The organism is Bradyrhizobium sp. CW1, from assembly GCF_023100665.1.
In the GTDB taxonomy this organism is placed as follows: Bacteria; Pseudomonadota; Alphaproteobacteria; order Rhizobiales; family Xanthobacteraceae; genus Bradyrhizobium; species Bradyrhizobium canariense_D.
Map to the genome: position 1 here is coordinate 4367719 of NZ_CP064684.1, position 221327 is coordinate 4589045.

At 64.0% G+C, this 221327-nt stretch carries 233 protein-coding genes and 6 pseudogenes (2 of these 239 only partly in view); 107 read left to right on the forward strand and 132 right to left on the reverse strand.

Annotated elements, in window-relative coordinates:
• A protein-coding gene (locus tag IVB54_RS21465) for a GlsB/YeaQ/YmgE family stress response membrane protein (RefSeq protein WP_026232750.1) crosses the window boundary here: on the reverse strand, positions 1-4 show its 5' end (the start). It extends 302 nt beyond the left edge of the window; only the first 4 of its 306 coding nucleotides appear in the window; its start codon is at positions 2-4; its stop codon lies beyond the left edge, outside the window.
• Positions 1-198 carry a hypothetical protein gene (locus tag IVB54_RS21470; RefSeq protein WP_018454514.1) on the reverse strand — a complete coding sequence of 66 codons (198 nt, stop codon included), beginning with the start codon at positions 196-198 and terminating at the stop codon, positions 1-3. Before IVB54_RS21470 ends, IVB54_RS21465 begins: the two co-directional genes overlap by 4 nt.
• Before the next feature lie 374 nt (positions 199-572).
• Between IVB54_RS21470 and IVB54_RS21475 the strand changes: the two genes are divergently transcribed.
• A complete protein-coding gene (locus IVB54_RS21475; protein ID WP_018454515.1) occupies positions 573-1307 on the forward strand; it encodes a DUF1236 domain-containing protein in 735 nt (244 codons plus the stop codon).
• Between the two features lie 125 nt (positions 1308-1432).
• On the opposite strand, the gene IVB54_RS21480 is transcribed toward IVB54_RS21475, so the two are convergent.
• Positions 1433-1903 carry an SMI1/KNR4 family protein gene (locus tag IVB54_RS21480; RefSeq protein WP_018454516.1) on the reverse strand — a complete coding sequence of 157 codons (471 nt, stop codon included), beginning with the start codon at positions 1901-1903 and terminating at the stop codon, positions 1433-1435.
• A gap of 123 nt (positions 1904-2026) precedes the next feature.
• Positions 2027-3034 carry an acyl-CoA desaturase gene (locus IVB54_RS21485; protein ID WP_018454517.1) on the reverse strand — a complete coding sequence of 336 codons (1008 nt, stop codon included), beginning with the start codon at positions 3032-3034 and terminating at the stop codon, positions 2027-2029.
• A 205-nt stretch (positions 3035-3239) separates the two neighbouring features.
• On the opposite strand from IVB54_RS21485, the gene IVB54_RS21490 reads away from it, so the two are divergent.
• On the forward strand, positions 3240-4037 hold the full coding sequence (locus IVB54_RS21490) for a transglycosylase SLT domain-containing protein (protein WP_026232751.1): 798 nt from the start codon (positions 3240-3242) through the stop codon (positions 4035-4037).
• A gap of 119 nt (positions 4038-4156) precedes the next feature.
• On the opposite strand, the gene IVB54_RS21495 is transcribed toward IVB54_RS21490, so the two are convergent.
• The 3 genes from IVB54_RS21495 to IVB54_RS21505 form a co-directional block, all read right to left on the reverse strand.
• A complete protein-coding gene (locus IVB54_RS21495) occupies positions 4157-4432 on the reverse strand; it encodes a hypothetical protein (protein WP_027517656.1) in 276 nt (91 codons plus the stop codon).
• Positions 4433-4578: 146 nt separating this feature from the next.
• A complete protein-coding gene (locus tag IVB54_RS21500; RefSeq protein WP_018454519.1) occupies positions 4579-5229 on the reverse strand; it encodes a hypothetical protein in 651 nt (216 codons plus the stop codon).
• Between the two features lie 221 nt (positions 5230-5450).
• The gene (locus IVB54_RS21505) at positions 5451-5987 is read right to left on the reverse strand and encodes a helix-turn-helix domain-containing protein (protein ID WP_026232752.1); all 537 of its coding nucleotides are present in this window, start codon (positions 5985-5987) and stop codon (positions 5451-5453) included.
• 191 nt (positions 5988-6178) lie between these two features.
• Between IVB54_RS21505 and IVB54_RS21510 the strand changes: the two genes are divergently transcribed.
• The gene (locus IVB54_RS21510; RefSeq protein ID WP_018454521.1) at positions 6179-6529 is read left to right on the forward strand and encodes a zinc ribbon domain-containing protein YjdM; all 351 of its coding nucleotides are present in this window, start codon (positions 6179-6181) and stop codon (positions 6527-6529) included.
• A gap of 126 nt (positions 6530-6655) precedes the next feature.
• Here the strand turns inward: IVB54_RS21510 and IVB54_RS21515 are convergent, their stop codons facing one another.
• From IVB54_RS21515 to IVB54_RS21530, 4 genes are all read right to left on the reverse strand, one after another.
• Positions 6656-7576 carry a DMT family transporter gene (locus IVB54_RS21515; protein WP_018454522.1) on the reverse strand — a complete coding sequence of 307 codons (921 nt, stop codon included), beginning with the start codon at positions 7574-7576 and terminating at the stop codon, positions 6656-6658.
• A 90-nt stretch (positions 7577-7666) separates the two neighbouring features.
• Positions 7667-7813: a hypothetical protein gene (locus IVB54_RS21520; protein WP_018454523.1), complete on the reverse strand. Its 147-nt coding sequence runs from the start codon at positions 7811-7813 to the stop codon at positions 7667-7669.
• 247 nt (positions 7814-8060) lie between these two features.
• Positions 8061-8315, reverse strand: coding sequence for a hypothetical protein (locus IVB54_RS21525; RefSeq protein ID WP_018454524.1), 255 nt, complete (start codon positions 8313-8315; stop codon positions 8061-8063).
• Between the two features lie 174 nt (positions 8316-8489).
• On the reverse strand, positions 8490-8693 hold the full coding sequence (locus IVB54_RS21530) for a hypothetical protein (protein WP_247297420.1): 204 nt from the start codon (positions 8691-8693) through the stop codon (positions 8490-8492).
• Between the two features lie 324 nt (positions 8694-9017).
• On the opposite strand from IVB54_RS21530, the gene IVB54_RS21535 reads away from it, so the two are divergent.
• Positions 9018-10328: a hypothetical protein gene (locus IVB54_RS21535; protein WP_026232753.1), complete on the forward strand. Its 1311-nt coding sequence runs from the start codon at positions 9018-9020 to the stop codon at positions 10326-10328.
• Positions 10329-10338: 10 nt separating this feature from the next.
• Here the strand turns inward: IVB54_RS21535 and pdxY are convergent, their stop codons facing one another.
• The 3 genes from pdxY to IVB54_RS21550 form a co-directional block, all read right to left on the reverse strand.
• Positions 10339-11151 carry a pyridoxal kinase gene (gene pdxY, locus IVB54_RS21540; protein ID WP_018454527.1) on the reverse strand — a complete coding sequence of 271 codons (813 nt, stop codon included), beginning with the start codon at positions 11149-11151 and terminating at the stop codon, positions 10339-10341.
• Positions 11152-11200: 49 nt separating this feature from the next.
• A complete protein-coding gene (locus tag IVB54_RS21545; RefSeq protein WP_018454528.1) occupies positions 11201-11842 on the reverse strand; it encodes an FMN-binding negative transcriptional regulator in 642 nt (213 codons plus the stop codon).
• Positions 11843-11934: 92 nt separating this feature from the next.
• Entirely contained in the window at positions 11935-12579 is a 645-nt protein-coding gene (locus IVB54_RS21550) for a TetR family transcriptional regulator (protein WP_026232754.1), read from the reverse strand.
• Positions 12580-12676: 97 nt separating this feature from the next.
• Here IVB54_RS21550 and IVB54_RS21555 point away from each other — a divergent pair, with 97 nt between their 5' ends.
• A complete protein-coding gene (locus tag IVB54_RS21555; protein WP_018454530.1) occupies positions 12677-13342 on the forward strand; it encodes a class I SAM-dependent methyltransferase in 666 nt (221 codons plus the stop codon).
• Positions 13343-13596: 254 nt separating this feature from the next.
• Here the strand turns inward: IVB54_RS21555 and IVB54_RS21560 are convergent, their stop codons facing one another.
• Positions 13597-13911: a hypothetical protein gene (locus IVB54_RS21560; protein WP_018454532.1), complete on the reverse strand. Its 315-nt coding sequence runs from the start codon at positions 13909-13911 to the stop codon at positions 13597-13599.
• 83 nt (positions 13912-13994) lie between these two features.
• Entirely contained in the window at positions 13995-14174 is a 180-nt protein-coding gene (locus IVB54_RS21565) for a hypothetical protein (RefSeq protein WP_026232755.1), read from the reverse strand.
• Between the two features lie 139 nt (positions 14175-14313).
• On the opposite strand from IVB54_RS21565, the gene IVB54_RS21570 reads away from it, so the two are divergent.
• Positions 14314-14556: a DUF3551 domain-containing protein gene (locus IVB54_RS21570; protein WP_018454534.1), complete on the forward strand. Its 243-nt coding sequence runs from the start codon at positions 14314-14316 to the stop codon at positions 14554-14556.
• Positions 14557-14610: 54 nt separating this feature from the next.
• Here the strand turns inward: IVB54_RS21570 and IVB54_RS21575 are convergent, their stop codons facing one another.
• The 3 genes from IVB54_RS21575 to IVB54_RS21585 all read right to left on the reverse strand — a co-directional run bounded on the left by IVB54_RS21575 (position 14611) and on the right by IVB54_RS21585 (position 18141).
• Positions 14611-14889, reverse strand: a complete 279-nt coding sequence (locus IVB54_RS21575; RefSeq protein WP_026232756.1) for a hypothetical protein — start codon at positions 14887-14889, stop codon at positions 14611-14613.
• A gap of 174 nt (positions 14890-15063) precedes the next feature.
• Positions 15064-16050, reverse strand: a complete 987-nt coding sequence (locus tag IVB54_RS21580) for an SH3 domain-containing protein (RefSeq protein WP_026232757.1) — start codon at positions 16048-16050, stop codon at positions 15064-15066.
• A 168-nt stretch (positions 16051-16218) separates the two neighbouring features.
• Positions 16219-18141: an FAD-binding monooxygenase gene (locus IVB54_RS21585; RefSeq protein ID WP_018454537.1), complete on the reverse strand. Its 1923-nt coding sequence runs from the start codon at positions 18139-18141 to the stop codon at positions 16219-16221.
• Between the two features lie 103 nt (positions 18142-18244).
• Between IVB54_RS21585 and IVB54_RS21590 the strand changes: the two genes are divergently transcribed.
• The gene (locus tag IVB54_RS21590) at positions 18245-18709 is read left to right on the forward strand and encodes a MarR family transcriptional regulator (RefSeq protein WP_018454538.1); all 465 of its coding nucleotides are present in this window, start codon (positions 18245-18247) and stop codon (positions 18707-18709) included.
• Between the two features lie 179 nt (positions 18710-18888).
• Positions 18889-19317, forward strand: a complete 429-nt coding sequence (locus tag IVB54_RS21595; protein WP_018454539.1) for a hypothetical protein — start codon at positions 18889-18891, stop codon at positions 19315-19317.
• 7 nt (positions 19318-19324) lie between these two features.
• Here IVB54_RS21595 and IVB54_RS21600 read toward each other — a convergent pair whose 3' ends face one another.
• Entirely contained in the window at positions 19325-19921 is a 597-nt protein-coding gene (locus IVB54_RS21600; protein ID WP_198293348.1) for a L,D-transpeptidase, read from the reverse strand.
• A 387-nt stretch (positions 19922-20308) separates the two neighbouring features.
• Between IVB54_RS21600 and IVB54_RS21605 the strand changes: the two genes are divergently transcribed.
• The 4 genes from IVB54_RS21605 (at position 20309) to IVB54_RS21620 (ending at position 22775) form a co-directional block, all read left to right on the forward strand.
• The gene (locus IVB54_RS21605) at positions 20309-21331 is read left to right on the forward strand and encodes a hypothetical protein (protein WP_018454541.1); all 1023 of its coding nucleotides are present in this window, start codon (positions 20309-20311) and stop codon (positions 21329-21331) included.
• Positions 21332-21702: 371 nt separating this feature from the next.
• Entirely contained in the window at positions 21703-21933 is a 231-nt protein-coding gene (locus IVB54_RS21610) for a hypothetical protein (protein ID WP_007591727.1), read from the forward strand.
• A 92-nt stretch (positions 21934-22025) separates the two neighbouring features.
• Complete coding sequence (locus tag IVB54_RS21615; RefSeq protein ID WP_018454542.1) at positions 22026-22415, forward strand: hypothetical protein; 390 nt, start codon at positions 22026-22028, stop codon at positions 22413-22415.
• Positions 22416-22523: 108 nt separating this feature from the next.
• Complete coding sequence (locus IVB54_RS21620) at positions 22524-22775, forward strand: hypothetical protein (protein ID WP_018454543.1); 252 nt, start codon at positions 22524-22526, stop codon at positions 22773-22775.
• A 13-nt stretch (positions 22776-22788) separates the two neighbouring features.
• Here the strand turns inward: IVB54_RS21620 and IVB54_RS21625 are convergent, their stop codons facing one another.
• From IVB54_RS21625 to IVB54_RS21645, 5 genes are all read right to left on the reverse strand, one after another.
• Complete coding sequence (locus IVB54_RS21625; protein WP_018454544.1) at positions 22789-22974, reverse strand: hypothetical protein; 186 nt, start codon at positions 22972-22974, stop codon at positions 22789-22791.
• A gap of 176 nt (positions 22975-23150) precedes the next feature.
• Complete coding sequence (minE, locus tag IVB54_RS21630; RefSeq protein ID WP_007591739.1) at positions 23151-23432, reverse strand: cell division topological specificity factor MinE; 282 nt, start codon at positions 23430-23432, stop codon at positions 23151-23153.
• Positions 23429-24244 (reverse strand): septum site-determining protein MinD, encoded by an 816-nt coding sequence (gene minD, locus IVB54_RS21635; RefSeq protein WP_007591740.1) that lies wholly within the window; start codon positions 24242-24244, stop codon positions 23429-23431. The genes minE and minD overlap by 4 nt, the downstream gene beginning before the upstream one ends.
• A 19-nt stretch (positions 24245-24263) precedes the next feature.
• Complete coding sequence (minC, locus tag IVB54_RS21640) at positions 24264-24962, reverse strand: septum site-determining protein MinC (protein ID WP_026232759.1); 699 nt, start codon at positions 24960-24962, stop codon at positions 24264-24266.
• A gap of 273 nt (positions 24963-25235) precedes the next feature.
• Positions 25236-26252: an ABC transporter substrate-binding protein gene (locus IVB54_RS21645; protein WP_018454546.1), complete on the reverse strand. Its 1017-nt coding sequence runs from the start codon at positions 26250-26252 to the stop codon at positions 25236-25238.
• 100 nt (positions 26253-26352) lie between these two features.
• Here IVB54_RS21645 and IVB54_RS21650 point away from each other — a divergent pair, with 100 nt between their 5' ends.
• From IVB54_RS21650 to IVB54_RS21675, 6 genes are all read left to right on the forward strand, one after another.
• Positions 26353-27000, forward strand: coding sequence for a TetR/AcrR family transcriptional regulator (locus IVB54_RS21650; protein ID WP_018454547.1), 648 nt, complete (start codon positions 26353-26355; stop codon positions 26998-27000).
• Positions 27001-27084: 84 nt separating this feature from the next.
• A complete protein-coding gene (locus IVB54_RS21655; RefSeq protein WP_026232760.1) occupies positions 27085-27855 on the forward strand; it encodes an ABC transporter permease in 771 nt (256 codons plus the stop codon).
• A gap of 18 nt (positions 27856-27873) precedes the next feature.
• Complete coding sequence (locus IVB54_RS21660) at positions 27874-28911, forward strand: NAD(P)-dependent oxidoreductase (protein ID WP_018454549.1); 1038 nt, start codon at positions 27874-27876, stop codon at positions 28909-28911.
• Positions 28898-29719, forward strand: a complete 822-nt coding sequence (locus IVB54_RS21665; RefSeq protein WP_018454550.1) for a GNAT family N-acetyltransferase — start codon at positions 28898-28900, stop codon at positions 29717-29719. The genes IVB54_RS21660 and IVB54_RS21665 overlap by 14 nt, the downstream gene beginning before the upstream one ends.
• Before the next feature lie 6 nt (positions 29720-29725).
• Positions 29726-30781: a dihydrodipicolinate synthase family protein gene (locus tag IVB54_RS21670; protein WP_018454551.1), complete on the forward strand. Its 1056-nt coding sequence runs from the start codon at positions 29726-29728 to the stop codon at positions 30779-30781.
• On the forward strand, positions 30769-31551 hold the full coding sequence (locus tag IVB54_RS21675) for an ABC transporter ATP-binding protein (RefSeq protein ID WP_018454552.1): 783 nt from the start codon (positions 30769-30771) through the stop codon (positions 31549-31551). Before IVB54_RS21670 ends, IVB54_RS21675 begins: the two co-directional genes overlap by 13 nt.
• A gap of 155 nt (positions 31552-31706) precedes the next feature.
• Here IVB54_RS21675 and IVB54_RS21680 read toward each other — a convergent pair whose 3' ends face one another.
• The 3 genes from IVB54_RS21680 to IVB54_RS21690 all read right to left on the reverse strand — a co-directional run bounded on the left by IVB54_RS21680 (position 31707) and on the right by IVB54_RS21690 (position 34240).
• A complete protein-coding gene (locus IVB54_RS21680) occupies positions 31707-32798 on the reverse strand; it encodes a substrate-binding domain-containing protein (protein ID WP_018454553.1) in 1092 nt (363 codons plus the stop codon).
• Positions 32799-32952: 154 nt separating this feature from the next.
• Positions 32953-33210 (reverse strand): hypothetical protein, encoded by a 258-nt coding sequence (locus IVB54_RS21685; RefSeq protein ID WP_007609546.1) that lies wholly within the window; start codon positions 33208-33210, stop codon positions 32953-32955.
• Between the two features lie 79 nt (positions 33211-33289).
• Entirely contained in the window at positions 33290-34240 is a 951-nt protein-coding gene (locus IVB54_RS21690) for a DUF2778 domain-containing protein (protein ID WP_018454554.1), read from the reverse strand.
• 212 nt (positions 34241-34452) lie between these two features.
• On the opposite strand from IVB54_RS21690, the gene IVB54_RS21695 reads away from it, so the two are divergent.
• Entirely contained in the window at positions 34453-34893 is a 441-nt protein-coding gene (locus IVB54_RS21695; protein WP_018454555.1) for a DUF1810 domain-containing protein, read from the forward strand.
• A gap of 87 nt (positions 34894-34980) precedes the next feature.
• Positions 34981-37062, forward strand: a complete 2082-nt coding sequence (locus IVB54_RS21700; RefSeq protein WP_018454556.1) for a methyl-accepting chemotaxis protein — start codon at positions 34981-34983, stop codon at positions 37060-37062.
• A 4-nt stretch (positions 37063-37066) separates the two neighbouring features.
• Here IVB54_RS21700 and IVB54_RS21705 read toward each other — a convergent pair whose 3' ends face one another.
• Complete coding sequence (locus IVB54_RS21705; RefSeq protein ID WP_018456361.1) at positions 37067-37657, reverse strand: NADPH-dependent FMN reductase; 591 nt, start codon at positions 37655-37657, stop codon at positions 37067-37069.
• 51 nt (positions 37658-37708) lie between these two features.
• Complete coding sequence (locus IVB54_RS21710; protein ID WP_245288436.1) at positions 37709-38419, reverse strand: AraC family transcriptional regulator; 711 nt, start codon at positions 38417-38419, stop codon at positions 37709-37711.
• Between the two features lie 532 nt (positions 38420-38951).
• On the opposite strand from IVB54_RS21710, the gene IVB54_RS21715 reads away from it, so the two are divergent.
• The 3 genes from IVB54_RS21715 to IVB54_RS21725 are packed head-to-tail and all read left to right on the forward strand — an operon-like array spanning position 38952 to position 41538.
• Positions 38952-40049 carry a DUF2336 domain-containing protein gene (locus IVB54_RS21715; protein WP_018456359.1) on the forward strand — a complete coding sequence of 366 codons (1098 nt, stop codon included), beginning with the start codon at positions 38952-38954 and terminating at the stop codon, positions 40047-40049.
• Positions 40046-40366 carry a PilZ domain-containing protein gene (locus tag IVB54_RS21720; RefSeq protein WP_018456358.1) on the forward strand — a complete coding sequence of 107 codons (321 nt, stop codon included), beginning with the start codon at positions 40046-40048 and terminating at the stop codon, positions 40364-40366. The genes IVB54_RS21715 and IVB54_RS21720 overlap by 4 nt, the downstream gene beginning before the upstream one ends.
• Positions 40367-40416: 50 nt before the next feature.
• On the forward strand, positions 40417-41538 hold the full coding sequence (locus IVB54_RS21725) for an HD domain-containing phosphohydrolase (protein ID WP_247776437.1): 1122 nt from the start codon (positions 40417-40419) through the stop codon (positions 41536-41538).
• Positions 41539-41564: 26 nt separating this feature from the next.
• Here the strand turns inward: IVB54_RS21725 and IVB54_RS21730 are convergent, their stop codons facing one another.
• Positions 41565-41768, reverse strand: a complete 204-nt coding sequence (locus IVB54_RS21730; protein ID WP_018456356.1) for a hypothetical protein — start codon at positions 41766-41768, stop codon at positions 41565-41567.
• A 131-nt stretch (positions 41769-41899) separates the two neighbouring features.
• The gene (locus IVB54_RS21735) at positions 41900-42577 is read right to left on the reverse strand and encodes a nitroreductase (RefSeq protein WP_026233152.1); all 678 of its coding nucleotides are present in this window, start codon (positions 42575-42577) and stop codon (positions 41900-41902) included.
• Positions 42578-42705: 128 nt separating this feature from the next.
• On the opposite strand from IVB54_RS21735, the gene IVB54_RS21740 reads away from it, so the two are divergent.
• A complete protein-coding gene (locus tag IVB54_RS21740) occupies positions 42706-43668 on the forward strand; it encodes an alpha/beta hydrolase (protein WP_026233151.1) in 963 nt (320 codons plus the stop codon).
• Positions 43669-43714: 46 nt separating this feature from the next.
• On the opposite strand, the gene IVB54_RS21745 is transcribed toward IVB54_RS21740, so the two are convergent.
• Positions 43715-44086 (reverse strand): nuclear transport factor 2 family protein, encoded by a 372-nt coding sequence (locus tag IVB54_RS21745; RefSeq protein WP_018456353.1) that lies wholly within the window; start codon positions 44084-44086, stop codon positions 43715-43717.
• A 103-nt stretch (positions 44087-44189) separates the two neighbouring features.
• Here IVB54_RS21745 and IVB54_RS21750 point away from each other — a divergent pair, with 103 nt between their 5' ends.
• Positions 44190-44753 (forward strand): TetR/AcrR family transcriptional regulator, encoded by a 564-nt coding sequence (locus IVB54_RS21750; protein ID WP_018456352.1) that lies wholly within the window; start codon positions 44190-44192, stop codon positions 44751-44753.
• Positions 44754-44768: 15 nt separating this feature from the next.
• Here the strand turns inward: IVB54_RS21750 and IVB54_RS21755 are convergent, their stop codons facing one another.
• Entirely contained in the window at positions 44769-45239 is a 471-nt protein-coding gene (locus tag IVB54_RS21755; RefSeq protein WP_018456351.1) for a cupin domain-containing protein, read from the reverse strand.
• Between the two features lie 203 nt (positions 45240-45442).
• On the opposite strand from IVB54_RS21755, the gene IVB54_RS21760 reads away from it, so the two are divergent.
• Together IVB54_RS21760 and IVB54_RS21765 are read left to right on the forward strand one after the other, a co-directional pair.
• Positions 45443-45691: a hypothetical protein gene (locus IVB54_RS21760; RefSeq protein ID WP_018456350.1), complete on the forward strand. Its 249-nt coding sequence runs from the start codon at positions 45443-45445 to the stop codon at positions 45689-45691.
• Positions 45692-45914: 223 nt separating this feature from the next.
• Positions 45915-47006, forward strand: coding sequence for a type II asparaginase (locus tag IVB54_RS21765; RefSeq protein ID WP_026233150.1), 1092 nt, complete (start codon positions 45915-45917; stop codon positions 47004-47006).
• Positions 47007-47135: 129 nt separating this feature from the next.
• Here IVB54_RS21765 and IVB54_RS21770 read toward each other — a convergent pair whose 3' ends face one another.
• Positions 47136-48011, reverse strand: coding sequence for an MBL fold metallo-hydrolase (locus IVB54_RS21770; RefSeq protein ID WP_018456348.1), 876 nt, complete (start codon positions 48009-48011; stop codon positions 47136-47138).
• Positions 48012-48143: 132 nt separating this feature from the next.
• Here IVB54_RS21770 and IVB54_RS21775 point away from each other — a divergent pair.
• Positions 48144-48676: pseudogene (locus IVB54_RS21775) on the forward strand (transposase).
• A gap of 163 nt (positions 48677-48839) precedes the next feature.
• On the opposite strand, the gene IVB54_RS21780 reads toward IVB54_RS21775, so the two are convergent.
• The 3 genes from IVB54_RS21780 to IVB54_RS21790 all read right to left on the reverse strand — a co-directional run bounded on the left by IVB54_RS21780 (position 48840) and on the right by IVB54_RS21790 (position 51708).
• Positions 48840-50462 (reverse strand): ABC-F family ATP-binding cassette domain-containing protein, encoded by a 1623-nt coding sequence (locus IVB54_RS21780; protein ID WP_204511036.1) that lies wholly within the window; start codon positions 50460-50462, stop codon positions 48840-48842.
• A 175-nt stretch (positions 50463-50637) separates the two neighbouring features.
• A complete protein-coding gene (locus IVB54_RS21785) occupies positions 50638-50979 on the reverse strand; it encodes a hypothetical protein (RefSeq protein ID WP_157642967.1) in 342 nt (113 codons plus the stop codon).
• A gap of 261 nt (positions 50980-51240) precedes the next feature.
• Positions 51241-51708, reverse strand: a complete 468-nt coding sequence (locus tag IVB54_RS21790) for a hypothetical protein (RefSeq protein ID WP_157642966.1) — start codon at positions 51706-51708, stop codon at positions 51241-51243.
• Between IVB54_RS21790 and IVB54_RS21795 the strand changes: the two genes are divergently transcribed.
• Complete coding sequence (locus tag IVB54_RS21795; protein ID WP_051112997.1) at positions 51707-53620, forward strand: autotransporter outer membrane beta-barrel domain-containing protein; 1914 nt, start codon at positions 51707-51709, stop codon at positions 53618-53620. The two genes, IVB54_RS21790 and IVB54_RS21795, sit on opposite strands and share 2 nt — an antisense overlap.
• A gap of 19 nt (positions 53621-53639) precedes the next feature.
• On the opposite strand, the gene IVB54_RS21800 is transcribed toward IVB54_RS21795, so the two are convergent.
• Positions 53640-55247 carry a multicopper oxidase family protein gene (locus IVB54_RS21800; RefSeq protein WP_026233147.1) on the reverse strand — a complete coding sequence of 536 codons (1608 nt, stop codon included), beginning with the start codon at positions 55245-55247 and terminating at the stop codon, positions 53640-53642.
• 232 nt (positions 55248-55479) lie between these two features.
• On the opposite strand from IVB54_RS21800, the gene IVB54_RS21805 reads away from it, so the two are divergent.
• From IVB54_RS21805 to IVB54_RS21815, 3 genes are read left to right on the forward strand one after another with little or no spacing between them, the layout of a single operon-like run.
• A complete protein-coding gene (locus IVB54_RS21805) occupies positions 55480-58251 on the forward strand; it encodes a molybdopterin cofactor-binding domain-containing protein (protein WP_026233146.1) in 2772 nt (923 codons plus the stop codon).
• The gene (locus IVB54_RS21810) at positions 58248-58772 is read left to right on the forward strand and encodes a (2Fe-2S)-binding protein (RefSeq protein ID WP_018456342.1); all 525 of its coding nucleotides are present in this window, start codon (positions 58248-58250) and stop codon (positions 58770-58772) included. Before IVB54_RS21805 ends, IVB54_RS21810 begins: the two co-directional genes overlap by 4 nt.
• A gap of 8 nt (positions 58773-58780) precedes the next feature.
• Positions 58781-59398, forward strand: a complete 618-nt coding sequence (locus tag IVB54_RS21815) for an Isoquinoline 1-oxidoreductase subunit (protein WP_247777517.1) — start codon at positions 58781-58783, stop codon at positions 59396-59398.
• A 117-nt stretch (positions 59399-59515) separates the two neighbouring features.
• Here IVB54_RS21815 and IVB54_RS21820 read toward each other — a convergent pair whose 3' ends face one another.
• Positions 59516-61669, reverse strand: a complete 2154-nt coding sequence (locus IVB54_RS21820) for an autotransporter domain-containing protein (protein ID WP_247776438.1) — start codon at positions 61667-61669, stop codon at positions 59516-59518.
• Between IVB54_RS21820 and IVB54_RS21825 the strand changes: the two genes are divergently transcribed.
• Positions 61650-62264, forward strand: coding sequence for a hypothetical protein (locus tag IVB54_RS21825; protein WP_247776439.1), 615 nt, complete (start codon positions 61650-61652; stop codon positions 62262-62264). The genes IVB54_RS21820 and IVB54_RS21825 overlap by 20 nt on opposite strands.
• Positions 62265-63158: 894 nt before the next feature.
• Here IVB54_RS21825 and IVB54_RS21830 read toward each other — a convergent pair.
• Positions 63159-63392 (reverse strand): hypothetical protein, encoded by a 234-nt coding sequence (locus tag IVB54_RS21830; protein ID WP_143274232.1) that lies wholly within the window; start codon positions 63390-63392, stop codon positions 63159-63161.
• A gap of 427 nt (positions 63393-63819) precedes the next feature.
• Between IVB54_RS21830 and IVB54_RS21835 the strand changes: the two genes are divergently transcribed.
• Positions 63820-64617: a helix-turn-helix transcriptional regulator gene (locus tag IVB54_RS21835; RefSeq protein WP_204511029.1), complete on the forward strand. Its 798-nt coding sequence runs from the start codon at positions 63820-63822 to the stop codon at positions 64615-64617.
• 1224 nt (positions 64618-65841) lie between these two features.
• Positions 65842-66465 (forward strand): class I SAM-dependent methyltransferase, encoded by a 624-nt coding sequence (locus IVB54_RS21845; RefSeq protein WP_018456335.1) that lies wholly within the window; start codon positions 65842-65844, stop codon positions 66463-66465.
• A gap of 82 nt (positions 66466-66547) precedes the next feature.
• Here IVB54_RS21845 and IVB54_RS21850 read toward each other — a convergent pair whose 3' ends face one another.
• The 6 genes and pseudogenes from IVB54_RS21850 to IVB54_RS21870 all read right to left on the reverse strand — a co-directional run bounded on the left by IVB54_RS21850 (position 66548) and on the right by IVB54_RS21870 (position 69819).
• On the reverse strand, positions 66548-66982 hold the full coding sequence (locus tag IVB54_RS21850; protein WP_039799692.1) for an MAPEG family protein: 435 nt from the start codon (positions 66980-66982) through the stop codon (positions 66548-66550).
• A 45-nt stretch (positions 66983-67027) separates the two neighbouring features.
• On the reverse strand, positions 67028-67513 hold the full coding sequence (locus IVB54_RS21855; protein WP_018456333.1) for an SRPBCC family protein: 486 nt from the start codon (positions 67511-67513) through the stop codon (positions 67028-67030).
• Positions 67510-67827, reverse strand: a complete 318-nt coding sequence (locus IVB54_RS21860) for a metalloregulator ArsR/SmtB family transcription factor (protein WP_018456332.1) — start codon at positions 67825-67827, stop codon at positions 67510-67512. The genes IVB54_RS21855 and IVB54_RS21860 overlap by 4 nt, the downstream gene beginning before the upstream one ends.
• Before the next feature lie 202 nt (positions 67828-68029).
• Positions 68030-68154: pseudogene (locus IVB54_RS41685) on the reverse strand (GrlR family regulatory protein); the annotation flags it as partial.
• A gap of 19 nt (positions 68155-68173) precedes the next feature.
• Positions 68174-69157, reverse strand: coding sequence for a dienelactone hydrolase family protein (locus tag IVB54_RS21865; RefSeq protein ID WP_026233144.1), 984 nt, complete (start codon positions 69155-69157; stop codon positions 68174-68176).
• Positions 69158-69480: 323 nt separating this feature from the next.
• Positions 69481-69819, reverse strand: a complete 339-nt coding sequence (locus IVB54_RS21870; RefSeq protein WP_018456329.1) for a hypothetical protein — start codon at positions 69817-69819, stop codon at positions 69481-69483.
• A 144-nt stretch (positions 69820-69963) separates the two neighbouring features.
• Between IVB54_RS21870 and IVB54_RS21875 the strand changes: the two genes are divergently transcribed.
• Both IVB54_RS21875 and IVB54_RS21880 read left to right on the forward strand, forming a co-directional pair.
• Complete coding sequence (locus IVB54_RS21875; RefSeq protein ID WP_026233143.1) at positions 69964-71316, forward strand: IS1182 family transposase; 1353 nt, start codon at positions 69964-69966, stop codon at positions 71314-71316.
• Positions 71317-71938: 622 nt separating this feature from the next.
• Positions 71939-72654: pseudogene (locus tag IVB54_RS21880) on the forward strand (DUF418 domain-containing protein).
• Positions 72655-73065: 411 nt separating this feature from the next.
• Here IVB54_RS21880 and IVB54_RS21885 read toward each other — a convergent pair.
• Positions 73066-73884 (reverse strand): methyltransferase domain-containing protein, encoded by an 819-nt coding sequence (locus IVB54_RS21885; RefSeq protein ID WP_018456327.1) that lies wholly within the window; start codon positions 73882-73884, stop codon positions 73066-73068.
• A gap of 591 nt (positions 73885-74475) precedes the next feature.
• Between IVB54_RS21885 and IVB54_RS21890 the strand changes: the two genes are divergently transcribed.
• Positions 74476-75696: a hypothetical protein gene (locus IVB54_RS21890; protein WP_245288434.1), complete on the forward strand. Its 1221-nt coding sequence runs from the start codon at positions 74476-74478 to the stop codon at positions 75694-75696.
• A gap of 149 nt (positions 75697-75845) precedes the next feature.
• Here the strand turns inward: IVB54_RS21890 and IVB54_RS21895 are convergent, their stop codons facing one another.
• The 5 genes from IVB54_RS21895 to IVB54_RS21915 all read right to left on the reverse strand — a co-directional run bounded on the left by IVB54_RS21895 (position 75846) and on the right by IVB54_RS21915 (position 80435).
• On the reverse strand, positions 75846-76550 hold the full coding sequence (locus IVB54_RS21895; RefSeq protein WP_018456325.1) for a GrlR family regulatory protein: 705 nt from the start codon (positions 76548-76550) through the stop codon (positions 75846-75848).
• A gap of 398 nt (positions 76551-76948) precedes the next feature.
• On the reverse strand, positions 76949-77770 hold the full coding sequence (locus tag IVB54_RS21900; protein ID WP_018456324.1) for a tetratricopeptide repeat protein: 822 nt from the start codon (positions 77768-77770) through the stop codon (positions 76949-76951).
• 32 nt (positions 77771-77802) lie between these two features.
• Positions 77803-78486, reverse strand: a complete 684-nt coding sequence (locus IVB54_RS21905) for a substrate-binding domain-containing protein (protein ID WP_026233140.1) — start codon at positions 78484-78486, stop codon at positions 77803-77805.
• Positions 78487-78504: 18 nt separating this feature from the next.
• Complete coding sequence (locus IVB54_RS21910; protein ID WP_018456322.1) at positions 78505-79206, reverse strand: GrlR family regulatory protein; 702 nt, start codon at positions 79204-79206, stop codon at positions 78505-78507.
• 194 nt (positions 79207-79400) lie between these two features.
• Positions 79401-80435, reverse strand: coding sequence for a glutamine synthetase beta-grasp domain-containing protein (locus IVB54_RS21915; protein ID WP_018456321.1), 1035 nt, complete (start codon positions 80433-80435; stop codon positions 79401-79403).
• 538 nt (positions 80436-80973) lie between these two features.
• On the opposite strand from IVB54_RS21915, the gene IVB54_RS21920 reads away from it, so the two are divergent.
• The 3 genes from IVB54_RS21920 to IVB54_RS21930 all read left to right on the forward strand — a co-directional run bounded on the left by IVB54_RS21920 (position 80974) and on the right by IVB54_RS21930 (position 82810).
• Positions 80974-81177, forward strand: coding sequence for a DUF2735 domain-containing protein (locus IVB54_RS21920; RefSeq protein ID WP_007591835.1), 204 nt, complete (start codon positions 80974-80976; stop codon positions 81175-81177).
• A gap of 168 nt (positions 81178-81345) precedes the next feature.
• Positions 81346-82089, forward strand: a complete 744-nt coding sequence (locus IVB54_RS21925) for a tyrosine-protein phosphatase (RefSeq protein ID WP_018456319.1) — start codon at positions 81346-81348, stop codon at positions 82087-82089.
• Between the two features lie 40 nt (positions 82090-82129).
• Positions 82130-82810, forward strand: coding sequence for an SDR family oxidoreductase (locus tag IVB54_RS21930; protein WP_247777518.1), 681 nt, complete (start codon positions 82130-82132; stop codon positions 82808-82810).
• On the opposite strand, the gene IVB54_RS21935 is transcribed toward IVB54_RS21930, so the two are convergent.
• Entirely contained in the window at positions 82811-83158 is a 348-nt protein-coding gene (locus IVB54_RS21935) for a GrlR family regulatory protein (protein WP_018456317.1), read from the reverse strand.
• Positions 83159-83301: 143 nt separating this feature from the next.
• On the opposite strand from IVB54_RS21935, the gene IVB54_RS21940 reads away from it, so the two are divergent.
• Positions 83302-83988 carry a DUF2161 family putative PD-(D/E)XK-type phosphodiesterase gene (locus IVB54_RS21940; protein WP_018456316.1) on the forward strand — a complete coding sequence of 229 codons (687 nt, stop codon included), beginning with the start codon at positions 83302-83304 and terminating at the stop codon, positions 83986-83988.
• Positions 83989-84083: 95 nt separating this feature from the next.
• A complete protein-coding gene (locus IVB54_RS21945; RefSeq protein ID WP_018456315.1) occupies positions 84084-84389 on the forward strand; it encodes a hypothetical protein in 306 nt (101 codons plus the stop codon).
• Between the two features lie 79 nt (positions 84390-84468).
• On the opposite strand, the gene IVB54_RS21950 is transcribed toward IVB54_RS21945, so the two are convergent.
• The 7 genes from IVB54_RS21950 to IVB54_RS21980 form a co-directional block, all read right to left on the reverse strand.
• Positions 84469-85098, reverse strand: a complete 630-nt coding sequence (locus IVB54_RS21950) for a GNAT family N-acetyltransferase (RefSeq protein WP_026233138.1) — start codon at positions 85096-85098, stop codon at positions 84469-84471.
• Positions 85099-85249: 151 nt separating this feature from the next.
• A complete protein-coding gene (locus IVB54_RS21955; protein WP_026233137.1) occupies positions 85250-85651 on the reverse strand; it encodes a PaaI family thioesterase in 402 nt (133 codons plus the stop codon).
• An 82-nt stretch (positions 85652-85733) separates the two neighbouring features.
• Positions 85734-86936: a kynureninase gene (kynU, locus tag IVB54_RS21960; protein ID WP_247776440.1), complete on the reverse strand. Its 1203-nt coding sequence runs from the start codon at positions 86934-86936 to the stop codon at positions 85734-85736.
• A gap of 8 nt (positions 86937-86944) precedes the next feature.
• A complete protein-coding gene (gene kynA, locus IVB54_RS21965; protein WP_018456311.1) occupies positions 86945-87784 on the reverse strand; it encodes a tryptophan 2,3-dioxygenase in 840 nt (279 codons plus the stop codon).
• A 33-nt stretch (positions 87785-87817) separates the two neighbouring features.
• The gene (locus IVB54_RS21970) at positions 87818-88627 is read right to left on the reverse strand and encodes an alpha/beta hydrolase (RefSeq protein ID WP_018456310.1); all 810 of its coding nucleotides are present in this window, start codon (positions 88625-88627) and stop codon (positions 87818-87820) included.
• Between the two features lie 228 nt (positions 88628-88855).
• Positions 88856-90133, reverse strand: a complete 1278-nt coding sequence (locus tag IVB54_RS21975) for an ArgE/DapE family deacylase (protein ID WP_018456309.1) — start codon at positions 90131-90133, stop codon at positions 88856-88858.
• A 53-nt stretch (positions 90134-90186) separates the two neighbouring features.
• Entirely contained in the window at positions 90187-90912 is a 726-nt protein-coding gene (locus IVB54_RS21980) for a pyridoxamine 5'-phosphate oxidase family protein (protein WP_247297463.1), read from the reverse strand.
• 74 nt (positions 90913-90986) lie between these two features.
• Here IVB54_RS21980 and IVB54_RS21985 point away from each other — a divergent pair, with 74 nt between their 5' ends.
• Both IVB54_RS21985 and IVB54_RS21990 read left to right on the forward strand, forming a co-directional pair.
• Positions 90987-92459, forward strand: coding sequence for a PLP-dependent aminotransferase family protein (locus tag IVB54_RS21985; RefSeq protein WP_247297464.1), 1473 nt, complete (start codon positions 90987-90989; stop codon positions 92457-92459).
• A gap of 67 nt (positions 92460-92526) precedes the next feature.
• Positions 92527-92775: a DUF6719 family protein gene (locus IVB54_RS21990; protein ID WP_018456304.1), complete on the forward strand. Its 249-nt coding sequence runs from the start codon at positions 92527-92529 to the stop codon at positions 92773-92775.
• A 3-nt stretch (positions 92776-92778) separates the two neighbouring features.
• Here IVB54_RS21990 and IVB54_RS21995 read toward each other — a convergent pair whose 3' ends face one another.
• Entirely contained in the window at positions 92779-93141 is a 363-nt protein-coding gene (locus tag IVB54_RS21995) for a hypothetical protein (RefSeq protein ID WP_026233136.1), read from the reverse strand.
• Positions 93142-93176: 35 nt separating this feature from the next.
• Positions 93177-93341 carry a hypothetical protein gene (locus tag IVB54_RS22000; protein WP_018456302.1) on the reverse strand — a complete coding sequence of 55 codons (165 nt, stop codon included), beginning with the start codon at positions 93339-93341 and terminating at the stop codon, positions 93177-93179.
• A gap of 417 nt (positions 93342-93758) precedes the next feature.
• Between IVB54_RS22000 and IVB54_RS22005 the strand changes: the two genes are divergently transcribed.
• Positions 93759-93962 (forward strand): hypothetical protein, encoded by a 204-nt coding sequence (locus IVB54_RS22005; RefSeq protein ID WP_026233135.1) that lies wholly within the window; start codon positions 93759-93761, stop codon positions 93960-93962.
• A gap of 55 nt (positions 93963-94017) precedes the next feature.
• On the opposite strand, the gene IVB54_RS22010 is transcribed toward IVB54_RS22005, so the two are convergent.
• Positions 94018-94566 (reverse strand): CreA family protein, encoded by a 549-nt coding sequence (locus tag IVB54_RS22010; RefSeq protein ID WP_026233134.1) that lies wholly within the window; start codon positions 94564-94566, stop codon positions 94018-94020.
• A 208-nt stretch (positions 94567-94774) separates the two neighbouring features.
• On the opposite strand from IVB54_RS22010, the gene IVB54_RS22015 reads away from it, so the two are divergent.
• From IVB54_RS22015 to IVB54_RS22030, 4 genes are all read left to right on the forward strand, one after another.
• A complete protein-coding gene (locus IVB54_RS22015) occupies positions 94775-96355 on the forward strand; it encodes a L,D-transpeptidase family protein (RefSeq protein WP_247776441.1) in 1581 nt (526 codons plus the stop codon).
• A gap of 92 nt (positions 96356-96447) precedes the next feature.
• Complete coding sequence (locus tag IVB54_RS22020) at positions 96448-97017, forward strand: glutathione peroxidase (protein ID WP_085352959.1); 570 nt, start codon at positions 96448-96450, stop codon at positions 97015-97017.
• 165 nt (positions 97018-97182) lie between these two features.
• On the forward strand, positions 97183-98208 hold the full coding sequence (locus IVB54_RS22025) for a polysaccharide deacetylase family protein (protein WP_018456296.1): 1026 nt from the start codon (positions 97183-97185) through the stop codon (positions 98206-98208).
• Positions 98209-98216: 8 nt separating this feature from the next.
• Positions 98217-98768, forward strand: a complete 552-nt coding sequence (locus IVB54_RS22030; RefSeq protein ID WP_018456295.1) for a dihydrofolate reductase — start codon at positions 98217-98219, stop codon at positions 98766-98768.
• Positions 98769-98779: 11 nt separating this feature from the next.
• Here IVB54_RS22030 and IVB54_RS22035 read toward each other — a convergent pair whose 3' ends face one another.
• Entirely contained in the window at positions 98780-99232 is a 453-nt protein-coding gene (locus tag IVB54_RS22035; RefSeq protein ID WP_018456294.1) for a DoxX family membrane protein, read from the reverse strand.
• 291 nt (positions 99233-99523) lie between these two features.
• A complete protein-coding gene (locus tag IVB54_RS22040) occupies positions 99524-101833 on the reverse strand; it encodes an NADP-dependent malic enzyme (protein WP_247776442.1) in 2310 nt (769 codons plus the stop codon).
• Between the two features lie 275 nt (positions 101834-102108).
• On the opposite strand from IVB54_RS22040, the gene IVB54_RS22045 reads away from it, so the two are divergent.
• Entirely contained in the window at positions 102109-103503 is a 1395-nt protein-coding gene (locus tag IVB54_RS22045) for a hypothetical protein (RefSeq protein WP_345946455.1), read from the forward strand.
• A gap of 128 nt (positions 103504-103631) precedes the next feature.
• Positions 103632-104042: a hypothetical protein gene (locus IVB54_RS41690; RefSeq protein WP_345946456.1), complete on the forward strand. Its 411-nt coding sequence runs from the start codon at positions 103632-103634 to the stop codon at positions 104040-104042.
• A 145-nt stretch (positions 104043-104187) separates the two neighbouring features.
• On the opposite strand, the gene aspS is transcribed toward IVB54_RS41690, so the two are convergent.
• Entirely contained in the window at positions 104188-105960 is a 1773-nt protein-coding gene (gene aspS, locus IVB54_RS22050) for an aspartate--tRNA ligase (RefSeq protein WP_018456291.1), read from the reverse strand.
• 194 nt (positions 105961-106154) lie between these two features.
• On the opposite strand from aspS, the gene IVB54_RS22055 reads away from it, so the two are divergent.
• The gene (locus tag IVB54_RS22055; protein WP_026233133.1) at positions 106155-107630 is read left to right on the forward strand and encodes a protein adenylyltransferase SelO; all 1476 of its coding nucleotides are present in this window, start codon (positions 106155-106157) and stop codon (positions 107628-107630) included.
• A gap of 87 nt (positions 107631-107717) precedes the next feature.
• Here the strand turns inward: IVB54_RS22055 and IVB54_RS22060 are convergent, their stop codons facing one another.
• The gene (locus IVB54_RS22060) at positions 107718-108707 is read right to left on the reverse strand and encodes a zinc-dependent alcohol dehydrogenase family protein (RefSeq protein ID WP_018456289.1); all 990 of its coding nucleotides are present in this window, start codon (positions 108705-108707) and stop codon (positions 107718-107720) included.
• Positions 108708-108810: 103 nt separating this feature from the next.
• On the opposite strand from IVB54_RS22060, the gene IVB54_RS22065 reads away from it, so the two are divergent.
• Both IVB54_RS22065 and rnd read left to right on the forward strand, forming a co-directional pair.
• Positions 108811-109710, forward strand: coding sequence for a LysR family transcriptional regulator (locus IVB54_RS22065; RefSeq protein ID WP_018456288.1), 900 nt, complete (start codon positions 108811-108813; stop codon positions 109708-109710).
• A 374-nt stretch (positions 109711-110084) separates the two neighbouring features.
• Positions 110085-111236: a ribonuclease D gene (gene rnd, locus IVB54_RS22070; protein ID WP_018456286.1), complete on the forward strand. Its 1152-nt coding sequence runs from the start codon at positions 110085-110087 to the stop codon at positions 111234-111236.
• A gap of 107 nt (positions 111237-111343) precedes the next feature.
• Here the strand turns inward: rnd and IVB54_RS22075 are convergent, their stop codons facing one another.
• The 5 genes from IVB54_RS22075 to IVB54_RS22095 all read right to left on the reverse strand — a co-directional run bounded on the left by IVB54_RS22075 (position 111344) and on the right by IVB54_RS22095 (position 114899).
• Positions 111344-112726, reverse strand: a complete 1383-nt coding sequence (locus tag IVB54_RS22075; RefSeq protein ID WP_018456285.1) for an aspartate aminotransferase family protein — start codon at positions 112724-112726, stop codon at positions 111344-111346.
• A 158-nt stretch (positions 112727-112884) separates the two neighbouring features.
• Positions 112885-113055: a hypothetical protein gene (locus IVB54_RS22080; RefSeq protein ID WP_007609402.1), complete on the reverse strand. Its 171-nt coding sequence runs from the start codon at positions 113053-113055 to the stop codon at positions 112885-112887.
• Positions 113056-113085: 30 nt separating this feature from the next.
• Positions 113086-113649 (reverse strand): isochorismatase family protein, encoded by a 564-nt coding sequence (locus tag IVB54_RS22085; protein WP_018456284.1) that lies wholly within the window; start codon positions 113647-113649, stop codon positions 113086-113088.
• Between the two features lie 25 nt (positions 113650-113674).
• Positions 113675-114295, reverse strand: a complete 621-nt coding sequence (locus tag IVB54_RS22090; protein ID WP_018456283.1) for a GNAT family N-acetyltransferase — start codon at positions 114293-114295, stop codon at positions 113675-113677.
• Positions 114282-114899 carry a hypothetical protein gene (locus tag IVB54_RS22095; protein ID WP_026233132.1) on the reverse strand — a complete coding sequence of 206 codons (618 nt, stop codon included), beginning with the start codon at positions 114897-114899 and terminating at the stop codon, positions 114282-114284. The genes IVB54_RS22090 and IVB54_RS22095 overlap by 14 nt, the downstream gene beginning before the upstream one ends.
• A gap of 71 nt (positions 114900-114970) precedes the next feature.
• On the opposite strand from IVB54_RS22095, the gene IVB54_RS22100 reads away from it, so the two are divergent.
• A complete protein-coding gene (locus tag IVB54_RS22100; protein WP_018456281.1) occupies positions 114971-116011 on the forward strand; it encodes a LysR family transcriptional regulator in 1041 nt (346 codons plus the stop codon).
• A gap of 78 nt (positions 116012-116089) precedes the next feature.
• Here IVB54_RS22100 and IVB54_RS22105 read toward each other — a convergent pair whose 3' ends face one another.
• Entirely contained in the window at positions 116090-117250 is a 1161-nt protein-coding gene (locus tag IVB54_RS22105) for an autotransporter outer membrane beta-barrel domain-containing protein (RefSeq protein WP_026233131.1), read from the reverse strand.
• A gap of 378 nt (positions 117251-117628) precedes the next feature.
• On the opposite strand from IVB54_RS22105, the gene IVB54_RS22110 reads away from it, so the two are divergent.
• Positions 117629-117835, forward strand: a complete 207-nt coding sequence (locus tag IVB54_RS22110; RefSeq protein ID WP_007591938.1) for a cold-shock protein — start codon at positions 117629-117631, stop codon at positions 117833-117835.
• A 96-nt stretch (positions 117836-117931) separates the two neighbouring features.
• On the opposite strand, the gene purN is transcribed toward IVB54_RS22110, so the two are convergent.
• Together purN and purM are read right to left on the reverse strand one after the other, a co-directional pair.
• Positions 117932-118585, reverse strand: a complete 654-nt coding sequence (gene purN / locus IVB54_RS22115; RefSeq protein WP_204511004.1) for a phosphoribosylglycinamide formyltransferase — start codon at positions 118583-118585, stop codon at positions 117932-117934.
• Positions 118586-118599: 14 nt separating this feature from the next.
• Positions 118600-119673 (reverse strand): phosphoribosylformylglycinamidine cyclo-ligase, encoded by a 1074-nt coding sequence (gene purM, locus IVB54_RS22120; protein WP_247776443.1) that lies wholly within the window; start codon positions 119671-119673, stop codon positions 118600-118602.
• A 155-nt stretch (positions 119674-119828) separates the two neighbouring features.
• On the opposite strand from purM, the gene IVB54_RS22125 reads away from it, so the two are divergent.
• The 4 genes from IVB54_RS22125 to ppx all read left to right on the forward strand — a co-directional run bounded on the left by IVB54_RS22125 (position 119829) and on the right by ppx (position 124980).
• Positions 119829-120371, forward strand: a complete 543-nt coding sequence (locus IVB54_RS22125; RefSeq protein ID WP_026233129.1) for a CDP-alcohol phosphatidyltransferase family protein — start codon at positions 119829-119831, stop codon at positions 120369-120371.
• Between the two features lie 92 nt (positions 120372-120463).
• Positions 120464-121141 (forward strand): DnaA/Hda family protein, encoded by a 678-nt coding sequence (locus IVB54_RS22130; RefSeq protein ID WP_026233128.1) that lies wholly within the window; start codon positions 120464-120466, stop codon positions 121139-121141.
• A 128-nt stretch (positions 121142-121269) separates the two neighbouring features.
• On the forward strand, positions 121270-123462 hold the full coding sequence (locus tag IVB54_RS22135; RefSeq protein ID WP_026233127.1) for an RNA degradosome polyphosphate kinase: 2193 nt from the start codon (positions 121270-121272) through the stop codon (positions 123460-123462).
• 15 nt (positions 123463-123477) lie between these two features.
• Positions 123478-124980, forward strand: a complete 1503-nt coding sequence (ppx, locus tag IVB54_RS22140) for an exopolyphosphatase (protein ID WP_247776444.1) — start codon at positions 123478-123480, stop codon at positions 124978-124980.
• A 35-nt stretch (positions 124981-125015) separates the two neighbouring features.
• Here ppx and IVB54_RS22145 read toward each other — a convergent pair whose 3' ends face one another.
• The 3 genes from IVB54_RS22145 to IVB54_RS22155 all read right to left on the reverse strand — a co-directional run bounded on the left by IVB54_RS22145 (position 125016) and on the right by IVB54_RS22155 (position 127225).
• Positions 125016-125876, reverse strand: a complete 861-nt coding sequence (locus tag IVB54_RS22145; RefSeq protein ID WP_018456272.1) for a TerC family protein — start codon at positions 125874-125876, stop codon at positions 125016-125018.
• Positions 125877-125920: 44 nt separating this feature from the next.
• Complete coding sequence (gene ndk / locus IVB54_RS22150; protein ID WP_018456271.1) at positions 125921-126343, reverse strand: nucleoside-diphosphate kinase; 423 nt, start codon at positions 126341-126343, stop codon at positions 125921-125923.
• Positions 126344-126598: 255 nt separating this feature from the next.
• A complete protein-coding gene (locus IVB54_RS22155) occupies positions 126599-127225 on the reverse strand; it encodes a glutathione S-transferase family protein (RefSeq protein ID WP_018459082.1) in 627 nt (208 codons plus the stop codon).
• Positions 127226-127560: 335 nt separating this feature from the next.
• On the opposite strand from IVB54_RS22155, the gene IVB54_RS22160 reads away from it, so the two are divergent.
• The 3 genes from IVB54_RS22160 (at position 127561) to IVB54_RS22170 (ending at position 130140) form a co-directional block, all read left to right on the forward strand.
• Positions 127561-127815 (forward strand): hypothetical protein, encoded by a 255-nt coding sequence (locus IVB54_RS22160; protein ID WP_018459083.1) that lies wholly within the window; start codon positions 127561-127563, stop codon positions 127813-127815.
• Positions 127816-128032: 217 nt separating this feature from the next.
• Positions 128033-128206, forward strand: coding sequence for a hypothetical protein (locus IVB54_RS22165; RefSeq protein WP_007609361.1), 174 nt, complete (start codon positions 128033-128035; stop codon positions 128204-128206).
• A gap of 71 nt (positions 128207-128277) precedes the next feature.
• Entirely contained in the window at positions 128278-130140 is a 1863-nt protein-coding gene (locus tag IVB54_RS22170; protein WP_018459084.1) for an ABC-F family ATP-binding cassette domain-containing protein, read from the forward strand.
• 155 nt (positions 130141-130295) lie between these two features.
• Here the strand turns inward: IVB54_RS22170 and IVB54_RS22175 are convergent, their stop codons facing one another.
• From IVB54_RS22175 to IVB54_RS22205, 7 genes are all read right to left on the reverse strand, one after another.
• Positions 130296-131261, reverse strand: a complete 966-nt coding sequence (locus IVB54_RS22175; RefSeq protein WP_018459085.1) for a tripartite tricarboxylate transporter substrate-binding protein — start codon at positions 131259-131261, stop codon at positions 130296-130298.
• 166 nt (positions 131262-131427) lie between these two features.
• Entirely contained in the window at positions 131428-132882 is a 1455-nt protein-coding gene (locus IVB54_RS22180; protein ID WP_026233732.1) for an HlyD family type I secretion periplasmic adaptor subunit, read from the reverse strand.
• The gene (locus IVB54_RS22185) at positions 132869-135001 is read right to left on the reverse strand and encodes a type I secretion system permease/ATPase (RefSeq protein ID WP_018459087.1); all 2133 of its coding nucleotides are present in this window, start codon (positions 134999-135001) and stop codon (positions 132869-132871) included. The genes IVB54_RS22180 and IVB54_RS22185 overlap by 14 nt, the downstream gene beginning before the upstream one ends.
• A 280-nt stretch (positions 135002-135281) precedes the next feature.
• Entirely contained in the window at positions 135282-138128 is a 2847-nt protein-coding gene (locus IVB54_RS22190; protein WP_247297469.1) for a calcium-binding protein, read from the reverse strand.
• Between the two features lie 440 nt (positions 138129-138568).
• A complete protein-coding gene (locus IVB54_RS22195) occupies positions 138569-139060 on the reverse strand; it encodes a hypothetical protein (protein WP_018459090.1) in 492 nt (163 codons plus the stop codon).
• A gap of 166 nt (positions 139061-139226) precedes the next feature.
• Complete coding sequence (locus IVB54_RS22200) at positions 139227-139679, reverse strand: DNA polymerase III subunit chi (protein ID WP_018459091.1); 453 nt, start codon at positions 139677-139679, stop codon at positions 139227-139229.
• A 6-nt stretch (positions 139680-139685) separates the two neighbouring features.
• Entirely contained in the window at positions 139686-141185 is a 1500-nt protein-coding gene (locus IVB54_RS22205; protein ID WP_018459092.1) for a leucyl aminopeptidase, read from the reverse strand.
• A 339-nt stretch (positions 141186-141524) separates the two neighbouring features.
• Between IVB54_RS22205 and lptF the strand changes: the two genes are divergently transcribed.
• From lptF to IVB54_RS22255, 10 genes are all read left to right on the forward strand, one after another.
• Complete coding sequence (lptF, locus tag IVB54_RS22210; protein ID WP_018459093.1) at positions 141525-142694, forward strand: LPS export ABC transporter permease LptF; 1170 nt, start codon at positions 141525-141527, stop codon at positions 142692-142694.
• On the forward strand, positions 142691-143788 hold the full coding sequence (lptG, locus tag IVB54_RS22215; RefSeq protein ID WP_018459094.1) for an LPS export ABC transporter permease LptG: 1098 nt from the start codon (positions 142691-142693) through the stop codon (positions 143786-143788). Before lptF ends, lptG begins: the two co-directional genes overlap by 4 nt.
• The gene (locus IVB54_RS22220; protein WP_026233733.1) at positions 143788-146277 is read left to right on the forward strand and encodes an LPS-assembly protein LptD; all 2490 of its coding nucleotides are present in this window, start codon (positions 143788-143790) and stop codon (positions 146275-146277) included. The genes lptG and IVB54_RS22220 overlap by 1 nt, the downstream gene beginning before the upstream one ends.
• A 69-nt stretch (positions 146278-146346) precedes the next feature.
• Positions 146347-147273 (forward strand): SurA N- domain family protein, encoded by a 927-nt coding sequence (locus IVB54_RS22225; protein ID WP_026233734.1) that lies wholly within the window; start codon positions 146347-146349, stop codon positions 147271-147273.
• Complete coding sequence (pdxA, locus tag IVB54_RS22230; protein ID WP_018459097.1) at positions 147273-148289, forward strand: 4-hydroxythreonine-4-phosphate dehydrogenase PdxA; 1017 nt, start codon at positions 147273-147275, stop codon at positions 148287-148289. Before IVB54_RS22225 ends, pdxA begins: the two co-directional genes overlap by 1 nt.
• A complete protein-coding gene (gene rsmA, locus IVB54_RS22235) occupies positions 148286-149146 on the forward strand; it encodes a 16S rRNA (adenine(1518)-N(6)/adenine(1519)-N(6))-dimethyltransferase RsmA (RefSeq protein ID WP_018459098.1) in 861 nt (286 codons plus the stop codon). The genes pdxA and rsmA overlap by 4 nt, the downstream gene beginning before the upstream one ends.
• 16 nt (positions 149147-149162) lie before the next feature.
• Complete coding sequence (locus tag IVB54_RS22240; protein ID WP_247776445.1) at positions 149163-150221, forward strand: alcohol dehydrogenase; 1059 nt, start codon at positions 149163-149165, stop codon at positions 150219-150221.
• A gap of 90 nt (positions 150222-150311) precedes the next feature.
• Positions 150312-150473 (forward strand): Flp family type IVb pilin, encoded by a 162-nt coding sequence (locus IVB54_RS22245; RefSeq protein WP_018459100.1) that lies wholly within the window; start codon positions 150312-150314, stop codon positions 150471-150473.
• A gap of 71 nt (positions 150474-150544) precedes the next feature.
• The gene (locus IVB54_RS22250) at positions 150545-150781 is read left to right on the forward strand and encodes a hypothetical protein (protein WP_247776446.1); all 237 of its coding nucleotides are present in this window, start codon (positions 150545-150547) and stop codon (positions 150779-150781) included.
• A 361-nt stretch (positions 150782-151142) separates the two neighbouring features.
• Positions 151143-151859 (forward strand): Crp/Fnr family transcriptional regulator, encoded by a 717-nt coding sequence (locus IVB54_RS22255; protein ID WP_018459102.1) that lies wholly within the window; start codon positions 151143-151145, stop codon positions 151857-151859.
• 9 nt (positions 151860-151868) lie between these two features.
• Here IVB54_RS22255 and IVB54_RS22260 read toward each other — a convergent pair whose 3' ends face one another.
• On the reverse strand, positions 151869-152606 hold the full coding sequence (locus tag IVB54_RS22260) for a Crp/Fnr family transcriptional regulator (RefSeq protein WP_018459103.1): 738 nt from the start codon (positions 152604-152606) through the stop codon (positions 151869-151871).
• Between the two features lie 158 nt (positions 152607-152764).
• Between IVB54_RS22260 and IVB54_RS22265 the strand changes: the two are divergent.
• Positions 152765-153003: pseudogene (locus tag IVB54_RS22265) on the forward strand (hypothetical protein).
• Between the two features lie 17 nt (positions 153004-153020).
• Positions 153021-153722 carry a Crp/Fnr family transcriptional regulator gene (locus tag IVB54_RS22270; protein WP_018459105.1) on the forward strand — a complete coding sequence of 234 codons (702 nt, stop codon included), beginning with the start codon at positions 153021-153023 and terminating at the stop codon, positions 153720-153722.
• Between the two features lie 63 nt (positions 153723-153785).
• On the opposite strand, the gene IVB54_RS22275 is transcribed toward IVB54_RS22270, so the two are convergent.
• Positions 153786-154400 carry a hypothetical protein gene (locus IVB54_RS22275; RefSeq protein WP_018459106.1) on the reverse strand — a complete coding sequence of 205 codons (615 nt, stop codon included), beginning with the start codon at positions 154398-154400 and terminating at the stop codon, positions 153786-153788.
• 166 nt (positions 154401-154566) lie between these two features.
• The gene (locus IVB54_RS22280) at positions 154567-155559 is read right to left on the reverse strand and encodes a LysR family transcriptional regulator (RefSeq protein ID WP_018459107.1); all 993 of its coding nucleotides are present in this window, start codon (positions 155557-155559) and stop codon (positions 154567-154569) included.
• A gap of 113 nt (positions 155560-155672) precedes the next feature.
• Between IVB54_RS22280 and IVB54_RS22285 the strand changes: the two genes are divergently transcribed.
• From IVB54_RS22285 to IVB54_RS22310, 6 genes are all read left to right on the forward strand, one after another.
• On the forward strand, positions 155673-155954 hold the full coding sequence (locus tag IVB54_RS22285; protein ID WP_247776447.1) for a hypothetical protein: 282 nt from the start codon (positions 155673-155675) through the stop codon (positions 155952-155954).
• Positions 155955-155968: 14 nt separating this feature from the next.
• Positions 155969-156652, forward strand: coding sequence for a tripartite tricarboxylate transporter substrate-binding protein (locus IVB54_RS22290; protein WP_247776448.1), 684 nt, complete (start codon positions 155969-155971; stop codon positions 156650-156652).
• Complete coding sequence (locus IVB54_RS22295; RefSeq protein WP_026233735.1) at positions 156652-157263, forward strand: protocatechuate 3,4-dioxygenase; 612 nt, start codon at positions 156652-156654, stop codon at positions 157261-157263. Before IVB54_RS22290 ends, IVB54_RS22295 begins: the two co-directional genes overlap by 1 nt.
• A 791-nt stretch (positions 157264-158054) precedes the next feature.
• A complete protein-coding gene (locus IVB54_RS22300) occupies positions 158055-159401 on the forward strand; it encodes a caspase family protein (RefSeq protein WP_247297476.1) in 1347 nt (448 codons plus the stop codon).
• Between the two features lie 28 nt (positions 159402-159429).
• The gene (locus IVB54_RS22305) at positions 159430-159918 is read left to right on the forward strand and encodes a hypothetical protein (protein ID WP_018459111.1); all 489 of its coding nucleotides are present in this window, start codon (positions 159430-159432) and stop codon (positions 159916-159918) included.
• 150 nt (positions 159919-160068) lie between these two features.
• Positions 160069-161280 (forward strand): hypothetical protein, encoded by a 1212-nt coding sequence (locus IVB54_RS22310; protein WP_018459112.1) that lies wholly within the window; start codon positions 160069-160071, stop codon positions 161278-161280.
• Here the strand turns inward: IVB54_RS22310 and gmk are convergent.
• The 9 genes from gmk to IVB54_RS22355 form a co-directional block, all read right to left on the reverse strand.
• Positions 161213-161872, reverse strand: coding sequence for a guanylate kinase (gene gmk, locus IVB54_RS22315; protein ID WP_018459113.1), 660 nt, complete (start codon positions 161870-161872; stop codon positions 161213-161215). The two genes, IVB54_RS22310 and gmk, sit on opposite strands and share 68 nt — an antisense overlap.
• Positions 161873-161875: 3 nt before the next feature.
• The gene (locus IVB54_RS22320) at positions 161876-162763 is read right to left on the reverse strand and encodes a YicC/YloC family endoribonuclease (protein ID WP_018459114.1); all 888 of its coding nucleotides are present in this window, start codon (positions 162761-162763) and stop codon (positions 161876-161878) included.
• 118 nt (positions 162764-162881) lie between these two features.
• Positions 162882-164156, reverse strand: coding sequence for an endolytic transglycosylase MltG (gene mltG / locus IVB54_RS22325; protein WP_018459115.1), 1275 nt, complete (start codon positions 164154-164156; stop codon positions 162882-162884).
• Between the two features lie 125 nt (positions 164157-164281).
• Positions 164282-165547, reverse strand: coding sequence for a beta-ketoacyl-ACP synthase II (fabF, locus tag IVB54_RS22330; protein WP_026233736.1), 1266 nt, complete (start codon positions 165545-165547; stop codon positions 164282-164284).
• A 108-nt stretch (positions 165548-165655) separates the two neighbouring features.
• A complete protein-coding gene (locus IVB54_RS22335) occupies positions 165656-165895 on the reverse strand; it encodes an acyl carrier protein (protein WP_006020277.1) in 240 nt (79 codons plus the stop codon).
• 307 nt (positions 165896-166202) lie between these two features.
• Positions 166203-166940, reverse strand: coding sequence for a 3-oxoacyl-[acyl-carrier-protein] reductase (gene fabG, locus IVB54_RS22340; protein ID WP_026233737.1), 738 nt, complete (start codon positions 166938-166940; stop codon positions 166203-166205).
• 102 nt (positions 166941-167042) lie between these two features.
• Complete coding sequence (fabD, locus tag IVB54_RS22345; protein WP_026233738.1) at positions 167043-168002, reverse strand: ACP S-malonyltransferase; 960 nt, start codon at positions 168000-168002, stop codon at positions 167043-167045.
• 187 nt (positions 168003-168189) lie between these two features.
• Positions 168190-169215, reverse strand: a complete 1026-nt coding sequence (locus tag IVB54_RS22350; protein ID WP_018459119.1) for a fatty acid desaturase family protein — start codon at positions 169213-169215, stop codon at positions 168190-168192.
• 3 nt (positions 169216-169218) lie between these two features.
• Positions 169219-169923, reverse strand: coding sequence for a TetR/AcrR family transcriptional regulator C-terminal domain-containing protein (locus IVB54_RS22355; protein ID WP_018459120.1), 705 nt, complete (start codon positions 169921-169923; stop codon positions 169219-169221).
• A 343-nt stretch (positions 169924-170266) separates the two neighbouring features.
• On the opposite strand from IVB54_RS22355, the gene rpsF reads away from it, so the two are divergent.
• The 4 genes from rpsF to rplI all read left to right on the forward strand — a co-directional run bounded on the left by rpsF (position 170267) and on the right by rplI (position 172803).
• On the forward strand, positions 170267-170782 hold the full coding sequence (rpsF, locus tag IVB54_RS22360) for a 30S ribosomal protein S6 (protein WP_018459121.1): 516 nt from the start codon (positions 170267-170269) through the stop codon (positions 170780-170782).
• A gap of 5 nt (positions 170783-170787) precedes the next feature.
• The gene (rpsR, locus tag IVB54_RS22365; protein ID WP_007592020.1) at positions 170788-171027 is read left to right on the forward strand and encodes a 30S ribosomal protein S18; all 240 of its coding nucleotides are present in this window, start codon (positions 170788-170790) and stop codon (positions 171025-171027) included.
• A 129-nt stretch (positions 171028-171156) separates the two neighbouring features.
• The gene (locus IVB54_RS22370; protein ID WP_018459122.1) at positions 171157-172134 is read left to right on the forward strand and encodes a membrane protein; all 978 of its coding nucleotides are present in this window, start codon (positions 171157-171159) and stop codon (positions 172132-172134) included.
• Between the two features lie 63 nt (positions 172135-172197).
• A complete protein-coding gene (gene rplI, locus IVB54_RS22375) occupies positions 172198-172803 on the forward strand; it encodes a 50S ribosomal protein L9 (protein WP_007609316.1) in 606 nt (201 codons plus the stop codon).
• Between the two features lie 37 nt (positions 172804-172840).
• On the opposite strand, the pseudogene IVB54_RS22380 reads toward rplI, so the two are convergent.
• Positions 172841-173046: pseudogene (locus tag IVB54_RS22380) on the reverse strand (PaaI family thioesterase); the annotation flags it as partial.
• A gap of 51 nt (positions 173047-173097) precedes the next feature.
• On the reverse strand, positions 173098-174141 hold the full coding sequence (locus IVB54_RS22385) for a hypothetical protein (RefSeq protein ID WP_026233740.1): 1044 nt from the start codon (positions 174139-174141) through the stop codon (positions 173098-173100).
• Positions 174142-174422: 281 nt separating this feature from the next.
• Between IVB54_RS22385 and IVB54_RS22390 the strand changes: the two genes are divergently transcribed.
• The 3 genes from IVB54_RS22390 (at position 174423) to alr (ending at position 179269) form a co-directional block, all read left to right on the forward strand.
• Entirely contained in the window at positions 174423-175673 is a 1251-nt protein-coding gene (locus IVB54_RS22390; RefSeq protein WP_018459125.1) for a cyclopropane-fatty-acyl-phospholipid synthase family protein, read from the forward strand.
• A 755-nt stretch (positions 175674-176428) separates the two neighbouring features.
• Positions 176429-177937 carry a replicative DNA helicase gene (locus tag IVB54_RS22395; RefSeq protein ID WP_018459126.1) on the forward strand — a complete coding sequence of 503 codons (1509 nt, stop codon included), beginning with the start codon at positions 176429-176431 and terminating at the stop codon, positions 177935-177937.
• Between the two features lie 51 nt (positions 177938-177988).
• A complete protein-coding gene (gene alr, locus IVB54_RS22400) occupies positions 177989-179269 on the forward strand; it encodes an alanine racemase (RefSeq protein ID WP_247777520.1) in 1281 nt (426 codons plus the stop codon).
• A gap of 12 nt (positions 179270-179281) precedes the next feature.
• On the opposite strand, the gene IVB54_RS22405 is transcribed toward alr, so the two are convergent.
• Positions 179282-179500: a hypothetical protein gene (locus tag IVB54_RS22405; RefSeq protein WP_018459128.1), complete on the reverse strand. Its 219-nt coding sequence runs from the start codon at positions 179498-179500 to the stop codon at positions 179282-179284.
• A gap of 40 nt (positions 179501-179540) precedes the next feature.
• On the opposite strand from IVB54_RS22405, the gene IVB54_RS22410 reads away from it, so the two are divergent.
• The gene (locus IVB54_RS22410; RefSeq protein ID WP_018459129.1) at positions 179541-180311 is read left to right on the forward strand and encodes an exodeoxyribonuclease III; all 771 of its coding nucleotides are present in this window, start codon (positions 179541-179543) and stop codon (positions 180309-180311) included.
• A gap of 1 nt (position 180312) precedes the next feature.
• On the opposite strand, the gene IVB54_RS22415 is transcribed toward IVB54_RS22410, so the two are convergent.
• The 3 genes from IVB54_RS22415 to IVB54_RS22425 form a co-directional block, all read right to left on the reverse strand.
• The gene (locus IVB54_RS22415) at positions 180313-181128 is read right to left on the reverse strand and encodes a hypothetical protein (RefSeq protein WP_018459130.1); all 816 of its coding nucleotides are present in this window, start codon (positions 181126-181128) and stop codon (positions 180313-180315) included.
• Positions 181129-181227: 99 nt separating this feature from the next.
• Positions 181228-181596, reverse strand: a complete 369-nt coding sequence (locus tag IVB54_RS22420; RefSeq protein WP_018459131.1) for a GFA family protein — start codon at positions 181594-181596, stop codon at positions 181228-181230.
• A gap of 629 nt (positions 181597-182225) precedes the next feature.
• The gene (locus IVB54_RS22425; RefSeq protein WP_026233741.1) at positions 182226-183092 is read right to left on the reverse strand and encodes a L,D-transpeptidase; all 867 of its coding nucleotides are present in this window, start codon (positions 183090-183092) and stop codon (positions 182226-182228) included.
• A 194-nt stretch (positions 183093-183286) separates the two neighbouring features.
• Here IVB54_RS22425 and IVB54_RS22430 point away from each other — a divergent pair, with 194 nt between their 5' ends.
• The 7 genes from IVB54_RS22430 to IVB54_RS22460 all read left to right on the forward strand — a co-directional run bounded on the left by IVB54_RS22430 (position 183287) and on the right by IVB54_RS22460 (position 191397).
• Positions 183287-184012, forward strand: a complete 726-nt coding sequence (locus IVB54_RS22430; RefSeq protein ID WP_018459133.1) for a sulfite exporter TauE/SafE family protein — start codon at positions 183287-183289, stop codon at positions 184010-184012.
• Positions 184013-184114: 102 nt separating this feature from the next.
• On the forward strand, positions 184115-185560 hold the full coding sequence (gene radA, locus IVB54_RS22435; RefSeq protein WP_018459134.1) for a DNA repair protein RadA: 1446 nt from the start codon (positions 184115-184117) through the stop codon (positions 185558-185560).
• A 165-nt stretch (positions 185561-185725) separates the two neighbouring features.
• Complete coding sequence (locus IVB54_RS22440) at positions 185726-186355, forward strand: CvpA family protein (RefSeq protein WP_007592055.1); 630 nt, start codon at positions 185726-185728, stop codon at positions 186353-186355.
• Positions 186356-186383: 28 nt separating this feature from the next.
• Positions 186384-187889 carry an amidophosphoribosyltransferase gene (gene purF, locus IVB54_RS22445; RefSeq protein WP_018459135.1) on the forward strand — a complete coding sequence of 502 codons (1506 nt, stop codon included), beginning with the start codon at positions 186384-186386 and terminating at the stop codon, positions 187887-187889.
• 144 nt (positions 187890-188033) lie between these two features.
• Complete coding sequence (locus IVB54_RS22450) at positions 188034-188774, forward strand: SDR family NAD(P)-dependent oxidoreductase (protein WP_018459136.1); 741 nt, start codon at positions 188034-188036, stop codon at positions 188772-188774.
• A 78-nt stretch (positions 188775-188852) separates the two neighbouring features.
• On the forward strand, positions 188853-190001 hold the full coding sequence (locus IVB54_RS22455) for a hypothetical protein (protein ID WP_018459137.1): 1149 nt from the start codon (positions 188853-188855) through the stop codon (positions 189999-190001).
• A 169-nt stretch (positions 190002-190170) separates the two neighbouring features.
• The gene (locus IVB54_RS22460; RefSeq protein WP_018459138.1) at positions 190171-191397 is read left to right on the forward strand and encodes an ABC transporter substrate-binding protein; all 1227 of its coding nucleotides are present in this window, start codon (positions 190171-190173) and stop codon (positions 191395-191397) included.
• 121 nt (positions 191398-191518) lie between these two features.
• Here the strand turns inward: IVB54_RS22460 and IVB54_RS22465 are convergent, their stop codons facing one another.
• The 7 genes from IVB54_RS22465 to IVB54_RS22495 all read right to left on the reverse strand — a co-directional run bounded on the left by IVB54_RS22465 (position 191519) and on the right by IVB54_RS22495 (position 198496).
• Positions 191519-192772, reverse strand: coding sequence for a tetracycline resistance MFS efflux pump (locus tag IVB54_RS22465; RefSeq protein ID WP_018459139.1), 1254 nt, complete (start codon positions 192770-192772; stop codon positions 191519-191521).
• Positions 192769-194151 (reverse strand): ribosome biogenesis GTPase Der, encoded by a 1383-nt coding sequence (der, locus tag IVB54_RS22470; protein WP_018459140.1) that lies wholly within the window; start codon positions 194149-194151, stop codon positions 192769-192771. Before der ends, IVB54_RS22465 begins: the two co-directional genes overlap by 4 nt.
• 49 nt (positions 194152-194200) lie before the next feature.
• Entirely contained in the window at positions 194201-194749 is a 549-nt protein-coding gene (locus tag IVB54_RS22475; protein WP_026233742.1) for a hypothetical protein, read from the reverse strand.
• Positions 194750-194775: 26 nt separating this feature from the next.
• Positions 194776-195429, reverse strand: a complete 654-nt coding sequence (locus tag IVB54_RS22480) for a tetratricopeptide repeat protein (RefSeq protein WP_018459142.1) — start codon at positions 195427-195429, stop codon at positions 194776-194778.
• Positions 195430-195596: 167 nt separating this feature from the next.
• On the reverse strand, positions 195597-197189 hold the full coding sequence (locus tag IVB54_RS22485; RefSeq protein WP_247362958.1) for a class I adenylate-forming enzyme family protein: 1593 nt from the start codon (positions 197187-197189) through the stop codon (positions 195597-195599).
• Positions 197190-197261: 72 nt separating this feature from the next.
• A complete protein-coding gene (locus tag IVB54_RS22490; protein WP_026233743.1) occupies positions 197262-197846 on the reverse strand; it encodes an NnrU family protein in 585 nt (194 codons plus the stop codon).
• 71 nt (positions 197847-197917) lie between these two features.
• The gene (locus IVB54_RS22495) at positions 197918-198496 is read right to left on the reverse strand and encodes a hypothetical protein (RefSeq protein WP_026233744.1); all 579 of its coding nucleotides are present in this window, start codon (positions 198494-198496) and stop codon (positions 197918-197920) included.
• Between IVB54_RS22495 and IVB54_RS22500 the strand changes: the two genes are divergently transcribed.
• On the forward strand, positions 198483-198704 hold the full coding sequence (locus IVB54_RS22500) for a hypothetical protein (protein WP_157643098.1): 222 nt from the start codon (positions 198483-198485) through the stop codon (positions 198702-198704). The two genes, IVB54_RS22495 and IVB54_RS22500, sit on opposite strands and share 14 nt — an antisense overlap.
• 20 nt (positions 198705-198724) lie before the next feature.
• Here the strand turns inward: IVB54_RS22500 and IVB54_RS22505 are convergent, their stop codons facing one another.
• Entirely contained in the window at positions 198725-200344 is a 1620-nt protein-coding gene (locus IVB54_RS22505; protein ID WP_018459147.1) for a peptide chain release factor 3, read from the reverse strand.
• A 163-nt stretch (positions 200345-200507) separates the two neighbouring features.
• On the opposite strand from IVB54_RS22505, the gene sugE reads away from it, so the two are divergent.
• Complete coding sequence (gene sugE / locus IVB54_RS22510) at positions 200508-200822, forward strand: quaternary ammonium compound efflux SMR transporter SugE (RefSeq protein WP_018459148.1); 315 nt, start codon at positions 200508-200510, stop codon at positions 200820-200822.
• On the opposite strand, the gene IVB54_RS22515 is transcribed toward sugE, so the two are convergent.
• The 7 genes from IVB54_RS22515 to IVB54_RS22545 form a co-directional block, all read right to left on the reverse strand.
• Positions 200815-201822: an inorganic phosphate transporter gene (locus tag IVB54_RS22515; RefSeq protein ID WP_026233745.1), complete on the reverse strand. Its 1008-nt coding sequence runs from the start codon at positions 201820-201822 to the stop codon at positions 200815-200817. The genes sugE and IVB54_RS22515 overlap by 8 nt on opposite strands.
• Positions 201823-201837: 15 nt before the next feature.
• Entirely contained in the window at positions 201838-202482 is a 645-nt protein-coding gene (locus tag IVB54_RS22520) for a DUF47 domain-containing protein (RefSeq protein ID WP_018459150.1), read from the reverse strand.
• A 158-nt stretch (positions 202483-202640) separates the two neighbouring features.
• Positions 202641-203609, reverse strand: a complete 969-nt coding sequence (locus tag IVB54_RS22525) for a branched-chain amino acid ABC transporter permease (protein WP_007592084.1) — start codon at positions 203607-203609, stop codon at positions 202641-202643.
• A 1-nt stretch (position 203610) separates the two neighbouring features.
• On the reverse strand, positions 203611-204474 hold the full coding sequence (locus tag IVB54_RS22530; RefSeq protein ID WP_018459151.1) for a branched-chain amino acid ABC transporter permease: 864 nt from the start codon (positions 204472-204474) through the stop codon (positions 203611-203613).
• A 72-nt stretch (positions 204475-204546) separates the two neighbouring features.
• Complete coding sequence (locus IVB54_RS22535) at positions 204547-205770, reverse strand: ABC transporter substrate-binding protein (RefSeq protein WP_018459152.1); 1224 nt, start codon at positions 205768-205770, stop codon at positions 204547-204549.
• Positions 205771-205803: 33 nt separating this feature from the next.
• The gene (locus IVB54_RS22540) at positions 205804-206550 is read right to left on the reverse strand and encodes an ABC transporter ATP-binding protein (RefSeq protein ID WP_007609233.1); all 747 of its coding nucleotides are present in this window, start codon (positions 206548-206550) and stop codon (positions 205804-205806) included.
• A complete protein-coding gene (locus IVB54_RS22545) occupies positions 206543-207298 on the reverse strand; it encodes an ABC transporter ATP-binding protein (RefSeq protein WP_018459153.1) in 756 nt (251 codons plus the stop codon). The genes IVB54_RS22540 and IVB54_RS22545 overlap by 8 nt, the downstream gene beginning before the upstream one ends.
• A gap of 336 nt (positions 207299-207634) precedes the next feature.
• Here IVB54_RS22545 and IVB54_RS22550 point away from each other — a divergent pair, with 336 nt between their 5' ends.
• Complete coding sequence (locus IVB54_RS22550; protein WP_018459154.1) at positions 207635-208318, forward strand: PAS domain-containing protein; 684 nt, start codon at positions 207635-207637, stop codon at positions 208316-208318.
• A gap of 3 nt (positions 208319-208321) precedes the next feature.
• Here IVB54_RS22550 and IVB54_RS22555 read toward each other — a convergent pair whose 3' ends face one another.
• Entirely contained in the window at positions 208322-208696 is a 375-nt protein-coding gene (locus tag IVB54_RS22555; RefSeq protein WP_018459155.1) for an ArsC family reductase, read from the reverse strand.
• 107 nt (positions 208697-208803) lie between these two features.
• On the opposite strand from IVB54_RS22555, the gene IVB54_RS22560 reads away from it, so the two are divergent.
• The 3 genes from IVB54_RS22560 (at position 208804) to IVB54_RS22570 (ending at position 210807) form a co-directional block, all read left to right on the forward strand.
• The gene (locus IVB54_RS22560; RefSeq protein WP_018459156.1) at positions 208804-209175 is read left to right on the forward strand and encodes a tRNA-binding protein; all 372 of its coding nucleotides are present in this window, start codon (positions 208804-208806) and stop codon (positions 209173-209175) included.
• Positions 209176-209388: 213 nt separating this feature from the next.
• Positions 209389-210021: a TetR/AcrR family transcriptional regulator gene (locus IVB54_RS22565; protein ID WP_018459157.1), complete on the forward strand. Its 633-nt coding sequence runs from the start codon at positions 209389-209391 to the stop codon at positions 210019-210021.
• A gap of 3 nt (positions 210022-210024) precedes the next feature.
• The gene (locus IVB54_RS22570; RefSeq protein ID WP_018459158.1) at positions 210025-210807 is read left to right on the forward strand and encodes a sulfite exporter TauE/SafE family protein; all 783 of its coding nucleotides are present in this window, start codon (positions 210025-210027) and stop codon (positions 210805-210807) included.
• 2 nt (positions 210808-210809) lie between these two features.
• Here the strand turns inward: IVB54_RS22570 and IVB54_RS22575 are convergent, their stop codons facing one another.
• The 9 genes and pseudogenes from IVB54_RS22575 to IVB54_RS22620 form a co-directional block, all read right to left on the reverse strand.
• Positions 210810-211514, reverse strand: coding sequence for a glutathione S-transferase N-terminal domain-containing protein (locus IVB54_RS22575; RefSeq protein ID WP_026233746.1), 705 nt, complete (start codon positions 211512-211514; stop codon positions 210810-210812).
• Between the two features lie 93 nt (positions 211515-211607).
• Positions 211608-211751 (reverse strand): hypothetical protein, encoded by a 144-nt coding sequence (locus IVB54_RS22580; protein ID WP_018459160.1) that lies wholly within the window; start codon positions 211749-211751, stop codon positions 211608-211610.
• Positions 211752-211865: 114 nt separating this feature from the next.
• On the reverse strand, positions 211866-212531 hold the full coding sequence (locus IVB54_RS22585) for a DUF429 domain-containing protein (protein WP_018459161.1): 666 nt from the start codon (positions 212529-212531) through the stop codon (positions 211866-211868).
• A 34-nt stretch (positions 212532-212565) separates the two neighbouring features.
• The gene (locus IVB54_RS22590; RefSeq protein ID WP_018459162.1) at positions 212566-212910 is read right to left on the reverse strand and encodes a carboxymuconolactone decarboxylase family protein; all 345 of its coding nucleotides are present in this window, start codon (positions 212908-212910) and stop codon (positions 212566-212568) included.
• Between the two features lie 3 nt (positions 212911-212913).
• Positions 212914-213435: pseudogene (locus IVB54_RS41695) on the reverse strand (sigma-70 family RNA polymerase sigma factor).
• Positions 213432-213641 carry a DUF2892 domain-containing protein gene (locus tag IVB54_RS22605; RefSeq protein ID WP_026233747.1) on the reverse strand — a complete coding sequence of 70 codons (210 nt, stop codon included), beginning with the start codon at positions 213639-213641 and terminating at the stop codon, positions 213432-213434. The pseudogene IVB54_RS41695 and the gene IVB54_RS22605 overlap by 4 nt, the downstream one beginning before the upstream one ends.
• 98 nt (positions 213642-213739) lie before the next feature.
• Positions 213740-214924, reverse strand: a complete 1185-nt coding sequence (locus tag IVB54_RS22610) for a serine hydrolase domain-containing protein (protein ID WP_026233748.1) — start codon at positions 214922-214924, stop codon at positions 213740-213742.
• A 74-nt stretch (positions 214925-214998) separates the two neighbouring features.
• A complete protein-coding gene (locus IVB54_RS22615; RefSeq protein WP_018459165.1) occupies positions 214999-215691 on the reverse strand; it encodes a GNAT family N-acetyltransferase in 693 nt (230 codons plus the stop codon).
• Positions 215692-215695: 4 nt separating this feature from the next.
• A complete protein-coding gene (locus tag IVB54_RS22620) occupies positions 215696-216043 on the reverse strand; it encodes a Lin0512 family protein (protein ID WP_026233749.1) in 348 nt (115 codons plus the stop codon).
• Between the two features lie 161 nt (positions 216044-216204).
• Here IVB54_RS22620 and IVB54_RS22625 point away from each other — a divergent pair, with 161 nt between their 5' ends.
• The 3 genes from IVB54_RS22625 (at position 216205) to IVB54_RS22635 (ending at position 217949) form a co-directional block, all read left to right on the forward strand.
• Positions 216205-216558 carry an MmcQ/YjbR family DNA-binding protein gene (locus IVB54_RS22625; RefSeq protein ID WP_018459167.1) on the forward strand — a complete coding sequence of 118 codons (354 nt, stop codon included), beginning with the start codon at positions 216205-216207 and terminating at the stop codon, positions 216556-216558.
• A gap of 75 nt (positions 216559-216633) precedes the next feature.
• Positions 216634-217506, forward strand: a complete 873-nt coding sequence (locus tag IVB54_RS22630; RefSeq protein WP_018459168.1) for a bifunctional helix-turn-helix transcriptional regulator/GNAT family N-acetyltransferase — start codon at positions 216634-216636, stop codon at positions 217504-217506.
• 56 nt (positions 217507-217562) lie between these two features.
• The gene (locus tag IVB54_RS22635) at positions 217563-217949 is read left to right on the forward strand and encodes an ester cyclase (RefSeq protein WP_026233750.1); all 387 of its coding nucleotides are present in this window, start codon (positions 217563-217565) and stop codon (positions 217947-217949) included.
• Between the two features lie 22 nt (positions 217950-217971).
• Here IVB54_RS22635 and IVB54_RS22640 read toward each other — a convergent pair whose 3' ends face one another.
• Entirely contained in the window at positions 217972-219192 is a 1221-nt protein-coding gene (locus IVB54_RS22640; RefSeq protein ID WP_018459170.1) for an MFS transporter, read from the reverse strand.
• 420 nt (positions 219193-219612) lie between these two features.
• On the opposite strand from IVB54_RS22640, the gene IVB54_RS22645 reads away from it, so the two are divergent.
• Positions 219613-220074: a cupin domain-containing protein gene (locus tag IVB54_RS22645; protein ID WP_018459171.1), complete on the forward strand. Its 462-nt coding sequence runs from the start codon at positions 219613-219615 to the stop codon at positions 220072-220074.
• Positions 220075-220105: 31 nt separating this feature from the next.
• Here the strand turns inward: IVB54_RS22645 and IVB54_RS22650 are convergent, their stop codons facing one another.
• Positions 220106-220684 carry a membrane protein gene (locus IVB54_RS22650; protein ID WP_018459172.1) on the reverse strand — a complete coding sequence of 193 codons (579 nt, stop codon included), beginning with the start codon at positions 220682-220684 and terminating at the stop codon, positions 220106-220108.
• Positions 220685-220787: 103 nt separating this feature from the next.
• Positions 220788-221327: the 3' portion of a TetR/AcrR family transcriptional regulator gene (locus tag IVB54_RS22655; protein WP_085352877.1), read on the reverse strand. It continues 45 nt past the right edge of the window; 540 of the gene's 585 nt are visible here — the last part of the coding sequence; the start codon falls outside the window, past its right edge — the gene reads right to left on this strand; the stop codon is at positions 220788-220790.

Sequence of the window (221327 nt, forward strand, 5' to 3'; positions counted from 1 at the left end):
TCATTTTGTGACCTCGATCACTTGGTTCGAATGGCTGCTGATCTGCGCAATCCGGTCGACCAGGGCCGTCAAATGTCGCGGTAATGGGTCGTGCTCACCCCGAAGCCTGATCCGAAGGCGGTCTGCTATTTCATGAGAGATCGCCAGGCTGGAGCCGCGGTCGATCTGAATGGCATTGCGAACATCGGGGTTGTTCATGAAGGTTTCCGGTTGATACGCACGGAGGACGCTTCGCGCCGAGTCGCACTCACAACGCGACTGCGGTCTTTAACTCAGGCGAGGATCGGAGGTTCGATCTCGCAACGCTCGGGGATCACTGACACAACAGCCTCATCGAGCAAGAGTTCCTTCCGATCACAACTTATGTTTGAAATTCATCGGTCGCGTCCAAGCCAACGCGGGATGCAAAGCTCTTGTTATCGCCGACTCATCTATTTTGCAGCTTTTTCGGATGTCGAGGCATCAATCGTCGTTAAACCAGAAATAGAATCGGAACTGCAGCCCGTCGAGACCGTTCGTTCCCGTGGCTGACGTTCGTCGGCATCATATTCAAATGAATTGAAAGAGATCAGATGAAACATACTTTGCTGGCTTCCGTCGCCGTTGTGGCGTTGTTCGCTGCGACCGGCACTGCAATGGCTCAAGGCGTCAATCAGGGCGGCGCCAAGGGTGCGGAGTCCCCCGCTGCCGTTTCGCCGAAAGCCGAAACCGCGGCACCGATGAATGCGCCCACAGCAAAGGACGCCCCCACCGCGGCACCGCACGGCTCGCCGGCAGCGGCAACGCCGCAGCACGCACAGGGCGCGCCTGACGCAAAGCACTCCGGCGACGTCAAGGCCGATGGCAAGGCGAAGACCACGGAAACAATGGCCCCGGCCACCACTTCGAAGCCGACTGCCGACAGCAAGACGCCCGGCGAGATGAAGGCGAATGGGATGACCAAGGCGCCCGATTCGGCCACCACGTCGAAGGACGTGAAGACCCCGACCGCCGAGAGCAAGCCTTCGGCGCCCGAGGGCAAGACGACCGGCAATGCCGCTACCACGGCGGTCGCGGCGCCTCCCGCCGAAAAGCGTACCCAGATCACTTCGGCCATCAAGCAGGAGAAGGTCGAGGAAGTCACCAACGTGAACTTCAACATCTCGATCGGCACCACCGTCCCGGCAGGCGTTCGTTATCATGCGATCCCGAGCCGCATCGTCGAAATCTATCCGGAGTGGCGCGGATACGAGTTCATTCTGGTGCACGGCAGGTACGTCATTCTTCGTCCGCACACCCACGAGATCGTCTATATCATCGAGGGCTAAGCGAAATCCGACGGATGACGCGCAAACCAAAAGGGCGGCTTATGGCCGCCCTTTTGTCGTTCGGCCCCACGCGATCATGATGGGTTTCGCAAGGGCTCAATCCGCCCGAACGGCTGCATATCCATTCACCCCTCTCCCAAGCCGAGAATGAAGGTTTCAAGATCGGGCGCGAGTTCGTTTGTGTTCGGGAAATCGGCGAACATGTCGCCACCGTCCACCGGTTCATGCTCGTGATCCCAGTAGAAGACCTGGCCATAACTGTCCTCCTCCAGACTCAGCAGGAACAGGTCGCCGCCGGGATCGGGAGCGAAGGGGCAGCTCAGTCGGGGAATTCGATTCATGCCCCGATACACATCGTAATTGTCGATGACGCCGTAGCTGTCGGTCGGATGCGTCGTGAACAGCACGTCCAAAACGGTGCGGTCGTTGCGCCAAGGCAGCTCGACGCCGCAGCGGTCGAAGCCGCCGCCGTCCGATTGCGCCAGTAGCTCCTTGTAGGGCGCGGGCAACGGCGCACCGATGTGTTGCTCCAGCGCACGGATGGCGTTGGAGGGCGCCGGTGGCCGTCGGTCGTCCATGAGATCCAGATAGTTCATCGGCCTAACTTTGTGCCCCGTGGGTCATCAAAGCGCCCGCGCCAGTGAGCCAACCGCCTCACCACACAACCAGATTGGTGTGGCCGAATCCCTTGGCGTAGTGGAACACCGAGCCCGTATGCTTCAGACCATCGCTTCGGTATCTGCCACTGGACGTTTTCCGCCGTCCGGATCTCCCGAGCGAAGCGTCCGGCTTCCGGCAGAGAAAATGTCCTGCACCAACCCGAGCTTGCCGAGTCCCAAAATGATCAGGCCGTTGATGTCGATCTCGTACCAGGCGTGCGAAATGTAGGCGTCGCGCGGAAACCGGTGATGGTTGTTGTGCAGGCCTTCACCGAAAGTGAGGATCGTGGTCACGAACTCGTTGGTGGTGCCGTCGTCGAGATCGAAGCGGCGGTAGCCGTAGCGGCCGTCGCTGTGGCAGACCGAGTTGACCAGTGATGTCGCCATGGTCATGAGGTAACTGCGGAACAGGCCGGAGAACAGGATGCAGCCGGTCATCGTGTGCACGCCGCCAAACGCGTAGCCGATCGCGCCCGGAATAATCACTGCCGAGAGCGCGTACCAGTACCAGCGCGTCCTGGTGAAGAACATGGCGATCGGATCGGCCAGGATATCCTTGGCGTAGTATTCGGCATCCGTGGTGGCCTGGTCCCACACCCAGCCGCCTTGCGCATGCATCATCCCCTTGGCGAAGGTGACATAGGGGTTGCCGTCGCCGTCATAGTAAGGGCTGTGGACGTCGCCGGGCTTGTCGGAGTGAAGATGATGCCGGCGATGATTGCTCACCCATTTCAGGATCGAGCCCTGCACCGCCATGGTGGCGATGGCCGCGAACAGCGTCCGCATCACCGGACCGCAGCGGAAGCTGCGGTGCACGAAGTAGCGGTGCATGAAGCCGATGCCGACCGTGGAAAGCGCGAACGTGCCGGCGAAGACCGAAACCTCCACCCAGCCGATGCCTTGCCAGAAGGCCCAGACCAGCGCCGCGATCGACCCACCGATCATGATGACGAAGGAGATGTAGGAATCGCGAAACTTGGCGTCGACCACGGGACCTTCGACCAGTACGCCCGGCGGCATTTTCCGCTCCGCAGCTTCCGCCGGCACCACGCTTTCGATTACGGTCATTCCAGCCGATCCATTCACACAAAATTAACCCTGCTGCGGCGCACAGTACAACCTCGGGTTATTTCCATCAAGGATTCGAGCTGCCGTGGGAGTACGGAGCGGCGACTTGAAAACAGGCGACCAGAGGAAAAAGAAGCCGGATTTCAAGGCCTGGTGACAGCGTTAACCAGGTACAAAGCCTCCGCAATGCACTCCCAGAAGACCGATGCCAGGACAAAGCAAGCGCCCCCTCCCTCGCCTTCGCAAGCTCCGGCGTAGCGCGCGATCGATGCGAAAGACCTTCGCCCGCGCACCGCGGATGGTTCGGATCGCGGGCGGCGCGGCGATGCTGCTTGCGGTCCTCGTCCTCGTGAACATCGCCTATCAAACGGTGCGCAAGCCGACCGAGCTGTTCGTCCTAGTCGGCCATGCGCTCGACAAGGAGCCATCGGACACGTGGCGGCAATACGGGCCGCTGTTCCGCAAGCATTCCACCGCGACGATCACGCCGGAATTGCTGGCCGCGCTGGCGCAGGTCGAGACATCGGGCAATCCGCTCGCGCGCACCTACTGGCGCTGGCGATGGAGCTTCAATCCGCTCGCGATCTATCGGCCCGCATCGAGCGCCGTCGGCCTCTTCCAGATGCTGGACGCAGCCTTTGCTGACGCCGCGCGGTTCTGCGTTCGTGGCAACGCGGTCACGGAGGCCGGCTGCGGCTCGACCTTCCTCTATAGCCGCGCGATTCCGAGCCACGCCATCGAGCTGGCATCGGTGTATCTCGACCGCAATCTCGCCGATGTTCTCGCCCGCGCGGGCGATGTGAAGGCGAGTGCACGCGAGAGGCAGGATCTCGCCGCCTTCATCCATCTCTGCGGCGCAGGCCCCGCAACGGCCTTCGCACGCCGCAAGTTTCAAATGGCCGCCGACGAACGCTGCGGCGATCACCTCGTCGCGAGCTATGTCGCCAGGGTCAACGCGATGAAGCGGCAGTTTGTGCGGCTCGCCGCGGAGGACGGCGACTAGCAAAGGAGCGTAGCCCGGATGAGCGAAGCGACATCCGGGAATGCTGCGGCAACGTCCCGGATATCGCTTCGCTCATCCGGGCTACAGGAGCCAATCAATTCCGCGTCCGTCGGTGGCCTTCACCACCAGTACGGCCAGCGCCATCCCTCGTAGCGGACATATGACGATACCAAGGGCGGGCCGTAGGGATCGACCCGGTCGTCTTCCGGGCGATAACGATAGCGTGGAACGATATTGTAATCCCACGGCGTCGGCCGGAGCACGGGGACATCCACCCTCAGCCGTTGTTCATCCACCACTCGCGCCTTCCGCGCCCGGGCTTCGGCATCCGATATCCCGAGATTGCACAGCACCAGGGCGGTTCCGAGCGCACACGCGACAGTCATGATCTTCATGCGTTGGTCTCCTTCCCCCAAGAGTGCAAAAGGACGTCAAGCAAGGCAAGCGAATTTGCGATCAAGCTTTGCCGGAATGACCGATGCCGGCCGCCCCGCCGTCATTGCGAGCGGAGCGGAGCAATCCAGACTGTCGACCGCGGCCCCTACTCCCGCGCGCGCCGCACCGCCTCCGTCAGCTTCATCCTCTGCTTGTCCCACCGGCTCTGCTCCGTCTCGGCACGCTCCTCGAGCGCCGCGCGCTCAGCTTCGATCGCCTCCGCCCGCGATTCGTGCTGCCGCCTCGCGTCGTCCAGCGCCGCCTGCGCGTTCGCGACTGCCTTGTCGCGGCGCGCGCGCTCCTTGGCGCGAGCGGCCTCCTCCTTGCGGCGCTCGGCTTCCCGCCGCCGCTCTTCCTTCTCGAACGCCGCGGCGGCCTTGCGCGCCTGTTGATCGTCGACCTTGCGGGATGGTTGCTTTGCAGCCTTCGCCGGAAGCTTTCTCGGCTTGGACTTCGCTTTGGGCTTTTTTGGCTTGGCCTCGTCGTCAGCGAGATCGGTCGGCAACTCGGAATGCTCGGTGAACGGGCCGTCCGAGCCGACCGGACGCCGGAGCACCACGCCCGGCTTCTCCATCGTTGCCGCGACGATGTCGGGGTCGTCGGTCTCCTTCGCGGCGCCCTGATGGAACAGATTGGACCTGGCGCCCCAGGCGTCCAGTGCCGCCTTCATCGAGGGCGCGGCGATCGCCTGGTCGTAGAAGCCGAGCGAGGTCTGGTAGGTCTTGAGTTTTCTTTTTGGTTTTGCTTTTTTCGGCATGTCGCTCCGCAGCTGGCAAGCCACCAGCTTCCTGCGGCGCCATCATGCCATACTGCCCCTGTTTTGCCCGACGAGTCAAATTCGATTCGGTATCGCCGAAGTCGATACCGGGCGCGGAGGCCCAATACCAACGTTTTCGGATTTCCAACACACTGAAATCCCTCGAGATTTCTACTGTGCATGGGGTTGTTTTCGACGTTTTTGTTTTGACGGCTCGCCACCTACGCTGCGTCGACATCCTCAGGCGCCGGCCCCGCGACGAGCCCGTCGAGGCCGACCATCAGGAGATCGGCGATGTGCATGAGCTGGTAGAGCGGAATGTCCGCCTCACCCTGCTCGGCCAGCGACACGAAGACCGGCGTGGCGCCGATCAGCTCTGCGAGCTGCGTTTGCGTGTAGCCGCGCCTCTCGCGCGCGCTTCTCACGCGCGCACCGATCCCGAGCCGGTGCCGGGACTGCTCGTCCGCGGTCATCATCACGGCCTGCTCGTCCGCGCTGGCATAGCCGTCCGCGAACGCGCTGCCGATCAGCCTCCCCTTGCGCCAGGCGACCCGGCAGTCCTTCCGCAGTCCGCTGCTGAAGACCAGCGTGAACTGCTCGGCGACCCAGAGCGAGGCGTTGAGGCCGAGGCGCGCGCCGGTGCCGGAGACATCGCGGATCGTGCAGGGCGCGCTGATGACCTTGCCGGTGCCGTTGTCGAACTCGACAATGCCGGTCCGCAAAATGTGATGTCTGACGGCGGCGCGATGCTCGCTCATGACGGGACGCTCCTTGCGCGGCGACGTCGCAGCCGCAAATTCCGGACCTCGATACCGCAGAGTTTTTCCTGAACTCCTAAATTTCCAAGGGTTCGACCAGGACTGAAAGCCATGGTAAAGGATTTGCTCCCAATCCACCTTTATCCGGCGGACAGCGTGCGGCGCGCCCGTGACGGGCGACGAGGCGAATAATGACCGACGCGATGAAATGCCCGACCTGCAACTCCGAGCACGCCTATCAGGATCGCGGCCTCTGGGTCTGCCCGGAATGCGGCCATGAATGGAGCGGCACGGCAGAGGCCGTCGCGGACGCCGCGCAAGAGGCCGGCGTGCGCGATGCCAACGGCAATGCGCTCGCCGACGGCGACAGCGTCATCGTGATGAAGGATCTCAAGGTCAAGGGCTCCTCCTCCGTGGTCAAGGGTGGCACCAAGGTCCGCAACATCCGCCTGCAGGACGCCACCGACGGCCACAACATCGCCTGCAAGATCGACGGCATCGGCGCGATGAACCTGAAATCGGAGTTCGTGAGGAAGGCGTAGCCGAGGCCCCGGACTCGCCAGGGCAAATCCGCCAGCGAGCGCGCCGAACGGCTGGGGCGGGAGCTGACCTGCCGCGGCGTCAAGTTTACCACCATCGAATGGTAAGCGCCGTCCGGTGGCTGCGATCTATCGCTGTCTCTGCGCCAGATAGAATCCGCACAGCACCGTCACCAATCCCGCCGTCTGCAATAGTGTCGGCGGCTCGCCGAGCAGGAGCCAACCGGTGAGCACCGTCAGCGCGGGCACGCAGGCGGGGACAACGGCGGCGCGGGCGACGCCGAGGCGTTGGACCGAGACCGCGAACAGATAAAGCGCAGCCGGGCCTGCAAGCACGCCCTGTGCCAGCGCCTGGATGGCGTTCTCACCGACACCGATCGCCGCGATCCGCGCGAGTCCGCCGGTCATGAGGTAGATCGGCAGCAACAGCAGCGACAGCACGTTGATGACGAGCGCAGCCGACACGGCGGAGACCCGCCAGTGGCGCACCAGCGCGCCGAAACCCGCGAACATCAACCCGGTCAGCACGAAGGTCAGATCGCCGAGCACGCCGTCAACGCCGATATGACCGATCGATTCCGCGCCGATCACGCCGAGCCCGCCGACGATGACGACAGCGCCGGCGATGCGCGACCAGGAGACATGCTCTTTCAGGAACAAGGCCGCGAGCAGCAGGCCGCCGAGCGTCGCGCAGGAGGGCTGGATCACGCTGCCATGGCCGAGCGGCACGAACAGAAAGCCAGTGTAGGAGATCAGCGACATCACGGGGCCGCCGAGCACCATCAGCACAAGGCCCCTGCCCCAGCCGATGCCGCAGAGATCGGAGATTCCGCCGCGTATCACCAGCGGCAGGAACGCGATGCCGGACCAGACATAGCGATGCACGAGCAGATCGACCGGCGTGAAGCCGAGCTTGAGGCCATGCCGCGTGCCGGCAAAGCCGAGCGCCCAGAACAGCGCCGCGGCGAGGCCGCAGAGCACGCCGACAAGCGCCGGCGCTTGATCGTTCTTCCGAATGCGAGCGTCAGCGCCGCTCGTCCGCTGATCCATGGGACAAAGCGGTACGCCGACAGAGGCCGTCGCTCAACCCATGTGCCTGCAAGGCTGGCACGCAAGCGAGAGACGCCAGCGCGCCTTCGCTCAGAAAAATCCCGGGCTGAGATCGAGCCCATACGTCAGGCTGAGCACGAACACGAACAGCGCGGCGGCTGCGAACAAGGCGAGATGCTTGAGAATGAACGCGCGGGGCGAGACGCTTGCAACAACGGCTTTCTGTGCAACGGGCACGACTACTCCATTATGAAAATGATTCTTGGCTACTCAATATGCGGCGCCCGCATCAAGCGCCGCGATCCAGAAAGCAACTATTAAAGAGATCACACTCGCTTTGAACGGCCGTACACAACCGGCACGTGATCATGACTCGCTGCGCCAAAAAAAGACCGCGCTCCCGAAAGGGAACGCGGTCCGGGCAGACTCGGAGAAAGCGAGCCTGCATCACATTGGCTTGACGTTGGCTTGTGGCGCCCCCAGATCAGCGGGCGCTACCCGTCGTAACATCAGCGGTCTTCACCTTGCGCGGCGACAGAACGCGGGCCTGGTGGACCGAAGCAACGTTGGTGGGCGCCGAGGCCTGCTGCTCGACATGCGCGGCACCGAGCACGCGCACCTGCATCGGGGAGACCGGAAAGCCGTTCGCCTCATAAGTCGGCAGTTCGGCGGCGAAAGCCGCGGTGCTGCCCGCGATCGTCAGGATGGCGGCGGCGATTGACAGAGTCTTCTTGTTCATGGGTGATGCTCCTTCAGTGGAAGATTCGGAGCACATTTAAGCGCATTTTGCTGCATTGCGACATGTGCTGTTGCAATGCAACAACGCGCCGGGTGCATGGCAATATGTTTAATGCGCGCGATGTCTTGGCAAAATCACCGCCCCGGCGCGAAATGACACCCTAATGAGCGGCGGTCAGCCGCCGAGCACGTGGCCCCAGCCGTCGAAAACGTAGGCTTTCCAGATCACGGTTCCGTCTTGGCCCGGCCGGCTGGCACGCCTGAAATCGTCGGCCTGCTCAGCAGTCCAGGTGATGATCGTATCGGAGAGTTGGTCGTGCAGGATGGCGGGCTCGGTGGGATCGAAGGCGTCCATCGGACGAAGCGAGGAATGCGTCATGCGCGCCTAACGCGCTAGCCGTGACAAGGTTGCCCAACGTGCCTGCGAAACACCGCCACGCGGCCTGCGCCAAAATATTCGCCTTTATCGAATTTTGCACAACGCTGGCGAGCAAGCGCCCGTGGAACCGGAACCCGCGTTGCCGCCGCGCAACACCTGCTCGAAAAGCCCGCTTTCGCCGAATTGCGCCATTGCGCCGCCACACCCTCCCCAGAACAATCGACGCGCGGCGTGCCTTTTCGTGCAAGACTGTTTGGCCAAGACTGTCTGGTCAGACTGTTCGGAGAAGACGAGGTTCAACAGAACCGTTTGGAGGCAGGGATCATGAATGATCGGCGGTCTCTTCTGGTGGCGGTCTCCTGCCCCTCGGCGGTTCTCGCCGGCTGGCTGGCGCTCTCTCTGTCCGCCTATGCCCCGGCCCTCATCGAGAACAGCGGCGCCAATGCTTCCGCCGTCTCGCGCGCGAAGGATCTCAGCCGACTTGACCTCGCCGACATCCCGCACGCTGCGGCCATCGAGGACGGCGTCGCCCTGACCTCCGATATCGCGGCCGCTATCGCTGCGACACCAGAATTGGTCAATGCTGAAGCGGCAGCGCCCGAGGCGCCAGCTCCGGCCATCAAGCTCGCCTCGGCCGACCCAGTGCTGATCTTGCCGACCGAAGCGCCGCTCGCGCCGCAGATGTCGCCTGACCCGACACCAGTCGCCAGCGAGGTTGCTCCGGCTCCGGCGCCGGAGCCCTTGGTAAAGCTCGCATCCGCCGATCCCACTGAGATCGTGACGACGGAGGCGCTGTCGCCCGCGACAATCGCGACCGGCCCCGCGCCCGTGGCGAGCAAGGCCTCGGCGTCTGCGGACACGACCGCGGTCCTCGACGAATGCTACGTGATGGAAGCCTGCATCGACCGCTATCTCTGGGCGCTCTACCAGCGCACGGCCAAGGAAGACTCGATCAAGGTCACAGATCGCCGGGCCGTCACCGTCAAGCGCAAGGGCAAGATGGTCACAGTGATGCGCAGCTTCACGAAGCTGGTTGACGAGGACTTTGGCTGGAAGGATCCGAAGGCGGCCGACCGCGCCGGCATGTCGATGATGGACTACGTCATCGGCGGCATGGACAAGAGTTTCAAGAAAAAGCTGTTTCGCACACTGCTCGCGGCTGAGGCTGCCGGGCTTTCGCCGGGCATCACCAGCGCGTTCCGCGACGACTATCGCCAGTCGATCGCGAGTGGCCTGAAGGCCGCCTCCGACCGTTCCTATCACGGCGGCAGCACGCGCGGCGGCTACGGGCACGGCATGGCGGCCGACATCGTCAGCACCAAGGGCGACAACCGCGCGCAGCGCTGGGTCTCGACCGAGGTGCTGTGGAAGTGGGTCGACGCCAATGGCAAGGCGCTCGGCATCGGCCGCCCCTATCTCGGCCGCGATCCCCCGCATGTCGGCCCGGTCGATGGTACGGAATACGTCTCGCGCCGAGGCACGTCGGACCGCAAGGAAGCCAACGTCAAGCCGAGAAAAGCGCGGGCCGTGGCAAGCGCAAAGCCGCCGAAGGCGAAGGCACAGGCGACGCGCGAGCAGAAGGTCCCCGCGAAGCCGCAGAAATCAGCGCAATCAGCCACGAAGCGCGCGACCTGAGTTTGACGGCTTATCGTCGCGGCGTCGGCAACGGCACAAGCCGCATCTCCGCGGTGCCTGCTTCCTGCGTGCGCACCAGCACCGCATAGATGGTTTCGACTGCGAGCCGCACCGCCGCCTCGGTCGCTGTGCCCTTGGCCAGATGCGCCGCGATCAGGCCGGTGAGAAGATCGCCGGTGCCTGAGGGGCGGATCGGAAGGCGCGGCGTCGCAAAGCGCGACAACTGACCGCCGGCGCACAGAATCGTTTCCACCTGCCCTTCCGCCGTATCAGTGAGCGTGCAACCGGTGGCGACCACGTCGATGCGCCCAGTCCCGGCCAGCGCCGCGCACGCCGCGCGCAGGCCCTGCGCATCCGCGATGTCGAGGCCTGCGAGCAGCCCGAGCTCGAACTGGTTCGGCGTGGTCAGATTGGCGGCGGGCAGCAGCCGGTGCCGGACCACGTCCAGGATGCCGTCGGCGACATAAACCCGGCCGTCATCGCCGATCACGGGGTCGCAGAGATAGACCAGCTTCGAATTGCGGGTCAGCGCCCGCTCGACGAAATCGGCAATGACAGCGGCATTGCTGGGCGAACCGAGATAGCCGGTAACGAGGACCGCAGCCTCGTCGACGAGATCGCGCTCTTCGACGCCTCTCAGCAGATCTGAAACGAGCTCTGTCTCCAGCACCCGCCCGCGCAAGGTCGGATAGCGCGGATGGTTCGACAGCAGCGTTGTCGGCACCGCCGCGACATTCACCCCTTCCGCCTGCATCGCATAGGCGGCGGCGCTGTTGCCGACATGGCCGTGGACCACCTGGCTTTGAATGGAGATGACGAGCATGAGGGAGGTCCGTAGGAGTAATTGTCTAGCGAGAGAAGGGTCGCCCGGATCACGAAAACTCATATCCAAGTCCCGGCCGCAGCGCTTGCATCTTCCGCGCCAGCCGCCGATGCCCGCTCTCCTCCGACCGCGCAAGCCGGCCGGCGACCGCGACGTGGTCCACATCGCTCTTGTGCTGATTGAGCTTGGCCTGCCCCTCGACGGTATCCACCACGAGATCGACGACGCGGATCGCAGCCAGCATGCTCTCGCGCTTGCCGGGCTCCATCTGTGCGAGGTCCCAAGTTTTTTTTGGCAAGCGCGCTTCCGAGACCGCGAGTAGTGCATCGCCGTGCCTGCGGTTCTCGTCGAGCCCGCGCAGATGCGCTACGCCCGACAGGTGCACGGCCTCGTAAAGCCAGGTCGAGACGTTGTCGCGCGAAGAATACCAGTCATTGGAGATGTAGGCGTCGTCGCCGGCAACGATCAGCAGAAAGCGCCCCGCACCATCCGCGAGCGGGACGAGCGGATTCCTGGCGGTGAAATGGATTTGCACGATCGTGTGCCCGTCGCGCTGCTCCAGCACGAAGGGCACATGCGAGGCGCGTGGACCGCGCTCATCCGCCGCGACGATCGTGCCGAAGCCGCGCTGGCTTGCGAATTCCAGCGCTTGCTGCTCCTCGATGCGGAATTGGGGGCGGAGGACATGCATGGCGGGGCGCTCGTTGACTGGCTGAAGGACAAACCGAGGCTAACTCATGATCCAGTCAAGTCAGAAGGGGTATTGGCCCGCAAACGCGGATGTCAGGAATGATCCCGGAGTCGTGCCAGCTCATCGATATAGGCGCAGAACATGTCGGCCATTGCGTCGGCGTGACGCGCGATCTCCGCCTCGTTGCGCGGTGTCTCCGAGAACTGCTTGCCAACCTCGCTCAGCGTCGTCTTGATCAACTCGCCGGCAAGCGCCCGCGTCGCATCCGGCGCCCTGGGCAGGGCCTCCCGCATGAAGGCCGCGACGATGCCCTTACCGGCGGCCCGCGCGTCGTGTGCTTCGGGCGCATCGCGATAGAGCGGCGCGGCGTCGCTGAGCGCCGTGCGGATCGCAGCCTCCTCGCACTCGGAACGAATGAAGGCGTGGACGAGCGCGCGCAGCCGTACCAGTGGCGGTTTCGCCCGGTCCGCCAGGATGCCGCGCAGGAGCTCGCTCGTGCGCCGCCACTCGTCGCTCTGGAGGCGGAACAGGATCGACGCCTTGTTCGGAAAATATTGATAGAGCGACCCGACGCTCACCCCGGCCCGCTCGGCCACTCGCGCCGTCGTGAAACGCTGCGCCCCCTCCTTGGCCAAGACCTGAACAGCCGCGTCCAGAATGGCCGCCACCAGCTCGTTCGAGCGGGCCTGCTGTGGCTGTTTTCGTGAGGAAACTGAATGGCTTCGGCGATCTGCCATGGCACCCTCGGGCAACGCGAATAGCGAATGCGACGAATTAGTCGTATTTCAATTCTCACGCAAGCACTCGCAGCACGGCGACATCTGGAGACTACACATGACCACCCCGACCATCACATCACTTGCGCCACTGCTCGATCGTCTGTTCGACCAGGACGAAGCGGCGCGCGGCGCGATGCGAGCCGCCTTCGCCGATGTGACCGACGCCGACCGCGCACGGATGATGCGGAGCAAGACCGCTTACCGCGACCTCTACGGGCGGCTGAAGGACGCACCGCTCGCGGTCTCCCGCGAGACCGGTCATCTGCTTTACATGCTCGCACGCAGCTCCCGCGCCAAAGCGATCGTCGAGTTCGGCACCTCGTTCGGCATCTCGACCCTGCACCTTGCCGCGGGCTTACGCGACAATGGCGGCGGCCGCCTCATCACCAGCGAATTCGAACCGTCCAAGGTGGCCCGGGCGCGCGAGAACCTCGCGGCCGGCGGGCTGCTGGACCTCGTCGAAATCCGCGAAGGCGACGCGCTGAAGATGCTTCAAGTCGACCTGCCCGACACGATCGATCTCGTGCTGCTCGACGGCGCCAAGGCGCTCTACCCCGATATCCTGGATCTGGTCGAAGGCCATCTCCGGCCGGGCGCGATCATCGTCGCCGACAACGCCGACGACAGCCCCGACTATCTGGCGCGCATGCGCAGCCCCGGAAGCGGCTACATGTCCACGGCCTTTGCCGAGGACGTCGAACTCTCCGTGCGGATCAACTAACGCCACGTCGAATCGGCGCGACACCAATGAGCCGCCGCGCGAACCATCGCGCGGCGGTTTCGTGCTGCGCTCCGCCGTGTCGCAGGTTCGTCACTGACGCGTGATAGTTGGACCCGGCAATGTCGCTGCCGCCTTCGTCGGCATCGCGCTGATCGTGTCCGGAGTGGTGGTCATCAACCTGTTCTCGGCGGCCACGGTGCATTGATGCCGGCAAGGCCTTCAGCTTCGCGACGCCGTCTCGCAGCCGGCTCACGCTATTGGCTTTGCGACGGCTTGGGAGGATGCGGCCTGGATCGCTTCGCGCCAGGCTTGGCCGCAACTCGCGGCGGCGCCGCATCGACCGATTCCAGATAGGCGGCAAGTGCCTTGGCTGTATCCGAACTGGTTGCGTAATGGTCCTTCAGGAACCAGGACAGCGTCAGGTTGAAGCGCCCTTTGGCAAGGCCGCGGGGGCTGCGATGGCACGTCGTGCAAGCATCGGCGAAGAGCTTTTGCGGCGACTTGCCGGCATCGAGATTTTGCGCGGCGGCAAATGTCGCCGTCAGAACGGCCGCGGCTGCAAGAGTCATCGTTGGAAGAGTCATCAGGGGCGCGATCAGATCGCGCCCCGGTCGAAAGTACGAGATCAATGTCGTCCTGCCCGGTCTTGCGGTCAGGCCGCCAATAGCTGATCGAAGTCGGGCGGCGCGTAGGCCTTGCCGTCCTGGTCGGTGATGACGACCTTCCACCCCTCGCTCGCCCAAACCTTCGCCTTCGCCACGATGAGCAAACGGCTCTCGCGGGCAAAACTGCACTTCTCGTTGTCGCGTTCTGCGACCATCTTGTAGGCCAATGCGCATCCCCTTGCGTTGCCCCTGCACCTGCTCTCGTCGTGGCAGCGGGCTTTGGCGGCAATTCGCCGGGAGCGTGGCAATTTGGTGCCATCCGCGGCAGCATTGTGCTTTGTTCCGGCTGAGCGAAGGAGATCGATCGTGCGCCGCTTCATCAATGCGATTCTGCTTGTCGCGGGCTTGTTTGGTGCGGGCCTGCTCGGCGTGCCGCCGACAGCCGCCCAGACCTACGATCCGCGCCATCCCGTCTGCATCGAGATCTACACGATCGACGGCCGCAGCATCGATTGCAGTTTTGCGACGATCGCGCAGTGCGCCGCGACCGCCTCCGGGCAGTCCGCCCAGTGCTACGCCAATCCTATGCCACGCGGAGCAGACAGCTGAGCCCGGTTCCGTCGCCGCCGCGACGAAGCCGATAGCATCAGGTCAGCGCTCCGATCAGTGGACGCGAATGATATGGGGACGGCCAAGATCGATCAGCCCCTGCACCGCCGAGAGGCGGTCGTCGAGAGCTGCGATGGTCAGCAACAAATTGTTGCGGCGTTCGTCGAGAAGGCCCATCTCGGCGCCGGAGAGTTTGGTGCTCGATCGCTCCTTTTGAATCACCTCGAGAGATTGGCGCAATCCGGCAATCAGGCCGGACAGCTGCTTGGCTTCCTTGGTCATCGACCGCTTGGCGACATTGTGGCGGCGCGTCTCCGCCTGGTTCTGTCTCATCGTCGTCATCCTCCCGTGCCCCGCTGCCCCGAGTGGAATGCTTACAGCTTTGAGTAGACATATTACGATCGATGAAATCTGCCCGCGAAGAAGCTTCTTAAATTGTATGGGCAGGGAACCCGTTCCGGCCCAAACAGAAAGCCCGGCGCGAGGGCCGGGCTTTCGTTGGCAACTTTAGTGCTTTTGGTGCCCGCCACCGGGACCGCCGGCCGGGGCACCGCCGCCGTGCGGCGCGGCGTTGATGTGAGGTGCGCCGCCGCCACCGCCGTGAGGCATCGCAGGCGCAGCCGCGCGCGGCGCAGGCATTTGGGCATGAGCGTTCATCGGCGAACCGTGGCCGACGTTCGGCTGAGCCACATGCGGCATCGCGGGCCGGCTTGCGGGAGCGGCTGATACGCGCGGCGCCTCATGTGGGCGCGCCATCGGCTGCGCACGCAGAGCCGCGCGGTGTGCGGCCTGCTCGTGCATGATGCGGGCCTGAGCGTCCCGCGGATTGCGGCTCTGCAGATTGGTCCGCTCATGCGCGATGGGGTCAGCTCGTCCCGCACGGCTCCGGTCCGTCGTCACCGGAGTCTCGTGCCTGGCGATGGCGGCGTCGTGCCGTGAAGTTGCGGCATCACGGCCGGAGACCGCGGCCGCGCCCTTGACACTTTCCTTGGCATTCGCGCCGTTGCGCCCGAGTGCGACCGCCGCATCGCGCGTTGCCGCGCGGCCGATGCGAGCCGCGCGTGGATCGATCGTCATCCGCGTCGCGTCGCGCTGATGCGAAGTCCAGTAGCTATTCCAGTGAGCATGCCGCCGATACCAGGGCCGCCCCTGATAATAGCTCGACCAGTACGAGGTCAGCACGAAGGGGACGATCGGCACGTCGACCTCGTCGACATAGTCAGGGAGATAGACGTAGTGATTGCGATAGAGATATTCGAGATATTGCGACGACACCCAGCCACGGTCATCCGAGAAGCTCACGTCGCACCAGGCGTTGCCGCGCAGGCAACCATGGATGTCGACGCGGGCGCCCTCGGGGATGCGATCGACCAGGGGAAAGCCCGAACCCGGCCCGGCGCGCAGGCCGGTCGAGACGGTGACCATGCCCGGTGCGGCCAGCGCGGCCGTCGGGGCGAGCAGCAATGCGGCTAACAACACGCTTCGGAATTTCATGGCGTAGTCCTCCTCTTTCGAGTCGGAACGCGCTAGCGGAACGGGCGTTCCGCGTACGAAGGTCTCATCCGCCAAAAGATCGAGACGGATGCCGCGCGCGGTTCAATATTCATTCGCCGTTCATCGACACCGCGCGCAGAGAGAGCCTACGTGTGCGCCGCCGGCCCGTCAGTTCACTTGCAGCATGAAGCCGTCGAAGTACGCAGCAAGCGCAGCAAAATCATCGAGCGGCAGCACGGTCGCGACATACTGATCCGGCCGCACCACGACCATGCAGCCCGCCTTGCGGTCAATGCCGCGCATGGTGAAAACGTCCTGACCATTCTTGAGGTCCGGACAGAACATCTTCTCGTAGTCGATCAGGCCGTAGCGGCCCTTGCGCGGCAGCAGCAGCGCAGGCATCGCCTCGAGAGCGAGCTCGCGATGATCCTGCTGGAAGACCGCCCGCAGGTCGATCACGCTATCGATGTCGGCGACCGCGGGGGTGTAACGCCGGACCGGCGACTCCCGCGCATCGGAGAGAAAATTGCACAAGGCGCGAACGGCCGATCCGGTTGCTGCAGGATCCTCAGCGCCGGAGAAAGCGTAGATGCGGAAGCGGCCATCCGCCTGCGCAGCGTGACCGAGATGCACCGGCTTGGCATCCGCAAGCCGGATCACCGGTGCGGAATGAAATCGCGTGCCAATGACGAGGCCTTGCGCGAGATGCTGGTGGGACGTCGCTCCCGTCAGAACCGACGGGCGGTAATGCGTCGCCGTGCCGGCGGTGTAGCGACCGTGCCTCACGAAATAGTCCTGCGTCCTGGCGGCGTCGGCGCCGCCGGCCTTGGCGGCGGACGCAAGAATCCCCGCCCATTCCCGGTCGAAATCGATCAGCTCTTTGGCAACCGCCTGGCGCTCGGCCGAATAGGAATGCAGCAGGCTCGGCGCAGACTGCTTCCGCAAAACGGCAGCGAGCTTCCAGCCGAGATTGAAAGCGTCCTGCATCGAGACGTTCATGCCCTGCCCCGCCTTCGGGCTGTGGGTGTGGCAGGCATCGCCGGCGATGAAGATCCGCGGCAGCCGCGTAGCGGTCTCGGTCTCCGGCACGTCGTCGAACTTGTCGGTCAGGCGCTGGCCGATCTCGTACACCGACCACCACGCGATCTCCTTCACATCGAGCGTATGCGGCTTCAGGATCCGCTGCGCCTTCGCGATCACGTCATCGGCGGTGATGTTGCGATTGGCGACGCGCTCGCCGATGTCGAGCTTGGCGAGCTCGACATAGAGGCGCACCATGTAGCCGCCCTCGCGCGGAATGATCAGCAGGCTGCCGTCCTTTGCCGACTGGATCAGAGCCTTGAAGCGGATGTCCGGAAAATCGGTCACCGCCAGCACGTCCATCACGCCCCAGGCATGATTGGCGGAATCGCCGAGCAACTCGCGACCGATCGATTTGCGCACTGTGCTGCGGGCGCCGTCGCAGCCGACGACGTAGCGCGCCTTGATCGTCTCGATCTTGCCCTCGTTCCTGCCATCGACCCGTTCGAGCCGCGCCGTCACGGCATGGTCGGCGGGACCCGCGGCCGGATCGACCTGAAGGTCGAGCAGGCGCCGGCTGTAATGGGGCTCGAGCCTGCCCGGCGCCTTGCGCATGACGTCGAGAAAACCGTCATGGATGCGCGCCTGGTTGAGAATGACGTGCGGGAATTCCGACAAGCCGTCCTCGACGTCCTGCACCCGGCCGCTACGGACGATATGTTCCGGCACCCGCTCGTCCGGCTTCCAGAATGTCGTCTCGTTCACCCAGCAGGCTTCCTTGAGGACGCGCTCGCTGAATCCGAAGGCGTGGAACATCTCCATGGTGCGGCATGCGATGCCGTCGGCCTGCCCGACCAGCAAGCGGTCCGGTTTCTGCTCGACGATGCAGGTCTTGATGTCGGCAAACTGCGCAAGCTGGCCCGCGAGCGTCAGGCCCGCAGGGCCACAGCCGACGATGAGGACATCGACCTCTTCAGGCACGGCGCCCGTTGCGCCAGAAGGCTGAATGCGCGCGGCGGGATCGGCGATTTCAGGGTCGCCCGGCTGAAATCCATTGAGATGGAATTGCATGAGCACCTCTCCCGCCGATGTTCCGGTTGGATATTGATCAGTATGCTGACTATCAGTATACTTGTCAACGATCCCGGCCGTCCCGCCCCAACGGAGAAATTCGGTGAAAGACAACAACGACATGCCCGGACATCTGGCGCGCCGATTCCAGCAGATCGCGGTCGCGGTGTTTTTGGCCGAGGTCGGGGATGCCGGCTTCGACCTCACGCCGGTGCAATACGCCGCGCTCGCGACCATCAAGGCCAATCCGGGGCTCGACCAGGTGACGCTCGCAGGATTGATCGCCTACGACCGCACCACCATCACCGGCGTGATCGACCGGCTCGTGCAGAAGGGGCTCGCGGAGCGCCGCGCCTCGCGCCGCGACCGCCGTGCCCGCGAGCTCGAGATCACCGACGAAGGCCGCCGCACGCTGCGCAAGATCACGCCGGCCGTCGAATCCGCGCAACGCATCATGCTGCGTGGCCTCAGCGCGAAGGAAGGTGATGATCTGATGCGCCTCCTGCACAAGGCGATCGCCGCCGGCAACGAACTCAGCCGCGCCCCGCTGCGCGGAGTGCAGGCATAGAGCGTTTTCGAGCGAGGTGGATACCGCTTCGCGTCAAGAAAACGTGCCAAGACAGAAAGCCCCGTAATTCTACCCCTCATTGTCGCAGTATCGCGAAACCAGGAACTAACCTTCGGCTGTTACGGTCGACGGCATTCGGCGTTTAACGCGCGATTAACTTTGCCGGTCTGGAGTTTCGGATGTTCAGGTTCCTCATTGCGGCGGCGGCGATCGCGCTCTCGACCGCTCCGGCGCTCGCGAATGGCCATGGCGGCGGCGATGCCCCTCCGCCGCCGAAGCCCGCGACCTCACCGGCGAAAGTCATCCTGACCAAGCAGGGCCCCACACTCGTGGACCTCAACGGCATGACGCTCTACTATTACGAGCGCGATACCACCGGCAAGACGTCGAACTGCAACGGGAAATGCGTCGAGAGCTGGGTGCCGCTGCCCGCAACGGCCGATGCCAAAGCGGTCGGCGACTTCACCGTGATCAACCGTAACGACGGCAGCAAGATGTGGGCCTATCGCTATCGTCCGCTCTACACCTCGCCGGCCGACAAGGCGCCGGGCGAGGCCAATGGCAATGCCACGACGCTGCAATGGCGCGTCGCCCGTCCCGAGAACTAGGGCGACCTCACCCGCGCCAGCTGGGCCGCGCCTCGACTTGCGCGTTCTGTCCGGGCGGCAGCACCACGACCATTGAGTTGAGCTTCACCCGGTCATAGAGATCGATCACGTCCTCGTTGCGCATCCGGATGCATCCGGACGAGATCGCCTGCCCGATATATTCCGGCTGGTTGGTGCCGTGGATGCGGTAGAGCGTGTCCTTGTTGCCGGCATAGAGATAGATGCCCCGCGCGCCCAGCGGATTGGCGGGGCCTCCGGGCACCCGCGCCGGATAGGGCCCGAGCCGCGCCTGGATGTCCGCCGTCGGAACCCAATCCGGCCATTCCGCTAGACGACCGACCCGCGCGACTCCGGAGAACGCCATGGCTTCCTCGCCGACCGCGACGCCGTAGCGGATCGCCTTGCCTTCGGGCAGCACGAAATAGAGATAGCGCGCATCGGTATCGACCAGGATCGTGCCCGGCTGCTCCTTGCGCGGATAATCGACGATATGACGGAGATATTGCTCGGGCACGTTTGCTTGCGCGTAAGGCGTATGCGCCAGCAACTGCCGGTCGCGGGTCGTCATGCTCGCGTCCGTCGATGGCGAAAGCGTCGTCTGCATGCAGCCGCCCAACGGAAGCATGGCAAGGACGAGTAGAACGAATAAGGATCTTGGCACCGCCGGCCCCGATAGCGATAGCAGCGCCCCCAGCAACACCAGATGCTGCCAAAATCGTGCTGAAAACAAGGCATTGTGGAACAATTACGCGTGTTTTCTGAGGCGGGTTCCATCACCACAAACGGCGCAAGAGCGTCGCACAGTCTCCATCCCCTCGCCTTGCTTTGGTCAAACCCGGCTGGACTCGTGGGTCATGGTGCTTGGGCCTCATCGGATTTGGGGATTTGGATGGGCCCACCTCAACGGATCTGCTCGCGCCAATGCGAACGACCGATACCTCAATACTCAACACCTGGGGCTTCAAAACACCCAGGCTTCAAAGGAGCTGCGATGCTCGCGACGCTGAACTCTCGGCAAATCGTCGATGAGATCGTGAAGGACACGGTCACGAACAACGACCCGCACGACGCCGTGCAGATTTCGCCTGACATTTTGCTGGCCTCGCGCCCTCTCAGCGTTGCGCCCGCGCTCGCGCCTGAGATCACGACCCGTCCGGAACCCAAAATAGATCCGGCGTTCCTGCTGAAGCCCAGAATGAATCCGGAGCCGAAGTTCAGTCCCGTCGCGGAGCCGCAGCCGGCAGCGCCCTCGGTCGACACCGCCGTGCGCGTCGCGGCCAGTGATGGCCTCAGCCGGCAGAAGCGCTCTTCCGCCGGCAAGTGGCTGCGCGGTGCGTTCGTCACGATGCTGTTTGCGGGCGGAAGCGCAGCCGCCACTGTCGCCTGGGAGAAACATGGCGACACCGCAAGACAGATGCTCGCCGAATGGACCCCGGCTTTGGCGTCGCTGTTGCCTTCGACGTCGCAGACGGCACCGGTCGCCGCCGCGCAGGCCGCGTCGCCTGCGGACCAGCCCGCAACTGATCAAGTCGCAACGGATCAAGCGGCCGACCAATCGGCGGCTCCGCCTGCAACCCAGGTTGCAGCAGCAGTGCCCCCGGCAACACAACCCGATCCTGTACAATCGGTGCAGTCGATGACGCGCGATCTCACCGCGATGGCGCAACAGATCGAGCAGCTCAAGGCCAACATCGCCGAGTTGAAGGCCGGGCAGGAGCAGATGGCACGCGAGATGGCGAAGCCGCCCGCGCCGAAGCCGGTGGCCGATACGAAGCCGCGCGTCGATCCGCGCGCGCAAATGTCCGCGCTACCGCCGCGGCCCGCGGCGCCGCCGGTTCGCAAACCGAAGCCGGTCGTGTCGCACACCTACATGCCGGCTTATTCGCCGGCGCCGCTCGCTCCGCCGCCGCCGGCCTCGCAGGCTGCCGCAGCCCCACCGCCCGCTGCCATGACGACGCAAGCCGTTGCCGACGACGACGGACCTGTCGTACGCCCGCCAATGCCGCTGCGCTGAACCATCGTCACGCGACGACGCGTCGCACCAGCGATGCTGTCAGAGTCGATGTGATGCGTTGAATCCGGATGACTACGGGAAGCGAGCTTCGATCGTTTTCCATCAAGAGAAAAGGCCGTCGGGATCTATGCCGGCGGCCTTCTCTTGCAGCTGCCGGTTCCCGGAGCCCGGTTCTGCTGCAATTCCATGCCTCATGATCACGCCGACATATTTAATAAAATCTTAACACGCTTGAATGCTGCACATCATTTCTGCGCATAAGCAGAGAGATTGCGCGCGCCGTTCATTCGATAAACATCGACTCAGTGGTACCATCGGTCATGTGTTGAAACGTCCACCCGAAGCTCAATTCGTCACACCGGGGAATTCGGATGCCTTACTATTCCTTCGATCTCGTGGTTGGTGAAGAGTTCAAGAACCAGGGCGGTATCATCCTCGAAGACATCGAGGTCGCCTCCGATCGCGCCGTTCAACTGGCCACCGAGCTGTCGCAGGTGAAGCCCGAGCTGCAAAGCAAGGGTTGCGCTGTGCGCGTCACCGACCGCGATCACAAAGAGGTCTATCGCACGCCGCTCGATCCGGTGCCGGCCTGGCGGCGCTAACCCGCCGGCCGGCTTCGCGGGCGCACGCTATCCCCATTGCGGAGCGGCGCGGCAGCCGCTAGCCTTCCCGAAAATTCGGGGAGGTACCAAGGATGCGCACTGGTTTTCTGATGACGGCCCTGTTGCTGCTGGCCGCGTCCGCCCAAGCGGCCGACCATCCACGCTCGACCTATGTCACGTTGGTCTTGCAGGCCTTCGCCGCCAAGGTCGAATGTCCGGGCACCGATATCGCCTACCAGGATCTGGTGCAGAAGGCGGAGCAGATGCAGCTGCCCGAAGGCACCACCGAGAAGGTCCGCAAGGCGATCGCCTGGATGCACACGGGTGGCAAGATGGGCGAGAAGCAGGACGACGATCTGATGGCCGAGGTCGCGGTGGCCACCCAGGCGACCGACCTCAACCAACGCCGCCTCGGCATGCCCAACTGGTGCGAGGCCCAGAAGACCAACCTCGCCGGCCTGATCCGCAGCAAGGGCGGCTAGCGTGATCGTGCGGCGTTAAGCACGCCGCGCCGGAATTTTTGCTTCGGCCAATAATCGTCACATTTCTCGCCAGCATGCGGCTCTTTCGAACTCGAACAGGGGAGCTCCATGCGGATCAACCATGTCCTTCTCGCGGTCGCGTTTGCCGTCGCACCGATGCTGACTGCGCCCGTGCTGGCGAAGAATTCCAATGCCCAGAAGGGCGAGGACAAATCGACCTCGTCTTCGTCGTGTAGCGCTTATCAGCAGGCGCCGGATGGCTCGTGGGAGCCGCTCCCCTGCAAGGAGACGGGCGAGCGCTCCCAGCCGCAGACACAGAATCGCACCTCGCCGCAGGGCGCTGACCGCGGGGAGCGTTGAACGCGGGGGAGTGTCAGCTCTGGTGCGGACCGCGGATGATCTTCATCGCGTCCGCGATGTGACGCCACTCTTTGGCCTCGTCGGCCTCGCCGCGGCCCTCACAAGCCCTGGCCTGTTCGGCGGCCTTCGCGATCGCAGCAAAACCATGCTGTTCCAGCATCTGGCGCGCGACGGTGTGGACCTGGACCTCGGTCATCATGGGCGTTCTCCCGTTTGACGAAACCGCGGTGCATCGCGCCGCCGCGGGTTGTTCACAACGATTGAGCCCCGGACCTCGTTCCGTAGCGTTCACGTCAGCAAGCAAAAGGCGGCCCGCTATGCCCAGCGGACCGCCTTTTCACCAACCCCAAATTTGAAGCGTCGCGGCCGAGGTCCCTAGCCGGCCGCCGCGCGCTTGCGCTCGAAATCGTTGGGCACCTCGATATCGACCTCGAGGGTCGAGACCTCGTCGCCGCGATCGAGCCGGACGATGACCTTGGTCGGGTCCAGCGTGACGTGCCTGGAGACGACCGCGAGAATTTCCTCACGCAGCACACCGAGCAGATCGGGCTGGCCGCGCAGTCCGCGTTCATGGGCAAGCAGGATCTGCAACCGTTCGCGCGCGACGGGTGCAGAGGCCTTGTTGCCGCGGAGAAGCCGAAGCAGACCCATGCTCATGCGGCCCTCCGTCGCAGCAGGCGGTCCATGAAGCCCTTGCGCTCGGTCGGCACCTGCATGGGCACGGTGTCGCCGCACAGCCGTCGGGCCGCGTCGATATAGGCCCGCGCCGGTGCGCCTTCCGCGTTCGACAGCGTCACGGGCGTGCCGACGTTGGAGGCGCGCAGCACGTCCTGGCTCTCCGGGATGATGCCGAGCAGGGGCGTTGCAAGAATTTCGAGGATGTCCTCGATGGTCAGCATCTCGCCGCGCGCGGCGCGCGAGGGATCATAGCGGGTGATGAGAATGTGCTTCTCGACCCGCTCGCCCTTCTCGGCCCGCACCGTCTTGGAATCGAGCATGCCGATGATGCGATCGGAATCGCGCACCGAGGAGACTTCGGGATTGGTGACGATCACGGCTTCGTCGGCAAAGCGCATCGCCATGGAGGCGCCGCGCTCGATGCCGGCCGGACTGTCGCAGATCACCCAGTCGAAACGGCTGCGCAGATCGTCGATGACCTTGCCCACGCCCTCTTCGGTCAGCGCGTCCTTGTCGCGGGTTTGCGAGGCCGGCAGCAGCCAGAGGTTCTCCAGCCGCTTGTCCTTGATCAGGGCCTGCGGCAGCTTTGCGACGCCCTGCACCACGTTGATGAGGTCGAACACGACGCGGCGTTCGGCGCCCATCACGAGGTCGAGGTTGCGCAAGCCGACGTCGAAATCGACGACGACGACCTTTTCGCCGCGCTGCGCGAGCGCAGCCCCCAGTGCGGCGGTCGTCGTGGTCTTTCCGACGCCCCCCTTGCCTGACGTCACGACCAGTACCTTGGCCATCTCTCAAATCTCCTTCTGGTCAGTTCAGCGCAGTAATTCGCATGGTGTTGCCCTGCAGCCAGGCCTGGGCCGGCTTGCCGCGCAGGGCCGCGTCGATATCGTCGGCGGTCTGGTAAAAACCATCGATTGCAAGCAGTTCGGCCTCGATCTTCTGACAATAGATGCGCGCGCTCGTGTGACCGTTCACGCCCGCCATGGCGCGACCGCGTAGCGCGCCGTAAATGTGAATGGAGCCGCCGGCAACGACCTCGGCGCCGGAGCCGACAGAGCCCAAAATGGTGACGTCACCCTCGGGGAAGATCACGGTCTGGCCCGACCGCACGGGGCTTTCGAGCAGCAGCGAGGTCGGCTTGGTCTCGACCTTTGCCTCGACCTTCTTGGGCGCACTCGGCTCGACCACGCAGCTGCGCCCGCCCGAAAGCAGCGGCGGCATCATGGGGTTCAACCGGCCCTCCTCCACGCCCTCGATCCCGAGCACGCGGATGTTGCGGTCCTGAAGGCTGGTGAGCAGATGGCCGATGCCGGACTGGCTGAGATCGACCGAGGACAGGTCGATCACCACGGGGCGGCCGGCGAAGAAGCCCGGCGAGCGCGCGATGGTGGTGTCGATCTCCTGCAGCCAGTCCTGGATGGGAACCGTCGGCACGAAGACGAAGGCCACATAGGAGCGCCCGCGCAGGCGAACCATTTGGCGTTGAGGTTTTACTGCAGCCTCCATAGCGGCCGACTCGTCCCCTGTTATTGAATGGTTAACGATGCCGCCGATATGGTTAATGGCCGGTTAATTTCTCCGTGGGGTTACGTGGCATGGAAGCGCACCAAGGGCGTTGAGCAGGCGCTCTCGCCCCGCACAACGGTCATCGCCCGCGAAGGCGGGCGATCCAGTACTCCGAGACGGTTGCGGGTCAGCCGAAAGGCTGCGGCGTACTGGATGCCCCGGTCAAGCCGGGGCATGACAGCGGAATGTGGGGCCGGCGCGGCGACCAGCCCCCTACTTCTTCACCTTGCTCGCATCCATCTTGATGGCGGGGTCCAGCATCTTGGTCGTGAACGCCGTCGTGACGTCGAACGGCTTCTCCATGCCGAGATAGGTCTGGACCAGATCGTAGTCCTTCTTCATCCGCTCGCCGTCGATCCAGCCGAGTGCCTTCGTCGTCGTGAATTCGTCCGTCATCAGGGACTTGATGCGCTCCCACTGGCGCTCCTGGTTCTCCTTGTCGAGACCGGAGACCTGATCGAGCAGCGCCTTCAGGCAGGGCGCGGCGTCGGCGACGCAGGTCGCGAAGGCCTTTTGCGTGACCCGCACGAACGCCTCGACCAGCTTCGGGTTCTTCTGCAGATAGCCGCCGTTGACGATCAGCGAATTGCCGTAAGGGTTGAGCCCGATGTCCTTCCAATTGACGTAGCCGAGATCGCTTCCGAACTCGATCACCTTCAAATCGTGCTCGTTGTAGAAGTCGCTGATGATGTCGACCGTATGGCTCTTGAGCGCGGCGATCTTCGCCGTCGGCCCGACATTGACGAAGCCGACGGAGTCGGGCGCAAGCCCTGCAGCCTTGGCGAAGGCCGGCCACATCACACGCGAGGCGTCCCCGGGCGGATTGCCGATCTTGTGGCCGGCAAAATCCTTCACCCCGTTCACGCCGTAGCTCTTCAACCAGTAGAAGGTCTGGCCGGTGTTGGCGTAGACGCTCATCACGGCAACAGCGTCAGCCCCCTTGCTCTTCGCCACCAGCATGGTGGCGAGATCGGCGACGCCGAAGGGCGAGCCGCCGGAGCCGACCTTGGCGGCGGAGACGCCGGAGCCCTTGCCGACCTCGATGGTCAGATCGATGCCCGCTTTCTCGTACCAGCCTTGCGCCTTGGCGTAATAATAGGGCGAGTGATCGGCCGTCGGCGCCCAGTTCAGAATCAGATTGACCGCCTCGCCCGCGTTCGCGGGCACGACTGGTGATCCGAGCATCAGGGCCACCGCCAGGGCCGAGCCCGCCGCCTGCAAACGCTTCATCGCATCTCTCCTCGTTGCCCGCGACCGGCTTGTCGCTCTCCCCCCGTGAGGATACCAATGCAACAAGGCCGCCCTCAACTTGTCAACTGTTTGGTTGGAAATGCCCGCAAAACGTTCAGGCGACACCGTGCCGCAGCGGCGCGACCCGGTCGCCACACGCAAGAAGCTGCTCACCGCGGCGCGCGAGGAGTTCGCCCGGCACGGCTTTGCCGGCGCCCGCGTCGACGAGATCGCAGAGCGCGCCGGTGTCAACAAGCAGCTCGTCTACCACTATTTCGGCGACAAGGACGCGCTCTATCTCGCCGTGCTCGAATGGGTTTACGCCGATATCCGCGAGCAGGAACGTCAGCTCAATCTCGAAGGCCTGCCGCCGGGAAAGGCGATCCGGAAACTGATCGAGGCCTCGTTCGATTACCTCGCGACGAACCCCGATTTCATCGTGCTTCTGAACGACGAGAACCGCGGCGGTGCCCGCCACGTCCGCGGCTCGACGCGGCTGGAGGCGATGCATTCGCCGCTGGTGAAGAGCGTGTCCCACATCCTTCACGAAGGCGTCCGCGCCGGCATGTTCCGCAAGGGGATCGACCCGATCCAGCTCTATATCTCCATCGCGGGCCTCAGCTATTTCTATCTCTCCAACACGCCGACGCTGTCGGCGATCTTCGGCAAGGACCTGTCGAGCCGGGCCGCGCGCCGCGCCCGCCGCCGGCACGTCGCCGATCTCGTGCTGCATTCGCTCCGGCCATAATCAACCAACTGGTTGAAACTTCCCTCCGGGACGGCTAGGCTTGCGACCAGCGGCAAGGTGGCCGCTGACAGCAGGGGGTAACCGGTGACAGGAGACGGCGCCCGCAATACGCGCAGCTTTGCGATCGTCCTAATCGTGCACTTCGCCGTGCTGGTGCTCTGGCAGGTGCTGGTCGATGCCTTCCACGTCCCGAAGTTCATCCTGCCCTCGCCGCTCGCGACAATCCAGACGCTGGGAACCGCGAGCTACGCCTGGGGCGCCAACACGCTGGTGACGGCGATCGAGATCCTCGGCGGCTTTGCGCTCGGCGCCTTCGTCGGCGTGACGCTGGCCGTCATCTTCAGCTGGGCGCCGCTGATCAGCCTCGTGCTGCTGCCGCTGTTCGTGACGCTGAACATGATCCCGAAGGTCGCGCTTGGTCCGCTCCTCATCGTCTGGTTCTCCTACGGCATCGTGCCGAACATCCTGATCGCCTTCAGCATCTGCTTCTTCCCGATCCTGCTCACCACCGCGCGGGGCTTGCGCGAGGTCGAGCCGGATCTGCTCGACCTCGTCAAATCGCTGCGCGGCTCGCGCTGGACGCTGTTCCGCAAGATCCAGCTGCCGGGATCGCTGCCTTACATCTTCTCCGGAATGAAGGTCGGCGCCATCCTCGCGGTCGCCGGCGCCATAGTCGGCGAGTTCATCGCCTCCGAGCGCGGGCTCGGCTACCTCATGATCCAGGTGCAGTCGTCGCTCGACACGCCCGCGATGGTGATGGCCGTCGTGCTGCTCACCCTGCTCGGCGTCGCGCTTTACGGCTTCGTGCTCGTCCTCGAACGCATCTTCGTCGTCGGCGACGCAAGACAAACTTGAAGATCAAGGACCAAAACCATGCTCCTCACCCGCCACAACCTGCCGAAGACCATCCCTGATATCGCTGCGCTCGACGATCTCCTGTGCCGGCCGACCCAGGCATTGATCGACGACCTCGCCCGGGTCGACGGCGACATCATGATCCTCGGCGTCGCCGGCAAGATGGGGCCGACGCTTGCGGGGCTTGCCAAGGCCGCAGCGCCCGATCGCCGTGTCATCGGCGTCGCCCGCTTCAGCGACGCCGGCGTCAAGGACTGGCTGCACGCGCGTGGCGTCGAGACTATCAATTGCGACCTAATGGACGAGACCGCGATTCAGGCGCTGCCGAAGGCGCCCAACATTGTCTTCATGGCCGGCCGCAAATTCGGCGCTGAGGGCGATCTCTCGCTGACCTGGGCGATGAATGCGCACGTGCCGGCACTGATCGCGCAGGCCTTCCCCTCGTCGCGGATCGTGGCGTTCTCGACCGGCTGCATCTATCCGTTCGTCCCCGTCGACGGCAAAGGATCGGGCGAGGACATGGCGCCGAACCCGCCCGGCGAGTACGCCCAGTCCTGCGTGGGCCGCGAGCGCATGTTCGAGTATTTTTCGCGCAAGTTCGGAACGCCCGGGCGGCTATTCCGCCTCAACTACGCGATCGACATGCGCTATGGCGTGCTGCACGACATCGCCTTGAAAGTGCTCACGGGCACGCCGATCGACCTCAGCATCGGTCATGTCAATTTCATCTGGCAGGGCGATGCCTCATCGCAGGCGCTGCGCTGCCTCGCGCATTGCACAGCGCCGACCTCGCCGATCAATGTCAGCGGCCACGAGATTTTGGCGGTGCGCGACCTCGCAGCAAGATTCGGCGCCAGGTTCGGCCGTATGCCGGTGCTGACAGGAAACGAAGAGCCGACCGCGTGGCTGACCGACACGTCCAAGGCAGTCGAGCTTTTCGGCCTGCCGGTCGTCGACACCGAGCAGCTGATCGCCTGGACGGCGGATTGGGTGTCGCGCGCCATGCCGAGCCTCGGCAAGCCCACCAAATACGAGGTGCGCGATGGACGCTACTGACGATCCGCGCATCATCCAGCTTGGCGTCGAGGATGCTGCGGCGGGCCTCGCGCTCTCGACAGAGGCGCACTGGAACCAGAATGAAGACGACTGGCGGTTTTTCTTGAGCGACGGCGTCGCGTTCGGCATCCGTGATGGCGCGCAACTGGTCGCGACCGCAGCACTCCTGCCCTACCCCGGCGACAACGCCTGGATCAGCATGGTGCTGGTGACGGCAAGCCATCGCCGACGCGGTCTCGCCACGCGGCTCGTCGACGCCTGCCTGGCGATGGCGCGCGAACGCGGCCTGACGAGCTGGCTCGACGCAACCCCGGACGGTGCTGCCGTCTATGGGCCGCTCGGGTTCACGCCGACCCTGCAATTGCGCCGGCTCAAGCTGGTGAAATCGGCATCCGCGTCCGGGCAGGCACCTTCGTCCGCGACGCTCGACGCGCTCCGCGCGCGCGACCGGCGCGCCACGGGCCTCGATCGAACCGCCCTGCTCTCCAACTTCGCGCAGCGTTCCGGCTCGCGCATCGTCGCCGCGAACGGCGCCATCGCGCTGGTTCGCGACGGACGTACCGCGCGCCATATCGGCCCGCTGCTTGCCGACGACGCGGCAGCCGCGCTGACCCTGGTCGATGCCATCGCGCGATCGGAGACCGGACCGCTGCTGCTCGATGCCGTCGCGTCGCAAGCCGCGTTCCCTGAAGGATTGACCGCATCCGGCTGGATCATCGAGCGCCCGTTCCAGCGCATGCGGTTCGGCCCCGCTAAGACCGCGGGTGAAGACATGCCATTCGCCGTCGCCGGCCCTGAATTCGGATAGGACATCATGCACCACAGCCAGATCAACAGCGAGATCCGCAAGCTGATCGCCGACGGCACCGTGCTGCCGGCGCATCCCCTCGCGCTCACCGCCGAACGCCAGCTCGACAAAAAGCATCAGCGCGCGCTGACGCGCTATTACATCGAAGCCGGCTCCGGCGGCCTTGCGGTCGGCGTGCACACCACGCAGTTCGCGATCCGTGACGTCGGCCTCTATCGTCCCGTGCTGGAGCTCGCCGCCGAGACGGCGGCGAACTGGACCAAGCGTCCGCTGGCGCTGGTCGCGGGCATCGCCGGTCCGACTAGGCAGGCCACCGCTGAAGCCCGCACCGCGCGCGACATCGGCTATCACGCAGGGCTCCTCAGTCTCGCTGCGATGAAGAGGGCGTCGGAGGACGAGATCATCGCGCATTGCGCAGCGGTCGCAGCCGAAATTCCGCTGGTCGGCTTCTATCTTCAGCCGGCGGTCGGCGGCGTGGTCCTGTCGAGCCGGTTCTGGCAGCGCTTTGCCTCGATCGACAATGTCATCGCGATCAAGATCGCGCCGTTCAACCGCTACCGGACCCTTGATGTTTTGCGCGGCGTCGCAGCAGCCGGCGCGCTCGACCGCGTTGCGCTCTATACCGGCAATGATGACCACATCCTGCTCGATTTGATGCTGCCGTTCGACCTCCGCGACAACGGCGTCACCACGCGCACTTATTTCAAAGGCGGCCTGCTCGGCCACTGGTCGGTGTGGACGGCGAGCGCGATCAAACAGTTCGAGCGCTGCAAAGCGGCACGGCACAAGGACAGCGTGCCGGCCGATTTGCTCGCGCTCGATGCCCGCGTCACCGATTGCAACAGCGCCTTCTTCGACGTCGCCAACGATTTTCACGGCTGCATCGCCGGCTGCCATGAGGTGCTGCGACGGCAGGGCCTGATGCAGGGCCTGTGGTGCCTCGATCCGAACGAGGGCCTGAGCCCCGGCCAGAAGGACGAGATCGAGCGCGTGTACCGCGAGCATTCCGACCTCAGCGACGACGCGTTCGTGGCCGCAAACTTGGATAAATGGCTGGCATGAGCTCAAGCCCCTTCATCAGCCTGCACGGCGTCCGCAAGGTCTATCGCAGCGGCGGCGCCGAATTCCTCGCGGTGTCCGACGTCACCATGGACGTGCAGGAGGGTGAGCTGGTCTCGCTGGTCGGCCCGTCCGGCTGCGGCAAGACCACCGTGATGAAGATTTTGGCCGGCTTGCACGACGCCGACGGCGGCACGGTGAAGATCGGCAACGCCAAAAGCCCGTTCGATCCGACCCGCGACATTGGCATGGTGTTCCAGCAGGCGTTGCTGCTGAAATGGCGGACCATCCTGGACAACGTGCTGCTGCCGGCAGAGATCGTCGGTCTTCCGATGAAGGCCGCGCGCGAGCGGGCGCGCGATCTGCTCAATCTGGTGGGTCTTGCCGGCTACGAGCAGAAATATCCGCGCGAGCTGTCCGGCGGCATGCAGCAGCGCACCGCCATCGCGCGCGCCTTCATTCACGACCCGAAACTGATCCTGATGGACGAGCCGTTCGGCGCGCTCGACGCCTTGACGCGCGAGCAGATGAATCTGGAGATGCTGCGGATCTGGCGCGAGAGCGGCAAGACCATCATCTTCATCACGCACTCGATCCAGGAGGCCGTGTTCCTGTCCTCGCACTGCGCCGTGCTGACGGCCGGACCTGCGAAGATGGCCGATTATTTCCCCATCGACCTGCCCTTCCCACGGGCTCTGCCGCTGAAAACGACGGACGCGTTCGGCGCCTATGCGCGGCGGATTTACGAGAAGCTGGGTTTGGGCGCGGCTTAATTCACCGCACGATAGATGCTGTAGGGTGGGCAAAGCGACTTGTCCGCCGTAGCTCGAAGAGCGAAGGAGGAAGCGTGCCCACCATGGCGAGGCAAGCAAGCAGTGGTGGGCACGGCGCAAGTGCGCCTTTGCCCACCCTACGGGAGTTTGCGCGATCAAGCCTTGTTGCGCATCTTGCCGAGCAGATAATTGTCGTAAAAATTCTCCGCGATCTGCGTGTAGAACAGCAGCTCCTTCATATAGGCGTCGTGGCTTTCCTTGGTGCGCTTGAACAGGTCGCTCTTGATGGCGAGCTCGTTCAGATGGTCCTGGGTCGCGGTGTAGCAGGCCTCCAGCACCGGCTGCGGAAACGCCTTCAGCTCCGCGCCGTTGGCGATCAGCCGCTTCAGCGCCGCCGGATTCACGCTGTCGTATTTCTCGAGCATCCAGGCGCCCGCGGCCGACGCGGCCTGGTTGACGATCGCCTGGTACTGCTTCGGCAGCGACGCCCACTTCTCGTCGTTGACGATCATGTGCAGCATGGCGCCGCCTTCCCACCAGCCGGGGAAGTAGTAATATTTGGCGACCTTCTGGAAGCCGAGCTTCTCGTCGTCATAGGGGCCGACGAATTCGACTGCGTCGATCGTGCCCTTCTCCAGCGCCGGATAGATGTCGCCGCCCGCGATCTGCTGCGGGACCACGCCGAGCCGCGCCAGCACATGACCACCCATCCCGGCGATGCGGAATTTCAGGCCCTTGAGATCGTCGACGGTCTTGATCTCCTTGCGGAACCAGCCGCCCATCTGGGTGCCGGAATTGCCGCAGAGGATGGCATGCGCCTTGAACGGCTTCAGCGCCTCATTGGTGAGGTCGGCGCCGCCGCCGAAATGCCACCAGGATTCCTGATGGCGATGGTTCATGCCGAACGGCGCGCCGGTGGCATAGGCCAGCGCCGGCTCCTTGCCGATGTAGAAATAGAGCGGGGTCTGCGCCATGTCGACAGAAGCGGTGCTGACCGCATCGAGCGCCTGCAGGCCGGGAACGAGCTCGCCGGCCGCGAAGGTCTGGATCTGGAATTTGTTGTCGGTGGCCTCGGCAACATATTTCGCAAAAGTCTGAGCGGTGCCGTAGATAGTGTCCAGCGACTTCGGGAAGCTCGAGGTCAGGCGCCATTTGATCTCGGGCGCGCTTTGCGCGATCGCAGGTGCGGCAACCAGCGTCGTCGCGCCGGCAACCGCGCCGCCCTTGAGGAATGTACGGCGTTTCATGATGGTCTCTCCCTGAACTATGTTTCAACGTATCGGCTTGAGCGCGATCTTCGCAGACCATGGCCTGTTGCTATAGCGGAGTTCAACACTTGAGCGGTAGCCCGGATGGAGCGCGGCGCAATCCGGGAATCTTCCCAAATTTCCCGTGTCGCTCTCAGAGCAGCTTGGCGCTCACAAACAGCGCGCGCACGGCGTTGGTCGCCTGCACCACGAGCATGGCGTTCTCGGCGGCGCCTTCGAGCGCCGCGACCGCGTCTTCATGCAGCGAGCGGAATTCCATCCACTCGACCGATTTGAAATTGGTGAGGAATTGATAGGCCTGGCCGACGGTCGCGATCGCCAGCGTGTCGCCGTTCAGCTTGATCTTGAACGTCGTGCGCAGCGGGGTCTCGGAACTTTGCGGATCACTCATGGGCTGCTTCTGGACGATGACGGCTTAACGAAAGGAAAACGGCAGCCCCGCCGTAGCAGGCCAATATCCGGAGCAGATATCAGGACTCGGTGCTCGCGCGCTGCGAGGCGGTCGCCGATGGGGTCAGCCTCGGCACCACGACCAGACGGTTGAACTCACCGTTGTCGTAGGCTTTCATGAATCGATCATAGTCCTTGATCGAAACGCAGCCGTTGGAGTCGCCACGAGGCCCGAGCATGTAATTGTGGGTGAGCAGGCCGACGCGGCCGAGCGCGCTGGTGCCCTCGGTGGGCGTCAAGCGCAGTGCGCGGACGCCGTGAAACAGTTTTTCGCGCGGCTTCAGGTCGTAGGTCGCAGGCGGGGTCGCGCCAACCATGCGCTGGTCGACGTGCTCCGGGTCGTCCATCAGCGCGCCCATGCCGGAATGCGCTTCCAGCGCGATGCCGCTCGGCAGGTAAAGCGCCTTGGCCGAGATGTCGTAGACCGCGGTGCGCGAATCGTAGCCAAGCGCGGCGAGATCCGGCGCCTTGCCGAACAGGCCGCTGTCGGGCGTCAGCGAGGCCAGCCTGATCTTGTCGGTGAATTTTTCGAAGAAATTGCGGTTGTCGACACGGGGGTTGGTCTCGGCATAAGCCTGGCTTGAGGCAATCTGGGCGGAGATGTCCGCCTGGGGCGGGCGCGAGCGCGGCATCGGGATGGCGTCAGCACGCTGCGATTGTCTCGTCTCCTCGGACATATGCCGGTCGTCATCGGTCAGGGTCGAGCGCCAGTCGTCGGCCTGGAGCTTCTGGGCGAGCATCGCCTTGGCATCGCGCAATTTGAGCTGGACTGCATTGACCGCGGAGCGCTCCAGCGTTCGCAGGCCGAGCTCGCGGGCGGGCGGACTGCTGGAAGCCGAAGCGAATCGATCATCGAACGAAGGCGCATTGGCCGGCGGCAGTGCGGCGGTGACCAGCGAGGCCGAACCGCCGATATCCGCGACCCAGGCGGCAGCGCCCAGTGCCAGCGCGACGGCGGCCAGAGACAGCAATATCGTCTCGGCTCGCCCAATACGGCGGCGCGACAATAGCCCCTCGGCTCGTGCCCGGTCGGAAACCATCAGATCCCCAAAATCGACCCCCGAGGGGACCCACCCCCACCCGGAGATTCTCTACCAGCTACCACATTGGGAGCCAAAAGTTAGGCATAATCGCGGCCGGCAAGGGCCCCGGCAAGCCATTCCAGGGTATCCCAAGGTATCTTATGACCGATCCGTTCGATCTAGAGCGCTTTGTCCGGGCCCAGGACCCGGTCTATGGCGACGTCCAGGGGGAGCTGACCCGGGGCCGAAAACAGAGCCACTGGATGTGGTTCGTCTTCCCGCAGGTCGCCGGTCTCGGCTTCAGCGCCATGTCCCAGCGCTACGCCATCACCTCCCGCGCCGAGGCCCAGGCCTATCTCGCCCACCCCATCCTCGGTCCGCGCCTGATCGAATGCACGCGGCTCGTGCTCGCCGTCGAGGGCCGGACCATCAACGCCATCCTCGGCGCGCCCGATGATGCCAAATTCCGCTCGTCGATGACGCTGTTCGACGCGGTGTCCGATGAGCCCGTTTTCGACGAGGCGCTCGCCCGGTATTTTTCGGACAAGCGCGATCAGGCAACGCTCGATATCCTCGCGGCCCTTGACCGACAGCCCAAGTGACCGCAGCCACCAGCGTAAACCCGGGATTAACATCGCCTGCCTATTGTCCGTGCAAATAATTTCCCGCGCCAGTTGCCGGACAGAATCATGAAAATCGGTACGCTCCTGACCACCGCCATCGTCTCGCTCTCGACAGTGGGCGGCGGCCTCGCCGTCTACGTCGCCGTGACGAAATACCAGACGATGGAACGGATCACCGAAGCGCAGGGGCGGCTGGCGATCGTCCGCGCCGTCAGCGACATCCCGCGCTACCTCAATCCCGAGCGCGGCTTTTCCACCAACATCCTCTATGGCCCTCCCGCGGTCGACCCGGCGCTGCTTGCCGAGCAGGACAAGCTGCGCAAGCAGACCGATGCCGCCCGCGACAGGATGAACGCGCTGCGCAAGGACCTGCCCGGCCCGTTCGATGACGGCAACACCACCGGCGGCAACATCGACGCCATCAATTCGAAGTTCACGGCGCTGCGCGAAGCCATCGACAAGGCGATGGCAGGCCCGCCGGAGGCGCGCAAGGATGCCGCCAAGAAGATCGTCGCCGACAACGCCGTGCTCAACGCCGGCGGGACCGCGCTGCTCAACGAGCAGGTTCGCCGCATGGCGATCCTCAACGGCGATGCCTACCGGCAGGCCAGCTACGCCAACATCGCGATGACATTGCGCGACGTGGGCGGCTTCAACTCCAGCCTGCACAAGAATCTCGTCGGCGGCAAGAAACCGGCGACCGATGCCGAGAAGGCCGAGATCAGCCGCTCGCAGGGCCGCAACGATCAGATCGTGATGTCGCTGCTGGAGTTGCGCGGCAATCCCGCAACGCCGGCGAACGTCGCCGCCGCGCTGGAAAAATTCAACGCGATCTACATCGAAGAGTTCGGCCGCGAGCTCAAGCTGGTGAAGGAGGGTGCGGTCACCGGCAAGTACGAACACGACATGGACACCTATTACACCGCCACGCAGCGCGGCCTCAGCACCATTATCGAGGTCCGCGACGCCTTCTACGACAACGCCGAGCAGATTCTCGCCGGTGCCTCCACTGCGGCCCACACCAGCTTCACCATCGCACTCGCGGGACTCCTCGCCGTGCTGATCGCCAGCGCCGGCCTCATCGTAACGGTCCGCCGCCGCGTCTGCGCCCCGATCGTCAACCTGACGACGCGGATGTCGCGGCTTGCCGAAGGCGAGGTCACGGACCAGATTCCCGGCGCCGAGCGTTCCGATGAAATCGGTGCCATGGCCGCGGCGGTCCGGGTCTTCAAGGACAACATGATCAGGGCCGACAGCCTCGCGGCCGAGAAGCAAGCCGAGAACGACGGCAAGATGCGCCGCGCACAGGCGCTCGACGGGATCACCCGCGCGTTCGAAGCCAAGGTCACCGAGCTCGTCGGCGGCTTGTCCCGCGCTTCAGCCACCATGGAAAGCACGGCGCAGTCGATGACCTCGACGGCTGCCCAGACCAACAGCCAGGCCGCCGTCGTCGCCGCCGCCTCACAGCAGACATCGAGCAACGTGCAGACGGTCGCGAGCGCCACCGAGGAGCTGACCTCTTCGATTTCGGAGATCGGCCGTCAAGTGGCCCAGTCCACCGAGATCGCGGCCCGCGCCGTCGACAACGCCCGCCGCACCGGCGACACCGCCCGTGCGCTGGCCGAGGGCGCGCAGAAGATCGGCGACGTCGTCACGCTGATCCAGAGCATCGCCGAGCAGACCAATTTGCTGGCGTTGAACGCGACCATCGAGGCCGCCCGCGCCGGCGACGCCGGCCGCGGCTTCGCGGTAGTTGCTGCCGAGGTGAAATCGCTGGCGGGCCAGACCGCCAAGGCCACCACCGAAATCTCCGAGCAGATTTCGGCGATCCAGGCCGCGAGCGACGAGACCGTCACCGCGATCCGCAACGTCGCCGACGTCATCGGCGAGATCGACCAGATCGGCACCGCGATCGCGGCCGCGATCGAGGAACAGGGCTCGGCGACCAAGGAGATCGCCCGCAGCGTCCAGGAAGCCGCGCGCGGCACCCAGGAGGTCAACACCAACATTTCAGGCGTGCAGCGCGCCGCCGACGACACCGGTACGGCCGCGCGGGAGGTGCTGGGCGCAGCCGAGCAGCTCTCGTCCCAGTCACGCGATCTCGCCGGACAGTTCGACCGCTTCCTCGGTGAGGTCAGGTCGGCGTAAGGGCTTAGTACGGCGGCGCCTTGCGCGCCCGCTGCGCCTTGGCCGCCTCGATCCACCATGCGAGATCGTCGGCGAAGCGCGGGAACGAGCGTTCCAGCGCTTTGCCGCCCTCGCCGATCGGTTCACCCGCTTCCGACAGCGTCTGTGCGATCGGGCCGACGCCGATGGTGCTCGACACCACCACCATGCCCATCTCCGACAACGTGCCATGCCAGGCGGTCGAGGCACGCGCGCCGGACAGGCGGCCGGCCGAGTAGCTCACGATCGCGGCTGGGCGCCAGAACCACTCCTCGAGGAAGTGGTCGGTGAGATTCTTCAGGCCCGGCTGGATGCCCCAATTGTATTCGCCGGTGACGAAGACGAAACCATCTGCGCCGCGGATCTCTCCGGCGAGCTTCTCCAGCGCCTCGGGTGCGGAGCCCTTGCGGTATTCCTTGTACATGCGATCGAGCATCGGCAGGCCGATCGCCTTGGCGTCGATAAACACGACGTCGTCGCCGCGGGCGCGCAGGCGATCGATGACGAAATTCGCTAGGCGTATGCCCATGCGGTCGGAACGGTAGGAACCGTAGAGGACGAGAATGCGATTGCTCATGGGCAGCAGTATAGCACGGATCATCAGGCCGGCCCTCAACGTTTTGACGCGCTAAGTTCGCCGTCCGGATTCAAGCGTTTGCGACGGTGTCTCGCCGAACTGGTCGCGATAGCTTCTGGAGAAGTCGCCGAGATGCCAGAAGCCGAACGCCAGCGCGACGGCCTTGACACTATCGGCACCCGCGAGCAGCCGCTGACGCACCAGCCACAGCCGCCGCAGGCGCAAGTAGCGGTGCAGGCTCATTCCACGATAGCGGCGGGCGACGTCGTGCATGGTGCGAACGGACAAGCCGAGTTTGCGCGCGATCTCGTCGCTGTAGATGGGCAGCGAGAGGGCGTCGGAAAGCAGCGCGCGGATGTCCTGAAAGACTTTGAAGTTGCGCTCGTCATTGGGGCGCAGGGTCCATCGCGCGGGAACGATACTTTCGAAAATTGCGTCCACAGCGCCGAGCAGGGTCTCCTTCATGCCGGCCGCCTTCAGCGGCAAGTCGGGCGAGGCGACGGGCTCCGACGCGGCTTCCAAGACTTCCCGGACCACACCGCGAAGCCGGCTCAAGCCCGCAGCGGTCGTTTCGAAGATGTTGAAGCAGAGGGTTGCTTGTGGCCAGCCGCGATCCGTCACCTCCGGCCTGAACACCACCGAGGCGATTTGCCGCTGCACCTCCTCAATGATGGTGTAAGCCGCGCCGCCGCTGCCGATGACGATAACGGGTCGTATACGCCGCGCGCCGTTGAATCGAACGGTCACGTCCAAATCGTCCATCGTGAATCCGATCGCGGTACAATTCTCGACGAGCTGTGCGTCGACGACCCGCGGAAATGCCCGCGTCAAATTCACGTCGCAGCCGGGTAGCGACAGAATACTCTGCTCGGCCGAAATCCTCCGTACAAAAGGCGTGAACTCGAAGTCGAGCCCTCGTATGGCGTTTCGAATTCATCGACGTCGGTGAAGCGAAATACCTTTGGCGCCAGCGTCGGCGGATCATCACTTCTATTCATGGCAATGTGAACTTCGCGTCGCAACACACGCGTCCGGCGACGATGCCGGCCCGCTTCTGCGCTCCGTGTGCCTTAAGTCTGAAAGAATCACTTCGAACTATGCCGACCAGTTGGCGAGCGTCGAAGTCCAAGGACAAGGCGGCGCATCAAATCTCGCCAATTTTCGATAGCGTTTTCCGTGTGGCCAGCGGTGCAGATATACCTAGACGAGCAAAATCCAAACTTCAAATTAACGTCTGTCGGGCGGAATAGGTGCAGTTCGATAGTCCAAATTAATTTTAGGTCAGGCCCCTGCCATGATGGCAAATTCGCCTGCTGATATTCTTGCTGAATTGGAAGAGGTGGTCGCAACCTACCCACCGCACCGTTGCGCACGCATTCTCGCCGGCATGGTGCAGTTGCTCACTGGCAGCCGCGGCCAGTGCCGGGAATTGCTCGTCAACGTGGTCGACGGTGTTCTGCTGCGATTGACGGAACGGGTCGAGGCCAGCGCACTGGTTCAGCTCAGCACGGCGCTCGCGGAACTTGACATCGCGCCTCCCGAAACATTGTGGCGTCTCGCCTCGCACGATAGTCCGGACGTGGCATGTCCTGTGTTGCTCAAGTCGCGTGCACTTTCCGCAGCCGATCTCGAGGCTGTCATTGACTCCCGTGGCGAGTGGCATCGACGCGCGATCGCCGCGCGCAGCGACATCGCGCCGACGGTGACTGAGGCGCTGATCAAGCACGGCGGCCCGATCTGCCTTGACCTGATCAAGAACCAGGGAACGAAATTCTCCGACGCAGCCTATGCAGCGCTAATTGCCAAGGCCGACCAGGACGGCGAGATCGCGAAGGCGCTGGTGCTCCGGCCCGGCACGCCCGATCTGGTCGTGCGCAAGCTGCTCTCCGCCCCACCAGCCCGGAAGGCACCCGCCCCGTCCGCCGCAGCGCCGGTGCCGGAAGCGGAGCCGGCTCCGCCAAAGCGGCCTTGCCGGGCCGACTACGCGGGCGCGAGGCCGGAGATCGTCGCCCTCAACCGCGTCGGCAAGCTCAACGATTCCACGGTGAACCGCTTTGCGATCCGCGGCGAGACGGCCAATTTGTTCACGGCGCTGTCGGTGCTTTCAGGGGCGCCGCTCGAAATTATCGAGCATGTCGCGAGCGATGACGATTGCGAGGGGCTGGTCATGGCGTGCCGGGCGTCGCGGCTAAACTGGCAGACCACCCTTACCATCCTGAGCAACCGCAGCGGAAAAAGGCTCTCCTATTCCGAGCGCGAGCGCGCGCAACGGATCTTCGAGACGCTGCTTCTGTCCACCAGCCAATGGACAGTGCGATGGGGGCAAATAGTAGCAAACGCCAGCACAGGCGACCCGGGAAATTGCAGCCCGAAGATGGGGGTTAGCCGATGAAGTTCGACGGTCGCAAAGCGATGCGCGTAAAAATGGATCACAAGCAGCCTGTCAATCTAATGGGCTCGGACGGCACTTGGCGGCGCAGTTGCGTTTTGCTCGACATATCGCAAAGCGGTGCCAAGATCGAGGTCGAGGGCACGCTCGACGTGCTCCAGGCCAAGGAATTCTTCCTGCTGCTGTCCTCGACGGGGCTCGCCTACCGGCGCTGCGAACTGGTCTGGATCGACGGCACCACGGCCGGCGTGCACTTCGTCACCGCAGACGGCAAGAAGAAACCGGCAGCCTCTGTGCAGGCTGCCGCTCAGAACAAATAGGCCCAAGGATTCATCAGCCCGATCCAACTCCAGCATGATTCAGGTCAACCGTGCAGAACGCGCGAACTATATCCCGCCCCGTCAAAGGCGACGGCGGCATCCGAGAGAAGGAAGCGGCACGCCCATTCGTGCATGTGCTGGCTGACTCCTCGGAAAAATTGTCGAGCGTCTGTTCGATTCTCGAGCAACGGTTTGCCTTCGCAGGCGAACGGCTCGACGCAGAAGCCAAGCTGTCCCAGATGCCGTTCGCGATCGTCATCCGTGCGGAATTGCGTGACGTCCACACCATCGCGGCCATCAAGAAACGAGCCATAAAGTTCGCAAAGGCAACGAAGCGCATCTTCCTGGTCGAGCACCCCTCTCACATGAGTATCTCGCAGGCCTACGCGCTCGGGGCCACGCTCGTCCTTCCCGGGACGATCGACAAGATCAAGCTGCTGGCAGCGCTGGCTGATTCCGCCGAAGAGGCGTCTGCTTCCTCAGGTCAGGCGCCGCAGCAGGACAATGCCGTCGAGGCCGCGGCGACGGCGATCGCGTCGATGTTCACGGCCGTCGCGCTCGGCGAGCCCATCGATGTCGACGGCACGAAGGAAGCCGGCCGCAAGATCGCTGATCGCATCACCCAGCATGGCTTGTCCGAGTGGCTCACCACTGTGCGGCGCCACCACGAGGGAACCTACCAGCACTGCCTGCTCGTGACCGGCGTTGCGATCGACTTCGGACTGAGTCTCGGTGTGGGCCGCGCCGATCTCGAGCGGCTGTATTCGGCGGCCATGTTCCACGACCTCGGCAAGGCCCGGATCCCGCTTGCCATCCTCGACAAGCCCGGCCGTCTCGATCCGGCCGAACGTGCCATGATCGAGACTCACCCGATTGCGGGTTACGATTTCCTGAAAGACCACGACAATATCTCACCGGAGATCCTCGATGCCGTGCGGCATCATCACCAATTTCTTGACGGCAGCGGCTATCCGGATGCACTCGGGGCCGAGAGTATTGGCGACATCGTGCGGATTCTCACGATCTCGGACATCTTCGCGGCCCTGATCGAGTATCGGCACTACAAGCCGACGCTGCCACGCAGCGAAGCCTATGACATCCTATGCGGGATGAGCGGAAAGTTGGAGAAGGCGCTGCTGACCGCGTTCAGGCAGGTCGCTCTCACGAGGTAAGCGCAGCAACCCGTCTCGACCCCAGTCTAGTGCGCGGCGCGATGTCTGGTGCGGCGCGGAACGGTCCGGCAGGCGAGCCCTTCGGCCAGCAGCTTCATGTCCTCGTGCCGGCCGCTGCGGATCAGCCGGCCGAACTCTTCGGGTGTGAAAGGAAGACTTGGATCATCATCGATCGGACGCCGCACTCGCGGGCCGAAGAACCGTCGAACCAGGCTAGCGAGCCGCCGCATGTCAATTCCCTCGCGCCAGCATCAAACCTTTCAGTCCGCACATTGTTCCTCCTGCACGATCGAGATTGCAAGAGGCCGCCAAGCGGTCCGCACCAAAAATTTCGGCGAGAGAATAATCTCCTCTGCCCGCACTACTCGGCGAATCCGACGTAGCGCACGAAATCGTCGTTGCCCTCGCGATCGGAGCGCACCGCGTTCGCGGCAAAGTTGTCGTCAGGATAGCCCATCGCGACGCAGGTCATGATCACCTCGTCCTCCGGAATGTTTACGACCTCGCGCACGATGTCAGAGCGCATGATGCCCTGCCCGTTGATCACCGAACCGAGACCGCGGTCCCAGGCCGCGAGCACGATGCCGTAGCAGAGCGCGCCCAGGTCGAAATGGCAGACCGCGCCGGGATCGAGCACGCGGTCATAGGTCAAGACCAGCGACACCGGCGCATCGAACTGGCGGAAGCCGCGCAGCACCCAGTCCTGCCGCATCGGCTTGTCGTCGCGCGCGATCCCCATCGCGCCGAACAGTTTCTTGGCGACGTCGACTTGCCGGGTCCGGTGCACGCCCTGATACTCGCCGTGACTGACGATGTCGCGCTTCACCTTGGCGCCGCCAACCATCTCCTCCATGTTGCGTCGGCGCAGCCGTTCCAGCGGACCGCCCGTGAGCACGTGGACGTGCCAGGGCTGGGTGTTCATCGACGAGGGCGCACGCTTGGCGCTGTCGATGATCGCTTCGATCACCGCGCGCGGCACCGGCTCGTTCCTGAAGCCGCGCACGCTGCGGCGCGACTGGACCAGCGTTTCGAATTCCACCTCAAGACCTCCCTGCCCGTTCATCCCCTGGCGCGCCAACACGCGAGCGGTTGCCGACGCGGCGCGCAATATCTATGCTAACCCGCAAGCAAGACCAAGAACCCTGTGAGGATCCCATGAAAGCCAACATGGCTGCACCGCTCGATCCCGTCATCGCCCAGATCATTCCGCTGCTGCCAATGCGCGATGCCACGACGATGACGCCACAGAGCGCCCGCGATTCCTTGCGTGCACTGGCTGCCTCACGCGCGGCCATAGCGCCACCACCGGTCGACATCATCGCGGATATCAAGGTGAAAGGCGGCGCCGGTCCGCTGGATGCACGGGTCTACCGCGTCGGCACCACGCCGGCGCCGACCGTGGTGTTCTTCCATGGTGGCGGCTGGGTCGCGGGCGACCTCGAGACCCACGACCGGCAGGCACGCAACCTTGCGATCGAGACGGGCGCGGTCGTCGTCTCCGTCGATTATCGCCGTCCGCCCGAAACGCGTTTTCCCGGCGCGTTCGAGGACGCCTTTGCCGCGGTCAGCGACGTGTTTGGCCGCGTCGCGGAATTTGGCGGCGATGCAAAACGCTTCGGCGTTGCCGGCGACAGCGCCGGCGGCAATCTCGCCGCCACCACCGCGATCGCCTGCCGCGACGCCGGCATCAAGCTCGCGGCGCAACTCCTGGTCTACCCCGTGACCGACGTCCTCGGGAGTTATGCGGACGCGCGCGAGAACGCACGCTTCCCCTCGCGCGCCGAGAATGCCGAAGGCTACTTCCTCTCGCGCGCCGTGATGGAGTGGTTTTGCGGTCATTATCTCGCCGATCCCTCTCATGCGACCGACTGGCGCGTTTCACCGCTGCGCGCGGCTTCGCTCGCCGGCGTCGCGCCCGCGATCGTCACCACCGCCTGGTTCGATCCCCTGCGCGACGAAGGTGCAGCCTACGCACGGGCGCTGGAGGCAGCCGGTGTGCCGGTGAAGCATCATGAAGGCCCCGGCCTGATCCACGGCTATTTCGGCCTCGGCGACGCCTCCGAGGTGGCGCGAGCCGAAGCGCAGCGCGCACGCGCGGACTTCAAGGCGCTTCTCGCGCGCGGCGCCTGAGGGCGATATCCGGAGCGGCAGGATCGACCGCCGCGCCGGCCGGCGTTCAGGACTTGGCAGCGGGCACCTCGAAGAAGCCCGTCGCCTGAACGAGGCGGCCATCGTCGCCGAAACGGCCGAAGCTCTCGCCCGTGACGAACACGCGACCGGCGCCGTCATACATCGTCCAGCGAAAAAGCCCTTGATCATGGTGCTCGAGGAAGCTGTCATTCCTGAAATGCGCGCCAGGAAACTTGAGCTGGGTTTGACCGATGCGCGCCATCAAGGCGTCGCGTCCCTCAACCTGCGAGCCCGGATCGGTATACACGCAGTCCGCGACCACGCTTTGCTCGAGCAGCCGACGCCGCTCGTCCTCATCGATGGGTCCCCACGCCGCCTGATAGGTGTTCCAGGTCTTCAGTCGCGCTTCATCGTTCATCTCGCAGAACCTCTCGTGGCTTCATGCCGCTTTCGGTCATATTGACAATTATTGATACTTTGTCAATATGACCCGACGTTCAGTTCCGACGCTTGTGAGGCTCATGGCTCGTTCCAGCATTTCGAAAGAAGAGCTCGCCGTCGAGGCTGCGACGGAGGTCTTCTCCCGCTACGGCCATGCCCGCACGACGATGGGCGACATCGCCGCCAGGGCGGGAATGTCGCGGCCGGCGCTGTATTTGCTCTTCCCCGACAAGGACGCCGTGTTCGCGGCGGTGATCCAGCGAATGGACGAGCAGAAGCATCGGGAGATCAGGGCCGCAATCGCGCGCCTCGACGGCCTTCACGCCAGGCTGCTCCACGCCTGTAAATCCTGGGGATCGCATGGCTTCGACCTGATCGAGGCGCATCCCGATTCGGCAGATCTGTTCGACCTCCGTTTCCCCGCAGTTCGGAAGGTCTACGACAACTTCCAGTGTTTGGTCGCCGACCTCATCCGCGATCAGGTGAATGCCGCCGGGATAGCGGTCGAGCCGGAGGTGCTGGCGCGATGCCTGGTGTTCGGCATGCGGGGACTGCGCGAAACCGCCAGGAACGGCAAGGAGATGCGGCGGCTGATCGCCGTTCAGGTCACCACGCTCGTCAGAAGCATCAATGACGGCACTTGAGCTTCGAAGAGCCGCCTACCGCGCCTTCCCCGCCCGCTGCGCGTCGGTGTGCCCCCAAGTTTGGTCCCAATCCTGACCGGCGGCATCGACGACGCGGCCGTCGGCTTCGAAGAACTTGTTCGGCACCTGGAAGATCGCCAGGATCAGGGCGCCCTCCGGGCACCAGGCGGCATGCCGGCTGCCCGCCTCGCGCCAGATGAATTCGCCGGCCTTGCAGGTAATCCCCTTGGCCGGTCCCTCGTTGTCGACGAGAGCGCCCTCGATGACATAACTCTGCTCGACGCCGACATGCTCGTGATCGGGCAGCACCGATCCCGGCGCAAAGCGCATCAAGGCCGTCATCAGACCGCTGCTGCGATCGAACAGCAGCGTCTTGGCCTCGCAGCCGGGAAAGCGCGTCTTCTGCCATTCCATCTCTTGCGGCCGAACCAGGTGAGAATGCCGGTCAGAAGCGGCATCCGGCATGTTCGCAATCAGGGTCTCCATTACGATGCTCCCTTTCGGCTAAACTCGCCTGAAGCTAGCAGGATCGCCCGTCCCGGTCAGCGAGCAGTGCAGCAGGCGTCGGCCCTTTCGTACCCGCGGTCGGAAATCGCCAGCAAGACCGGGCGGCAGGCGCTCATCCAGCTTGATTGCGCCACGATTTCCGGCTCCAATCCGCGTGCCATTTCTGGTTTAGGGAGACAATCATGATGAAGCGGATTTTCCTGGCTGCGATCGTTGCCACGTTCGCAGCGGGTTCGGCCCTCGCGGAGGACACCTGCGAAAGCAAGGCGGTCGGCAAGGACGGCAAGGCCCTGGCTGGCGCCGCCAAGACCTCGTTCATGAAGAAGTGCAAAGCCGAAGCCTGCGCGCCCAAGGCCGTCAGCGCCGAGGGCAAGCCGCTCGCCGGCGCCGCCAAGAACAGCTTTATGAAGAAGTGCGAGATGGGCGCGTAAGGCGCCGCAAATTCGCTGCTGCTTTAGCGAGCAATCGCCAGACGAACTGCCACATGGCCGGGCTTGTCCCGGCCATTCGCGTGTGTGTTTCCGTGTGCCGGCTTCCAGACCAAATCATCCGAAAGCAGCGTCGCCCTAGACAGGAGCTCTCGACTGACCGATCATGCGGTGCTGAGCGAAACGGGGCGCATCGACAAGGCTTTCTAGCAAAGGGAACGTCAAGATGTGGCAACCTCGAGTGCGTCATCACTTCATCGCGGCAATGAGCTTGCTCTTCGCGCTGCTCATCGGACTTGAAGCCGCGAACGCGCGGGGCCCGGGACTGCCCAATGTCATGGTGCTCGCAACCGGCGGCACGATCGCCGGCAGCGGGGCGAGCAGCACCACCGTGGTCGGCTACACCGCCGCCACGGTGGGCATTGAGACGCTCCTGAATGCCGTCCCCGAACTGAAAACGGTGGCTAACGTCAAGGGCGAGCAGGTTTTCCAGATCGCCAGCGAGAACATGAACAATGACTACTGGCTCAAGCTTGCCAAGCGCGTCAACACGCTGCTCGCGCAGGACGACGTCGATGGCATTGTGATCACGCACGGGACCGATACGATCGAAGAAACCAGTTATTTTCTGGACCTCGTCGTCAAGAGCAAGAAACCTGTCGTCGTCGTCGGCGCGATGCGGCCGTCGACGGCGATCAGCGCGGATGGACCGATCAACCTCTTCAATGCGGTGATCCTCGCAGGCAGTGACGAGGCCGTCGGCAAGGGCGTGCTCGTTGCTCTCAACGATCAGATCAACGCGGCTCGCGATGTCACCAAGAACAACACCTCGACGGCGGACACCTTCCGTGCCCCGGAACTCGGCTTTCTCGGCTACATGCAGGGCAACAAGCCGTACTTCTATCGTCAATCGACGCGCCGGCACACGGCGGACTCCGAATTCGACGTCTCCAGCCTCGATGTCCTGCCGCAAGTCGACATCGTGTACGGCTACGCCAACATGAACCGGGTCGCGATCGACGCGTTTGTCGCCGCCCGGGCCAAGGGGATCGTGCATGCCGGCGTCGGTGACGGCAGCCTGGCTCGCCCCGCGGTCGAGCCAGCCCTCGACGAGGCCCGCAAGAAGGGTGTCGTGATCGTGCGCAGCAGCCGGGTCGGCAACGGCATCGTCGCGCGCAACGGCGAGGCCAAGGACGACGAGCACGACTTCGTCGTCTCGGATACGCTCAATCCTCAAAAGGCGCGCATTCTGCTGATGCTGGCGCTGACCAAGACGACCGACACCAAGGAAATCCAGCGGATGTTCTATACGTACTAAAGCGTTCGACGCGCGGGCGCTCCACGAACTCGTCTTGCCCGGGCTTGTCCCGGGCATCCACGTTTTTGTTTCGTGCAGCCATGGTCGTGGATGGCCGGGACAAGCCCGGCCATGACGGCGACCCAGTGGTCAATCCCGCTTGAAACGATAATCAAAGGCGGCGCCGAGCGGCCTGATCAGCCCGACCGTCGGCGCCGGGAAATGAATCGGCAGGATCAGCGTGTCGGTGTCGGCGACGGAAGCAAAAAACTTTCGCCGCGACACCGCGGACTGCTTCGCATCCCAATCCGGCTTGGCCGACCAGTCCGGCTCGCGGCACTGGATCTGATGATGCATGAGGTCGCCGGCGACCACCGCGCGGCGCCCCTTCGAAAAGATGTTCACGCAGCAATGGCAGGGCGAATGCCCCGGCGTCGGCGTCAGCGTGACGGTGTCGTCGAGCGCGTAATCGTCATCGACCAGCAGCGCTTGGCCTGCCTCGACGATCGGCAGGCAATTGTCGCGAAACACGGTGCCGGGCGGGTTGCGGCCCTTGGCATGCTCGGCCTCCCAGGCCGCATATTCACCCTTGTGGAAGACGTATTTCGCATTCGGAAACGTCGGCACCCAACGGCCATCGCGCAAGGTCGTGTTCCAGCCGGTGTGGTCGATATGAAGATGCGTGCAGAACACGTAGTCGATCTGCTCGAAGCCGATGCCGAGCGCGAACAGCTCGTTGCGCCAGCGTTCCTTGCCGGGAAAATCGAACGGCGGCGGATGGCCCTTGTCCTCGCCGGTGCAGGTGTCGACCAGGATGGTATAGCGCGGCGTGCGCACCACGAAGGTCTGATAGGTGATGACCATCATGCCGCGCGCGGCATCGAACACCTCCGGCTCCATGGTCGGCAGATGGTGCCTGAACACACCCTCGTCATAAGCCGGGAAAAAATCCTGCGGCCGCCGCCACGGCCCCTCCCGCTCGATCACCGCATCGATGGTGATGTCGCCGATCCGGAGTTGCTTCATGGCTATTTCGCTCCGCTTTTTTGAAACAGCGTAGCGAGAGCCCCTGAAACGTGCAAGCAAGCGAATGGATTGCAAATCTCTCGATCTGGTTGTAGCCCGATGGAGCGAAGCGTAATCCGGGAAGGTGCTCGCGTGGTTCGCTATCGGCGCAATCTTCTCCCTGGTGGGACCTTCTTTTTCACCGTGACGCTGGATGATCGAAGATCATCCGTGTTGGTCGATCATGTGGACAAGCTGCGCCACGCATTCCGGGTGGCGCGCGCTGAAAGGCCATTCACGATCGAAGCAATCGTGGTCCTCCCTGATCATCTGCACGTCATCATGACGCTGCCGGACAATGACGCGATTTTTCCGGCCGATGGCGGCGGATCAAGAGCTCCTTCACGCATCAACTGGCTGTTTCAGGTGCCCCCATCTCCCGCAATCGTCGGGGGGAGTTCTCTCTGTGGCAAAGGCGGTTTTGGGAGCACACGATTCGTGACGACGCCGATTTCGAACGCTGCGCCGACTACATCCACTTTAACCCGGCCAAGCACGGGTATGTCTCTTCGCCGGCAGACTGGCCGCATTCATCGCTTCACCGCTACGTCCGCGAAGGCGTGCTTCCGCCCGATTGGGGAGGAGCTGGAGAGATAGTTGGTAGCTTCGGCGAACGCGAAGACTGACCCGGATTACGCTTACGCTCCATCCGGGCTACGAGATTTCCACGGACTCCTGTCGCCCGGATGAGCGAAGCGACATCCGGGGCCGGACCATCCGCAGCGCACGACTAGCCACGCGGCACGAAACCCGGATTACGCTTCGCTCCATCCGGGCTACCGCCGATCACTACGACCGCAACCCCGGCGCTTCCTGCCCCGTGCGCGCGACATATTCGGTGTAGCCGCCGCCGAACTGGTGGATGCCTTCGGGCGTCAGCTCCAGCACGCGGTTCGACAGGACGCTGAGAAAATGCCGGTCATGCGAGACGAACAGCATGGTGCCCTCGAAATCCGACAGCGCCGTAATCAGCATCTCCTTGGTGGCGAGGTCGAGATGGTTGGTCGGCTCGTCCAGCACCAGGAAGTTCGGGGGATCGAACAGCATCTTGGCCATCACCAGGCGCGCCTTCTCGCCGCCCGAGAGCACGCGGCAGCGCTTCTCGACGTCGTCGCCGGAGAAGCCGAAGCAGCCGGCGAGCGCGCGCAGGGAGCCCTGCCCCGCGGTCGGAAACGCATATTCGAGTGACTCGAACACCGTCTGCTCGCCGTCGAGCAAATCCATCGCGTGCTGCGCGAAATAGCCCATTTTGACGCTGCCGCCGACTGCAACGGTGCCCTCGTCCGGCTCGCTCGCACCGGCGACGAGCTTGAGTAGCGTCGATTTGCCGGCGCCGTTGACGCCCATCACGCACCAGCGCTCCCTGCGGCGGATCATGAAATCGAGCCCGTCATAGATCCGCTTGCTGCCGTAGCCCTTGAAGACCTTTTTGAGCGCAACGACGTCCTCGCCCGAGCGCGGCGCCGGTGGGAAGTCGAACGCCACCGTCTGGCGGCGGCGCGGCGGCTCCACCCGCTCGATCTTGTCGAGCTTCTTCACCCGGCTCTGAACCTGCGCCGCATGAGATGCGCGCGCCTTGAACCGCTCGATGAATTTGATCTCCTTGGCGAGCATGGCCTGCTGGCGCTCGAACTGCGCCTGTTGCTGCTTCTCGCTCAACGCCCGCTGCTGCTCGTAGAATTCGTAATTGCCGGCGTAGGTCGTAAGCGAGCCGGAATCGATCTCGACCACTTTCGAGATCACGCGGTTGATAAACTCGCGGTCGTGCGAGGTCATCAGCAGCGTGCCTTCGTAGTCGTGCAAGAACTTCTCCAGCCAGATCAGGCTTTCTAGATCGAGATGGTTGCTGGGTTCGTCGAGCAGCATGACGTCGGGACGCATCAAGAGAATACGCGCCAGCGCCACGCGCATCTTCCAGCCGCCGGAGAGTTTTCCGACGTCGCCGTCCATCATCTCCTGGCTGAAGCCGAGGCCGGATAGCGCCTCGCGCGCACGGCCGTCGAGCGCGTAGCCGTCGAGCTCCTCGAACGCGTGCTGCACCTCGCCGTACCGCGCGATGATCTCGTCCATCTGGTCGGCCTTGTCGGGATCGGCCATCGCGGTCTCGAGCTCGCGCAGCTCGGCGGCCACCGCACTCACCGGTCCCGCCCCGTCCATGACCTCGGCCACGGCGCTGCGGCCGGCCATCTCGCCGACATCCTGGTTGAAATAGCCGATGGTGATGCCGCGATCGGTCGAGACCTGCCCCTCATCGGGCAGTTCCTCGCCGGCGATCATCCGGAACAGCGTGGTCTTGCCCGCGCCGTTCGGGCCGACGAGCCCGATCTTCTCGCCCTTGTTGAGGGCGGCGGACGCTTCGATGAACAGGATCTGGTGGCCGGCTTGCTTGCTGACGTTGTCGAGGCGGATCATGAGGTCTTTTTGGGGGATTGTTGCGTTGCAGCGTCATAGGCCATGCAGGCCGCCAGGGGAAGCCTGGCCGAGCCCGTGTTGTCTGCTCGGAGAGACCTTGGCCGCACGCCGAAGTTGCTGCCTGTGGCTGAAATGACGCACGCCGCCAGCAATGGCCTCGGCTGCGAACAACGGTTCATTGTTCCAGGGGTTCCACTCCGATAGCGTCGCCATGTCGTGCCGCCAATGGCCTGGCAGTCAACAAGACGTCAGGTGGGCAAGTGTCGGGATTTCGGCGGATTTCAACCAAGCGGGCAGCGTGGCTGGCTTCGACTGCCTTGGCGGCGACGCTGGCCGGTACGGCGGCGGCGCAGGCCGCAGATTCGACCTGGTCGACCAGCCCAGGCACGGGCGACTTCAACACCGCCGCCAATTGGAGCCCGGCCGTGGTGCCAACTGGCACCGCGTTCTTTGGCACCTCCAGCACGACGGCAGTTTCATTCTCGGCCGACGCCAGCTTCGGCGGCTGGACCTTCAACAGCGGCGCGTCGACTTACCACTTCACCAATAGCCGGTCTCTTTCCTTCATCGACGCTGGTATCAATGCCCAGGGCGGCCAAGTCTTTATACGCAACGACACAAATGCTCTGAATTTCTACAACAGCAGCACGGCCGGCGCAGGAGCTGCTCCTGCAACTCAATTTGACATCCAGAACGGCGGCAGCGTCAACTTTTACGACACCAGCACGGCCGGTAATTCCCGCATTAGCTTAGGCGGCGGTGGCGCTGCCAACAGGATCTATTTCAACAATTCTAGCACGGCCGGGAACGCGCAAATCAACGCCTTCAGCGGCAGCCCCGCTGTGGTGTTCAAGGACACCAGCTCAGCCGGCACTGCAAGGATCTTGGTGAACAGCACCGCCACGTTCAGCAACGCGAGCAGCGCCGGCAGCGCCGCATTCAACGGCAGTGGCGTTCTGCAATTCTTCAATAACAGCACAGCCAGCAGCGCCGATGTCACCCTGCAATTGGTCCAGTTTTTCGATACGAGCAGTGGCGGCAATGCCACTCTGAGGACTTTTGCGGGCAGTGTCGTTGATTTCTCGACCCTAACATCCGCGGGGACGACTGCCGGCTCGATCAGTGGCACGGGCACGTTCAACTTTGGCACAAAAACGATCACGGTTGGCGGCAACAACCAGTCGACCACAGTTGCTGGTACGATCCAAGGAATCGGCGGTGCGCTGGTCAAGACCGGCACCGGCATGCTGACGCTGTCGGGCACCAACACCTACGCTGGCGGCACCACGATTTCCGCTGGAACCTTGCAGATCGGCAACGGCGGCACCACAGGCTCGGTCCTCGGCAACATCACCAACAACGCGGCGCTAATTTTCAACCGCTCGGATGCGGTCACCTTTGGCAGCGCCATCGGCGGCAGCGGATTGGTCTCCAAGCAGGGCACCGGCACGCTGACACTGTCGGGCACCAACACCTACACCGGCGGCACGACTGTCAACGCAGGCGAGCTTGTGGTGAACGGCTCGATCGCATCGTCGGTGCTGACCGCCGTCAGCAGCGGCGCCACGCTGTCGGGCGTCGGCACCGTCGGCAATACGGTTATCAACACCGGCGGCACCCTGGCGGCGGGCAACGGCGCCGCAGGCACGTCGCTGAACGTAACCGGCAGTCTCGCCCTTCAGTCCGGCGCCATCTACATGGTGCAGATCAATCCGACGACTTCGAGCTTCATCGGCGTGACGGGTTCGGCCACGCTCGGCGGCGCCACGGTGAACGCGACCTACGCCAATGGCAGCTACGTCGCCACGCAGTACACGATCCTCACAGCAGGCAGCGTCAGCGGCACGTTCGGAGCGGTGGTCGACACCAACCTGCCCACGAACTTCCATACGACGCTGAGCTATGATCCCACCCACGCCTATCTGAACCTGGTCCTGAACTTCGTCCCGCCAGGCGGCAGTTTGACTGGCAACCAGAACGGGGTCGGCAATGCCATCGTCGGCTACTTCAACACCAATGGCGGCATTCCGCTGGTCTATAGCGGGCTGACACCGGCCGGCCTGACCCAGGCCTCGGGCGAGACCGCGACGGGGTCGCAGCAGACCACTTTCAACGCCATGACCCAGTTCATGAGCATCATGACCGATCCGTTCACGCCCGGACGCGGCGACGGCGTCCATGCGCCGGCCTATGCCGAGGATAATGTTGCCGCCAACGCCTACGCCTCGTCAGGCAAGCCGCGCAGCAAGAACGAGCGCGACGCTTATGCCGCGATCTACAGCAAGGCGCCGCTGCGGAGCAATTACGATCCGCGCTGGAGCGTGTGGGCGGCCGGCTTCGGCGGCGCGCAAACCACCGATGGCAACCTCGCGGCAGGCTCCAACACCAGCACCAGCCGCATCTTCGGCATGGCGGCCGGTGCCGACTATATCCTTTCACCCAACACCGTCGCAGGCTTTGCGCTCGCCGGTGGCGGCAGCAGTTTCAACGTCGTCAATGGCGGCAGCGGTCGCTCCGACCTGTTCCAGGCCGGCGCCTTCGTGCGCCACACGCTCGGCGCGGCCTACGTCTCGGGCGCGCTGGCCTATGGCTGGCAGGATGTCACCACTGACCGCACCGTGACGATTGCCGGCGTCGATCACCTGCGCGCGCAGTTCAATGCGAACGCCTGGTCGGGACGCCTCGAAGGCGGCTACCGCTTCGTGACGCCGTGGATCGGCGGCGTCGGCCTCACGCCCTATGCGGCCGGGCAGTTCACCACCTTCGACCTGCCGGCCTACGCCGAGTCCGTCGTCTCCGGCACCAACACCTTTGCGCTGGCCTACGGCTCGAAGAGCGTCACCGACACCCGAAGCGAACTCGGCGTCCGCGCCGACAGATCCTGGGCGATGCCGAACGCGATCCTCTCGCTGCGAGGCCGTGCGGCCTGGGCGCACGACTTCAACCCGGACCACGCCATCAACTCCACCTTCCAGGCGCTGCCCGGCGCCAGCTTCACCGTCAACGGCGCAAGGCAGGCCAGCGAGTCCGCGCTGACGACGGCGTCCCTCGAAATGAAATGGATGAACGGCTGGTCTGCGGCAGGCACCTTCGAGGGCGAGTTCTCCGAGGTCACGCGCTCCTACGCCGGCAAGGGCGTGGTCAGATACGCCTGGTGAGAGGCGTCCTCCCAGAAGCTTACGGCTTGTAGACCTCGACCGTCTGCATCATGCCCATCTCCTCGTGGTTCATCATGTGGCAGTGGAGCATGTAGACACCGGTGAAATCGATAAAGCGCGAGCGGAACACGACCACGCCGCCCTTGCGCTCCACGATCACGGAATCCCGCCATTCCGGCACCGCCAGCGCCTTGCCGTTGGCCGAGATCACCTGGAACGGGTTGGTGTGGATGTGGAAGACGTGGTCGTCATGCTCATGCGTATTGACGATGGTCCACTCCTCGACCGCGCCCAGCTTGACCCGCTGATCGATGCGGCCGGGGTCGAACTTCTTGCCGTCGACGGAGAACTCGAATTCCTGCCAATGGCCGGCGGCATCGGCCTCCGGCGCGGTGGCCGACAGCACCACCTTGCGGCGGTTGGTGATCTCGGAGTCCTTGATGGTCGCGAGCGGCGCTGGTGGCAGGGCGCGCGGCAGCTGCATGTCCATCGGCGCGCCTGACACCACGACCCGCGCCAGAGGCCCCACCGGCGAAGGATGCCCCTGGTCGTAGGGCGCCGCGTTGAAGGCGTAGGTGCCGGGGCTGCCTGCTTTCACCAGAATGTCGGCGCGCTGCCCCGGCGCGATCAGGACCTGCTTGAGCGGCTGCATGGCACCGAGCTGGATGCCGTCATAGGCGATCGCATGCAGATCGTGCTTTTCGAGGTCGAGCAGCATGTCGTCCTGATAGGCGGCGTTGAGGATGCGCCAACGCTGCACCTCGCCGGGCCGCATCTCGATCATTGGCCGGCGCTGGCCGTTGATGGCGAGAAAGCGCGTCGCAGTCTCGGGAAACAGCGTCTCGAAATTTTCGACCATGCCGTTGGCATCGTAGACCACCTGGGTCAGCACCATGAGGCGTTCGCGGGCTGTCGCGATCTCGGGGACGTCGGCGAAATCGCCCTCGATGACGACGGCGCCGACCATGCCGGAGGACATCTGGATGTCGGCGCTGCCGTGGTGATGCGGGTGATACCAGTAGGTGCCCCTGGTGTGGTCGGCCGGCAGGGTGATTTCGATGTTGTAGCTGCGGCCCGGCGCCATCGAGCGCATGACGTTGTCGGAAATCCCGCTCGGGCTGGTATGCGCGCCGTGGAAGTGGAAATTGGTGTTGTTGAACTGGTGCGGATGGCTGATGTCGGCCGGCAATCCATCGCGGTTCGGTGGCAAATCGTTGATCATCTTGATGCGCAGGGTTTCGCCGGGCTTCATGCGCAAGGTCGGGCCGGGGCTGCCGCCGTCATAGGATCTGACATAGAGCCGGACGCCGCCGATCTGGCGATAGGCGTAGCCGACCCGCAACGTCGTGCTCAGCACGCCATTGACGGACCGCCGCACCTCGGGCTCGACCAGCGCCTGGTCCATGGCAGGAACGGGCGTTTCAGCGACCATCCCCATGGTCGGCGACATGTCCGCGGTGTGGGACATGCCAGCATGGTCGTGCACGGCGTGCTGGGCGTTCGCGGCACCTGCGAACAGCGACAACGCGCCGGCTTTGAGACCGCAATCGAGCAACTGGCGGCGCGACAATGTCATAGTCCCTGTCACGCTGGTGACTGAAGCTGCACCGTTCGAATCGTGCTGCATTTGCATTTCGCCCCCTGTTGCCTGACGGTCTTCCGTTCGATTCGATTTTAAAGCAAGCTCGAAACCGCAATTCGAGCCGTAAGCGTATCACATTCATTGGTTGTAAACCTCCTCGCCCGTTCTATCGTCAATGAATCGTAACGGATTCGGCGCTCGCGCGGGTCCGTGGCCTGCGTACATCGAATGCTGCCAGCATCCCGATGTTCTCGAAACTCTGTCCAAGGATCTGATCATGACGCCTTCGCGACGTGAGTTCGTGAAGTGGTTATCGGCGGGAGGCATCTCGGTCAGCCTGTCACATCTGGCGTCCGCGGCGGGCGTTCCCTTCGCAGCGCACGAAACGCTGCCTGGACGCGGCAAGTTCAATCCCGCGACAACGGGCGCCGGCCGTGTCGACGGCGTCGCCAAGGTCACCGGTGCGAAGCTTTACGCGTCCGACTTCCGCGCCAACGACCTGCCGGGCTGGCCGCAAGCCACCTCGCACGCCATCCTGGTCCGCGCCAATGACGCCACGCATGTCTATACCGGGCTGGACCTCGGCCGCCTCGGCGGCGCGCTCAAGCCGTCGGTGGTAGTGACAGCCGCCGATCTCGATCGGATCGGGACGCAGGTGCCGGAATTCTATGCGGGCGACCTGTTCTGTCCGATCGGCAAGACGCCGCTTTATCTCGGGCAGCCGGTCGCGCTTTTGATCTTCGAAAAGTTCGATGCCTTCGACCAGGCGCGTCTCGCGCTCCGCGACGGCACGTTCGTCCAATTCGGCGAGGAGACCGGGCCTGTCGTGGTGCCCGATTACGGGGCCTTCCGCTTCACCCGCGTGGCAGGTCCCTCGCCTGACCAACCGGACGTCTATTCGCCGCTCCAGGCCGGCTGGGTCTCGCCCAAGAAGGTGCAGAGCGCGGCGCTGCCGGTGTGGTCGCCGCTCGCGAAGGACACGCCGGCGGATTACGCCAAGGCGGCGAAATATGGCGAGCAGATCCGCGCCGAGCTTGCAGCGGATGACCCATCCATGCTGGTGCTCGACCGCGAGTTCGAGACGCAATCGGTCGACCCGATGTTCCTGGAGCCGGAATGCGGGCTCGCCTGGTACGACGGCAAGGGCGGCAATCTCGAACTGCTGCTCGGCGTCCAGTCGCCCTACGAAGCGGCGGAGTCGATCGCGCATCTCTTCGGCAAGGCCCGCGCGCCCTACAAGCCGGCACACATCAACGCGCAGTTCGCCCATGTCGGCGGCGGCTTTGGTGGCCGCGATCACACGCCTTTCATTCTGTATGTGGCGCTCGCGGCGGTCTGCTTTCCCGGCAAGCCGGTGCGGCTGGCGCATGACCGTTACCAGCAGTTTCAGGCCGGCATCAAACGCCACGCGATCAAGATGCGCTCGCGCATCGGCATCGATCGCGCGACCGGCAAGATCAAGGGGTTCGCTGCCGATCACGTGCTCGACGGCGGCGGGCTCGCCCATTTCTCGGCCAGCGTCGCCGTCGTCGCAGCCACCGGCGCGATCGGCATCTACGACATTCCGAAGGTCGACGTCAGGACCGTCGCGGTGCACTCGCGCGGCGTGAGCGCAGGCTCGATGCGGGGCTACGGCATCCTGCAAGCCATGACGGCGCTGGAGGTCCTGATCGACGAAGCCGCCTCCGAGCTCAAGCGCGACCCGATCGAATTCCGGCGGCGTAACGCGCTGCCGCAGAACGGTCGGACCATGACGGGCAATCCCTACATCGTCTCGGTGCGCACGCCCGAAATCCTCGACAAGCTCGAGAAGCACCCGATCTGGCAGCAGCGGGCACAGTTCAAGCAGACCTCGTCGGATCGGCTGGTCGGCACCGGCGTTGCCTGCGTGACGAAAGACTATGGCTCCGGTGCGGACGGCTCGCTCGGACGCGTTGAGCTCGCCCCCGACGGCAGGATCGTCATCTATTGCGATCACGTCGAGATGGGCAACGGCATCGGGACGGCGCTGGCCAACCGGGTCGCCGGCCATCTCGGCGCCATCGCCGACGAGGTCTCGGTCGCTCGCGTCGACAGCTATGACATGCTCGGGCTGGTCACATCAGGCGATCCCTCCACCATGGACCAGAAGACCCAGGACGCCGCGGAGAAAAATCCGCGCTGGGTGCCCGCGATCAGCTCGCCGACGAGCTCCTCGATCGGCGCGCATGTCGGCACGCATTCGGCCGCGGAAGCCGCCCGCGTGATTTTCCGCTTCGGCCTGTGGCCCGCGGCGCTTGAGCTGTGGCGCGTCGCAAAGACCGATCGGCGCGCGGGGCAATGGGACGCCGCAAGCTGGCAGAACGGCCAGCTCACCATGCCCGGCCTCGAACCGCTGGCGCTGCCGGTACTGGCCGCAACAGCTCACGCGCGCGGCTTCGTCACCGGTGCGGTTGCGCACAGCTTCTCGCGCTGGGCGTGGTCGCGGGCACGCTTCCCGGTGTCCGGCGAGCAATACCGCGCCGAGATCGATGCGCTGGCGATCCGCAAAGGCAACGGCAAGTTCGAGCGGATCAACCGCACCAGCGTCAAGATTCCGCCGACCGACAACAACCGGATTGGCACCGCCTACACCTCGATGTGCGGGACGGTCGTCCGCGTCGAGATCGAGCGCGCAACCGGGAGCTTGCGCATCGCCAAGGCCTACAGTGTGTTCGAATGCGGCACCGCGCTCGTGCCCGAGGTCGTGATGGGCCAGGCCCAGGGCGGCTTCGCCATGGGCGTCGGCTACGCGCTGCTCGAAACCCTCCCACCGTTCGAGGGCGGCCCCGGCAACGGCGAATGGAATCTCGGGCGCTATCTGGTCGCACGCGGCTCCGACCTGCCGCTCCGCGATCTCGAGATCGAGATGCTGAAGCCGCTAGTACCGGACGAAGCGCCGAAGGGCATGGCGGAGGTCGTGATGATCCCGATCGTGCCGGCGCTGATCAACGCCATCCACGACGCCACCGGCCATCGCTTCCGTGCGCTGCCGGTCACCGCAAGCCTATTGAAGGGAGTGCTCGCGTGACGACCCTCAGCCTCACCATCAACGGCCAGAAGCACGGCCCGATGGACGTCCGCGACGATCTCTCGATGAACGATTTTCTGCGCGAGATGCTGGGCATGACCGGCACCAAGTTCGGCTGCGGCGCCGCGCAATGCCTGAGCTGCGCCGTCATCATCGATGCGCCCGACGGCACCAGCACCACCAGCCCGACCTGCGTCGCGCCGGCCGTGAATTTCGACGGCAAGTCGATCCGCACCGTCGAGGGGCACGCGCGGGACGGCGAGCTCTCGACCCTGCAAAAGGCCTTCATCGAGCATTTCGCCTTTCAGTGCGGCTATTGCACCGCCGGCTTCCTCAATGAGGGCCAGGTCCTGCTGGAGCGCCTGTCGCGGACACCGGTCGCGCGCGAGGCGCTGGAGCAAACCATCGCGGATGCGCTCGACGGTCATCTCTGTCGCTGCACCGGCTACGTCAAATATCACGAGGCGGTGCGCGACGTGATCCTCGCCGACTCGAAGCGCTACCTCATGGCCACCAAGTGACGCGCATCATGATCTCCGACGTGCGGTTCAAGATGATTGCCGTGGTCGCCGCCCTCGCCGGCAGTTTCGGTGCAGGCTACGCGGCGTCGGAGACGGCAGGTCACGCCCTCGCCTCGCCCGAGAGCTTTGCCTCGATCGGCGACACAGAGAAGCGCTCGGCCGCAATCTTCACCGAGCTCGGCAAGGTGCTGACGCATCCGCGTTGCACCAATTGCCATCCGGCCGGCGACAGGCCGCACCAGGGCGACAATGCCCGCCTGCATCAGCCGCCGGTGACGCGCGGCACTGACGGCCACGGGCTCGAGGCGATGCGCTGCAACACCTGCCACCAGAAGGCCAATTTCGAGCCCGGCCGCATACCCGGCCATCCCGAATGGCATCTCGCCCCGCGCGAGATGGCCTGGGAGGGCAAGACCGTCGGCGAGATCTGCGAGCAGATCAGGGATCCCGCGCGCAATGGCGGGCGCAAGGTGGAAGACCTGATCGACCATATCGGCAAGGACACCCTCGTCGGCTGGGCCTGGAAGCCCGGCTTCGGCCGCTCGCCCGTGCCGGGCACGCAACAGCAGGCCGGCGCGCTGGTCGAGGCCTGGGTGAAGACCGGAGCGGCCTGCCCGGCGCCGTGACGTCGAAGCGGTCCGTCCCGCGAACGGAGTTCAGTCGAACTTGTAGTTCACGCCGAGCGTCATCAAGTCATGGCACTGCTTGATCGTTTCCAACGGCACCGCTGCCACCCGAGGGGTTCACCACGCATATCGCACCACGCCCTTGCCGGCGTAGCTGCGCGTCACGCTGGAGAACTCGCCTTCGAATGTCGCGGCGGTCGACCAGCCGTTCATCCATCTGGTTTCGGCGGATGCCGTGACCAGCGCGGAGTCGGAAGCCTGCGCCGCGCCGTTGACGAAGAAGCTGGCGCCCGGCAGCGTCTGGAACGTCGCACCGATGCCGCGGTCGGGATTGAAATCATGCGCCCCGGCCACGCGGCCGCGCAGCGTCAGCATCGCGCTCTGCATGGCAAAGGATTTGTCGGCGCGGACGCCGAGTTCGCTGCGCGTGTCGGTCACGCTCTTCGCATTATAAGCGAGTGCAAAGGTGTTGGCGCCCGAGACGACACCTTCCGCATAGGCCGGCAGGCCGAAGGTGGTGAACTGGCCTGCCGCATACGGCGTGAAGCCAATCCCGCCGATCACGGGCACCACGAAGCGGTAGCCGCTCTCGACACGGCCGGACCAGGCATTGGCATTGAACTGCGCGCGCAGGCGATCGATGCCGGCGATGGTGATGGTGCGATCGGTGGTGATGTCCTGCCAACCATAGGCCAGCGCGCCGGAGAGATAAGCCGCGCCCACCGTGTGGCGCACGAAGGCGCCGGCCTGGAACAGGTCGGAGCGTCCGCCGCCGCCGTTGACGACGCTGAAATTGGTGCCGCCGCCGGCAAGTGCAAAGCCGACCAGCGTGTCGCGCGAGATGCGATAGTCGGCGCCGACAGCGGTGCCATAGAGGCTGCTGCTGGTGTTGTTCGAGCCGGCGATCGAGTTGCCGTCGGTTTTCTGCGAGCCGCCGAAGCCGGCCGCCCACACGCTCCAGCGCTGCTGGAACGGCACCGCAGCTGGTGCCTTGGTATAGATCGCCGCCAGCGCGTCGTTCGGGCTGCGCTTCCTCGCGGCATAGGCGAGCGCTTGCTCGTCGGCGTAACCGGTTGCGTTGCCGCCGGCGGTTGCACCGTCACCGCGCCCGGCGATGAACGGATCGGTCATCACCCCCATGAACTGGTTCATCGCATTGAAGGTGGACTGCTGCGACCCGGTCGCGGTTTCGCCGGAGACCTGCGTCAGGGCGGTGGCGAGACCGGAGCCGGTCAGAGCGAACAGCGCGTTGAAGCCCGCCGGCATGTTGGCGCCGGCCAGGAGCGCATTGTCGATTCCGGCCGCGACGTTCTTCTGGTTGATATTGGCATTGGCGGGCAGGTTCGGCGACAGCAGGCCGGGATCGACCGTCAGTAATACCTCGTTGCCGACATAACTCACCCGCGCATTGCGGGCGAAACTGTTGCCGGCGAGAACGCCCGCCGTGTCGAAGGTGCCGTTGACGGTGCCCGCGATCATGATGGTGTAGGTGGTGGTTGCGCTGATGCGCGCCAGCGGATCGACCGTGACCTTGCCCGCAAGGTTGGCGGTGCCGGTCACAACCGTCATGTCGCTCGATGCGCCCGATATCTGCACCAGATAGGTCGATGCCGCCGTCAATGTCAGGCTGCCGCTCACCGTCAGCGTGCCGATCGAATTGCCAGGCGCCAGCGTGCCGCCGTTGACGTTGGTGTTGCCGACGATGCCGCTGCCGCCGAGCGTGCCGCCGGAATTCACGGTGACGCCGCTTGCCGAGGTGATATCGCCGTTGACCGCCAGCGTGCCGCCGTTCACGGTGGTCGCGCCGGTGTATGTGTTGATAGCGGACAGCATCATCGTGCCGGTACCAACCTTGACGAGTGAGGCGCCGGTGCCGCCGACAGCGCCACCGTCGGCAATGACACCGGTGACGTTGGTGGAGAGGTTGTTGCCGCCGACCGTCAATTCGTTCTGACCAAGGCTGAAGAGCCCGGCGCCATTGATCGAGCCGGCGCTGAGCTTGTGATCATTGTTGGGCCCTGTCGAGTCGCTGAAATCCGTAACGCTCGAAGCGCCGTTGGTGATGGCGGCGTTGCCGCCCGTCGCGAAGTTAGCGAATTCCAGGCTGCCGTTGTTGATGATGGTGGCGCTGCCGCCTGTGCTGGTGTCAGCGAATTGCAGCCCGTTGTTGTTGATGATGGTGGCGCTGCCGGCGGTGCTGGCGTCCAGGAAGTCGAACCCGCCACCGTTGGTAATGGCGGCGCTGCCGGCCGTGCTGGTGTTCGAGAACACCAACGACCCGGCACTGATAGCGATAGTTGCGTTGCCCGCCGTGCTGCTCATGGCAAATGTAAGGCCGTTGCTGCTGGCGATGATGGCGCTGCCGGCGGTGCTGGTGTCGCGGAATTGCAGTAGATTGCTATTGGTGATGCCGGCGCTGCCGGCCGTGCTGCTGTCGCGGAATTGCAGTACCCCGCTAGCGCTGATGGCTGCGCTGCCGGCCGTGCTGCTGTTGCGGAAAATGACGGCGCTACCGGCTGCCCCGTTGATGGTGGCGCTGCCCGCCGAGCTGGTGCCGTTGAAGGCAACGGAGCCGCCGACGATGCTGGTGATGGCGGCGCTGCCTGCCGAGCTGCCGTCGCTGAAAACGAGCGAGCCATTGCGGTTGATGATCGTGGCGCTGCCGGCCGTGCTGCTGTTAGCGAAACTGATGGTGCTGCTGAAGCTGTTGGTGATGGTGGCGCTGCCGGCCGTGCTGCTGTCGTTGAAACCGATCGTGATGCCGTTTGCAGTGTTAGTGATGGTGGCGCCGCCCGCCGAGCTGCTGCCGTTGAAAGCGATGGAGCTCCGGAAGCCGCTGTTGGTGATCGTGGCGCTGCCGCCCTGAACGCTAATGCCGGCACCGCTGAAAGTGAGAGTTTGAAGGAAGTTGTGGTTGTCGAGAACATAGTTCGAGGCGCCTGGACTGAAGGTCCAACCGCCGACCGTGGTGTCGGCCGAGAGCGTCAGCGCGGTCGTGTTCGAGCTGCCAAACAATGCGGTGCCGACTGGCACCGTCGCCGGGGCCCAGTTTGCGGCGGTGTTGTAGTCGGCAGTGCCAGGGTTGGCCAGCCAGGTCGCATCCTGTCCCAACGCCGGGACCGCGATCCCGACCAATCCGGTTGATGCCAAAGCCAGCAGCGCGGCCCGTCCGTTCGAAAACCGTCCAAAGCCCGACATTGCCCCACCTGACATCTTGTTGTGAATGCTGCTGCTGTTTTGCAGCCGCGTCGTCGAACCGAGCTTGACCTTCATGACGTAACTCCAGAAACGCTCTTGTTTGCCGTGTCGACGACAGGGAATGTCTCGCGACCGGAGCACGAAACAGAAAAGCGTTGCATGGCTGGATCCTTGAAAACGGCAAACAATCGTCACGGCGCGACGATTGCGAGGCGGGGTGGTATATCGGCAACGTGTTCTGCACGCGCTTAAGTTCTGCGGAGGCCCGCTCAACTATGTCGTTACGCAGAGAGAATCCGTCTTCCCAGTCACCGCGCCGAATATCGCGTCACACGAGGGGTCTGAGAACTACCTAGAAAGGTGGTTCGCTGCGATTTATGAGCGCCGGCGCATCGACTCCGCGGATCGGTTTGCAATCCAGGAGCGCCGTCAATCGCACGACAGGCATATCGGCTCAGGTTGGGAATGCGCGCCCTCGTTGCTCGAAACATGTCCGCAGATGATCCAGGCGGCGGCGTGCACGATGAGGAATGCGGCGGCGACTGCCAGCAGCCAGCCCGTTTCATTGTGGGCATGGGATCGGGCCGCCAATTTTGTTTGCGTCGCTCTGCTCGTCACCATTCTTGTTCTCCGGACGTTTTTTGGCTTCGTTTCCGAGCAAATGCTCACATTGGCGTATGACGCGGCTTGCCAGGCGGCGCCGCGACGCATGCAGTGCCGAGATGATGAAAGCGACGATGCCGTGCTCTTCTGACTCGACGAGCCGATCAGAAACCCGGCAGGCTGGCCGGATCATGAGATTTCCATGCAGATCAACTTCGGAGAACGACGGAAATGCATACAAAAGCGGCTTGATCAGGGAACGCTAACGCCCGGGGCGGATCGACACCCTTGCCGGTGGATGCTGCGCAAAGGCTGAGAGTGTAATCAGCAGCACCGCGGATGACAGGGCGAGGAAAAAACCGCGCCGCCGTCGCCTCTCCGTCCGGCCTTCGCCAGGCCTTTTAGGCCGGCGCGCGCCCGTCGTTGTACGCATCGTCGATCTCCCAATGTCGTTACGCTGAGAGAATCTGTATTCCCGGTAACCGGGCCGATATCGCGCCATTTTGTGCATCTGAGAACTACCTGGAAAGGTGGTTCGCTGTACTTTATGTATGCTCGCGCAGGTCGGAGGCCTCTGGGGTCGCCTCTGAGCTCGGCGGCCGGCACAATCTGGAAATGACATGCATCTCTCCACGGATCCCATCGATCCGCTAAATCAAGACGTCTATGCGCTCTGGGATCAGCTGGCCGACTTCTCGGTCGCCGACAGTGACGCTGCGCTGACCCACCTGCTGTCCGCACTGCGCACCATGTTGTCGGCACGCAATGTGCTGTGGGGCGTGGTCGTGCGATTGCCTTCGCCGAAGCGGACCGATCCCCTGCTCGGCTGGCGTCCGCGTCTCGTCAGGGTGCTGGACCCGATACCGGCGGTGGCGGCATCCGTGCAGAAGCAGTACGATACGCTCTGGTCCGACGACGTCGACCTGTCCCAGATCTTGTCAATGTCGGGCGACGAGCCGTTCCGCGTCCGCCTGCTGTTCGAAACGCTGCCGCCGGAATGGTTCAAGGGGAAGCACTATCGGCGCCACTATCTGGACGTCGGCTTCGCCGACAGCATCTCCGTGCGCATTGCGCTCAATGACGATTTGAGGATTCGCCTGTTCGTATTTCGTGATGCGCAGCAACCCCGCTTTACGGCACAGGACGGCCAGCGTCTGGGCTTCGTGATGCGCGCCTTGAGATGGTTTCACCGTCAACAATTGCTCAGCCACGGACTGCTCATCGCCAACGCGCCCCTCACACCCGCTGAACGCCGCGTGTTGCTCGGACTGCTCGCCGGGGACACGGAAAGGCAGATCGCGCAGAAGCTCGAGCAAAGTCCGAACACCACGCATTTCCACGTCAAGTCGATCTACGCCAAGTTCGCCGTGCGCAGTCGCCAGTCCCTCGCCGCGCTGTGGCTCGGCAGGCTGCGATAACGGGCTGAAGCCGCAGGGCTGCCCTGGATGCCCTTCCCTTTCTGGCTCGTCTCGGACCTCGCTGAGATGCAGGAAGACGAATACGACAGCCGATCGTTGATCACGTTGGCGCTCGTAGACTTGCCGAGGACAGCCAATTCTCGATTCGATGCGCACTTTCGGTTAGTCCGCTGCGCGGATCATAGCTTCCCGAAGGGGGCCATGGGGCAGCCTGTTTGCATCGCCTTCGAGGCGGTTAGCCTCGAGCATAAGCCTATTCTGCAACGACAATTTGGGTTGTACGGCTTTGGTGCGCATGGTGCTCTCCGGGTAGGAGGCGGGAGCGCGATACTCTCAGTCACCGATAGATGCCGATGGCGGGGCGGTGATCGGCTGAGTCTACGCCCTATATGTGGGTTAAGCCACTGATGCCTTGGACAAGCTGAGCGATTGCGACAAAGAAAGGCAGGACGGGGCTAAAATCAAACCGGGCCACTGAGGTGGGAAACAGGCCAGCGCCCTATCGAGGCCGAAATAGGCCGCTCTGAGTTTCGAAATTCCCCCTAAACGAAAACGCCACCAAGCCCAATAATGCTCAGTGGCGCCACGTTGGAACTGGAAACCGCAATCCTCCAGTAGACATTGGTCGGGACCGCCGGCGTTTAGGTTCAACGCGGCCTCACTGTTGCTCGGGTTTGCAATGGAAAGCGGCCTTCTTGGCAGGCGCAGCTTCGATTAATTCAGTTATGCCAACGAGCGTAATTCGGTCGGTGATACGCGATGCTATGTACTTGTACCGCGCAATGCGCTGGTCGATCTCGTCACATTTCTCACACATAGCTCACCGCGATTGTCAAAGGCGGGAGCGTGCAGGACTCTCTGTCACCGATAAAAGCCAAGGACCGGGCGGCGATCACGAGACTCTAAACCAGATACTCAGTTCCAGATACAGGAACGAATTTGGGCCACTTCTAAATCAATTTGGGCCGGTAGCGTGGGAAACCGGCTCAACGAGGCAATCTTAGAAGTGATCGCCAGCTCGGAATTTGCAGGTCATGGTCCGCCTTGGGTCACCTGACGAGATCGCCGTCCGGGTCTAGAATGCAGACCTCCGGACATCCTGCCGTGGCAGGCCGCGCTGTCGCCGCGCTTCACGCCGGAGCGCCGAGGGCGAGAACACTGAAGGGATGGAGTAATGCTTGCGGTCGAGTATTGGCGGGGTCAGCATGGAAGGGATCGGGTTTCATGACGATTTCAGGCCGGGCGGCCCATTGGGAGAACGTATACGAGAGCAAGGGCGAACGCGAGTTAAGCTGGTTCCAGGAGAGCCCGTCGCCTTCGCTCGAATTGATCGCACTGGCCGCCGCAGAGCTTACCTCACCGATTGTTGACATCGGCGGTGGGGCGGCTCGGCTCGTCGATGCGCTGCTGGCGGCTGGATATGCAGATCTGACCGTCCTTGATCTGTCCGACGCGGCGCTCGCGGCCTCGCGTGCACGGCTCGGTGCCGCTGGCGACGCCGTGCATTGGATCGTCGCCGATGTGACGACGTGGCAGCCAGCGCGCCATCATGACATCTGGCACGACCGTGCAGCGTTCCATTTTCTCACCGCGCCGGAAGAACAAGCGGCTTATGTCGCGTGCGTCCGAAGAACCGTAAAAATTGGCGGTCATGTCATCATCGGCACATTCGCAATCGATGGTCCGGAGAAATGCAGCGGCTTGCCCGTGACACGTCACACCGCTGACAGCATCACCGCACTGCTCGGCGCCGGCTTCACATTGACGGATCATCGGCGTCATAAGCACGCGACGCCGTGGCAATCGGTACAGAATTTCCAGTTCAGCAGCTTCATCAGATCATGCTGAATTTCACGCTGCAGCCCACGTCTGCAGGGCCACAACTTGCGAATTGCACAGATCGCTCGCTTCGGGCCAAAAGCCGCTGTCGTCAGGCGGCCAGCGTTGATACCCTAGGGATGGCTGCCAGGGCGGTTACGGCAATGAGGATGACCGTTACGAGGGCACCTGAAACATAGAGAATGGTTCTGACGCTGCCGCCTTTGGCCGCGTTACCGCCGCGCAAATAGACCGCAACGTGGATCAGACGAATTGCGACATAGACCCATACAAGCGTTGCAAGCGTGACGGGTCTTACCCCTGCCAACGTAGCCAGGACTGTCGGGACGACAAAAGGCGGCAGCGCCTCCACTGCGTTCATGTGGACGCGATCGATCCGGTACAGCAGGTTATCGTCATCCAACGGCAAGACAGGTCCGGAGAGTGCCCCGGCCCAGCCTTTGGAGAATCCTGAATAGACCGCCAGCAAAATTGACAGGAGGCAAAGGGCAAGCACCCCGACAATGCTAAGCCAGTAGGCTGTCATAAGGACCTCCGCAAATGCGATCACGTCGCATAGGTTACGCGGATATCATGCCTCGCGGGCTATCCGCTCGGCGAACCGTTTCAGGTAGAGCGGCCAACCCTGATCGCCTTCAACGCCTTCGCTCACGCCTTCCCTACCTTGGCCATGACGTTCGAGGTGACGGTGCTCAAGTTCCAATCGAGTCCGGCTTGGCGTCTCGGCAATGAACCGCACCTCCCATTCACTGGTCTTGTCTGGATCGGTTTCGATTTGCCAGCGCGGGCTGATGTCCCAGCTTAGAAGCACGCGATTCGGCGGCTCAAAAGCCAACACACGCGCCCAGCGGCATTCGCTGCCGTCGACACCTCGATCATAGATGTGACCGCCGACCCGGGGCTCGAACACGGTCTCTGCGATGGGCACGGAGAGCAGATTGTGCTCGCGTGGTTTGAAGCTGCCGAAGTCTTCCGTAAAGACCTTAAACGCGCGCTCGATAGGCGCCTCAACCACGATCGATTGTTTGATGGGTGCCGCCGATACACGGATGCTCATTTCTGGTCCTCCACTGATTTTTCTACGGCCACTTTGTACGCAGCCAGTGTGCTGCTCCAGAACCGGTCAAGCCAGGCGCGCATCTGGCTGAGCCCCGCTGGATCGATGTGATAAATGTTGCTGGCTCCCTTCGGCTCGGCACGAACCAAATGAGATTCGCGCAGCACCTTCAGATGCTGAGAGACGGCTGACTGGGAGACAGTCAGTTCACGGGTGAGTTCAACGACAGTGCGCGGCCGCGCGCCCAGCAATGCGAATATTCGTCTGCGGGTCGAATCGCCCAGAGCGGCCAGTTGCACGCTGTCTTTAGCCATGCTTCGCCGAAGGGTTGCCGTTACGGTAGCGGATCTATCATTAGCCATAACTAATGATAAGCATAAACTAATGATCTCGTCAAAACGTGCTGATATTGGGCCAGACGTCAGCTTGGGCTCACTTGCCGACCTCGCCGCGGTCGCACGTCAGGCCTGCGTTACCCTCTCGGCAGACATCCGAGATCTCTGAGTAACCGTTCTGGGCCCGCCTCATCAGCTTGAGCGATGCCGCCAATCGCAGGCTGCGCTTCCCAGCGAGTGCGATGCCTTCGAGCTCGCCGCGAGATAGTAGAAGAACGCATCGCCGCCCAGGATGCGGCCGTCCATCGCGCTCATAGATCGGCTGCTAACGGCTCTCGCCCTGGCGAACGAGAGTCTCTCGAAAGAAATTGATGATGCTGGCGTTGAACTCGCGATGGAATGCCGTCCTGTCGAAACCCGGCGGGTCAGTACAGAAGCGAGGAAGCTTCTCCGCGAACTCTGCCGTGCATGGCGACAGGAAAGCAAAATGACCGGCAGGCACCACGCGCACTTCCTTTTTGCCGGGCAGCGACTGAGCAACGAGCGCTGAGTTTTTCGGGTCTACGCCTGCGCCGCCAAACTCTGATCGCCAGATCAGCAGCGGGATTGTGATGTCTGCCAAGCGGTCAGCGGGAAAGGCAAAGTTAATTGCCGTATCGGCGAGCACTGCGGCTCGGATACGAGGTTCGTGAGGCAAGCTGCTTGGTATGTCGCCGCTACGGAGTTGCTCGCATGCCCGCGTTCGGTTCGCGTCCGAGCAGTAGAGCGCAAATCTCCGGAGATCGGGATTGCCGCCCGCCAACACCAATCCGGTATAGGCGCCGAGCGAAAACCCAAAGAAGCCGATCCTGGAGGAATCAATCGCAGCCCGGTCTTTCCAGTCATTCAAGATGAAATCAAGCAATCGGATAATGCTGGCGGGCCGGGTTGCCAGAATGGAAAGGCTGTCTCGTTGCGAGGAATCGTTTCCATTGTCACCCGGAAGGTTGATCGAGGCGACGACAAATCCAGCGTTTGCCAGGGCCTGCACCGTGTCATCGTGTTGTCCGAACCAACCGCCGCGTCCGTGCGAGACGATCACGAGTGGCAAGTTCGTTCCTGTGACGGGACAGTCCTTCGTACCTTCAATCGATTCAATGAATTGGACAGTGAGTTTGCCGAGGGGCACTCGTTGCGCCGCTGCTGCGCAAGGGTACCATATAGCGCCAGCCAGATTTGGATCGGTATCCAGAAGCTGAACACCGGCAGCTTGCACAGGCGACATCAAGCAGCCGAGTACGGCAGCACAGATCCAATACAGTTTGGCCATCAGTGCCCCCATTCGCCAGCGAACTCTCGGATCAAACTTGGCCGAACTGTGCCGCATTGACTGCCGCTACCAGCCTCGCGCAGCTTGCACGTCGGTCCGCCTCCCGCTGAGCCGCAAGCAAGCAAGATGAAAAGACCAATAAAACGCAGGGAAACGCGCCCATCGCAGCCCCGAACAACATGTGCGCAGCGTAGGTAGAGCTTGCCAAAAGGCAAGCTTCGGCTCTGTGACATTGTTCACAATTATAATCTGGCTGGTCGTCCGAACGTCTGCAACGGGTTACAAGCCGACATCGCCGCGAGTCGCAGGGCCAGATACAGGCCCTAACGTTTGCTGGCAAACAGCTTGCGCTGCGCAAGATTAACGTAAGAATCGGGCCAATCGACCTCTCTCTTAGATTCCGGAAGAGATTGCCTCCGGTCGGCATACTCGAAGTACAGCGTCCCGTGGACACCTTGCGCATCGCGCTTCAAAATGGGGCGCCCCCATACGGGCGACAATATTCGCAAAGCCTGCTCTTCCCCAGCGCGTTCGGTAAAGTCCTCAATCAACTCCATGTCTTGGCCCGGGCCGGGAAAGATAGCAGCGAACTCATCATCGGTCGCTTGAAACAAGCTGAACGTCGCGTTGACCGCGCGATCTATAATCTGAATGTTCTTCAAGCTCTCCTCCCGGAATAGACGACCATAGGCTCTCTAGTACCGATGCACCGAAGTCCGCTGCAGGCCGATTCTGTTGAAAAAGTCGGCTGTTGCGGCGCAGATAGATCAGTGATTCAGTCTGTCTAGTTGGCAGGACTGAAGATCATGATGGGGCATCGGCAAGTCGAGCAAGCCGCTTTGTTCTATGAGTTCTCACTTGAGAAGCATATTCCCGCCGATCACCTGCTCAGGTCGATCGACAGGTTTGTTGACCTCGGAGAGATCAAGCGGGACCCGGCACCTTTCTACAGCAACATCGGTCGGCCTTCGATCGATCCGGAGCTCATGATCCGGATGCTGCTGATCGGTTACTGCTTCGGTATCCGGTCAGAGCGGCGCCTGTGCGATGAGGTTCACCTTAATTTGGCCTACCGGTGGTTCTGCCGGCTCGGTCTCGAGGGGGCGGTGCCGGATCACTCGACGTTCTCCAAGAACAGGCACGGCCGCTTCCGGCAAAGCGATCTCTTCCGACGCGTGTTCGAGTGCGTGTTGCGCCGCTGCATCGAGGAGCGGCTGGTCGGCGGTGAAGGGTTTGCAGTCGATGCGAGCTTGATCAAGGCCGATGCCAATCGGCAGAAGGGCATCGAAGGCGACAAGGGACTTCCGCCAGCGGCGGCCGGACGAGCCATCGATGAGTATCTAGCTGTCCTCGACGATGCAGCCTTCGGGGCAGCGACCGAAGTCACCCCCAAGTTCGTGTCGCCCTCCGACCCGGCGGCGCGCTGGACGGGGGCTCACGGTGGCCAAGCCTTCTTCGCCTACTCCACGAACTACCTGATCGACGTCGAGAACGCGATCATCGTCGATGTTGAGGCGACTACGGCGATTCGGCAGGCGGAGGTGCTGGCTGCCAAGCGCATGATTGAGCGCTCGCTCGAACGGTTCGATCTCTATCCAAGCCGGCTCCTCGGCGACAGCGGTTATGGCTCGGCCGAGATGCTCGCCTGGCTGCTCTATGAGCACGGCATCGAGCCCCACGTTACAGTGTTCGACAAGTCGGCCCGCACAGACGGGATCTTCTCGCGCGACGACTTCACCTATGACCATACCGGAGACGTCTATCGTTGCCCCGATGGCAAAGTTCTTACCACGACCGGAACGCTGGTGAATGATGGTGCCACCATGCTTTACCTGGCCAGTAAGCGCGATTGTGATCGCTGCGCATTGAAGCTCCGGTGCTGCCCCACGCAGGCCTCACGGAGGGTGCCACGCTCGATCTACGAGGGCGCTCGCGACATGGCGCGCCAGATCGCAAGATCATGGGAGGGTCGCACTTCTCGTCGGCTCCGCAAGAAGATCGAGATGCTGTTCGCGCACCTCAAGCGCATTCTCAAGCTCGATCGCCTGCGACTAAGGGGTCCGAACGGCGCGCGCGACGAGTTCACCCTCGCAGCCACAGCCCAGAACCTCCGCAAAATGGCCAAGCTGATCCCAATGCCAACCCCAAGGCTCGCATAAGAACTGGTGAGCCCTTCGTCCGCATCGCAACTCGTACCATTACAGCGAACTACTTCGGGCCTTTTTCAACGGAATCGGCCAATACCAGAACTGAACTGGCCCAATCTCCTCCCCCAACCTATAGTGCTCGCGCATGGTCGCCATAAGCTGTGAGAGCCGCTCCGGCCCTGTGAACCCAAGGCAGCGCATCGAAACTATCGATGTGCTTCGCGGCCTGGCGTTGCTCGGCGTCCTTGCTATTAACGTCGTCACTGAATTCCGCGTCTCAATCTTCGAGCAGTTCTTACCCGCCGGGCGACCGGCACCTCCGTTTGACCGCGCGGTCGAGACAGTCTTGATGCTCGCGGTCGATATGAAGGCATTTGCCCTGTTCTCACTGTTATTCGGAGTTGGACTTGCCATTCAATATGAGCACCTCTCGACGAACCCGCATCGCGCGCTTCTGTTGTTTCGCCGTCTGATCGCCTTGCTGACGTTTGGACTGATTCACCTTTTCCTGATCTGGAATGGTGACATTCTTACCGAATATGCGATCGCAGGGTTAGTCGTCCTACCATTCCTGTTTGGCCCCCGCTGGCTGCTTTCATGCGGCGCGGCGACATTCCTGGCGCTGTATTTGGCCATGCAGGTGTGGTCCCCTCCTGGATTGTTTCCCAGCTTGGCTTCGTTGCAAGGCCATGTGCTTGAAGCCAATCAGGTCTATGCAGGGGGCAGCTTCGGGCAGGTGCTGGCGTTCCGGGTCAGCGAAATCCCCGTGATCGTTCCTCTCCACATCTACGTATTCCCGCGGACGATAGGGCTATTTTTGATTGGTGCCCTCGTCTGGCGCAGCAATGCCTTGAGGAAGCGAGATCGTCCACTCCTGTTCTTGACAGCAATCAGCTGTACTGGGCTAGGCGCAGTCTTGATCCTCCTAAGAGTAAGCGGCGTCGTAGCGGGCGCCGGTCTCGGCGCACTGGCCACTCCCACAGGCACGATCCTGCTGGCTTTCGGCTACGGTGCAATGATCATCGCCGTCGCCGATCTGGCGAACGGCAAGCGATTGCTGGGCTGGGCTGCGCCGCTAGGGCGCATGGCATTCACGAATTACCTCGCTCAGTCCATGATCTTTGGCTGGATTTTCTACGGATACGGCCTCGGGCTATTTGGGCAGCTCGGGGCGGCGAAGCACTGGCTATCGGGCTTTTCGTCTACGTCTGCCAGGTATTTGTCAGCGGTTGGTGGTTAGACCGGTACAGGTACGGCCCGGTCGAATGGTTATGGCGGACACTGATGTACGGCATACTGCAGCCGATGTCTCATGATCGTCTGACCAGCTCGAGCAAGCGCCCAGCCTAGGTCTGCCAGGGGTCAAAGGCTGCCCTCTTCAGCCAGCATAACCTTGGTCGGGTCACTTGCACGAAGCGGACATCGCCGCGCTCTGGGCTGAGGTCAGCCACGGGCCAGAAGCGGGCATCGCCAAATGAGCCCCCCGCTCAAGCCTCATCGTGCACGGATGGATGAAGTTCACTCCCCTCAGGACGGTGCATCGCTCGGAGGTCGACGACCGGATGGCATTCGGCTTTGAACTTTAGGAGCTGAAGCTTGGAGGAGTTCGATGGAGCGCTTGATCAGCGCGACCATCGCGGCAGGACTGATAAGTGCAAAAGTGCACAAAAGTTCCCGTGCAAACCGGCGGATCATCCACTCCCTCGGGGGCCGCGCGGCTAGGCCAGCGGTCCGCTAAGGGCCATGCCATCAGCGGACGTATCAAGCGGTTGCGGTGAGTAGGTGAGCTGCTATCGGGAACGATAACCCGCTACTACCCACGTATTTTCCCAACTCCAACTTGGTATCTTCGGCCAGGTGTTCGCGAGCCACCTCGCTTGCTTGCGACACATGACTGGCCAGTGGCGAACCCGCAACATAGCTAAATACAAATCGTTCGACGGATGGAAACTCGATGGCACCGACCCTCCGTTGAACCGTGATATCCTGAAAGTTCGCAGCAGCGACAAGTCGGCTCAGCTGATCGGCATCGGCGAGTCCAAATGGAGCTCGCATGATTGTGGCCGCCGCTGGACCGATGTGGCGCTCCAGTATTTTGGCTAAAGATTCAAACCCGGGACTTTGATCGATGCCGCACCACACCATGAGGGCGAGCCTTCCCCTTGAAGATAGAACTCTGCGCATTTCGCGCAAAGCAGCTGGTCTGTCGGCGAAGAACTGGAGGCCGAGTTGGCAGTACGCAATATCAAACGCGCTGTCAGCGGACGGCAGTTTGTCTGCACTGGCCTCCTGCCATTGAACCGAGGCAGCGTCATCGGCCATCCCGAGCGATCGTGCCACGTTCAACATGCCAGGATTGAGATCGATGCCCGTCACGATCCCGGTAGGGCCCACCTTCACCGCCGCGAGGCGCGCCACTATTCCAGTGCCGCAAGCAATATCGACTACGCGTTCGCCCAGCTTCGGCCGAGCGAGGTCTATCAGGACGGGGGCCCATGGCCCAAACACAGCCGGGACCAACTCCCGTTCGTACACTTCGGGCGCACTACCAGCGACCTGCCACTGACCTTGCTGCTCCATCAGATGATGCCAAAAGGACGTTCGCTCCTGCGCTTATAGCTCAACACAGCGATGTCCGCCACGGGTGGTCAAAAGCGCGTCCGCTCCCTCAGCGAAGTGCAGGCTCTTTTCGAGCTTGACGGCGAAATAGTGCGAGGGGCGGCGGTGCAATCACAGCCCGATGGCATCGCTCCGCATCTTCGATCTGAAGTCGAAGATTTTCCAGTTCTGAGAGCCGGCAATAGAGGTCGTTGAGCCGAGAGGCCAGCTCAGCTTGAAAGTCCTGCATGATCGCCCCATTACTCAAATTCGCTACCGAACCGCGAATTAAAGCAGCGGTCGTGCGCGGCTTCATTAAGGCATGTGAATCCCGTTGCGATCCCGATGAGTTCCGAGTATCGGAACCCGACAGTCCACTCCCTCGGGGGGAGCTCGATGCGTCGGACTCCGCGGTGGGTCAATAGCGCCGGTTTCGGCCGTGGGCAGTCAGGGCGGGCGGTCTACCCTCAACTTCAGACATGAGCGGGCACCGCAAGCGCGATTGCGATGGGGCCACTTCCAGACTTCGCCGATGGGTATATAGAATCATCGTCCACCCTGGAGAACGGCCAAGTGGCCCGAATAGAAACCTTCGTCTGGATCGTAACGACCTTCATAATCATTTTAGCCACCGCTCCACTACGGGCTTTGGCAACACCGGAAGCGTCTGCATGCGGGTACCTCGCTAGTCAAATTGATAAGGCGCAGCCAGGGCCGTTGTTTTTGCCCAGCTATCCGACCGTGGAATCGGGGCCTCTCCATGGCGCCGCATACCTCTATGACAATGCGGTGGCTGTCATCGCGTTGGTCGGTTGCGGTGAGCGAGACAAAGCAAGTCGGATGGGCGCGGCGATCCTCTGGGCCGTCGATAATGACCGGACCTGGCATGATGGACGGCTCCGAAACGCTTACGCCGCGGGTGTGGTGGCGAATGGCTCCGCCAAACTTCCGGGTTGGTGGGACAATAATCGGAACGAATGGTTGGAGGATCGATATCAGGTGGGAAGCGATGTTGGTAACATGGCATGGGCCATGTTGGCGTTGCTGTCGATTGATGATGTGAACACCGGCTCCCCGTTTCGCGATGGTGCAGCGCGGCTTGGCGCTTGGGTCGCGCAATGGGCCGATACGCGCGGTACTGGCGGTTTCACGGGAGGTACGTTTGGGCACGAACCGACGCCGGAAGTGCGGACGTGGAAATCGACTGAACATAATACTGACCTCGCCGCCGCGTTTGGTCTTCTTGCGATCCGCACAGGCGATTCGCGCTGGCGCGATAAGGCAACGGTTGCCGAGTACTTTGTAAATACGATGTGGGATCCGGGGTGCGTCTGTTTCGCCGCAGGAACCGCTGAAGACGGTGTCACGCATAATCCGATTTTGGCTCTGGATGCCCAGATCTGGCCTTTAACAGCGCTTCACGGAGCGGCCGGGAAATTTGCATCGGCAATGACGACCGCCGAACAGCGAATGAGTGTCGGCGGAGGCTTTTCTTACGGTGAAGACCGAGACGGTGTGTGGACCGAAGGTACGAGCCAAATGGCTCTCTTGATGAAATTGCTCGGCAAGACGAAGAGGGCAGATTCGCTGATCGCTGTCATCGAATCCCAGAGGTCGCCCGATGGTGGGTTCTATGCCACGACTGTCCGCGCGTTACCGACGGGGTTCGTGTTGGACACCGACCCGACCAAGCCGCGAAACTATTTCCGATTGTCACATCTTGGCGCAGCTTCGTGGGCTGCCCTTGCGGAAGGTGGGTTCAATCCCTTTACGATGACAAAAGGACTTCCCTAGCTGAGCCGCAGTGCTTCTCGTCGAGGCCGTTTCGATCTGTCCTGATTTCGATATGTCCGCTTGGGGGTCACTTGCCGACATTGCCGCGGCTCGGACGTCAGGCCTGTTGAGCCACTCGAGCGGAGATCCCAAATCTTTGAGTAACCGCCCTACGCCCGCCGCATCAGCTTGAGCGAGGCCGCGAGCCGCAGGCTGCGCTTGCCGGCGAGCGCGATGCCTTCGAGTTCGCCGCTGTCCGCCGTGCAGGTTCCGGAGAAGCCGATCCCGACCTCATAGCCGCCGAACACGGGGTTCTCGCCTTTTGCCGGCGTATGCTCCTGGTTGAGGATCTCGCCCTTCCAGCGGCCGTCAGCCGAGGAATAGGAGCCGAGATAGTAGAAGAACGCATCTCCGCCGAGGATGCGGCCGTCCATCAGCAGCATGACGCCGGAGAGCCCGGCATCGACGCCGTCGAGCGCGCGCAGATGGATCGCATAGAGCCCGTTCACCACCCCGCCTGGACCGATCGTCCCCTGCGGCGGCAACCCCTCGTCATCGAGCCGCGTGAGATTGGCCCAGAAACCGGCGCCCGGCATCGTGTCCGCGCTGCCCGCGAGACGGATCTGGTTGCCGACGAGTCGGCCGCGCGCGCCGATCGCGGCGACATCAGCCCCCATCAGCGGCTTGTAGTTGGGATCGTCGTTGTGCCGTTCGGTGATGACTTCGGCGATGATCTCGCCGTCGCGCTCGAAATAGCTTCCGAGATGCGCGAAGGCCGAATTTCCGCCCAGCAGCTTGCCATCATGCATGCACATGATGCTGCGGCCGAAGGCATCGTTGACGCCGTATTCAACCTTGTAGAGCCCGTCCAGCAACGCAAGTGACCCGCAAAATCATAAGGAAAGCACGCGCTACCTAGCACTGCCATCGCATCAAGACCATCGGGCTTTTTCGCGCAGGGCCATTCGCGAAGCCACGCCCTGCCATGATGCCATCATGCGCCTGTTTTGCCCGACGGCGCAAGCAATTTCGGCAATTCCGCATATGGCGATTTCACACCATTTGCAGGCCTGTGATTTCAACCACTTGGCTACTGTGCATGGGGTTGTTTTTCGAGTTTTTTTGTTTGGCCGGTCGCGAACGGCCTTGCGCACTCACCAAAGCCGGCTTCGAACCCGCCGGCCGAGGCGCTACGGCATGATCCGGAAAAATGCGCAGCGGTTTCCCGAAAAGATCATGCTCACAAATAAATCTACAGCGCGTTCATCGGGCTTTAGAAGCACAGCGTGGTGACGAGCTTGCCCTGCTTGTCCTTGATCGCATAGGGACAGCGCAGCCGCTCCAGCGCCTGCTTGGCATCCTCGTCGCCGAGCGCTGCGGCGCGCTCGTAGTAGGATTTCGCGGCGTCCTTGTCCTTTGGCCCGCCGCGGCCCTCCTGCGCGAAGGCGCCCATCCGCTCCAGCGCGCCGGGATGGTTTTGCGCGGCAGCCTTTTCGAACAGCGCGCGCGCCGCGGCGTCGTCCTTCGCCCCGCCCGTGCCTTCGGAGAGCATCATGCCGAGCTGGTACTGCGCCTCCGCGTTGGTCTCGGCGGCCTTGCCCAGCAATGCGCGCGCCTGTGCCGGATCGGCCGGCGCGGCACCGCCGCTGCCGCCAAGCGCGGCGAGATTGCTGATGCCGCGGGGATTGCCGGCCTGCGCCGCCTTCTCGAACAATTTCCGCGCCTGCGCTTCGTCCCTGGCGACGCCGGAGCCGGTACCGTAGGCCACGCCGAGCTCGACCATCGCCGCACTCGATCCCTTGTCGGCAGCTTTGCGCCAGGCTGCCATCGCGTCCGCCGGTTGCCGGTTGGCCGCATAGGCGCGGCCGAGCGCGAACATCGCGCGCCGCGACGACGGCGCGGCCTGCTTGCAGAACTTGATGGCGGTCGCAACGTCGGAGGCCGCAATCTCGGTCGCGCCCCTGACGTCGGCCGGCTTGTCGGGATCGCTGGGATCGGCCGCGACCCGGTCGCACAGCACGAGGTCGGCCGATTGCCCATGCCCCGACAACGGCACCGCAAGCGTGAGAAGGATGGCAACGAGGAAAGTCCGCATGGACGCCAGGTTGCGTCGCAGTCTCGGCAAATTCAAGGCTCGAGTCCCGATTGGCGCAGCACGGGGACCACCTCGGGCGATGCCAGATAGCGCAGCAGCCGGTCAGCGGCGTCGGCGTTCTCGGCGTTTGTCATCCGACCGGCGGAGAACACGGCCGGCGTTTGCAGATCGTGCGGGATCGGGCCGACCACCTCGATGCCTTCGACCTGCTTCAGCTCGCTGATCTGCTGCACCGCGAGGTCGGCCTCGCCGCTCACGAGCCGCTCCGCGGTAAAGCCCTGCTCGACGATGGTGGCCTTGGCGTTGATCTCTTCCGCGATCCCCATCTGCGCGATCAACCGGGCGAAATAGACCCCGCTCGCCCCCAGTCGCGAATAGGCCACCGACCGCGCCGCGAGCAGCGTGTTGCGCAGTGCGGATGCCGTGGCGATGTCGGGATGTGCCTGCTCTGCCCGCACCGCGATGCCGACGAAGGAGCGCGCGAGATCGGCAGCGCTCTCGGCGATCACACGGCCCTCGCCGATCATCTCGTCGAGCCCTTCGCGGGTGAGGATGACGAGATCGGCGGCCTCGCCGTCGCGCAACCGTTTGAGCAGCGCCAGCGTCGGCGCGAAATCGGCATCGATGTGGACGCCGGTCGCGGTCTCGTACGCGGAGGAGAGGCTGCGCATCGCGCCCATCAGGCCGAGCGTCGAGAGCATGCGAATTGTTTCCATCAGCGATTCCCGTGACGATCAGGCGCGGTGCATCAGCTTGAGCGCGGCGGTCAGGCGCAGGCTGCGCTTGCCGGCGAGCGCCGTTGCCTCCAGCACCGCCTCTTCGGCATCATAGGTGCCGGAGAAGCCGATGCCGACCTCGTGGCCGCCGAAGATCGGATCGTCCTTGGCCGGCGTGTGCTCCTGATTGAGGATCTGGCCCTTCCAGCGCCCGTTGGCGGCGGTGTAGCTGCCGAGATAATAGAACGATGCATCGCCGCCGAGGATGCGGCCCTTGTTGAGCAGCATCACGCCGGTGAGACCGCCGTCGACGCCATCGAGCATGCGCAGATGCACCGAGTAGAGCCCGTCGGCGATACCGGCCTCGCCGACACCGCCGGCGATCGGCATCTCGTCTTCGGTGATCGGTGTCATCAACGACTGAAAGGGTACGCCGGGCAGCTCCTTGAGCTCGCCCTTGAAGCGATAGAGATCGCCGTCGGCCCAGCCCTTGGCAAGCAACGTCGCATCGTCCGTGCCCGCCATGGCGCGATAGTTCGGATCGGGGTTGTGGCGGACGGTGTTGATCACGACGTCGACGCCGGCTTCGGTCTTCACGTAGGTGCCGATATGGGCGAAGGCCGAATTGCCGCCGAGCATCTTGCCGTTGCCGGCATGCATCACGCTCCGGCCGACCCGGTCGCCGAGCTGAAATCTCACCTTGTAGAAGCCTTCAAACACCAGCCGTCCCCGGCCCTGCGCGCACCCAGACGCAGTCTATCCCGCTTTCGGCGGCGATGGACAAGTTTCCGGCCATGAGGTCCGATGAGTCTCCGCAACGGCTGTCAGCAAAATGAAAAATCCGCCGAAGCCTTTCGGCTTCGGCGGATCGAAGTCCAACCGGGGCCAGCCCCCCAGCCCGGGCCGGGAGGATCTTAGGCGGCGGCCTTCTTGTCGGCCGGCACGGAGGCGATCGTCTTCAGGATCTGCGAAGCGATCTGGTATGGGTCGCCCTGCGAATTCGGACGACGGTCTTCCAGATAGCCCTTGTAACCATTGTTGACGAAGGAGTGCGGCACGCGGATCGAAGCACCGCGATCGGCAATGCCGTAGCTGAACTTGTTCCAGGGCGCGGTCTCGTGCTTGCCGGTCAGACGCTTGTCGTTGTCCGGGCCGTAGACGGCGATGTGGTCCATCAGGTTCTTGTCGAAGGCCGCCATCAGCGCCTCGAAGTACTCCTTGCCGCCGACCGTACGCATGTACTCGGTCGAGAAGTTGGCGTGCATGCCGGAGCCGTTCCAGTCGGTGTCGCCGAGCGGCTTGCAGTGGAACTCGATGTCGATGCCGTACTTCTCGGTCAGGCGCAGCATCAGGTAGCGGGCCATCCACATTTCGTCAGCGGCCTTCTTGGAGCCCTTGCCGAAGATCTGGAATTCCCACTGGCCCTTCGCGACTTCCGCGTTGATGCCTTCATGGTTGATGCCGGCAGCCAGGCAGAGGTCGAGATGCTCTTCGACGATCTTACGGGCGACGTCGCCGACGTTCGAGAAGCCGACGCCGGTGTAGTACGGACCTTGGGGCGCCGGATACCCCGAGGCCGGGAAGCCGAGCGGACGGCCGTCCTTATAGAAGAAGTATTCCTGCTCGAAACCGAACCAGGCGCCGGAATCGTCAAGGATGGTGGCGCGCTTGTTGGTCGGGTGCGGGGTCTTGCCGTCGGGCATCATGACTTCGCACATCACGAGCACGCCGTTGGTGCGGGCGCCATCCGGGAACACCGCGACCGGCTTCAGCACGCAATCGGAGCTGTGGCCTTCAGCCTGCTGGGTGGAGGAGCCATCGAAGCCCCAGAGCGGAAGCTGCTCGAGCGTCGGGAACGACGCGAATTCCTTGATCTGAGTTTTGCCGCGCAAGTTCGGAGTCGGCGTATATCCGTCGAGCCAGATGTACTCGAGCTTATACTTGGTCATTGAGCCTCTCTGTAGATGATGCGAAAGGTGGGGGCCGCAGGCCCCCGCACGATTGTTTACCCGGCCAACATCGGCCGACCCTTTCCAAGCATTTAACGTGCCAAAAGGCCGCAGCGCGGGAGGTTTTCCACCGCCGCCGGCCCCCTCTTCCCTCCCGGCGGATCGGCCAGTGCGCCGCGCGTCATAGCGGCGCACCTTTGCGTGAAGCTGCATCGCAAAAATCCCGCGGAAATCGCCCGATTTTGAAGCAGGCCGGCCCGGGTCTAAGGTTGCCGGCTAAACGCGCATCAACGTCGGGCAATATTCGCCAAGACTGCGACCGTCGCCCGCAACCTTCGCAACGGCCCACGCGTTAGCCACCCGAGCGCTGCCTTAGAGGAAGCAGAATGCAGTCTGCCTACAAAATAGGCCAACGCTGATTTCCTTTTCAGCACTTTGCATTTCGGAATGCACGGCCGATATGGGGATTCCAGTAACCACAAGCCAACGAGTCGGGCGCACCATGGAGGCCAGCGCTGCGATCTCGGGAGATAATGCAATGATGAACAATGGACTGAGTCACGGATCTGCACAGATCTACCAATTCCCTGTCGGGGGCCGCTCGGCTCTCGGGGGGCGCCGCAACGGTGAGACCCGCCTTCCCGCCAACCACGCCTCGCTTCCCGTGAACGAGACGATTTGCAGCGGCAGCTGGTACCATCAGGAAGCAGTCGATGAAGCCAAGCCGAAATGGGATCGCTGATGCCTGCGTTCGGTTCAATACCGCCGCGGTCTCTCGATGCCCGGCGTCAGTTCGAAAAAGGGTCGAAACAACGGTGTTTCGGCCCTTTTCCATTCCGGACTTGATTGCGGGATTATATGGTCGCGCAGGTGATCACAGACCGTTTCAAATGCCTGACAAGACACCTCCATGAAAGACTTCCCTGCCCGCCATCTCGCCCTGCAAGGCGCCAGCAATTTTCGCGACCTCGGCGGCTATCCGACCGCAGATGGCCGTATCACGCGATGGCGGCAGATCTTCCGCTCCAACCATCTCGGCCAGCTCACTGCTGCCGATATCGAGATCGTCCGCGCGTTGGGCGTGCGCAGCGCCTTCGATTTTCGCGGCGTCGAGGAACGCGCGGCGGGTGTCCGCGTGGTCAACGAGATCGCCGTGCATTCGCTGCCGATCGAGCCGACAGTCGTGGCTGCGCTGCGCGCCGAGCTCGGCAGGGGCAGGTTGACCGCGCCGGTCGCGCTCGAACTCATGCGCGAATCCTATCGCAACTATGTACGCCACAACACGGCCAGTTTCCGCAACCTGTTCGGGCATCTCCTGGAGGACCGCGCGCCGCTCGTGATCCACTGCACCGCCGGCAAGGACCGCACCGGCTTTGCCAGCGCGCTGATCCTGCATGCGCTCGGCGTATCTGATGACGTCATTGCCGAGGATTATCTGCTGACCAACCAGCACTACAAGCGCGACGCATCAAACGTCTCCGATCTTCCCGCCGATGTTCTCGACGCGATCGGCAACGTCGAGGCCTCGTATCTTGCGGCTGCTTTCGAGGCCGTCGGTAGCGAGTATGGCGATCTCGAAACCTACTTGCGCGACGGTCTCGAGCTCGGCACACCGGAGCGGATCGCACTGAAGGCGCGCTATCTGCAATCGTAGGCGGCCGTAAATCTTAAGCGGCCGTGCCGGGAGAACAATGATGCAAGGCAAGGTTCTGATCGTGACCGGCGCACTCGGCGCGCTCGGCAAGGTGGTCGCCGAGACCGCGCTGGCACGCGGCGCGCGCGTGGCCGGCATCGACCATGCGCCATCGCAAATCTCCGGGATGCCTGAGCGCATCGAGATCGGCGGCGTCGATCTGTCCGACGCAGCACAAGCAAAGACGGCGGTCGAGGCAGCGGCGAGACACTTTGGCGGGCTCGACGTGTTGGTTAACATCGCCGGTGGCTTCGCCTTCGAGACCGTCGGCGACGGCGACGTCAAGACATGGCAGCGCATGCATGCGCTCAACGTGCTGACGGCACTCAACGCCTCGCAGGCGGCCCTGCCGCATCTGGCCGCGTCCAAGGCCGGCCGCATCGTCAATATCGGGGCCATGGGCGCGCTTCAGGCCGGCTCCGGCATGGGCCCCTATGCGGCGTCGAAAGCCGGCGTCCACCGGCTCACCGAGGCGCTGGCGAGCGAGTGGAAAGGCAAGGTGACCGTGAACGCGGTGCTGCCCTCGATCATCGACACCAAGGCCAACCGCGCCGACATGCCGAAGGCCGACTTCGCCAAATGGGTGACACCGCAGGAACTCGCCGAAGTCATTCTGTTCCTCGCCAGCGATGCCGCCAGCGGCGTCACCGGCGCGCTGATCCCGGTTGGCGGGCGGGTGTAATCAATCCGGCACCAAGAGCCGGAGATTGCCTCTGAAACGGATGCTCTGCTTGCCGGCGAGCGCGATGCCCTCGCCGTACGCGGTCTCGCCATTGTAAGTGCCACTGAAGCCGATGGTCACGACCTTGCGGCCCCACACCGGGCGCTCGTCGAACGAGGGGGAATGCTCCTCGTTGGTCAGCTCGCCCTTCCACTTGCCGTTGGCCGAGGTGTAGCTGCCGTAGGCGAAGAAGAATGAGTCCCCGCCCCGCATGGTGCCGTCGCGCATCACCATGACGCCTTGGTTGCCGCCCTGAACGGCATCCAGCATTTCGATGCGGATATGATAGAGCCCATTCCTGATGGTCATCTTCGTGAAGCGCCCGATTGTCCCACCCGCAGGATAGCCGGATCATCTGTTCCCGATCAAATGGCGCAGAGCTCTAAGTCCACTCCGGGGCTAAACTGCCGCAGACTGATTCTCCGATCGAACGTGACATTCGGAAGCTTCCTTTGGAAACCACGCTCTATCTGCCTGTCAAACGCTTCCTCGAAGAGCTCGGCTTCACGGTCAAGGGCGAGATCGGCGGCTGCGATCTCGTGGGCCTCAGCGCCGGCGATCCTCCGGTGGTGGTGATCGGCGAGCTCAAGCTGACCTTCAATCTCGAGCTGATCCTTCAGGCGGTCGATCGTGCACCGGCCGGCGACGAGGTCTGGATTGCGGCAAAGATGTCAGCGCGCGGCAAGGGACGCGAGACCGACGCACGGTATCGCAATCTCTGTCGCCGCCTCGGCTTCGGCATGCTCGGGGTGACCGACCGCGGTCAGGTCGAGGTGCTGGTGAAGCCGCCGACGGCAGCCCCACGCCGGGAGCCGAAGGTCCGTTCGCGCCTGGTCGCAGAGCATCAGCGCCGCCAGGGCGATCCGGCGCTGGGCGGCAGCACGCGCGCGCCGATCATGACGGCCTATCGGCAGCAGGCACTGGCCTGCGCCTCGGAGCTCGCGGCAGGCCCGCGGCGGGTGAGCGAATTGCGCCGGCGCTGTCCCGATGCCGGCAAGATCATGCTTAACAATGTGTATGGCTGGTTCGAACGCACCGAGCGGGGAATCTACGGGCTGACGGAAGCTGGCCAGGCGGCGCTGAAACGCTGGCCACAACAGCGGGTTGCGGATGTTGCCGGTCTCCCGTCACTACCCTGACACCCAACCGGTGCATAGCTGAGATGCCACACCGATTTCATATTGCAATGCAACATAGACGGCACTAGGTATCCCGGCATCGAAACGAGGCCGTTATGAACGCAAACTGGAATACCAAATATGGCACGCGGCGCGTGCGCCACGATCCCCCGACCTTAGACGAGGCGATCTTCGCCGCCGTCGGCATCACCGATGATCAGGAGCAGCAGGCCGAGATCGCCGCAGCCTTGATGGGCATGCCGCTCGATGTCGTCCAGGCCGAGGTCAAGAAGCAGGTTCGCACCAACAGCCGCATCACCTCGACCCGCGTGATCGCCGGCGAACAGGGTGCGCAGCGCTCGGTGGTGGTCGAACGCCGTGTCGTGCGCCGCTTCGGCAACGACAAGCGCACCGGCACCTGACGGCCTAGTCCCTACATACAATACAAAAGCGGACCGGTTTTGCCGGTCCGCTTTTTTGATTCCAATCGGATTTTTCAGGTCAGGCGGCGCGATTGCCGTAGATGCTGGAGATGATCTTCCAGCAGGTCGAGTTGAAGCTGATAAGAGCGCGGCCGGCCCTGAATGGCGAGGCCGCGAGATCAGCGAGTTCGTCCTCAGGCGCCTTGGCGAGATCGATCGTGCCGGTCGATTCGCCATGACGGAATTGCAGATGCGCCCCGAACTTCCTGGCGAGCGCGCGCATCGGGTGATTCTCGGCGCCGGTGGTGATGCGCAGGCGCTTGTAGCCTTTCCAGCGCGCTTCCGCGATCAGGCGGCTGAACAGCACGGTGCCGACGTTCTGGCGCCGCGCCGAAGCTTCCACGCTGAAGGCGACCTCGGGCAGCGAATCGCCCTCGGGCGGATGCAGCTCGGCCGCACCGCGGACCACGCCATCGACGATATAGGCGACAATAACGGTGCCGTCCTCGGCACAGCGGGCGGCGTAACGCTCGATAAAACTGTCGTCGAGAAAACCGTTGAAGCGGTCGTGCCGGCTTTCGGCATCGAGCCTCAGCAGGTGATCGCGCAAAAGCGGCAATTCTTCCTGCTGGCTCAAGGTCCGCACGTAGCCCTGAACGGACTTCGGGCGGTTGGTTATTTCAAGTCCAAAATCTGCTGCGAGTGACAAGTCAAAACTCCTCTTGGTGTCCCTCGAGGAGGCGTTCGAATCCCTAGGCCTCCAATATTGTGCATCGCAACAAACTTTTCAAGACGGGAACCTGCCCAAGTTTCGGGCATCGGAAGCGACTAATTCTTTAATAAAATCAAGCCCCCCGTATTCACACGAGGACCAGCTGGGTCTGCGTCACAACGGCAACCAGCTTGCCGTCCTCGGTCTCCAGCCGGGTGGTCCAGACCTGGGTCCGCCGGCCTCTGTGGATTGGGGTGGCGGTCGCGATTACCGTGGTTCCCTCCTTGGCCCCGCCGATGAAGTTGGTCTTGCTCTCGAGCGTGGTCGTGCCCTTGGCGTCCTCCGGCAGATTGATCACGGTGGCCGCCGCGCCGACGGAATCGGCCAGCGCCATCACCGCGCCGCCGTGAATGGTATGATGAAGCGTGCAGAGATCGGGCCTGACCGTCATCCGCGCCACCACGCGATCCCTCTCGGCCTCGACGAACTCGACGCCCTTGAGTTCGGCAAACGGCATCTTCATTGCTTTAAGTTTATCGAGCGGCGTCATCGGATCTCCTCCCAAATCATTCTGCTCACAGGGTGAATTGCTCTTCGCGGCAAAGCAATGACGGGGAGACAGCGTTCGTACCTCACGTCACCGCATTCACCACCTGATACTCCGGCCGCCGCCAAATTTCGCCCGCGATCACTTCTTCGATGAACTCGGCTGCCCGCACGATCTCGCCCTCACCGATATACAGCGGCGTGATGGCAAATCTCATGATGTCAGGCGCGCGGAAATCGCCGATGACGCCGCGGTCGATGAGAGCTTGCATCGCGGCATAGCCGCCGCCGTAGGCGAAGGAGACCTGAGAGCCGCGACGCTCATGCGTGCGCGGCGTAACAAGCTTCAAGGACGGACAGCGGCGTTCGACCTCGGCAATCAGGAGATCGCCGAGGGCCAGCGAGCGGGCCCGGACCTCGGCAATATCGACGCGATCCCAGATGTCGAGCGAAGCTTCCAATGCCGCCATTGCCAGCACCGGCGGCGTTCCCACGCGCATGCGCTCAACGCCACCTGCGGCCGCATAGGCAAGCTCGAACGCGAACGGCTTTGCATGCCCCATCCAACCCGACAAAGCGGCGCGCACGCTGTCGGCGTGGCGCGGCGCAACGTAGAGGAAGGCCGGCGCGCCGGGGCCGGCGTTGATGTATTTGTAGGTGCATCCAGCGGCGAAATCCGCGCCGGTGCCTGCAAGGTCAACCGGCAGCGCGCCGGCCGAATGCGCGAGGTCCCAGACCGTGACGATGCCGAGCGCATGCGCTCTTGCAGTCAGCTTCGCCATGTCGTGGCGCCGTCCGGTGCGGTAATCGACCTCGGTGATGTAGAGCACCGCGATCTCCTCCGACAACGAAGCCTCGATCTCCTCCGGCGCCACCAGGCGCAATTGATGGCCACGGCCAAGGGTCGCGATCAGGCCTTCGGCCATGTAGAGGTCGGTCGGAAAGTTGCCGGTGTCCGATAGAACGACCTTGCGCGACGCGTTCATGTCGAGCGCGGCGGCGAGCGCCTGATAGACCTTGAGCGACAGCGTATCTCCGACCATGACGGAGCCGGCTTCCGCACCGATCAGGCGCGCGATGCGATCGCCGACATGGCGCGGCTGGGCATACCAGCCAGCCGTATTCCAGGCGCGGATCAAGTCATCGCCCCACTCGGCGGTGATGACGCGGCTGACGCGCTCGGCAATGCCAAGCGGCAACGCGCCGAGCGAATTGCCGTCGAGATAGATCACACCGTCCGGCATATGGAACAGCGCTTTGGTGTCGTCGTAGACGCGAAGCTTGGTCATGGAATTCTCTACAGGATCGTGCGCACGCGCCAGAGTTCCGGAAACAGCTCGACCTCCAGCATGCGCTTGAGGTAGCTGACGCCGCCGGTGCCACCGGTGCCGCGCTTGAAGCCGATGACGCGCTCGACCGTCGTCACATGGTTGAAGCGCCAGCGCCGGAAATAGTCCTCGAAATCGACCAGCTTCTCGGCGAGCTCGTAGAGCATCCAGTGCGTTTCCGGCGCCTCGTAGACGATACGCCAAGCCTGCAGCACACCTTCATTGAAGCTATGAGTCTCGCGAACATCGCGCGCCAGCACGGCCGCAGGCATCTTGAGCCCGTTGCGGTCGGCGAGCCGCAGCACCTCGTCATAGAGGCTTGGCGTTGCGAGCTCGGCTTCGAGCAGCTGCGTTGTTTCCAGATCGTGCGCGTGCGGCTTGAGCATGGCGTGGTTGCGGTTGCCGAGCAGGAATTCGATCTGCCGGTATTGCCGCGACTGGAAGCCTGAGGACTGGCCAAGCTGCGAGCGGAAGCGCGTATACTCGCTGGGCGTCATGGTGCGCAGCACGTCCCAGGCGCCGTTGAGCTGCTCGAAGATGCGCGACATCCGTGCCAGCATCTTCATTGCAGGCTGCACCTCATCCTTCGCGATCGAACGGCGTGCGGCGCTGAGCTCGTGGATGGCGAGCCGCATCCACAGCTCGGTGGTCTGATGCTGGATGATGAACAGCATCTCGTCATGGGCTTCCGACAGGGGATGCTGCGCGCCGAGGATCGCGTCCAGCGCCAGATAGTGTCCATAGGACATGCGCCGGGCGAAATCGGTCTCAGCGCCTTCGCTTGCGGGATCGTATTGGCTGGACGTCATGGCAGGCCCTTTCGATCGATCTTCAAGGCCTCGTCAGTCGAGGCCGATCAGGCGCGCGGTGGTGGGCGACGACGGGTCCTTGAGGGCGTCGATCACGGTGAAATGGTTCAGCCCGGGATCGACGACAAGACGCGTCGGCACATCGAAACCAGTCCAGACGTTGGCCATCAGATCGGACTGGCGGATGAATTCGGGCCGCTCGTTGCCACCGACCCAGGCGGTCACCGGCGAAGGCCCGCGCGGCAGATGCAGCGCCGCGCTTTCCAGCGTCGCCTCCTCCATCGTCATGCGCAGGGTGTCGTTCATCCTGGTCTTGAGCAGCGGACGCAGATCATGCAGGCCGCTGATGGACAGCGTGCCGGCGACGCGGTTGTAGACGGCGGGCTCCAGCCGGCTGTCGTCGCACAGCATACGCGTAACGAGATGCCCGCCGGCGGAATGGCCGGCGAGCCGGATCGGGCCCGCGACCAGCGAGGCCGCCTTGGCAATCGCTGTGGTGATTTCCGCCGTAATGTCGGAGATGCGCGCGGCCGGCGTCAGCGTGTAGCTTGGCAGTGCCACCGTCCAGCCGTGATGGCGCGCGCCTTCGGCGAGATCAGTCCATGTCGACTTGTCGAAGCGCATCCAGTAGCCGCCGTGGACGAACACGACGAGGCCCTTGCTGTCGCCGTCGGGCAAGATCAGATCGAGGCGCTGGCGCTCACCGGGGCCATAGGCGATGTCAGCGCGAAACTCCTTCAGCCCGGCGCGATAAGCCGCCGCCCGCTCCGCCCACAGCGCCGGTATCTTGTCCGAGCCCGGGATATGGGCCGAATTGGCGTAGGCGTCATCCCAATCGCGCATCGTGCTTCCTCGACGGACTCAAGGCCTTGTGGACCAGGCGCCAGTCTGCCACCAGCGCGGGCGGCATCCTAGTCTTTCTTTAAGCTTAAAGGATTTGGGCGCCGGTGGATTGGGCAGCCGGAAGATGGTTCGTTCCCCAGGGCGCAGCGCAGCGTGAAACGATGCGCTGCTGAACCGCGGTCCAAATGTGCGGTGACGTGGGTCCTGGCTCTGTCCGGGACACGAGGGCTACCCCTGCTCCACCCCGCACCAATCCGCGATGAACAGCGCCATTGCCTTGGTCGTCTTTTTCAGCGAGTCCAGATCGACATATTCATTGAAGCCGTGCATCTCGCCGCCACTCGCGCCGAAGCACAGGCTCGGGATGCCGTGATTGAGGCCGTAGAAGCGGGTGTCGGTAAGCGCGGTGAAGACGAGGTCTTCGATTTGGCCGCCATAGACGGTGCTGAAGGCCTTGCCGAACGCCGCCTCAGGCGCGGTGGCATTGGTCAGCTCATAGCCTTCCGACAAAAAGCCCGACCATTCGATCTCCGGCGGATTGTTGGCGAGGAAGCGGTGGTTGCGTGCGGCGGCGGCGACACACGCAAGAATCTCCTTCTGGTGCTCGGCGATCGACCAGCCGGGCAACACGGCAATCCGGCAATCGACGTCGCACCAGGCCGGCACGCTGGAGGCCCAGTCGCCGCCCTTGATGATGCCGGGGTTGAAGTTGATGGGATGGTTCAGCGTCTTGAAGTGACGATCGGCTTTCGCGCGCTCGTTCCACTCGATCTCGAGTTTTTGCAGCGCCTGGATCAAATGATAGGCCGCCATGATTGCATTCGCGCCGGAGCCGGCGAAGGCGACATGGGTCGGATGGCCCTTCACGCGCAGGCGGAACCAGATCACGCCCACCTGCGAGCGCACCATCTTGCCGCCGGTCGGCTCAGGAATGAAGCAGGCATCCGCACGATAGCCTCGTTGAAGCGTCGAGAGCGCCCCGACGCCGGTGCTCTCCTCCTCGATCACAGACTGGAAGTGAATCCGCGCCGTCGGCCTCAGGCCCGCGGCCCTGATCGCATCGAGCGCGGAGAGCGCTGCGATGGTGCCCGACTTCATGTCGCAGGCACCGCGACCGAACATCTTGCCGTCCTTGATGACGGGCGAGAACGGCGGGGTGTCCCACAATTCCAGCGGCCCCGCGGGCACCACGTCGCAATGGCCCTGGAGGATCAGCGATTTGCCCGCCTCGGTTTTGGGCCGGTACGTGCCGACCACAGTGCGCGCCTTCGAAAAATCGTGCTCGATGGGCCCGAAGCCGCGCAGATCCTTGAGGTCGTCGACATTGATGTGCCAGTCGTCGACCTCGTAGCCGCGCGCGCGCAGGAGGTCGCCCATCATGTCCTGGCATGGCCCCTCCGCACCGCGCGTCGAGGGGATCGCGACGAAATCGCGTGTGGTCGCGAGCTGGGCTTCGAAGCCGGCATCAACGGCGTCAAGAATCCTCTGCTGCGTTTCGGCATTCATCAGGCAACTCCAATCGGCATTGAGATCATCGATGGAGCGTAAGCTAACCGATTTCAGCCGTTCGGGTACTCTGCAAAATAGGCATCCCGCAATGCGTCTTCGAGCAGCCGGCCCTCCGAATAGCCATTCAGTGTCGCCGGCCGGCTCACGCCGTCGAGCAGCCGCGGGCAAGGTTCCGGCGCACCGAGCACGGTGCGCACCGGGATGCGCTCGGCATAGATCGGCAATTCATAGTCCTCGTCGTCGTCGGCGACACCCTTGGCCCGGATTTTCGCGGAGGCTTCCTCGATCTCCATCGCGATAAAGGAGGTCGCCTTGATCTCCTGCGTGTTGCTCGCCCGCAGGCTGGCGGTGCGATCCGGGAAGAAGCGGTCGACCATCGCGATCACCGCGCGTTCTTTCTCCTCGGGATCGGTGACGAGATAGGCGGTGCCGAATGCCATCACGGCGCGGTAATCGGCCGAGTGATTGAACCCGCAGCGCGCCAGCACCAGGCTGTCGAGATGGGCGACCGTCAGGCACACGCGCTCGCCCAGGGTCTGGTTGCGCAGCATGCGGCTGGCGCTCGAGCCGTGCCAGTACAGTTTCGTCCCTTCGCGCCAGAAGAAAGTCGGCGTGCAATAGGGCTGGCCGTCGATGGCGTAGGAGACGTGGCAGAGCATCGAGGAATCCAGGATGCGATGAACGGTGTCGTGATCGTAGAAGCCGCGGTCGTGACGGCGCTTCACCTGATTGCGCGCGGATGTCGGATAGGAATTCTGGTTCTCGGTCTGGCTCACGGCCGCTCCTGTCGGATTTGAACAATTCCAGAGCAGTTGTATCCGTGGATTTGGTCTGCGATAGTGCCAATTCCATGCGAAAAATTCCGACCAATTCTGTCCCCTCGCCGGCCAAAGCCGAGCTGCCGCTCGACCTCGCAGGCCCGCACATCACGGCTGGCGCCTCGTCGGCGCACCGGCTGTATCAGGCACTGTGCGAGATGATCGTCGGCGGTCTGGTGAAACCCGGCGAGCCGCTGCCGCCGTCGCGCACGCTGGCCAAACAGACCGGCTTTCGGCGCAATGCCGTCGTCACCGCCTATGAGCGGCTGATCGCCGACGGCTTTGCCGACGCAACCGTCGGCTCCGGCACCTTCGTCGCCGCGCGCATCCCCGCGCGCGCGGCCGAGCCGAAGCGGCCCAAGATCAGCGTCGAAACGCCGGGGCAAGGCGCGTTTTCACTCGGCTGCACCCATATCGACGCGCGTGCCGTGCAGCATTTCCGGGCCTTTGTCGGCCGTCGCATGCGCGCCTTCGGCGCGGAGCATCTGCACTATGGCGATCCCCGTGGCAGCCGCGAACTGCGTGCGGCGATCGCCGATCATCTGTTGTCGGCGCGGGGCCTGCGCTGCGATCCCGATCAGATCATGCTGACGTCAGGCACGCTGCACGCGCTGCGCATCTTGCTGAGCGCAATCCTGAAGCCCGAAGATCAGGTCTGGTGCGAGGACCCAGGTTACCCCGCCGCGCGAAAAACCATCGCGCATTGCGGCTATCGTGCCGTCTCCGTTCCCGTCGACGCGCACGGCATGCGTGTCGCCAAAGGCCGCGCAGCGGCGCCGTCCGCGCGCGCAGCCTATGTGACGCCGTCGCACCAGTTTCCGCTGGGTGTGCAGATGTCGATGCCGCGGCGGCTCGAGCTGCTGGACTGGGCCAGGCAGGCCGGCGCCTTCGTGCTGGAAGACGATTACGACAGCGAATTCCGTTACGACGGCGCGCCGCTGATGTCGCTGGCCGGCATCGATCACCTCCAGCGCGTGATTTACATGGGCACGTTCGCCAAGACGTTGTTTCCGGGCCTGCGCATCGGCTATTGCGCCCTGCCCGAGCGCTTGATTGCGGATGTGACCGCGGCGCGGGCTGCGCTCGACCGCTTTCCCGGCACGCTGATCGAGGGTGCGGTGGCCGACATGCTCAATTCCGGCGCGTTCGCGGCGAACCTGAAGCGCGTGCGCAAGCTTTACCGCGAGGCGCGCGACGCGCTGGCCGGGAGGCTCGAAGCCGCATCCGATGGCGTGCTGTCGGTGCCGGTCCCATCACAGGGTCTGCATCTAGTCGCCCGGTTCGATCCCTCGGTCGATCTGTCTGTGGCGGCGAAAGCCAAGCAGGCCGCGGGCGCCGAAGGCTGGCTGTTGGCCGACACCTATTCACGCGCGCGCCCACAGCCCGGTTTCGTGCTGGGATTTTCCGGCCACGCGGTTTCGAAGCTCGTGGCCTCCGCCGAACGACTCGCGCGGGAATCGCGAGCGGCCTTGCGCGCGAGGAGCAAGCCGGCCGGGCGGGCATGACGAACGTTCACTATGAGAATCGGCTGCCGCTCCCTACATTGCGACATCGATGCTGGGAGCTCTCACCATGCTGCTACGCCGCGCGACTTGCCTCTCGCTCCTGATCTTCATCGCACTCGCTGCGACAGCGCGCGCAGGTACCGTCGGACGCGAGCAGGACATCGTCGACCTCAAGCTCGGCCAGCGCGTTCAAGTGGACGACGGAACCTGTCCCGCCGGACAGGTCAAGGAAGTGCGAGGCGCCAAAATGACCGACAAGGGCGTCGCACGGACGAGCATCTGTGTGTCGCGGTTTGGTCCAAAATCAAAGCGATGAGCGCTACTTCGCCGGATCGAACATGCATTGCAGGGTCGGCTTGGCGATCTTGGTGAAGGTCGGGCCGATTTCGGTCTGCTTTGCGGCCGGCACCCAGTCGGTCTCGATCGTCGGCACCCCGGTCTCGCTGATGCCGCGCAGCAGGGCCTCGCGAAGATCGCGATCCTCGACGACGGCGGCAGCATGATCATGCAGGCAGCCGCAGACCTCTTCCGGATGCTCCCACCGTCCGAGCATGCGCGGCGCGCATTGCCTCACGAACTCGGTACGGGGATCGGGTAATCTGGATGGAGAGCGCACCTGCGCCTGAACGGCACTGATCGTCAGAAGGGATATGAACGCCGCAGCGCAGGAACGAACAAGCATGATGGCCTTTATTGGCTGATTTTTCTTGTTGGCGATCAGAAGCGCGCGGCAACCACGATCGGCTGCGGTGCCGGGATCATGATCGGCGAGCCGCTGTACTGGAAAGTACCGATACCCGGGACATTGCCGTCCGGCGAGCCTGCGAACGAGGAGCCGGCGAGCACGAAACCGAAAGCAAGGATGAGGCTGAGCGTGCGCATGAAGTTCTCTCCGAATTCGGTGGCCGGCGTGCGCCGTCGTCGTCGTGAGGTTGATAACCATGGGCGGTTTCGCGCGTGATGCGCCAAAGCCGGAAAATGGTTTCGTCTCCGTGAGAATTGTTTCGTCCCGCTCGAGGCGACGACATATTCCATGGAAAATCTCAATCTTTTCAGATGGGTCGTGCGGTCACCCAATGTAGCTTGGCAGGTTCCGGCGAGCTCGGATGCGCCGCGGAACGCCGGCGCCGTCATGATCCCGCCTCACACCCTTCACATGCGTTTTACGTTTTTCTGCTGAAGAGAAGCCGAACGAAGGCTGGGTCCTGTCGAACCGGGGGCGCTTCGACTGCGACCCAAGCTATCGAGACCGAGGACGCCCGAGCATCGCCGAGCGTGTTCATGTGAGGAACAGCCATCATGACCGCGCAGAATCGCGCAACGACGCGCGATGCGGACCAACGAACGGACCGCCGGGAGCAACGACCTGTTCACAGCCATTCGCCTGGCGAAATGGCGCTACAATCGAGCCGGGGCTTTGAGGCCACGCCGCAGTCATTCGTGCGGCTGACCGGCTCGCATCTTGCAAAACCGCGCGCCATCCGCGCTGACATCATCGAGTGAACGCAAACCCCTCACTGAGTGCACGCGAGAGCGTCACTGAGTGAACGCAAGAGCGTCACTGAGTGAAGAACTCTCCGCACTTCTGGACGTTGGCGTCCGCCGGTCCCCACGGCATGACCGGCACGGTCGAGGTCGAGTTCTTCGGCGAACCCTCGATCAGCCTGTCCGAATAGACCATGTAGACCAGCACGTTGCGCTTCGCGTCACAGCCGCGCACGATCTGCATCTTCTTGAAGAACAGCGAGCGGCGCTGGCGGAACATGTCGTCGCCCTGCTCCATCTTGTTCTTGAACTTGATCGGGCCGACCTGACGGCAGGCGAGCGAAATGTCCGAGACTTCCTCGGCAAGGCCCAGCCAGCCCTTGAAGCCGCCCTTCTCCGGCACCGTAAAATGACAGGCCACGCCCTCGACTTCAGGATCGTCGAGGCCGTAGGTCGCAAGCTTGTCGTTCGGGCTCATCCATTTGAACACGGTCGAGCGGCGAAAGATCAGATCCGGCTCGTCGGCGGCGAAGGCGGACGCTGCCGGCACGGTCAACGCCATGAGGAATAAAGCGAGGCCTTTCAAGCGGATGCTGGAAAGACTGCGGAAACGAGATGACATGAACCTCTCCGGTAACAACTTCCAGCAATGTAGGGATGAGGCGACCGATCAGGAAGACGACCGGCAAGCCGACACGGCCGCCGTTTACCGCTCCGTGAGGCTTTTTTGCTACGCTTTGGACAAATGTAGCTGATGGCAGAACCGCCATGCTGGTGAACGCGTATCCCCTCTGAGAGACTAACATCTGATTTGGATTATGGATTCGAGGATGAACAGCGTGAACGGGGCCGGTTTTTCTGCCAAGCCGACGCGGCTTTGGCAGGTCGCCATTTTGGCGGCGGCGGGTGCGATCGGCACGGCAAGCCAGGCGGACGCAGCGTTTTATTACTGGACGGACTATTCCGACGGGTCCTACGGGCGCCAGGAGCGCCATCTCGACGTCCCGCGCCAACCGCAGAAGCGCGGTGCGGTCGGCAAAAAAGACCTTGTTGCCGAAAAAGAAGCCGGCACCAAACCGCAAGGTCCTCTCGTCATCGTCGTCTCGATCGACCGGCAGAAGGTCACGGTCTACGACAGCAAAGGCGTGTTCGCGGAATCCCCGGTTTCGACGGGCATGAAGGGCCATTCGACGCCGATGGGTGTGTTCAGCGTCATCCAGAAGCACAAATTCCACCACTCCAACATCTATAGCGGCGCGCCGATGCCGTACATGCAGCGGATCACCTGGTCGGGCGTTGCCATGCATGCCGGCGTGCTGCCGGGCTATCCAGCCTCGCACGGCTGCATCCGCATGCCGATGGCGTTCGCGGTGAAGATGTGGAACTGGACCAGGATGGGCGCGCGCGTGATCGTTTCGCCCGGTCAGATGTCGCCGCAGAAGTTCTCACATCCGCTGCTTGCCTCGCTGCGCGTGCCACCGCAACCCGCGGCCAGCCTCGAGCCGCAGACCAATGCCGGCGACAAGGCCGACAAGGGCACAGCCAATACCGCGGCCACCGAAGCAAAGCCGGTTGAAACGAAAACCGCCAGCGCCGACGGCGTGCCCGAGCTGCGCTCGTCGGTCGGCCACACCGTGATGTCGGACGTGACCACCGGATATGCCCCAGCCCGCGAGGAGGCCCCGGCATCGGCCGACAACACCGAGACAACGGCAAAGCCCGAGACCAAGCCCGCTGAGGCGGCGGACGCGGCCAAGCCAGAGGCCGGAGACGCCGCGCAGCCCGCGAACACTGAAGCGAAGCCTGTCGACGCCGCGGAGACGCCGAAGTCCGAACTCGCGAAGACATCCGATGCACCGGCCGCGGCGCCAGCGCAGGCGGCCACGACCGACGTCAAGAAGGACGAAACCCGCGTTGCCGATCCGGCGCCCGTGGCAAAACCTGAAGCGCCCAAGCGAGCGGGCCAGATCGCGGTCTTCATCAGCCGCAAGGATTCCAAGCTCTACGTGCGGCAGAACTTTGCGCCGCTGTTCGAGGTGCCTGTCACAATCGCCGCGAGTGATCGGCCGCTCGGCACGCATGTCTTTACCGCCGAAATCGACAAGGCCGATTCCAATGCGCTGCATTGGTCGGTGGTGTCCTTGCCAGTGTCGGTCCGTTCTGCCGCGCGCGAAGATGACGGCCGCGTGACAGGCCGCCAACGTGGCGCGGCGGTGATTCCCGTCGCCGTAAAGCCTGTGGTCCCGCCGGACAGTCCAGCCGAGGCCCTGGACCGCGTCTCGATCCCGGCCGACACGATCGCGAGGATCAACGAAATGCTGACATCGGGCGGCTCGATCATCGTCTCCGACCAGGGCATCAACCAGGGCGAGACTGGCGAAGGCACCGATTTCATCGTCCGCCTGTACTAACGCGCCTCATCGCGGCAGATAACGCCGTGTTGACGACGCCGCTCGCACCGACGGGGTAACATGCGCCCCGGATCATTTCGGGGGACGCCGTTATGATGAACCGCAGGACCATACTCATCGCCGCCTTTGCAGGCACGCTGGCGCCGGCGACGCGTGCACTGGCGGATGGCGGCATGAGCCGAATTTCCGCCTACGCCTTCTCTTTCCCGGCATTGTCAGGCGACGACATCCGCCTTGCGGCCTTCACTGGCAGGCCGCTGCTGGTGGTGAACACCGCTTCGCTCTGCGGTTACACGCCGCAATATGCCGGCCTGCAAGACATCTGGAGCGAGTTTCGCGAACGCGGCCTCACCGTCATTGGCGTGCCCTCCAACGATTTCGGCGGACAGGAGCCCGGCGGCACCAGTGAGATCTCGGAAACCGCCCACCACCAATACGGCGTTACCTTCCCCATCGCGGCCAAGGCCATCGTGGTCGGTGCAAAGGCGCATCCATTCTACAAATGGGCGGCAGAGGCGCGCCCGCGAGAAGTTCCGCGCTGGAACTTCCACAAATATCTGATCGGCCGGGACGGCTATATCGCCGATGTCTTTGCATCCGCGGTCGAACCGACAGACACGCGGATCAAGACGGCGATCGCCAAGGCGCTGGCCGACACTTGACGCCACGCGTCCCCAACCCGGTTGGGCACAATTGGGCTGGCGCGCCAAACAGCCGTTGCAATGGCGAGGGCCCACCATCTAGGCTAGGATTGTTATGGGCAGGATGGTTTTGCCGAAGGCGAAAAGCCGCGGCGGAACAACGGGATCAATCTCGAGGACAACACCATGCGTGTGGCGGCAGGACTGATATTGGCAAGCGCGATGTCTCTGGCGATGACGGGCGCGGCATGGTCGCAGACCCCGGCTGCAAAGCCCGCCGCCGCGACGCAGGCCGCACCGGCGGCAACACCGGCTGCGGCTGCGCCCGCTGCAGCTCCCGCACCCGCTCCTGCAGCAGCCGCCGCGCCGGCGGGCTTCGTCAATCCTCCGCCGCCTAAGCAGGCGCCCCAGCCCGCCCGCGCAGCCTGCAACACGCCGGGCGCGCTTGGGGTCGCCCGCACCGTCGAGATCGACACCACGGGCGGTCCTGGCTTCGGCTTCGAGCATTTCAAGGAGCTCGATTTCCTGCGCGACCACGAAGTGGTGCTGACCTTCGACGACGGCCCCTGGCCCAAGAACACGCCCGCGGTGCTGAAGGCGCTCGCCGACGAGTGCACCACCGGCATCTTCTTCTCGATCGGCAAGCACGCGACCTACGAGCCGGAGATCCTGAAGCAGGTCTACGCGGCCGGCCATACCGTGGGCACCCACACCTGGTCGCACGCCAACCTCAACAACAAGAAGCTCACGGAAGCGCAGCGCAAGGAAGAGATCGAGAAGGGTCTTTCCGCGGTGAAATGGGCGCTCGGCGGCATTTCGCCCTCGCCTTTCTTCCGCTTCCCGGCGCTCCAGCATCCGCCGGAGATGGTCACCTATCTCGGCAACCGCAACACAGCGATCTTCTCCTGCGACATCGACTCCTTCGACTTCAAGGCCTCGAAGCCCGAGAAGGTGATCGAGACCGTCATGAAGAAGCTCGACAGCAAGGGCAAGGGCATCATCCTGATGCACGACTTCCAGAAGCACACTGCGGAAGCCCTGCCCGAATTGCTCAAGCGCCTGAAGGCCGGCGGTTACAAGGTGGTGGCGATGCGCGCCAAGTTCCCGGCCTCGACGCTGCCGGAATACGACCAGGAACTGCTCAAGGACGTCAAGCTGCCGACGGTGAGCACCCGGCCGGTCAACAGCGTCGTGACAACGGTTTCCGAATAGCCGCGCCCTTGTCCTTTCGGATCGAAGGCTACGTCATCGTCTCCGCGGACGGCATGCTCGCGGACGCCGACCATGTCATGCCCGACAGCCTGAAGTTCGAAGGCGACAAGCTGTTCTTCGAGCAGGCGCTCGATCGCGCCGCGCTGATCGTGCACGGCCGTCACTCGCATGAGCAGCAGCCGAATTCACCCAAGCGCAAGCGCCTGATCCTGACCCGCAAGATCCAGACTCTGACCGTCGATCCCGAGATGCCGAACGCGACCTTGTGGAATCCGGCTCACACCAGCTTTGAGGACGCCTGTGCGTTCGCCGATGTCGCTTCCGGCACCGTCGCAATCATCGGCGGCCCCGTCGTGTTCGACATGTTCATGGATCGCTACGATACGTTCTGGCTGTCGGAAGCCCCGCACCTTCGGCTGCCCCGCGGCGAGGGCTGTTTTGTCGAAGTACCGGGGCGCACGCCTCAGGAGGTGCTGGCCTCACACGGGATGAAGCCGGGCGCGCCGTATCTGCTCGACGCCGCGCATGACGTGACGGTGACGCCATGGCGCAGGACGTAGTGGCTTAACCTTTATACGTCCCCGTAGGCCGCTTCGGCCGGACGCGTGGCGCGCCCGTAGCCCATGATCATGAACAGGGCGCCGATGATCGACAGGTTCTTGAGCGCGTCGACCAGCATCTTGCCGTTGTCAGGCGGCACCTGGTTCCAGAAGTCGTAGAACAGGAAGGTCGCGACCGCGACATAGATAATCATCAGCATCGCGAAGAAGCGCGCGCCGAAATTCAGCGCGATCATCACGCCTGCGATGATCTCGAGCACGCCGACTGCGATCGCCAGCAGTTGCGGCGTGGTCATGGCCGTCGCCGTCTCGATCTGCTTGGCGTAAGGCGCGATCATGTCGGGCATCACGACCTTGGCGGCGATGAAATCAACGGTCGCCTGCATGGCAAACAGTCTTGCCGCACCCGTGTAGATGAACAGCACGGCGAACAGGATCCGCCCGAAAGTTACGAACGCTGGCATGATCGGCCTCTTTGCTCAGGCTTTTGAATTCTCGCGAAAGCACTTCGCGATTATGAAGATACATTCGCCGGTTTACAAACGGGGAAATGGCTAACTGCGAGCAATTCAAAGTTGGTGGCCCGGCACTGCACCTTCTTACCTTGTGGGAGAAGGTGCAGTGCCGGATGAGGGGTCTCGCTCTGCAAATTCAACCGTGAGAAATGTGCGCGCGGAAGCAACCCCTCACCCGTCTCGCCGCTCCGCGGCGAGCCACCCTCTCTCACAAGGGGAGAGGGGAAGGCCACGCACGCCCTACGTAAACAACGTCGGCTGCTGCCGCGACGCGCGCTCCTGCGCTTCCACCACAGCCACTGCGGTCATGTTGAGGATGCCGCGCGCCGTTACCGACGGGGTGAGGATGTGAGCCGGGCGCGCCGGGCCGATCAGGATCGGCCCGACGGGGAGCGCGTCCGCCAGCGACTTGATCATCTGATAGGCGACGTTGGCGGTGTCGAGGCTTGGCATGATCATGATGTTGGCTTCGCCCTCGAGCTTGGAGTGCGGCAGCACCATCTTGCGCGCGGCGGCCGAGAGCGCGGTGTCGCCTTGCATCTCGCCGTCGGCCTCGAGTTCCGGATGCTTCTCCTTCAGGAGCTGGGTTGCCCGGCGCATCTTGCGCGAGGATTCCGTTTCGTAGCTGCCGAAATCCGAATGCGAGACGAAGGCGATCTTCGGCTTGATGTTGAAGCGTTGGACGTGGACCGCCGCGAGCGAGGCGATCTCGGCGAGCTCTTCGGCGCTCGGATTGGGCCGCACCTGGGTGTCGGCGATGAAGAAGGCGCCCTTGCTCGTGATCAGCAGCGCCAGCGCCGCATAGTCGCTGATTCCCGGGGTGAACCCGACGATCTCGCGAACATGGCGCAGATGGCTCATGTAGCGGCCCTCGACGCCGCAGAGCATGGCGTCCGCCTCTCCGCGCACCACCGCGAGCGCCGCGATGACGGTGTTGTTGGTGCGCACCACCGTGCGCGCCGCATCCGGCGTCACGCCGCGGCGGCCGGCGACCTCGCCATAGGACTGCACGTAGGAGCGGTAGCGCGGATCGTCCTCGGGATTGACCAGGTCGAAGTCCCTGCCGGCCTTGATAGACAGGCCGAAGCGCTCGATGCGGGCCTCGACCACCGACGGACGTCCGACCAGGATCGGCATCGCCAGCTTCTCTTCCAGCACCACCTGGGTGGCGCGCAGCACGCGCTCATCCTCGCCTTCGGCGTAGATCACGCGCACCGGTTGGGTCTTGGCCTTGGCGAACATCGGCTTCATGACGAGGCCGGAGCGGAAGGCGAAGCGCTCGAGCAACGCGGTGTACTCGTCGAAATTGGTGATGGGCCGGGTCGCAACGCCCGATTCCATCGCGGCCTTCGCCACCGCCGGCGCGATGCGCAGGATCAATCTCGGATCAAAGGGACTCGGGATCAGCGAGCCCGGGCCAAACCCTTGCGTCTCGCCGGTATCGAAGCCTTGCGCGACCGCATCGGACGGCGCCTCGCGCGCGAGCTGCGCGATGGCCTCGACGGCGGCGTGCTTCATCTCCTCGTTGATCGCGGTGGCGCCGACATCGAGCGCGCCACGGAAGATGAAGGGAAAGCACAGGACGTTGTTGACCTGGTTCGGATAGTCGGAGCGGCCAGTGCAGATCATGGCGTCGGGACGGGCTTTGCGCGCCTCCTCCGGCATGATCTCCGGCGTCGGATTCGCGAGCGCCATGATGAGCGGCTTGTCGCCCATCGCCTTGGCCATCTCGGGCTTGAGCACGCCCGGTGCGGAGAGGCCGATAAAGATGTCGGCGCCGCCGATGACGTCGGCGAGCGTGCGCTTGTCGGTCTTCTGCGCATAGACCGCCTTCCAGCGGTCCATCGTGGTGTTGCGGCCTTCGTGAACAAGGCCGTCGATGTCGCAGACCCAGATGTTCTTGCGCTGCGCCCCCATCGACACCAGCAGGTTCAGTGTCGCAAGCGCTGCGGCCCCTGCCCCCGATGCCACGATCTTGACGTCCGACAGGTTCTTGCCGTTCAGGCGCAGACCGTTGGTGATCGCGGCGGCGACGATGATCGCGGTGCCGTGCTGGTCGTCGTGAAAGACCGGGATCTTCATGCGCTCCTTGAGCTGCGCCTCGATCTCGAAGCATTCCGGTCCGCGGATGTCCTCGAGATTGATGCCGCCGAAGGTCGGCTCGAGCGCGGCCACGGTCTCGACCACGCGTTCGATGGTGTCGGCCGCGATCTCGATGTCGAACACGTCAATGCCGGCGAATTTCTTGAACAGGACCGCCTTGCCCTCCATCACCGGCTTCGAGGCCAGCGGGCCGATATTGCCGAGGCCGAGCACGGCGGTGCCGTTCGAAACCACGGCAACCAGGTTGGAGCGTATCGTCAGCGTCGCCGCTTCCGCGGGGTTCTTGGCGATCTCCATGCAGGCGGCGGCGACGCCGGGGGAATAGGCCAGCGCGAGGTCGCGCTGGTTGGCGAGCGGCTTGCTCGCCTGGATCTCGAGCTTTCCGGGGCGCGGCAGCCGATGATAGGCCAGCGCCGCCTGGTGGAGATCATCAGAATAGGACGACATGCGGTGTCTTGCCTCGCGTTACCGGCCTCAAACTACGTTGTCCTGACCGGCCCGCCTTCGGGTGGTATTTCCGGGTCATGGAAACGGGATGAAGCACGTCGGGCGGCCCGGTGGCAACATCCGATTGCGGCCCCATCAACAGGGCGCGCGGTCAAATATCTGATAGCGCTCGCTTTCCCTGGACCGCGCGTTGCTTTGCGAATATGGCAGGTTGCGTGCTGCAACGCGAGCAACTGGAGCTGGGAATGAAGTGAATCCTGATCGGCTTCATCGTCGTGGCCGTGGTGGGCGCGGGCGGATGGTTGGGCTTCAGCTTCTACGCAAAACATCGCGTCACCGCCGAGGTGGAGACCGCGTTCGAGCAAATCCGCAAGCAAGGCGGCAAGGCTAGCTACGGCAAGATCGCCTTCGATCTGCCCACGCGCACCCTCACGATCGAGGACATCGCGGTTACGCCGGGCAAGGCACCGCAGGCGCAGATCAGGATCGCCGCCATCAAGGGCACGGGCGTTCGCCAGATCGACGAAACAAGGATCTCGGCCGACGCCGTCGACATCACCGGGCTCGAGGTTACGCTGGACCAGATCGGCGCTGCCAAGCTGAAGGTCGCGTACAAGATCCCGCACCTGGTCATGCGCGACTATGCCGGTCCTGTTCAGGCGGGTCAGGTGCCGGCGGACAGCTCGCTGGTCGATATGTACCGCTACGTGCTCGGCCAATATGCGAGTGTCGCTGCATCGTCGCTCACGGCTCCGACCCTCACGATCAGCTTCGATTCCCGCGCCGCCGGCAGCGGCGAGGTCACCTATTCCGAACTGGCGATCCAGAACCTAAAGCACGGCAAGATCGACGGGATGAAGTCGGACCGCGCCGTGATCTCGGTCGACGTGAAGCAACCCGGCAAGACGGACAAGCTGACGGGTGAATCGTCGAACATCATCGTCAACGATTTCGACGCGACCGCGATCATCGCCGCGCTCGATCCGCAGACGGCCAGCGACGACAGCTATCGCCGGGTCTATCGGCAGGTCTCGACGGGCCCCTATGCGCTCAAATCGGCACAGGGGATGCGAGTGGATGTCGACGGGTTCACCATGGAAGACATCGCCGTCCAGCCGTCGAAATTCCGGCTGGCCGAGATATTTGCCGCGCTGCCACGGGATCAATCGGCCCCGCCGACTCCGGCGCAGGCACGCGAGCTGCTGGAGAAGCTCGCCGGAGTTTATGAGGGTCTTCGCATCGGTAAGGCCGAAATCGGCAAGATGTCGGTCGGCACGCCGCAAGGAACGGCCACGGTTGGTGCCATCCGATTTCGCGACGGCGAGTTCGCGGTCGAAGGCGTCGACGCGCCGTCTCCGCAGGGACAGTTCAAGATGGAGCGCTTTGCGCTGAAGTCCTTCAGCACGGCGAGTTTGATGCGCTGGGCAGCAAGCCTCACCACTGCCGGGCGGGCGCCCTCGCCGGATCAGATGCTCGGGCTGTTCGGCGTGCTCGCAGGCGCGGAGATCAAGGGCGTGACGGCGCCGTTCAAGACCACCAATAAGCTGGTCATGATCGACACACTGAGCCTGGACTGGGGCAGCTGGTCGGCTCGATCCCGAGCAAGGCGCATGTGGTTGCCAAATTTGTCACGCCAGCCGATCCATCCGGTCCAAAACAGCTTCCATTGATTGCCAGCGGGATCGACAAGCTCGCTATCGACCTCGATCTCGGCGCTGCCTGGACCGAACAGTCCAACAGCTTCGCTCTGACGCCCGCGACCCTCGACATCGGAGGCATCGCAAGAGCGCAACTGCGTATGGCGCTCGGCAACGTACCACGCGAGGTGTTTTCGGCCGATCCGGCCCAGCTCATGGGCCAGGCGGCCCGGATCGAGGCGGGCACGCTCGAATTCTCATTGCGCGACAGCGGCGTCATCGATCTCGTCGCGGCGCAGTTCGCGCGCATGCAGAATGTCAGCCGTGATACCGCACGCCAGGCGCTCGTCGAGAGCATCAAGGCTAAACGCGAGCAAGTTGCTTCCGCCAATCCGGATGCGAACGCGGCCGTGGACGCGATCGCCCGCTTCGTCGAGACGCCGGGCCAGACGCTTTCCATCAAGCTGTCCCCGCGCGCCAAGGCACCGCTGATGCAATTGATGCAGCTCTTGCAAACCGACCCACAGAGCGCGCTTGCGCAGTTCAGGATCGAGGCGTCGACGGGGCTGTAGGGAACGACGCTGCGCGCGGGGATGGCAGTTGGACCGGCGAAAATCCCTCCCCGTCATTGCGAGCGAAGCGAAGCAATCCAGAGTCACTCCGCGGAAAGATTCTGGATTGCTTCGCTTCGCTCGCAATGACGCTGTGGAGACAGCCTCACTTCTGCGGCAGGCTCACCTTCACGTGCAGCTCGCGGAGCTGCTTGGGGCTGGGCTCCGACGGTGCGCCCATCAGGAGGTCCATGGCCTGCTGGTTCATCGGGAACAGCGAGACCTCGCGCAGATTGTTGGTGCCGCACAAGAGCATGACGATGCGGTCGACACCGGCGGCCATGCCGCCATGCGGCGGGGCGCCGTACTGAAAGGCGCGGTACATGCCGCCGAAGCGATCGACGACTTCCTGCTCGCCATAGCCCGCGATCTCGAACGCCTTCACCATCGCTTCCGGCACGTGGTTGCGGATGCCACCCGAGGCGATCTCGTAGCCGTTGCAGGTGATGTCGTACTGGAACGCCTTGATGGTCAGCGGGTCCTGGCCCTTCAAGGTATCGAGACCGCCCTGCGGCATCGAGAACGGGTTGTGCGAGAAGTCGACCTTCTTGTCCTCGTCGTTGTACTCGTACATCGGGAAGTCGACGATCCAGGCCAGCTCGAACCGCTCCTTGTCGGTGAGGTTCAACTCCTCGCCGACCTTGTTGCGGGCCAACCCTGAAAATTTCCAGAACTTGTCGGGATCGCCGGCGACGAAGAAGGCGGCGTCGCCTTCCTTCACGCCGATCTGCGCGCGGATCGCGGCGGTGCGCTCAGCACCGATGTTGTTGGCAAGCGGACCGGCACCTTCGCCGCCCTCGCGCCACATGATGTAGCCGAGGCCGGGCTGACCTTCGCCCTGCGCCCAGGAGTTCATGCGGTCGCAGAAGGCGCGCGAGCCGCCACCCGGCGCCGGGATCGCCCAGACCTGGTTCTTGGGGTCCTCCAACATGCGCGCGAACACCTTGAAGCCGGAGCCGCGGAAGTGTTCGGAGACGTCCTGCATCTCGATCGGGTTGCGCAGGTCCGGCTTGTCGCTGCCGTATTTGCGCAAGGCTTCCGCGAACGGAATCCGGCGCCAGCCCTTGGTCACCGGCTTGCCCTTGGCAAACTCCTCGAACACACCCGTGATGACAGGCTCCATCGCGGCGAAGACATCGTCCTGCGTGACAAAGCTCATCTCGACGTCGAGCTGGTAGAACTCGCCCGGCAGACGATCCGCGCGTGGATCCTCGTCGCGGAAGCAGGGCGCGATCTGGAAGTAGCGATCGAAGCCCGACATCATCAAGAGCTGCTTGTACTGCTGCGGCGCCTGCGGCAGGGCATAGAACTTGCCGGGATGAATGCGCGACGGCACCAGGAAGTCGCGCGCGCCCTCCGGCGAGGACGCGGTCAGGATCGGCGTGTTGAACTCGAAGAAGCCCTGCCCCTCCATGCGCCGACGCATCGACTTGATGATTTCGACGCGCGTCATGATGTTCTGGTGCAGCTTCTCGCGACGCAGATCGAGGAAGCGGTACTTCAGACGGACGTCTTCAGGATATTCCTGGTCGCCGAACACCGGCAGCGGCAGGTCGCCGGCCGGGCCCAGCACCTCGATCTCGCTGACATAGATCTCGATCTTGCCAGTCGGCAGATCGTCATTGTCGGTGCCTTCGGGGCGGCGACGGGCCTTACCGTCCATCCGCACCACGAATTCCGAACGCAGCTTTTCGGCCTGCGAGAACGCCGGCGAGTCCGGATCGACCACGCACTGGGTCAGGCCGTAATGGTCGCGCAGGTCGATGAACAGCACGCCGCCATGGTCGCGAACGCGATGGACCCAGCCTGAAAGGCGGACCGTCTCGCCGATGTTGCTCTCGCGGAGCGCGCCGCATGTATGTGACCGGTAGCGATGCATGGTCGTCCCAAATTCAATGTCGGAGGATCGAATCGAACCGCCGAAACGGCAGGTTCAAAGTTGCGGCAGGGTTTACCTCGGCAGGACGGGGGCGGCAACCAAGGGAACGGCCCGTTTTCGGCTGGAAGTGGCCATTTTTGCCCAATCTCGGCTCAAGCCTTTGCCATCAGGCGTTCCACGCCTATCTTGAGGCCATGACAGTCCATTTCCCGTTCCAGAACTCCTATTCGGCGCTGCCGGACAGCTTTTTCGCCCGGGTCGCACCGACGCCGGTGGCAGCGCCCCGGCTGATCAAGCTGAACCGGCCGCTGGCGGTCCAGCTCGGGCTGGATCCTGATGTGCTGGAAACCCCTGAGGGCGCCGAAATCCTGGCCGGCAAGACGGTTCCCGCCGGCGCCGATCCGATCGCCATGGCCTATGCCGGCCACCAGTTCGGGCAATTCGTTCCGCAGCTGGGCGACGGACGGGCGGTCCTGCTCGGCGAGGTCATCGACAAGGACGGCATCCGCCGCGACATCCAGCTCAAGGGCTCCGGTCCCACCCCATTCTCCCGCCGCGGCGACGGCCGTGCCGCGCTCGGGCCGGTGCTGCGCGAATACATCGTCAGCGAGGCGATGTTCGCATTGGGCATCCCCACCACGCGCTCACTCGCTGCCGTCGTCACCGGCGAGCACGTCATCCGCGAGACCGCGCTGCCCGGCGCGGTGCTGACCCGCGTCGCCTCGAGCCATATCCGCGTCGGCACCTTCCAGTTCTTCGCCGTCCGCCGCGACACCGATGCCATTCGCCGGCTCGCCGACCACGTCATCGCCAGGCACTATCCGGAGGTGCTCGGCGCCGAGCGGCCCTATCACGCGCTGCTCGGTGGCGTCGTCGCACGCCAGGCCGATCTGGTCGCACGCTGGCTGCTAGTCGGCTTCATCCACGGCGTGATGAACACCGACAACTCATCGATATCAGGCGAGACCATCGATTACGGTCCGTGCGCCTTCATGGACGCCTACAATCCGTCGCAAGTGTTTTCCTCGATCGACGAGATGGGCCGCTACGCCTATGCCAACCAGCCGCGCATCGCGCTGTGGAATCTGACCCGGCTTGCCGAATGCCTGCTGCCGCTGTTTTCCGACGATCAGGAAAAGGCGGTCGCCGAGGCCCAGGACATTCTTGGCGCCTTCTCCGACACGTTCAGCGACGCCTATCAGGCGGGCCTGCGCAAGAAAATCGGCCTGTTCACGGAGCGCGACGGCGACGACGCGCTGATCCAGGACCTGCTGGACGCCATGGCCAAGAACCAGGCCGACTTCACCCTCACCTTCCGCAAACTCGGCGACGCCGCTGGCGATCCGGCTGCTGACGATGCACGCGCGCAATTCATGGACCCCGCGGCGTTCGACGAGTGGGCCAGGCGCTGGCACGAGCGCACGGCGCTGGAGCCGCAAACCGCAGCCGAACGGCAAGCCGCCATGCACGCCGTCAACCCGATGTTCATCCCGCGCAACCACCGCGTCGAGGCCGTGATCCAGGCCGCGGTCAACGATGACGACTACACGCCGTTCGAGGAATTCGTGAAGGTGCTGGCTAAACCGTTCGAGGGCCAGCCGGGCTATGCAGCCTACGCCGATCCGCCGCTGCCGGAGCAGCGGGTGCTGCAGACGTTCTGCGGGACGTGAGGCAAGCTCGGTGCGCACGGTGGACGAGCCGAAGGCATAATCCAGATGCCGGGGTGCCGAAACCGTTTGTTCAAGACGATCATTCGCTCAGATCGTTACCACGATCTTGCCGAACTGCTCGTTTGACTCCAGAAAGCGATGCGCTTCGACGATCTCCTCAAACTGAAACGTTTTGGCGATGATCGGTTGCAATGCACCGTCCCGCAGCCCGTCGAGGATGAAGGTCTTCGCGTTAGCAAGCCGCGCGGGGTCGCGGATGATCTCGTGCACGAGATAGCCGCGCAGCGTCAGGCTCTTGGTCAGGACGTTGACCAGCGGAAACGGCGTTGGCTCTGGGCTCAGGCCGCCATATTCGATGAGAACGCCACCCGGCGACATCGCGGCGGTGAGCGGCCCAAATATGGGACCGCCGACCGCGTCGAACACCACGCGAACGCCGTTTGAGCCGACAATGTCCTGCAGCCGTGACCGGATGTCCTCTTCCACGGAGGCGATAACGTCGGCGGCGCCAGCATCGCGCAGGGCCTGCCGCTTGATCGAGGTTCGCGTCACTGCAATCGGGATCGCACCGATCCGGTTCGCGATCTGAATCGCTGCAAGCCCGACGCTACTCGACGCCGCGGTGATGACTACGGACTCCCCTCGCTCCAGCCCAGCAATATCGACCAGAGCGCCGAACGCCGTCAGATATTGCATCCATACCGCGGCCGCGGCGTCGAAGCCGAGCTCGGGCGGGTGCTTAACGACGAACTCCGCCGGAAACGTGACGAGCTCGCCATAAGCCGGCCATCGCACCATCGACACGGGCGGCACGATGCTGACGACCTCGCCCGGCGAGAAGCCGCTCACGCCTTCGCCGATCGCCTCGACGATGCCGGCGGCCTCGAGACCGAGGCCGGACGGAAAGGTCGCGGTCTCGATATAGGTCCCCTTCCGCAAGAGCGCTTCCGCGCGATTGAGCCCGAGGGCCTTGACCCTGATCTGCACCTCGCGCCTCCCTGGCGGCGCGACGTCGACGGTCTCGATGCGCAGCACCTCGGGGCCACCATGTCTGCGGAAGCGAACGACGCGCGCCATGAACACACTCCAAAATAATTGAATTCAATGGACCTATGCCAACCGGGCGGCGCCGGATAAAGCGTGCGGAGAGGTGAACAGTCGAAACCAGGAGTTTGCAATCATGGACCGCCTGACCAGCATGGCCGTCTTCGTCAAGGCGGTGGATGTGGGCTCGTTCGCCGCTGCCGCCGATGCGCTCGAAATGTCGGGGCCAATGGTCGGCAAGCACGTTCGTTTCCTCGAGGAGCGCCTGGGCGTCCGCCTCCTCAACCGCACCACACGGCGCCAGAGCCTGACCGAGACTGGCCAAGCCTACTACGAGCGCTGCCGCACTGTGCTCGCTGAAGCCGTGGCCGCCGACGCCGTCGCTTCCGATGAATTGTCCGAGCCGCGTGGCCGGCTCCGCGTGACCATGCCCGCCCTGCTGGGCCGGCACTGCATCGCCCCCTTGCTGATGAAGCTCGCGCGACGATATCCCCATCTGGAGCTCGATCTCTCGTTCGGCGACCCGATCGCTGACATCATCGAGGGCCGCTATGATCTTGCGATCCGGACCGGCGATCTACACGATCAATCCGGCCTGATGACGCGGCGCATCGCAAGCCAGCGCATGGTGGTGTGCGGCACGCGCTCGTACTTGCGCGCCAACGGCAAGCCGAAATCGCTCGACGATCTTGCCCAGCATCAGGCGATCATCTATCGCCGCTCCGGACGCGTCCGGCCGTGGCTGTTTCCCCGCGAGGGCCAGCCTCCGAGCGAAATCGTGCCGGCGGGAAGGCTCAGGCTCGACGATCTCGACGCGATCGCGGACGCCGCGTCACAGGGGATGGGACTGGCCTGGCTGCCATACTGGCTAGTCCGCGAACGCCTGCGCGCCGGTAGACTCGTCACTCTGTTGAGCGGTCAGCCGGGATTTCTCTACGACTGTCACGCGCTCTGGCCACGCTCGTCCCGGATGCCGCCGAAAGTTCGCGCCGCCGTGGACGCCTTGGCGACCGCCCTGCCGAAGCTCATGACCTGACGCCGGATGCCGTGACGCCTGCATAGCATGCCGCGGCCGTTAACCCCCCGTCCACCATCCGGCCCGACCCGCCGCCGGTAACCACGAGAATTAACAGACCCTCAATTCGCCCCCGACAAGTTTAGCAATGTTGCTGGGGGATTTTGCCGTGGATCTGTTGGTTTTCGAGTTCCTGGGGCTGGCGCTGGTCGCCATGTGCGTGGTCGTGGTGGCACTGCCCTGCGCGCGCAAACCCTCCCGGCGGGTCCGCTACGAATAGGATTTTCGTCGGAAAATGCGATTCCGGTCCAAATGCAAGGCTCGAATTCGCTTCGAGCCCCTTGACATCACAGCGCTTTCGGCAGAACGGCTGATGGACTTGTCATGGGCCGTTCATGGATTTGATTACCACCACCGCTGACCTTGCGGCTGCCTGCAGCCGGCTGGCCAAGCACCCCGTCATTACCGTCGATACCGAGTTCCTGCGCGAGACCACCTATTACCCGCTGCTGTGCGTGGTGCAGATGGCCAGCGCCGAGGAAGCAATCGTCATCGACACCCTGGCCGAGGGCATCGACCTCAAGCCGTTCTTCGAGCTGATGGGCAACGAGGGCGTGTTGAAGGTGTTCCACGCCGCCCGCCAGGACATCGAGATCATCTGGCACCAGGCGGGTATCATCCCGCACCCGGTGTTCGATACCCAGGTCGCGGCCATGGTGCTCGGCTACGGCGACAGCATCGCCTACGACGCCCTGGTCGAGAAGGTCACCGGACACCGCCCGGACAAGACCCACCGCTTCACCGACTGGTCGCGCCGGCCGCTGACCAAGGAGCAGATGCACTACGCCGTGTCCGACGTCACGCATCTGCGCGACGTGTTCGCAGCGCTCGATGCCGACCTTAAAAAGCGCCGGCGCAGCGAATGGGTCTCGATCGAGATGGAAGTCCTGACCTCGCCCAAGACCTACGACTTCCATCCCGAGCGCGCCTGGGAACGGCTCAAGACGCGGGTGCGCAAGCCCAAGGACCTTGCGGTCCTAATGGAGGTCGCCGCCTGGCGCGAGCAGGAGGCGCAGAGCCGCGACGTGCCGCGAGGCCGCGTGCTGCGCGACGAGGCCGTCAGCGACATCGCGACCCATGCGCCGAACACGATCGAGAAGCTCGCAAACCTGCGCTCCGTGCCGAAGGGTTTTGAGAAATCCAAATGGGGCGCCGACATCGTCGCCGCTGTCGAGCGCGGGCTGGCGCGCGATCACGCCACGCTGCCGAAGCTGGAAAAGCCGCGCAACAATAACAATGGCGCCGCGATCGTCGAACTGTTGAAGGTGTTGCTGCGCATGACCGCGGAGCGCCATGCGGTCGCCAGCAAGGTGATTGCGACCGTCGACGATCTCGAGGAGATTGCGGCCGACGACGAGGCCGACGTGCCGGCGCTACGCGGCTGGCGCCGCGAGCTGTTCGGCGAGGCCGCCCTGAAACTGAAGCGCGGCGAGCTGGCGCTGGCGGTCGAGAAAGGCCGCGTGATCGGGGTTCAGCGAGCGGAATAGCCCCGATGCCTCCCGATGTCGTCCTGGCCTAGTGCGCAATTGCGCACTAGGCCAGGACGACACCGGGGGTGTGATAGAGCGCTACGCTCACGCGTGAAGCGCCGTCCCTACGCCGGCGTCAGCTTCGCCACTTCCGGCTTCATGTCGTCCAGCACACCTGAAATCGCCGCGACCAGCTCGTCGATCTGAGTCTTGGTGACGATCAGCGGCGGGCAGATGGCAATGGCATCGAGCATGTTGCGCGAGATAACGCCGCGCTCCTGCAGCATGCGGCTGGCCATGCCGCCGACGGCGCCCGGCGTTGCCGCTGCGGTCTTGCGCGCCTTGTCCAGCACCAGTTCGATCGCAGCGATCATGCCGACACCGCGGACCTCGCCCACCAGTGGATGGCTGGTGAGTTCACGCAGCTTGCCTTGCATGTAGCCACCGAGCTCGGCGGCGTGCGCAACCAGGCCCCGCTCCTCGATGATCTTCAAATTCTCGAGCGCAATCGCCGAGCCGACCGGATGGCCGCCCGCGGTGAAGCCGTGGCCGAGCACGCCGATCTTGTTGCTCTCGTCGGCGATCGGTTCGAACATGCGATCGTTCATCATGATGGCCGACAGCGGGAAATAGCTCGAGGTGATCTGCTTGGAGACCACGATGGCGTCGGGCTTGATGCCGTAGGTTTCGCAGCCGAACATCTTGCCGGTGCGGCCGAAGCCGCAGATGACCTCGTCGGCGACCAACAGGATGTCGTACTTGTTCAGCACCTTCTGGATCTTGTCCCAATAGGTCGCCGGCGGCACGATGACGCCGCCCGCGCCCATCACCGGCTCGCCGAAGAACGCAGCGATCGTGTCCGGGCCTTCCTTCTGGATCAGCGCATCGAGTTCCTCGGCCCGCCGCGTCGCGAACGCTTCCTCGCTCTCCCCGGGCGCGCCATCCTTGTAGAAATGCGGCGAGCCCGTGTGCAGGATGTTCGGGAGCGGCAAGTCGAAAGAGCGGTGGTTGTTCGGCAGCCCGGTGAGGCTGGCGGACGCGATGGTGACGCCGTGATAGGCGCGCATCCGGCTGATCACCTTCTTGCGCTGTGGCTGGCCGAGCGCATTGGAACGATAGGCAATCAACTTCAGAACAGTGTCGTTGGCCTCCGAGCCGGAATTGGTGAAGAACACCTTGCTCATCGTAACAGGCGCGAGCGCGACCAGCTTCTCGGCGAGATCGATCGAGGGCCCGTGCGATTTGGCGGAGAACGTGTGATAGAACGGCAGCGCCAGCATCTGCTTGTGCGCGGCGTCGACCAGCCGCTTCTCGTTGAAGCCGAGTCCGACGCTCCACAGGCCTGCCATCGCCTCGAAATAGCGCTTGCCTGACGCATCGAACACGTAAGGCCCCTCGCCGCGTTCGATCACCAGGGGACCGGCCTGCTGATGGGCGCGCGCGTTGGTGTAGGGATGGAGCTGGTAGGCCACATCCCGGGCCTCTTGCGAATTGGGCAGCATGGACATTTGCAGGAATCCTTGAAAGCGTCACGTCGCCGGCGCGGCCAGCGTCATCACTCGATGATCCAGCTCCTTGGCTATTGCCACCGCGCAAAACTTGCAACGTCAATTCGTCGGCAGGAAGCGCTCAGCTGCGTTGCACAAAGCCGCACATCGGGCAGCTGTCACGCCGCACCGTCGTCATTCCCATCGCTATCGGCGGCAGCGGCCTCCCGCACCTCCACCAGCGCCATCGAGAGCAGATACACCGTCGTTGGCAGACCAAGACGGCGTGCCGCCTCGGCGGCACGCGACAGGTCGCTTGCCAGCTCCTCGAGCTGATCTCCCCGTGACAATGTCCCACTCCATCCGTCGATCGCGGCCGCCTACACCGCAACGGCGCCGCTGGTTCTGATCAGTTCGGCGCTGGACTGGATTGTAGCAAAATTCCCGATCACATTCACTACCGCATGCTTGTAGGCGGCAGCATCGCCAGTCCCCGGCTGCCGGCAGGCCACCGCGTCGGCCACCACCTGGAAGCGATGACTGCGGTGAAACCCGTCAATAGCGGTGGCCAGGACGGTTTCGTCCAGGGAAAAGCCCGCGAGCACGCAACGGACATTGCGGATATTGGACATGTAGTCCACAAACCGCGCCGAACTGTAGGCCGACGGCAGCGGGTGCTCGAAGGTCATTTCTCCCGGCCGCGGCTTCGCCTTCGCGATCCAATCGGTCAGCTTGGATGCCGGATTGAACCAGGCCGCCTGCGCGATGCGCTTCAGATGCATCACCGGCCAGAGATTGTCGCGCCAGAACGTCAGCAGTTCCACGCAGCGCGCCGTTGCGGCATCGCCGTCGAGGATGACGTGGCGACGTCCGGGGGTCAGATATTCGACCTGGAGATCCGCGCAGACCAGGATCGGCGGATCGTCTGTGATGGAAACCAGCATGGTTTTGCGCGCAGCTGCACCAGTTTCAACGGCCAGCGAGCGCGACGTCCCGCAGCGGCGACGTCACAGCCCGTCCTGCCGAGGCGTCGAGCACGCCCGGCCGGTCCCAATCGCCCTCGGGGCGGATGATCACGTAAGGATCGCTGTCCAGCGTAATGGCATCCGGACCCGGTTCGATCTCCAGCAGCATTTCTGTGTAGGAGAAGTCGGAAAATGTGATCTTGCGATTGTGACCAAGCGGCTTGGCGCCGAAATGGGCCCAGAAATCGACCAGCCGGTCCTGCGCCTGGCCGTAGATCTTGCGAAAGCCCTTGCGCTTCACATAGTCGACGCTCGCTTGTACCAGCTTGAACGAGACGCGCGACCGCCGGTATTGGTGCCGCACCGCAAGCCGTTCCACCTTGGCGAAATCGCCGAAGAACCGCACCCGCAGACAGCCCGCAGGCTCGTTGCCGACATAGCCGATGAAATGCGCGGCAACCATGTCGTTGCCGTCGAACTCTTCATCGAACGGGCAATCCTGCTCGGCGAGATAGACGGCTGAGCGGATCGAGGTGACCAGCATGAGATCGGTGAGATCGCGCGCGAGGCGAATGGTGATGGCGCGGGAATCGGGCTTGGCGAGAGGAATCCTAGTACCGTGCATCTGCAAAACTCCTTGCTTGGATGATCGCGCTCGGCATGCGCATCGGCTGCCGATGCCAGGGCCGCTCGTAGCACCAGAGGTCGGGTTGGAAGCTTGGAACAGGCTCGAAGCCTGTCGCTTTCATGATGTCGCGGCCGGCCACGGTTGACGGCTGCGCATAGCAATCCGCGTTGCGAAACCTTAGCTGTCTAAGATGAGCCGCGGCCTTGCCGAGACCGGCGACGCCGCGCCCCGTCGCCGCGATCGCCCAGATGTAGATAGCGGAAACGTCTTCCTTCGCGGACGCGAGATAGCGCGTCTCCGGCGCGGTGAGGCAGATCTCGTCGAGCAGCAACGCATCATGCCCGCGATCGTTGAGAAACAGGAAGGCCATGCCGCCGACAAGGTTGCCCTTCCGGCTGAAAGTCAGGATGCTCTCGGGATCGAAGGCGAAATATTTTGCAAGCTCAGTCGCCCCGATCCGAACGCCCGGCACCAGCCGGTGCGCCAACTGCGAAAGCGCGGCGATTTCGGAAAATTTGGCGCGACGGACGTCGACATCCGGACTGAGCGGCAGCGCGTCGAAATCATGCCTTGCGGCAAACGAGCCCCTTTCCATACTCATGTCGCCCCTCTATCGTTCGCGGCTTTCGTGCCCCGCTATGGCGATGAGCTTAGCGGCTGGGGATCAGGCGTATGCAGCAGTTATTGCACCGGGGTGCTGCGGTGATGCAGCACCGTGAAGAAACCCTGGACATGTCCTGGGACGATTTGAAACTGTTTTTAGCTTGCGCAAAATATAAAAGCTTCCGCAACGCCGCCGAGGAGCTCGGGCTCACCTCCACCACCCTGATGCGCAGGATCGACCGGCTCGAAGAGAGCATCGACTGCAAGCTGTTCCTGCGCGACCAGAGCGGGCTCACGCTCAGCGACGAAGGCAGCGCGATGATCGCCGACGTCGCGCACATGGAGCGTCATGCCTTCAATGTGTTCCGGCGTGCTTCGCGATCGTCGAACGATATGTCAGGCACCGTGCGCGTCGCGGTGACGGAAGGCCCCGGAAATTTCTGGATTCTGCCGCGACTGATCGATTTCCAGAAAACCTATCGCAAGATCACCGTCGACCTGCGCTGCGCGATGGAACAGGCCGACGTCGCGCGGCTCGAATCCGATATCGCGATCCAGCTCGAGCCGCCGACCAATCCCGATCTGATCGTCGCCAAGCTCGGCCGCCTGCACATCTATCCCTTCGTCTCCAAGGAGTACGAAAACCTCTACGGCGTGCCCGCGACCCTGGCCGAGCTGAAGAACCACCGCATCATCAAGCAGAGCGCTCCGCAGGTCGACGACGGCGCCTACGCCCGCGTGCTCGGACTGAAGTCGCTCGAGGGCATCGTCGGGATCAAGACCAACTCCTCGGTCGGCGTGCTCTATGCGGTGGAGCGCGGCGCCGGCATCGGATTCCTGCCGACGGTTTCGATCGCGCTCGGCGCCCCGCTGGTTGCCGTCGATCTCGGCGTCAGCCACCACGCCGATCTCTGGCTCACCTATCATAAGGAGTTCCGCGCCTCCGAGCGCCACAAGATCGTGGTCGATTGGCTGAAGAAAATCTTCGATCCCAAGATCCATCCCTGTTTCCGCGACGAGTTCATCCACCCGAACGCGCTGGCGCCGATGATGACGGCCGCGCGCGCGGCCTTTGGATTGACGGGTTATGTCGCGGCAATGCCGACTTAAAGCTCGAGCATGATGCTTTCGTAAAACCGCTTCGCAGTTTTCCGGATCCTCCTCTGGCCGACGCGGGCAGGCTTCGCTTCACCACCGATATTCGAAGCCGACCGTGCCCTGGTGCGACGTCAGCTCGTTGCGGAACTTGCCGTCGTAGTTGACGTAGAGCCGCGCCGTGTTGGTCAGGCTGAGCGAGGCCGAGGCGCCTGCATCCGTACCGTAGCGGCTCTCGCCGATGCCGGGCACGACGATGCTCTGGGTCCCGAGGCTGACCTGCACCGATCCCAGGTTCTGATAGAAATTGTCGACGAACTTGCCGTAGGCGGACAGGTCCAGGATCTTCTGGTCGAAGATGAAGTAGCGCCCGATCTCGGCTCCGATCATGACGCGCGCGCGCGAGAGCGCCGTCGAGCCGACATTGAGTGGATCGAGGCCGCCAACCTCCTGGAACGCGACGCTGGTGGCGCGGACATATTCCAGTGCGCCCTTGGGCACGATGCGCATCTGGTCCTTGGTCCAGTAATAGCTGATCTCGGTCAGCGCGCCGTCGATTGCGGCGCGATAACCCGCGGTCGCAAGTCCCAGGCCAGTATCCCGGCTGGAGCGGACCTTGCCAAAGCCGTGCACCACCGCGAAGGCCCAGGTCCAGGGGCCCTTGTCGACCGAGCCGCTGAAGCCGAGTTGCGTCAGATCCAGCGTGGCGGACTGAAGTGCGAGCGGCACGTCGATATCGGTGTGGCTCTGGTCGACGGAGAAGCCGAGATTGACACCCGGCGCGAGCCGCGCGCCAAAGCCTGCGACACCGCCAAACGTCTTGCGCTTGTCGCCGACAAAGTCTCCTTGCGCATCCGTCCGGACCGAGATGCCATAACCCTCGAACCAGGTGCGGTAGCGCGGGTCTTCCGTGCTCGCCGACGCGCCGCCGCCGCCGGGATTGGTCCGAAACGCCCGGTTGACGCCGCCAGATGCCTGGTTTCCGAGCCGCTCCAGGAAATTCGAGCCGAGATTGAGCGAGCTGTTGCCGGCCGACTGGTCGTAATTGGTCGCGGTCGGCATCGGAATTGGCATCGGAATCGGCGTCGGTGACGGCGTGGGTGTCGGGGTCGGCGTGGGCGTGGGACTCTGCGCAAAGCCTGATGTCGTCGACAGTACCATGATGAGAGCAAACGCCACGGCAGCCGCGATCCAGCGGACGCGGTTCAGCCTGATCGCCTGCCGTGTCTCTGAGGGCTGCGAAATGCAGCACATGGCGACAAGTCCTGAAGCAAAGGGCGGCGCGCAAAAAAGCAACAGGAGCGGCGCACGCGTGCCGCGATTTGTTCCGAACTGTTACTGAGGGTCAACCGGCTGGCGCGTCCCGGCAAAGGCATTGCTTCCGATTGTGGTTCCGCGGCCACAGGTCGCAAATTGCGGACGGGCACTCGGGTCGAAGTCTTGAAATTCGCGCGCGGCTTGCTAACGGGCGATTTTCATGTTGCAATATCGGACACAATCGGAATTGGCCGCTCGACTGTGCGTTTCGCGACATTGAGACTCAAGACTCGAACAGACTACCGGAAGCCCGTTTGTGGCGTGGCACGCGAAAAGCGGCCGCGTCGTTTTTGTATCTAGCGGAGGAGACTGAGGATGCCGCAAAAGGGCACCGTCAAATGGTTCAACCCGACCAAGGGCTATGGGTTCATCAAGCCGAACGGCAGTGACAAGGACGTCTTCGTCCACATCTCCGCCGTCGAGCGCGCCGGACTCTCGACCCTCAATGAAAATCAGGTGGTTGAATACGATCTCGTGGAGAACCGCGGCAAGGCATCCGCGGAGAACCTCAAGGTTTCCTGATTTCTCTCGCGGTCTGCGCAAGAGATCATGACGTTGCCCCCGGCTCTGCCGGGGGTTTTTGTTTGGAATGAGAAGTATTCCGAGTGCGACGGCGCTTCACCGCACCAACGGCGAAACCAGAAAATTCTCCGACGGCCCGCTGCCCGCGGTCTTGCACACATCGCCCTCGATCTGGACCTTGCCGGTCGCGAGCAGGCTCAGTGCTGCGGGATAGATGCGGTGCTCGACTTCAAGGATACGCTCCGACAGCGTGTCCGCCGTGTCGTGGTCGCTGACGGGAACCGCGCCCTGCATCACGATTGGGCCGGCGTCGGTCTCGGGGATCACGAAGTGCACCGTCGCGCCGGACAGCTTGACGCCGGCGCGCAAGGCCTGGCCGTGCGGGTCGAGACCGGGGAAGGACGGCAGCAGCGAGGGATGAATGTTGAGCATCCGCCCGTACCACGCCTTGGTGAATTCGGCCGTGAACAGGCGCATGAAGCCGCCGAGGCAAATCAGCTCGATGCCGTGCTGATCGAGTGCTGCTTGCAGCACCTTCTCGAAGCCGGCGCGGTCCTTGCCGAACGGCTTGCTTTCGATCACCAGCGTCTTCACGCCGCTCGCTTTGGCCCTTTCCAGCCCCAGCGCATCGGCCTTGTTCGAGATGACGAGCGAAATCTCCGCCGGAAAATCCGGCGCGGCCGCGCCCTTGATCAGCGCAGCCATGTTGGAGCCACGGCCGGAAATCAGGATGGCGACGCGGCGTTTCATTACAGCGCCGGTCATTACAGCGCCAGGTCGAGATGGCCGTTATAGACGACGCGGTGCTCGCCCTCGGCCAGGATCACGCTACCGAGCTGTGCCACGGTCTCACCGGCGTCAGTGAAGATCTCCACGACCTCTTCGACCTTGTCCGGCTCGACAATCGCGATCATGCCGATCCCACAATTGAAGGTCCGCAGCATTTCGAGCTCGGCGATGCCGGCCTGCGCGGCCAGCCATTTGAACACCGGCAGCACTGGCAGGCGCGCCAGATCGATACCGACGCCGAGATGCTTCGGCAGCACGCGCGGAATGTTGTCGGTAAAGCCGCCGCCGGTGATGTGGGCAAGCCCCTTCACCGCGCCGCTCTCGCGGATCGCGCGCAGGCAGGATTTGACGTAGAGACGCGTCGGCGTCAGCAACGCGCCGCCCAGCGTCATGACGGGCGCAAACGGCGCCTGCGCCCCGAAGCCGAGGCCGGATTGTTCCACGATCTTGCGCACCAGCGAGAAACCGTTGGAGTGCACGCCCGACGAAGCGAGCCCGATCACGGCATCGCCGGCGGCGATGTCCTTGCGCGGCAAGAGCGTGCCCCGCTCCGCGGCGCCGACGGCAAAGCCGCCGAGGTCGTAGTCGCCGTCTTTGTAGAGGCCGGGCATCTCGGCCGTCTCGCCACCGATCAGGGCGCAGCCGGATTCGCGGCAGCCTTCGGCGACACCGGCGACGATCGACGCGGTCGCCTCCGGATCGAGCTTCCCGCAGGCAAAATAGTCGAGGAAGAACAGCGGCTCGGCGCCCTGCACCACGAGGTCGTTGACACTCATGGCGACGAGGTCGATGCCGATCCCGCCATGCAGGCCGGTCTCGATCGCGATCTTGACCTTGGTGCCGACGCCATCGGTCGCGGCCACCAGGATGGGATCCTTGAAACCGGCCGCCTTGAGATCGAACAGGCCGCCGAATCCGCCGATTTCGGCGTCGGCGCCGGGCCGTGCGGTGGCGCGCACCATCGGCTTGATCAGGTCGACCAAGCGGTTGCCCGCATCGATATCGACGCCTGAATCGGCGTAAGTGAGGCCGTTTTTGCGGTCGGTCATGCCCGATTTCCAGTGGGTTTGCGGCTGGTTACGTCGAATTCCGGGGACGCGCAATGGCTCGCATGGCGCGCCGCCGTATACTATGTAGAGATATCAACCGGTTCAGCCTCCAAAGGGCCGAATTCGAGGTCAGGCCGGGTGCCGGGAAGCGCCGTGTGAGTATACCGAACATCATTACTTTGGGCCGCATCATGCTGGTCCCGATCATCGTCTGGGCCATCGTGTCGAGCCAAATGGAGGTGGCGTTCGCCGTATTCCTGATCGCCGGTATCAGCGACGCGGTCGACGGCTTCCTTGCCAAGCGCTTCAACATGACGAGCGAGCTCGGCGCCTTGCTCGACCCGCTCGCCGACAAGGCGCTGCTGGTCTCGATCTACATGGCGCTCGGCATCTGGGGCGCGATTCCGCGCTGGATCGTCATCCTGGTGGTCTCGCGCGACATCATGATCGTCGCCGCCGTGATCATATCGTGGCTGTTCGACCGACCTGTGGAGATGAAGCCCTCAAAGGTATCCAAGCTCAACACTGTGGCCCAAGTGGCGTTCGCGGCGCTGGTGCTGGCCGCCCTCGCCTTCGGCTTCAAACCCGGTCCTTATGATATAATCCTGATGGGCCTCGTCACGGTCTTCACGCTCTCCTCCGTGTCGCTCTATCTTGTCGAATGGTTGCGGCACATGAGCACGATCGAGGCCAAGTGAGTTGGGAGCGGCCCCGTAAAAGGCCAACTCCCGCTCGATTAGGTCGCATCTCGTCAAACGAAGCCGGCACGCCGGCACGGAGCAAAGCAAGCGTGCCAAGCCGCGTTCATCCCCGACAGTTGGCGTTTTCGCTTCCGCATGCGGAGAGCCTGAGCCGGGACAATTTCCTCGAAGGCCCCGTCAACGCCGCCGGTCTTGCCCTCATCGACGCCTGGCCGGAATGGCCGAACCGAATCATGTGGCTGGCCGGCCCGGAAGGAAGCGGCAAGAGCCATCTCGCCGCGATCTGGGCCGAGGCTTCAGGCGCCCGCTCGACCACGGCCAATGGGCTGACCGCCGAGGCCGTCCCGGCTGCGCTCGCCACCGGCGCGCTGGTGGTCGAGGATCCCAAAGCCAGGGAATTCGACGAGCGCGCCCTGTTCCATCTGATGAATCTGGCCCGCGAGGACGGCGCCTACGTCCTCTTCACCGGACGCGAGGTGCCCGCGTCTCTCGAGATCGAGCTCGCCGACCTGCGCTCGCGGCTCCGCGCCGTCCCCGTTGTCTCGCTGCTGCCGCCCGACGACCAGCTCTTCCGCGGCCTGATCGTCAAGTTCTGCGCCGACCGCCAGCTCGCGGTGGACGAGAGCGTGGTCAGCTACCTCGCCACTCGCCTGGAGCGGTCCTCGGCCGCCGCCCGACGGGCTGTGGACCTGCTGGACAGCGAGGCCTTGCGCCTCGGCCGCCCCGTCACCCGGGCCTTGGCGGCCGAGCTGCTCCGGGATGTCTGACCAAGGCGGGTTGACGCGGCCGGGCGGCGGAACATCAATGTCATCGAAACGTCATCGCTCTAACACATGCTCCCGCGGGTTTTGCGCGTAAGTCGCAAATTGGGGCGAACTGGATGGACCGACTTCTGATGGATTCTGCGCAAGCTGTTGAAGTTAAAGAAAAAGCCCCGGAAGCCGAAGGCCCGCCGGCGATCGCATCGAGCCCCGAGCGGTTCATCAATCGCGAGCTTTCCTGGCTGCACTTCAACCGCCGCGTCCTGGAGGAATCGGTCAATCCCAGCCACCCCATGCTGGAGAGGGTGCGATTCCTGTCGATTTCAGCGAATAACCTCGACGAGTTCTTCATGGTCCGCGTCGCCGGCATCAAGGCCCAGGTGCGCGAGGGTATTGCTGAGCGCAGCCCCGACGGTCTGACCCCGTCCGAGCAGCTCGCGCTCATCAACCGGACCGTCTCGCAGCTTGCCTCCGACCAGCAGGCAATCTGGCGCGACCTGCGCGGCACGCTCGCCGACGAGGGTATCGTGCTGGTCGAGGGCAAGGAGGTCACCAAGGCGGAACGAACCTGGGTCGAGGACTACTTCCTCAGCAACGTGTTCCCGCTGCTGACGCCGCTCGCGATCGACCCGGCCCACCCCTTCCCGTTCATTCCGAGCCTCGGCTTCACCATCGCGCTCCAGCTCACGCGCGCCGCCGACGGCAAGCAGATGAACGCGCTGATCCGCATGCCCGGCAAGATCGACCGCTTCATCCGTCTGCCGGCTGACGGCAAGGTCGTCCGGCTGATCTCGCTGGAGCAGGCCACCGCGCTGTTCATCAACCGCCTGTTCCCCGGCTACAATCTTCACGGCCAGGGCGCCTTCCGCGTCCTCCGCGACTCCGAACTCGAAATCGAGGAAGAGGCCGAGGATCTCGTCCGCCTGTTCGAGACCGCGCTGAAGCGCCGCCGCCGCGGTTCGGTGATCCGACTCGAGATCGACGCCAAGATGCCGGAGCAGCTGCGCAGTTTCGTGCAGCACGCGCTGTCGACCGCCGACGACGAGGTGTTCCTGGTCGATGGCGTGCTCGCCATGAACGAGCTCTCGCAGCTCACCCGCCTTGACCGGCCCGATCTCGAATTCACCCCTTACGTGCCGCGCCATCCCGAGCGCGTGCGCGAGCAAGGCGGCGACATCTTCGCTGCGATCCGGCAGAAGGACCTCGTCGTCCATCACCCCTACGAATCCTTCGACGTCGTGGTGCAGTTTCTCCAGCAGGCGACGCGCGACCCCGACGTCGTCGCCATCAAGCAGACGCTCTACCGCACCTCCAGCAACTCGCCGATCGTGCGCGCGCTCGTGGAAGCCGCCGAAGCCGGCAAATCCGTCACCGCGCTGATCGAGCTGAAGGCCCGCTTCGACGAGGAGGCCAACATCCGCTGGGCGCGCGACCTCGAACGCGCCGGCGTGCAGGTCGTCTACGGCTTCCTCGAACTGAAGACCCACGCGAAACTCTCGATGGTGGTGCGGCGCGAGGGCGGCAGCCTCACGACCTACGTCCACACCGGCACCGGCAATTACCACCCGGTGACCGCGCGCATCTACACCGACCTCTCCTACTTCACCTCGGAGCCGACCATCGGCCGCGACGCCGCGCGCGTGTTCAACTTCATCACCGGCTACGCTGCGCCGAGCGATCTGGAAAAGATGGCGGTGTCTCCGCTGACCTTGCGCAAGCGCATCATCGAGCACATCCAGGGCGAGACCGCGCATGCGCGGCACGGCCGGCCTGCTGCGATCTGGATGAAAATGAACGCGCTGGTCGACCCCGACATCATCGACGCGCTCTACGAGGCCTCACAGGCCGGCGTGCAGGTCGAACTCGTGGTGCGCGGTATCTGCTGCCTGCGTCCCGGCATTCCCGGCTTGTCGGAGAACATCCGCGTCAAGTCGATCATCGGACGATTCCTCGAACACGGCCGAATTTACTGCTTCGGCATGGGCCAGGGCCTGCCGAGCGCGAAAGCGGCTGTGTATATCTCCTCAGCCGACATGATGCCGCGCAACCTCGACCGCCGCGTCGAGGTGCTGTGTCCGCTGCAGAATCCCACGGTGCATCAGCAGGTTCTCGAACAGATCATGGTCGCGAATCTCAAGGACAATGAACAGAGCTGGCAATTGTTGCCGGACGGGTCCTCAACGCGTATGAAGACCGCGAAGGGCGAGGAGCCTTTCAACGTCCACAACTACTTCATGACAAATCCGAGTCTGTCTGGCCGTGGTAAGTCGCTCAAGGAATCCTCGCCGCGCCGCCTCACGCGCCGTAATGAACGTCATCAATCCTGATCCGGGATCGTCGACGTGAAGCGGCCGCGCAAGCGCGGCTCGAGCGTCGCGGTCATCGACATCGGCTCCAACTCGGTCCGTCTCGTCGTCTACGAGGGACTGACGCGGAGCCTCATTCCCATCTTCAACGAGAAGACGCTGTGCGGCCTCGGGCGCGAAGTGCAGAGCACGGGACTGCTTGCGCCCGACGCCGTCGACAAGGCGCTGACCTCGCTCAAGCGCTTCCATGCGCTGTGCCGGGTCATGCAGGTCGGGCGGGTGTTTGCGATTGCGACCGCCGCCTGCCGTGATGCCTCCAACGGCGCCGACTTCATCGCGAAAGCCGAGCGCATCTGCGCGGTGAAGATCGAGATCCTGTCGGGCCCGCGCGAGGCGCGGCTGTCGGCGCTTGGCGTGATCTCCGGCATCCATCATCCTGACGGCATCGTCGGCGACCTCGGCGGCGGCTCGCTCGAACTGATCGACGTGCGCAAAAACACCGTGCGCAGCGGCGTGACGCTGCCGCTCGGCGGCCTCGCGCTGCAGGACCTCGCGCATAAATCCCTGAAACGCGCCGACCGCATCGTGCGCGAAGCGCTCGATGGGGTGCCGCAGCTCAAGGCGGGGAGCAGCCGCAGCTTCTACGCGGTCGGCGGCACCTGGCGCGCGCTTGCGCGCATCCACATCATCCAGAGCGGCTATCCGCTGCAGGTGATGCACGGCTATTCGATTTCGGCGGCCGAGGCGCTCGATTTCTCGCGTCGTCTCCGCCGGCTTGCGGCCGCCGGCATGCTCGCCGACATCGAGATCGTCGCCGATGCCCGGCGTCCGCTCCTCACCTATGCGGCGCTGGTGCTCGAGCACATCATCCGGGTGGCGAAGCCGAAGACCATCGTGTTCTCGACCTTCGGCGTGCGCGAGGGCCTGCTGCACGAGAAGCTGCCGGAGTCCCAGCGCAACAAGGACGGACTGATCTGCGCGGCCGAGGAGCTGAACCAGCTGCTGTCGCGTTCGGCAAAGCACGCCCGCGAGCTGATCGCCTGGACCGACCGCCTCGCGCGCGTGGTGAAGCTGCGCGAGACCGAAGAAGACCGCCGCCTGCGCCACGCCGCGTGCCTGCTGTCCGACATCGGGTGGCGCGTGCATCCCGACCATCGCGGCGAGCAGACGCTGAGCCTCGTCGTCAACGGTAATTTCGGCGCGATCACCCACACCGAGCGCGCCTTCGTCGGGTTGTCCGTGTTCTATCGCTATGCGGGCCTCAGCGAGGAGAACCAGCCGCCGGTCGCCATGCAGGAGCTGCTGACGCCGGCGCAGCTCGAACGCGCCCGCCTGCTGGGCGCGGCCTTCCGCGTCGCACATCTGATCTCGGCGGCGCGTCCGGGCGTCTTGCCCGCGACGCATTTCCGCAGCATGGGCCGCAAGCTGTTGCTGGTGTTCGAGCACCGCCTCGGCGATCTCGTCGCGGATCGAGTCGGCAGCCGCTTCCGCGCGCTCGCCCGCCTGATCAACCGCGCCGGCTCGATCGTCCGACGCTAGCGCTTTTCCCAAGAGATCATGCTCAAAAGATAGATCTACTCCGCCGAGGCCTTGACGTGGCGTTCGGAGGACTCGAGCGCGGCCGCGCTCATGCTGCGGCGGCGCCAGATGGAGCCGACGACCAGCACGACAACGACGCCGAGAGCTGCGCAGAGATAGTCGCCGCCTCCGCCGCCATGGGCGAATTGCGGCGGGATGCGCAAGGCGCCGAGCATGTTGTCGAGCGAAGCGCCGAACGGACCGTCGAACAGCGCATGCAGCCTCGGCGCGATGCCGGGATCGGTCGCGATCACTTCGCCCGCGATCCAGCCGAGCAGCGCCGCGCCGGCCCACACCAGAACCGGCAGCTTTGCGAGCAGCGCCATGATCAGCGCCGCGCCGGCGACGATCAAGGGCACGCTGATGGCAAGACCGAGCACCAGCAAGGGCACGCTGCCATTGGCGGCCGCGGCCACCGCAATGACGTTGTCCAGGCTCATGACGATGTCGGCAACGACGACGATCTGCACGGCCTGCCACAGATGCGACGCCGACTCGACGCCGTCCTCGTCCTCTTGCTCCGGCACCAGCAGCTTGGCCGCAATCACGATCAGCGCGAGGCCGCCCACCAGCTTGAGGTACGGCAACTCCATCAGGCTCGCGACGATGCCCGTGAAGATGATCCGCAGCAGCACCGCGGCGCCCGCACCGAGGATCATGCCCCACAGCCGATGCCGCGGCTTGAGGCCGCGACAGGCAAGCGCGATCACCAGCGCATTGTCGCCGGACAAGAGGATGTTGATCCAGATGATCTTGCCGACCGCGACCCAAAAGGTCGGTTCGGCCATCTCAACGCGGAACTGGGTGAAGAATGCCCCGATCGTAGCGGGATCGAAGATCTGCCAGAGCCAGTTCACACTACGTCCTTTCGCCGCGTCTCGTTACCTTATCGGCTGACGGATCAGCCGACGATCTCGTTGCCCGAGAAGAACTGCGCGATCTCGATCGCGGCGGTCTCCGGCGCATCCGAGCCGTGCGCGGAGTTCTCGCCGATCGACTTTGCGTAGAGCTTGCGGATGGTGCCGTCAGCCGCCTTGGACGGATCGGTCGCGCCCATCACGTCGCGATACTTGGCGACGGCACCCTCGCCTTCCAGCACCTGGACGACCACGGGGCCCGACGTCATGAACTCCACGAGCTCACCGAAGAAGGGGCGCGCCTTGTGGACCGCATAGAAGGTCTCGGCCTGTTCCTTGGTCATGCGGATACGCTTCTGCGCGACGATGCGCAGGCCCGCCTTCTCGATCACGGCGTTAACCGCACCGGTGAGATTGCGCGCGGTGGCGTCGGGCTTGATGATCGAGAAGGTGCGTTCGATGGCCATGATGTTGTCCTTGAAGAGAAACAGTGGTTCGGAGTTGCCGGGCTTATATCGGCGCCTTCGCGATACGGCAAGCGACCGCCCAAACGGGCTCGCGGGGGCTTCGCCGCAGGCCGAGGGCGAGTGTTCACCTGAACCGATACTTGTAGATGGCGGCGATCTGGGCGTCCGAAGGTCGGCGTCGGGCTTAGGGCCGCTTTCGACCCCATGACGTTGAGTGCTGACCTCTCGTGTCTCGATTCGCGGACGAAACGGGAATCAGGTGTTCACCCCTTCGTGCGAACGCTCCATGGCACGCTTGTAGGCGTCGCGGCCGGTGGTGCGGGCGAAATAGGCCTGTTCGGCGTCGCCGAGGGTGATCCCGCAGTTCCGTTGGCCCAGGTTCAGGGCGTAGGTCACCGAGATGTCGGCTGCTGTGAAAGCCTCGCCGGCAAGGTAGGACGAGTCGGCAAGCCGTTGGCTGACAAGCTTTAGCCGCTTCTGGAACGACTGCAGGCACCAGGTCGCGCCCCAGTTCTCCCGTTCGGCGTCGGGCGCGATGAAGCGGCTGACGACGACGGGCATCATCAGGGTCGCGAGACCGGCTTCGCCCAGATGCAGAAATTGCTGGTAGGCGGGGAACGTGGGATCCTGCGGCGCGGGCGCCAGCGGCGTCGGCCCGTAGCGGGCCATCAGGTACTCCATGATCGCGATCGACTCGACCATGACGACGTCGCCGTCCTGGATCGCGGGGATGTAGTCAGCGGGGTTGACCGCCAGGAACTCGGGGTCCTGCTTGGCGGCCAGCATGTCCACCTGCCGCACGCGGTAGGGAAGGCCCATCTCCTCCAGCACCCATACGACCCGGATCGATCGCGAGGTCTGTCCGCCCCAAACGGTGATCACGCGAAGGCCCCTTCCTGGTGTGACTGAGGATCGACCATGGCAGACTCTATATGACCGTAGCACTCAAGGCAGACGCGAAGCTTAGCTTCAGCGTGGTCTCCTTCCCATCCATTGCGGACGCGTGGTGGGTCCCCCTTTCAGGGTTGGAAGTCCAACGTGGATTACAATGATTTCACCCAGATGAACCCATTCTGAAGGCCACGTCAGGGTTTGGTTCAGCCTCGCTCGGATAACCTCGGGTCCATCGAAACCAAAGCCTCTTTCAGAGGCAGACCGTTTCGGCGGCCTTTCCATCGACGCGATAGCCCCGCGCCAACAGATTTGAGGAGATCACCATGTTGAGGAAACTTTCCCTCGCCGCCGTCGCCGCGGTTGCGCTTGGTGCCGCGCTGGCGCCGACCTCCGCCTCCGCGCACTGGCATGGTGGCGGCGGCGGCTGGCACGGCGGCGGTGGCTGGCACAACGGCCACGGCTGGGGTGGACCGCGCTTCTATGCTCCCGTCTCCTACGGCTATGGCGGCTGCTATGTGCGCCGGCTGGTCCCGACCCCCTGGGGACCCCGCTGGCGGATGATCAACCGCTGCTTCTGAGCCCGACAGCACCTTTCCAAAGATACCTGAGCCCCCAAGGTACCTTCCAGGCGAAGCCCCGGCGTCCCCCGGCGCCGGGGCTTTGTATTCGGAGAGGATATTGCGCGGCTTCACACAATTTTTGCTAGAATGCCGCGCAATCGCCGCGAGTGGCGAAACCATTTGGGGGCCAAGGACTTGGTACTGTGTCGCTTCTTTGAGAACACGGAACTCTGCGATGGTTAGCCTTTTCGCCGACGATAGCGAGCAAATCGACCGGCGCACCAGCCGCTCGATCCGCGATGCGGTGGGCGAACGGCTCCAGCAGAGCCTGCGGCCCGAAGCCAGGCTGCCGACGCACCTCGAGCAACTCCTCAATGAGCTGAAGCAGCGCGAGCGCGATTCGCACTGAGTTGACAAGCACCGGCTTGCAAACACAGAAAAACGGGTTGCGTTTGATCGCGGGTGCGGTGACAAGGCCGCATGCTCTCCATCACCGACCTCTCCATCCGCCTCGCCGGACGCCTTCTGATTGACCAGAGTTCCGTGCAGATCACGCCCGGATCCCGCGTGGGCATGGTCGGTCGCAACGGCACCGGCAAATCGACCCTGTTCAAGGTGATCCGCGGCGAGCTCGCCGCCGAGCACGGCACGGTGAGCCTGCCGCCCCGCTGGCGCGTCGGCAGCCTGGCGCAGGAAGCGCCGAACGGCCCCGAGAGCCTGATCTCGGTCGTGCTCAAGGCCGACCTGGAACGCGACGCACTGCTCACCGAGGCCGAGAGCGCGACCGACCCGCACCAGATCGCCGAGATCCAGACCCGGCTGGTCGACATCGACGCGCATTCGGCGCCGAGCCGCGCCGCAGCCATCCTTTCCGGTCTCGGCTTCTCCGCCGCCGACCAGCTCCGCCCCTGCGCCGAATTCTCCGGCGGCTGGCGCATGCGCGTTGCGCTCGCCGCAACGCTGTTTGCGGCTCCCGACCTGTTGCTGCTCGACGAGCCCACCAACTATCTCGACCTCGAAGGCACGCTGTGGCTCGAGGATCACCTCGCGCATTATCCGCGCACCGTTATCGTGATCAGCCATGATCGCGATCTGCTGGAAAGCTCGGTCGACCAGATCCTGCATCTGGATCGCAGCAAGCTCACCCTTTACAAGGGCACCTACTCCTCCTTCGAGGAGCAGCGCGCCATGCGCGAGATGCTCGATGCCAAAGCGGTCAAGCGCCAGGAAGCCGAACGCGCCCGCCTGCAAGCCTTCGTCGACCGTTTCAAGGCCAAGGCCTCGAAAGCCCGCCAGGCGCAGTCCCGTGTGAAAATGCTGGAGCGGCTGAAGCCGATCACGGCGCTGGTCACCCAGGACGTACGCGAGATCAGCTTTCCCGCGCCCGAGAAAATCCTGTCGCCGCCGATCATCGCCGCCGACAACGTCGTGGTCGGCTACGATCCGACCACGCCCGTGCTGAACCGCGTCACCTTGCGCGTCGATAATGACGACCGCATCGCGCTGCTCGGCTCAAATGGCAACGGCAAGTCGACTCTCGTGAAGCTGCTCGCCGGCCGCCTCGCGCCGTTCTCGGGCAAGGTGACCCGCGCCGACAAGCTCTCGATTGCCTATTTCGCCCAGCACCAGCTCGACGAATTGAACGAGGATGCCTCGACCTACGACCACGTCCGCAAGCTGATGGGCGAGGCGCCGGAAGCCAAAGTACGCGCCCGCGCTGGTGCGATCGGCTTTTCCGGCAAGGCGGCCGATACCAAGGTCGGAAAATTGTCGGGCGGCGAGAAGGCGCGGCTCCTGCTGGGACTGGCGACCTTCTTCGGCCCCAACATGATCATCCTGGACGAGCCGACCAACCATCTCGACATCGACAGCCGCGCCGCGCTTGCGGAAGCCATCAACGAATTCCCCGGCGCCGTCATCATGGTTTCGCATGATCGCTATCTGATCGAGTCCTGCGCCGATCAACTCTGGATCGTCGCCGACCGCACCGTGACTAATTACGACGGAGACCTCGACGAATATCGCCGCCTGGTGCTGTCCGCGCGCAATGGCGAGCCCGCCCCGCGAGAGCGCAACGCGCCGAGCGAGAAGCCGCAGCGTCCGAGATCGGACAATCGCGGCTCGCTGAAGAAACGTATCGCGGAAGCTGAGACCGAGATCGCCCGCGTCAGCGCGATCATCAGCAAGATCGACACTGCGCTGGCCCTGCCCGACATCTTCACCCGCGACCCCAAGCAAGCCGCGCAACTGTCGAAGGCACGTGCCAATGCGGCCGACGCGCTGGCGCGCGCCGAGGAGCAGTGGCTAGAGGCGAGCACGCAGTTCGACGAGGCGGCGGGCTGACGCCTCCGCGACCGGCCCGACATCAAAATCGCAAAAACAACCCCATGCACAGTACCGGTATTTTGCTACCCGGTGATTGGCTATTGAATGGTTCTTTACCGTGGTGACTTAGCCCGCTCACGCAGCGATGTCGGGACGAATTGAGCAGGAATGGCTCAGTCCGCGAATTGGCCGGCTGCCTTGATCATCGGAGCCCATCGGTCGACTTCGCTCGCTAGCATCGCGGCCAGCGCCTCCGGCGTCGCCTTCTCCTGCGGGACCGGCTCGGTATTGATGTCGTTGAACCGGGCGATCAGCGTGGAATCCCTAAGGGCGGACTGGAGCGCCGCGGTCAGCTTCTGAACGACCGCCGGCGGTGTGCCCTTGGGGGCATAGATGCCGTGCCAGACGCCAAGTTCGAACCCTTTGAGACCGGCCTCGTCGGCCGTCGGCAGATCGGGCAGGCTCTTCAGCCGCTCCTTGGTGGTGATCGCATAGGCCTTGACCTGCTTCGACATGATCGGGCCGGTGGTATTCGTCGCCTGGTCGCAGGTAAGATCGATCTGCCGGCCGAGAAGGTCGTTCATGATGGGGCCGTTGCCCTTGTAGGGCACCGCGGTGAGCTGCTTCTGGATCGCTGTCATGAACAGCATGCCGCAGAGATGCGACGCCGCGCCGAGTCCGGCATTGGCATAGGTCAACTTGTCGCCCTGCTGTTGGGCGTAGGCGACCAATTCCTTCAGCGTGTCGGCCGGAAAATCCGGACGCGCGATGATGGTCATCGGCGCATTGGTCACAAGCCCGATCGGCGCAAAGGCCGTCTTCGTGTCATAGCTGAGGTTGCGGTACAGTGTGGCGGCCGTCGAGAGGCCGACATGATGGATCAGCAGCGTGTATCCGTCGGGCTGGGCTCGCGATGCGCGGGTCGTGGCGATGGTACCACCGGCGCCAGGCGCGTTCTCGACGACGATCTGTTGGCCAAGCGATTTCGCCATGCCGGCCGCGGTCAGGCGAGCAATCGTGTCCGTAGGTCCGCCGGCGGCGAACGGCACCAGCATGGTGACGGGCCTGATCGGATAGTCCTGGGCGAGCGCCGCGCCAAACGGCAGGACCAGAGCCGATACGAGGGCAATGAGCCGCATGCTTTCCTCCAAATTTTTTGCTTGCTCCTATGTACGCATTCCGGGCTGCGGGGCCACACCAAAATGACTTCATCAGGAGTGGCGCGCCCGCGGCATGGTGTAGCTGCCGAAAAGCCCGATTGGTTCTCAGCGCGTCTCGCGAAGCTTCGTCGGCATCATGCGGGAACTAGCGCTCGCGCATGATCTCGTGCCGGTAGCGCTGCAGCGGCGATAGCAGGTAGCTCAGGATGGTGCGCGAACCGGTCCTGATCTCGACGGTCACCGCCATTCCCGGCGACAGGCTGACGAGGCGGTCGTCCACCTGCATCTGGGTGCGATCGAGCGAGATGCGGGCGCTGTAGCTCAACTCCTGCCCGCTGGGCTCGCTGCTGTCGCGTTGTGTCGCGAGCGGACGGTCGCTCCCGCGCTCCTGCGGCCGGTCGCGGATGATGGCGTCCTGCGAGACGCTCACGACCTGGCCTGCGAGAAGCCCGTAGCGGGTGAAATTGAAAGTGTCGATTTTGATGGCAGCACCCTGCCCGGCCTCGACAAATCCGATATCGCGATTGGAGATCATCGCCTCGATCTCGAGCCGCGTATCGGTCGGCACGATTACCAGCAGCGACTGCGCGGGCGTGACCACGCCGCCCACGGTGTGGACCGCAAGCTGCTGCACGACGCCGTCGACCGGCGACGTCAGTTGCTGAAGCCTCGTCCTCTGCTGCGCCTTGATCAGATCGCGTGCGACGCCATTGGCTTTCTGTTCGCTCTTAGCCAGCTCGTCGGAGAGACTCTTCCTGTACTCGGCCAGGGCTTGGATGCGGGTCTCCCGGATCGCGGCGACGGCCGCCTCGGCCTCCTTCAAGCGGCTGCTCTGGACGCGAAGCTCCTCCTGCTGCTCGATCTGGAGCTGGAGGGTCTCATAGTAGGTCAGCTTCGAGCCGATCTCCTTCTCCATCAGCGTCTTGCGGATCTCGACACGCTGCTGGGTGATCGGCAGCAACGCATCAAGCTTGTGAATCGTCGCCGCAATCGTCTGATGTTCGGCCTCCTTCTGCGCTTCCTGACGTGCCAGCGCCGCGAGCTTGGCCCTGTTCTCGCTGACCTGATTGGCGAGGAGCTGCCGTTGCGTCGCAACCAGCATGGGATCGGCATCCTCTGGTACGACGAGATCAGCGGATACCCCTTCGCCGCCCGCCAATGCGGCGCGGAGGCGCGCGACGTTGAGCCGTTCGGCCATGAGATCGTCGTGCAGACGATCGCGCTCTGCGGCGTTCACCGTCGGATCGAGCTCGATCAGCAGGTCGCCCGATTTGACCGATTGCCCGTCCTGCACGTGAATGGCGCGCACTACGCCGGTCTCGAACGGCTGGACAACCTTGCTTCGCCCGCTCGACACGACCTTGCCGGTTGCGGAGGCCACGATGTCGATCGTGCCCCAGGCCGACCAGGCCAGCGCCGCGCAGACAAGCAGCATCAGGGCCAGGGCGATGGCGCGGCCGATCGGCGATGGCGGTGTCTCCGTGATTTCCAGCGCCGCCGGCAGGAAGGCGACTTCCTCGGCGCGCCGGCCCTTTCCATTCCGGAACGGGATCACGGTCTGCTCCGGCCGAGCCGCCGGCACAGTGCTAGCCGACCTCATAAATGCCTCCCTGGAGACGATGCAGGGCGGCGTAGCGGCCGCCGGTCTTGATCAGCGCATCATGCGTGCCGTCCTCGACCAGACGGCCGCGTTCCAGGGTGAAGATGCGATCGGCGCCGCGGACGGTGGACAGACGGTGCGCGATGATCAGGACGGTACGGCCTTTCGCGATCTCCTTCATGTTGTCATGGATGATCCGCTCGCTTTCATAGTCGAGCGCGCTGGTGGCTTCGTCGAAGATCAGGATCCGGGGATTGCCCACCAGTGCGCGGGCAATCGCAATGCGCTGGCGCTGCCCGCCCGAGAGCGTCGAGCCGCGCTCGCCGACCACCGTATCGTAGCCCTCGGGGAGCTCCAGAATGAAGTCATGCGCGCCCGCCAGCTTCGCCGCATCGATGATGCGGTCCACCGGCAGGCTCGGATCGGCCAGGGCGACGTTGTCGCGCACCGACCGATTGAACAGCATGTTGTCCTGGAGCACGATTCCGATCTGCCGACGGAGCCCGGCCGGGTCGGTCGTCATCAGATCCATTCCGTCGACCAGCACGCGGCCGCCTTGCGGAACGTAGAGCCGCTGCACCAGCTTGGCGAAGGTGCTTTTGCCCGAGCCGGACGATCCGACGATGCCGACGGTTTGTCCGGCTGGAATATCGAACGAGACATCGTGCAGGATCTCCGGCCCATCGGGCCGGTAGCGGAAAGACACGTGCTCGAAGCGGATGTTGCCCCGGATCGGCGGCAGCCCCGCGCGGGCGGCGGAGTAAGCCGGCTCCGCCGCGCTGTTGAGGATGTCGCCGAGCCGCGCGATCGACAGCCGCGCCTGATGAAAATCCTGCCAGACTTGCGCGAGCCGCAGCACCGGGGCCGACACCCGCCCCGCGAAGATGTTGAAGGCCACGAGCTCGCCGACCGTCAATGCGTCACCGATCACCAGCCTGGCGCCGACATAGAGAATGGCGGCAGTGACGACCTTGCTGACGAGCTGCACGAGCTGGCTTGCCGTGTTGCCGAGGCTGGTGACACCGAAGCTCGCGGAGACATAGCCGGCGAGCTGCTCTTCCCAGCGGCGCTGCATCTGCGGCTCGACCGCCATCGCCTTCAGCGTTTCGATGCCGCTGACGCTCTCGACCAGGAAGGCCTGGTTCTCCGCGCCGCGGCGGAATTTCTCGTCCAGCCTGCGGCGAAACAGCGGCGTCGCCACGGCCGAGATCGCGATGTAGAACGGGAACGATGCCAGCACGATGAAGCTCATCTGCGCCGAATAGGCGAACATCACGGCCAGGAACACCGAGGTGAAGACCAGGTCGATGAGAAGCGTCAGTGACGAGCTGGTGATGAAATTGCGGATGTTCTCGAGCTCGCGGACCCGGGCCACGGAATCTCCGACGCGCCTGGCCTGAAACCAGGCCATCGGCAGCGCCAGCAGATGATGGAACAGCCGTGCCCCGAGCTCGACATCGATGCGGTTGGTCGTGTGCGCAAACAAGTAATTGCGTAGGATCCCAAGCACGGTGTCGAACAGGGAGACGACGACGAGGCCGATGACGAGAACGTCGAGCGTGGACAGTGAGCGGTGCACCAGCACCTTGTCGATGACGACCTGGAAGAACAGCGGCGAGACCAGCGCAAAAAGCTGGAGGAAGAACGAAGCCGCCAGCACCTCGCCCAGCAGCCGCCGGTATTTGCCGATCGCGCCGATGAACCAGGTGATATCGAAGTGCCGCCCGAGGTCGGACAGGCCGGCGCGCCGGACCATCAGGATCAAGCCGCCGTCCCAGATCGCGCTCAGCTCGTCGCGATCCATCAGCACCGGGCGCTGTGCCTCCGGGGACTGCACCAGCACCTTGTCGGCGGAGGCCTTTGCGATGACCATGAAGCCGCCGTCCCGCAGCATTGCGATCGCAGGCAGCGGGGTGTCCGACAGCCGGCTCCACTGCGTTCGATAGGTTCGCGCTTTAAGTCCGAGAGACCTGGCGCAGCGGACGATATCCGCTACGCCGAAGCTTGCCGCGCCCAGCCGGTGCCTGAGCTGCTCGCGATCGGCCGCAACACCCTGCAGATGCAGCAGCGTGAGCAACGCATCGAGCCCCGTGTCGGTGGAGACCGCATTCGTCATCATGCGCGTTCTCCGGGCCGATTCAGCGAGAACGCAATGGCGTGAAGTCGAATCGAGCTTGGCCAGCAGCCGCGCTCTATCCGGTCCCTCCCCCCTTGTGGAGGAGGGACCGGGAGGGCGGTGCCCCACGGGGATTCTTTCCGACGTTCGGCCGCTAACACTGCATCTCAACCATCGGCACCTTTTCCTGGGCTACCCCTCTCCCTAACCCTCCCCCGCAAGGGGGGGAGGGAACGCACCTCCGTCGGAGCGCTAGTGAGGCTCTTCCCATCAGGCCTTACTGTCAGGCGTGCTGCGGCGGTGCGAGCACCTGGCTCTGCGTCGCGTGCGGATCGGGCAGCGGCATCTCGCCGTTCCCCTCACCTGCCGGGACGAAGCTGGCCGCCATGGCCTGGTTGAGCAGCATCGCGGCCGCGAACGCTCCGCCCTGGATGACGACGTTGTTGCCGGTGCCGCCGTCCAGAATGTCGAGGCCCCCGCCGCCGATCAGCACGTCATCACCGGCACCACCTGCCAGCGTGTCGTTGGCGGGGCTGCCGATCAGCACGTCGTCGCCGTTGCCGCCATTGGCAACGAGCTGGATGCCGCCGTGCAAGCCGGAAGCCGTGATGACGTCGTCGCCATCGAGACCGTTGATGACGATCCTGTCGCCCGCGCCGGCATCGGTGATGTTGATGTCCTGGCCAAGCCCCGACACCGTGATGATGCCGTCGTGCTCGGTCACCGTGATGACGTCGTTGCCGCCGGTTGCGTTGATGGTCACGGTATCAGCGGCGCCGTCATTGGCGCCGAGATCGAGGTCGACCTGGCTGACGCCGGTGCCGGAGAGGTCACCGACGGTAATGTTGTCGGCACCGCCGAGAGCATTGAAGTCGACATGTTCGACCCCGTTCAGGTCCATCGCAATGGCGGCGACATCCCGCGTGAACAGCACCCGACCGCCATTGGCCGAGATGTTGATGGTCTCGCTGATATTGGCGCCGTTGAATGCCAGCGTGTCGGAGCCCTTCCCGCCTTCGACGGTGTCGCTGCCGTCGCCGGGATTCCAGACGAAGGTGTCGTCGCCCGCGCCGAGATTGGCGAAATCGTTGCCGCGTCCGCCGTTCACGATGTCATTGCCGGCGCTGCCGGTGATGGTGTCATTGCCGTCGCCGCCGTTGATGTTGAGGCTGAACGACTGTCCCGCCTTGATGGTAGAGGCGTTGATGACGTCATTGCCTTGTCCGCCGTTGATGCCGAGCACGTCACCGGTGTCCGCGTGCGCAACCATCACCTGCGCAGCGAGGCCGTTGACCACGATCGATCCGCCGGAGGTCACGACCGATATGTTGTCGTCACCGATCGTGCCGTTCACGGTCACGCGGTCCGCAGCGCCATCGCCGCTCTGGCCGCCGGGGCCGGCACTGAGGTCGATGGCAACCTGCGTGATTCCTGTCCCGGTCAGATCGTTGACGGTGATGTTGTCGGCGCCGCCTGCCGCCGCGATCTGCACGTGCTCGACGCCAACGAGGTCCATGACGATAGCACCGACGTCACGGGTGAGTAGCGCACGGCTTCCGTTCGCCGAGATCGACATGGTCTCGGCCACATTGGCGCCGTTGAACACCAGCGTATCGGTTCCCGTGCCGCCTTCGACAGTGTCGCTGCCGTCACCGGGATTCCACGTGAAGATGTCGTCGCCTGCGCCGAGAAGCGCGACGTCATTGCCGCGGCCGCCGATGACCTTGTCGTTGCCGTCGCCGCCGATCAGGGTGTCGGCTCCCTGGCTGCCGGTGATGGTGTCGTTGCCCGCACCGCCGTCGATGGTCAGCCCGATCGCCGCGCCGAGCGTGGATGCATCGATCACGTCGTTGCCGCCGAGCGCCTGCACGACCAGCCGGTCGTTGCCGGCCTCTGCATTTGCGATCGTCACGACCTCCGGCAGCCCCGTGACCGTGACCGTTGTGCCCGCGGCTGTGACCTCGATGTGCTGATTGCCGTTGCTGCCGTTGACGGTCACCGTATCAGCAGCGCCGTCGCCTTGCGTCCCTCCCGGAACGGCTCCGAGATCAACCAGCACCTGCTTGACGCCGGTCCGGGTGAGGTCGCCGACGGTGATGTTGTCGGCGCCGCCACGCGCATCGAATTCGATCTGCTCGACGCTGTTGAGATCCATCGTGATGTTGGCGACATCGCGGGTGAAGCGCACCCGGCCGCCATTGGCCGAGATGTTGATGGTCTCGTTGATGTTGGCGCCATTGAAAAGCAGCTTGTCGCTGCCCGAGCCGCCCTCGACCGTGTCGCTGCCGTCACCGGGATTCCAGATGAAAGTGTCGTCGCCACTCCCGAGCTGGGCGACGTCGTTGCCGCGTCCGCCATTGACGATGTCGTCGCCGCTGCCGCCGATGATGAGGTCGTTGCCGTCGCCGCCGATGATCCGGTCGTTGCCGGCGCCGCCATCGAGCGTCAGCGAGATCAGGCTGCCGAGCCCATTGCCCGCGGTGATGACATCGTCGCCGCCGCCGCTGTGCAAGACGAGATTTTCAGTCGTGCCGATGTCGAGCGAAAACGGCGCCGCGCCCGTCCCGTCGAGCCGCACGCGGGTGCCGTTCGCCGTGATCGTGAACGTCTCGGCGGCGTTGTTTCCGTTGACCTGAGCCGTATCGTTGCCCTCACCACCTTCGAACAGGTTGGTGCCGCCGCCGGGATTCCAGATCATGACGTCGTCGCCGGCCTCGCCGAACAGCTGGTTGTCGCCGCTGCCGCCGTCCAGGACGTCGTTACCCGCTCCGCCGAACAGCAGATCGTTGCCGCCGCCGCCCTTGATCAAATCGTTGCCGGCCTGACCAAACAGGAGGTCGGCTCCCGAGCCGCCCGTGATCCTGTCATTGCCGTCGCCGCCGAAGATGTGCACCGCCGGCATCGGTCCGTGGCATTCGTCGACGGTGATCGTGTCGTCACCGCCTTGACCGAAGATGTCGATCGCGGTGGTGTTGTCGACCGTGGGTTCGCCACCAACCGTTTTCACGTGCCCGTTATCAACCAGGATGCGGCCGGACTTGTCGCGACTTATCACGAGGCCGTTATTCGCGCTGTCGCCGAAAATGATGAGTTGCCCCGTAACCGGGGAAAACACAGAGGTAATGGACATCCAAATGATCCTTCCGACCTAGCCCCTCCCTTCGACGCGTAGCATTCGCGCACATGACATTCTTGAACCGTTGCTTGAGACGCGCGTGATTATTCTGGAGATTTCCTCCAGTTTTGCTTCGGGGCAGTTTCCGACAGCGGATGCGAAGGCTTGCTCATCACGAACCGCCTGATCACGGATCACGCGTAACGCCCCCGTGATTTTCAACGCGCGCGGAAGAACGCAGCTCGAGGCAATGAAGGCACTTTGGGCGAAGGTCGGCATCCGCGATGTCGAAACTCGCGAACAAGATCGCCGGCGAGCGCGAACGGGAGAGATCACGGTTCACGCCTCGGCCACCGCGATCAAGGAATGCAAAGCCGCTTGATGATGGGGATAGGAGTGCGCGGCTGATCGCATCGACAGCCGCAACCAGCTTCAGGCCAAAAGGTCGACCCGTGTTACGCCGACTTCTTCTTCGGCTTCGGCTTGGTCGCCTTCGGCATGACCGGCGCCTCCGGCGTGCCCTCGATCGAGGACAGGCGACCGGCCGTGAAGGTATAGATGCCAGCGCGCGGACCGGTCGTCCAGGTCACGACCGCAACGCGCCTGCCGGCGGCATCACCGGAGAGGTTGACGCTCGAGGGCGCGCCGATGCCGCGCACCACATCGCATTCGGTGTGGCCGAGCGCGACGGTGCCGCCCATGGGAGCCGGCGCGGTCGTCGACGCATTCGCATCAGCCGGCCCGGGCGGCGGCGCCATGCCGGCACAAGCCCCGTCGGCGCTGACCAGATCCTCGGCCCCAACCGGCTTGTCGGGGGTCAGCGGCGGCGACTCAATCGAGATGCTTTTGATGAACAGGCGGCTGGGCGTGTTGAACCACTGGGCATCCCTGGACAACAGATCGGTCCCGCCCGAACAGCCCGCAACCAGCGGGGCTACGGCCGCCAACGCAATTATGAGCGAGCTGGGAAGCTTTTGATGTCGCACGATAAACTAAAATCCCCGAGTGAAGGATCGGCCCTAAGCAATTGTAGCAACATCACTTTGCGGCACGAAGGTGACAAAAGCCATCATCACCCGAAAAGTGCAAATTATCATTAATTGCGAGCGACCGCTAATTCCGCTTCTGCCACCGGCCCCGCTCGTCAGCCTGCCAATAAGTGACATCAAATCCCCGCGCCTTGCAATCCGTCCAGGCGCTGCGGGCGAACGCAAGCGCGTCCGGATCGTCGCCGTCGAACAGCAGCACCATGCGCTCATAGGCCTGCGCGTCCTGCGGCACCGCGGCGTTGTCGACGAGGAAGCGGACATTGGCACCGTTCGGATTGTCCTCCTCGACCGCCAGCACGATCGGCTGATCGGCGGCGTCGCTCACCCGCCATGTCGCGTGCGGCAGGAAGGAATCGTCGCGATAGGTCCACAAATGAGCGTCGAGCGCATCGGCGCGCTCCGGCGAATTCGACTGCACCACGACGCGCCAGCCGCGCTCGAGCGATTTCTCGAGAAGCGGCGGCAACACGTTCTCCACCGTCATGTTTTGCAGATGGTAGAAAAGGACTTCAGTCATCTCGGGTCATTTGCGCTCGTAATGGTCGGCGACCAGACGGTCGAGCAAGCGAACTCCGTAACCGCTTCCCCAGCTCTGATTGATGTCGGTCTTCGGCGCGCCCATGGCGGTCCCAGCGATGTCTAGATGCGCCCAGGGCGTGCCGTCCACGAAGCGCTGGAGGAACTGTGCCGCGGTGATCGAGCCGCCATGGCGGCCGCCGGTGTTCTTCATGTCGGCGAACTGGGAATCGATCAGCTTGTCGTATTCGGGGCCAAGCGGCAGGCGCCAGACCTTCTCGCCGCTCTCGATGCCGGCCGCCAGCAGCCGCTCGGCAAGCTCGTCATTGTTGGAGAACATGCCGGCATGCTCGGTGCCGAGCGCGACCACGATGGCGCCGGTCAACGTCGCGAGATCCACCATGAATTTCGGCTTGGTTTTCTTGGCGACGTACCAGAGCACATCGGCAAGCACCAGGCGGCCTTCCGCGTCGGTGTTGATGATCTCGATGGTCTGGCCCGACATCGAGGTGACGATGTCGCCTGGGCGCTGCGCGTTGCCGTCCGGCATGTTCTCGACGAGGCCGATGGCGCCGACGACGTTGACCTTGGCCTTGCGTGCCGCGAGCGCATGCATCAGGCCGACGACGCAGGCAGCCCCTCCCATGTCGCCCTTCATGTCCTCCATGCTGCCGGCCGGCTTGATCGAAATGCCGCCGGTGTCGAAGCAGACGCCCTTGCCGACGAAGGCAACCGGCGCCTCACCTTTCTTGCCGCCGTCCCAACGCATGATCACGGTGCGGCTCGGCCGCGCCGAGCCCTGGCCGACGCCGAGCAGAGCGCCCATGCCGAGCTTGTCCATGGCCTTGACGTCGAGGACCTCGATCTTGACGCCGAGCTTGCGGAGCAGGCCTGCGCGGCGCGCGAACTCCTCGGGAAAAAGCACGTTCGGCGGCTCGTTGACGAGGTCGCGCGCAATGATCACGCCGTCCACGATCGCAGCCGCCGATGTAAACGCCTTCTTCGCGGCGACCACGTCGCCGACCGCAAACGAGACGTCGGCGCGCGTGCCGCCCTCCTCGCCATCCTTCTTCCTGGTCTTGTAGCGGTCGAACTTGTAGGTGCGCAGCCGCAGGCCCGAGGCGATCGCGACCGCCTGCTCGCTGGTCATGGCGCCGCCTGGAAGTTCCGCCATGATGGTCATGGCCGCCGCCCCGGCCGGAAGCTTGCTCGCCGCCACGCCGCCGAATTTGAGGAAGTCGTTCGCCTTCAGGCCGGCCGCCTTGCCGGCACCGATCACGATCAGGCGGGTGGCCTTCACGCCTTCGGGCGCAAGGATGTCGAGCGCAGCGCCGCTTTTGCCCTTGAAGGCGGCGGCGGTGGCCGCCCGCTTCACGAGTTCGGTGGCCCCGCCGAGCGCCTTGGCGGTCGCCGGGCCGAGCTTCAGGCTGTCGTCGCAGAACACGACCATGATGCCACGGGCGGCGGCAGACAATGGAACGAAGCCGACCTTGATGGCATCGGACATGAGTAACTCCTTAAAACATTGCGCTTTTTACCGATCGGCGGTCCCGGCCACGGGCCGGAGCTGAACGGCGATTCACTGAGCGTGCCGCACTATGGGCCACCGGCCCGGCAGATGCCAAGCACCCCCCGTGGCCGAGGGGCCACAACGAGGGAAATATTAACCATATATTGAGGGTGCCACGGGGCAGCCATTTTGTTGACGGATCAAAGGGATGGTACTGAGAGAGTAAGCCGGCGGATGAGATGGTTGGCCGACCTTGGGGATCCTCTTGCGGGGATTGGTTGGACAGGCGGAATTCCGGCCGGCATTGGGGACTTGGTGGGATTCGTGCGGTAGCGCATGGGGTCAATCGATAGGTATATCTTCCGCACGACGCTCGCGTCGTTTGCGCTGGTCCTGGTCAGCCTCACGGGCGTGATCTGGATTACGCAAGCGTTGCGCGGCATCGACCTGATGACGAGCCAGGGTCAGACCATCCTGACCTTCCTCGGGATCACCAGCCTCGTCGTGCCCGCGCTGGTCCTGATCATCTCGCCGATCGCGCTGATGATCGCGATCTCGCATACGCTGAACAAGCTCGCGACCGATTCCGAGATCATCGTGATGAATGCCGCCGGCTTCTCGCCATTCCGGCTGTTCTATCCGTTCTTCTACGCCACCTGCGTGGTGGCGCTGCTGGTCGCCTTCATCGCGGCCTATCTCGCTCCCGACGGCATGCGGCGGATCAAGCAGTGGGACGCCGAGATCACCGCAGACGTGCTCACCAACATCCTGCAGCCCGGCCGCTTCGCCCAGCTCGACAAGAACCTGACGATCCGGATTCGCGAACGCCAGCCCGGCGGCATCCTCGCCGGCATCTTCATCGACGACCGCCGCGATCCGAACGAGCGGGTCTCGATCGTCGCCGAGCACGGCGAAGTCGTGAAGAACGAGACCGGATCGTTCCTGGTGCTGGAGACCGGCAATCTCCAACGCTTCGAGGCCGGCAAGCGCGATCCCGCGCTGGTGGCGTTCGGCCGCTACGGCTTCGACATGTCCAAGTTCTCGGGCCAGGGCCGCGACGTCACCCTCGGCATCCGCGAGCGTTATCTCTGGGAGTTGCTCTCGCCGTCCGAGGACGATCCCGTCTACAAGCAGATTCCCGGCCAGTTCCGCTCGGCCCTGCATGACAGCCTGCTGGCGCCGATCTATCCCTTCGCCTTTGCCGTGCTGACCTTCGCGTTTCTGGGTGCGCCTCGCACCACGCGCCAGAGCCGCAATTTCTCGATCGGCTCCTCGATCCTCGCCGTGTTCGGCCTGCGCATGGCCGGCTTCGCCTGCTCGGTGATGGCGGTGAAATCGCCGGGCGCGGTGCTGGTCCAATATGCCATGGTCATTGGTGCCATCGGCGTCGGGCTGGCGATCATCATTGGCGGCCTTGTGGTCGAACCGCCGCCGCGCCTCATGGAGGCCATCAACAGGTCGAACGCGCGCATTGCGCGGCTGTTCGGACGGCCGGCCACCGCATGAGCATGCTCACCAACACACTCGGGCGCTATTTCGCCGGCCGTTTCGTGGTCGCGGCGCTCGGCGTGTTCGCCGGCATTTTCCTGCTGCTGGTGCTGGTCGATTACATCGAGATGGTGCGCAAGACCTCAGGGCTCGCATCCGCCTCCGCAGTCATGGTGGCCGAGACCTCGCTGTTCCGCGTGCCGCAGCTTTTGGAGAAGCTGACGCCGTTCTGCATGCTGATCGGCGCCATGACCTGCTATCTCGCCCTCTCCCGCCGGCTCGAGCTCGTCGTCGCGCGCGCCGCCGGCGTCTCCGCATGGCAATTCATCTCGCCGGCGCTCGGCAGCGCGCTCCTGATCGGCGTGATCGCCACCGTCGCCTACAATCCGATGTCGGCCAATCTGCGCGAGCTGTCCAAGCGCATGGAAGCCGAGCTGTTCGGCTCGGCGCCCGGCGGCGGCATTCAGGACGCCTCCGGCTTCTGGCTCAACCAGAAGACCAGCGACGGCGAGACGATCATCAATGCGGCGCGCAGCGAGCAGCAGGGTATCCGGCTCACCGGACTCACGCTGTTCCGGTTTGACACAGAGCAGCACTTCAAGGAACGGGTCGAGGCGCGCGAGGCGACGCTCGAGGCCGGCCGTTGGCTGTTCAAGGGCGTCCGCCGCTTCTCGCTGGATTCGCCGCCGGTCGATCAGGCCAGCCTGGAGATTCCGACCACGCTGACCGAGGCCCAGGTCCGCAACAGCTTTTCCACACCCGAGACTGTGTCCTTTTGGCAACTACCGAGCTACATCCGCTCATCCGAAAGCTCGGGCTTCGCGACAGCCGGATACCGACTCCAGTATCAGAAGCTTCTGGCACAGCCGTTTTTGCTTGCAGCCATGGTGATGCTCGCGGCCTCCGTGTCGTTGCGCTTCTTCCGGATGGGCGGCGTGCAGAAGATGGTTTTGAGTGGCGTGGGCGCAGGCTTTCTGCTCTACGTTCTGTCGAAAGTGACTGAAGATTTGAGCAAGGCTGAGTTGATGCATCCGATCGCTGCGGCGTGGTTGCCCGTGGTGGTGGGCGGCCTCACCGGCTTTTTGGCCTTGCTGTATCAGGAGGACGGATAGTGACGGCCGTCCACCGAGGGCCCGTGTCTCGTTTGACGCGGCGCACATTGGTGCGCGCGAACGGGTGTGGCTTGTCCATTCGCAGATTCCTGCTTGCTGTCGCCGCCGTGGCATCGCTCGGTGGCGTGATGGACGTTGCCGCCGTGACGCCGGCATCCGCCCAGAGCTTCACCTACAATCCGCTGCCGCCGCGTGCGAAGCCGCCGAAGGCCGTCAACGACAACCAGATGCTGGTTCAGGCGACCGAGGTCGATTACGACTACAACAATTCGCGCGTCTCCGCGGTCGGTAACGTCCAGCTGTTCTACAACGGCACCAGCGTCGAGGCCGACAAGGTCATCTACGACCAGAAGACCAAGCGGCTCCATGCCGAAGGCAACATCCGTATGACGGATGCCGACGGCAAGATCACCTATGCCGAGATCCTGGACCTGTCCGACGACTACCGTGACGGCTTCGTCGATTCGCTGCGCGTTGATACGGCCGACCAGACCCGCATGGCGGCGAGCCGCTCCGATCGCTCCAGCGGCAACTACACGGTGTTCGAGAACGGCGTCTACACGGCCTGCGCGCCGTGCAAGGACGATCCGAAGAAGCCGCCGCTCTGGCAGGTCAAGGGTGCGCGCATCATCCACGACCAGCAGGAGAAGATGCTGTATTTCGAGACGGCGCAGCTCGAATTCTTCGGCGTGCCGATCGCCTATATGCCCTATTTCTCGACGCCCGACCCGACCGTGAAGCGCAAGACCGGCTTCCTGATGCCGGGCTTCACGTCGAATACGCCGTTCGGCTACGGCGTCGAGGTTCCGTTCTACTGGGCGATCGCGCCCGACATGGACGCCACCTTCAACCCGCGCATCACGTCCAGGCAGGGCGTGCTGTTCCAGGCCGAATTTCGCCAGCGCCTGATGGACGGCGCCTATCAGATCCGCGTCTACGGCATCGACCAGCTCGATCGGAGCGCGCTCGCTGGCCAGCCCGGCGACAAGCAGTTCCGCGGCGCCGTCGACACCAAGGGTCAGTTCGCGCTGAACGACAAATGGGTCTGGGGTTGGGACGGTGTCCTGATGTCCGACTATTATTTCTTCTCGGACTATCGGTTGTCGCAATATCGCGATCCGCTGGGCTCGTTCCTGTATCTGCCGACGGATGCACTCTCGCAGCTTTACCTGACCGGTGTCGGCAATCGCAGCTTCTTCGACGCGCGCACGATGTACTGGCTGAGTTACTCGGGCAACCAGAACCAGGTGCCGGTCGTCTACCCCGTGATCGACTACTCGAACGTGCTGAACTATCCAGTCTTCGGCGGCGAGTTCAGCTACAAGACCAATTTCGTGAACCTGTCGCGTGACACCGCGGTGTTCGATCCGATCACGACGCTCGCCAACACCAACAGCCTGTGCACGACGGTGTCGGCCGATCCGCTCGCGCGTACGCCGTCGCAGTGCCTGCTGCGCGGCTTCCCGGGTACCTACACCCGCCTGACGGCGGAAGCGCAGTGGCGCAAGTCCTTCACCGATCCGTTCGGTGAAATCTGGACGCCGTTCGCCATTCTCCGCGCCGACGCGATCAACTCCTCGGTCTCCAACCAGCCGGGCGTGTCGAACTATTTGCCCGTCGGCGATACCCAGGCGCTCCGCCTGATGCCGACCGTGGGCCTCGAATACCGCTACCCCTTCATCAACGTTCAGCCCTGGGGTTCGACCACCATCGAGCCGATCGCGCAGATCATCATCCGGCCGAACGAGACCTATGCCGGCAAGCTCCCCAACGAGGACGCGCAGAGCATGGTGTTCGACGCCTCGAACCTGTTCAGCGTCGACAAGTTCTCAGGCTACGACCGTGTCGAGGGCGGCGGCCGCGCCAATGTCGGCGTGCAGTCCACCACGCAGTTCGACAGGGGCGGAGCCATCAAGACGCTGTTCGGCCAGTCCTACCAGCTGTTCGGCATGAACTCCTTCGCGGTCCAGGACTCCATCAATACCGGCGTGGATTCCGGCCTGCAAAGGCCGCGCTCCGACTATGTGGCGAGCGCCGCCTATTCGCCCAACAGCACCTATACGTTCAGCGTTCGCTCGCGCATGGACGAGCAGACCTGGAACGTGCAGCGCTTCGAGGCGGAAGGCCGCGCCAACTTCAACCGCTGGTCAGTCAGCATGCTGTACGGCAATTACGCGGCGCAGCCGGAACTCGGCTATCTAACCCGCCGCGAGGGCATCCTGACGTCAGGCTCGATCAAGCTCGCGGCCAATTGGGTGGTCACGGGCTCGGCGCGCTGGGACCTTGAGGCCAACAAGATCAACCAGTATGTGCTCGGTGCCGGCTACGTCGACGATTGTTTTGTGCTCGGCTTGAACTATGTAACTGCGTATAGCTATTCCGCAGGCTCGACCCCGCCCGTGCTGAACCACGCGATCATGTTCCAGATCGGCCTGCGCACGCTGGCGAACACAGCGACCACCAGCAGTTCCGGCGGCGGACTCCAGTGAACGGTTTGAAGGTGCCGGCCGCGTGTTCCCGATCGCAGGTTCACCTCGGCTGACATGCGAGCGACAAATATGACGATCCCATTGCCTGTCTTCCGCCTCTTCCTCATCCTCGCCGCCCTGCTGCTGGCCGGCGCGCCGTTGCGTGCGCAGAACATCGTCTTGATGGTCAACGGCGATCCCATCACCGACTTCGACATCGAGCAGCGCTCCAAGCTCGACCAGCTGACGACGCAGAAGACACCGGCCCGCCAGGACGTCATCAACGAGCTGATCGACGACCGGGTGAAGATGAAGGAAGGCAAGAAATATGGTGTCGACCCCGGCGTCTCCGACATCAACCAGTCCTACGAGGGCATGGCGCAGCGCATGCGCATCTCGCCGGACCAGCTCACCAAGTCGCTCGAGGTCAAGGGCGTCCGCCCCGAAACCCTGAAGAGCCGCATGAAGGCCGAGATGGTCTGGACCAGCCTCGTGCGCGGCCGCTTCAAGGAGAAGCTGCTGGTCGGCGAGAAGGACGTCGCGCAGGCCGTGCAGGCCCAGACCGGCGACAAGCTGCAGATCGAGGGCACCGAATACAAGATGCAGCCGATCGTGCTGATCGTGCCACGGGGCTCGTCGCCGGCGTTCCTGGAGACACGGCATAAGGAAGCCGAGCAGTATCGCTCGCGCGTCGGAAGCTGCGAAGAAGCCAATTCGCTGTTCCGCTCCACGCCGAACGCCACCATCCGCGACGTCGTCACCAAGACCACCGCTGAATTACCCGAGGCGCTGCGTAAGGTGCTCGACGACACGCCGATCGGCCACCTGACCGCGCCCGAGACGACCAAGGCAGGCATCGAGATGGTGGTGCTGTGCTCGCGCAAGCCGACCATGATCGACACGCCGAAGAAGCGCGAGGTCCGCGAGAAGATGTATCAGGAGAAGTACGAGAAGACCCAGAAGACCTATCTCGAGGAGCTCCGCAAGGCGGCGATGATCGAGTATCGCAACCGCTGATGGCCAAGCAGCCTGCCAAGCCCCTCGCCCTGACGCTGGGAGAGCCTGCCGGCATCGGCCCCGACATCACCATCGCAGCCTGGCTCAAGCGCCGCGAACTGGACCTGCCCGCCTTCTATCTGCTCGGCGACGAGGCGCTGATCGCCCGCCGCGCCAAGGCGCTCGGCGCTGCCGTCAGGATCGCTTCGGTGACCACCGGCGAGGCCGAGGCCGCCTTCCCCCAGGCCCTGCCCGTGGTTGCGTCCGGCGAGCCCGCGAGCGCCGCGCCCGGCAAGCCCGACGCATCGAGCGCGCCGGCCGCGCTCGCCTCGATCCGCCAGGCGGTCACGGATGTCCGCGAGGGCCGCGCCGGCGCCGTTGTCACCAATCCGATTGCCAAGAGCGTGCTCTATCGTGCCGGCTTCCGCCATCCCGGCCATACCGAATTCCTCGCAGAACTCGCCGCGGAAGACGGCCCCACGCCGCAGCCGGTGATGATGCTGTGGTCGCCGCGGCTCGCCGTAGTGCCCGTGACCATCCACGTCTCCTTGCGCGATGCACTGGCCCAGCTCACCAGCGAGCTGATCGTCTCGACCGTGCGCATCGTCGCGACCGAACTCAAATCCCGCTTCGGCATCGCGAATCCGCGCATCGCGATTTCCGGCCTCAATCCGCACGCGGGCGAGGACGGCTCGCTCGGCCACGAGGAGCAGACCGTGATCGCGCCGGCGATCAAGACGTTGCGGGGCGACGGTATCGAGGCGAAGGGACCGCTCCCCGCCGACACCATGTTCCACGAAGCCGCGCGAAACAGCTATGACTGCGCCGTCTGCATGTACCACGACCAGGCGCTGATCCCGATCAAGACTGTGGCCTTCGATGACGCGGTCAACGTCACGCTCGGACTGCCCTTCATCCGCACCTCGCCCGACCACGGCACCGCCTTCGACATCGCCGGCACCGGCAAGGCCAATCCGGCAAGCCTGATCGCTGCGTTGAGGCTTGCGAGCCGGATGGCGGCTGCGAAAACCCGATGAGCACGATCGATGACCTCCCGCCGCTTCGCGAGGTCATTCGCCAGCACGCCTTGTCGGCGCGCAAATCGCTCGGCCAGAACTTCCTCCTCGACCTCAATCTCACCGCGCGCATCGCGCGTGCGGCGGCTCCACTCGAGGATTCCACCATCATCGAGATCGGCCCCGGCCCGGGCGGGCTGACGCGCGCCCTGCTCGCGCTCGGCGCCAGACGCGTCATCGCCATCGAGCATGACGAGCGCGCGATCCCTGCCTTGCAGGATATTGCTGCGCGCTATCCCGGCCGACTCGAGATCGTCCATGGCGACGCCATGACCTTCGACCCGCGCCCGCTGCTATCAGGCGAAAGAGCAAAAATCGTCGCCAACCTGCCCTACAACATCGCGACCCACCTCCTCGTCGGCTGGCTCACCACCGAACCCTGGCCGCCCTGGTACGAAATGATGGTCCTGATGTTCCAGCGCGAGGTCGGCGAGCGCATCGTGGCGCGCGAGGACGAAGAGGCCTTCGGCCGACTCGGCGTGCTCGCCAATTGGCGCTGCGAGACCAAGATCCTGTTCGACATCGCGCCGTCCGCCTTCGTGCCGCCGCCGAAGGTTACGTCTTCCGTTGTGCGACTGATCCCGCGCGAAACGCCTCTCGCCTGCGATCGCAAGCTGCTCGAACAGGTCGCGGCCGCCGCCTTCGGCCAGCGCCGCAAGATGCTGCGGCAAAGCCTGAAGGCGCTCGGCGCCGATCCCGCGCGGCTCGCCGCAGCTGCCGGCGTCGATGCGACGCGGCGCGCGGAGACCGTTCCGATTTCCGGCTTTGTTGCCATGGCCCGTGAATTGGCCAATATACGCAGCGAAACAGAGAGATAATTTCGGAGGAAGAAATATGGCGTTGATGCGTCGGCAGTCCCTCGTCAAGTTCGATGCGCCGCTGTGCGAGACCATCGTCGAGACGCCGAAGCCGCAAGGTCGAGAGGTGCTGGTGCGGATCGAGCGTTGCGGCCTCTGCCACTCCGATCTGCACATCCAGGACGGCTACGCCGATCTCGGCGGCGGCAAGAAGCTCGACACCACGCGCGGCATGACGCTGCCCTTCACGCTCGGCCACGAGATCGCGGGCGTGGTCGACGAAGTCGGCCCCGAGGTATTCGCCGGTCTCGTCGGCAGCAAGAAGGCGGTGTTTCCGTGGATCGGTTGCGGCCAGTGTCGCGACTGCGCCAATGGCGACGAGAATCTCTGCGCCAGACAGCGCTTTCTCGGCGTCTCCATCGACGGCGGCTTCGCCACCCACGTGCTGGTGCCCGACGCGAAATATCTGCTCGACTACGATCCCCTGCCCGTCAACCAGGCCGCGACGCTGATGTGCTCCGGCGTCACCGCCTACGGCGCGCTCAAGCGCCTGGTCGACCGGCCGCGCCAGCGCAACCTCCTGCTGATCGGCCTCGGCGGTGTCGGCATGATGGGCCTTTCCTTCGCGGCGGCCATGTTCAAGCAGCCGATCACGGTCGCCGACCTCAGCGGTGCCGCGCGCGAAACCGCGCTGAAGAACGGCGCGGCGGTGGCCTACGATCCGGCCGAGCCCGACGTGGTCAAGCGCATCCTCAAGGAAACCGATGGCGGCTTCGACGAGATCGTCGACTTCGCGGGCAACGAGAAGTCCATGGCTTTCGCGGTCGCCGTCGCCGCGCGCGGCGGCAAGATCGTGGTCTCCGGCCTGATGGGGGGCCAGTTCACGTTGCCGATGGTGCAATGGGTCTACAAGCGCATGACCATCGAGGGCTTCATGGTCGGCACACTCACCGAGGCTCACGAGCTGATGGCGCTCGCCCGCGCCGGCAAGATCAAGCCGACGCCGATGCGCGAGGAGCCGATGGCTGACGTCCAAACATGGATCGACGAGCTTCGCGCCGGCGAGGTCGTCGGCCGCATCGTGCTCAAGAACTAGAAACTGACGCAGACCCGTGTTCCAAATTGGGGAACCCGCTCTCTGCAGAATACGGTCCTCGCCAGCTCTCTTTTTGGATTTCTGGCAACCATGCAGACGATCCGCCGCTTCCTCGCCGACGAGTCCGGCGCCACAGCGATCGAGTACGGCCTGATCGCCGCTGGCATTGCGCTTGCGATCATCGCCGTCGTCAACAATCTCGGCGCGACGCTGAACAAGAAGTTCACCTCGATCGGCAGCTCGCTGAAGTAGCGGGCACGCGCGCCAATTCAAAGCATTCGTCTGTCCCGCGGAACGGCAACGGCCGCGCCGCGTTGGCAGCCATGTCCATTCGCTGCACCGTCGAGAACGCATTCTTCATCGCCTGGAGTTTCCTGGAGCAGAGCAGAGAGCTCGGCTCCCCGGACGAGACGGCGAACGTCCTGCTCGACGCCATTGAGGCCCAGCTCAGGACCGGCGAGCGCCGGCAACTGATGCTCGCCAACAGGGCGATCGATGCCTATCGCGCCCACGCGGAAAAAGGCCGGCCCGCGCACGATTGCGAAGCACGCTTCGGGTGACGAACTTCGGGTGATGAACATCCCGGCCGCCCTCGGGCCCGCCGGCCCGGCGGCGTTGAGGTATAGGCCGGCGGTCCGTCGGGCAGAGCGCACGGGCTGCGGCGCTCCGCGACGAGCGCGCTACGCTGGAGCCGCGCCCCTGCTGTGTGCACTCCTGCACAGAGCTCGCAATGTTGAAGGCCGCTGGGTTCGGCTGCGCCATTGCCTCGTCCCATGCCTCGCCAAAACTTTCTGGAATTCCGCAAGCCGGAGGCCATTTTTCAACGGCTGAAAAACGCCTTGTGTGCACTTTGGAACCGTCGGCTCCGTCACGGAAACGTAGGGTTCTGGCCGGTGCCGATTCCCGGCCAGAGCAAGACATGTGACCGGTCGGCCCCAGAACGATCTTCTCCAGCAGCTCAGCCGCCCGGATTTCGAACTGCTCGCGCCGCACCTCCAGCCGGTCGAACTCGAGGCGGGCCACATCCTTTATCATGCCGGCGACGAGGTGGCGGCGGTCCATTTTCCCTGCCGCTCCACGCTCGTGTCGTTCGCCGTGCCGGTCGAGGACGATCGCGAGGTCGAAAGCCTGCTGGTCGGGCGCGAGGGCGCGGTGGGCATTGCCGCCGGCCGCAGCGCCTCGCTGGCCTATTCGCGCATCGTCGTGAAGCTGGGCGGCACCCTGCTGCGGCTGCCGCCGCGCGTGCTCGAGCAGGCCCAGCAGAGGTCGGCCACGCTTCTGCAAATCTTCTCTCGCTACGCCGACTGCCAGTTCGCGCAGCTGCTCCAGACCGCGGCCTGCAATGCCGCGCATTCGATCGAGCAGCGCGCCGCCAAGTGGATCATCTCCGCGCAGGAGCACGTCGGCGGCCCCGAGATCCCCCTCACCCATGAGCAGCTGGCCGGCATGCTCGGCGTGTCCCGCAGCTATGCCAGCCGCGTCATCCAGATGTTCAAGGCCAGGCGGATCCTCGCGACACGCCGCGGCGCCATCCTGATCCTAGATGCGCCGGCGCTCGAAGCCAGAGCCTGCTCCTGCAACGACTGGGTGAAGAAGCACTTTGACGAGGTGATGGGACGCACGGCCGCGGACGGTTAGCTTTAGGTCTCACGCATGCGGCGGCGATTGGCGCTTCAAGTGCAGATAGGTCGGACTGAAGCCTCCGAGCCGCTGCAATTCGCGCCATTTCATGACGATGAGCTCGCCGTCGTGCATGTCCATGGTCCCGCTCCGCCTGAGGTCGGCGAGCGTCCGGTTCACCGTCGCGATCGCCATACCCAAGGTCTCGCCGAGCTGCGCCAGGCTGAGCGGCAGGCGGCAGCGATTGCCGCGGACGAGCTGCGCTGCGCGGGCGCGGTAGAACAGCTCGCAGAACAGGTGTGCCATGCGCGCGTGCATCGGCCGGGCGCTGTTGTTGGTGATGGCCTCGCGAAAGATCGCGGCATCGAGCAGGGTCTCGCGCCAAACCGACAGTGCGAAGGTCGGCCGTCGCCGGAACGCAATGAACAATTCGCGATGCGGGATGAAGGCCACCGAGGCAGGCCCGAGGGCGCAGAGGCCATGGTCCATCTGGTCGATGAACAAGCCCTGGGAGTCCGGCAGGTCGCCGGACAGATGGAACGCGAGGTATTGCCGCCGGCCGCTGTCGAGCAAATGGTAGCGCGCGATCATGCCGGAGACGACCAGCGCCGAATGCTCGGGTTCGTCGCCCTGACGGATGAAATCCTCGTTCGGCGCGAACTCGCGCTGCACAAAGGTCAGCCCGCGAATTTCGGCGACATCCTCCTGGGCGAGTGCGGTGTGCTCGCCCAAGTTCCGGATCAGCACGTCATGCGCTTTTTCCATAGGTCCCGCCAAAAATCCTGCCGGTTCGATCAAATGATACATCTGGCCCGTATCCAGCGGACTAGAACGCGGGTCGGAAGCACAGGTTGCTACCGGTCTGCGACATTACTTGGTCGCAGCCCACCGTCCCTCGATCGCTGACTGCGCCCGCCATTCGCATGAGCTCTACGACGATCCTGAAGCGCATTCGCCACCTGTTCGCATCGGAGTCGGGCGAGCACCTGGACAGTATCAGCGCTGCCTTCCAGCGAGGCACGCTGAAGGAGCGGCGCGGCCGATGTCGGATCAGGAGCTTGCGCGCGCCATCCGCGAGTTCCAGGCGGTTCCCGTGTCCGATTGGACCATCGCGAAACTCTCACGATGCCTGCTCGAGCCGGCGATGCCGGGTGACGACTGAAACACCTCCTCCTCTCCATGCCGCACCCCAAGTTCATCGCACATCTCCAGGCGATTGAAGGCCTCTCCGACGACGAACGCCGCCAGATCGCGGCTCTGCCGTCCACGCTGCGCCAGGTCTCCGACGGCGAGACCCTGCTGCGCCAGGGTGAAGATACCTCTCGCTGCGTTTTCGTCGTCAGCGGCTTCCTCTATCAGGCGCGCATCGTCGGCGATCGCAGCCAGATCCTCGCCTTCCACGTTCCCGGCGACATGCCGTGCCTCCACACGCTGCTGGTCTCGCCGATGGATGCGGACCTCGTCGGTCTTGGCCCTTCCCTCGTCGGCTACGTCGCACACAGCCAACTCAAGCAGCTGCTCGACGGCTCCATTCACCTGACCCGCGCGTTCTGGCGCGAGACGCTGATCGATGCGGCGATCTCGCGACAATGGATCGCGCGCCTCGGCGCACAGGCGGCACTGCCGAAGGTGGCCCATCTGATCTGCGAGCTCGCCGCAAGGCTGGAGGTCGTGGGCCTCGTCAAGAACGGCCGCTTCCAGATGCCGATGACGCAGCGGCACGTCGCCGATGCCTGCGGACTGTCGATCGTCCACGTCAATCGCACCATCCAGGAGCTGAGAGGGCGCCGATTGATTGCCTGGGAGGGAAGCGAGATCGAGCTGTTGCAACCCGACGAGCTCCGCGCGCTCGCGGATTTCACGCCGGATTATCTGACCTGACAAAGACGGGCGGCGTCCCAACGAACGACATTCGAACCGGCACAGCAAAAGCGATCCCCCGCCTCACGATCGCGATGGCTTTATCCGCCATGATTTGAGCAACGGGCCGCCGGCACCCAGCACGGGATCGGTCTTCGGCTTGCGGACCTTGGCGACGCGTTTGCTGGCGTCAGGACGCTCTCGCGTGTCGGTGCACTCGTCATACGTCCCCTCCTGCGGATACGCTCCGACGACCAGGAAGTCCCGGCTGGACTCGATCAGTCGGTGTCCGGTCCCTGCGGGAAGGACCAGAACATCTCCGGCCTTCACGCTCAGGATTCGCCCCTTGATCCCGCCGCACTCGATCCTGGCCGTGCCGCGTGCCACGCCCATCACTTCGTGGATCTGCGAATGATAGTGGACAAAGTCATAAACCGTATCGCGCCAAGAGCGGCCCCAGCCGTGACGATCGAACAGCGTGTCGATGATGACCTCTGGAGCAAAACGCCGGGTCTTCAGGTTCACCGCGCCGCGATAGAGCAAGACGGGAAAATGCGGGTTATTCGGCACGATGCCATCGTCCTGGAAACGGATGGCTGTCGGCTTCCGAGCCCGCACGAGCGCCCGCAGCGTTGCCGCGTCGGGGTGATCCTCAACGAACTTCTTGGCGAGATTTTTGATCTGGTCCTTGATCGGCATGGCGTCTCCTCAGCCGCAATTAAACGACGGCCGGAAGCATAAGTTTCCCGAGGTGATCCGGTTGGACCGCCATCTCCTCGGCGTCATTTCCGGCGAAGACAAGCATTCCAGAAATCGTTCCGCGGCAGCACTCCGGAATGCTCGCTGCGCTCGCCCGGCCACCGCCTTACCCCGGGGTAGCCGACGATGGCCGCGCAGGAGCGGAACGACGCGCGTTTCGCTTACCTGCGAGCGGCTTTGCGACCTCCCGGGCGCACTCGACGAGCAGCCGCTGAGCAGGGTTTGGCGTTCTGCCCTTCATCGCAATGATCCCGATCGGCCACATCTGAATAGGCATTTCCACCGGTAAAACCTTCATCGACAGCCGCTTCGCGCTGAAGTGCAACATCGATGCCGGAAGGAAACTCAGGAATCGTTCCGACGAGAGCAACGCCGACTGCATAAGGATCGAATACACGGTTACGCTGGCACGTGGCACCTCCAGCCCGGAGGCGTGAAATGCGTTGGCAATCCAGCCGCCCGGAAAGCTTTCGCGCGGCGGCAGGCACCAACGCTCGTTGACCAGCTCGTCGAGGCGGATCTTGCGCCGCCCCACCCACGGACTGTGCAAGCCTGCGACAACGACACCGCTTTCGTGCAACAGCACTTCGACGTCGGTATCGGCAGCGGGTGTCGGGCTCGGCAGGCGCCCTATCATGAGGTCGATGTCGTGATTGCGCAGATGACGATCCTGAAGCTCCGGCGGTTCGCCCTCGATGATGTGAAGCGCGAGCCTCGGATATTGCCGGGATAGCCGGTCAATGATGGCCGGCAGTAGTCCGGCCATCACGGGCTCGGTGCTGCCAATGCGCAATTCACCCACCGCGGGATCAGCGAGCGATTGCAGCTCGTCGACGCCACTCCGCAAATCGTTGCACAAAGCAATGCTGCGCTTGAGCAAGGCCTTGCCGTAAAGCGTGGGCTCAACGCCGAGCCGGCTGCGCTCCAGAAGCGGAAGGCCGATCGTTTGCTCCAGGCTTGCGATCATCTTGGATATGACAGGCTGAGAAATGGCTAGGTGCTCGGCCGCCTTCGCCATGCTCCCGTATTCCACGACGGCGATAAACACGTTCAGTTGCCGCAGCTTGATCCGACGGCTGATCTGGGATGCATCGAGCATGCGACCCTTTCCGAAATGGAATAGAACTATCGAGAAATAGAACTTTTCTTATATAGATCCGCGGGACAAGCTGCAATTCGCGTTACCCTCCACCGCCAAGGTTTGGAGCAGCCATGTCGAACATTCATGTACCCCGTCGCACCTTCCTGTTCGGAAGCCTCGCGGGATTGTTGCTGCCCGGCCAGGTCGCCGCGCAACCTTATCCGTCCAATCTCATACGTGTTGTAGTCCCTGCCGGCGCGGGGACACCGCCCGACATCATCAGCCGCATGATCGCCGACGAGCTCGCCGCCAATGAAGGCTGGCGACTTGTGGTGGAAGATCGCCCCGGTGCGCTGCAGACCATTGCCATGAACGACGTGAGCGGTCTCCGGCGGACGGCTATACACTGCTGACCATGAGCCTTCCGATGACGGTCACCCCGGCCCTGCTTCCGAAGGCGGAGACACGGGCGGATGTGGATTTCGATCCGGTGATCAAGATATCGAAATCCTACACCGTGCTCGTTACAACGCCTTCCTTGCCGGTCGACTCGTTAGCCGGTCTGGTGGCGTTGCTCAAGAGCAAGCCAGGGAAGCTCAACTTCTCTTCCGCGGGCTTCGGCACCCCCTCGCACCTGATCGGCGAAATGTTTGCATTGCAGGCGGGCGTGCGCGCCACCCACGTGCCCTACCAGCAGTTTTCCCAAGCAATCACCGATCTGATCAGCGGCAACGTCCAATACATGTTTGTCACCACGCTTCCGGTTATTGACCTCATTGCGACCGGCAAGTTGCGAGCGCTTGCCGTCACCGCCCCCACCAGGATTGCTGCCCTGGGAGACATTCCCACTGTGATCGAGGCAGGCTTTCCCGATCTGGTGACAGCCGATTGGATCGGCTTTGCAGCGAAGCGTGGAACGGCTGCGGAAGTAACGTCGCAGCTCAACAAGGCAATTAACAAGGTACTTCTCGAGCCGAAGATCCGTGCTTCCCTCGACAAGATAGGAGCCGTAGCCGTGGGTGGCACCGCCGCAGAATTTGGTGAGGGAATCCGGAGTGACATCGCCCACTGGGCCAAGGTCGTCAAGGATGCGGATATCAAGCTGCCTTGATGAGCCAGACCCCATCCAAAGCCCAGACGAGTGGCCGCGATGCAGCAGCATTGGCGATCACGCCGCCGCAGATTGTCGGCCCGTTCTACCCGGTCTCGGAGCACCCCGATCTGGCAACCGATCTGGCGCGTCCAAGCGGCAGCACCGCTGAGGCGCTGGGCCAGCTCATCCATCTCAGCGGACGCGTGCTCACGCGTTCGGGAGCGCCGGTGCCGCATGCACGCATTGACATCTGGCAAGCCAACGCGGCGGGGAAATATCGTCATCCGAGTGATATCAATCCGGCGCCGCTCGATCCCAATTTCAAAGGCTTCGCGCGTCTCACAACGGATGCGGCCGGGCACTACAGCTTTCGTACCGTCAAACCGGGCCGCTATCCGACAGCAGAGGGCGAGGTCAGGCCGCCGCACATTCATCTCACCGTTGAGGGGCGGTTCGATTGCCTGGTGACCCAGTTGTATTTCGCTGGCGAAGAAGAAAACGTGACCGACCGCTGGCTCAATGCGGCCCCGCATCCGGAAAGGTTAATCGTTACTCTGCAAAATTCGCCATCACGCCTTGAGAGGCATGCGTTGATCGCGCATTTCGACATTGTTCTTGCCAGCGGATGACAAGCGTTTCAGGTGGCTCCAAGCCCGATTTGGGTCGTTCGCCACCGGCGCTGACGCGTCGGGCAAAACACCCCCGTCAAGGCCTCCGCGCAAAAATATTTCGCTTTTCCGAATTTCGGATTTGTGGCATACGCCCGTCATCCTGGCCCTGCCAAAGGGGCGTTCGCGACCGTCACGACATGCGGGCCGGGTGGCGGTGGACGCGGCAGCGACGGCGCGGGCGGCGTGACGACAGGGCGGGCAACCGTGAGTCCTCGCGCGACGCGTACGACACGGCGCTGGAGAGCGGGCTTGTCGGTCATCGGGGGTGAGCACACGCAAGCCCTCGATGATTTCGGCCGGACCGTCCGCGGATGGAGAAGTCGTGTGGTCCTGACGCCCGGGGTCTGTGCGTCAAGCCTCGCGGTGATGTGGCGGCCCGACCGGGCGCGCGCATCATCGATCGGCCAGGCGACGGGGGCAATAGTGCATCGCTCCCCGGGGAGAGCACGAAGGACACCGTTAAAACCATCCGCGCAGGGAAGGCCGGGCGATCGGCCACCCTATCGGTCCACCCCGTGTGCATTCCTGTAGCGCACGGACCAACGGGTGCCGCCGGCGCCCGGCCTTCCCTGCGCCCTTTGGCCTCCAGTTGGGCGATGAACGGCAGCAAGGTTCGGGCAGAATCTGCCGCGGGAACGCGCAAGCGTGCGCCCTCCCCGGCGCGACCGGCCAACGCTGTACACACTGTCGCACCGCTTTTCGCCCGCGCCTCGAGCTGGTAGAATGGCGATATTGTTTGGGGAATTTTGATGCGCGCGAGGATTTTCAATCGCGTCCCGGGGCTGGCGATGCTGGTCGCAGCCCTGCTCGTCGTCGCAACGCACCCGGCATCGGCCGAGAAGCGCATCGCGCTCGTGGTCGGCAACTCCGCCTACAAGAACATCACGCCGCTCGACAATCCATCCAAGGACGCGAGCCTGATGGCGGACACGCTTGGCCTGCTCGGCTTTACGCTGGTCGGAGGCCGCGCCCAGCTCGATCTTGACAAGGGCGCGATGGATCTGGCGGTGCAGAGCTTTGGCCGGCAGGTGCAGGGCGCCGACGTCGCGCTGTTCTATTATGCCGGCCACGGCGTGCAGGTCTCGGGCGCCAACTATCTCGTGCCGGTCGGCGCCAATCCGACCCGCGAGGCCGACGTCGACTTCCAGATGACCGATGTCAACCTCGTGCTGCGCCAGATGCAGGGATCGGGCACGCGCCTCAACCTCGTGATCCTGGACGCCTGCCGCAACAACCCCTTCGGCTCACGCGGCCTGCGCGCCTCCGATGGCGGCCTCGCGCAGATGCGCGCGCCCGAGGGCACGCTGATCTCCTACGCAACCCAACCCGGCAACGTCGCCCAGGACGGCAGCGACGGCCACAGCCCCTACACCAAGGCCTTGGCCGCGACGGTCCGGACCGCGGGCCTCGACGTGTTCCAGACCTTCAACCAGGTCGGCCTCGCGGTGAAGCGCGCCACGTCCGGCGCGCAGCAGCCCTGGGTGTCGTCCTCGCCGCTCGACGGCACCTTCTATTTCGTCGCCCCCACGCAAACCGCGCCGCCGCAGGTCGCAGCGATGCAGCCCGATCCGCCGCCGGCGGATCGGCTGCGCGCCGATCCGGACCGCGTCCCCTTGCGCGATGCCGCCCTGCTGAGCGAACTCAGCGAGCGGCTCTACGAGCTCAATTTCGATCCTGACAGCCCTGATGGACTGACCCGCGCGATCACGAAACTCCAGCAGCGGATTTCCATGGCGCCGACGGGCGAAGCCACCGAAGGCCTGCTGTTGCGGATGCGCAAGATGGAGGACCTGAAGCCATGGGGCTCGATCGTCTACGGCCCCGACGGCAGCAAATGGGGCATCTCCTGGAACCACGCCTCGCGGCGCGCGGCGGTGGCGGATGCGCGCGGCAATTGCGCCGGCGCCAAATGTCCGATCGAGCTGTCTTTCTATGGCAACCGCTGCGGCGCGTTCGCGATCTCCGACAAATCCTGGTCGCTGGTCCAGCGCGACAGCGTGCAGCGCGCGAAAGATGCCGCGCTTGACGAATGCGGCAAGGCTGGCAAAGCTTGCCGCATTATCGGTTCCGTCTGTGCCGACGGCTCCGGCCGCTGATACGATTTTTCATTCTGGATTTTTACTCATGCGCGCCATCATCCCTGCGATTGCCCTGACCGTCTTCCTGTCCGCCGTCGGCGCTCCACCGTCCGCCGTTGCGCAGTCCGGCAGCGCCGGCGGCTCGATCGGCAATGACGAGAAATCGCTGTCCGGCTCGCGGTCGGATCGTTCCGCCGAGCCGGCGCCCTCGGCGCGCCGCAGCAAGCCCGCCGAGGAGCCGCGCAGCTCCTCGCGACGCGGTGGTGGAGGCGGTGGCGTGAGTTTCGACGGCGCCTGGATGGTCGTCAGCGTCGGCTGCGGCGGCACCACGTCCGGCGCGGTCGTGGTCTCCTCGGGCAAGGTCATAGGCCAAGGCGTCACGGGTACCGTCAGCGCGAGCGGCGCGGTCAGCACGTTCGGTCAAGGCGATGGCGTGACCTTTACCGGCTCGGGCCGCCTCGCTGCCCGCAGCGGCTCCGGTTCCTTCCGCCGCTCGGACGGCTGCGGCGGAACCTGGACTTCGACCAAGCAATAGCAGCGAAAAAGTCTGGTTTCGCGGGGGAACGAACGCCGCGCAAGCCCGATTCAGGCCACATCCTCTCCGGATTTGCGGCTCATTGCCACCCAAGTCTTTGACGACAAAGGGAAGGTAACGAGTTGCGTCATGCGTAATCGGGAGACCAGGATGGGCAACCGCACCGCAAAATTCTTATCTGCCCTCGTAGGCAGCATCATTGCCGGCGCGCCACTTGCCGCCGTGTCGCAGAATGCATCGACGCCACCGAGCACGGCAAATGCCGCGAGCGACTGCCTTGGCTCGCCAAAGGGCGCCGCGCCGCAGGGCCAGCATTGGCATTATCGCCTCGAGCGCGCGACCAAGCGGCAGTGCTGGTATCTGCGCGCCGAAGGCGGCAAGGCCACCCAAACCGCACAGACTGCGCCCGATACGCCTGCAGCGGATTCAGCCGTGCCGCAGCAGCACTCGGTCGAGGACGCGCGCGCCGAATATCTGACGCCGCAGAGCATCGCCGCCGTGAAGACGCCTGCACAGGCGGGACCGGCGCCGACGCAGCAAGCTGCGAACCCCTCCGCTGACGCCAACGCACAGCAGCCCGCCGTCGCCGGGCGCTGGCCCGACGCCTCCACGGCGTCCGCCGCGCCCACAGAGCAGCCGTCGCCTGCACCTGTCGCGGCCGCCGCGCAGCCGACCGCGAAGCCGGCGAAGTCCCCTGCTCCGATGGCTCTGGCCGCGGCAGACAGCACCGCCGACAAGCAGACCGGCTCGCTCCAGATGCTGCTGCTCGTGATCGGCGGCGCGCTGGCGCTTGCCGGCATCCTCGCCAGCGTCATCTACCGCTTCGCCGGTGGACGCATGCGCGTCCAGGCCGCCGACCAGCGCCGCGTCAACTGGGACAATTTTGAGCCGCACGATCACGACGATGGCCGTGCACCCTGGCTCAACGCTGCGCCCGCCGGCGCGCCGCACGCTCGGCAGCCCCGCCCGGTGGATTTCGATGCCCTGCGTCCGCAGTCAACCCAGCTCAAGACCGCGCAGCTCGCCGCGATCGATCGCGAGATCGATGTGATCGACGAGCTCGCCCCGCAAGCGCAAGACCAAGTCCACGTCGAGGCCGCAGAGCTCGACGAGGCCGATATCTTCAACGGAGAATTCCAGATCGAGGCCGCACCGCAGCTCGCGGCCAACGACGTGAATGACGAAGAGCCGGCCGGCCATGACGACGCGGGAGTCGAGAACGCCATCGACATCGACGTGATCACGACGATGCTGGAACGGTTGGCGAAGGACGGGCCGCGGCTGACGCAGCCTACTAGCCTTGAAGTTGACCTTGCAGACCTCGCACGAAGCCCACGAGGCCGGTCTGCCGCTCGCGCTTGAGGCGTTCGGCCTTCAGGATCGACTGCACCTCGGCGAAGGCCTCGTCAACGTCGTGGTTGATGACGATGTAGTCGTACTCGGCCCAGTGGCTCATCTCGTGGCTGGCGCGGCTCATGCGCTTGCGGATCACCTCGTCGGAATCCTGCGCGCGCGAATGCAGCCGCTTCTCGAGATCGGCAGCCGAGGGCGGCAGGATGAACACGCTGACGACGTCGGCGCGCGCCTTCTCTCGGAGCTGCTGCGTGCCCTGCCAGTCGATGTCGAACAGCACGTCCTGCCCGGCTGACAGCGCCGCCTCGACCGGCGCACGCGGCGTGCCGTAACTGTTGTCGAACACGGTCGCCCATTCCAGCAGCTGGTCGGCTTTCACCATCGCGCCGAAGGTAGCCTTGTCGACGAACGAATAATCCCTGCCGTCGACCTCGCCCGGCCGCATCGCCCGCGTGGTCGCCGACACCGACATTCGAAGGCCGGGCATACGGTCGATCAACATGCGCGACAGCGTCGTCTTGCCCGCGCCCGACGGCGAGGACAGCACGAACATCAATCCGCGCCGCTCGACACCATCAGTTCCGTGACCGCCAATCGTCATCGATCACTCCAGATTCTGGACCTGCTCGCGGAACTGCTCGACCACGTTCTTCATGGCGAGCCCCGTATTGGTCAGCTCGATGTCGTTCGACTTCGAGCAGCAGGTGTTGACTTCGCGGTGAAACTCCTGCGCCAGGAAGTCGAGCTTGCGCCCGACCGGGCCGCCCTTGCCGATCAGCTCGCGCGCCTGCGCGATGTGCGAGGCGATCCGATCGAGCTCCTCGCGGATGTCGGCCCTGGTCGCAATCAGGATCGCTTCCTGCATCAGGCGGTCGGAATCAAAACGGTCGGAGGTGTCGAGGAGGCTCGCGATCTGCTCGGCGAGCCTGGCCTTGACCGCCTCGGGCTTGCGACCGGGCGCGGCCTCCGCCTTCTTCGCCAGCTGCTCGACCTCGTCGACGCGCTGGATCAGGATCTGCCCGAGCGAGGTCCCCTCACGCTTGCGCATCTCGACGAGTTCGGCGAGCGCCTTGTCGAAGGCATCCGCGGCGGCGGCGCGCGCGGCCTTGTCCTCCTCCTCGTCGCCCTCGGGCTCGGCGACCTCAATGACCCCCTTGATGGCCAAAAGCCCGTCGACGCTCGGCGCGACCGCATCGACCTTGCCGGCGATCACGGCGGCGGCCTTGAGGACGGCGTTGAGCACGTCCTCGTTGACGCGGACGCTGGTGGCTGCATTGGCCCGCTTGACGGTCAGATTGGCGTAGACGGTGCCTCGTGAGAGCAGCTCGGCGGCGCGCTTCTTGGCATGAGCCTCCAGCTCGTCGAACCCCTGCGGCAGCCGCACCCGCAAGTCAAAGCCCTTGGCATTGACCGACTTCAATTCCCATTCGAACGTATACGGCCCACTCGCGCCGTGGCTTCGGGCAAAGCCGGTCATGGACGACAACGCCATCAGGTCAATTTCTCCAGAAGCACGGGATTCGCGCGGCCATCAAGCCACGCGAATCTTAAGACTATTTTGCAGGAAAATGTAATCCGCAAAGTCCCGCGGGGCAGGTCTACGCGCAGGCCTAGCGCTGCACCACCGGGGGCGAGGCCTGCACCGCGCCTTGTCGGGCCGGCGGCGGACCCGGGGGGCGAGCGGCCGGCGGCTTCTTCTGCTGGTTGGGGCGTGCCGGCGTCGTCGCCGTCGGCGTATCGGCGGCGCCGGGCGCGGCGGCGGCCGGCGGCTGCGCGTCCTCGGCCGGCTCGACCGTGTCGTTCTGGATCTGCTTTTCCATGGCGCGCAGCTTGGCGACGTTCTTCTGGTGCGCGTCGTAGGTCTCGGTAAAGGAATGCCCGCCGGTACCATCCGCGACGAAATAGAGGTCGCGGGTACGGGCCGGGTTGGCGGCAGCCTCGAGCGAGGCGCGGCCGGGGTTGGAGATCGGGCCCGGCGGCAGGCCCTCGATGACATAGGTGTTGTAGGGCGAAGGCTGCGTGATCTCGCTGCGCTTGATCGGACGGCCGAGCGTGCCCTTGCCCCCGACGAGGCCATAGATGATCGTGGGATCGGACTGCAGCTTGATCCTCTGCTTCAGGCGATTGACGAACACCGCGGCGACACGGCTGCGCTCGTCAGGCTTGCCGGTCTCTTTCTCGACGATCGAGGCCAGCGTCACCAGTTGCTCCGGACTCTTGACCGGAATGTCCTGATTGCGGCGCTCCCAGATCTCGGTCAGCACGCGCTTGTGCGCCTGCTGCATGCGCTGGATCACCTGATCGCGCGGGGTGCCGCGCGGGAACTTGTAGGTCTCGGGCAGCAGCGTGCCTTCGCGCGGCAGCTCACGCACGCTGCCGGTGAAGATGTCGTTGTCGGACAGGCGCGCCACGATCTGCTCGGAGGTGAGGCCCTCCGGAATCGTCACGGCATGCTGCACCACCTTGCCCTCGACGATTGTGGCAATGACGTCGCGCAAGGACGCGTTCTTCTGGAACGAGTATTCACCGGGCTTGAGGTCCGAGCTCGCCTTCAACGCAGCGACGCTGGCAATGAACGCCCACGGATTGACGTCGGTCACGCCTTCCCGGTTCAGCGTCTCGGCGATGTCGCGCTTGCCGGCGCGCTGCGGGATGTTGACGATCTTGTCTTCCTTCAGCGGTCCCGGCGCCTCGAGCACCTGCCGGCCGTAATAGTACACGCCGCCCGCACCGATCATTGCAATCAGCAGCAGGGTGATGATGGCGTTGCCGACGATCACGAACGGATTGCGCGCGCGGTCCGATCGCTTCGGCGGCGGCGGGACCTGCTCGGGCTCGAGCGCTGCCCGCGGGCTCCGGGGCGAAATGGGCGGCCTTTCACTCATCGAAGCAACCTGAATCCTGCCGGTTCAAATGCGACCCGACAATCGCTTGTCTGGCCAAGTACACGCGCCCACTTGTATGACTATCGCCGAATACGGCAAAATGGTGGATTCGTCGCAAACACAAACTATTGGACCGGACGCCGGAAGATCACCGATGCGTTGGTACCGCCAAAACCGAAAGAATTCGACAACGCGACGTTGACCTCGCGCTTCTTCGCCTTGTGCGGCACGAGATCGATCGCAGTCTCGACCGATGGATTGTCCAAGTTGATGGTCGGTGGCACGACATTATCGCGAATCGCGAGAATGGCGAAGATCGCCTCGATCGCGCCAGCCGCACCCAGAAGGTGACCGGTCGACGATTTGGTCGAGGACATCGCGACCTTGGAAGCGGCATTGCCGAGCAGACGCTCGACCGCACCGAGCTCGATCTCGTCACCGAGCGGTGTCGAGGTGCCGTGCGCATTGATGTAGTCGAGATCGGACGCGGTGAGGCCGGCGCGCTTGAGCGCTGCCGCCATGCTGCGGAAGCCACCGTCGCCGTCGGGTGACGGCGAGGTGATGTGGTAGGCATCGCCCGAGAGACCGTAGCCGATCACCTCGGCATAGATCTTCGCGCCGCGGCGCTCGGCGTGTTCGAGCTCTTCCAGGACCAGAACGCCGGCGCCCTCGCCCATCACGAAGCCGTCCCGGTCCTTGTCGTAGGGACGCGAGGCCTTCTCAGGCGTTTCGTTGAAGGCTGTCGAGAGCGCACGCGCGGCGTTGAAGCCGGCAATGCCGATGCGGCCGATCGGCGATTCCGCGCCGCCCGCAACCATGACGTCGGCATCGCCGAGCGCGATCAGGCGGGCGGCATCGCCGACCGCGTGAGCGCCGGTCGAGCAGGCCGTGACCACCGAATGGTTCGGCCCCTTCAGCCCATGCTTGATCGAGACATAACCGGAGGCGAGATTGATCAGGCGGCCCGGAATGAAGAACGGCGAGACCCGGCGCGGCCCGCGTTCCTTCAGCAGGACCGCAGTCTCGGCGATACCGTTGAGGCCGCCGATGCCGGATCCAATCATGGTGCCGGTGGCGCATTTATCCTCTTCGGTCTCGGGATGCCAGTTGGCATCGTCGAGCGCCTGGCCGGCTGCGGCCATGCCGAAGATGATGAAGTCGTCGACCTTGCGCTGGTCCTTCGGCTCCATCCAGATGTCGGGATTGAAAGTGTCGTTGGTGCCGTCGCCGCGCACGACCGTGCAGCCGATCTTGGTCTGAAGATCGGAGACATCGAAGCTCTCGATTTTGCGTGCGCCGCTTTCGCCGTCGAGGATGCGCTTCCAGGTCGGCTCGACTCCGCAGCCGAGTGGCGAAACCATGCCAAGACCCGTAACGACAACCCGCCTCATGTCCGAAAACTCCGCATCGAAAGATTCACGGCCAATAACAAGAAACCGGCTGACCGCTGTTGGGCGGTCCGTCCGGTTTCAATGTTGTCCCCGCGAAAATGAAGAGCGTTAGCTCTTCGCGTTCTTCTCGAGAAACTTGGTGGCGTCGCCGACGGTGAGAATCGTTTCCGCGGCATCGTCCGGAATCTCGCAACCGAATTCCTCTTCGAACGCCATCACCAGCTCGACGGTGTCCAGACTGTCGGCGCCGAGGTCGTCGATGAAGCTCGCAGCGTCGACAACCTTCTCGGGTTCAACACCAAGGTGTTCGACCACGATCTTCTTAACCCGCTCGCCAATCTCACTCATTGCATAACCTCGTGTTGTTCCCTGTAGACCCGACCCCCCGGGACGATACGAGCCGTCGTGGTCGTTGACTGCCTTCGCTTACGAACTTTGATCTGGCCCCATCCTAACCGATGCAGGCCCGGCGAATGACGGCCAAGGCTCCGCATCGCCAATATACAGGGTTTCAAAAACCTGCAATGGCGTTCTTTGCCCATCCGTTGAAGGTCCGGTTATCATACTTCAATTGCGTTGACTACAAGCCTCATTTCGCTCCGGAAACGGCCGTTTGCCGCATTCGGCTGCCCAAGGGGCGGTGCGGCATGAGGCGTCAGATCATGGCCATGCCGCCGTTGACGTGGATGGTTTGGCCGGTGACATAGGCCGCTTCGTTCGAACTCAGGTAGACGGCGGCCGCCGCGATGTCCTCTGGCGTCCCCAGGCGATTGGCCGGAACCTTGGTCAGAATCGTTTCGCGCTGCTTGTCGTTGAGCGCATCGGTCATCGGGGTCTTGATGAAGCCGGGAGCGATGCAGTTCGCGGTGACGCCGCGCTTGGCGTATTCGGCACCCAGCGTCTTGATCATCCCGATCAGGCCTGCCTTCGACGCAGTATAATTGCCCTGCCCCGGGTTGCCGGTGACGCCGACCACCGAAGTGATGGCGATGATGCGGCCGAAGCGCTTGCGCATCATCAATTTGGTTGCGGCGCGGGCAAGCCGGAAGGTCGAGGTCAAATTGATGTTGATGACCTCCTCCCAGTCTTCGTCACGGAGCTGCACGAAGAGATTGTCGCGCGTGATGCCGGCATTGGCGACGAGGATGTCGACCTGTCCCATCGCCGCCTCCGCACCGGGCACCAGCGCTTCGACCTCCTCGACTTTGGAGAGATTGCAGGGCAGCACATGGGTGCGCTCGCCGAGCTTGCCTGCAAGCTCATCCAGCACTTCCTTGCGCGTCCCCGATATCGCGACGGTGGCGCCCTGCGCGTGCAGCGCCTGCGCGATCGCGCCGCCGATGCCGCCGGTTGCGCCGGTGACGAGCGCCTTTTTGCCAGTCAGATCGAACATCGATAACTCCTCCAAGGCACGATCCGGAAACGCGCGCAGCGGTTTTCCGAAAGGGTCGTGCGTCAACTGTAGAACTCGCGCGCGACGACGAATTATCGCGCTTCAGGCCTGCTTGGCAGCAGCCAATGCATCTTTGGCAGCAGCAATGTCGTTGGGACCGCCGACCGCAACGCCGACGGCACCGTCTGCGATACGCTTGACCAGGCCCGTCAGCACCTTGCCGGCACCGATCTCAAAGAAACGGGTGACGCCCTGCCCCGCCATATAGGCAACCGACTCGCGCCACCGCACAGTGCCGGTGACCTGCTCGACCAGGCGCCGGCGGATCTCGTCGGGATCGGTGATCGCGCTCGCCAGCACATTCGACACCAGCGGGGCGGCCGGCGCCTTGATCGTGACCCCGGCCAGCGCCTCCGCCATTGCGTCGGCAGCCGGCTGCATCAGTTTGCAATGGAACGGTGCGGACACCGGCAGCAGCATTGCTCGCTTAGCGCCCTTGGTTTTGGCGATCTCGACGGCGCGATCGACCGCAGCCTTGTCGCCGGAGACGACCACTTGCCCGCCGCCATTGTCGTTGGCGGCTTGGCAGACCTCTCCCTGAGCGGCCTCCTCCGCCACCGCCACGGCGGCCTCGTAGTCGAGGCCGAGCAGAGCGGCCATCGCACCGACGCCGACCGGCACAGCTTTTTGCATTGCGAGACCGCGGATGCGAAGCAGCCGCGCCGTGTCGGAAATCGTCAGGCTGTCGGCCGCGGCCAGCGCCGAATATTCGCCGAGCGAGTGGCCGGCGACGAAGGCCGCATCCCGCCGCACGGAAAACCCGGCTTCGGCCTCCAGCACCCGCAGGGTGGCGATAGACACCGCCATCAGGGCCGGCTGGGCGTTTTGGGTGAGCTGGAGGGTTTCAGCCGGACCATCCCAGATGGTCGCCGTCAGCTTCTCCCCCAGCGCGGCATCGACCTCGTCGAACACGGCGCGCGCCACCGGAAAGGCATCGGCCAGGGCCTTGCCCATGCCGACCGCCTGGGAACCCTGCCCCGGAAATGTGAATGCTGCCGTCATCGGCGCTCCCTGCTTGTCGGGCGTGATCTCTGCGAGAACCGGCAGCCGATGACGCGCGGCCTTAGGCCATGGTTCCGGATCAAGCTCCAAAGGGGGCCGTAGACACTGTCCGGGGCCGGAATGTCAAGCCAAGATGGGAACTTCGATCAGCCTTCGACTGGCAGCCTTCAACCGGAGTGACGGGTTCCTAGAATCCGCCAGCCGTCTGGTTGGCATCGACCTCGGACCCCGCCTGCGCGCGGCGCGCGCTGTTGACCAATTGCCCCGGCCGGTCATCGCGGTTCGGCTTCGCGGTCGCAAGCCGCAGCACGGCGGCGTAACTCGGTTGCACCTCCATCCGGCCCGCATGCCGGCTCTCACTCAGCAAGCGGTGCACCTTCGGCAGATTGTAGCAGGGCACGTAGAACAAGAGATGATGTTCGAGGTGGTAGTTCACGTAGTACGGCGCGATGAACAAGCGCTCGAGGAAATTGGCATAGGTGGTGCGGGTATTGCGCAGGGGATCGCTGCTGTCAGGTACGACCGCGTGCTCTGCGATGTTGCGGATGCGGGTGATGACCATCATCCAGGTCAGGAGCGGCACCAGCCATAGCAGCGGATAGGCCCACCACACGCCGGCCGCCGTGAGCGCTGCGAACATCGCGCCATTGACCAGACATTGCGGGCCAAGCTTCTCCCACAAATGCGCCGCGCGCTGCCGCGATGGCCAGTCCTTCGGCCCGAGCGCGTTGAGCAATTGCGCCTTGCGCTGCTGGTAGCCGGTCTGCCCGGTGAGGTCGCGAATGAACTTGCGGCGATAGCTCAGCTTCGTGATCGGAAACGGCGCCGATAGCACGAGATCGGGATCGTCCTCCTGCTGGGTGCGCGCATGGTGCTGAAGGTGATAGCGCCGATAGCTGCGCGTCTCCGCAAACAGAGGATAGGCGCAGAACCACTGGCTTAGGGTCAGATTGGTCTTCTCGTCGGGGGACAGGCAGCCATGCGCGCCGTCATGCATGAGGATCGCGAGCCCGAGCTGGCGCGAGCCGATGATGGCAACGGCGAGCACATAAGTGATCGGATTGGGCCACCACGCGACCAAGGCGATTGCCGCGATGATGAGCGCCCAGGCGTGCGCGATCAGCGCGACGCCTTTCCAGGTCACGCGCCGGCGCACGTCGGCAAGTTGCTCGTCGGTCAGGAAATCGCGGGCACGCATGCGAAGCGCAGTCATGGCCTAATCCTCCTCATTCGAATTGCTCGATGCGTCGCGCGCGTCGACGAGGCGCAGCCGCGCAGTGTCATCAGAGGATTTCGCCTGTTCGCCCAGCACGCGCAGCATCTCGGCGCACAGCGCCTCGGGCGAACGGCCCATGGCGTAGCCCTCAAGGATGACGCCGATGGCGACGGCCCAGAACCGCCGCGAACTCTCGTCGGGCGCGCGCAGGGAGCGCCAGCCGTGCCGCGCGACCTGGCTCGCATAGGCCCGCGCACCTTCACTGTGCAGGCGCTCGATGGTGCGCTCGACCAGCGGCGCGAGATCCTGGCGCCGCCGCGTCAGCGTCAGCGCCTCGGCGAAGAAGGCCACCGAATCGCACGTCGTCACGGTCTCGGCCAGCGCGTGGGTATAATCCCGCGGCGCGCGCGCCTTCAGCGCCGCCTGCTCGGTCGCCCGCGCCAGATACAGCAGCTCGCGGCAGGCGCATTCGACGAACAGCGCCTCCTTGGTACGGAAATAATAGGTGATCTGGCTCGGGAACGCGTTCGCAGCGGCCGCGATGTCGGTGATCGCCGTACCCGACAGCCCCCGCTCCCGAAACAGCGGGCTCGCGGCATCAAGCAGCAGCGAGCGCATTTTGCGGCCGGCCGACCGCGTGGCGCGGGCGGCGTGTTTGGGATCGCCTGCCTCCTTGAGGGGCTCGTGGGCCGGCTTTTCTGCCATTGGAGTTCGCTCCGGTTGATTTATTTGTATAATATACAAACAAACAAATCAAGCCGGTATGATGGTCGGCGGCGGATCCGGCCGCCCGCATTGCGATCCCCGCGCCGAAACGGCGCCTGCAACCTTGCCAAGTCAGCCGAAATCCGTATAAGGCGCCCATCCGCAGACCCCGGCCGGGAGCTGAACGGACGGTCTCAGCAAATCATTTGTGATTTTGGTGTGGCAGGGCCAGTCGGCCCGTCGTCCCGTGTTTCCGCCTTCTGAGCTTAATCCCAGAGTCCTTTCCGAAGGCCTCTTAAGGGCTTGACGCCGGGCGATGCGCCAACATGAGGAAAGGACTTCCATGGCTCTCTATGAGCATGTTTTTCTCGCGCGCCAAGACGCGAGCACGCAGCAGGTCGAAGAGCTGACTGCGCAGATGACCGGCATCGTCGAAGGTCTCGGCGGCAAGGTCACCAAGACCGAGAATTGGGGCGTACGCTCCCTCACCTACCGCATGAACAAGAACCGCAAGGCGCATTTCGTGCTGCTCAACATCGACGCGCCGTCCGCGGCGATCGCCGAGATCGAGCGCCAGGAGGGCATCAGCGAAGACGTGATCCGCTATCTCAGCGTCCGCGTCGAGGAGCTCGAGGAAGGCCCGTCCGCGATGATGCGCAAGGCCGACCGTGACCGCGAGCGTGACGACCGTGGCGGCGGCTTCCGTGGCGATCGCGAAGGCGGTGGCTTCCGTGGCGACCGCGAGGGTGGTTTCCGTGGTGGCGATCGTGAAGGCGGCGGCTTCCGCGGTGACCGCGGTCCGCGCCGTCCGCGTGAAGACGCTGAAACCACCACCACCACCACGACGGATGGGGAGTAAGAACAATGGCTGAAGCTGGTGCACGCCGCCCGTTTTTCCGTCGCCGCAAGAGCTGCCCGTTCACGGGCGCGAATGCTCCGAAGATCGACTACAAGGACTCCAAACTGCTGATGCGTTACGTCTCCGAGCGCGGCAAGATCGTGCCGAGCCGCATCACCGCGGTTTCCGCGAAGAAGCAGCGTGAGCTTGCCCGCGCCATCAAGCGCGCGCGGTTCCTGGGCCTGTTGCCCTACGTCATTCGCTAAGACGAATTCGGCCGGCGGCGACATCGCCGCCGGCCGTACGACCTAGTTTCTCATAAGGCTTCCGGGTCGTCCGGTCGCCGATGGTTGGGGCGAGATGCCTCTAACCGCTCGAAGGGAGCGGGACAGCTGATGATGGCCTTTGGACTGATAGCCCTGATCGCCGGCGCTGCGTCGGCCGTGATGTTCGCCTCGATCATTTCGGGCGCGCTGATCTCTCTCGTCCTGTTCTATCTCGCACCGCTGCCGCTGATGGTCGCTTCGATCGGCTGGGGACCGCTTTGCGCGAGCCTGGGCGGCATCGCCGCCGCGCTTGGCCTCGGCGCCCTGTTCGGCCTGCCCTATTGCATCGCCTTCGCCCTCACCGTCGCATTGCCGGCCTGGTGGCTCGGCCATCTCGTCCTGCTCAGCCGGCCGGTCGGAGCCGCCGCGCCGGAGCCCGCCGCCGAGCCGCCCACCGAGCCTGCGCTGGAGTGGTATCCGGTCGGCCGTATCCTGCTGTGGATCGCGGGCTTCGCCACACTGACCACGATCGCCGCGCTGCTCACGATCGGCACCGACGCGGAGACCATCACCGGCACGCTGCGCCGCGGCTTGATGCGCCTCCTCCGCGCCGCCGACCCGCAGAGCTCCGGCGAGACCGACCAATTCGTCGGCGCACTGGTGCGTATCTTGCCGGCGGGTGCCACCATCGTTGCGATGATGACGCTGACCCTCAACCTCTGGCTCAGCACCAAGGTGACGGCGACGTCGGGCCGGTTGCGGCGCCCCTGGCCGGACCTGATGACCGCGGAGCTGCCGCCGATGACGCTCGTGGCGCTCTGCGTCGCGCTCGCCTTCTGCTTCACCGGCGGACTGCTTGCGATCGCGGCGCAAATCGCGACGGCTGCGCTGATGATGGGGTACGCGCTGACCGGCTTTGCCGTGCTGCATACGCTGACGCTGGCGCTGAAGAGCCGCACCTTCTGGCTCGGCTCGACCTACGCCGTCGTCGTCGTGTTCGGATGGCCCGTCATCGCGATGGTGATCCTCGGCCTCGCCGATGCCGTGTTCGGCCTCCGCGAACGCTTCCTTCGCACGCGCCAGCCACCGCCGCTGCCGACCTCTTGAGTTCAAGTCCGAAAGTTCAAGTTCGAAATTCCACCTCACTCAACACATCAAAGGAGAACGAATATGGAAGTCATTTTGCTGGAACGCGTCAACAAGCTCGGTCACATGGGCGAAGTCGTGAAGGTTCGCGACGGCTATGCCCGCAATTTCCTGCTCAAGCGCGGCAAGGCGCTGCGCGCCACCGCCGACAACCGTGCCAAGTACGACGGCATGAAGGCCGAGCTCGAGGCTCGCAACCTTGAGTCCAAGGGCGAGGCGTCCAAGGTCGCCGAGAAGATCCAGGGCAAGAACATCATCGTGATCCGTCAAGCTTCGGAAGCCGGTCAACTGTTCGGCTCGGTCAACGTGCGCGACATCGTCGTGGCGTTCGAAGCCGACGGCGTTTCGCTGTCCCGCCCGCAGGTTCAGCTCGATGCGCCGATCAAGACCATCGGCAAGCACACCATCACGGTCGCCATCCACCCCGAGGTCGAGGTCGAGATCAGTGTCACCGTGGCGCGCAGCCAGGACGAGGCCGAGCGCATCAACCGCGGCGAGGACATCTCGAGCCGGAACGAAGACCGGGATGCTGCGGCCGAAGCGATCGCAGCCGCCGGCGAGTTCTTCGACCCGGAAGCCCTGCAGGACGACGCCGAGCCGGCGCCGGCCGCGGAAGAGACCGAGAAGTAAGCCTCGCGTTCGCGCAGGCTTTCGAAGCCCGGTCGCCTCAGGCGGCCGGGTTTTTCGTTGTGGCGGCACAATCCTCGCTCAGCATCGCGATCGACGCGAGCGCCGTCGCCGTATGGTCTCGACCCCGGCGCTGACGCAGAAAACGCCGGCTGCGGCGACGGAGACCTGACGGCCCGACTTGATCACCCTCGCCCGGCAGATCCGCTTCTCGCCGACCGCGGGCGACAGCAGATTGAGCTTGTAGCCGAAGGCCGCGCGAGAGCGCGGCCTTCGCATGTCTAAAAATGTGGTCGCCTATCGCGAAATCGGCGGCGTCGGCGGACCGGACGATTCGGCTGGCGCCGGTGGAGTCGCAGCGGTCGCGGGCGGCGCCGGTTCCTGCGACTTCGCTGGCGGTTCGGCGCTCGCGGCGGGCTTGGGAGCAGCCTCTTCCGCCGCCTTGGGCGCAGCTGGCTCGGGGGGCTTCGCGGCGGACGGTGCGGCCGGCGTCACCTGCGGCACCGGATCGGGCCGCAACGCCGGAGCTTCGCTGCCGCGCGGCTCCACCTTGGCGCTTTCCGGCTTGGCCTCGGCGGGCTTGTCGGACGGCTTGCTGCCTTCGGGTTTGCTGCCTTCGGGTTTGCTGCCTTCGGATTTAGCTTCGCCGGAATCCACCTTCGCAGTCTCGGGCTTTGTCTCAGGCTTGGACTCGACCTTCGGCTCGCTCTTCTTGTCGTCTGCCGTCGGCGCCGCGGCATCGACCTTCGGCGCCTCATCACTTCCCGGCTTGCCGCGCTTGCCGAGACGCTTGGCCTTGCGCCCTTCGGGGACAGCCTGGCCCTCGGGCTTCGCACCTTCCTTCGTTCCTTCTTCGGCCGGCCGCGCGGCGCGCTTCTGACGCGCGCCCTCGGCCGCGGGAGCGGCACCCTCGCCTTCCGGCTTGGCGGACTCCTGGGAACGTTGCCGGCGGCCCTGATGTTCAGGAGACTGCGCGGGATTGGTATTGGCTTCCTTGTCCTTATCCTTGGCGCCGTCCTTCTTGTCCTTGCCGTCCTTATGGCCGTCCTTCGCCTGGAAGCGGGTGTCGGTGGCCCCGTTGGAGACGAGGTAGGAGGCAAGCACGCCGGCCATGTCGGGGCTGGTCGTGTAATGCTGGCGCAGGAAGCCCGGCAAGGAGCCCGGCGCCACTGTTTTCAAAAGGCCGCGCGGGCTCTTGTGACATGCATTACAGGTCTGCGCGAAAAGCTGGGATGGGGCCTTGCCGGCCTCGAGGTTCGTCGCCTGCGCGAAAACGGTATCGGTCGCGCCGAAGCCGATCAGAAGCAAGATCGTCGCGAGGCTGAGCGCTCGGCTCGACATTCCCATCATCTCCATTGAATTCCGAGAGGTGCAGCCGGCAGGCGGCGCCGCGGCGGGTCACCTTTTATCCGATTGAGCCGCGAATGGAAGCAGGCACCGCGCGCAAGGATGTGATTAAGCGGTTTTGGAATATCCGCTTTGAGCACAGCGCAATAGCGGGCCCGGGACACCTCCCTAGATCTAGATGCAAGCGCATAGGAACCGCTGAGATGCCCGGGCGTAGGGTGTGAAAGGCCGGGTTAGTCGCATCTCTTCGGGTTCGCTCGAGAGGATGGGTGCCGATGGACCGATTGTTGCGTCAATTCCTGTCTCAATTCATCCGCCGCGGGTCGATGACGGTGACCACGGCGAAGGGCTCGAAGTTCACCGTCGGCGACGGCTCGGGCGAACCGGTCGCAGTCCGCTTCGTCACCGCGGACGCAGAGCGGAAGATCCTCGTCAATCCCGAGCTCGGGCTTGGCGAGGCCTATATGGACGGCGAGTTCATTGTCGAGCATGGCACCATAGCTGATGCTCTCGCGATCCTGCTCGGTCAACCCGACCTGTTGCCGCACTGGGCAAAACCCTGGTGGCACCTGCGCTATCTGGTGCGGCACCTGAAGCAGTTCAATCCGCGCCCGCGATCCCGCCGCAACGTCGCACATCATTACGATCTCGATGCGAGGCTCTATTCGCTCTTCCTCGACGCCGACAAGCAATATAGCTGCGCCTATTTCGAGACGCCGGAGAGCACGCTCGACGATGCACAGCTTGCCAAGAAACGGCACGTCGCCGCAAAGCTGCTCGTCAAGAGCGGCCAGCGCGTCCTCGACATCGGTTCGGGCTGGGGCGGACTTGGGCTCTATCTCGCCGAGATCGCAGGTGCTGACGTCACCGGCATAACGTTGTCGACCGAGCAGTTGCAGATCGCCAATGCGCGCGCAGCCGAAAAGGGCCTGACCGGATCGGCCAAATTCCTGCTTCAGGACTATCGCGACATCGCCGGTCCGTTCGACCGCATCGTCTCAGTCGGCATGCTGGAGCATGTCGGCGCCCGCTTCTACGACACCTACTTCCGGCGCTGCGCCGAGCTGCTGGATAAGGACGGCGTCATGTTGCTGCACTCGATCGGCCGTTCGCAGGGCCCGGACTCCACCAATCCCTGGATCGCCAAATACATCTTTCCCGGCGGCTACATCCCCGCCCTCTCGGAGGTGCTGCCGGCGATCGAGCGGGCGGGCTTGCTGGTCTGCGACATCGAGATTTTGCGCCTTCATTACGCCGAAACCCTGAAGGCATGGCGCGAGCGCTTCATGGCGCGACGCGAAGAAGCCGTGCAGCTGTATGACGAGCGCTTCGCGCTGATGTGGGAATTTTATCTAGCAGCCAGCGAGATGACGTTCCGCAAGCAGCATATGATGAACTTCCAGATTCAACTCACCCGCCGTCAGGGCGTCGTGCCGATGACGCGCAACTACATCGCGCGTGAAGAAGCCCGACTGCGGGCCGTCGAAGCCGGCGCCACGCCGAGGCTGAAGCTGGCTGGTGAATGAGTCCTAGTGGCGCAGGGTCGAAACCGGAGCGGACGGGGAAGAGGCCGTTAAGGCCAATTGCATCCGCAGCGCTTTCAGGATTTCAGGGGCGACCGGTTCCCGACGCACTTCCGGCCGCTCAGCGTGCTCCATGGCCGCGATCAGCCCCGACAGCCAAAGTCGGCTGCCTGCTTCGCTTCGCCAATTCCGGGGCTGCCGTTCTGGCCGCATCGCTTGCCTCGTTCCCTGGTGGCAGATCAGGAGACAACCCCCCGCCCGCTAACCTGTTCCGGCTGTACCCCCGAAAGAATCCGGGGAGATGTGATCTGCTTCACATAAGTCTCGTCAGCCCTGGCTTAGACCGTCGCCATGAGCAACGAGACCAAAACCTCATTCGACGTGCAGGACGACCTCCGCACCGATTACGCCCTGATCGCTACCGGCGTCGGGGCGGCCCTGGTTGCACTGGTCCACCTCCTGCTGGTCTGAACCGAGCCAAAAGCGCCTGGCCGTGGGTCATTCCCGCGCGTCTCGATGTGTCTGCCCGGCACCCCATCAGGTTCACTTCATCCGGCGTTTTCCGGGGTGCGTAACGACCGCATCTAGGCCGCGACCTGGTTCCACGAAATCCGTCAAGCGCGGCGCGTGCTGCGGCGGTCAATCATCCACCATTTTAATGATCGGTTGATAGCGGCGAGCTTTTGCTTCCGCTTTGGGCTGAGGCGGCGCTTTATCCCGGCCCCGCATCCGCCCCAGAAAATTGCTATCGCTCGACCATGGCCCTGACTGATTCGAACGTTCTCAAACTCGCGCCCGAAGCCGGAACCCCGGCCTATCGGAGCGCGCCGCATAACATCGAGGCGGAACAGAGCCTTCTGGGCGCGATCCTGGTCAACAACGACGCGTTTTACCGCGTCTCCGATTTTCTGGAGCCGAAGCATTATTTCGAGCCGCTGCACCAGACCATCTTCGAGACCGCCAGCAGCCTGATCCGGATGGGCAAGATCGCGACGCCCGTCACCCTGAAGACCTTCCTGCCCGCCGACACCGACATCGGCGGCATGACCATCGGGCAATATCTGGCGCGCCTCGCCGCCGAAGCGACGACCATCATCAATGCGCAGGATTATGGGCGCACCATCTACGATCTGGCATTGCGACGCGACCTGATCGGCATCGGCGAGGACATGGTCAATGTCGCCTATGACGCCCCGGTCGACTTCGCGCCGCGGGCGCAGATCGAGGACGCCGAGCGCCGCCTCTACGAACTCGCCGAATCCGGCCGCTATGACGGAGGCTTCCAGAAATTCTCGCAGGCGCTGACGCTTGCGGTCGATCTGGCCGCGAAAGCGTTCCAGCGCGACGGAAAGCTGTCGGGCATCTCGACGGGCCTGCGCGACCTCGACACCAAAATGGGCGGGTTGCAGCACTCCGACCTCATCATCGTCGCCGGCCGCCCCGGCATGGGCAAGACGTCGCTAGCGACCAACATCGCCTACAACGTCGCCCGGGCCTATGTTCCAGAACTCCAGGCCGACGGCACCATGAAGGCTGCCCATGGCGGCGTCATCGGCTTCTTCTCCTGCGAAATGTCGGCCGACCAGCTCGCCACGCGTATTGTGGCCGAGCGCACCGGCATCCCTTCCTCCTCGATCCGCCGCGGCGGCATCTCGGAGGCCGATTTCGAGAAGATCCGCGAGGTCTCGATCGAGCTGCAGTCGCTGCCCTTCTATGTCGACGAGACCGGCGGTCTCTCGATTGCGCAGCTCATGGCGCGCGCCCGCCGGCTGAAGCGGCAGAAGGGCCTCGACCTCATCGTCATCGACTACATCCAGCTCTTGTCGGGTTCGGGCAAGCGCAGCGAAAACCGCGTGCAGGAAATCACCGAGATCACGACCAGTCTGAAGGCGCTCGCCAAGGAACTCAGCGTGCCCGTGATTGCGCTTTCGCAGCTCTCGCGCCAGGTCGAATCGCGCGACGACAAGCGGCCACAGCTCTCGGATTTGCGCGAATCCGGCTCGATCGAGCAGGACGCCGACGTCGTGCTGTTCGTCTATCGCGAGGAATATTACCTCGGAAACAAGGAGCCGCGCCCGGGCACACCCGAGCACGAAAAATGGCGCCTGGACATGGATCTTGCGCACGGCAAGGCCGAAGTCATCATCGGCAAGCAGCGCCACGGCCCGACCGGCACCGTCGATCTGGCCTTCGAAGCGTCGGTCACCCGGTTCGGCGACCTTGCGCCGGACAGCCAGGTGCCGGACCGCGGCGGCGGCGACTACTGAGTTCCCTGGGTTGAACCTGACCGGCCTCTTGCGTAAAACGGCGCCATGACAATGGCGTCCGACCCGAAAATGATCCCGCAATCCGGCCTTCTCTCCGCGGAGGCCAATCAGGCTGCCGCGCTCGCGACCTTCGGCGGCGTGCTCACCGTCGATCTCGATGCCATCATCGCCAATTGGCGCAAGCTCGAGAAGACGGCGGTGCCGGCCGAATGCTCGGCGGTGATCAAGGCAGACGCCTATGGCTGCGGCGCCGAGCAAGTCGCGCGTGCCCTGAACAAGGCCGGCTGCAAGACCTTCTTCGTCGCCACCATCGGGGAAGCGCGCAAGGTGCGCGCGGCGGTGCCGGAGCCTGCGATCTACGTGCTCGGCGGCTATTTCCAGAACACCGGCGAGCACTACGCCCAGATCAACTGCCGCCCCGTGATCGGCGATCTCAACGAGCTCGCCGAATGGGACGTGTTCTGCCGCCGCACCGGCTGGACCGGTGGCGCCGCCATCCACATCGACACCGGCATGAATCGGCTCGGCCTGACGCTCGCGGAAGCGCAGGCCATTATCCCCCGCATCAACGCCGGCGATCACGGCATTACGCTGGTGATGAGCCATCTGGTTTCGGCCGAGCAGCTCAACAACCCGGTGAATGCCAAGCAACTCGCGGCCTTCCGCGGCATCGCCAGCGAATTCTCCGGCGTGCCGGCGGCGCTCGCCAATTCGTCCGGCGTCTTCCTCGGCGCGCCCTTCCAGTTCGACATGGTGCGGCCGGGCGCCGCGCTTTACGGCGTCAACCCGACGCCGGAGGCTGACAATCCGATGCAGCCGGTGGTCGATCTCAAGGCCCGCATTGTGCAGATCCGCAATGTCGAGCGCGGCGAGAGCGTCGGCTATGGCGGCACCTGGACGGCACGGCGACCGACGAAACTCGCGATCATCGCGGTCGGTTATGCCGACGGCTATTTCCGCGCCGCAAGCTCCAATGACGGCACCCGCGGCGCCGAGGTCATCGTCGCCGGCAAGCGCTGTCCGGTCGCCGGCCGCGTTTCGATGGACCTGATCGCGATCGATATCACCGATCTGCCGCCGAATGCGGCGCGGCGCGGCCACATGGTCACGCTGCTCGGCGAGGGCATCACCGTCGACGAGCTCGCGCATCATTTCGGAACGATCGGCTACGAGGTGCTGACCAGCCTCGGCCGCCGCTACGCCCGCATCTACAAGGGCGGAAATGTGGTGGAGCCGCTGGCCAAGCCGGCTTCCGCGCAGGCGGTCGAGCAGCAGACGCGCGCTCCGCCATCGATCGAACAGCCCGCAAGCGCGCCGCCGCTGCCGGGCTGAGCGACTTGCCGCCTACTTCTTTTTCCTGCTGTCCAGCGCCGTCTTGCAGGTTGCGCTGAGCTTGTCGCGCTTGGCGTTGAGGCAGGCGACGATGCCGCCGCCCGGCGCAATGCCGGCGCAGAATTTGTCGTAGTCGGCCTTGCACGCGCCGCGCGGATCGGATGATTGTGCCGAGGCAACCCCGGAGAACGCAACGGCGACGGCGATGACGGCAAAGCTCAACTTGGACATTGTTTCTCCGGTAACGGAAGGCAGGAGCCGGTAGCTCTACATGAAGATCGCGACATTCAACATCAACAACATCAATCGCCGCCTGCCCAATCTGTTGGCATGGATGCGAACGGCGAAGCCAGATGTCGTCGCACTTCAGGAGTTGAAGGCAAGTGATGGCGAATTTCCGGCGACCGCGATCGAAAAGGCCGGTTACGGCGCAGTGTGGTGTGGACAGAAGACCTGGAACGGCGTCGCCATCCTGGCCCGCAATGCCGAGCCCATTCTCACCCGCGATCGCTTGCCGGGAAAACCTGCCGATCACGAAGCCCGCTACATCGAGGCCGCGGTACGCGGTGTCATCGTCACCAGCATCTACCTGCCGAACGGCAATCCGCAGCCGGGACCGAAATTCGACTACAAGCTCGACTGGTTCGCGCGGCTCAAGCGCCATGCCAGAACCTTGCTCAAGCAGGAGCTGCCCGTGGTGCTCGCCGGCGACTACAACGTTGCACCTGATGAGCTCGACATCTATCCGACGCGCTCGTGGGACAAGGATGCCTTGATCCAACCGAAGAGCCGTGCGGCCTTTGCCTCGCTGCTGGCACAAGGCTGGTGTGACGCGATCCGCGAACTGCACCCCGAGCAGCGCATCTACACCTTCTGGGATTACAAGCGAAACCGCTGGCCGCGAGATGCGGGCCTGCGGCTCGACCATGTCCTGCTCAGCCCTGCCCTCGTCTCACGCCTGGCAAAAGCCGGCGTGGACAAGAAGGTTCGCGGCGAAGAAGGCGCGAGCGACCACGCACCGGCGTGGGTCGTGCTGCGCTAGGTCAACGCCCGTAATACTCCTGCACCGTGTCCCACGCTGCTTTCTGCAGCAGCTCCACCGTCGGGCCGTCCAGTCCCATCGTGTAGGAATTGCCGACCGGCGAGCGGCCGGTCAGCGCGGCGAACGTCACGCAGGTCGCCAGATATGTGCCTGCGGGGCTCGGGTGCCGCTTGTCCGGCGCATACAGATTGAGCTCGGGCTGCAGCTTGCGCACGCGCGCGAAGGCAAAACCTGCGGGGATCACCAGCGCATCATTGGCATTGCCTGCGATTGTGTAGGCCTCGGCCAACGCTTCCGTCATCTCAGGCTTGTCGGCGTAAGCCCAGGACATGAACAAGACCGGCCGCATGCCGTTGGCGCGGACGATCTCGCTGTCCTTCTTTACGAAGGTCGTGAACGCGTCCTTCAATTGCGGATGGATGGGGCACTGGCTGCAATCCATCATCACGACGGCGTCGTACTGCCTGCCCGGCTTGTTGAAGACGACGTTGTTCTGCTCGTCGAACGAATAGGCGCCGAGGCCACCCGGCCGCAGCAGGTTGTCCATGTCATGCCAATCGAGGCCGGAACCGCCGATCGTCGCCATGGTGTTGCGATAGGCCGTCTTGTTTTCAGGGTCCGCAGCCCGCTCCATGAAGGAGAGATGCCCGGGCATGCCGTTGTTGTAATAGAAGAAGCTGTTGCCGACGAACAGCGCGGCCTTGGGGAAATCCGGTCCTGATGTCGTGACCTTGGGCCTGGTCTGCGCCTGCGCATTGAAGCCGGCTACAACGGCCAGACACATCGCGAGCATCACTCGCGCGAAAAGACGCATCATCGGCTTCCTCCCCTTTTTCTGTCGGGCCGGAAACAGATCAGCTTTTCAAGAGGGCCTCAAGAGCACGGACGAGCAGCAGACATGCGCGAGAGCGCATGCTCACCATAAATTCTTGCCATCGATCATGGTCACCGGCACGGTCTCGAGATCGAACTCGTCGAACAGGCGCGCGTTGACGGCGACCCTCGGATTGTCGAAATCGGGCTTGCCGGTCGACCAGTCCGGCGACTCCGAATAGGTACCGCAGCCGCAGCTTGCGCAGAAATGGTGTTTGACCGTTCGGCTGCCCCAGAGATAGGTCGCGAGGTTCTCCGCGGGCGACAGCAGCCGAAACTGCGCCGGCGTGTAATAGGCCCACAACGCGCCGCGCTTGGCGCAGAGCGAACAGGTGCAACGGGTGACGCTCGCGGGCGCCTCCGTCACCTCGAACACCGTCTCACCGCAATGACAGCTTCCCTCGACCCGCATGACCCACTCTTTGTTTTGTCAGGAGATGGTCGTAGCCGGACCCTGCTGCCAACATGCTGTCAGCAGCGCGCAGCCGGACTTGCCCCATGTGCTGCGAGCACCGACTTGCCGCGCCAACTCAACAAAAACATGAAAAACAACCCCATGCACAGTAGCCGATGGCTGGCAAATCAATGGGTTACGCATGCTCCGAAACACTGATTTGACGCGTCGGGCAAACACTGGCGGGATGTTTTCAGAAGCGGTCGTCGACACGGTGGAGCGTGGACTTCATCGCAGCAGCGCGTCATGCGATGCGAAGGGCCTACGGGAGACAGCTCGGGCTTCGATATGAAGGGGCAGCCCGTCGACGCCCCTCTTCGGGGACGTCGACGGCATGAAATTGCGATGGCAAATTGCAATCCTTGGTGCTGCTCTAACCGGCGCAGCTCTGAGCTACGCTTATACTCATACCGCAATCGGGGTGACTGAGCCGTGCCGGAGAAGTTCTTCGGGCGAGGTGGTGGTCTGTCCTCCGCCCTACAAGCCATAAATTGTTTGTGCCTGTCACAAGCTTCCGACCGGATGACCTCGTAGGCGACTTGAATTGCCTCCTTGTCCTCCGTTGCAGGATGAGGACGGAGGACGAATTACTGCGCCTCGGCGATCTTCGCTCCAGATGACGGCATCTGCGCGTGAGTTGCCGAGGGCCGGTTCGGCGGTGATGCCGGGTCCGGTAATCGGAAAGCGGCGTCGGCTGGCGCTCCCTGGGGTGCTCGGCGGGCAACGGTCGTCGGAAGCACGATCACTTTCGCGCCGACTTTCACGCGATCATAGAGGTCAACGACGTCCTCATTGGTCAGTCGGATACAGCCGGACGAGACCCGCTTCCCGATCGTATCGGGCTTGTTGGTGCCGTGAATTCGATATTCGGTCTCGCCCAGATACATCGCCCGAGCGCCGAGCGGGTTGCCAGGACCTCCGGCCATGAACCGCGGCAGATAAGGCTGACGCGAGACCATCTCCGCAGGCGGATGCCAATCCGGCCATTCTGCCTTACGAGCCACAGTCTGCTCACCGGACCATGTGAAACCTTCGCGGCCAACACCGATGCCATAGCGCAGTGCCTGCGCGTCGTTCAGAACGAGATAGAGGAATGTGTTCTTGGTATCGATGATCACGGTGCCCGGCGTCTGGCGGCTGGCGTAGTCAACCACCTGCCGCACGAATGCTCCGGGAACGTCAGCCGCTTTGGGCGGTTCGACCAGAGGCGCCGGGGCCGTAAGCGGAGCCGAAGCCGGCGTCGGAGCTGATGCATGAACAGGCGTTGAGACGTAAACCGGAGTTGATGACGCTTGGGCTTCGTGCGCGGACGGCTTTCGTGCCGGTTGCACGTTCGCCGGTCGGGACAGCAAGCCGTACCCCAACGCTGCGACGGCGACGGCGCCAACTGCAACTCTCGCGGCCATCGGGATTGCGAACGTCTGCGCCTTTCCGCGTTTGGCTCGCTTACCCATACTCTTCTTCCCCCAGGTCACTATGCCCAAGAGAGGTACCCAGTAAGATTTAAGAAACTTCGAAGCGATTTCGCTCCGACTGGAACCGTCGGCGATGGTTAACGCCGGGCTCTCGGCAAGATAAGGTTCTCTCGCCTCGCGGATCGCCCGCGCCGCTGGCCGCGGCTAAACTCTCCCGATTCGTGGAGACTGGTTTGGCTTTCTTGTTCGTCCTGATCGTCGGCCTCGTCGCAGGCACCATTTCCGGCATCGTCGGCACGGGCTCGTCGATCATGCTGATGCCGGTGCTGGTCTATGCCTATGGGCCAAAGGAGGCGGTGCCGATCATGGCATTGGCCGCCGTCATGGCCAACTTGTCACGAATCCTGGCCTGGTGGCGCGAGGTCGACTGGCGGGCCTGCACGGCTTATTCGGTGACAGGCATTCCAGCCGCCGTGCTCGGCGCGCGGACGCTGCTGGCCCTGCCCTCGCACGCCGTCGATCTCGCCATCGGCGTCTTCCTGATCGCGATGGTGCCGGTTCGGCACTGGCTGGCGCGGCACGATCTCAAGGCCAATCTCTGGCATCTGGCGATCGGCGGGGCCGTCATCGGCTATCTCACCGGCATCGTCGTCTCCACCGGCCCGCTCAGCGTGCCGCTATTCCTGTTCTACGGCTTGTCCCGCGGCGCTTTCCTCGCCACCGAAGCGGCATCTTCGCTCGGGCTCTATGTTGCGAAATCCGTGACCTTCGAACGTTTCGGCGCGCTGACCGGCGATGTGTTCGTCAAAGGCCTGGTCGCAGGATCGTCGCTGATGGCCGGCGCCTTCATCGCCAAACGCTTCGTGCTGCGCTTGAAGCCGGAGATGTTCCGCTTGGTGATGGACGCAATCATGATCGCGGCCGGCCTCTCCATGCTCTGGAACGCGGCGCAGCCGTAGCCGGGCTTCGGGGAGCGCCCGGACTCACTCTCTCGACCCGTCATTCCGTGCTATCAGCAAACCTGAAACCCCCGACTCGCTGTCCCCGGACTCGCTGTCCCCATGGCCAAGAACACACTTTCCTTCGTCTGCCAGAACTGCGGCGCGGCCTATAACCGCTGGCAGGGCAAGTGCGAGTCCTGTGGCGAGTGGAATACGCTCGCGGAGGAGGACACGACCGGCAGCGTGCCGGTGTCGATCCGCTCCAAGCGCAAGGGGCGGACCTTCGCGCTCGAGAGCCTGTCCGGAAAAACCCAGGACGCCCCGCGCCTGTCCTCCGGCATGACGGAGCTCGATCGCGTGACCGGCGGCGGCTTTGTCCGCGGCTCGGTGCTGCTGGTCGGCGGCGATCCCGGCATCGGCAAGTCGACGCTGCTGACGCAGGCCACAAGCCTGCTCGCGCGCGCCGGACACCGCGTCGTCTACATCTCCGGCGAAGAGGCGGTCGCGCAGGTGCGGTTGCGCGCCGAACGGCTCGGGCTGTCGGATGCGCCGGTGCAGCTCGCCGCCGAAACGTCGGTCGAGGACATTGTCTCGACGCTGTCTGAGGGCGCGGTGCCGCGGCTGATCGTGATCGATTCGATCCAGACCATGTGGACCGACACGGTGGAATCGGCACCCGGCACGGTGACGCAGGTGCGCGCCTCGGCGCAGGCCCTGATCCGTTTTGCCAAAAGGACCGGCGCGGCCATCATCCTGGTCGGCCATGTCACCAAGGACGGACAGATCGCCGGCCCTCGCGTGGTCGAGCACATGGTCGATGCGGTGCTGTCGTTCGAGGGCGAAGGCTCGCAGCAATTCCGCATCCTGCGCGCCGTGAAGAATCGTTTCGGGCCGACCGACGAGATCGGCGTGTTCGAGATGACCGGGCTTGGCCTGCGCGAAGTCACCAATCCTTCCGAGCTGTTTTTGTCGGAGCGCGATCTCGGCACGCCCGGCACCGCAGTCTTCGCGGGTATCGAGGGTACAAGACCCGTTCTGGTCGAATTGCAGGCACTGGTGGCGCCGACCTCGCTCGGCACCCCGCGCCGGGCCGTGGTGGGCTGGGATCCGAGCCGGCTATCGATGGTGCTGGCGGTGCTGGAAGCCCATTGCGGGGTGAAGCTGTCCGGCCACGACGTCTATCTGAACGTCGCGGGCGGCCTGCGCATCCACGAGCCCGCGGCTGATCTGGCCGCCGCGGCGGCGCTGGTGTCCTCGCTGGTTAATGCGCAGTTGCCCTCCGATGCGGTCTATTTCGGCGAGATCTCGCTGTCCGGCGTGGTGCGCCCGGTAGCGCAGACCCCGGCCCGGCTGAAAGAAGCGGCAAAACTCGGCTTCCAGCGTGCCGTTCTGCCCGAATCGGCCCGGGGCGAAGCCGGCGGCGATGCCGGCTTGTCGCTGAACGCGATCAACAGCCTGACGACATTGGTCGCCGAGATCGCCGCACGCGGCTCCCGGCGGGGCGACTCGAGCGCACCGGCAGAGAAAAATGCCACACCAGCAAGATTCCGCCGTGGAGAGGGTTAGCCGGTGGTGACGTCCCCCGCCCTCGCCGCTATACAGCCGTCACAAAAGCAGCATGGGATTGCGTGGTTGCGGCCTTGCCGGGAACGTCGTCTGGCCCTCACTTAGGGCGGCGGCCAAGCACCGATTCGCTGAGCACCTTGAAGTACGAGCGGACCAGACCAGCCGATGCCAGTAACCATCCTCGACCTGATCCTGCTCGGTGTGATGCTGATTTCGGGCCTGCTCGCCATGGTTCGCGGCTTCATGCGCGAGATCCTGTCGATCGCGGCCTGGGGCACGGCGGCGATTGTCACGCTTTATTCATTCTCGAAGCTGCTGCCGACCGCAAAGACCTATTTCAACAACGATACCGTCGCGAGCGTGGTCGTGGTTGCCGGCGTGTTCGTGGGCACTTTGGTCGTGGTCTCCGTGATCACGGTCCGGATCTCCGACATGATCCTGGATTCGCGCATCGGCGCACTGGACCGCACCCTCGGCTTTCTGTTCGGGCTGGCGCGCGGACTTTTGATCGTCGTGGTCGCCTTCCTGTTCTTCACCTGGCTCGTGCCGGACAAGCAGCGCCCGGATTGGGTCACGGGGGCCAAATCCCGCGTGGTGCTGCAGGGAACCGGGGATTGGCTGATGGCCCTCTTGCCTGACGACCCCGAGAACACCATCTTGAAGAGATTCAAGAAAAACAAACCAGATGAAGAGCAAACTGATTCCGAGCAGCAGCCTTCGGGCAGTGGCGACGGATACAGCAAACCGGCTCGTGACAGCCTTAAAAAGCTGATCGAGAAACCCGCGGCGCGTTGATTAAGCCCTAACGAGAGGCTCGGACGAGATGCGAAATCCTGACCAGGACGCCCTACTTGATCTCGGCCCGGCCGCGCTGGAACTTCAAGACGATCTGGAGGGGGATACGCTGCGCGAGGAATGCGGCGTCTTCGGCATCTACGGCCACCCCGATGCCGCCGCCATCACGGCGCTCGGCCTGCATGCCCTTCAGCACCGCGGCCAGGAAGCCGCCGGCATCGTCTCCTATGACGGCGGCCGCTTTCATTCCGAACGCCGCCTCGGCCTCGTCGGCGACACCTTCTCCCGCCGCGAGGTGATCGATCGCCTGCCCGGCACAATGGCAGTCGGCCATGTCCGCTATTCCACCACCGGCGCGACGATCCTGCGCAACGTGCAACCGCTGTTCGCCGAACTGAATGCCGGCGGCCTTGCGGTCGCCCACAACGGCAATCTCACCAACGGCCTGACGCTGCGCCGCGAGCTCGTGAGGAACGGCGCGATGATGCAGTCGACCACCGACACCGAGGTGATCCTGCACCTGGTCGCGCGCTCCAGGCGCAGCCGCTTCATCGAACGCTATATCGACGCGCTGCGCGAGATCGAGGGCGCCTATGCGCTGGTGTCGCTGACCAACAAGAAGCTGGTCGGCGCGCGCGATCCGCGCGGCATCCGTCCGCTGGTGCTCGGCGAACTCGATGGTTGTCCGATCCTGACCTCCGAGACCTGCGCACTCGACATCATCGGCGCACGCTTCGTCCGCGACATCGAGCCCGGCGAGGTCATCGTGTTCGACGAGAACGGGCAGGACATCCACAAGCCGTTCCCGCCGATCGCGCCGCGTCCCTGCATCTTCGAGTACATCTACTTCTCCCGTCCGGATTCCATCGTCCACGGCCGCTCGGTCTACGAGGTGCGCAAGGCCTTTGGTGCCCAGCTTGCGCGCGAGAGCCACGTGCCGGTCGACGTGGTGGTGCCGGTGCCGGATTCCGGCGTGCCCGCGGCGGTTGGCTACAGCCAGCATTCCGGCATCCCGTTCGAACTCGGCATCATCCGCAACCACTATGTCGGCCGCACCTTCATCCAGCCGACGCAGGCGATCCGCGAATCCGGTGTGCGCATGAAGCATTCGGCCAACCGCGCCGCGATCGAAGGCAAGCGCATCATCCTGATCGACGATTCGCTGGTACGCGGCACCACCTCGAAGAAGATCGTCCGCATGATGCGCGATGCCGGCGCCAAGGAAGTGCATTTCCGCCTCGCCTCGCCGCCGATCCTCTATCCCGACTATTACGGTATCGATCTGCCGGACCGTGGTGGTCTTCTTGCGGCGACACATTCGCTGGAAGAGATGCGCGAGATCATCGGCGCCGACTCGCTCGCCTTCCTGTCGATCGACGGCATGTACCGCGCCATGGGCGAGCCCGGCCGTGACCCCGCCAATCCGAAATTCTCGGATCATTGCTTCACCGGGGCTTATCCGACCCACCTCACCGACCAGACCCAGACCGAGCAGCAGCCGCGGCAATTGTCGTTGCTGGCGGAGGCGAGCTAGGCTCGTCGTCGTGGCGAAAGCCAGGACCCATTACCACAGGCCTTTCTGGTTCGAAGAAGGTGTGACAATCATCTTCCCTAGCCATAAACGTCACGGCGTATGGGTCCTGGCTTTCGCCAGGACGACGCTGGATAGAACCTTTCAATGACAAATCCCCTCGCCAACCGCATCGCTCTCGTCACCGGCGCCTCGCGCGGCATCGGCTTCGCCACGGCAAAAGCGCTGGCCAGGGCCGGCGCGCATATCGTTGCGGTCGCGCGCACGCAGGGCGGGCTGGAAGAGCTCGACGACGAGATCCGCAAGGACGGCGGCAGCGCCACGCTGGTGCCGCTCAACCTCACCGATTCCGACGGCATCGCGCGGCTCGGCGCCGGCCTGCACGAACGCTACGGCAAGCTCGACATCCTGGTCGGCAATGCCGGCGTGCTCGGCCCCTCCTCGCCGATCGGCCATATCGAGCTGAAGGCCTTCACCGACGTGATGGCGGTCAATGTCTCCGCGAATTTCCAGTTGATCCGCTGCATGGAGCCGCTGCTCAAGCAGTCGGACGCCGGCCGCGCGGTGTTCGTCACTTCCGGCGCGGCCAACAAGGCGACCGCCTATGTCAGCCCCTACGCCGCCTCCAAGGCGGCGCTGGAAACGCTGGCGCGCGCCTGGGCGCAGGAGACCGCGAACACCAAGCTGCGCGTCAATCTGTTCAATCCGGGCCCCGTCCGCACCCGGATGCGCGCGACGCTGATGCCGGGCGAGGATCCGGCGACGCTCGATACAGCCGAGCAGGTCGCCGAATTCATCGTGCCGATGTGCGCGCCGGATTGGACCGAGACCGGCAAGTTCTACGACTACAAGACCCGGACCTTGATGAGCTTCCGCTCCCCGGCCTGATTGACTTGACCGCCTCCCCGCGATTGACTGCCCGCGCTCAAGCGGCAGCAAGCTGCAGGCCAATAAAGGGAGGTTGCCATGGCGCCATGGCGGAATCGCGCAGGCTTTAAGCGTGCGCTCGCAAATGTCTCTCGCGTCCTCTCCGTTCTGATCGTGGCCGTCGCGTTTGCGCTTCCGGGCGCGGCGACCGCCGGCGATGTCCCGACCTTCGCGGTCGATGCTTCCTGGCCAAAGCCGTTGCCGAACAACTGGATCCTCGGCCAGGTCGGCGGCATTACCGTCGACTGGCAGGGCCACATCTGGGTGATCCATCGTCCCCGCTCGCTCACCGACGACGAGAAAGGCGCGAGCCTCACTCCGCCGCGCTCGAAATGCTGCGTCTCGGCGCCGCCCGTGCTCGAATTCGACACGGATGGCAATCTGCTGCGATCGTGGGGCGGCGCGGGCGAAGGCTATGAATGGGTCGGCCGCGAGCACGGCATCGAGGTCGACGAGCGCGGCTTCGTCTGGGTCGGCGGCAATGCCGACAATGACAACGCCATCCTGAAATTCACGCTCGACGGCAAGTTCGTCGCCCAGATCGGCAAGATCGCGCCGAGCCTCGGCAGCAGCGACACGACCCAGCTCGGCAAGCCCGCCGAGACCGCGATCGACAAGGCCGCCAACGAAATCTACGTTGCCGATGGCTACGGCAATCGCCGCGTCATCGTGTTCGATGCGACCACGCTCGCCTACAAGCGGCACTGGGGCGCCTACGGCAACAAGCCTGACGATACCAAGCAGGCTCCTTACGATCCCAAAGCGCCGGTTGCGCAGCAATTCGGTAATCCCGTCCACTGCGTGAAGCTCGCCAATGACGGGCTTGTCTACGTCTGCGATCGCATCAACAACCGCATCCAGGTGTTCAAGACGGACGGCACCTTCGTGAAGGAGTTCTTCTTCGAGAAGAACACGCTCGGCAACGGCGCGGTGTGGGACATCGCGATCTGGCCCGATCCGAAGCAGACCTGGCTGCTCAGCGCCGACGGTGAGAACAACGAGATCAGGGTGATCAGGCGCGAGGACGGCAGCGTGGTCGGCAGCTTCGGGCACAACGGCCGCAATGCCGGACAATTCCACTGGGTGCATGCCATGGCGATCAACGCCAAGGGTAACGTCTATACCGCCGAGGTCGACACCGGAAAGCGGATCCAGAAATTCAAGCTGACATCGGACGCGCTGAAATAGCGTCTCGACGCATTTTGCCCAAAAGTTAACCGAGGGAGGACGCTGCGACGCAGCGTCATCCGGCTTTAGGCGCATTGCCGCCGGCCGTGGGACACGGTAGAGCCATCAGCCGGAACAAGGCTCCGTTCAAGAGAGCCGTCCGCATGTTTGACAATGGAGGAAACCTTTTATGACGACGACGTTCGCGCGCCGCTCCGCGGCCCTTCTGGCCTGTGCCGCCTTCGGTTTTGCCACATCCGCCTTCGCTCAAGACAAGACCGTCAAGATCGGCGTGCTCAACGACATGTCGAGCCTCTATGCCGACATCGGCGGCCCGAACTCCGTGGTCGCAATCAAGATGGCCGTTGAGGATTCCGGCCTGCTCAAGAAGGGCTGGAAGATCGACGTCATCAGCGGCGACCATCAGAACAAGCCGGACGTCGGCGTCAACATTGCCCGGCAATGGATCGACAACGACAAGGTCGATGCGATCGCCGACACGCCGAATTCCGGTGTCGCCCTGGCGGTCAGCAACCTGGTCAAGGAAAAGAACTCGGTGCTGCTCAATTCCGGCGCGGCCTCCGCCGACCTGACCGGCAAGGCCTGCACGCCGAACACGGTCTCCTATACCTACGACACCTACATGTTGGCCAACGGCACCGGCAAGGCGCTGACCAAGGCCGGCGGCGACAGCTGGTTTTTCCTGACCGCAGATTATGCCTTCGGCCATGCGCTCGAACGCGACACCACCGCGGTCGTGACTGCGAACGGCGGCAAGGTGCTCGGCAGCGTCAAGCATCCGATCAATACCGCGGACTTCTCGTCCTTCCTGCTGCAGGCGCAATCGTCCAAGGCCAAGGTGGTGGGCCTTGCCAATGCCGGCGGCGACACCACGAACTCGATCAAGCAGGCCGCCGAGTTCGGCATTGTGCAGGGCGGGCAGAAGCTCGCGGCGCTGCTGCTGTTCATCAACGACGTGCATTCGCTGGGTCTGAAGACCGCCCAGGGCCTGACCTTCACGGAATCCTTCTACTGGGACATGAACGAGCAGACCCGCGCCTGGTCGAAGCGATTCTCGGCGCTGGCCAACAAGAATGCGATGCCCTCCATGACGCAGGCCGGCAATTACGCGATGGTGCTGCATTATCTCAAGGCGATGGACGCGCTCGGCAGCAATCCGCATGACGGCGCCAAGGTCGTCGCCAAGATGAAGGAGCTTCCGACCGACGATCCGCTGTTCGGCAAGGGTCCGCTGCGCGAGGATGGGCGTCGTCTCATCCCGGCCTATCTGTTCGAGGTGAAGAAGCCCGACGAATCGAAGGGACCGTGGGATTACTACAAGCAGATCGCCACGATCGCGGCGGAAGACGCGGCCAAGCCGCTCAAGGACAGCGAGTGCCCGCTGGTGAAGAAGTAAGGGCGTAGCAATTGCGCAACTGCCTCCACGACGTCATGCCCGGGCTTGTCCCGGACATCTACGTTCTGGACCGGACGAAGAACGTGGATGGCCGGGACAAGCCCGGCCATGACGGCCCTCTTCAAGGCCCCTTGGCGACAGCCAGCGCCCGCACCGCGATCGCCGCGCACGCCACCATCAGCACCGCCGCGAGCAGGAACGGCGCGCCGGGCAGCTGCCACGGCGCGCTGGCGCCGATGAAATATGAAAACGTCAGCGTGAACAGGAACGGGCCGACGAGCTGCGACACGCTCTGCACGCTCGCGGTCGCGCCCTGCAACTGGCCCTGCTGATCCGGCGCGACCAGCCGCGTCATCAGCGATTGCATGGCGGCGCCCGAAATGCCCCACAGCGACATCACGGGAATGCCGATCCAGAACAGCGGCCCGGTCGGCGCCGCGCCGAAGATCACGAAGCCAATCGCGCCACAGCACAGGCCGAGCAACAAGGCGTTCCGCTCGCCGAGCACACGCACGATCGGGCCGATCGCGAGCCCCTGCACCACCATCGCGCAGATGCCGACCATCGCCAGCGTCAGCCCCACGGTTTTCGAATCCCAGCCGTAGCGATAAGTGGCGTAGAGCACGAAGGTCGAGGGCAACACGACATGCGCGACCTGCGCGATGAAATTGACGACGGACAGCGCGGCGAGCACCGCGTTGGAACGCAGCAGGCGGAGCGCTCCGAGCGGATTGGCGCTCCTCCAGCGGAACGGCGCGCGCTTGTCCGGCGCCAACGATTCCGGCAGGACGAAGAGCCCATAGAGCGCATTGGCGAAGCTCAAGGCCGCCGAGGCCCAGAACGGCAGGCGCGGATCGATATCGCCGAGCAGGCCGCCCAGCGCCGGGCCCAGCACGAAGCCGGCGCCGAATGCAGCGCCAATCCTGCCGAACACCGCTGCGCGCCGCTCCGGCGGCGTGATGTCGGCGATATAGGCAAAGGCGGTCGAGATGCTGGCCGAGGTGATGCCCGAGATGACGCGGCCGACGAACAGCCAGACCAGCGACGGCGCCAGCGCCATCAGCACATAGTCTGCCGCGAGCCCGAAATTCGACAGCAGCACCACCGGCCGCCGCCCGAAGCGGTCCGACAGCGCGCCGAGCACCGGCGAGAATACGAACTGCATCAGCGCCCAGGCGGTGCCGAACAGGCCGAAGATGCGGGCCGCATGGGCCGTGTCGTTGTCGACGAAGCTCTCGATCAGTTTTGGCAGGATCGGCATGATCACGCCGAGCGCGAGCATGTCGAGCAGGATGGTGACGAAGATGAAGGCGACCGCACCGCGCCGGACTGGCGCTGCGCCCTGCGCCATCGCCTCGCCGGCGTCGTTGCTCACGACGGCCGCTTGCGCTTGTGGGCGAACGGATTGGCCTTCTCGCGCAAGGTGATGCGCACCGGCGTGCCCGGCAGCTCGAAGGCCTCACGCAGCGAATTGGTGAGATATCGCAGATACGACTGCGGTACCGCGTCCGCACGCGAGCAGAACAACACGAAGCTTGGCGGGCGGGCCTTGGTCTGCGTGATGTAGTTCAGCTTGAGTCGTCGTCCGGACACGGCCGGCGGCGGATTGGCTTGGACCGCCTCCTCGAACCAGCGGTTCAGCGCCGCGGTCGACACACGCCTGTTCCAAAGCGCATAGGCATCCTGGATCGCCTGCATCAATCGATCGATGCCCTCGCCCATCAAGCCGGAGACGGCGACGATCGGCACGCCCTTGATCTGCGGCAGCAAGTGATCGGCATCGCGGCGCAGGTTCGAGATCGCGCCGCCGCCCTTGCTTTCCATCAGGTCCCATTTGTTGACGGCGAGCACGACGGCCCGACCCTCGCGCTCGATCAGGTCGGCAATGCGAAGATCCTGCTCCTCGAAGCGGTTCTGCGCATCCATCATCATCACGACGACTTCGGCAAAGCGCACCGCGCGCAGTGCGTCGGCGACCGAGAGCTTCTCGAGCTTCTCCTCGATCCGCGAGCGCCGGCGCAGACCTGCGGTGTCGAACACCCGAAACTCGCGCCCCTTCCAGTTGATCTCGACCGCGATGGAATCGCGCGTGGTACCCGCCTCCGGGCTCGTCAGCAGGCGCTCCTCGCCGAGCAGATGATTGATCATCGTCGACTTGCCGGCGTTGGGCCGGCCGACGATCGCGACCCGGATCGGACGCGTGGCCGCCTCTTCCTCCGTCAGCGGCTCGTCGTCCTCGACCTCATCCTCCTCGACGGGCTCCGGCATCAGCTCTCTCAAGGCGTCATAGAGCTCACCCAGGCCCTCGCCATGCTCGGCCGAGATCTGGATGGGATCGCCGAGGCCGAGCGCGAAAGCCTCCATCGCGCCGGCATCGCCGTGCTTGCCTTCGCTCTTGTTCGCGACGAGCATCACCGGCTTGTTGGCCTTGCGGGCGAAATCGGCGAAGGCGCGATCGTTGGGCGTGAGGCCCATGCGGGCATCAATCACGAAGAACAGCGCGTCGGCCTGTGCGATCGCGGCCTCCGTCTGCTCCTGCATGCGGGCGGTCAGCGAGCCCTTGGCACCCTCATCGAGGCCGGCGGTGTCGATGATCGTGAAGTCGAGATCGCCGAGCCTGGCCTCGCCCTCGCGGCGGTCGCGGGTGACGCCGGGGAGGTCATCGACAAGCGCGAGCTTCTGCCCGACCAGACGGTTGAACAGCGTCGACTTGCCGACATTGGGTCGGCCGATAATGGCAATCTTAAAGGACATGGGTCATTCGTGCGCTGCCGGAGCCGCGCCTGTCAATGAAATGAAAAAATCAGCGCGAGAAGCTGCCGCTCGGCATGGGCGCCGGGAAGGCGCCCTGCGTTTGCTGCTGGGTGGTCTGGGTCGGTTGCGCCTGCTGGACGGATTGATCGGGCGGCGGCGCGGTGGTGCGCTTGCGCACGATCTTCTGCCTGGGCGGCGGCGTGGCCGCGGGCGGCGCGGCCTCGGGCTGGGCCTCGCCGTCGACTTCGCCGGCGGGCGCCTCAGCCGGCGCGACGGCTGCGGTGGCCGGCTGCCTGGTCTTTTTCGCCTTGGCACCCTTCGCCGGCTTCGGCTCGGGCGCAGGCTCGGTGGGCAGAGCCGCAACGGCGGGTCCGTTCGGATCGGGCTGTTGCTGGGCGCCCTTGTACATATCCTTCGGAACGCCTTGCTCGAGGCCGGGCACGCCTTCCGGGAACACCGGCTTGCGGTCGCCCGGCAGCTTCTTCTTGGTGTCGAGGAAGTCGAGCATGTCGCTCGGATCGAAGCTGGAGCAACCGCCCAGCACGCCCGTGAAGGCGATCAGGACGGCGGTTGCGATCAAGCGTGGCGTGCGGCGCATGTCGGTATCTCGTCTCAGCTCTCGGCTCAGCTCTTCGCTACGGGCGGCAGCAGGGCCTGCAGCGCCTCGGCGCGTGAGCGCAGGCCGGGCGGCGTTTCGCCGTCCTCGGCAATCGCGTCGAGCCATTTGCGGGCCGCAGTCACATCGTTGTTGCGCCAGGCCGACAGCGCCAGCATCTCGCGGGCGGTGTGACGGAAGGTCGATTTGGGTGCGGTCGAGGCTTCCAGCCGCTGCTGCATGTCCGCATAGCCGGCGCTGTCGAGCAGGAGACCGGCGGCGCGGATCTTTGCCAGATCCTGCCACTCGCCGCCTACACTGCGGTCGGCGGCGATGTCGTCATACAGCTTGGCGCCTGCCTTGGGATCGCGGGCCGCCGCCTCGGCCGCAGCACGCAGCCGCGCCAGGGTGCGATAGCCCGATGGAGCCTTGGCAGCGAGCTCGGTGAAGGCCGCCTCGGCCTCCGCATGCTTGTCCTGCTCGGACAGCTCAGCGGCCTTCTCGAAGGCAGCACCGGCCTCGGCAGCCTTCTTGGCTTCAAGATATTGGTAACCGCGCCAGCCACCCACGGCGGCGACGATCAGCACCATCAGTGCGATAAAGACGATCGAATATTTATCCCACAGCTTCTTGAGCTGTTCGCGACGTACTTCCTCGTCGACTTCGTCAAATAATTCAGACACTTATGCTAATCCCATGCCCGTCCGGGTGCGCGCGCCAAAGCGTTCGCGTCAGGAATCCCGTCCCCACGTGGCGGCGGGGTACCCTAACGATATGGCGGTGGCAAGGCAAAGCGAGCCCGATCAAGGCGTTAACCACCCGGGACAGCCCGAGAGACCGCCTCCCCGGGTCAATTTCCCAACAGCTCCCGCAGCTGTCGCTTCAGCACCTTGCCATTGGCATTGCGCGGCAGCGGCTCCGCGGTGATCACCATGGTCTCCGGGACCTTGTAGTCGGACAGCCGTTCCGCGCACCAGGCGCGCAAGGCCTCGCTGTCCACCGGCGCACGCGCCACCACCACGGCGTGGACGCGTTCGCCCAGCACCGGGCACGTCTTGGCGACGATCGCGCTCTCAACCACGGCCGGGTGGCCGGCCAGCACGGACTCGACCTCGGCCGAATAGATCTTCAGGCCGCCGCGGTTGATCATGTCCTTCTGCCGGTCGAACACCCGGACAAATCCCTCCGCGTCGACCGAGCCGAGATCGCCGGAATGCCAGAACCCGCTGGTGAAGCTTTCGGCCGTGGCTTTCGGATTGTTCCAATAGCCCTTGATGACGGAGGCACTCTGGATCCAGAGCTCGCCGATTTCCCCAGGCGGCAGCTCACGCCCGTCCGCGTCCATCGCCAGGATGCGTGCACCCGGACACGGCAGTCCGACGCTGTCGATATGGCTTTCCGTCAACTCGCCCGGCATGATCGTGGACGGCGACGTGGTCTCGGTCGCACCGTAGCAATTCGCCAGCGCGAGGCCGGGAATGATCGCCTTGAGCTTCTCGATGGTGGCAACCGGCATCGGTGCGCCGCCAAAGCCGCCGATGCGCCAGCTCGACAGATCGTAGCTCTCGATATCGGGCTGGAGCAGGCACAGATTGTACATCGCCGGCACCATCACCGTGTAGGTGACGCGCTCGCGCGCGGCGAGCTTGAGATATTCGCCGGCTTTGAACTCCGGCATGATGATCAACGCGCCACCGCAGCAGATCATCGTCGTGATGTTGGCGACCACGCCGGTGACATGGCCGAGCGGCACTGCCGCGATCGAACGGTCGGCCGCCGTCAATTGCAGGCAGGACATGAAGATCATCGAGGAATGGACGATGTTGCAATGGGCCAGCATCGCGCCCTTCGGCTTGCCTGTCGTGCCCGAGGTGTAGAGGATCATCGCGGTGTCCTCCTCGCTCGTCTCGACCGGCGCCGCGGCCGGGGCGTTGTCGACGAGCACCGCGAAATCCGACAGAGCCGGATCGTGGTCGATGGCGATGCGGTCGATCACATCGGGCACGTCCAGTGCGTCCGGCAGCCGCTCCGCAAGTGCCGCCTCGTGGATCAGGATCTTGGCGCCGCAGTCGGCGAGCACATAGGCGATTTCCGGCTTCTGCTGCCGCGTGCTGAGCAGCACCGTGACAAGCCCCTCATGCGCGGCAGCAAACAGCAGCAGCGGGAATTCGACGCGGTTGCCGAGCAGGATCGCGACACGATCGCCGCGCTGCAATCCGAGCTTGCGAAATCCCGCCGCGATCCGCGCAGCCTGCTCGACGGCCTGCCGCCAGCTCAGCCGGACACCGCCTGAGATCAGCGCTTCGCCGTCGGGATTGCGGGCGCAGGCGTCCGCAATCATCGCCCACAGGCTCGACGGCCGATCGCAAAATGCCGGTACCACCCGATCGCCGAAGCGCGCCTCGAACCGCATTGGCGGGATCTGAGAATGCGGCCAGTCCATCGGATTGCCCTTGGCTTGTTACTTTCGTTATCTTCCGCGCACGGGCATGCGGTCCTGTCTTGTGCTGATCGGCTAGCCGCCCATCACGGGAACGCCGATGACGACGGGATGGAACGCAAAAGCCAGCGCCAGATAAGCGACGATTCCAACCACGACCGCGATCAGATCGTTGGTGACGCCGCCGACCGGAATCGGCGGACCGCCGCCATCGGTGCGACGCTTCAGCGTGATGCGGTCATACACCGCCCAGCCCAGAAAGGACCCGAACAGGATGATGGAGCCGAGATCGCCATTGGCCAGAAGATGCGCCGCCGCCCACAGCTTGATGCCGGCCAGCATCGGATGCTTCAGTGTCGCGTAAATGCGGCCGCGCAGATAGGACGCAACCACCAGGATGACCGCGGGCAGCATCAGTGCGAGCGTGATGTGCTTCAGCGCCTTCGGCGGATACCAGACGTCGATCCAGCCGGTCGCGCGATAATGCGCGAAGCCCCAGATGATCAGTGCGAGCCCCGCAAGCGAGGCAAGCGAATAGAGGATCTTGTAGGTCCCCTCGCCCACTCTCGCGATGGCCTGCGCGCGTGCATCGCGTTTCGTCGTGAACACATGCGCCGCAAAAAACAGCGCAAGCCCCAGGATCATAACCAGCAGACCCACGAGATTCTCCCCTCAACCAGCGCCCCAGCCCATGGCGTATCATCGATTGGCCGCGGGTCGCAACTGATGCGCTACTTGCCGATCTCGCGATTGTCGACATACCGGATCGCGATCGGCCGCCCGGCGATGGCACCGCCAAGGCCGCCGGTGAATTTCAGCGGCAGGCAGGCGTTCAACGATGAATTGATCGCATTGAGGTAGGAGGTTCTCGTCTCGGCGGGGACGCCTGCGGTCGCATAGGTCAGGCGCGGCGGGCCGATCAGGCCGCCCGATTTGTTGAAGCTGAAACGCACGGCGATCTGCATGCCCGCGCGCGCATTGTCCGATGGCGGTGACCAGCAGGTGCGCAGCTCGGCGAAGAGATCGCCGATCGTATCGAGATCGTGATCGGGCTTCTGATATTTGGCGCGATCGGCGTCCGCTGGCACGCTTTGGATCGTGAGCTGGAGGTTCTGCCCATAGGGATAGTCGATCTCGGGAATACAGGGACCAGGCTCAAGCGGGCTGCAATAGGACGGCGTGCAGGGCCGGCCGTCGAGCACACTGCATGGCTCGTGCGAAAACGGAATTGGGTTGATCTGTCGCGGCCGCGCGTCGGCGGCAACGATCGAGATCGCCAGCAGGAGAAAAACAAGGATGCCGCGCCACATCATGCGATCTCACAATACCGCAAGAGTAAAACGTGGCATTACCTCCGACAACGTCAAGATCGCCGGCGTTCACGTGCTCGCGTTCAACCTCGGTGTCGTCGCCCGGCTTGACCGGGCGACCCAGTACTCCGGGACGTCTGTGATTGAGCCGGGAAGCCGCGGCGTACTGGATGCCCCGGTCAAGCCGGGGCATGACAGCGGAGGGTGAGGAGCGGACGGAGCTACGCCCTAGCCCTTCTTCTTGACGTCCTTGACGTTGGTGAACTCGATGCCCTCGGCACGTTCCCTTGTGTAGCCGAGATAGAACTCGTTCCGCGCCAGATAGACGGGATCCCCGTCGACATCGTCGGCGATGCTGGAGGTGTTGGCAGCGATGAAGGTATCGAGCTTCTTGCGGTCGTCCGAAGAGACCCAGCGCGCGAGCTGGAACTCGCTGACCTCGAATTCGACTGGGAGGGAATATTCCGCATCCAGCCGGGCCTTCAGCACGTCGAGCTGGAGTGCGCCAACGACGCCAACCAACGCCGGTGCGCCGTCGCGCGGGCGGAATACCTGCACCACGCCCTCTTCCGACATCTGCTGAAGCGCTTCCTTCAGCTTCTTCGCTTTCATGGCATCGGTGAGACGCACGCGGCGGACGATTTCCGGCGCAAAGCTCGGCACGCCCACGAAGTTGAAATCCTCACCGTCGGTCAGCGTGTCGCCGATGCGCAGCGTGCCGTGATTGGGAATGCCGACGACGTCGCCGGCATAAGCCTCGTCCGCAACCGAACGGTCCTGCGCGAAGAAGAATTGCGGGCTGGACAGCGGCATGCTCTTGCCGGTGCGCACGAGCTTCGCCTTCATGCCGCGGCTCAGCTTGCCGGAGCAGAGGCGGGCGAAAGCGATGCGGTCGCGGTGGTTGGGATCCATGTTGGCCTGGATCTTGAACACGAAGGCGCTCATGCGCGGGTCGGTGGCTTCGACCTTGCGCTGGTCGCTCTCCTGCGCGCGCGGCTCGGGCGCGAACTTGCCGAGTCCTTGCAGCAGGTCACCGACGCCGAAATTGCGCAGCGCGCTGCCGAAATAAACCGGCGTCAGATGACCCTCGCGAAACGCTTCGAGCTCGAACGGTTTTGAAGCCGCGGTGACGAGTTCGAGCTCGTCCTTGACCGCCGACACGTCGAGATTGGCATTGAGCTTGGCGAGCTCGGCGATCTCGATCTGCTGCGCCGCGCCAGTTTTGGCGCCACCGCCTTCGAGCAGGCGCACGCCGCCATTGACGACGTCATAGGTGCCGAGGAACTCGCGGCCGCGGCCGACAGGCCAGGTCATCGGCGTGGTATCGAGCGCCAGCGTCTTCTCGATCTCGTCGAGAAGCTCGAAGACGTCGCGGCTCTCGCGGTCCATCTTGTTGATGAAGGTGATGATCGGGATATCCCGAAGACGACACACCTCGAACAGCTTTCGGGTGCGCGCCTCGATGCCCTTGGCGGCGTCGATCACCATGACGGCGGAATCGACCGCCGTGAGCGTGCGATAGGTGTCTTCCGAAAAGTCCTCGTGGCCCGGCGTGTCCAGCAGGTTGAACACGAGGCCCTCGAACTCGAAGGTCATGACCGAGGTCACGACCGAGATGCCGCGCTCGCGCTCGATCTTCATCCAGTCCGAACGCGTGTTGCGCCGCTCGCCCTTGGCCTTGACCTGGCCGGCCAGATTGATGGCGCCACCGAACAGCAGCAGCTTTTCGGTCAGCGTGGTCTTGCCGGCGTCCGGATGCGAGATGATCGCAAAGGTACGCCGCCGCGACACTTCAGCGGCAAGCGAGGAAGGGGCCGTCGATTCGGCTGTGGTGGCGATGTCGGACATTGCGGCAGCGTTTGGCAGGGAAAATGAGCCTGATCAAGCCTGATCTGGTGATTGCGGAGGCTTCCGGCCAGCCCCATATCGGGCTTGGGTTGGGAGGGACGGCCTTCCCTTGCTATCAGCACACCAGTCGCGGGGACGACCCTGCCTTGAATGGAGGGTCGTCATGGCCTGGAGCATCCTGTTCGTCGCCGGTCTGCTGGAGATCTCCTGGGCCATCGGCCTCAAATATACCGAGGGGTTCACCAGGCTCGTTCCGTCAATCCTCACGCTCGGCGCCATGGCCGGCAGCATCATCCTGCTCGGGCTCGCTCTCAAATCGCTGCCGATTGGAACCGCTTATGCGGTCTGGACCGGCATCGGTGCGGTCGGCACCGCGACGCTCGGCATCGTCCTGTTCGGCGAGCCGGCCACCGCGTTCCGCCTCGCCAGCATCGGGCTGATCGTCGCCGGCATTGTCGGACTGAAGCTGGTTACCTGACGAAGATCTTGACCGCCCACCAGCTCAGCGCGGCGACGATGGCCGAGGCCGGCATCGTGATCACCCAGGCATAGACGATCGAGCTGGCGACGTTCCAGCGCACCGCCGAGAGGCGGCGGGCCGCGCCGACGCCGACGATGGCGCCGGTGATGGTGTGGGTGGTCGAGACCGGAACACCGAGAAAGGTCGCCATGAACAGGGTCGCGGCACCGCCGGTCTCGGCGCAAAAGCCCTGCATCGGGGTCAGCCTGGTGATGCGCAGGCCCATGGTGCGGACGATGCGCCAGCCGCCCATCAGCGTCCCCATCGCCATCGCGGCCTGGCACGAGAGCACCACCCAGAAGGGTACGAAGAATTCGCCGCCGAGCTGGCCCTGCGAATAGAGCAGCACGGCGATGATGCCCATGGTCTTCTGAGCGTCGTTACCACCATGGCCGAGCGAATAGAGCGAGGCGGAGGCGAATTGCAGGATGCGGAAGGCGCGATCCACGGCAAAGGGCGTGGAGCGCACCGAGGCCCAGGAGACGATCGCGACCAGCACCATCGCGAGCAGGAAGCCGACCAGCGGAGACAGCACGATGGCGATCACCGTCTTGGACAACCCGCTCCAGACCGCCGCTGAAAGGCCGGCTTTGGCCACGCCGGCACCAAACAAGCCGCCGATCAATGCATGAGACGAGGACGATGGGATGCCGAGCGCCCATGTCACCAGGTTCCAGACGATGGCGCCGACCAGCGCGGCGAAGATCACCTGAGCATCCACGATCGCGGGATCGATGATGCCGGTGCCGATAGTCTGGGCAACGTGCAGCCCGAACACCATGAAGGCGACGAAGTTGAAGAACGCGGCCCAGAACACCGCGTATTGCGGCCGCAGCACGCGGGTCGAGACGATGGTCGCGATCGAATTGGCGGCGTCGTGCAGGCCGTTCAGGAAGTCGAACAGCAGCGCGACGGCGATCAATCCGACAAGGACGGGAAGACCCAACGCAACATCCACGGCGTGGCCCCTGCCCTAAACTTGCTCGATGACGATGCTGTTGATCTCGTTCGCGACGTCGTCGAAGCGGTCGGCGACTTTCTCGAGATGGTCGTAGATCTCTGCGCCGACGATGAAATCCATCGCGTTGCCGCCGCGATGCTTGAGGAACAGTTCCTTCAGCCCGATATCATGGAGATCGTCGACGCGGCCTTCCAGCTTGCCAAGCTCTTCCGTGATCGCGGTCAGCATGGCCACGTTCTGACCGATCTTCTGCATCAGCGGCAGCGCGCGGCCGACCAGATTGGCGCATTCGATCAGAAGCCCGCCGATCTCCCGCATCGGCGGCTCGAAGCTGCGGACCTCGAACAGCATCACGGCCTTTGCGGTCTGCTGCATCTGGTCGATGGCGTCGTCCATCGAGGTGATCAGGTTCTTGATGTCGCCGCGGTCGAACGGGGTGATGAAGGTGCGGCGCACCGCGGTCAGCACCTCACGGGTGATGTTGTCGGCATCGTTCTCGAACTGGTTGACGCGCTGGCAATAGACCGGCGTCTCCTCGCCCCCGTTGAGCATGCTCTGGAGCGCGATCGAGCCCTGGATCACGGTCTGGGCGTGGCGGTCGAACAGGTCGAAGAACCGTTCTTCCTTCGGCAGGAAAGCGCGAAACAATCGCATCATGGGAGAGAGACTACCGGTTGGATGATGGCCTGGCCCAAGCGGGCCGTCATGAAACTGTCATAGACCATTTTCGATCCACGCGCGTGCCACCTCACGCCCGTGGAGCCGGATCATCCACCGCTTTCGCGCGTCAACACATCTTCTATTATATCAACGACTTACAGCGACCGCCGGAAGTAATGCGCGATTTCGCCGATGACGCCACGGCGGAAGGTGAGCACGCAGATCACGAAGATCGAGCCCTGGATCACGGTCACCCATTGGCCGAACCCCGCCAGATATTGCTGCATGGCGATGATCACGAAGGCACCGACCACGGGACCGAAGACGGTTCCGAGTCCGCCGACCAGCGTCATCAGCACGACTTCGCCCGACATCGACCAGTGCACGTCGGTGAGCGAGGCATTCTGCGCCACGAAGACTTTCAGCGCACCGGCAAAGCCGGCCAGCGTGCCCGACAGGACGAAAGCCAGGAACTTGTACTGATCGGTGCGGTAACCCAGCGAGATCGCGCGCGGCTCGTTCTCGCGGATCGCCTTGAGGACTTCGCCGAACGGCGAGTTGATGATGCGGAAGATCAGCAGGAAGCCGGCGAGGAAACCGACCAGCACCACGTAGTAGAGCACGGTGGGCTTGGTCAGATCGAAGACGCCGAACATGCGTCCCTGCGGAATGCCCTGGATACCGTCTTCGCCATGGGTGAACGGCGCCTGGAGGTAGATGAAGTACAAGAGCTGCGACAGCGCCAGCGTGATCATCGAGAAATAGATGCCCTGGCGGCGGATCGAGATATAGCCCGTGATGAGCGAGAGCACGAAGGCACCGGCGACCCCGACGAGGATGCCGAGTTCCGGCGGCAGCGCCCATACTTTCAGCGCATGCGCGCTGCAATAGCCGGCCGTGCCCAGGAACATCGCATGGCCGAAGGACAGTAAACCGCCGTAGCCGATCAGCAGGTTGAAGGCGCAGGCGAGCAGCGCGAAGCACAGCGCCTGCATCACGAAGAACGGGTAGACCCCCGTGAATGGCACCGAAGCCAGCAGCAGCGCCATCACCACGAACACGATCATCTCGTCGCGGATCGCGCGCGGGGTTACCGGCAGCGTGTCGTCCGTCAAGGCTGTCATATCAGGCCGCCCTTCCCGTCAATCCCGTTGGCTTCACCAAGAGCACCAGCACCATCAGCACGAACACGACGGTGTTGGAGGCCTCGGGGTAGAAATATTTGGTCAGGCCTTCGATCACACCGAGCGCGAAGCCGGTGATGATGGAGCCCATGATCGATCCCATGCCGCCGATCACGACCACCGCGAACACCACGATGATGAGGTCGGCGCCCATCAACGGCCGCACCTGGTTGATCGGCGCCGACAGCACGCCGGCGAGTGCTGCAAGGCCGACACCGAGGCCGTAGGTCAGCGTGATCATGCGCGGCACGTTGACGCCGAAGGCGCGCACGAGCGTCGGGTTTTCGGTGGCGGCGCGCAAATAGGCGCCGAGCCGCGTCTTCTCGATCAGGAACCAGGTCGCGATGCAGACCACCAGCGAGAAGATGACGACCCAGCCGCGATAGACCGGCAGGAACATGAAGCCGAGATTCATGCCGCCCTTGAGCTGGTCCGGAATGGCGTAAGGCAGGCCGGAGGAGCCGAAGTAGTTCTGAAACACGCCCTGCACGATCAGCGCAATGCCGAAGGTCAGCAGCAGGCCGTAGAGATGATCCAGCCCGGTCAGCCATTGCAGCATGGTCCGTTCCAGGATCATGCCGAAGATGCCGACGATAACAGGCGCAAGCAGCAACGCCCACCAGTAGTTGATGCCGCCGAGGTTCAGCAGGAAGTAGGCGACGAACGCGCCCATCATGTAGAGCGCGCCATGGGCGAAATTGATGATGTTGAGCATGCCGAAGATCACGGCAAGCCCGAGACTGAGCAGCGCGTAGAACGAGCCGTTGATCAGTCCTACCAGTAGCTGAGCGTAAAGAGCCTGCATCGATCCCGCACCTGGTCCCTTCGGCGTTCCCTGAAAGTCGCCCGCAGGCCTGATGGCCTGCGGGCGGTTAGCTTACTTCTTCAAGAGCGCGCACTTGCTCTCGGACAGCGGCGTGAAGGCCTGGTCGCCCGGCACCGTGCCGACCAGCTTGTAGAAGTCCCACGGTCCCTTGGACTCGGAGGGCTTCTTCACCTCGAACAGATAGGCATTGTGGATGGTGCGGCCGTTGGGCTGGATCTCGCCCTTGCCGAACAGATCGTCTTCCGTCGGCATCGACTTCATCTTCTCGACGACCTTGACGCCGTCATGCGGGTTGCCGCCGAGCGCTTCCAGTGCCTTGAAATAGTGACGCACGCCCGCATAGACGCCGGCCTGCACCATGGTCGGCGGCGCGTTGTTCTTCATCTTCTCGGCGAAGCGCTTCGAGAACGCCCGGGTCTGGTCGTTCATGTCCCAGTAGAAGGTCTCGGTGAAGTTGAGGCCCTGTGCGGTCTCGAGCCCGATCGCCTTGACGTCGGTGAGGAACAGCAGCAGCGCCGCGAGCTTCTGGCCGCCCTTGACGATGCCGAACTCGGCCGCCTGCTTGATCGTGTTGGTGGTATCGCCGCCGGCATTGGCAAGGCCGATGATCTTGGCCTTGGAAGCCTGCGCCTGCAGCAGGAAGGACGAGAAGTCCGGCGTGTTCAGCGGGTGCTTGACGCCGCCGACCACCTTGCCGCCATTTGCGGTAACGACAGCGGTGGTGTCGCGCTCCAGCGCCGCGCCAAAGGCGTAGTCCGCGGTCAGGAAGAACCACGTGTCGCCGCCGGCCTTCACCAGCGCCTGGCCGGTGGTGTGGGCAAGCATGTAGGTGTCGTAGGTCCAGTGCACCGTGTTGGGCGAGCACTGCGCGTTGGTCAAATCCGAGGTCGCCGCGCCCGAGTTGATATAGACGCCGTTCTTTTCCTTGATGACGTTGTTGACCGCGAGCGCCACGCCGGAATTCGGCACGTCGACGATGAGGTCGACCTTGTCGACGTCGAACCATTGCCGCGCGATCGCGGTGCCGATGTCGGGCTTGTTCTGGTGATCACCCGAGATGATGTCGATCTTCCAGCCCTTCGCAGCCAGACCGGAATCTTCAATGGCCATCTGCGCGGCGAGCGTCGAGCCCGGCCCGCCAAGATCGGCATAGAGCCCGGACTGATCGGACAACGCGCCGATCTTGACGGTCTTGTCCTGCGCGAAGGCTACGCCCGCGGTGGTCACGGCCAGCGCCGTGCCGAGCAGAAACGACGCAATCGACTTTGTCATCATGCTACTTCCCTATGAATCTTCTTGTTGGCAGTTCTAGACACCGAGATAGGTGTGGAGCTTGTCCATGTTGGCGGCGAGCTCCGCATTGGAAAATCCGTCAATGATCTTGCCGTGCTCGACCACGTAATAGCGGTCAGCGACAGTGGATGCGAACCGGAAGTTCTGCTCGACCAGGAGGATCGTAAAACCCTCCTTCTTGAGCCGCGCAATGGTGTGGCCGATCTGCTGGATGATGACGGGCGCGAGACCCTCCGTCGGCTCGTCCAGCATCAGGAAGTTCGCGCCGGTGCGCAGGATGCGCGCGATCGCGAGCATCTGCTGCTCGCCGCCGGAGAGTTTGGTTCCCTGGCTGTTGAGCCGTTCCTTCAGGTTCGGAAACAGATCGAAGATCTGCTCGAGCGGCAATCCGCCGGGACGCACCACCGGTGGCAGCAGCAGGTTCTCGCGGACATCGAGGCTGGCGAAAATTCCCCGCTCTTCCGGGCAGAACGCGATTCCCATCCGCGCGATCTTGTCCGAGGTCGTGCGGATGATGTCCTGGTTATTGAACTTCACCGAGCCGGTGCGCTTGCCGATGATGCCCATGATCGACTTCAGCGTGGTGGTCTTGCCGGCGCCGTTGCGCCCGAGCAGGGTGACGACCTCGCCCGCGTTCACGTCGAAGTTGATCCCGTGCAGGATGTGGGACTCGCCGTACCAAGCTTCGAGGTTGCGGACCTGGAGGAGGTTGCCGCCGCTCGCGGCCTTTGCGGGAGCTTCCGCCGTTGCAGTCTCAGCCATGACCGGCTCCCAAATAGGCTTCCTTGACGCGTTCGTCCTTGGTGAGCTCGCTGTAATGGCCTTGCGCCAGCACCTGGCCGCGCGTCAACACGGTGATGATGTCGGAGAGATTGGCAACGACGCTCAGATTATGCTCGACCATCAGGATGGTGTATTTCGCGGAGATGCGCTTGATCAACGCCGCGATCTTGTCGATGTCCTCGTGGCCCATGCCGGCCATCGGCTCGTCCAGCAGCATCATCTCCGGGTCGAGCGCGAGCGTGGTTGCGATCTCCAGTGCGCGCTTGCGCCCGTAGGGCATCTCGACCGCGGGCGTATTGGAAAACTCGCTGAGGCCGACATCGTTCAACAGCTCGCGCGCGCGATCGTTGAATTGGTTGAGGACGGACTTGGAGCGCCAGAAATCGAAGGAGCTGCCGTGCTGGCGCTGAAGCGCGACGCGCACGTTTTCCAGCGCGGTGAGATGGGGAAATACCGCCGAGATCTGGAACGAGCGAACCAGCCCCAGGCGAGCCACGTCGGCGGGCGCCATCGCGGTGATGTCCTGCCCCTTGTACAGGATTTTTCCGGCAGACGGTTTGAGGAACTTGGTCAAAAGATTGAAGCACGTCGTCTTGCCGGCGCCGTTCGGGCCGATCAACGCGTGAATGCTCCCACGGCGAACCTTGAGCGCAACGTCGCGGACGGCGAAGAAGCCCGCGAACTCCTTGGTCAAGCCTTCCGTTTCGAGAATGAACTCATCGGCCAAACAGTTTTCCCCCTGCCCGCACAACGCGCGTGGCTATCCTTGTTGCTTCGGCTTTCCGGAGGCCCTTGGAGCCACTCCCTGGAGCCCATCCGGAACGCCGCCTCCGGGCGCGGAATATGCCGGAGGTGACGGGGGTTAGGCAAGGCGGAAAGCTGAGCAGGTCAGGCCTCCGGCCGGGAGACTTATGCTCCCTTAGTCGGACATGTTTTGATGTCGCGCCTGCCCGGCTTCCCGGTTCGCAAAGCGCCGGTCATCAAGCCGTCGTTAACGGTCTTTCGTTCCATGCGCCAGCCTTCATAGAAAATTTTCCCGCAGCGAGGATCATGCGCGCGTTTCATGCGTCCGGAATTTCTATTCGCCGGGAATATTGTCTTGGATTTTGCAAGCGCGGCTCCTTCCGTGGTCAAGTCGATCAGGCAGCGTGATCTCCTGAACACGTGGCTGCGGCTCTATGCGCGCGAGCAGACGGCCCCGGCGATCTGGGAGTACCAGCCTGCGCGGCTCGAGGAAGAGCTCTCCGATCTGATCTATTATACGGTGGATGCGTCGATGCCGACACCGCGTCTGACCATCCAGAGCGAAGGCACGCGCATCTCGCGCGCCTATGGACACACCGGCAAGGGCGTTCTGCTCGACGACTATATCGGGCCGCGTCTCGCGCCCCTGGTGATGCCGGTCTATCATGAATGCGTGGCGCGTGGGCTGCCTGTCTACAGCGTTGCCGACGTCGATGACATCTACGGCCGTATCGTCGCCTATGAGCGCCTGCTGCTGCCGTTCCAGAGCGACGGCAAGGTCTGTCACATCATCGCGTCGCTCAAGACCTTCTGCGAGGACGGCGGCTTCGAGATCAAGAATCTGATGCGCGGAAATGACGCGCTGCCGCGCCCGAGATTGCGCGCGGTGATCGACCACGACCTGTTCCATCGCACCCCGGGCCGCATCGCGCCGGCCGAACTGGTCGAGTTCGCGGACCAGCAGGGCTCAGGTGTTCCCACCGAGATCATCGAGCTGAACTAGCGGTCAGCGCGATTTGGCGGCGGCTTCCTTGGTCGTGACTTCCTTGGCATAGATCTCCGGCTTGAAGCCGACCAGCAGCTTGCCGCCGACTTCAAGCACCGGCCGCTTGATCATCGATGGTTGCGCTAGCATCAACGCCAGCGCCTTTTTCTCGGAGAGGCCTTCCTTGTCGGCATCGGGCAGCTTCTTGAAAGTCGTGCCGGCGCGGTTGAGCAGCGTCTCCCAACCGACCTTCTCGCTCCACTGCTTGAGCTTGTCCTTCTCCACGCCCGCCGTCTTGTAGTCGTGAAACGCGTAGGCGACGCCATGGCTGTCGAGCCAGGCGCGCGCCTTCTTCATGGTGTCGCAGTTCTTGATGCCGTAGATGATGTTGGGCAAAGCGTTCCTCGCGCATGCGTCGTATCGTGATCCCAAGGCGTTGTACGCAACTCCGGTTCGCGCGACAATATTGCGAAAACGATGCCAGCTCTTCGAACGGACACTCCATGCACGTCACCCACGATCCAGCCGCGACCGCATCGCCGACCATCGACTTCGACACTTTTCTCGCGGTCGATATCCGCGTCGGCACCATCGTCGATGCAAAGCCGTTCCCCGAGGCGCGCAAGCCGGCCTGGCGGCTGTGGATCGACTTCGGTCCCGCGATCGGCGTGCGCAAGAGCTCGGCGCAGATCACCGAAAATCATCCGCTTGAAACGCTAGTGGGCCAACAGGTGGCTGCGGTCGTGAATTTCCCGCCGCGCCAGATCGGCCCCGTTGTCTCGGAGGTGCTGACCCTCGGTTTCCCCGATGCCGACGGCAAGGTCGTGCTGGTGCAGCCGAGCAAGCCCGTGCCGAACGGCGGACGGCTGTTCTAGCACCGCGCGCTCAAGGGGCGGTTCCTGGCCGCCGGGGGCGCCCTTTAAGGTTCACCTCCTCGTTCCCGGCCCCCGGTTCCTCGGGGTTGACCACGATACTCTTTGAGCTAAAAATGACTGACTGATCGTTTTTTATCTTATCCAGTGCTACGGAACCGCTTGTCCTGCAGAACGACTAAACGATTGATCTGTCAGTTTTTTGTGGATGGCCGAATGCCGAAAATCAGCGACAAGCAACGTGAAGGCCGGCGGCAGCAGATTCTCGAAGCCGCCCTTGCCTGCTTCGCCGAGGACGGTTTTCACCAGACCGGGATGGCCGACATCGTCAAACGGTCGGGGCTGAGCCACGGTGCGGTCTATCTCTACTTCCAGAGCAAGGACGATCTGATCGAGGCACTCGCCGACGACCGGCATCGGCGCGAGGCCGTGCTCAATTCGGTCGCGCAAGGATCCGGCGATCCGATCGAAGGACTTCACGCGCTGGTCGGCGTCTACGCGCAATGGCTCACCGACTCCGCCGGCGAAGCGCGCCGCCGTGTCGGCATCCATGGCTGGGCCGAAGCCCTACGCAACCGCCGCGTCCGCACCAGCGTCGTGGAAGGCATCGACATACCCCGCGCCCTGATCGTCGCCCTGGTCGAGCGGGGCCAGCATGGCGGCCTCATCAAACGCGATCTCGGTGCGGAAGCGATCGCGCGCGTGCTGATCGCGATCTTCCAGGGTTTTGTGCTGCAAAAATGCTGGGGCCAGGATTTTGACATCGAGGCCTGCATGGCGGCCGTGACCAGCGTGATCGATGGATTTCGCACCACAAAGGCCGACGTCAAGCGACGGACCAGGAGCTGAGCGATGTCGTGGGTCCATGACCTGCTCGCAGGCATTGGGGTCGGCCTCATCGGCGGGCTGACATCGGGCTTCATGGGCACGAGTCCCGGAGGCGGCCTCGTGATTTTCAGCGTACTGCTACTGGGCGCCGAGCAACACGTCGCCCAGGGGACATCGCTGATCACGCAGGTTCCACCGACGGGACTCGCGGGCGTTCGCCGCTACTGGCAGAGCGGCAATCGCAGCCCGTTGCTGTGGATCGTCTGGATCGGCATCGGGTTTCTCTTCGGCGGTGCCGGCGGCGGCTACGCTGCGGCCGCAGTCTCCGACTCGGTGTTGCAATGGACCTACGTCGTCTATCTCGTCGCGCTGATCGCTCTCCTGATCCTGCGCAGCGACCGCGAGGAGAAAAGCAATGAGACCTGCGACCGAGACAAGCTGCCTTGGCTGCCGCTGCTCCTCATCGGCATGCTTGCCGGATTTTCCTCCGGCTTCATGGGCATCGGCGGTGGGCTCGCGATCACCGTCGGGCTCGCGGCGGGCCTGCGGGTGCCGCAGCATCAGGCCCAGCTCGTCAGCCTCGTCTTCTCGGTCATCCCGACCAATATTCCGGCGGCCTGGATCTACTGGAGCAAGGGCCTCATGGTCGGCTGGCCTGCCATCATCGGCATCCTTGCCGGCCTCTGGGTCGGCACCGATCTCGGCGCACGCGCGGCTAATGGCGTCAGCAAATCGGTGCTGCGCCGGGTCATGATCGCCCTCATCTTGCTGATGGCGCTCTACATGACCCACAAGGCGCTAACCTGATCTCACGGCCGCTTCGGAATGTTCAGCCCGCGCTCGACCGCCGGACGCGCCAGCCCGCGGTCGAGCCAGGCGGCGACGGATTTGAACTGGCTGAACTCGACGAGATCGCGGGCGCCGTAGAACCCGATGAGGTTGCGCACCCAGCCGAGCATGGAGATGTCCGCGATGGTGTAATCGTCGTCCATGAACCATTGCCGGCCGGCAAGATGCATCTCCATCACCCCGAGCAGCCGCTTGGCTTCGCCCACGTAGCGCTCGAGCGGCCGCTTGTCCTCGAAGTCCTTGCCGGCGAATTTGTGGAAAAAGCCGACCTGGCCGAACATCGGCCCGATGCCGCCCATCTGGAAATGCAGCCACTGGATGGTCTGATAACGGCGCGCGGCGTCCGGCGGCAGCAGCTTGCCGGTCTTCTCCGCGAGGTATTGCAGGATCGCTCCGGACTCGAACAGCGGCAGCGGCCTGCCGCCGCGACCATCGGGATCGAGGATCGCCGGGATCTTGCCGTTCGGATTGAGCGAGAGGAATTCCGGCGTCTTCTGGTCATCCTTGCCGAAATCGACGAGATGGACTTCGTAGGGAAGCCCGATCTCTTCCAGCATGATCGAGACCTTGACGCCGTTCGGCGTCGGTAGCGAATAAAGCTGGAGCAGCTCCGGGTGCTTGGCCGGCCAGCGCTTGGTGATGGGAAAGGCGGACAGATCGGACATCAGGACCCCGGCTTCGTTCATGAGATGCCGCCTAGTCTAGGCGAGCGGACGAACGACGCAAGGTCGAGTAGTCAGGTCATTTTCCCGTACAGGTCACAACGGCTGCAGCAAATGGTTGGTGGCGTGCATCACATCGCGCTGTGCGCGTTGCTCGATGAAGAGCTGGCCGGTGACGAGCAGTGCTCCGGTGAAGACGAGCGCAAGCATCGCGGTCGCGAACTGACTGACATCCCTCATCGGACGAGCTTCTCCGTGTTCGGTTCGCACGAGGAACGCGGGCCAGCCGGCGTCTGTTCCTGCAAGCTTCAAATAAATTGCAGCTTTTTCCCGGACCCTCGCACCCCGACGACCTCAATAATTGATCTCCATCCGCAAGCCTCGCGGATCGGGCTCCTCCCCGCCGAATCGCTGCGTGCTGTCGCGTGCCGCGATCGCGCAGGCACAGGCGTCGATCAGATCGTCACGGCCGATGCCGGTGCCATGTCGTTGCGTCAGCCATGTCGGCAAGCGCCCGAAGCCGTGCTGCTGCAGGAGTGCGATGCGCTGCCCGCGGCCCTCCGCCGATGTCTTCTTTGCAAGCCGTACCCGCCCAGCCAAATTCCAAAAAATCAATTGCGGATGGGCTTCGCCGATGGTCGTCTGCCGCGCCGGCGTCATGATCGCGTCGACGTCCCTGATCTTGTCCCTGATGTTCCAGAGCTGCGCCGATACGCCCCTGCCCTTGCGTTCGCGCTCCCAGTAGTGGCGATTGGCTGCCGCCATATCGGCGAACGTCCAGAGATCGCGGCGGGCGCCGAGAAACACGGCGGGACCGACCAGCTCGCGTGCGCGCAAATCGCAGATGCGATAACCACTCCATTTCAATCCGATCGGCATGTCGATCATCGCCCGGGCATGCGGCAGCGCGAGCAGCCGCTCAAGACCCGGCGAATAATCAAAGCCGTGATCGCCGCGCTGGTCGATCCAGGCGACGACCCAGCCGAAGCGAAATCCGTCGAGGCCGAGATAGTTTGGCAAGTTCCTGATCTCTGCGGGACATCCGCCCGCTCCTCTATCCCAGTTCCTCGCCCCGATGTCGCTCGAGCAGGCGCTGCGCCAGCAACGCGTGGCCGAGCGTGCCGCCGGCGCGAACCGCGGCCGCAATCAACGCGGCTTCCGCGATTTCTTCGCGCGCGCCGGCCTTCGCCGCCTGCGGCGTGTGCACGTCGAGGCAATAGGCGCATTGCGTGGTGAGCGCGACCGCGAGCGAGATCAGCTCGCGATATTTTGGCGGAACCAATCCGTCCTTGCGCTCGACCGCGTGGTTGAACGCAAGGAACGCGTTGGCCTCGACCGGCGCGAGCGCCACGAACGCCGGGATAGATTTCAGGTCGTCACGGCTTTGATAATCGGTCATGGCTCATCTCGTCAGATATTCGCGCATCAGGGCGCGGGCGCGATGCAGACGTGCCTTCACGGTCTGCCGGGTCGCGCCGAGCGCGACGGCGATCTCATCGATGGTCATTTCCTTGACGTCGCGCATCAGCGCGACGTCGCGGTAGTGCGGCGGCAGCGCCTCGAAGGCCGCCGCGATGTCGATCCGCAAATCGGCCTCAGAACGCGACAGCAGCAGCGCCTCCGCCTCTCCGTCGTCGATCGCCGGCGCGAGGCCTCCTTGCGGGCAAGTCGCAAGCATTCGCGGCGGACCACACTGAACAGCCAAGCCGAAACCGCCAGCCACGAGCGGATCGTGCCGACACGGCGAAACAGGATCCACAGCGCCTCCTGCGTCGCATCCTCGGCGTCCGCCGAGCTGCGACAGGTGGCGCGGGCGTAGCGGCGGATGTTCGGTTGCGCCGTCTCGAGCAGAGACGCGATCGCCTGGGGATCGCCGAGGCGCGGCGGCCTCGAACAGGTCCGGCGAGATCACAGCGGCGCTCACGACATGCCTCCCCTTCCGATGCCGGCCATCGCACACATCGGACAATAGCCGACGAGGCCGGTCAGCGCGAAGCCGGCACCGCCAAGTGCAACCAGCCACGCCGCAGCGCCGGTGAGATACACGACCGCCGCGACCGCCACCGCGACGCCAAAGGCGATCCGCACGGCCTGATGCAGGCCGCCGATGTTCTTTCTGTAAAATGCCATCACATTCTCCGAGATGAGCCGAAGCAAAATGCCTCGACCGTCAAGAGAGGGCGCGACGACCGGAAAGGATTCGCGGCAACCTGCAATTTTTTTCGCGATCAGCCTCCGACGGCCTGATAGGCCAGACGCTTGAACTCGAAGAAGAACGGATTCCAGAAGCCCATGTAGCGTTGCGTCATCAGCACACCGGCGGTATTTGCCTGCGGGCAGATCCACCAATGGGTGCCGGCAAGGCCGCCCCACTGGAATTCGCCGGTCGAATTCGGGGGATCGAACGGCATCGGCGCGAAGGTGACCGCGCCGCCGAGGCCAAAGCCCTTGCCGGGGATCGGGCCGAGATTGGCGAAGCGGATGTTCTCGCCGGCGGGCAACTGGTTCGTCATCATCTGCCGCAGCGTCTCCGGCTTCAGCAGAGCATCCGAGCCGGGGAGCAGCGCCCGTATCAAAGCGAGCATGTCGGGCAAGGTCGAGACCAGTCCGCCGCCGCCCGACAGCCGCGGGAATTGCCGCCGATAAGCCTGCGGATAAGGCAGGTCGTCGGCCCGGGTGAGGCCGGGCTTCATGGGATCGAGGACATCCGTGCCGTTGTAGAGCGCGACCAGCCTGCCCTGCTGCGCGTCCGGCACGTGGAAGCCGGTGTCGGTCATGCCGAGCGGCTCGAAAATGCGCGCCTTGAGCACGGCGTCGAGCGGCTTGCCGGAGACGACCTCCACGACACGCCCGAGCACGTCGGTCGCAACCGAATATTCCCAGGACGCGCCGGGATGAAAGGACAGCGGCAGATCGGCGAGCTGGTCGATCATGTCGGTCAGCGGCGTCAACGGATTGAGAACGCGCGCCTCGTTATAGCCTTTGAACAGCACCGTGCCGGGATCGAAGATGCCGTAGCTGAGGCCGGAGGTATGGGTCAGAAGCTGCCGGATCGTGATCGGGCTCTTCGCCGGTTCGACGTCGGCAAGGCTCAACGCGCCCGGCTTCAGAACCTTGCGATTGCCGAGTTGCGGCAGGAATTTCTCGACAACGTCATCGAGCCCGATGCGGCCTTCCTCGACCAGCAGCATGATCGCGCAGGTGACGAAGATCTTGGTATTGGAGAAGGCGCGAAAAATGTGATCGGGCCGCAGCGCGGTGCTGGTCTCGCGATCGGCGAAACCGACGCATTGCTGATCGACGACCTCGCGGCCCCGCAGCACCGCCCAGGATGCACCCGGAATGATCTCCTGATCGACGTAACGCTGCATTGCTGTCCGTGTGGCGGAAAAATCAGGTGTTCTGGCGTCCATGTGTTTCCCCAATGATGGATGGGATCGATATAGCGTGAATTCGCCAGATATGAAGCCTGACCGGACGGCGCGGCTCATCTCTGCTTCATGAACGCAGTCACGTGCAGGCGGCGCCGAGTCCGCATCCCCTGCCGCTGGTACAGCGCGATGGCCGACGAGTTGCTCGAGAACACGTGCAGGAACGGAATTTCGCTGCGCGCCTCGATCTGCCGCGCGACCGCCGCCAGCAGCGCCTGCGCGTAGCCCCGCCCCCGATGATCAGGGTGGACGCAGACGGCCGTCATCTCGACGAAATTGCCCGGCTTCATGCGCTCGCCGGCCATCGCGACCAATTCGCGGCCGGCGCGGATGCCGAGAAACGTCCCGAGTTCGTGCGTGCGCCGCGCGAATGGACCGGGCTTCGTCAGCTCCGTCAATGCCATCATGGCGGGAACGTCGGCTGCACCCAGCCGGACGATCTCGGCATCGCGAAGCGGGCTATCGGCCGGGGAGCCGATCATCTGCTCGCAGGGTCCGGCCAGCACGACCTTGAAACCGGCGGGAACGTCGACGGCCTCGGGTGTGAACAGCGCGGCGACCTGCGAGCCCGACAGGAGATTGCCGAGCTCGGCAAAGCTCGTCTCGGACATGTCGACTATGTCGGCAAAAGGCGTCACGTCCACCGGATAGCGCAGCGCTCCCGGGCCACCCTCGGCCAGATGTTTGTGGCTGGTCGTCAGCGCGCTCCAGATCGGGCGATCCAGTAGGGTCACGTCACCGTCGGACACCGGCCTAGTCCTTATCGAAGCTGACGATGACGGCGGCATTGGCGATGAGGATGGGGTCGTTACCCTGCTCCGCAGCCGAGGGAATCTCCAGCCCGCCCTTCACCGCGTTGACGGTGACGGTGCCGTAAGGCAGCTCCTTCGCGACCGCGTCCTTGTCGACGGCTTCGGGATTCGGCACCGCGATCGTGACGTCGACGAACATGTCGTTCGCAGTCTTGTCGATCATCCGGAAGAAGCCGAGGCTCGAATGCCTGATGGCATCAGAAACGGCACGCTTCGCCGCCTTGGTGGCGTCCCTGCCGTGAACGTCGACGCCCATCCCCATCTCGGTGATACAGCGAATGCGAGCCATGACCTTATTCCTGTGACTGATTGAGTGATGTGGAGTGTGGGGGATCGGACGGCACGATACAAGTGGAGTCGTTCCTCTCGTATCCCGGACGCGTGCGGCACGCAGAGGCGCTCCATCGTTGCGGCGTTGCAAGCCGCGTGCGCTGTGCTATCGCTCGGGCCATGACTCCCAAAACTTTCGAAACCCGCTGCCTGCGCCTGCCCGCCGTCACCAAGGTGGTGCAGTGGGAGGGCACCTCCGTGTTCAAGGTCGGCGGCAAGATGTTCGCACTCGGCGGCGGCTTTGCCGCGCGCTCCGGCGGCTACATGTTCAAGGTCTCGAACATGGCCTATGCGCTGCTGATCGAGCACGGGCTTGCGCGGCCGGCGCCGTATCTGGCGCGCGCCAAATGGGTGCAGCTCGTCGGCAACAACGCGCTGCCGGACGCCGAGCTCGCGGCCTATCTGGCGCAGGCGCACGCGCTGATCGCGGCGAAACTCACGCGGAAATCCCGCAAGGTCCTGGGCCTGGATTGAAGCGCAGTTCGCTGGTGAAGCGAAAACGTGCACTGATTGACTTCGATGATATGTCTGACTAAAGTCAGATATATCATGCTCGACCCTGTTTCCCGCGTCCGCCGCTTCAATCGTGCCGTCACGTCCGCTGTCGGCGCGCTCGACACGTCATTCCTGGGACGCGGGCGGCCACTGGGGGCGGCGCGCGTGCTCAACGCGATCGGGCATGGACGTTCGGACGTGGCCGAGATTCGCGACTATCTCGGCCTCGATTCCGGCCTGATGAGCCGCCTCCTGCGCAGCCTCGAGGACGAAGGGCTGGTCGAGACCAATGCGCATGAGGACGATGCGCGCCGCCGCGTCGCGACGTTGACACCTGCGGGCCGGCGCGAGTTCGCGGCCTACGAGGCGCTGTCGAATACGCAGGCCAAGGGCTTCCTCGCCCAGCATTCGCAACGCGAGGCGCTGCTGGCGGCGATGGATTTGATTGCTTCCGCGTTGACGCGCGAGCGGGTCACGCTGGACGAGATGGATCCGCGGAGCGAACAGGCCCGTTATTGCCTCGGCGAATATTATGGCGAGCTCGGCCGCCGCTTCAAGCAGGGGTTTGACGTCTCGCTGTCGCGCGATCCTGACGCCAAGGATATGCGCCGCCCGCGCGGCACGTTCATCGTCGCGATGTCGGACACGCTACCGGTCGGCTGCGTCGGGCTCAAGGGCACCGATCACGGCTATGCCGAGATCAAGCGGCTGTGGGTCGCACCGGCGGCGCGCGGATTGCGGCTTGGCCGGCGTCTGATGGACATGACCGAGGATGCTGCGCGCGGGCTCGGCATCAAGCTATTGCGGCTCGACACCAACAGCGCCCTGGCGGAGGCCAGCCAGCTCTACCGACGAAGCGGCTGGAGCGAGATCCCCCGCTTCAATGACGATCCCTACCCGGACCTGTTCTTCGAAAAACGTCTGTGAGCGCCTGCGCCGATTGCCCTGTTGCTGCGTTATGGCCGAAGCCGCAGGAGCACGCCATGACCAGGTCCGACCTCGCCGACATCTACCGCAATTACATCGCCTGCCTGAACCGGCAGGATTGGCCCGCGCTCGGACAGTTCGTCCACGATGATGTCGCCCACAATGCGCGACCATTCGGACTGTCCGGCTATCGTGCCATGCTGGAGCAGGATTTTCGCACAATTCCGGATCTGCATTTCAACATCGAGCTGCTGGTCTGCGATCCGCCCCACATCGCCGCCCGGCTGAAGTTCGATTGCACACCGGCTGGAACGTTTCTGGGGCTGGATGTGAACGGCAGGCGCGTGTCCTTCTGCGAAAACGTGTTCTATCGATTTCGCGACGGAAAAATACGGCAAGTGTGGTCCATCATCGACAAGCCCGCGATCGAGGCGCAGCTCTAGTGCTGCGCCTCGATGAACTTGCTTACGCCGCCGCCGGCGCCAACTCCGCTCGCGGCTTCGGGAACGGCTTGAAATTCATCGCCATCAGGAAGGCGCCGAGGCCCATCGCCCAGGAGGCGATATAGAGCCAGGCGTAGCTCGAGAACGCATCGTAGATCAGGCCGCCGGCGAGCGGGCCCGTGGCCATGCCGAGACTGCCGGCCATGGCGGTGCCGCCGATCACGGTGCCCATCATCTTGAGCGGGAAATTTTCGCGGATCAGCACCGCGTAGAGCGGCATGGTGCCGGCATAGATGAAGCCGAAGACGGCCCCGACGGCGTAGAACGTCGCGAGCTGATGCGCGAAGACATAGGCGAGTGCGCCGAAGGCCTGCAACAGCAGGCCCGAGACGAGCACGCGCTTGGCGCCGAAGCGGTCACCCATCAGGCCGAAGGCGATGCGTCCGCCGAGGCCGGCAAAGCCTTCGATACTGTAGATCGTCACCGCCGCGACCAGCGGGATGCCGCAGCTCACGGCATAGGAGACGGTGTGAATGATCGGACCGGAATGCGTGGCGCAGCAGAAGAAATTGGTCGCGAGCAGGATCAGGAATTGCGGCGAGCGCAGCGCCTCTCCCATCGACATCTCACCTTGCACGGCCCCCTCGCCCGCAGGCGCGGCCAAGGCGTGCGCGAGCGCCGGCGGGCGGCGCACCAGGAACGACACCGGAATCATGATGGCGCCGACCACCAGCGCCACGATCTGCATCGAGGTGCGCCAGTCATGGCCGGAGACGAGCCAGGCCGCGAGCGGCGCCATCGTCATCGGCGCCATGCCCATGCCGGCCGACACCAGCGAGACCGCGAGGCTGCGATGGGTGTCGAACCAGCCGGTCACGGTCGCCATCATCGGCGCGAAGATCGCCGCACAGGAAGCCCCGACCAGAAGCCCGAAGACGAATTGAAACGCCAGCAGCGAGGTGGCGTGGCTCGCCGCGAACAGGCTCACGGTCAGCACCGTCGATCCCGTCAGCACCACCGGCCGCGGCCCGAACCGGTCCGTCAACGTGCCCCAGGCCATGCTGGTGAAGGCCATCGCCAGAAAGCCGATCGTCATCGCGCTGGAGATGCCGGTTACGGACCAGCCGGTATCCTTTGCGATCGGCTGCAGGAACACCGGCAGCGAAAACATGCCGCCGATGGCGACGCACCCGAGCAAGCCGCCCGCGGCGACGATCACCCAGCGATAGGAGGAAGCGTTCATTTTGGTCTCCCGTCAGATCTGTCTGGGTGGAAGACGAATGGGAACATGGTGGGCCGACAGGCCGACGCAAGTTTTTGCGGCACGCTTTTGTGACCTGCCAAACAAAAAATGCGAAAACAACCCCATGCACAGTAGCCGGGCGCTTTGGGATCAAGGACTTACAGCGCAGCTCTTTGCAGTGCGAAGGAAGACCCGCCGTTTGACTCGTCGGGCAAAACACCTGCATGATGGCATCATCCCGCCGCTATTGAATTCGTCCCGTCGCGAACGCGATCGTCCGCCTTCTCGCGCGCCATCCGGCCTTGCCGTGCGGAACTGGCCGTGCGGATGCGGCGAAATCCGTGACCGGGTTCGACGACGCGCCTGGCGCTCCGCGATGTGCCAGGCCACGCAACGCTAGAGAACTGCAGGGAAATGCTTATGCCGAAAATCGACATCGCTGCCGTACCCGCCCGCAAGGGCGCCGGCTACCCCGCGCCCTTCGATGCACCTTGCGCCGATCGGGTCCGGCAGCGGCTCGGCAATGCCGGAGGCTTGTCCGATTTCGGCGTCAACCTGATGCGCTTGCCGCCCGGCAACTGGTCGAGCCAGCGGCATTGGCACTCGCATGAGGACGAATTCGTCTATGTCCTCGAAGGCGAAGTGACGCTGATCGAGGACAAATGCGAGATCGTGCTCCGCGCCGGTGACTGCGCCGCCTTCGCGAAAAACAGCGGCAACGGCCATCACTTGATCAACCGTTCGAGCGCCATCGCCCTCTATCTCGAAGTCGGCTCTCGCTCGCCCGACGATCTCACGATTTGCTCCGACATCGACATGATGAGCGCCAACTCCGACGGCCGATTCGTGCACAAGGACGGCACGCCCTATCCGGACGGGTGAGCGTCCGCGACAAGGCTTGAATGGCAAGGCTTCAAACAGCCGCGCTACGCCGCCACTCGCCGACCGTGAGCCACACCGCCGAGACCAGGAAGTAGAGCGCACCGACTGCAGCATAGCCCGCGACATTCGCGATCGAGGGAATCGCGGGCATCGTGGCCTGAAAGATGAAGAAGCCGCCTGCGAGAGCCGACTGGCCCCCGCTGAGCACCATGGCCCATTGCGCGCCAAAACTCCGCCAGCGCTGGATGGCCGTTCCGAGTTGGAGCAATCCCGACAGGATCGCCCATGCCCCGAAGATTCCGAGCACCCGGTTCATGCTCATCTGCAAGGTCACAAGCACCGCGACGGTGGTCGCCAGGCTGACCACAACGTTCAGAGCCTGCGGGCGGCTTTGAGCGAGTCCGCCGCTGCGAACCGCGTCCGCGAAGTTGGCAGCGGCGTCCCATGCGGGATAGAGGACGAGCAAGGCGCCGGCGATCACTGGAGAAGAAGCCCCGGCGGCAAACGCAGCAGCGACCCAGGCAACCGAGAACGCCGCTCGCACGAAGTAATATTGCTTCAGCCATCGCTCGCGGTCGCAATGAACCGGATTCAATTGATATCGCGCCATCGCAGTCTCTCCTATACCTACTAGTTGGTAGTTTTCTTACACAACGAAACCGTCTTCGATCCAGCCCACTTGCTGGCTATCGTCATCGTCTCGCCGATGTCTCTCAGTGCTTGTTGGACAGCCGGTCCAGCAGCGGGGTGGTAATCACACCGAACATCTTTGGATCGCCATAGGCACGCGCCGACAGCATGGCGCCGTGAATGGTCGCCATGAATCCTTCGGCCTCGACGCGGGCTGTGCCGGAGAGTTTGAGTTGCCCTTTCCGCTTGCCACGCTCCATGACGGCCGTCAGCCAGGAAGCCAAGGAGCGGAAGTGCGCACGGACTTCGAGCGCAACCTCCTCCGGCAGGATCGGAAGCTCGCTGGCCAGCAGCGCGCACACACAGAACGGCGCTGTCGCATCATTGATGCACGCCTTCCAGTACGCGACATAGTTTTCGAGCTGGTCGCGCGGATCAGGGACATTGCGCTCGAGCGCGGACAGTCCCGCCTCGGCTTCGGCGCGGTAGCGCGACACGAGCGTGCGGACCAGATCGACCTTGCTGGCGAAATGATGGTGGATGCTCGGCTTGCGGATACCGACCACCTCAGCCACGTCGGCGTAGCTGAAACCATTGTAGCCGCCCGCGATGATCAAGCTGCG

Excerpts from the sequence above, each read along its gene's own strand:
- IVB54_RS21905 (WP_026233140.1), bottom strand. The coding sequence starts at position 78,486 with ATGGAAACAATTCGCATGCTCTCGACGCTCGGCCTGATGGGCGCGATG.
- IVB54_RS21815 (WP_247777517.1), top strand. The coding sequence starts at position 58,781 with ATGATCTCCGACGTGCGGTTCAAGATGATTGCCGTGGTCGCCGCCCTC.
- IVB54_RS21800 (WP_026233147.1), bottom strand. The coding sequence starts at position 55,247 with ATGCAGCACGATTCGAACGGTGCAGCTTCAGTCACCAGCGTGACAGGG.
- IVB54_RS22270 (WP_018459105.1), top strand. The coding sequence starts at position 153,021 with ATGCCGCACCCCAAGTTCATCGCACATCTCCAGGCGATTGAAGGCCTC.
- IVB54_RS21855 (WP_018456333.1), bottom strand. The coding sequence starts at position 67,513 with ATGAGCATCCGTGTATCGGCGGCACCCATCAAACAATCGATCGTGGTT.
- IVB54_RS22580 (WP_018459160.1), bottom strand. The coding sequence starts at position 211,751 with ATGAGGGATGTCAGTCAGTTCGCGACCGCGATGCTTGCGCTCGTCTTC.
- IVB54_RS22090 (WP_018456283.1), bottom strand. The coding sequence starts at position 114,295 with ATGCACGGTACTAGGATTCCTCTCGCCAAGCCCGATTCCCGCGCCATC.
- IVB54_RS21765 (WP_026233150.1), top strand. The coding sequence starts at position 45,915 with ATGTGGCAACCTCGAGTGCGTCATCACTTCATCGCGGCAATGAGCTTG.
- IVB54_RS21535 (WP_026232753.1), top strand. The coding sequence starts at position 9,018 with ATGAATGATCGGCGGTCTCTTCTGGTGGCGGTCTCCTGCCCCTCGGCG.
- IVB54_RS21485 (WP_018454517.1), bottom strand. The coding sequence starts at position 3,034 with ATGACCGTAATCGAAAGCGTGGTGCCGGCGGAAGCTGCGGAGCGGAAA.
- kynA (WP_018456311.1), bottom strand. The coding sequence starts at position 87,784 with ATGACGTCCAGCCAATACGATCCCGCAAGCGAAGGCGCTGAGACCGAT.
- lptF (WP_018459093.1), top strand. The coding sequence starts at position 141,525 with ATGGGGTCAATCGATAGGTATATCTTCCGCACGACGCTCGCGTCGTTT.
- IVB54_RS22245 (WP_018459100.1), top strand. The coding sequence starts at position 150,312 with ATGCAGACGATCCGCCGCTTCCTCGCCGACGAGTCCGGCGCCACAGCG.
- IVB54_RS22405 (WP_018459128.1), bottom strand. The coding sequence starts at position 179,500 with ATGTCCAAGTTGAGCTTTGCCGTCATCGCCGTCGCCGTTGCGTTCTCC.
- alr (WP_247777520.1), top strand. The coding sequence starts at position 177,989 with ATGGCGTCCGACCCGAAAATGATCCCGCAATCCGGCCTTCTCTCCGCG.
- IVB54_RS21675 (WP_018454552.1), top strand. The coding sequence starts at position 30,769 with ATGGCTGGCATGAGCTCAAGCCCCTTCATCAGCCTGCACGGCGTCCGC.
- IVB54_RS22505 (WP_018459147.1), bottom strand. The coding sequence starts at position 200,344 with ATGTCCGACATCGCCACCACAGCCGAATCGACGGCCCCTTCCTCGCTT.
- IVB54_RS21505 (WP_026232752.1), bottom strand. The coding sequence starts at position 5,987 with ATGAGCGAGCATCGCGCCGCCGTCAGACATCACATTTTGCGGACCGGC.
- IVB54_RS22355 (WP_018459120.1), bottom strand. The coding sequence starts at position 169,923 with ATGGCAGAAAAGCCGGCCCACGAGCCCCTCAAGGAGGCAGGCGATCCC.
- purF (WP_018459135.1), top strand. The coding sequence starts at position 186,384 with ATGCGAAATCCTGACCAGGACGCCCTACTTGATCTCGGCCCGGCCGCG.
- IVB54_RS22460 (WP_018459138.1), top strand. The coding sequence starts at position 190,171 with ATGACGACGACGTTCGCGCGCCGCTCCGCGGCCCTTCTGGCCTGTGCC.
- IVB54_RS22135 (WP_026233127.1), top strand. The coding sequence starts at position 121,270 with ATGGATTCTGCGCAAGCTGTTGAAGTTAAAGAAAAAGCCCCGGAAGCC.
- IVB54_RS21580 (WP_026232757.1), bottom strand. The coding sequence starts at position 16,050 with ATGAAATTCCGAAGCGTGTTGTTAGCCGCATTGCTGCTCGCCCCGACG.
- IVB54_RS21555 (WP_018454530.1), top strand. The coding sequence starts at position 12,677 with ATGACCACCCCGACCATCACATCACTTGCGCCACTGCTCGATCGTCTG.
- IVB54_RS21650 (WP_018454547.1), top strand. The coding sequence starts at position 26,353 with ATGCCCGCAAAACGTTCAGGCGACACCGTGCCGCAGCGGCGCGACCCG.
- pdxY (WP_018454527.1), bottom strand. The coding sequence starts at position 11,151 with ATGCTCGTCATCTCCATTCAAAGCCAGGTGGTCCACGGCCATGTCGGC.
- IVB54_RS21930 (WP_247777518.1), top strand. The coding sequence starts at position 82,130 with ATGCAAGGCAAGGTTCTGATCGTGACCGGCGCACTCGGCGCGCTCGGC.
- IVB54_RS22300 (WP_247297476.1), top strand. The coding sequence starts at position 158,055 with ATGCGCGCGAGGATTTTCAATCGCGTCCCGGGGCTGGCGATGCTGGTC.
- IVB54_RS21740 (WP_026233151.1), top strand. The coding sequence starts at position 42,706 with ATGGCTGCACCGCTCGATCCCGTCATCGCCCAGATCATTCCGCTGCTG.
- rpsR (WP_007592020.1), top strand. The coding sequence starts at position 170,788 with ATGGCTGAAGCTGGTGCACGCCGCCCGTTTTTCCGTCGCCGCAAGAGC.
- IVB54_RS22565 (WP_018459157.1), top strand. The coding sequence starts at position 209,389 with ATGCCGAAAATCAGCGACAAGCAACGTGAAGGCCGGCGGCAGCAGATT.
- IVB54_RS22205 (WP_018459092.1), bottom strand. The coding sequence starts at position 141,185 with ATGTCCGATGCCATCAAGGTCGGCTTCGTTCCATTGTCTGCCGCCGCC.
- IVB54_RS22645 (WP_018459171.1), top strand. The coding sequence starts at position 219,613 with ATGCCGAAAATCGACATCGCTGCCGTACCCGCCCGCAAGGGCGCCGGC.
- IVB54_RS21795 (WP_051112997.1), top strand. The coding sequence starts at position 51,707 with ATGCTGACGCTGTCGGGCACCAACACCTACGCTGGCGGCACCACGATT.
- IVB54_RS21830 (WP_143274232.1), bottom strand. The coding sequence starts at position 63,392 with ATGATCCGGCCAGCCTGCCGGGTTTCTGATCGGCTCGTCGAGTCAGAA.
- fabD (WP_026233738.1), bottom strand. The coding sequence starts at position 168,002 with ATGACGGCAGCATTCACATTTCCGGGGCAGGGTTCCCAGGCGGTCGGC.
- IVB54_RS22060 (WP_018456289.1), bottom strand. The coding sequence starts at position 108,707 with ATGGCGCGCGTCGTTCGCTTCCGCAGACATGGTGGCCCCGAGGTGCTG.
- IVB54_RS22370 (WP_018459122.1), top strand. The coding sequence starts at position 171,157 with ATGATGGCCTTTGGACTGATAGCCCTGATCGCCGGCGCTGCGTCGGCC.
- IVB54_RS21845 (WP_018456335.1), top strand. The coding sequence starts at position 65,842 with ATGACGATTTCAGGCCGGGCGGCCCATTGGGAGAACGTATACGAGAGC.
- IVB54_RS21530 (WP_247297420.1), bottom strand. The coding sequence starts at position 8,693 with ATGACGCATTCCTCGCTTCGTCCGATGGACGCCTTCGATCCCACCGAG.
- IVB54_RS22485 (WP_247362958.1), bottom strand. The coding sequence starts at position 197,189 with ATGGACTGGCCGCATTCTCAGATCCCGCCAATGCGGTTCGAGGCGCGC.
- IVB54_RS21760 (WP_018456350.1), top strand. The coding sequence starts at position 45,443 with ATGATGAAGCGGATTTTCCTGGCTGCGATCGTTGCCACGTTCGCAGCG.
- IVB54_RS22540 (WP_007609233.1), bottom strand. The coding sequence starts at position 206,550 with ATGGCTGAGACTGCAACGGCGGAAGCTCCCGCAAAGGCCGCGAGCGGC.
- IVB54_RS22350 (WP_018459119.1), bottom strand. The coding sequence starts at position 169,215 with ATGACTGCGCTTCGCATGCGTGCCCGCGATTTCCTGACCGACGAGCAA.
- IVB54_RS21730 (WP_018456356.1), bottom strand. The coding sequence starts at position 41,768 with ATGCGGCGGCTCGCTAGCCTGGTTCGACGGTTCTTCGGCCCGCGAGTG.
- IVB54_RS22035 (WP_018456294.1), bottom strand. The coding sequence starts at position 99,232 with ATGCCAGCGTTCGTAACTTTCGGGCGGATCCTGTTCGCCGTGCTGTTC.
- IVB54_RS22290 (WP_247776448.1), top strand. The coding sequence starts at position 155,969 with ATGACGGTCACCCCGGCCCTGCTTCCGAAGGCGGAGACACGGGCGGAT.
- IVB54_RS21990 (WP_018456304.1), top strand. The coding sequence starts at position 92,527 with ATGCTGCTACGCCGCGCGACTTGCCTCTCGCTCCTGATCTTCATCGCA.
- IVB54_RS21470 (WP_018454514.1), bottom strand. The coding sequence starts at position 198 with ATGAACAACCCCGATGTTCGCAATGCCATTCAGATCGACCGCGGCTCC.
- IVB54_RS22010 (WP_026233134.1), bottom strand. The coding sequence starts at position 94,566 with ATGTCATCTCGTTTCCGCAGTCTTTCCAGCATCCGCTTGAAAGGCCTC.
- rsmA (WP_018459098.1), top strand. The coding sequence starts at position 148,286 with ATGAGCACGATCGATGACCTCCCGCCGCTTCGCGAGGTCATTCGCCAG.
- IVB54_RS21715 (WP_018456359.1), top strand. The coding sequence starts at position 38,952 with ATGATGGCAAATTCGCCTGCTGATATTCTTGCTGAATTGGAAGAGGTG.
- der (WP_018459140.1), bottom strand. The coding sequence starts at position 194,151 with ATGTCCTTTAAGATTGCCATTATCGGCCGACCCAATGTCGGCAAGTCG.
- IVB54_RS22100 (WP_018456281.1), top strand. The coding sequence starts at position 114,971 with ATGCAGCAGTTATTGCACCGGGGTGCTGCGGTGATGCAGCACCGTGAA.
- IVB54_RS22065 (WP_018456288.1), top strand. The coding sequence starts at position 108,811 with ATGGACCGCCTGACCAGCATGGCCGTCTTCGTCAAGGCGGTGGATGTG.
- IVB54_RS21495 (WP_027517656.1), bottom strand. The coding sequence starts at position 4,432 with ATGAAGATCATGACTGTCGCGTGTGCGCTCGGAACCGCCCTGGTGCTG.
- IVB54_RS22185 (WP_018459087.1), bottom strand. The coding sequence starts at position 135,001 with ATGATGACGAATGCGGTCTCCACCGACACGGGGCTCGATGCGTTGCTC.
- radA (WP_018459134.1), top strand. The coding sequence starts at position 184,115 with ATGGCCAAGAACACACTTTCCTTCGTCTGCCAGAACTGCGGCGCGGCC.
- minD (WP_007591740.1), bottom strand. The coding sequence starts at position 24,244 with ATGGCCAAGGTACTGGTCGTGACGTCAGGCAAGGGGGGCGTCGGAAAG.
- IVB54_RS21500 (WP_018454519.1), bottom strand. The coding sequence starts at position 5,229 with ATGCCGAAAAAAGCAAAACCAAAAAGAAAACTCAAGACCTACCAGACC.
- purM (WP_247776443.1), bottom strand. The coding sequence starts at position 119,673 with ATGACCGACCGCAAAAACGGCCTCACTTACGCCGATTCAGGCGTCGAT.
- IVB54_RS21865 (WP_026233144.1), bottom strand. The coding sequence starts at position 69,157 with ATGGCCAAACTGTATTGGATCTGTGCTGCCGTACTCGGCTGCTTGATG.
- IVB54_RS21770 (WP_018456348.1), bottom strand. The coding sequence starts at position 48,011 with ATGAAGCAACTCCGGATCGGCGACATCACCATCGATGCGGTGATCGAG.
- IVB54_RS22560 (WP_018459156.1), top strand. The coding sequence starts at position 208,804 with ATGCACGTCACCCACGATCCAGCCGCGACCGCATCGCCGACCATCGAC.
- IVB54_RS22500 (WP_157643098.1), top strand. The coding sequence starts at position 198,483 with ATGCCGCGCCACATCATGCGATCTCACAATACCGCAAGAGTAAAACGT.
- IVB54_RS22285 (WP_247776447.1), top strand. The coding sequence starts at position 155,673 with ATGTCGAACATTCATGTACCCCGTCGCACCTTCCTGTTCGGAAGCCTC.
- IVB54_RS21805 (WP_026233146.1), top strand. The coding sequence starts at position 55,480 with ATGACGCCTTCGCGACGTGAGTTCGTGAAGTGGTTATCGGCGGGAGGC.
- IVB54_RS21925 (WP_018456319.1), top strand. The coding sequence starts at position 81,346 with ATGAAAGACTTCCCTGCCCGCCATCTCGCCCTGCAAGGCGCCAGCAAT.
- IVB54_RS21945 (WP_018456315.1), top strand. The coding sequence starts at position 84,084 with ATGAACGCAAACTGGAATACCAAATATGGCACGCGGCGCGTGCGCCAC.
- IVB54_RS22450 (WP_018459136.1), top strand. The coding sequence starts at position 188,034 with ATGACAAATCCCCTCGCCAACCGCATCGCTCTCGTCACCGGCGCCTCG.
- IVB54_RS21860 (WP_018456332.1), bottom strand. The coding sequence starts at position 67,827 with ATGGCTAAAGACAGCGTGCAACTGGCCGCTCTGGGCGATTCGACCCGC.
- IVB54_RS21700 (WP_018454556.1), top strand. The coding sequence starts at position 34,981 with ATGAAAATCGGTACGCTCCTGACCACCGCCATCGTCTCGCTCTCGACA.
- IVB54_RS21550 (WP_026232754.1), bottom strand. The coding sequence starts at position 12,579 with ATGGCAGATCGCCGAAGCCATTCAGTTTCCTCACGAAAACAGCCACAG.
- IVB54_RS21995 (WP_026233136.1), bottom strand. The coding sequence starts at position 93,141 with ATGCTTGTTCGTTCCTGCGCTGCGGCGTTCATATCCCTTCTGACGATC.
- IVB54_RS21645 (WP_018454546.1), bottom strand. The coding sequence starts at position 26,252 with ATGAAGCGTTTGCAGGCGGCGGGCTCGGCCCTGGCGGTGGCCCTGATG.
- IVB54_RS22635 (WP_026233750.1), top strand. The coding sequence starts at position 217,563 with ATGACCAGGTCCGACCTCGCCGACATCTACCGCAATTACATCGCCTGC.
- IVB54_RS21710 (WP_245288436.1), bottom strand. The coding sequence starts at position 38,419 with ATGGACGATTTGGACGTGACCGTTCGATTCAACGGCGCGCGGCGTATA.
- IVB54_RS21985 (WP_247297464.1), top strand. The coding sequence starts at position 90,987 with ATGCGAAAAATTCCGACCAATTCTGTCCCCTCGCCGGCCAAAGCCGAG.
- IVB54_RS21490 (WP_026232751.1), top strand. The coding sequence starts at position 3,240 with ATGCCAGGACAAAGCAAGCGCCCCCTCCCTCGCCTTCGCAAGCTCCGG.
- minC (WP_026232759.1), bottom strand. The coding sequence starts at position 24,962 with ATGGAGGCTGCAGTAAAACCTCAACGCCAAATGGTTCGCCTGCGCGGG.
- IVB54_RS22395 (WP_018459126.1), top strand. The coding sequence starts at position 176,429 with ATGGCCCTGACTGATTCGAACGTTCTCAAACTCGCGCCCGAAGCCGGA.
- IVB54_RS22570 (WP_018459158.1), top strand. The coding sequence starts at position 210,025 with ATGTCGTGGGTCCATGACCTGCTCGCAGGCATTGGGGTCGGCCTCATC.
- IVB54_RS21515 (WP_018454522.1), bottom strand. The coding sequence starts at position 7,576 with ATGGATCAGCGGACGAGCGGCGCTGACGCTCGCATTCGGAAGAACGAT.
- IVB54_RS22415 (WP_018459130.1), bottom strand. The coding sequence starts at position 181,128 with ATGATGCGTCTTTTCGCGCGAGTGATGCTCGCGATGTGTCTGGCCGTT.
- IVB54_RS21625 (WP_018454544.1), bottom strand. The coding sequence starts at position 22,974 with ATGATGACCGAGGTCCAGGTCCACACCGTCGCGCGCCAGATGCTGGAA.
- IVB54_RS22005 (WP_026233135.1), top strand. The coding sequence starts at position 93,759 with ATGACCGCGCAGAATCGCGCAACGACGCGCGATGCGGACCAACGAACG.
- IVB54_RS22575 (WP_026233746.1), bottom strand. The coding sequence starts at position 211,514 with ATGTCCGATCTGTCCGCCTTTCCCATCACCAAGCGCTGGCCGGCCAAG.
- IVB54_RS21850 (WP_039799692.1), bottom strand. The coding sequence starts at position 66,982 with ATGACAGCCTACTGGCTTAGCATTGTCGGGGTGCTTGCCCTTTGCCTC.
- IVB54_RS21560 (WP_018454532.1), bottom strand. The coding sequence starts at position 13,911 with ATGACTCTTGCAGCCGCGGCCGTTCTGACGGCGACATTTGCCGCCGCG.
- IVB54_RS22075 (WP_018456285.1), bottom strand. The coding sequence starts at position 112,726 with ATGTCCATGCTGCCCAATTCGCAAGAGGCCCGGGATGTGGCCTACCAG.
- IVB54_RS22275 (WP_018459106.1), bottom strand. The coding sequence starts at position 154,400 with ATGCCGATCAAGGACCAGATCAAAAATCTCGCCAAGAAGTTCGTTGAG.
- IVB54_RS22170 (WP_018459084.1), top strand. The coding sequence starts at position 128,278 with ATGCTCTCCATCACCGACCTCTCCATCCGCCTCGCCGGACGCCTTCTG.
- IVB54_RS21670 (WP_018454551.1), top strand. The coding sequence starts at position 29,726 with ATGCACCACAGCCAGATCAACAGCGAGATCCGCAAGCTGATCGCCGAC.
- IVB54_RS21545 (WP_018454528.1), bottom strand. The coding sequence starts at position 11,842 with ATGCATGTCCTCCGCCCCCAATTCCGCATCGAGGAGCAGCAAGCGCTG.
- IVB54_RS22200 (WP_018459091.1), bottom strand. The coding sequence starts at position 139,679 with ATGACTGAAGTCCTTTTCTACCATCTGCAAAACATGACGGTGGAGAAC.
- IVB54_RS22160 (WP_018459083.1), top strand. The coding sequence starts at position 127,561 with ATGTTGAGGAAACTTTCCCTCGCCGCCGTCGCCGCGGTTGCGCTTGGT.
- IVB54_RS22640 (WP_018459170.1), bottom strand. The coding sequence starts at position 219,192 with ATGAACGCTTCCTCCTATCGCTGGGTGATCGTCGCCGCGGGCGGCTTG.
- IVB54_RS22625 (WP_018459167.1), top strand. The coding sequence starts at position 216,205 with ATGACTCCCAAAACTTTCGAAACCCGCTGCCTGCGCCTGCCCGCCGTC.
- IVB54_RS22410 (WP_018459129.1), top strand. The coding sequence starts at position 179,541 with ATGAAGATCGCGACATTCAACATCAACAACATCAATCGCCGCCTGCCC.
- IVB54_RS22425 (WP_026233741.1), bottom strand. The coding sequence starts at position 183,092 with ATGGGTAAGCGAGCCAAACGCGGAAAGGCGCAGACGTTCGCAATCCCG.
- IVB54_RS21665 (WP_018454550.1), top strand. The coding sequence starts at position 28,898 with ATGGACGCTACTGACGATCCGCGCATCATCCAGCTTGGCGTCGAGGAT.
- IVB54_RS22250 (WP_247776446.1), top strand. The coding sequence starts at position 150,545 with ATGTCCATTCGCTGCACCGTCGAGAACGCATTCTTCATCGCCTGGAGT.
- IVB54_RS22165 (WP_007609361.1), top strand. The coding sequence starts at position 128,033 with ATGGTTAGCCTTTTCGCCGACGATAGCGAGCAAATCGACCGGCGCACC.
- IVB54_RS22320 (WP_018459114.1), bottom strand. The coding sequence starts at position 162,763 with ATGGCGTTGTCGTCCATGACCGGCTTTGCCCGAAGCCACGGCGCGAGT.
- IVB54_RS22385 (WP_026233740.1), bottom strand. The coding sequence starts at position 174,141 with ATGTCGAGCCGAGCGCTCAGCCTCGCGACGATCTTGCTTCTGATCGGC.
- IVB54_RS21620 (WP_018454543.1), top strand. The coding sequence starts at position 22,524 with ATGCGGATCAACCATGTCCTTCTCGCGGTCGCGTTTGCCGTCGCACCG.
- IVB54_RS21575 (WP_026232756.1), bottom strand. The coding sequence starts at position 14,889 with ATGAGACAGAACCAGGCGGAGACGCGCCGCCACAATGTCGCCAAGCGG.
- IVB54_RS22085 (WP_018456284.1), bottom strand. The coding sequence starts at position 113,649 with ATGCTGGTTTCCATCACAGACGATCCGCCGATCCTGGTCTGCGCGGAT.
- IVB54_RS21510 (WP_018454521.1), top strand. The coding sequence starts at position 6,179 with ATGACCGACGCGATGAAATGCCCGACCTGCAACTCCGAGCACGCCTAT.
- IVB54_RS22305 (WP_018459111.1), top strand. The coding sequence starts at position 159,430 with ATGCGCGCCATCATCCCTGCGATTGCCCTGACCGTCTTCCTGTCCGCC.
- fabG (WP_026233737.1), bottom strand. The coding sequence starts at position 166,940 with ATGTTCGATCTGACTGGCAAAAAGGCGCTCGTCACCGGCGCAACCGGC.
- IVB54_RS22040 (WP_247776442.1), bottom strand. The coding sequence starts at position 101,833 with ATGTCGTCCTATTCTGATGATCTCCACCAGGCGGCGCTGGCCTATCAT.
- IVB54_RS21705 (WP_018456361.1), bottom strand. The coding sequence starts at position 37,657 with ATGAGCAATCGCATTCTCGTCCTCTACGGTTCCTACCGTTCCGACCGC.
- IVB54_RS22620 (WP_026233749.1), bottom strand. The coding sequence starts at position 216,043 with ATGGCTCGCATTCGCTGTATCACCGAGATGGGGATGGGCGTCGACGTT.
- IVB54_RS21585 (WP_018454537.1), bottom strand. The coding sequence starts at position 18,141 with ATGCAATTCCATCTCAATGGATTTCAGCCGGGCGACCCTGAAATCGCC.
- IVB54_RS21595 (WP_018454539.1), top strand. The coding sequence starts at position 18,889 with ATGTTCAGGTTCCTCATTGCGGCGGCGGCGATCGCGCTCTCGACCGCT.
- IVB54_RS22280 (WP_018459107.1), bottom strand. The coding sequence starts at position 155,559 with ATGCTCGATGCATCCCAGATCAGCCGTCGGATCAAGCTGCGGCAACTG.
- fabF (WP_026233736.1), bottom strand. The coding sequence starts at position 165,547 with ATGAGGCGGGTTGTCGTTACGGGTCTTGGCATGGTTTCGCCACTCGGC.
- IVB54_RS21885 (WP_018456327.1), bottom strand. The coding sequence starts at position 73,884 with ATGGAGCAGCAAGGTCAGTGGCAGGTCGCTGGTAGTGCGCCCGAAGTG.
- IVB54_RS21790 (WP_157642966.1), bottom strand. The coding sequence starts at position 51,708 with ATGCCGGTGCCGGTCTTGACCAGCGCACCGCCGATTCCTTGGATCGTA.
- IVB54_RS21835 (WP_204511029.1), top strand. The coding sequence starts at position 63,820 with ATGCATCTCTCCACGGATCCCATCGATCCGCTAAATCAAGACGTCTAT.
- IVB54_RS21780 (WP_204511036.1), bottom strand. The coding sequence starts at position 50,462 with ATGATCCGCCTCGACAACGTCAGCAAGCAAGCCGGCCACCAGATCCTG.
- IVB54_RS22055 (WP_026233133.1), top strand. The coding sequence starts at position 106,155 with ATGACAGTCCATTTCCCGTTCCAGAACTCCTATTCGGCGCTGCCGGAC.
- IVB54_RS41690 (WP_345946456.1), top strand. The coding sequence starts at position 103,632 with ATGGCGCTCGGCAACGTACCACGCGAGGTGTTTTCGGCCGATCCGGCC.
- IVB54_RS22310 (WP_018459112.1), top strand. The coding sequence starts at position 160,069 with ATGGGCAACCGCACCGCAAAATTCTTATCTGCCCTCGTAGGCAGCATC.
- IVB54_RS22525 (WP_007592084.1), bottom strand. The coding sequence starts at position 203,609 with ATGACAGCCTTGACGGACGACACGCTGCCGGTAACCCCGCGCGCGATC.
- IVB54_RS22015 (WP_247776441.1), top strand. The coding sequence starts at position 94,775 with ATGAACAGCGTGAACGGGGCCGGTTTTTCTGCCAAGCCGACGCGGCTT.
- IVB54_RS22440 (WP_007592055.1), top strand. The coding sequence starts at position 185,726 with ATGCCAGTAACCATCCTCGACCTGATCCTGCTCGGTGTGATGCTGATT.
- IVB54_RS22110 (WP_007591938.1), top strand. The coding sequence starts at position 117,629 with ATGCCGCAAAAGGGCACCGTCAAATGGTTCAACCCGACCAAGGGCTAT.
- gmk (WP_018459113.1), bottom strand. The coding sequence starts at position 161,872 with ATGACGATTGGCGGTCACGGAACTGATGGTGTCGAGCGGCGCGGATTG.
- IVB54_RS21755 (WP_018456351.1), bottom strand. The coding sequence starts at position 45,239 with ATGGAGACCCTGATTGCGAACATGCCGGATGCCGCTTCTGACCGGCAT.
- IVB54_RS22420 (WP_018459131.1), bottom strand. The coding sequence starts at position 181,596 with ATGCGGGTCGAGGGAAGCTGTCATTGCGGTGAGACGGTGTTCGAGGTG.
- mltG (WP_018459115.1), bottom strand. The coding sequence starts at position 164,156 with ATGAGTGAAAGGCCGCCCATTTCGCCCCGGAGCCCGCGGGCAGCGCTC.
- IVB54_RS22520 (WP_018459150.1), bottom strand. The coding sequence starts at position 202,482 with ATGATGCGATTGTTTCGCGCTTTCCTGCCGAAGGAAGAACGGTTCTTC.
- IVB54_RS22180 (WP_026233732.1), bottom strand. The coding sequence starts at position 132,882 with ATGAGGTCGGCTAGCACTGTGCCGGCGGCTCGGCCGGAGCAGACCGTG.
- IVB54_RS22590 (WP_018459162.1), bottom strand. The coding sequence starts at position 212,910 with ATGACCGATTATCAAAGCCGTGACGACCTGAAATCTATCCCGGCGTTC.
- IVB54_RS21680 (WP_018454553.1), bottom strand. The coding sequence starts at position 32,798 with ATGAAACGCCGTACATTCCTCAAGGGCGGCGCGGTTGCCGGCGCGACG.
- IVB54_RS22190 (WP_247297469.1), bottom strand. The coding sequence starts at position 138,128 with ATGTCCATTACCTCTGTGTTTTCCCCGGTTACGGGGCAACTCATCATT.
- pdxA (WP_018459097.1), top strand. The coding sequence starts at position 147,273 with ATGGCCAAGCAGCCTGCCAAGCCCCTCGCCCTGACGCTGGGAGAGCCT.
- IVB54_RS22095 (WP_026233132.1), bottom strand. The coding sequence starts at position 114,899 with ATGAGTATGGAAAGGGGCTCGTTTGCCGCAAGGCATGATTTCGACGCG.
- IVB54_RS21720 (WP_018456358.1), top strand. The coding sequence starts at position 40,046 with ATGAAGTTCGACGGTCGCAAAGCGATGCGCGTAAAAATGGATCACAAG.
- IVB54_RS22535 (WP_018459152.1), bottom strand. The coding sequence starts at position 205,770 with ATGATGACAAAGTCGATTGCGTCGTTTCTGCTCGGCACGGCGCTGGCC.
- IVB54_RS21915 (WP_018456321.1), bottom strand. The coding sequence starts at position 80,435 with ATGACCAAGTATAAGCTCGAGTACATCTGGCTCGACGGATATACGCCG.
- sugE (WP_018459148.1), top strand. The coding sequence starts at position 200,508 with ATGGCCTGGAGCATCCTGTTCGTCGCCGGTCTGCTGGAGATCTCCTGG.
- IVB54_RS21920 (WP_007591835.1), top strand. The coding sequence starts at position 80,974 with ATGATGAACAATGGACTGAGTCACGGATCTGCACAGATCTACCAATTC.
- IVB54_RS22175 (WP_018459085.1), bottom strand. The coding sequence starts at position 131,261 with ATGCGGCTCATTGCCCTCGTATCGGCTCTGGTCCTGCCGTTTGGCGCG.
- aspS (WP_018456291.1), bottom strand. The coding sequence starts at position 105,960 with ATGCATCGCTACCGGTCACATACATGCGGCGCGCTCCGCGAGAGCAAC.
- IVB54_RS21955 (WP_026233137.1), bottom strand. The coding sequence starts at position 85,651 with ATGACGCCGCTCGATAAACTTAAAGCAATGAAGATGCCGTTTGCCGAA.
- IVB54_RS22025 (WP_018456296.1), top strand. The coding sequence starts at position 97,183 with ATGCGTGTGGCGGCAGGACTGATATTGGCAAGCGCGATGTCTCTGGCG.
- IVB54_RS22495 (WP_026233744.1), bottom strand. The coding sequence starts at position 198,496 with ATGTGGCGCGGCATCCTTGTTTTTCTCCTGCTGGCGATCTCGATCGTT.
- IVB54_RS22000 (WP_018456302.1), bottom strand. The coding sequence starts at position 93,341 with ATGCGCACGCTCAGCCTCATCCTTGCTTTCGGTTTCGTGCTCGCCGGC.
- IVB54_RS22550 (WP_018459154.1), top strand. The coding sequence starts at position 207,635 with ATGCGTCCGGAATTTCTATTCGCCGGGAATATTGTCTTGGATTTTGCA.
- IVB54_RS21660 (WP_018454549.1), top strand. The coding sequence starts at position 27,874 with ATGCTCCTCACCCGCCACAACCTGCCGAAGACCATCCCTGATATCGCT.
- IVB54_RS21975 (WP_018456309.1), bottom strand. The coding sequence starts at position 90,133 with ATGAATGCCGAAACGCAGCAGAGGATTCTTGACGCCGTTGATGCCGGC.
- IVB54_RS21610 (WP_007591727.1), top strand. The coding sequence starts at position 21,703 with ATGCCTTACTATTCCTTCGATCTCGTGGTTGGTGAAGAGTTCAAGAAC.
- IVB54_RS21750 (WP_018456352.1), top strand. The coding sequence starts at position 44,190 with ATGGCTCGTTCCAGCATTTCGAAAGAAGAGCTCGCCGTCGAGGCTGCG.
- IVB54_RS22295 (WP_026233735.1), top strand. The coding sequence starts at position 156,652 with ATGAGCCAGACCCCATCCAAAGCCCAGACGAGTGGCCGCGATGCAGCA.
- kynU (WP_247776440.1), bottom strand. The coding sequence starts at position 86,936 with ATGACCAAGCTTCGCGTCTACGACGACACCAAAGCGCTGTTCCATATG.
- IVB54_RS21935 (WP_018456317.1), bottom strand. The coding sequence starts at position 83,158 with ATGACCATCAGGAATGGGCTCTATCATATCCGCATCGAAATGCTGGAT.
- IVB54_RS21900 (WP_018456324.1), bottom strand. The coding sequence starts at position 77,770 with ATGCGGACTTTCCTCGTTGCCATCCTTCTCACGCTTGCGGTGCCGTTG.
- IVB54_RS21525 (WP_018454524.1), bottom strand. The coding sequence starts at position 8,315 with ATGAACAAGAAGACTCTGTCAATCGCCGCCGCCATCCTGACGATCGCG.
- IVB54_RS21875 (WP_026233143.1), top strand. The coding sequence starts at position 69,964 with ATGATGGGGCATCGGCAAGTCGAGCAAGCCGCTTTGTTCTATGAGTTC.
- IVB54_RS21480 (WP_018454516.1), bottom strand. The coding sequence starts at position 1,903 with ATGAACTATCTGGATCTCATGGACGACCGACGGCCACCGGCGCCCTCC.
- rnd (WP_018456286.1), top strand. The coding sequence starts at position 110,085 with ATGGATTTGATTACCACCACCGCTGACCTTGCGGCTGCCTGCAGCCGG.
- IVB54_RS22475 (WP_026233742.1), bottom strand. The coding sequence starts at position 194,749 with ATGCGCCGCACGCCACGCTTGATCGCAACCGCCGTCCTGATCGCCTTC.
- IVB54_RS22020 (WP_085352959.1), top strand. The coding sequence starts at position 96,448 with ATGATGAACCGCAGGACCATACTCATCGCCGCCTTTGCAGGCACGCTG.
- IVB54_RS22260 (WP_018459103.1), bottom strand. The coding sequence starts at position 152,606 with ATGGAAAAAGCGCATGACGTGCTGATCCGGAACTTGGGCGAGCACACC.
- ndk (WP_018456271.1), bottom strand. The coding sequence starts at position 126,343 with ATGGCCATCGAACGCACCTTCTCGATCATCAAGCCCGACGCCACCGCG.
- IVB54_RS21475 (WP_018454515.1), top strand. The coding sequence starts at position 573 with ATGAAACATACTTTGCTGGCTTCCGTCGCCGTTGTGGCGTTGTTCGCT.
- IVB54_RS22390 (WP_018459125.1), top strand. The coding sequence starts at position 174,423 with ATGGACCGATTGTTGCGTCAATTCCTGTCTCAATTCATCCGCCGCGGG.
- IVB54_RS22335 (WP_006020277.1), bottom strand. The coding sequence starts at position 165,895 with ATGAGTGAGATTGGCGAGCGGGTTAAGAAGATCGTGGTCGAACACCTT.
- IVB54_RS22610 (WP_026233748.1), bottom strand. The coding sequence starts at position 214,924 with ATGGACGCCAGAACACCTGATTTTTCCGCCACACGGACAGCAATGCAG.
- minE (WP_007591739.1), bottom strand. The coding sequence starts at position 23,432 with ATGAGCATGGGTCTGCTTCGGCTTCTCCGCGGCAACAAGGCCTCTGCA.
- IVB54_RS21695 (WP_018454555.1), top strand. The coding sequence starts at position 34,453 with ATGACCGATCCGTTCGATCTAGAGCGCTTTGTCCGGGCCCAGGACCCG.
- purN (WP_204511004.1), bottom strand. The coding sequence starts at position 118,585 with ATGAAACGCCGCGTCGCCATCCTGATTTCCGGCCGTGGCTCCAACATG.
- rpsF (WP_018459121.1), top strand. The coding sequence starts at position 170,267 with ATGGCTCTCTATGAGCATGTTTTTCTCGCGCGCCAAGACGCGAGCACG.
- IVB54_RS22105 (WP_026233131.1), bottom strand. The coding sequence starts at position 117,250 with ATGTGCTGCATTTCGCAGCCCTCAGAGACACGGCAGGCGATCAGGCTG.
- rplI (WP_007609316.1), top strand. The coding sequence starts at position 172,198 with ATGGAAGTCATTTTGCTGGAACGCGTCAACAAGCTCGGTCACATGGGC.
- IVB54_RS21605 (WP_018454541.1), top strand. The coding sequence starts at position 20,309 with ATGCTCGCGACGCTGAACTCTCGGCAAATCGTCGATGAGATCGTGAAG.
- IVB54_RS22630 (WP_018459168.1), top strand. The coding sequence starts at position 216,634 with ATGCTCGACCCTGTTTCCCGCGTCCGCCGCTTCAATCGTGCCGTCACG.
- IVB54_RS22530 (WP_018459151.1), bottom strand. The coding sequence starts at position 204,474 with ATGCAGGCTCTTTACGCTCAGCTACTGGTAGGACTGATCAACGGCTCG.
- IVB54_RS22225 (WP_026233734.1), top strand. The coding sequence starts at position 146,347 with ATGACGATCCCATTGCCTGTCTTCCGCCTCTTCCTCATCCTCGCCGCC.
- lptG (WP_018459094.1), top strand. The coding sequence starts at position 142,691 with ATGAGCATGCTCACCAACACACTCGGGCGCTATTTCGCCGGCCGTTTC.
- IVB54_RS22650 (WP_018459172.1), bottom strand. The coding sequence starts at position 220,684 with ATGGCGCGATATCAATTGAATCCGGTTCATTGCGACCGCGAGCGATGG.
- IVB54_RS21600 (WP_198293348.1), bottom strand. The coding sequence starts at position 19,921 with ATGCAGACGACGCTTTCGCCATCGACGGACGCGAGCATGACGACCCGC.
- IVB54_RS21970 (WP_018456310.1), bottom strand. The coding sequence starts at position 88,627 with ATGCGCGATTGGGATGACGCCTACGCCAATTCGGCCCATATCCCGGGC.
- IVB54_RS22605 (WP_026233747.1), bottom strand. The coding sequence starts at position 213,641 with ATGGCATTTTACAGAAAGAACATCGGCGGCCTGCATCAGGCCGTGCGG.
- IVB54_RS22240 (WP_247776445.1), top strand. The coding sequence starts at position 149,163 with ATGGCGTTGATGCGTCGGCAGTCCCTCGTCAAGTTCGATGCGCCGCTG.
- IVB54_RS22455 (WP_018459137.1), top strand. The coding sequence starts at position 188,853 with ATGGCGCCATGGCGGAATCGCGCAGGCTTTAAGCGTGCGCTCGCAAAT.
- IVB54_RS21615 (WP_018454542.1), top strand. The coding sequence starts at position 22,026 with ATGCGCACTGGTTTTCTGATGACGGCCCTGTTGCTGCTGGCCGCGTCC.
- IVB54_RS21685 (WP_007609546.1), bottom strand. The coding sequence starts at position 33,210 with ATGAGTGATCCGCAAAGTTCCGAGACCCCGCTGCGCACGACGTTCAAG.
- IVB54_RS21745 (WP_018456353.1), bottom strand. The coding sequence starts at position 44,086 with ATGAACGATGAAGCGCGACTGAAGACCTGGAACACCTATCAGGCGGCG.